The organism is Paenirhodobacter sp. CAU 1674 (genome assembly GCF_029222945.1).
Classification (GTDB): Bacteria; Pseudomonadota; Alphaproteobacteria; order Rhodobacterales; family Rhodobacteraceae; genus Rhodobacter.
The window spans coordinates 1-221517 of the sequence record NZ_JARHUH010000007.1 but is presented as its reverse complement, the minus strand read 5'-3'; the positions used below and the strand labels follow the sequence as shown (position 1 = coordinate 221517).

The 221517-nt window shown below is 65.2% G+C and carries 223 protein-coding genes, 4 tRNA genes, 1 other RNA gene, 8 pseudogenes, 1 riboswitch and 1 other annotated feature (1 of these 238 only partly in view); of the genes and pseudogenes, 104 read left to right on the top strand and 132 right to left on the bottom strand.

Annotation, left to right across the window (positions count from 1 at the left end):
• The 3 genes in view from P2G62_RS12120 to P2G62_RS12110 are tightly spaced (at most 15 nt apart) and all read left to right on the top strand, a layout consistent with a single transcriptional unit that may run on beyond the window.
• Positions 1-255, top strand: the 3' portion of a protein-coding gene (locus P2G62_RS12120; protein WP_275735162.1) for a 2-dehydro-3-deoxygalactonokinase. 501 nt of this gene lie to the left of the window's left edge; 255 of the gene's 756 nt are visible here — the last part of the coding sequence; its start codon lies off the left edge, out of view; it ends in the stop codon at positions 253-255.
• Positions 252-584, top strand: a complete 333-nt coding sequence (locus tag P2G62_RS12115; RefSeq protein ID WP_275735161.1) for a hypothetical protein — start codon at positions 252-254, stop codon at positions 582-584. The genes P2G62_RS12120 and P2G62_RS12115 overlap by 4 nt, the downstream gene beginning before the upstream one ends.
• Positions 585-599: 15 nt before the next feature.
• Positions 600-1109: a MarR family transcriptional regulator gene (locus P2G62_RS12110; RefSeq protein ID WP_275735160.1), complete on the top strand. Its 510-nt coding sequence runs from the start codon at positions 600-602 to the stop codon at positions 1107-1109.
• A gap of 11 nt (positions 1110-1120) precedes the next feature.
• On the opposite strand, the gene P2G62_RS12105 is transcribed toward P2G62_RS12110, so the two are convergent.
• The 23 genes from P2G62_RS12105 to P2G62_RS11995 form a co-directional block, all read right to left on the bottom strand.
• Positions 1121-1663, bottom strand: a complete 543-nt coding sequence (locus P2G62_RS12105; RefSeq protein ID WP_275735159.1) for a helix-turn-helix transcriptional regulator — start codon at positions 1661-1663, stop codon at positions 1121-1123.
• A 9-nt stretch (positions 1664-1672) separates the two neighbouring features.
• On the bottom strand, positions 1673-2089 hold the full coding sequence (locus tag P2G62_RS12100; protein WP_275735158.1) for a hypothetical protein: 417 nt from the start codon (positions 2087-2089) through the stop codon (positions 1673-1675).
• 108 nt (positions 2090-2197) lie between these two features.
• A complete protein-coding gene (locus tag P2G62_RS12095; protein ID WP_275735157.1) occupies positions 2198-2680 on the bottom strand; it encodes a PepSY domain-containing protein in 483 nt (160 codons plus the stop codon).
• A gap of 197 nt (positions 2681-2877) precedes the next feature.
• Positions 2878-4110, bottom strand: a complete 1233-nt coding sequence (gene trpB, locus P2G62_RS12090; RefSeq protein WP_275735156.1) for a tryptophan synthase subunit beta — start codon at positions 4108-4110, stop codon at positions 2878-2880.
• Between the two features lie 2 nt (positions 4111-4112).
• Positions 4113-4355, bottom strand: a complete 243-nt coding sequence (locus tag P2G62_RS12085) for a hypothetical protein (protein ID WP_275735155.1) — start codon at positions 4353-4355, stop codon at positions 4113-4115.
• Positions 4356-4476: 121 nt separating this feature from the next.
• On the bottom strand, positions 4477-5151 hold the full coding sequence (locus P2G62_RS12080) for a phosphoribosylanthranilate isomerase (protein WP_275735154.1): 675 nt from the start codon (positions 5149-5151) through the stop codon (positions 4477-4479).
• A 1-nt stretch (position 5152) separates the two neighbouring features.
• Complete coding sequence (locus P2G62_RS12075) at positions 5153-5509, bottom strand: LapA family protein (RefSeq protein WP_345799268.1); 357 nt, start codon at positions 5507-5509, stop codon at positions 5153-5155.
• 3 nt (positions 5510-5512) lie between these two features.
• Positions 5513-5800 (bottom strand): integration host factor subunit beta, encoded by a 288-nt coding sequence (gene ihfB / locus P2G62_RS12070; protein ID WP_275735153.1) that lies wholly within the window; start codon positions 5798-5800, stop codon positions 5513-5515.
• Positions 5801-6070: 270 nt separating this feature from the next.
• Entirely contained in the window at positions 6071-7750 is a 1680-nt protein-coding gene (gene rpsA / locus P2G62_RS12065; RefSeq protein ID WP_275735152.1) for a 30S ribosomal protein S1, read from the bottom strand.
• A gap of 156 nt (positions 7751-7906) precedes the next feature.
• Positions 7907-8389: a hypothetical protein gene (locus P2G62_RS12060; protein WP_275735151.1), complete on the bottom strand. Its 483-nt coding sequence runs from the start codon at positions 8387-8389 to the stop codon at positions 7907-7909.
• Positions 8390-8501: 112 nt separating this feature from the next.
• Positions 8502-9098, bottom strand: a complete 597-nt coding sequence (locus tag P2G62_RS12055; protein ID WP_275735150.1) for a d(CMP) kinase — start codon at positions 9096-9098, stop codon at positions 8502-8504.
• Between the two features lie 106 nt (positions 9099-9204).
• On the bottom strand, positions 9205-10551 hold the full coding sequence (gene aroA, locus P2G62_RS12050) for a 3-phosphoshikimate 1-carboxyvinyltransferase (protein ID WP_275735149.1): 1347 nt from the start codon (positions 10549-10551) through the stop codon (positions 9205-9207).
• A 102-nt stretch (positions 10552-10653) separates the two neighbouring features.
• Complete coding sequence (locus P2G62_RS12045) at positions 10654-11376, bottom strand: tRNA (guanine(46)-N(7))-methyltransferase TrmB (RefSeq protein WP_275735148.1); 723 nt, start codon at positions 11374-11376, stop codon at positions 10654-10656.
• A 51-nt stretch (positions 11377-11427) separates the two neighbouring features.
• Entirely contained in the window at positions 11428-11874 is a 447-nt protein-coding gene (locus P2G62_RS12040; RefSeq protein WP_275735147.1) for a DMT family transporter, read from the bottom strand.
• Positions 11875-12109: 235 nt separating this feature from the next.
• On the bottom strand, positions 12110-13276 hold the full coding sequence (gene metK, locus P2G62_RS12035) for a methionine adenosyltransferase (RefSeq protein ID WP_275735146.1): 1167 nt from the start codon (positions 13274-13276) through the stop codon (positions 12110-12112).
• Between the two features lie 7 nt (positions 13277-13283).
• Positions 13284-13331: riboswitch (SAM-SAH riboswitch) on the bottom strand.
• Positions 13332-13342: 11 nt separating this feature from the next.
• Positions 13343-14893 (bottom strand): apolipoprotein N-acyltransferase, encoded by a 1551-nt coding sequence (lnt, locus tag P2G62_RS12030; RefSeq protein WP_275735145.1) that lies wholly within the window; start codon positions 14891-14893, stop codon positions 13343-13345.
• Positions 14894-15790 carry a hemolysin family protein gene (locus P2G62_RS12025; protein WP_275735144.1) on the bottom strand — a complete coding sequence of 299 codons (897 nt, stop codon included), beginning with the start codon at positions 15788-15790 and terminating at the stop codon, positions 14894-14896.
• A gap of 36 nt (positions 15791-15826) precedes the next feature.
• Positions 15827-16330, bottom strand: coding sequence for an rRNA maturation RNase YbeY (ybeY, locus tag P2G62_RS12020; protein WP_275735143.1), 504 nt, complete (start codon positions 16328-16330; stop codon positions 15827-15829).
• Entirely contained in the window at positions 16320-17339 is a 1020-nt protein-coding gene (locus P2G62_RS12015) for a PhoH family protein (protein ID WP_275735142.1), read from the bottom strand. Before P2G62_RS12015 ends, ybeY begins: the two co-directional genes overlap by 11 nt.
• Positions 17340-17516: 177 nt before the next feature.
• A complete protein-coding gene (locus tag P2G62_RS12010) occupies positions 17517-17834 on the bottom strand; it encodes a hypothetical protein (RefSeq protein ID WP_275735141.1) in 318 nt (105 codons plus the stop codon).
• Positions 17835-17845: 11 nt separating this feature from the next.
• The gene (locus P2G62_RS12005; protein WP_275735140.1) at positions 17846-18502 is read right to left on the bottom strand and encodes an OmpA family protein; all 657 of its coding nucleotides are present in this window, start codon (positions 18500-18502) and stop codon (positions 17846-17848) included.
• A gap of 245 nt (positions 18503-18747) precedes the next feature.
• Positions 18748-20100 (bottom strand): tRNA (N6-isopentenyl adenosine(37)-C2)-methylthiotransferase MiaB, encoded by a 1353-nt coding sequence (gene miaB / locus P2G62_RS12000; protein ID WP_275735139.1) that lies wholly within the window; start codon positions 20098-20100, stop codon positions 18748-18750.
• A gap of 167 nt (positions 20101-20267) precedes the next feature.
• The gene (locus tag P2G62_RS11995; RefSeq protein WP_275735138.1) at positions 20268-20651 is read right to left on the bottom strand and encodes a hypothetical protein; all 384 of its coding nucleotides are present in this window, start codon (positions 20649-20651) and stop codon (positions 20268-20270) included.
• Positions 20652-20930: 279 nt separating this feature from the next.
• Between P2G62_RS11995 and P2G62_RS11990 the strand changes: the two genes are divergently transcribed.
• The 8 genes from P2G62_RS11990 to P2G62_RS11955 all read left to right on the top strand — a co-directional run bounded on the left by P2G62_RS11990 (position 20931) and on the right by P2G62_RS11955 (position 28979).
• A complete protein-coding gene (locus P2G62_RS11990; RefSeq protein ID WP_275735137.1) occupies positions 20931-21797 on the top strand; it encodes a hypothetical protein in 867 nt (288 codons plus the stop codon).
• A gap of 149 nt (positions 21798-21946) precedes the next feature.
• Positions 21947-23632, top strand: coding sequence for an ATP-binding cassette domain-containing protein (locus P2G62_RS11985; RefSeq protein ID WP_275735136.1), 1686 nt, complete (start codon positions 21947-21949; stop codon positions 23630-23632).
• Positions 23629-25296 carry an ATP-binding cassette domain-containing protein gene (locus tag P2G62_RS11980; protein ID WP_275735135.1) on the top strand — a complete coding sequence of 556 codons (1668 nt, stop codon included), beginning with the start codon at positions 23629-23631 and terminating at the stop codon, positions 25294-25296. The genes P2G62_RS11985 and P2G62_RS11980 overlap by 4 nt, the downstream gene beginning before the upstream one ends.
• Positions 25297-25474: 178 nt before the next feature.
• The gene (locus P2G62_RS11975; RefSeq protein WP_275735134.1) at positions 25475-27079 is read left to right on the top strand and encodes a cytochrome ubiquinol oxidase subunit I; all 1605 of its coding nucleotides are present in this window, start codon (positions 25475-25477) and stop codon (positions 27077-27079) included.
• 6 nt (positions 27080-27085) lie between these two features.
• Positions 27086-28249, top strand: coding sequence for a cytochrome d ubiquinol oxidase subunit II (gene cydB, locus P2G62_RS11970; protein WP_275735133.1), 1164 nt, complete (start codon positions 27086-27088; stop codon positions 28247-28249).
• Positions 28250-28263: 14 nt separating this feature from the next.
• Positions 28264-28386 carry a cytochrome bd-I oxidase subunit CydX gene (gene cydX, locus P2G62_RS11965; RefSeq protein ID WP_275735132.1) on the top strand — a complete coding sequence of 41 codons (123 nt, stop codon included), beginning with the start codon at positions 28264-28266 and terminating at the stop codon, positions 28384-28386.
• Between the two features lie 267 nt (positions 28387-28653).
• Positions 28654-28818 (top strand): hypothetical protein, encoded by a 165-nt coding sequence (locus P2G62_RS11960; RefSeq protein ID WP_275735131.1) that lies wholly within the window; start codon positions 28654-28656, stop codon positions 28816-28818.
• A complete protein-coding gene (locus P2G62_RS11955; protein WP_275735130.1) occupies positions 28815-28979 on the top strand; it encodes a hemin uptake protein HemP in 165 nt (54 codons plus the stop codon). The genes P2G62_RS11960 and P2G62_RS11955 overlap by 4 nt, the downstream gene beginning before the upstream one ends.
• 169 nt (positions 28980-29148) lie before the next feature.
• Here P2G62_RS11955 and P2G62_RS11950 read toward each other — a convergent pair.
• A tRNA-Gly gene (locus P2G62_RS11950) sits at positions 29149-29222 on the bottom strand.
• Positions 29223-29248: 26 nt separating this feature from the next.
• Positions 29249-29336: transfer RNA gene (locus P2G62_RS11945), tRNA-Ser, on the bottom strand.
• A gap of 343 nt (positions 29337-29679) precedes the next feature.
• On the opposite strand from P2G62_RS11945, the gene P2G62_RS11940 reads away from it, so the two are divergent.
• Positions 29680-30402 carry a Hint domain-containing protein gene (locus P2G62_RS11940; protein ID WP_275735129.1) on the top strand — a complete coding sequence of 241 codons (723 nt, stop codon included), beginning with the start codon at positions 29680-29682 and terminating at the stop codon, positions 30400-30402.
• A gap of 33 nt (positions 30403-30435) precedes the next feature.
• Here P2G62_RS11940 and ychF read toward each other — a convergent pair whose 3' ends face one another.
• On the bottom strand, positions 30436-31533 hold the full coding sequence (gene ychF / locus P2G62_RS11935) for a redox-regulated ATPase YchF (RefSeq protein WP_275735128.1): 1098 nt from the start codon (positions 31531-31533) through the stop codon (positions 30436-30438).
• Between the two features lie 157 nt (positions 31534-31690).
• Between ychF and trpA the strand changes: the two genes are divergently transcribed.
• The 6 genes from trpA (at position 31691) to P2G62_RS11905 (ending at position 37919) form a co-directional block, all read left to right on the top strand.
• Positions 31691-32482 carry a tryptophan synthase subunit alpha gene (gene trpA / locus P2G62_RS11930; RefSeq protein WP_275735126.1) on the top strand — a complete coding sequence of 264 codons (792 nt, stop codon included), beginning with the start codon at positions 31691-31693 and terminating at the stop codon, positions 32480-32482.
• A 149-nt stretch (positions 32483-32631) separates the two neighbouring features.
• A complete protein-coding gene (locus P2G62_RS11925) occupies positions 32632-33312 on the top strand; it encodes a type 1 glutamine amidotransferase (RefSeq protein WP_275735125.1) in 681 nt (226 codons plus the stop codon).
• Positions 33313-33314: 2 nt separating this feature from the next.
• Complete coding sequence (locus P2G62_RS11920) at positions 33315-33935, top strand: FMN-binding negative transcriptional regulator (RefSeq protein ID WP_275735124.1); 621 nt, start codon at positions 33315-33317, stop codon at positions 33933-33935.
• Positions 33936-33989: 54 nt separating this feature from the next.
• Positions 33990-35345, top strand: coding sequence for a glutamine synthetase family protein (locus P2G62_RS11915; RefSeq protein ID WP_275735123.1), 1356 nt, complete (start codon positions 33990-33992; stop codon positions 35343-35345).
• 5 nt (positions 35346-35350) lie between these two features.
• A complete protein-coding gene (locus tag P2G62_RS11910; protein WP_275735122.1) occupies positions 35351-36655 on the top strand; it encodes an FAD-binding oxidoreductase in 1305 nt (434 codons plus the stop codon).
• Between the two features lie 79 nt (positions 36656-36734).
• Positions 36735-37919 carry an aminotransferase class I/II-fold pyridoxal phosphate-dependent enzyme gene (locus P2G62_RS11905; RefSeq protein ID WP_275735121.1) on the top strand — a complete coding sequence of 395 codons (1185 nt, stop codon included), beginning with the start codon at positions 36735-36737 and terminating at the stop codon, positions 37917-37919.
• A 163-nt stretch (positions 37920-38082) separates the two neighbouring features.
• Here the strand turns inward: P2G62_RS11905 and P2G62_RS11900 are convergent, their stop codons facing one another.
• On the bottom strand, positions 38083-38499 hold the full coding sequence (locus P2G62_RS11900; protein ID WP_275735120.1) for a CoA-binding protein: 417 nt from the start codon (positions 38497-38499) through the stop codon (positions 38083-38085).
• A 197-nt stretch (positions 38500-38696) separates the two neighbouring features.
• Positions 38697-39479 carry a 23S rRNA (guanosine(2251)-2'-O)-methyltransferase RlmB gene (gene rlmB, locus P2G62_RS11895; protein WP_275735119.1) on the bottom strand — a complete coding sequence of 261 codons (783 nt, stop codon included), beginning with the start codon at positions 39477-39479 and terminating at the stop codon, positions 38697-38699.
• 123 nt (positions 39480-39602) lie between these two features.
• Here rlmB and P2G62_RS11890 point away from each other — a divergent pair.
• The 5 genes from P2G62_RS11890 to P2G62_RS11870 all read left to right on the top strand — a co-directional run bounded on the left by P2G62_RS11890 (position 39603) and on the right by P2G62_RS11870 (position 47811).
• Positions 39603-39686 (top strand) — tRNA-Tyr (locus P2G62_RS11890).
• A gap of 130 nt (positions 39687-39816) precedes the next feature.
• Positions 39817-40809, top strand: coding sequence for a hypothetical protein (locus P2G62_RS11885; protein ID WP_275735118.1), 993 nt, complete (start codon positions 39817-39819; stop codon positions 40807-40809).
• 156 nt (positions 40810-40965) lie between these two features.
• On the top strand, positions 40966-42249 hold the full coding sequence (locus P2G62_RS11880) for an O-acetylhomoserine aminocarboxypropyltransferase/cysteine synthase family protein (protein ID WP_275735117.1): 1284 nt from the start codon (positions 40966-40968) through the stop codon (positions 42247-42249).
• A 208-nt stretch (positions 42250-42457) separates the two neighbouring features.
• Positions 42458-45754, top strand: coding sequence for a hypothetical protein (locus P2G62_RS11875; protein ID WP_275735116.1), 3297 nt, complete (start codon positions 42458-42460; stop codon positions 45752-45754).
• Between the two features lie 164 nt (positions 45755-45918).
• Positions 45919-47811, top strand: a complete 1893-nt coding sequence (locus tag P2G62_RS11870; protein WP_275735115.1) for a monovalent cation:proton antiporter-2 (CPA2) family protein — start codon at positions 45919-45921, stop codon at positions 47809-47811.
• A 66-nt stretch (positions 47812-47877) separates the two neighbouring features.
• On the opposite strand, the gene P2G62_RS11865 is transcribed toward P2G62_RS11870, so the two are convergent.
• From P2G62_RS11865 to P2G62_RS11845, 5 genes are all read right to left on the bottom strand, one after another.
• Positions 47878-48387, bottom strand: a complete 510-nt coding sequence (locus P2G62_RS11865) for a CarD family transcriptional regulator (protein ID WP_275735114.1) — start codon at positions 48385-48387, stop codon at positions 47878-47880.
• Positions 48388-48726: 339 nt separating this feature from the next.
• The gene (fdxA, locus tag P2G62_RS11860) at positions 48727-49065 is read right to left on the bottom strand and encodes a ferredoxin FdxA (RefSeq protein ID WP_275735113.1); all 339 of its coding nucleotides are present in this window, start codon (positions 49063-49065) and stop codon (positions 48727-48729) included.
• Between the two features lie 109 nt (positions 49066-49174).
• Positions 49175-49483, bottom strand: coding sequence for an RNA-binding S4 domain-containing protein (locus P2G62_RS11855; protein ID WP_275735112.1), 309 nt, complete (start codon positions 49481-49483; stop codon positions 49175-49177).
• A gap of 1 nt (position 49484) precedes the next feature.
• Positions 49485-52283: a helicase-related protein gene (locus P2G62_RS11850; RefSeq protein ID WP_275735111.1), complete on the bottom strand. Its 2799-nt coding sequence runs from the start codon at positions 52281-52283 to the stop codon at positions 49485-49487.
• Positions 52284-52309: 26 nt separating this feature from the next.
• A complete protein-coding gene (locus tag P2G62_RS11845; protein ID WP_275735110.1) occupies positions 52310-52858 on the bottom strand; it encodes a tetratricopeptide repeat protein in 549 nt (182 codons plus the stop codon).
• Between the two features lie 76 nt (positions 52859-52934).
• On the opposite strand from P2G62_RS11845, the gene P2G62_RS11840 reads away from it, so the two are divergent.
• On the top strand, positions 52935-53222 hold the full coding sequence (locus P2G62_RS11840) for an SCP2 sterol-binding domain-containing protein (protein ID WP_275735109.1): 288 nt from the start codon (positions 52935-52937) through the stop codon (positions 53220-53222).
• Positions 53222-54163 (top strand): alpha/beta hydrolase, encoded by a 942-nt coding sequence (locus P2G62_RS11835; protein WP_275735108.1) that lies wholly within the window; start codon positions 53222-53224, stop codon positions 54161-54163. The genes P2G62_RS11840 and P2G62_RS11835 overlap by 1 nt, the downstream gene beginning before the upstream one ends.
• Positions 54164-54169: 6 nt before the next feature.
• On the opposite strand, the gene P2G62_RS11830 is transcribed toward P2G62_RS11835, so the two are convergent.
• The 4 genes from P2G62_RS11830 to P2G62_RS11815 are packed head-to-tail and all read right to left on the bottom strand — an operon-like array spanning position 54170 to position 58110.
• Entirely contained in the window at positions 54170-54895 is a 726-nt protein-coding gene (locus P2G62_RS11830; protein ID WP_275735107.1) for a proteasome-type protease, read from the bottom strand.
• 33 nt (positions 54896-54928) lie between these two features.
• Positions 54929-55741 (bottom strand): transglutaminase family protein, encoded by an 813-nt coding sequence (locus tag P2G62_RS11825; RefSeq protein ID WP_275735106.1) that lies wholly within the window; start codon positions 55739-55741, stop codon positions 54929-54931.
• Positions 55738-56691: an alpha-E domain-containing protein gene (locus P2G62_RS11820; protein WP_275735105.1), complete on the bottom strand. Its 954-nt coding sequence runs from the start codon at positions 56689-56691 to the stop codon at positions 55738-55740. Before P2G62_RS11820 ends, P2G62_RS11825 begins: the two co-directional genes overlap by 4 nt.
• A 6-nt stretch (positions 56692-56697) precedes the next feature.
• On the bottom strand, positions 56698-58110 hold the full coding sequence (locus tag P2G62_RS11815; protein ID WP_275735104.1) for a circularly permuted type 2 ATP-grasp protein: 1413 nt from the start codon (positions 58108-58110) through the stop codon (positions 56698-56700).
• Positions 58111-58362: 252 nt separating this feature from the next.
• Here P2G62_RS11815 and P2G62_RS11810 point away from each other — a divergent pair, with 252 nt between their 5' ends.
• The gene (locus P2G62_RS11810; protein ID WP_275735103.1) at positions 58363-60180 is read left to right on the top strand and encodes a M3 family oligoendopeptidase; all 1818 of its coding nucleotides are present in this window, start codon (positions 58363-58365) and stop codon (positions 60178-60180) included.
• 76 nt (positions 60181-60256) lie between these two features.
• Positions 60257-61426, top strand: coding sequence for a membrane dipeptidase (locus tag P2G62_RS11805; protein WP_275735102.1), 1170 nt, complete (start codon positions 60257-60259; stop codon positions 61424-61426).
• 35 nt (positions 61427-61461) lie between these two features.
• Here the strand turns inward: P2G62_RS11805 and P2G62_RS11800 are convergent, their stop codons facing one another.
• From P2G62_RS11800 to lgt, 5 genes are all read right to left on the bottom strand, one after another.
• Positions 61462-62274 carry a Hint domain-containing protein gene (locus P2G62_RS11800; RefSeq protein ID WP_275735101.1) on the bottom strand — a complete coding sequence of 271 codons (813 nt, stop codon included), beginning with the start codon at positions 62272-62274 and terminating at the stop codon, positions 61462-61464.
• Positions 62275-62603: 329 nt separating this feature from the next.
• Positions 62604-62777, bottom strand: coding sequence for a hypothetical protein (locus tag P2G62_RS11795; protein ID WP_275735100.1), 174 nt, complete (start codon positions 62775-62777; stop codon positions 62604-62606).
• Between the two features lie 240 nt (positions 62778-63017).
• The gene (gene pgeF / locus P2G62_RS11790; RefSeq protein WP_275735099.1) at positions 63018-63779 is read right to left on the bottom strand and encodes a peptidoglycan editing factor PgeF; all 762 of its coding nucleotides are present in this window, start codon (positions 63777-63779) and stop codon (positions 63018-63020) included.
• 3 nt (positions 63780-63782) lie between these two features.
• A complete protein-coding gene (locus tag P2G62_RS11785; RefSeq protein WP_275735098.1) occupies positions 63783-64865 on the bottom strand; it encodes an SAM-dependent methyltransferase in 1083 nt (360 codons plus the stop codon).
• Complete coding sequence (gene lgt / locus P2G62_RS11780; protein ID WP_275735097.1) at positions 64862-65746, bottom strand: prolipoprotein diacylglyceryl transferase; 885 nt, start codon at positions 65744-65746, stop codon at positions 64862-64864. Before lgt ends, P2G62_RS11785 begins: the two co-directional genes overlap by 4 nt.
• 114 nt (positions 65747-65860) lie before the next feature.
• Between lgt and P2G62_RS11775 the strand changes: the two genes are divergently transcribed.
• On the top strand, positions 65861-66109 hold the full coding sequence (locus tag P2G62_RS11775) for an accessory factor UbiK family protein (protein WP_275735096.1): 249 nt from the start codon (positions 65861-65863) through the stop codon (positions 66107-66109).
• A gap of 89 nt (positions 66110-66198) precedes the next feature.
• Here the strand turns inward: P2G62_RS11775 and P2G62_RS11770 are convergent, their stop codons facing one another.
• Both P2G62_RS11770 and P2G62_RS11765 read right to left on the bottom strand, forming a co-directional pair.
• Positions 66199-66624 (bottom strand): NUDIX hydrolase, encoded by a 426-nt coding sequence (locus P2G62_RS11770; protein ID WP_275735095.1) that lies wholly within the window; start codon positions 66622-66624, stop codon positions 66199-66201.
• Complete coding sequence (locus tag P2G62_RS11765) at positions 66621-66923, bottom strand: DUF6476 family protein (protein WP_275735094.1); 303 nt, start codon at positions 66921-66923, stop codon at positions 66621-66623. The genes P2G62_RS11770 and P2G62_RS11765 overlap by 4 nt, the downstream gene beginning before the upstream one ends.
• Here P2G62_RS11765 and P2G62_RS11760 point away from each other — a divergent pair.
• Together P2G62_RS11760 and rpoH are read left to right on the top strand one after the other, a co-directional pair.
• The gene (locus P2G62_RS11760) at positions 66913-67974 is read left to right on the top strand and encodes an RluA family pseudouridine synthase (RefSeq protein WP_275735093.1); all 1062 of its coding nucleotides are present in this window, start codon (positions 66913-66915) and stop codon (positions 67972-67974) included. The genes P2G62_RS11765 and P2G62_RS11760 overlap by 11 nt on opposite strands.
• 181 nt (positions 67975-68155) lie before the next feature.
• The gene (gene rpoH, locus P2G62_RS11755) at positions 68156-69064 is read left to right on the top strand and encodes an RNA polymerase sigma factor RpoH (RefSeq protein ID WP_275735092.1); all 909 of its coding nucleotides are present in this window, start codon (positions 68156-68158) and stop codon (positions 69062-69064) included.
• A gap of 110 nt (positions 69065-69174) precedes the next feature.
• Here the strand turns inward: rpoH and P2G62_RS11750 are convergent, their stop codons facing one another.
• Positions 69175-69675 (bottom strand): Lrp/AsnC family transcriptional regulator, encoded by a 501-nt coding sequence (locus P2G62_RS11750; RefSeq protein ID WP_275735091.1) that lies wholly within the window; start codon positions 69673-69675, stop codon positions 69175-69177.
• Positions 69676-69854: 179 nt separating this feature from the next.
• On the opposite strand from P2G62_RS11750, the gene trxB reads away from it, so the two are divergent.
• Together trxB and P2G62_RS11740 are read left to right on the top strand one after the other, a co-directional pair.
• On the top strand, positions 69855-70799 hold the full coding sequence (gene trxB, locus P2G62_RS11745; protein ID WP_275735090.1) for a thioredoxin-disulfide reductase: 945 nt from the start codon (positions 69855-69857) through the stop codon (positions 70797-70799).
• Between the two features lie 220 nt (positions 70800-71019).
• Positions 71020-72726, top strand: a complete 1707-nt coding sequence (locus P2G62_RS11740; protein ID WP_275735089.1) for a bifunctional sulfate adenylyltransferase/adenylylsulfate kinase — start codon at positions 71020-71022, stop codon at positions 72724-72726.
• A gap of 213 nt (positions 72727-72939) precedes the next feature.
• Here the strand turns inward: P2G62_RS11740 and P2G62_RS11735 are convergent, their stop codons facing one another.
• Both P2G62_RS11735 and P2G62_RS11730 read right to left on the bottom strand, forming a co-directional pair.
• Entirely contained in the window at positions 72940-73167 is a 228-nt protein-coding gene (locus P2G62_RS11735; protein ID WP_275735088.1) for a DUF1150 family protein, read from the bottom strand.
• Positions 73168-73177: 10 nt separating this feature from the next.
• Entirely contained in the window at positions 73178-73591 is a 414-nt protein-coding gene (locus P2G62_RS11730; protein WP_275735087.1) for an Hsp20 family protein, read from the bottom strand.
• Positions 73592-73815: 224 nt separating this feature from the next.
• Here P2G62_RS11730 and P2G62_RS11725 point away from each other — a divergent pair, with 224 nt between their 5' ends.
• From P2G62_RS11725 to P2G62_RS11715, 3 genes are read left to right on the top strand one after another with little or no spacing between them, the layout of a single operon-like run.
• Positions 73816-74034, top strand: a complete 219-nt coding sequence (locus tag P2G62_RS11725) for a DUF465 domain-containing protein (protein WP_275735086.1) — start codon at positions 73816-73818, stop codon at positions 74032-74034.
• A 56-nt stretch (positions 74035-74090) separates the two neighbouring features.
• The gene (purE, locus tag P2G62_RS11720) at positions 74091-74576 is read left to right on the top strand and encodes a 5-(carboxyamino)imidazole ribonucleotide mutase (RefSeq protein WP_275735085.1); all 486 of its coding nucleotides are present in this window, start codon (positions 74091-74093) and stop codon (positions 74574-74576) included.
• Positions 74569-75633: a 5-(carboxyamino)imidazole ribonucleotide synthase gene (locus P2G62_RS11715; protein WP_275735084.1), complete on the top strand. Its 1065-nt coding sequence runs from the start codon at positions 74569-74571 to the stop codon at positions 75631-75633. The genes purE and P2G62_RS11715 overlap by 8 nt, the downstream gene beginning before the upstream one ends.
• Positions 75634-75745: 112 nt before the next feature.
• Here P2G62_RS11715 and P2G62_RS17795 read toward each other — a convergent pair whose 3' ends face one another.
• The 3 genes and pseudogenes from P2G62_RS17795 to P2G62_RS11705 form a co-directional block, all read right to left on the bottom strand.
• On the bottom strand, positions 75746-76132 hold the full coding sequence (locus tag P2G62_RS17795; protein WP_345799267.1) for a DMT family transporter: 387 nt from the start codon (positions 76130-76132) through the stop codon (positions 75746-75748).
• A gap of 115 nt (positions 76133-76247) precedes the next feature.
• Positions 76248-76511, bottom strand: a pseudogene (locus P2G62_RS17790) (EamA family transporter); the annotation flags it as partial.
• 178 nt (positions 76512-76689) lie between these two features.
• Complete coding sequence (locus P2G62_RS11705) at positions 76690-77709, bottom strand: ribose-phosphate pyrophosphokinase (protein ID WP_275735083.1); 1020 nt, start codon at positions 77707-77709, stop codon at positions 76690-76692.
• A 117-nt stretch (positions 77710-77826) separates the two neighbouring features.
• On the opposite strand from P2G62_RS11705, the gene P2G62_RS11700 reads away from it, so the two are divergent.
• Both P2G62_RS11700 and P2G62_RS11695 read left to right on the top strand, forming a co-directional pair.
• Entirely contained in the window at positions 77827-78426 is a 600-nt protein-coding gene (locus tag P2G62_RS11700) for a 2-hydroxychromene-2-carboxylate isomerase (RefSeq protein ID WP_275735082.1), read from the top strand.
• Positions 78426-79238, top strand: a complete 813-nt coding sequence (locus P2G62_RS11695) for an alpha/beta hydrolase (protein WP_275735081.1) — start codon at positions 78426-78428, stop codon at positions 79236-79238. Before P2G62_RS11700 ends, P2G62_RS11695 begins: the two co-directional genes overlap by 1 nt.
• Positions 79239-79398: 160 nt before the next feature.
• Here the strand turns inward: P2G62_RS11695 and P2G62_RS11690 are convergent, their stop codons facing one another.
• The 7 genes from P2G62_RS11690 to P2G62_RS11660 all read right to left on the bottom strand — a co-directional run bounded on the left by P2G62_RS11690 (position 79399) and on the right by P2G62_RS11660 (position 85730).
• Positions 79399-80448 (bottom strand): low specificity L-threonine aldolase, encoded by a 1050-nt coding sequence (locus P2G62_RS11690; protein WP_275735080.1) that lies wholly within the window; start codon positions 80446-80448, stop codon positions 79399-79401.
• Positions 80445-80894 carry a YcgN family cysteine cluster protein gene (locus P2G62_RS11685; protein ID WP_275735079.1) on the bottom strand — a complete coding sequence of 150 codons (450 nt, stop codon included), beginning with the start codon at positions 80892-80894 and terminating at the stop codon, positions 80445-80447. The genes P2G62_RS11690 and P2G62_RS11685 overlap by 4 nt, the downstream gene beginning before the upstream one ends.
• A 40-nt stretch (positions 80895-80934) precedes the next feature.
• Positions 80935-81855: a bifunctional riboflavin kinase/FAD synthetase gene (locus P2G62_RS11680; protein ID WP_275735078.1), complete on the bottom strand. Its 921-nt coding sequence runs from the start codon at positions 81853-81855 to the stop codon at positions 80935-80937.
• 34 nt (positions 81856-81889) lie between these two features.
• Positions 81890-82333, bottom strand: a complete 444-nt coding sequence (locus P2G62_RS11675; RefSeq protein ID WP_275735077.1) for a MaoC family dehydratase — start codon at positions 82331-82333, stop codon at positions 81890-81892.
• A gap of 157 nt (positions 82334-82490) precedes the next feature.
• Positions 82491-83369 (bottom strand): TIGR01459 family HAD-type hydrolase, encoded by an 879-nt coding sequence (locus P2G62_RS11670; RefSeq protein ID WP_275735076.1) that lies wholly within the window; start codon positions 83367-83369, stop codon positions 82491-82493.
• A gap of 338 nt (positions 83370-83707) precedes the next feature.
• Positions 83708-84628: a manganese-dependent inorganic pyrophosphatase gene (locus P2G62_RS11665; protein WP_275735075.1), complete on the bottom strand. Its 921-nt coding sequence runs from the start codon at positions 84626-84628 to the stop codon at positions 83708-83710.
• Positions 84629-84746: 118 nt separating this feature from the next.
• Positions 84747-85730: a TraB/GumN family protein gene (locus tag P2G62_RS11660; protein WP_275735074.1), complete on the bottom strand. Its 984-nt coding sequence runs from the start codon at positions 85728-85730 to the stop codon at positions 84747-84749.
• A gap of 195 nt (positions 85731-85925) precedes the next feature.
• On the opposite strand from P2G62_RS11660, the gene groES reads away from it, so the two are divergent.
• The 3 genes from groES to P2G62_RS11645 all read left to right on the top strand — a co-directional run bounded on the left by groES (position 85926) and on the right by P2G62_RS11645 (position 88532).
• Positions 85926-86213 carry a co-chaperone GroES gene (gene groES, locus P2G62_RS11655; protein WP_275735073.1) on the top strand — a complete coding sequence of 96 codons (288 nt, stop codon included), beginning with the start codon at positions 85926-85928 and terminating at the stop codon, positions 86211-86213.
• Positions 86214-86269: 56 nt separating this feature from the next.
• Positions 86270-87907 carry a chaperonin GroEL gene (gene groL, locus P2G62_RS11650; protein WP_275735072.1) on the top strand — a complete coding sequence of 546 codons (1638 nt, stop codon included), beginning with the start codon at positions 86270-86272 and terminating at the stop codon, positions 87905-87907.
• A gap of 103 nt (positions 87908-88010) precedes the next feature.
• Positions 88011-88532: a hypothetical protein gene (locus P2G62_RS11645; protein ID WP_275735071.1), complete on the top strand. Its 522-nt coding sequence runs from the start codon at positions 88011-88013 to the stop codon at positions 88530-88532.
• 80 nt (positions 88533-88612) lie between these two features.
• On the opposite strand, the gene aroQ is transcribed toward P2G62_RS11645, so the two are convergent.
• From aroQ to P2G62_RS11605, 8 genes are all read right to left on the bottom strand, one after another.
• Complete coding sequence (gene aroQ / locus P2G62_RS11640) at positions 88613-89053, bottom strand: type II 3-dehydroquinate dehydratase (protein ID WP_275735070.1); 441 nt, start codon at positions 89051-89053, stop codon at positions 88613-88615.
• Between the two features lie 51 nt (positions 89054-89104).
• On the bottom strand, positions 89105-89455 hold the full coding sequence (locus P2G62_RS11635; RefSeq protein ID WP_275735069.1) for an H-type lectin domain-containing protein: 351 nt from the start codon (positions 89453-89455) through the stop codon (positions 89105-89107).
• Between the two features lie 105 nt (positions 89456-89560).
• Entirely contained in the window at positions 89561-89959 is a 399-nt protein-coding gene (locus tag P2G62_RS11630; protein ID WP_275735068.1) for a F0F1 ATP synthase subunit epsilon, read from the bottom strand.
• Between the two features lie 12 nt (positions 89960-89971).
• Entirely contained in the window at positions 89972-91390 is a 1419-nt protein-coding gene (gene atpD / locus P2G62_RS11625; RefSeq protein WP_275735067.1) for a F0F1 ATP synthase subunit beta, read from the bottom strand.
• A gap of 18 nt (positions 91391-91408) precedes the next feature.
• The gene (locus tag P2G62_RS11620; protein WP_275735066.1) at positions 91409-92284 is read right to left on the bottom strand and encodes a F0F1 ATP synthase subunit gamma; all 876 of its coding nucleotides are present in this window, start codon (positions 92282-92284) and stop codon (positions 91409-91411) included.
• Positions 92285-92304: 20 nt separating this feature from the next.
• A complete protein-coding gene (gene atpA, locus P2G62_RS11615; protein WP_275735065.1) occupies positions 92305-93834 on the bottom strand; it encodes a F0F1 ATP synthase subunit alpha in 1530 nt (509 codons plus the stop codon).
• Entirely contained in the window at positions 93834-94394 is a 561-nt protein-coding gene (locus tag P2G62_RS11610) for a F0F1 ATP synthase subunit delta (RefSeq protein ID WP_275735064.1), read from the bottom strand. The genes atpA and P2G62_RS11610 overlap by 1 nt, the downstream gene beginning before the upstream one ends.
• Positions 94395-94710: 316 nt before the next feature.
• Complete coding sequence (locus P2G62_RS11605; protein ID WP_275735063.1) at positions 94711-95484, bottom strand: methyltransferase domain-containing protein; 774 nt, start codon at positions 95482-95484, stop codon at positions 94711-94713.
• A gap of 61 nt (positions 95485-95545) precedes the next feature.
• On the opposite strand from P2G62_RS11605, the gene gloB reads away from it, so the two are divergent.
• Positions 95546-96316 (top strand): hydroxyacylglutathione hydrolase, encoded by a 771-nt coding sequence (gene gloB, locus P2G62_RS11600; protein ID WP_275735062.1) that lies wholly within the window; start codon positions 95546-95548, stop codon positions 96314-96316.
• 11 nt (positions 96317-96327) lie between these two features.
• On the opposite strand, the gene P2G62_RS11595 is transcribed toward gloB, so the two are convergent.
• On the bottom strand, positions 96328-97755 hold the full coding sequence (locus P2G62_RS11595) for a chloride channel protein (protein ID WP_275735061.1): 1428 nt from the start codon (positions 97753-97755) through the stop codon (positions 96328-96330).
• 381 nt (positions 97756-98136) lie between these two features.
• Here P2G62_RS11595 and clpA point away from each other — a divergent pair, with 381 nt between their 5' ends.
• Positions 98137-100461, top strand: a complete 2325-nt coding sequence (gene clpA, locus P2G62_RS11590) for an ATP-dependent Clp protease ATP-binding subunit ClpA (protein WP_275735060.1) — start codon at positions 98137-98139, stop codon at positions 100459-100461.
• Between the two features lie 59 nt (positions 100462-100520).
• Here clpA and P2G62_RS11585 read toward each other — a convergent pair whose 3' ends face one another.
• From P2G62_RS11585 to P2G62_RS11570, 4 genes are all read right to left on the bottom strand, one after another.
• A complete protein-coding gene (locus P2G62_RS11585; RefSeq protein ID WP_275735059.1) occupies positions 100521-100901 on the bottom strand; it encodes a nuclear transport factor 2 family protein in 381 nt (126 codons plus the stop codon).
• Positions 100898-102289, bottom strand: coding sequence for a peptidoglycan -binding protein (locus P2G62_RS11580; RefSeq protein ID WP_275735057.1), 1392 nt, complete (start codon positions 102287-102289; stop codon positions 100898-100900). Before P2G62_RS11580 ends, P2G62_RS11585 begins: the two co-directional genes overlap by 4 nt.
• A gap of 3 nt (positions 102290-102292) precedes the next feature.
• On the bottom strand, positions 102293-103474 hold the full coding sequence (locus P2G62_RS11575) for a biopolymer transporter ExbB (RefSeq protein ID WP_275735056.1): 1182 nt from the start codon (positions 103472-103474) through the stop codon (positions 102293-102295).
• A gap of 63 nt (positions 103475-103537) precedes the next feature.
• Complete coding sequence (locus tag P2G62_RS11570) at positions 103538-104074, bottom strand: gamma-glutamylcyclotransferase (protein ID WP_275735055.1); 537 nt, start codon at positions 104072-104074, stop codon at positions 103538-103540.
• A gap of 62 nt (positions 104075-104136) precedes the next feature.
• On the opposite strand from P2G62_RS11570, the gene P2G62_RS11565 reads away from it, so the two are divergent.
• Positions 104137-105135: a DUF2125 domain-containing protein gene (locus P2G62_RS11565; RefSeq protein WP_275735054.1), complete on the top strand. Its 999-nt coding sequence runs from the start codon at positions 104137-104139 to the stop codon at positions 105133-105135.
• Here the strand turns inward: P2G62_RS11565 and P2G62_RS11560 are convergent.
• From P2G62_RS11560 to hisC, 3 genes are read right to left on the bottom strand one after another with little or no spacing between them, the layout of a single operon-like run.
• Entirely contained in the window at positions 105123-105893 is a 771-nt protein-coding gene (locus P2G62_RS11560) for an extensin family protein (RefSeq protein ID WP_275735053.1), read from the bottom strand. The two genes, P2G62_RS11565 and P2G62_RS11560, sit on opposite strands and share 13 nt — an antisense overlap.
• Entirely contained in the window at positions 105893-106828 is a 936-nt protein-coding gene (locus P2G62_RS11555) for a prephenate/arogenate dehydrogenase family protein (RefSeq protein WP_275735052.1), read from the bottom strand. The genes P2G62_RS11560 and P2G62_RS11555 overlap by 1 nt, the downstream gene beginning before the upstream one ends.
• On the bottom strand, positions 106812-107915 hold the full coding sequence (gene hisC, locus P2G62_RS11550; RefSeq protein WP_275735051.1) for a histidinol-phosphate transaminase: 1104 nt from the start codon (positions 107913-107915) through the stop codon (positions 106812-106814). The genes P2G62_RS11555 and hisC overlap by 17 nt, the downstream gene beginning before the upstream one ends.
• Before the next feature lie 232 nt (positions 107916-108147).
• Here hisC and P2G62_RS11545 point away from each other — a divergent pair, with 232 nt between their 5' ends.
• Positions 108148-108531, top strand: a complete 384-nt coding sequence (locus P2G62_RS11545; RefSeq protein WP_275735050.1) for a hypothetical protein — start codon at positions 108148-108150, stop codon at positions 108529-108531.
• A gap of 74 nt (positions 108532-108605) precedes the next feature.
• On the opposite strand, the gene rpsD is transcribed toward P2G62_RS11545, so the two are convergent.
• The 4 genes from rpsD to efp form a co-directional block, all read right to left on the bottom strand.
• Complete coding sequence (rpsD, locus tag P2G62_RS11540) at positions 108606-109226, bottom strand: 30S ribosomal protein S4 (protein WP_275735049.1); 621 nt, start codon at positions 109224-109226, stop codon at positions 108606-108608.
• 215 nt (positions 109227-109441) lie between these two features.
• Positions 109442-110500 carry a Hint domain-containing protein gene (locus P2G62_RS11535; RefSeq protein WP_275735048.1) on the bottom strand — a complete coding sequence of 353 codons (1059 nt, stop codon included), beginning with the start codon at positions 110498-110500 and terminating at the stop codon, positions 109442-109444.
• Between the two features lie 134 nt (positions 110501-110634).
• Entirely contained in the window at positions 110635-111570 is a 936-nt protein-coding gene (locus P2G62_RS11530) for a lipid A-modifier LpxR family protein (protein ID WP_275735047.1), read from the bottom strand.
• A gap of 171 nt (positions 111571-111741) precedes the next feature.
• Entirely contained in the window at positions 111742-112311 is a 570-nt protein-coding gene (gene efp / locus P2G62_RS11525; RefSeq protein WP_275735046.1) for an elongation factor P, read from the bottom strand.
• 97 nt (positions 112312-112408) lie between these two features.
• On the opposite strand from efp, the gene epmA reads away from it, so the two are divergent.
• The gene (epmA, locus tag P2G62_RS11520; protein WP_275735045.1) at positions 112409-113446 is read left to right on the top strand and encodes an EF-P lysine aminoacylase EpmA; all 1038 of its coding nucleotides are present in this window, start codon (positions 112409-112411) and stop codon (positions 113444-113446) included.
• Here epmA and P2G62_RS11515 read toward each other — a convergent pair.
• The 5 genes from P2G62_RS11515 to P2G62_RS11495 all read right to left on the bottom strand — a co-directional run bounded on the left by P2G62_RS11515 (position 113443) and on the right by P2G62_RS11495 (position 116339).
• Entirely contained in the window at positions 113443-113811 is a 369-nt protein-coding gene (locus P2G62_RS11515; protein ID WP_275735044.1) for a DUF2237 domain-containing protein, read from the bottom strand. The two genes, epmA and P2G62_RS11515, sit on opposite strands and share 4 nt — an antisense overlap.
• Before the next feature lie 26 nt (positions 113812-113837).
• On the bottom strand, positions 113838-114893 hold the full coding sequence (locus P2G62_RS11510; protein WP_275735043.1) for a DUF2332 family protein: 1056 nt from the start codon (positions 114891-114893) through the stop codon (positions 113838-113840).
• A 152-nt stretch (positions 114894-115045) separates the two neighbouring features.
• Complete coding sequence (locus P2G62_RS11505; protein ID WP_275735206.1) at positions 115046-115498, bottom strand: winged helix DNA-binding protein; 453 nt, start codon at positions 115496-115498, stop codon at positions 115046-115048.
• Positions 115499-115689: 191 nt separating this feature from the next.
• Positions 115690-115962 (bottom strand): succinate dehydrogenase assembly factor 2, encoded by a 273-nt coding sequence (locus tag P2G62_RS11500; protein WP_275735042.1) that lies wholly within the window; start codon positions 115960-115962, stop codon positions 115690-115692.
• On the bottom strand, positions 115959-116339 hold the full coding sequence (locus P2G62_RS11495) for a helix-turn-helix domain-containing protein (RefSeq protein WP_275735041.1): 381 nt from the start codon (positions 116337-116339) through the stop codon (positions 115959-115961). Before P2G62_RS11495 ends, P2G62_RS11500 begins: the two co-directional genes overlap by 4 nt.
• Positions 116340-116417: 78 nt before the next feature.
• Here P2G62_RS11495 and P2G62_RS11490 point away from each other — a divergent pair, with 78 nt between their 5' ends.
• The 3 genes from P2G62_RS11490 to P2G62_RS11480 all read left to right on the top strand — a co-directional run bounded on the left by P2G62_RS11490 (position 116418) and on the right by P2G62_RS11480 (position 119276).
• Positions 116418-117620, top strand: coding sequence for a pyridoxal phosphate-dependent aminotransferase (locus P2G62_RS11490; protein WP_275735040.1), 1203 nt, complete (start codon positions 116418-116420; stop codon positions 117618-117620).
• Positions 117621-117634: 14 nt separating this feature from the next.
• The gene (locus P2G62_RS11485) at positions 117635-118054 is read left to right on the top strand and encodes a hypothetical protein (RefSeq protein WP_275735039.1); all 420 of its coding nucleotides are present in this window, start codon (positions 117635-117637) and stop codon (positions 118052-118054) included.
• A gap of 91 nt (positions 118055-118145) precedes the next feature.
• On the top strand, positions 118146-119276 hold the full coding sequence (locus P2G62_RS11480; RefSeq protein ID WP_275735038.1) for an FAD-dependent oxidoreductase: 1131 nt from the start codon (positions 118146-118148) through the stop codon (positions 119274-119276).
• Here the strand turns inward: P2G62_RS11480 and P2G62_RS11475 are convergent.
• The 4 genes from P2G62_RS11475 to ppk2 form a co-directional block, all read right to left on the bottom strand.
• Complete coding sequence (locus P2G62_RS11475) at positions 119273-120655, bottom strand: MATE family efflux transporter (RefSeq protein WP_275735037.1); 1383 nt, start codon at positions 120653-120655, stop codon at positions 119273-119275. The two genes, P2G62_RS11480 and P2G62_RS11475, sit on opposite strands and share 4 nt — an antisense overlap.
• A gap of 75 nt (positions 120656-120730) precedes the next feature.
• On the bottom strand, positions 120731-121318 hold the full coding sequence (locus P2G62_RS11470) for a cytochrome b/b6 domain-containing protein (protein ID WP_275735036.1): 588 nt from the start codon (positions 121316-121318) through the stop codon (positions 120731-120733).
• A gap of 66 nt (positions 121319-121384) precedes the next feature.
• Positions 121385-121831 carry a cytochrome c gene (locus tag P2G62_RS11465; protein ID WP_275735035.1) on the bottom strand — a complete coding sequence of 149 codons (447 nt, stop codon included), beginning with the start codon at positions 121829-121831 and terminating at the stop codon, positions 121385-121387.
• 209 nt (positions 121832-122040) lie between these two features.
• Positions 122041-123081, bottom strand: a complete 1041-nt coding sequence (ppk2, locus tag P2G62_RS11460; protein WP_275735034.1) for a polyphosphate kinase 2 — start codon at positions 123079-123081, stop codon at positions 122041-122043.
• 164 nt (positions 123082-123245) lie between these two features.
• On the opposite strand from ppk2, the gene P2G62_RS11455 reads away from it, so the two are divergent.
• Complete coding sequence (locus tag P2G62_RS11455) at positions 123246-123905, top strand: glutathione S-transferase family protein (protein WP_275735033.1); 660 nt, start codon at positions 123246-123248, stop codon at positions 123903-123905.
• 213 nt (positions 123906-124118) lie between these two features.
• Positions 124119-126074 carry a DNA topoisomerase IV subunit B gene (gene parE, locus P2G62_RS11450; protein WP_275735032.1) on the top strand — a complete coding sequence of 652 codons (1956 nt, stop codon included), beginning with the start codon at positions 124119-124121 and terminating at the stop codon, positions 126072-126074.
• 34 nt (positions 126075-126108) lie between these two features.
• Here parE and P2G62_RS11445 read toward each other — a convergent pair whose 3' ends face one another.
• The 8 genes from P2G62_RS11445 to P2G62_RS11410 form a co-directional block, all read right to left on the bottom strand.
• Positions 126109-126561 carry a low molecular weight phosphatase family protein gene (locus tag P2G62_RS11445; protein ID WP_275735031.1) on the bottom strand — a complete coding sequence of 151 codons (453 nt, stop codon included), beginning with the start codon at positions 126559-126561 and terminating at the stop codon, positions 126109-126111.
• The gene (locus P2G62_RS11440; RefSeq protein WP_275735030.1) at positions 126561-127040 is read right to left on the bottom strand and encodes a UPF0262 family protein; all 480 of its coding nucleotides are present in this window, start codon (positions 127038-127040) and stop codon (positions 126561-126563) included. The genes P2G62_RS11445 and P2G62_RS11440 overlap by 1 nt, the downstream gene beginning before the upstream one ends.
• The gene (gene hisD, locus P2G62_RS11435; protein ID WP_275735029.1) at positions 127040-128350 is read right to left on the bottom strand and encodes a histidinol dehydrogenase; all 1311 of its coding nucleotides are present in this window, start codon (positions 128348-128350) and stop codon (positions 127040-127042) included. Before hisD ends, P2G62_RS11440 begins: the two co-directional genes overlap by 1 nt.
• A 197-nt stretch (positions 128351-128547) precedes the next feature.
• Entirely contained in the window at positions 128548-129024 is a 477-nt protein-coding gene (locus P2G62_RS11430) for a GNAT family N-acetyltransferase (protein ID WP_275735028.1), read from the bottom strand.
• A gap of 15 nt (positions 129025-129039) precedes the next feature.
• The gene (locus P2G62_RS11425; protein WP_275735027.1) at positions 129040-129516 is read right to left on the bottom strand and encodes a DUF2948 family protein; all 477 of its coding nucleotides are present in this window, start codon (positions 129514-129516) and stop codon (positions 129040-129042) included.
• A complete protein-coding gene (locus P2G62_RS11420) occupies positions 129516-130424 on the bottom strand; it encodes a GIY-YIG nuclease family protein (RefSeq protein ID WP_275735026.1) in 909 nt (302 codons plus the stop codon). The genes P2G62_RS11425 and P2G62_RS11420 overlap by 1 nt, the downstream gene beginning before the upstream one ends.
• On the bottom strand, positions 130424-131692 hold the full coding sequence (gene murA, locus P2G62_RS11415; RefSeq protein WP_275735025.1) for a UDP-N-acetylglucosamine 1-carboxyvinyltransferase: 1269 nt from the start codon (positions 131690-131692) through the stop codon (positions 130424-130426). The genes P2G62_RS11420 and murA overlap by 1 nt, the downstream gene beginning before the upstream one ends.
• Position 131693: 1 nt before the next feature.
• Positions 131694-131855: a hypothetical protein gene (locus tag P2G62_RS11410; RefSeq protein ID WP_275735024.1), complete on the bottom strand. Its 162-nt coding sequence runs from the start codon at positions 131853-131855 to the stop codon at positions 131694-131696.
• 116 nt (positions 131856-131971) lie between these two features.
• Between P2G62_RS11410 and P2G62_RS11405 the strand changes: the two genes are divergently transcribed.
• A tRNA-Thr gene (locus P2G62_RS11405) sits at positions 131972-132046 on the top strand.
• A 211-nt stretch (positions 132047-132257) separates the two neighbouring features.
• On the opposite strand, the gene P2G62_RS11400 is transcribed toward P2G62_RS11405, so the two are convergent.
• The 11 genes from P2G62_RS11400 to gatC form a co-directional block, all read right to left on the bottom strand.
• On the bottom strand, positions 132258-133328 hold the full coding sequence (locus tag P2G62_RS11400; protein WP_275735023.1) for a DUF1513 domain-containing protein: 1071 nt from the start codon (positions 133326-133328) through the stop codon (positions 132258-132260).
• 23 nt (positions 133329-133351) lie between these two features.
• A complete protein-coding gene (locus tag P2G62_RS11395; RefSeq protein ID WP_275735022.1) occupies positions 133352-134353 on the bottom strand; it encodes an imelysin family protein in 1002 nt (333 codons plus the stop codon).
• Positions 134353-135759 carry a di-heme oxidoredictase family protein gene (locus P2G62_RS11390; RefSeq protein ID WP_275735021.1) on the bottom strand — a complete coding sequence of 469 codons (1407 nt, stop codon included), beginning with the start codon at positions 135757-135759 and terminating at the stop codon, positions 134353-134355. Before P2G62_RS11390 ends, P2G62_RS11395 begins: the two co-directional genes overlap by 1 nt.
• A gap of 41 nt (positions 135760-135800) precedes the next feature.
• On the bottom strand, positions 135801-137063 hold the full coding sequence (locus tag P2G62_RS11385) for an imelysin family protein (RefSeq protein WP_275735020.1): 1263 nt from the start codon (positions 137061-137063) through the stop codon (positions 135801-135803).
• Positions 137064-137250: 187 nt separating this feature from the next.
• Positions 137251-137418: a 50S ribosomal protein L33 gene (gene rpmG / locus P2G62_RS11380; RefSeq protein ID WP_011750518.1), complete on the bottom strand. Its 168-nt coding sequence runs from the start codon at positions 137416-137418 to the stop codon at positions 137251-137253.
• 168 nt (positions 137419-137586) lie between these two features.
• On the bottom strand, positions 137587-138297 hold the full coding sequence (locus P2G62_RS11375) for a tellurite resistance TerB family protein (protein ID WP_275735018.1): 711 nt from the start codon (positions 138295-138297) through the stop codon (positions 137587-137589).
• 131 nt (positions 138298-138428) lie between these two features.
• Positions 138429-138840, bottom strand: an RNA gene (rnpB, locus tag P2G62_RS11370) — RNase P RNA component class A.
• 50 nt (positions 138841-138890) lie between these two features.
• The gene (locus tag P2G62_RS11365) at positions 138891-139571 is read right to left on the bottom strand and encodes an N-acetylmuramoyl-L-alanine amidase (protein WP_275735017.1); all 681 of its coding nucleotides are present in this window, start codon (positions 139569-139571) and stop codon (positions 138891-138893) included.
• Positions 139568-140248 (bottom strand): hypothetical protein, encoded by a 681-nt coding sequence (locus P2G62_RS11360; RefSeq protein ID WP_275735016.1) that lies wholly within the window; start codon positions 140246-140248, stop codon positions 139568-139570. Before P2G62_RS11360 ends, P2G62_RS11365 begins: the two co-directional genes overlap by 4 nt.
• A 12-nt stretch (positions 140249-140260) precedes the next feature.
• Positions 140261-141739 carry an Asp-tRNA(Asn)/Glu-tRNA(Gln) amidotransferase subunit GatA gene (gene gatA / locus P2G62_RS11355; RefSeq protein WP_275735015.1) on the bottom strand — a complete coding sequence of 493 codons (1479 nt, stop codon included), beginning with the start codon at positions 141737-141739 and terminating at the stop codon, positions 140261-140263.
• Positions 141736-142023 (bottom strand): Asp-tRNA(Asn)/Glu-tRNA(Gln) amidotransferase subunit GatC, encoded by a 288-nt coding sequence (gatC, locus tag P2G62_RS11350; RefSeq protein WP_275735014.1) that lies wholly within the window; start codon positions 142021-142023, stop codon positions 141736-141738. Before gatC ends, gatA begins: the two co-directional genes overlap by 4 nt.
• A 112-nt stretch (positions 142024-142135) precedes the next feature.
• On the opposite strand from gatC, the gene P2G62_RS11345 reads away from it, so the two are divergent.
• Positions 142136-142828 (top strand): metal-dependent hydrolase, encoded by a 693-nt coding sequence (locus P2G62_RS11345; RefSeq protein ID WP_275735013.1) that lies wholly within the window; start codon positions 142136-142138, stop codon positions 142826-142828.
• A gap of 147 nt (positions 142829-142975) precedes the next feature.
• Here the strand turns inward: P2G62_RS11345 and P2G62_RS11340 are convergent, their stop codons facing one another.
• On the bottom strand, positions 142976-143413 hold the full coding sequence (locus P2G62_RS11340) for a DsrE family protein (protein WP_275735012.1): 438 nt from the start codon (positions 143411-143413) through the stop codon (positions 142976-142978).
• A gap of 84 nt (positions 143414-143497) precedes the next feature.
• Positions 143498-143947 carry a nucleoside deaminase gene (locus P2G62_RS11335; protein ID WP_275735011.1) on the bottom strand — a complete coding sequence of 150 codons (450 nt, stop codon included), beginning with the start codon at positions 143945-143947 and terminating at the stop codon, positions 143498-143500.
• A 121-nt stretch (positions 143948-144068) separates the two neighbouring features.
• Between P2G62_RS11335 and P2G62_RS11330 the strand changes: the two genes are divergently transcribed.
• The 12 genes from P2G62_RS11330 to P2G62_RS11275 all read left to right on the top strand — a co-directional run bounded on the left by P2G62_RS11330 (position 144069) and on the right by P2G62_RS11275 (position 155621).
• Entirely contained in the window at positions 144069-145643 is a 1575-nt protein-coding gene (locus P2G62_RS11330) for a pseudouridine synthase (protein WP_275735010.1), read from the top strand.
• Between the two features lie 79 nt (positions 145644-145722).
• Positions 145723-145869, top strand: a complete 147-nt coding sequence (locus P2G62_RS11325; RefSeq protein WP_275735009.1) for a hypothetical protein — start codon at positions 145723-145725, stop codon at positions 145867-145869.
• Between the two features lie 3 nt (positions 145870-145872).
• Positions 145873-146766 carry a 5-bromo-4-chloroindolyl phosphate hydrolysis family protein gene (locus P2G62_RS11320; RefSeq protein WP_275735008.1) on the top strand — a complete coding sequence of 298 codons (894 nt, stop codon included), beginning with the start codon at positions 145873-145875 and terminating at the stop codon, positions 146764-146766.
• A 205-nt stretch (positions 146767-146971) separates the two neighbouring features.
• Positions 146972-147217: a hypothetical protein gene (locus P2G62_RS11315; protein ID WP_275735007.1), complete on the top strand. Its 246-nt coding sequence runs from the start codon at positions 146972-146974 to the stop codon at positions 147215-147217.
• Entirely contained in the window at positions 147217-148128 is a 912-nt protein-coding gene (locus P2G62_RS11310; RefSeq protein WP_275735006.1) for a hypothetical protein, read from the top strand. The genes P2G62_RS11315 and P2G62_RS11310 overlap by 1 nt, the downstream gene beginning before the upstream one ends.
• A gap of 28 nt (positions 148129-148156) precedes the next feature.
• Positions 148157-149314 (top strand): toxic anion resistance protein, encoded by a 1158-nt coding sequence (locus P2G62_RS11305; protein ID WP_275735005.1) that lies wholly within the window; start codon positions 148157-148159, stop codon positions 149312-149314.
• Between the two features lie 2 nt (positions 149315-149316).
• Complete coding sequence (locus tag P2G62_RS11300) at positions 149317-150336, top strand: DUF2927 domain-containing protein (RefSeq protein WP_275735004.1); 1020 nt, start codon at positions 149317-149319, stop codon at positions 150334-150336.
• Positions 150337-150345: 9 nt separating this feature from the next.
• A complete protein-coding gene (locus tag P2G62_RS11295) occupies positions 150346-151476 on the top strand; it encodes an SPFH domain-containing protein (RefSeq protein ID WP_275735003.1) in 1131 nt (376 codons plus the stop codon).
• A gap of 6 nt (positions 151477-151482) precedes the next feature.
• Positions 151483-152607, top strand: coding sequence for a primosomal protein N' (replication factor Y) - superfamily II helicase (locus P2G62_RS11290; protein WP_275735002.1), 1125 nt, complete (start codon positions 151483-151485; stop codon positions 152605-152607).
• Between the two features lie 63 nt (positions 152608-152670).
• The gene (locus P2G62_RS11285; protein ID WP_275735001.1) at positions 152671-153594 is read left to right on the top strand and encodes a carbohydrate kinase; all 924 of its coding nucleotides are present in this window, start codon (positions 152671-152673) and stop codon (positions 153592-153594) included.
• Positions 153591-154040, top strand: a complete 450-nt coding sequence (dtd, locus tag P2G62_RS11280; RefSeq protein ID WP_275735000.1) for a D-aminoacyl-tRNA deacylase — start codon at positions 153591-153593, stop codon at positions 154038-154040. Before P2G62_RS11285 ends, dtd begins: the two co-directional genes overlap by 4 nt.
• A gap of 255 nt (positions 154041-154295) precedes the next feature.
• Positions 154296-155621 (top strand): DEAD/DEAH box helicase, encoded by a 1326-nt coding sequence (locus P2G62_RS11275; RefSeq protein ID WP_275734999.1) that lies wholly within the window; start codon positions 154296-154298, stop codon positions 155619-155621.
• On the opposite strand, the gene P2G62_RS11270 is transcribed toward P2G62_RS11275, so the two are convergent.
• The gene (locus P2G62_RS11270) at positions 155622-156083 is read right to left on the bottom strand and encodes a phage regulatory CII family protein (protein ID WP_275734998.1); all 462 of its coding nucleotides are present in this window, start codon (positions 156081-156083) and stop codon (positions 155622-155624) included. It lies immediately after the preceding gene.
• Positions 156084-156339: 256 nt separating this feature from the next.
• On the opposite strand from P2G62_RS11270, the gene P2G62_RS11265 reads away from it, so the two are divergent.
• The gene (locus tag P2G62_RS11265) at positions 156340-156939 is read left to right on the top strand and encodes a thymidine kinase (protein WP_275734997.1); all 600 of its coding nucleotides are present in this window, start codon (positions 156340-156342) and stop codon (positions 156937-156939) included.
• 76 nt (positions 156940-157015) lie between these two features.
• Here P2G62_RS11265 and P2G62_RS11260 read toward each other — a convergent pair whose 3' ends face one another.
• From P2G62_RS11260 to P2G62_RS11230, 7 genes are all read right to left on the bottom strand, one after another.
• Positions 157016-158134, bottom strand: coding sequence for a beta-ketoacyl-ACP synthase III (locus P2G62_RS11260; RefSeq protein ID WP_275734996.1), 1119 nt, complete (start codon positions 158132-158134; stop codon positions 157016-157018).
• Between the two features lie 56 nt (positions 158135-158190).
• The gene (locus tag P2G62_RS11255) at positions 158191-159129 is read right to left on the bottom strand and encodes a D-glycerate dehydrogenase (RefSeq protein WP_275734995.1); all 939 of its coding nucleotides are present in this window, start codon (positions 159127-159129) and stop codon (positions 158191-158193) included.
• Positions 159129-159464, bottom strand: a complete 336-nt coding sequence (locus P2G62_RS11250; protein WP_275734994.1) for a tRNA-binding protein — start codon at positions 159462-159464, stop codon at positions 159129-159131. Before P2G62_RS11250 ends, P2G62_RS11255 begins: the two co-directional genes overlap by 1 nt.
• Entirely contained in the window at positions 159461-160273 is an 813-nt protein-coding gene (gene proC, locus P2G62_RS11245) for a pyrroline-5-carboxylate reductase (RefSeq protein WP_275734993.1), read from the bottom strand. The genes P2G62_RS11250 and proC overlap by 4 nt, the downstream gene beginning before the upstream one ends.
• A gap of 28 nt (positions 160274-160301) precedes the next feature.
• The gene (locus P2G62_RS11240) at positions 160302-160805 is read right to left on the bottom strand and encodes a YbjN domain-containing protein (protein WP_275734992.1); all 504 of its coding nucleotides are present in this window, start codon (positions 160803-160805) and stop codon (positions 160302-160304) included.
• Positions 160806-161050: 245 nt separating this feature from the next.
• Positions 161051-161815, bottom strand: a complete 765-nt coding sequence (gene fabI / locus P2G62_RS11235) for an enoyl-ACP reductase FabI (RefSeq protein WP_275734991.1) — start codon at positions 161813-161815, stop codon at positions 161051-161053.
• Between the two features lie 272 nt (positions 161816-162087).
• On the bottom strand, positions 162088-163056 hold the full coding sequence (locus P2G62_RS11230; protein WP_275734990.1) for a helix-turn-helix domain-containing protein: 969 nt from the start codon (positions 163054-163056) through the stop codon (positions 162088-162090).
• Between the two features lie 220 nt (positions 163057-163276).
• Between P2G62_RS11230 and P2G62_RS11225 the strand changes: the two genes are divergently transcribed.
• Both P2G62_RS11225 and P2G62_RS11220 read left to right on the top strand, forming a co-directional pair.
• Positions 163277-165025 carry a hydantoinase B/oxoprolinase family protein gene (locus P2G62_RS11225; protein WP_275734989.1) on the top strand — a complete coding sequence of 583 codons (1749 nt, stop codon included), beginning with the start codon at positions 163277-163279 and terminating at the stop codon, positions 165023-165025.
• Positions 165026-165112: 87 nt separating this feature from the next.
• A complete protein-coding gene (locus tag P2G62_RS11220; protein WP_275734988.1) occupies positions 165113-167188 on the top strand; it encodes a hydantoinase/oxoprolinase family protein in 2076 nt (691 codons plus the stop codon).
• Positions 167189-167212: 24 nt separating this feature from the next.
• Here the strand turns inward: P2G62_RS11220 and P2G62_RS11215 are convergent, their stop codons facing one another.
• Positions 167213-167905, bottom strand: a complete 693-nt coding sequence (locus tag P2G62_RS11215) for a GntR family transcriptional regulator (RefSeq protein ID WP_275734987.1) — start codon at positions 167903-167905, stop codon at positions 167213-167215.
• A 111-nt stretch (positions 167906-168016) separates the two neighbouring features.
• Between P2G62_RS11215 and P2G62_RS11210 the strand changes: the two are divergent.
• Positions 168017-168310: pseudogene (locus P2G62_RS11210) on the top strand (aminotransferase class III-fold pyridoxal phosphate-dependent enzyme); the annotation flags it as partial.
• A gap of 195 nt (positions 168311-168505) precedes the next feature.
• Positions 168506-169174 carry a nuclear transport factor 2 family protein gene (locus P2G62_RS11205; protein WP_275734986.1) on the top strand — a complete coding sequence of 223 codons (669 nt, stop codon included), beginning with the start codon at positions 168506-168508 and terminating at the stop codon, positions 169172-169174.
• Between the two features lie 99 nt (positions 169175-169273).
• Here the strand turns inward: P2G62_RS11205 and P2G62_RS11200 are convergent, their stop codons facing one another.
• The 10 genes from P2G62_RS11200 to P2G62_RS11155 form a co-directional block, all read right to left on the bottom strand.
• The gene (locus tag P2G62_RS11200) at positions 169274-170473 is read right to left on the bottom strand and encodes an ABC transporter substrate-binding protein (RefSeq protein ID WP_275734985.1); all 1200 of its coding nucleotides are present in this window, start codon (positions 170471-170473) and stop codon (positions 169274-169276) included.
• Positions 170474-170509: 36 nt separating this feature from the next.
• Positions 170510-171601 (bottom strand): branched-chain amino acid ABC transporter permease, encoded by a 1092-nt coding sequence (locus tag P2G62_RS11195; protein ID WP_275734984.1) that lies wholly within the window; start codon positions 171599-171601, stop codon positions 170510-170512.
• Between the two features lie 3 nt (positions 171602-171604).
• Entirely contained in the window at positions 171605-172510 is a 906-nt protein-coding gene (locus P2G62_RS11190) for a branched-chain amino acid ABC transporter permease (protein WP_275734983.1), read from the bottom strand.
• Positions 172510-173250, bottom strand: a complete 741-nt coding sequence (locus tag P2G62_RS11185; protein WP_275734982.1) for an ABC transporter ATP-binding protein — start codon at positions 173248-173250, stop codon at positions 172510-172512. Before P2G62_RS11185 ends, P2G62_RS11190 begins: the two co-directional genes overlap by 1 nt.
• Positions 173247-173999, bottom strand: coding sequence for an ABC transporter ATP-binding protein (locus tag P2G62_RS11180; RefSeq protein ID WP_275734981.1), 753 nt, complete (start codon positions 173997-173999; stop codon positions 173247-173249). The genes P2G62_RS11185 and P2G62_RS11180 overlap by 4 nt, the downstream gene beginning before the upstream one ends.
• Before the next feature lie 203 nt (positions 174000-174202).
• Entirely contained in the window at positions 174203-175174 is a 972-nt protein-coding gene (locus P2G62_RS11175) for a biotin-dependent carboxyltransferase family protein (protein ID WP_275734980.1), read from the bottom strand.
• Complete coding sequence (locus P2G62_RS11170) at positions 175164-176039, bottom strand: carboxyltransferase domain-containing protein (protein ID WP_275734979.1); 876 nt, start codon at positions 176037-176039, stop codon at positions 175164-175166. The genes P2G62_RS11175 and P2G62_RS11170 overlap by 11 nt, the downstream gene beginning before the upstream one ends.
• A gap of 12 nt (positions 176040-176051) precedes the next feature.
• Complete coding sequence (locus P2G62_RS11165; protein WP_275735205.1) at positions 176052-177428, bottom strand: acetyl-CoA carboxylase biotin carboxylase subunit; 1377 nt, start codon at positions 177426-177428, stop codon at positions 176052-176054.
• Positions 177425-177658, bottom strand: a complete 234-nt coding sequence (locus P2G62_RS11160) for an acetyl-CoA carboxylase (protein WP_275734978.1) — start codon at positions 177656-177658, stop codon at positions 177425-177427. Before P2G62_RS11160 ends, P2G62_RS11165 begins: the two co-directional genes overlap by 4 nt.
• 36 nt (positions 177659-177694) lie before the next feature.
• Positions 177695-178411: a LamB/YcsF family protein gene (locus tag P2G62_RS11155; protein WP_275734977.1), complete on the bottom strand. Its 717-nt coding sequence runs from the start codon at positions 178409-178411 to the stop codon at positions 177695-177697.
• A gap of 114 nt (positions 178412-178525) precedes the next feature.
• On the opposite strand from P2G62_RS11155, the gene P2G62_RS11150 reads away from it, so the two are divergent.
• The 6 genes from P2G62_RS11150 to P2G62_RS11125 all read left to right on the top strand — a co-directional run bounded on the left by P2G62_RS11150 (position 178526) and on the right by P2G62_RS11125 (position 185660).
• Positions 178526-179434: a LysR family transcriptional regulator gene (locus tag P2G62_RS11150; protein ID WP_275734976.1), complete on the top strand. Its 909-nt coding sequence runs from the start codon at positions 178526-178528 to the stop codon at positions 179432-179434.
• A 373-nt stretch (positions 179435-179807) separates the two neighbouring features.
• Positions 179808-180053, top strand: a complete 246-nt coding sequence (locus P2G62_RS11145) for a hypothetical protein (protein ID WP_275734975.1) — start codon at positions 179808-179810, stop codon at positions 180051-180053.
• 101 nt (positions 180054-180154) lie between these two features.
• The gene (locus P2G62_RS11140; RefSeq protein ID WP_275734974.1) at positions 180155-182479 is read left to right on the top strand and encodes a phage/plasmid primase, P4 family; all 2325 of its coding nucleotides are present in this window, start codon (positions 180155-180157) and stop codon (positions 182477-182479) included.
• 324 nt (positions 182480-182803) lie between these two features.
• Positions 182804-183301 carry a DNA packaging protein gene (locus P2G62_RS11135; protein WP_275734973.1) on the top strand — a complete coding sequence of 166 codons (498 nt, stop codon included), beginning with the start codon at positions 182804-182806 and terminating at the stop codon, positions 183299-183301.
• Complete coding sequence (locus P2G62_RS11130; protein ID WP_275734972.1) at positions 183294-185066, top strand: phage terminase large subunit family protein; 1773 nt, start codon at positions 183294-183296, stop codon at positions 185064-185066. Before P2G62_RS11135 ends, P2G62_RS11130 begins: the two co-directional genes overlap by 8 nt.
• Positions 185067-185660, top strand: a complete 594-nt coding sequence (locus P2G62_RS11125) for a hypothetical protein (RefSeq protein ID WP_275734971.1) — start codon at positions 185067-185069, stop codon at positions 185658-185660. It begins immediately after the preceding gene.
• Between the two features lie 2 nt (positions 185661-185662).
• Here P2G62_RS11125 and P2G62_RS11120 read toward each other — a convergent pair whose 3' ends face one another.
• The gene (locus P2G62_RS11120) at positions 185663-185824 is read right to left on the bottom strand and encodes a hypothetical protein (RefSeq protein WP_172975007.1); all 162 of its coding nucleotides are present in this window, start codon (positions 185822-185824) and stop codon (positions 185663-185665) included.
• 272 nt (positions 185825-186096) lie between these two features.
• On the opposite strand from P2G62_RS11120, the gene P2G62_RS11115 reads away from it, so the two are divergent.
• The 11 genes and pseudogenes from P2G62_RS11115 to P2G62_RS11065 form a co-directional block, all read left to right on the top strand.
• A complete protein-coding gene (locus P2G62_RS11115; RefSeq protein ID WP_275734970.1) occupies positions 186097-186651 on the top strand; it encodes a hypothetical protein in 555 nt (184 codons plus the stop codon).
• A 3-nt stretch (positions 186652-186654) separates the two neighbouring features.
• Positions 186655-188037, top strand: coding sequence for a phage portal protein (locus P2G62_RS11110; protein ID WP_275734969.1), 1383 nt, complete (start codon positions 186655-186657; stop codon positions 188035-188037).
• Positions 188027-188212, top strand: a complete 186-nt coding sequence (locus tag P2G62_RS11105; RefSeq protein WP_275734968.1) for a hypothetical protein — start codon at positions 188027-188029, stop codon at positions 188210-188212. The genes P2G62_RS11110 and P2G62_RS11105 overlap by 11 nt, the downstream gene beginning before the upstream one ends.
• The gene (locus P2G62_RS11100; RefSeq protein WP_275734967.1) at positions 188199-189962 is read left to right on the top strand and encodes a prohead protease/major capsid protein fusion protein; all 1764 of its coding nucleotides are present in this window, start codon (positions 188199-188201) and stop codon (positions 189960-189962) included. Before P2G62_RS11105 ends, P2G62_RS11100 begins: the two co-directional genes overlap by 14 nt.
• On the top strand, positions 189962-190183 hold the full coding sequence (locus P2G62_RS11095; protein ID WP_005978338.1) for a hypothetical protein: 222 nt from the start codon (positions 189962-189964) through the stop codon (positions 190181-190183). Before P2G62_RS11100 ends, P2G62_RS11095 begins: the two co-directional genes overlap by 1 nt.
• A gap of 1 nt (position 190184) precedes the next feature.
• On the top strand, positions 190185-190514 hold the full coding sequence (locus tag P2G62_RS11090) for a DUF2190 family protein (RefSeq protein ID WP_275734966.1): 330 nt from the start codon (positions 190185-190187) through the stop codon (positions 190512-190514).
• Positions 190515-190768: 254 nt separating this feature from the next.
• Entirely contained in the window at positions 190769-191890 is a 1122-nt protein-coding gene (locus P2G62_RS11085) for a site-specific integrase (protein ID WP_275734965.1), read from the top strand.
• Between the two features lie 272 nt (positions 191891-192162).
• Positions 192163-193530 carry an integrase family protein gene (locus P2G62_RS11080; protein WP_275734964.1) on the top strand — a complete coding sequence of 456 codons (1368 nt, stop codon included), beginning with the start codon at positions 192163-192165 and terminating at the stop codon, positions 193528-193530.
• A gap of 533 nt (positions 193531-194063) precedes the next feature.
• Positions 194064-195467 (top strand): phosphomannomutase, encoded by a 1404-nt coding sequence (locus P2G62_RS11075; protein ID WP_275734963.1) that lies wholly within the window; start codon positions 194064-194066, stop codon positions 195465-195467.
• 69 nt (positions 195468-195536) lie between these two features.
• The gene (locus P2G62_RS11070; RefSeq protein ID WP_275734962.1) at positions 195537-196970 is read left to right on the top strand and encodes a mannose-1-phosphate guanylyltransferase/mannose-6-phosphate isomerase; all 1434 of its coding nucleotides are present in this window, start codon (positions 195537-195539) and stop codon (positions 196968-196970) included.
• A gap of 36 nt (positions 196971-197006) precedes the next feature.
• Positions 197007-197533, top strand: a pseudogene (locus P2G62_RS11065) (IS3 family transposase); the annotation flags it as partial.
• Positions 197534-197562: 29 nt separating this feature from the next.
• Here the strand turns inward: P2G62_RS11065 and P2G62_RS11060 are convergent.
• Together P2G62_RS11060 and P2G62_RS11055 are read right to left on the bottom strand one after the other, a co-directional pair.
• Positions 197563-197727 (bottom strand): annotated as a pseudogene (locus P2G62_RS11060) (transposase domain-containing protein); the annotation flags it as partial.
• A gap of 74 nt (positions 197728-197801) precedes the next feature.
• Positions 197802-198221 carry a transposase gene (locus tag P2G62_RS11055; RefSeq protein WP_275734961.1) on the bottom strand — a complete coding sequence of 140 codons (420 nt, stop codon included), beginning with the start codon at positions 198219-198221 and terminating at the stop codon, positions 197802-197804.
• A gap of 381 nt (positions 198222-198602) precedes the next feature.
• On the opposite strand from P2G62_RS11055, the pseudogene P2G62_RS11050 reads away from it, so the two are divergent.
• Positions 198603-198865, top strand: a pseudogene (locus tag P2G62_RS11050) (transposase); the annotation flags it as partial.
• A 150-nt stretch (positions 198866-199015) separates the two neighbouring features.
• Here P2G62_RS11050 and P2G62_RS11045 read toward each other — a convergent pair.
• On the bottom strand, positions 199016-201919 hold the full coding sequence (locus tag P2G62_RS11045; RefSeq protein ID WP_275734960.1) for a calcium-binding protein: 2904 nt from the start codon (positions 201917-201919) through the stop codon (positions 199016-199018).
• Between the two features lie 383 nt (positions 201920-202302).
• On the opposite strand from P2G62_RS11045, the pseudogene P2G62_RS11040 reads away from it, so the two are divergent.
• Positions 202303-202975 (top strand): annotated as a pseudogene (locus tag P2G62_RS11040) (IS3 family transposase); the annotation flags it as partial.
• A gap of 84 nt (positions 202976-203059) precedes the next feature.
• Positions 203060-204559, top strand: coding sequence for an IS66 family transposase (locus P2G62_RS11035; protein WP_275735204.1), 1500 nt, complete (start codon positions 203060-203062; stop codon positions 204557-204559).
• A 134-nt stretch (positions 204560-204693) separates the two neighbouring features.
• Here P2G62_RS11035 and P2G62_RS17785 read toward each other — a convergent pair.
• Positions 204694-205818 (bottom strand): annotated as a pseudogene (locus P2G62_RS17785) (DUF3644 domain-containing protein).
• A gap of 271 nt (positions 205819-206089) precedes the next feature.
• Between P2G62_RS17785 and P2G62_RS11020 the strand changes: the two are divergent.
• The 15 genes and pseudogenes from P2G62_RS11020 (at position 206090) to P2G62_RS10950 (ending at position 220696) form a co-directional block, all read left to right on the top strand.
• Positions 206090-206491, top strand: coding sequence for a hypothetical protein (locus tag P2G62_RS11020; RefSeq protein WP_275734957.1), 402 nt, complete (start codon positions 206090-206092; stop codon positions 206489-206491).
• 69 nt (positions 206492-206560) lie between these two features.
• Positions 206561-207301: a glycosyltransferase gene (locus P2G62_RS11015; protein ID WP_275734956.1), complete on the top strand. Its 741-nt coding sequence runs from the start codon at positions 206561-206563 to the stop codon at positions 207299-207301.
• A 22-nt stretch (positions 207302-207323) separates the two neighbouring features.
• The gene (locus tag P2G62_RS11010) at positions 207324-208385 is read left to right on the top strand and encodes a hypothetical protein (protein WP_275734955.1); all 1062 of its coding nucleotides are present in this window, start codon (positions 207324-207326) and stop codon (positions 208383-208385) included.
• The gene (locus tag P2G62_RS11005; RefSeq protein ID WP_275734954.1) at positions 208378-209679 is read left to right on the top strand and encodes an oligosaccharide flippase family protein; all 1302 of its coding nucleotides are present in this window, start codon (positions 208378-208380) and stop codon (positions 209677-209679) included. The genes P2G62_RS11010 and P2G62_RS11005 overlap by 8 nt, the downstream gene beginning before the upstream one ends.
• Positions 209676-210497: a hypothetical protein gene (locus P2G62_RS11000; protein ID WP_275734953.1), complete on the top strand. Its 822-nt coding sequence runs from the start codon at positions 209676-209678 to the stop codon at positions 210495-210497. Before P2G62_RS11005 ends, P2G62_RS11000 begins: the two co-directional genes overlap by 4 nt.
• A 278-nt stretch (positions 210498-210775) precedes the next feature.
• Positions 210776-210994: pseudogene (locus P2G62_RS10995) on the top strand (hypothetical protein); the annotation flags it as partial.
• Positions 210888-210994: a sequence feature (AL1L pseudoknot), on the top strand. (Overlaps the previous pseudogene by 107 nt.)
• A 374-nt stretch (positions 210995-211368) precedes the next feature.
• Positions 211369-211497, top strand: coding sequence for a sugar phosphate nucleotidyltransferase (locus P2G62_RS10990; RefSeq protein ID WP_275734952.1), 129 nt, complete (start codon positions 211369-211371; stop codon positions 211495-211497).
• Positions 211498-211631: 134 nt separating this feature from the next.
• Positions 211632-212885, top strand: coding sequence for a WcaI family glycosyltransferase (locus P2G62_RS10985; protein ID WP_275734951.1), 1254 nt, complete (start codon positions 211632-211634; stop codon positions 212883-212885).
• A complete protein-coding gene (gmd, locus tag P2G62_RS10980) occupies positions 212882-214000 on the top strand; it encodes a GDP-mannose 4,6-dehydratase (protein WP_275734950.1) in 1119 nt (372 codons plus the stop codon). The genes P2G62_RS10985 and gmd overlap by 4 nt, the downstream gene beginning before the upstream one ends.
• A gap of 2 nt (positions 214001-214002) precedes the next feature.
• Entirely contained in the window at positions 214003-214956 is a 954-nt protein-coding gene (locus P2G62_RS10975; protein ID WP_275734949.1) for a GDP-L-fucose synthase, read from the top strand.
• Positions 214940-216232, top strand: a complete 1293-nt coding sequence (locus P2G62_RS10970; RefSeq protein WP_275734948.1) for a hypothetical protein — start codon at positions 214940-214942, stop codon at positions 216230-216232. The genes P2G62_RS10975 and P2G62_RS10970 overlap by 17 nt, the downstream gene beginning before the upstream one ends.
• Complete coding sequence (locus P2G62_RS10965; protein ID WP_275734947.1) at positions 216229-217482, top strand: O-antigen ligase family protein; 1254 nt, start codon at positions 216229-216231, stop codon at positions 217480-217482. Before P2G62_RS10970 ends, P2G62_RS10965 begins: the two co-directional genes overlap by 4 nt.
• Positions 217479-218621 (top strand): glycosyltransferase, encoded by a 1143-nt coding sequence (locus P2G62_RS10960; protein WP_275734946.1) that lies wholly within the window; start codon positions 217479-217481, stop codon positions 218619-218621. Before P2G62_RS10965 ends, P2G62_RS10960 begins: the two co-directional genes overlap by 4 nt.
• Positions 218622-218624: 3 nt before the next feature.
• Positions 218625-219785: a glycosyltransferase gene (locus P2G62_RS10955; RefSeq protein WP_275734945.1), complete on the top strand. Its 1161-nt coding sequence runs from the start codon at positions 218625-218627 to the stop codon at positions 219783-219785.
• 5 nt (positions 219786-219790) lie between these two features.
• Complete coding sequence (locus P2G62_RS10950) at positions 219791-220696, top strand: glycosyltransferase family 2 protein (protein ID WP_275734944.1); 906 nt, start codon at positions 219791-219793, stop codon at positions 220694-220696.
• A gap of 7 nt (positions 220697-220703) precedes the next feature.
• On the opposite strand, the gene P2G62_RS10945 is transcribed toward P2G62_RS10950, so the two are convergent.
• Positions 220704-221042, bottom strand: coding sequence for a hypothetical protein (locus P2G62_RS10945; protein ID WP_275734943.1), 339 nt, complete (start codon positions 221040-221042; stop codon positions 220704-220706).
• Positions 221043-221517 lie beyond the last annotated feature (475 nt).

The window sequence follows — 221517 nt, the reverse complement described above, 5'->3', positions numbered from 1 at the left end:
GCGCCTGTGGCCGAAGACCGTGCCTTGCCCGAGGCCACGACAGGTGCCGCTGCGGGTGCGGTCCTGGGCGCCGATCTGGCCGCCGCCAAACCGTGGTGGCTGGGCCAGCAGGTGCTGGCGCTGGACTGTGCCACCGCGCCCGGCTGGGCAGCCCTCGGCGCACAGGCGCTGAGCGCGCAGGGGGTGCAGGTGACGCAGGGCGATGGCGAGGCGGCGCTGGTCGCAGGTCTTGCCGCCTTCGGGGGCCGGACATGACCGTGCGTCCTTTCGGAACGATGCCCGACGGGCGCATGGTGCAGGTGGCGACGCTGCGCGCAGGCGAATTGACCGCGCCGGTGCTGACCTTGGGCGCCACCTTACGGGATCTGCGGCTGGCGGGCACGCCCTATCCCGGGCTGATGGGTCAGCCCTACGGCCCCCATGCCGGGCTGGCGCGGGAACCGCAGTTCTGGCCCAATGCCCCGCACCACCCCGATTTCCCGCAGATCACCCTGACGCCCGGCATGCCCTGGCGCCAGACCACCCGCTATCACATTGCCCGGACCGAAGACCTTCCCGCCACGCCGCCGCGCCCGCCCAGCTAAGTCAGGAAACCGCCCATGACCCACGCCACACCTGCCCCCGACCTGCCTCAACTCTTTGCCGAAATCGCCCCGCGCTTCGGCATTTCGCGCCCCGCCGGGCAGTGTTTCGCGGCGATCTGGCGCGCCGCGCAGGCCCCCGCGGCCGAGGATTTGGTGCGGATACTGGGGATTTCCCGCTCCAATGTCTCGACGGCGCTGAAGGAATTGCGCGGCCTCGGACTGGTGCAGATTGCGCGCAGCCCCGGATCGCGGCGCGATTTCTATGTGGCCCCCGCCGACCCCTGGGCCCTGCTGCGCCAATTGCTGGCCGAACGTCAGCGCCGAGATCTGGCGCCGCTGGCCGCCCGGCTGCACGATTTGCAGGCCGCCAGTGGCGATGCCCGGCTGGCCGATCTGGCGCAAGTGCTTGATGCCACCTCGGGCTGGCTGGCACAGCTGGCGGCCCATAGCCCCGAAGAGCTGGCCGCCATGATGCACCCTGTCGAGCACGGCAAGAAAAAGAAGAAAAAGCGCGCCCGGGACTGACCCCGCGCCGCTCAGGCGGTGTCGGCCACCGGCTCGGGGGTGCCCGGCAGGCTGACCAATGGCCCGCTGTCCATCAGATCCTCGATGAACAGGCTCAGCAAGGGGCCGCGCCCGCTGACGCCCGCCTTTCGATAGATCGCGGCGGTCTGCGCCTTGACCGTGCCTTCAGAGGTCGAACGCAGCGCCGCGATTTCGGCGGTGCTGAGCCCCTTGATCGCAAACAGGGCCACATCCCGCTCGGCCGGGGTCAGGCCCCATTCGGTGAAGCGCGCTTCCAGCAGATCGCCAAAGGCGCTGGCGGCGCGGTGCAGACGTGCGCGCGTGCGCGCGGTTTCGCGCAACGCCCCGGCCAGTGCCGCAGCCCCCAGCCCCAGCCCCAGGATCAGCCCGAGCGCCGCGCCGATTTCCAGAATCTCGCGATTTTGCCAGCTGATCGGCGCCGCATAGAGCCCGAAGACCGACAACAGGATGTCGGACACGAAGAACAGCGCACAGACCGCCTGCAGCGTGAACAAGGCCACCAGCAGCAGGCCACGCCTCTTGCCCGACCTCACCGGATCGGCTCAATCATCGTCATTGCCGCCTTCGCCCCCTCCGCCGTCATCGCTGCCTCCGCCCTCATCATCATCGTCGTCATCGTCGTCATCGCTGTCATCATTCGCGGCCCCGGAACTGCCGCTGTCGCGCCTGTCGGCACCGCTGTCCGACGGACTGCGCAACAGCGTCGCCCCCGAGGTGCTCAGATCGCGCAGCAGTTCCCCGGTGCGTGGATCAAGCACGATTTCGCGCTGCACCTTGCCGCGCTGCGCCGTGATCCGCAGCCGCCCCAGCCAGGTGCGCTGAACCTGGATCTGGCTGTAGCCCTGCGCCTTGAGCTGGCGCATGACGCTGTCTTCGGCCCCGCCCGCAAAGGCCGGCGCCGCGCCCGCCCCGATCAGGGCCAGCATCGCCCCTGCGCACAGAAATCCGCGCCTGTCCATCATTCCCCTCCGGGCCCGCCAAGGGCCGCACTATGCCCGGCTTCCCCCCGAAGGCGCAAGCCGGGACGCGAAGACCGGGGGCAGATCGCCCCCGGCCGCAAGACGTGCTCAGTCGTCGTCGCCGTCATCGTCGCCGCTGTCGTTGTCGCCGCTGTCGTCGTCATTGTCGTCGCCGTCGTCATTGTCATCCGACTCGTGATCGTCGTCGTGACCGCCCATGCCGTGATCGTCATCCCCTTCGTCATCGGACATGTCGTCGTCGTTCACGTCGTCGTCCATATCGTCGTCGTCAAGGAAGTTTTCCGCACGGGTCCGCATGGCCACGCCCTGCGCCAGCACCTCGCCGGTCCGCACGCGCGCCCGGGTCTGTTCCTGCTTGAGGATCTCACCGGTTTCACGATCATAGACCACTTCGATCTTGGTGGTGCCATTGCGAGCTTCGACCTTGACCTGCGCGGGCGCGGTCTCGATTTCAATGGCCGAGAACCCCTGACCGCTCAGATCGTCGATGATCGACTGGGTCGAAACTTCGGCGAAAGCAGCCTGCCCCAGCGTCAGCGAAGCGGCGAAAATGGCAATGGTGGTTTTCATGTGTCTACTCCCAAACAGCAGCCGCACCATGCGGCGAACTGCGGCCAAACTGACGGGCCGCGACGGGTCCCGCTATTGGCCGCAGGGGGTAAATCGCGCCTCTACACCCTGCGACCCACGGGCATAAACCTGGGTTTAGGCAGCAAAAAGCCCCACCGGACACGCCGGCGGGGCCTGAAAACCTGGGCTCGGACCGATCAGACTGCCATCTTCACGCCCAGATGCTTGGCCACGGTGAAGATGTCCTTGTCGCCCCGCCCCGAAAGGTTGACCACCATGATATGATCTTTCGGCAGGGTCGGCGCCAGCTTGGTCACATGCGCCAGCGCGTGGCTCGGTTCCAGCGCGGGGATGATGCCTTCTAGCTTGCACAGCAACTGGAACGCCTCCAGCGCCTCGGTATCGGTGACCGAGACATATTCGGCGCGCCCGGTCTCGTGCAGCCAGGAATGTTCGGGGCCGATCCCCGGATAATCCAGACCCGCGGAAATCGAATGGCCTTCCAGGATCTGGCCATCTTCATCCTGCAACAGATAGGTGCGGTTACCATGCAGAACGCCCGGGCGCCCGCCCGTCAGGCTCGCGCAATGCTCCATCCGTTCGTCGACACCATGCCCGCCCGCTTCGACACCGATGATGCGCACCGACGGATCGTCGAGGAACGGATAGAACAGCCCCATCGCATTCGACCCGCCGCCGATCGCGGCGATCACCGAATCGGGCAGACGGCCCTCGCCCTCCTGCTCGGCCAGTTGCCAGCGGGTTTCCTTGCCGATGATCGCCTGGAAATCGCGCACCATCGCCGGATAGGGGTGCGGCCCCGCCACCGTGCCGATGCAATAGAAGGTGTCGCGCACATTGGTCACCCAGTCGCGCAGCGCATCGTTCATCGCATCCTTCAGCGTGCCGCGGCCGCTGGTCACCGGCACCACCTCGGCCCCCAGCAGACGCATGCGGAACACGTTCGGCGCCTGCCGTTCGACATCGGTCGCGCCCATGTAGACCACGCATTGCAGTCCGAACCGCGCGCAGACCGTCGCGGTCGCCACGCCATGCTGGCCCGCGCCGGTTTCCGCGATGATCCGCTTCTTGCCCATCCGGCGCGCCAGCAGAATCTGGCCCAGCACGTTGTTGATCTTGTGGCTGCCGGTGTGGTTCAGTTCTTCGCGCTTGAGATAGATCTTCGCCCCGCCCAGATGCTCGGTCAGGCGCGGCGCGAAATACAGCGGGCTCGGGCGGCCCACATAGTACTTCCACAGCTCCTCCATCTCGGCCCAGAAATTCGGGTCGGTCTTGGCGAATTCATACTGCGCCTCGAGTTCGAGGATCAGCGGCATCAGCGTTTCCGACACGAAACGGCCACCGAAAATCCCGAACCGCCCGTTTTCATCGGGCCCGGTCATATAGCTGTTGGGAAGGTCTTCGGGCATGATCATTCCTTAAAGCCAAATTCGGATTTGAGCATCCGAAAGAGTTGATGTGCTGCAGTTTCGTCGAACTGCAGTGTCTGGCTCAGCTTGTCCGGAATCTCACGGCCAGCTGAGCCATAGGTGTTCAACTGAAGCACTTTTTTCCCGTCGAACGAGCCCACCATGTATTTGCATGGAATGCGCGTGGGATGGGCAGAACGAATACTCCGTTGTTCTTCTTTTTCTAAAGAAACAATCAGGGCCATCGTCTCACCTCGCGCTGCCACCCTTCGGCACTTAGCGCGATTGGCCTTGCGGGTAAAGCACAAGGGCCCTTCTTCTTGTCTGAAATACTCCGGGGTCCGGGGCGCGCGGCGCCCCGGTCGCTCAGGCCCCTTGCGCGGCCCGAATGAACGCGCGGATCAGGCCTGCGTCTTTCACCCCCGGCGCGCTTTCCACGCCCGAGCTGACATCGACCTGCCGCGCGCCGGTCAGACGCACCGCCTCGGCCACGTTTTCGGGCGTCAGACCGCCCGCCAGCATCCAGGGTTTCTGCCACTCGCGCCCCGCGATCAGGCGCCAGTCAAAGGCCAGCCCGTTACCGCCGGGCAGCGCCGCGCCTTTCGGCGCCTTGGCGTCGATCAGGATCTGATCGGCCACCGCCTCATACGCTGCGATCGCCGCCAGATCGGCCGGTTCGGCCACGCCCACCGCCTTCATCACCGGCAGGCCGAAGCGCGCGCGGATCTCGGCCACGCGTTCGGGGGTTTCGCGGCCGTGCAGCTGCAACATGTCCAGCGGCACCTGCGCGCAGATCGCCTCCAGCTCGGCATCGCTGGCATTGACCACCAGCGCCACTTTCGCCACGCCCACCGGCACCTCGATCGCCAGATCGCGGCCCTGCACGATGCCGACGTTGCGCGGCGATTTCGGGAAAAACACGAAACCCAGATAGGCCGCGCCCGCCTCGCAGGCCGCAGCGACATGTTCCGCGGTGCTCAGCCCGCAGATCTTGACCCGCACCCCACCGGGGCGGCCACGGTTGACGGCAATTGTCACCATTTCAGCGCGACGGCGCCTCCAGCAGCGCCAGAACATCGTCTTTCGGCCCCTCGGCCTTGGTTTTCAGCCGGTCGACCTCGCGTTCCAGATGCGCGGCCTTGCGACTGACCTTGACCGCATGCGAACGGATCTTGTGTTCGCGCAGCCATTCCCAGACGAAGCCGATCAGCAGGCCCAGCAAGATCCCCGCAAAGATCACAAGAAACAGCGGCAGTTGCAGCGACCAGCTGAAGCCCAGGAACTCGCCGGCCTCGGGCGGCAGCGCGCGCAGCGTCACCAGATCACGGTTGGCCAGCGCCAAGGCAATCAGCACCAGCGCCAGAAGACCCAGGAACGCCAGCCGCAACAGCTTCATCATGGTTCAGTCCTCATCCCCGTTCAGCCGGTCGCGCAGCAGCTTGCCGGTCTTGAAGAAGGGCACATGTTTTTCGTCCACCTCGACGGCGGTGCCGGTGCGCGGATTGCGCCCGGTGCGCGCGTCGCGTTTCTTGACCGAAAACGCGCCGAAACCGCGCAACTCGACCCGATCGCCCCGCGCCATGGCCTCAATGATCTCTTCAAAGATCGTGTTCACGATCTTCTCGACATCGCGCTGGAACAGATGCGGATTTTCTTCGGAAATCTTGGCGATCAACTCAGACCGGATCATTTATAGTTCCCCCCAAGGGTTTCCGGGTGGCAGACCCGGACATTCTTTGTGTGCCCGACTATACGGATAAATTTTCGAGGCTCAAACAGCAAAGGCTTGGAAAGGCGGCCAATTTGGCGGCTCTGAGCACGCCGGAAGCACGCTTGCACGATGTGCATGCGCAGAAACATGCCAATGACGCCCCCGCGCGGGCCCAGAGTGCGAATCGCAGGCATGAAAACGGCCCCGCCCGGGTAGGGCGAGGCCGCAGATCCGGTCAGACCGGATGGATCAGTTGTTGCCCTTGAGCGCCGCGCCCAGGATGTCGCCCAGCGACGCACCCGAGTCCGACGAGCCGTACTGTTCCACGGCTTCTTTCTCTTCGGCGATCTCACGCGCCTTGATCGAGACGCCCAGACGGCGGGTCTTGCTGTCGACGTTGGTCACGCGCACATCGACGTGGTCACCGACCTGGAAGCGCTCGGGGCGCTGGTCGGCACGATCACGGGCCAGGTCCGAACGGCGGATGAAGGATTTCATACCGTTGTAATCCACCTCGATGCCGCCGTCTTCGATGGCGGTGACTTCGACGGTGATGACCGAACCGCGTTTCACGCCGTCAACCGCATCCGAGAAGGTGTCGGCGTCGAGCGCTTTGATCGAGAGCGAGATACGCTCTTTCTCCACGTCCACTTCGGTGACAGCGGCCTTGACCATGTCGCCTTTGCGGTAGTTCTGGATCGCGTCTTCGCCGCGCTGTTCCCACGACAGGTCCGACAGGTGAACCATGCCGTCGATGTCGTTGTCGAGGCCGATGAACAGACCGAATTCGGTGATGTTCTTGACTTCGCCTTCGATGACGGTGCCGACCGGGTGGGTTTCGGCGAACACTTCCCACGGGTTGCGCATGGTTTGTTTCAGGCCAAGCGACACGCGACGTTTCGCGGTGTCGATTTCCAGAACCATGACGTCAACCTCTTGCGAGGTCGAAACGATCTTGCCGGGGTGCACGTTCTTCTTGGTCCACGACATTTCCGAAACGTGAACCAGACCTTCGACACCGGCTTCCAGCTCCACGAAGGCGCCGTAATCGGTGATGTTGGTCACGCGGCCCTTGTGGACCGAACCCAGCGGGAATTTCTGTTCAACCGAATCCCACGGATCGTTCTGCAGCTGTTTCATGCCGAGCGAGATACGGTGGGTTTCCTTGTTGATCTTGACGACCTGAACCTTGACGGTTTCGCCGATCGACAGAATTTCCGACGGGTGGTTCACACGGCGCCAGGCCATGTCGGTGACGTGCAGCAGGCCGTCAACGCCGCCCAGATCAACGAACGCACCGTATTCGGTGATGTTCTTGACCACGCCGTCGACCACTTGACCTTCGGTCAGGTTGCCGATGACTTCGGCGCGCTGTTCGGCGCGGCTTTCTTCCAGAATGGCGCGACGCGACACAACGATGTTGCCACGACGACGGTCCATTTTCAGGATCTGGAACGGCTGCTTCAGACCCATCAGCGGGCCGGCGTCACGCACCGGGCGCACGTCGACTTGCGAACCGGGCAGGAACGCCACAGCGCCGCCCAGATCGACGGTGAAGCCGCCTTTGACACGGCCGAAGATGGCGCCATCGACGCGCTCTTCCTTGGCATAAGCCTGTTCCAGACGATCCCAGGCTTCTTCGCGACGCGCTTTCTCGCGCGAGATCGAAGCTTCGCCGCGGGCGTTTTCAACGCGGTCGAGATACACTTCCACTTCGTCGCCAACGGCGATCGAGGGGGCCTCGCCCGGGTTTGCGAATTCTTTCAGATCAACGCGGCCTTCCATCTTGTAGCCGACGTCGATGATGGCCTGGCCCGCCTCGATGGCGATGACCTTGCCTTTGACAACCGAACCTTCGTTCGGGGTGTCGATCTCGAGGCTCTCGTTCAAGAGGGCTTCGAATTCTTCCATGGTTGCTTTAGCGCACATGCGTCTGAGTTTCCTTTACATGGGTTTTCTGGCCATGCGGTTGGCTCCGCCGGTCTTTCGTTGGATATGCCCAAAGGGGGCAGACCTGTGCCTGCCCCCTGTCGACGGGGCTGCTATAAGCCCAAATCGCCTGTGGGGCAAGCCTTCTGTGGCGGCCTAGTCGCAGACCCGCGCCCGCAGCGTATAGCGCGGCACCGCGAAACGCTCGCGCTCGGGCGGGGGCAGCAGGTCGGTCGGATGCGCCCGCGCCAAAGACCCGGCCAGACTGTCGGGGTCGAGCACGAAGCGCTGGCACAGGCCGAAGCCGCGCACCGTCACCTGATCGCCGCGCAGATCCAGAAGTGCCCCGGATTTGCGCGCCACACCCTGCGCGCCGAAAATCAGCGGCGGTTCCAGCGTGACCTGCACGGTCTGCGGACCGAAAAGCGCATCCTCATCTTGCCAGTCCCGCCCCGAGGCGATTTCCAGAACGTAACGCCCCGGCGGCACCAGCACCCGGAAGATCTCGCCACCGCGCACATAGGCGGCCAGCACGGCCTGCCCCGCCGCCGGATCGACAAGACGCAGATAATGATCGGCCCCCGCATCGCTTTTGACCTGCAGGGGCAAGGTCAGCGGCAGGCCCGAACGGTTCCACATCAACCCTTCGGGCCGCGTCCCGGCGGCAACCGGAGCGGCAAGCATGACAAGCAGGAACAGAGCGGCGCGCAGCATCCTGTCGATATGGGCTTGCGGCCCCGCCCTGTCCAGATCAGCGCATCCGTTTCGCGATTTCGTCGCAGGCCGCAGCTACGGCCGCCTCGATGCTCATCGTCGAGGTGTCGATCACCACTGCGTCGGCCGCCGGCTTCAAAGGCGCTTCGGCGCGGTTCATGTCGCGCGCGTCGCGTGCGACCACCTCGGCCAGCACCGCCGCCGCGTCGCCGCCGACTTCCAGCCAGCGCCGGTGCGCGCGCACCTCGGCACTGGCGGTGACGAACAGCTTCACCTCGGCCTCGGGACAGATCACCGTGCCGATGTCGCGCCCGTCCAGCACCGCCCCCCCGTCACGCCGCGCAAACTCGCGCTGGAACTCCAGCAATGCCTGACGCACTTCCGGGATCACCGCCACCTTCGACGCCGCCTGCCCGGCCGCCAGCGTGCGCAAATCCTCGCGCGCCAGATCCGCAGGGGTCAACCCGCGCGCCGCCGCCACCGGATCGCCGCCCTCACCCCCGGCCTTGACGCCAACCGCCCGATACAGCGCGCCGGTGTCCAGATGCGCAAAGCCGAACCGCGCCGCCACCGCGCGCGAAATCGTGCCCTTGCCCGCCGCCGCAGGCCCGTCGATGGCGACCGTGAATTTCATGGCGTTTCTCCTGTTCTGACCCGGGACGCTCCGCGGGGGATATTTTTGCCAAGATGAAAGCCCCTTCACCTTGGCCCAAATATCCCCGCCGGAGGCAAGCCCTGCCTTATGCGCCGCGCGTGATCTGCGCACCCAGCCCTGCCATCAGCCCTTCGAAAGCCGGGAAGGAGGTGGCGATGGGCGAGCCGTCATCGACCGAGATCGGCTGTTGGCTGGCCAGCCCGAGCACAAGGAAGCTCATCGCGATGCGGTGGTCGATATGGGTGGCGCAGGTGGCGCCGCCGGGCACATTGCCCGCGCCCAGCCCGTGCACGATCAGCGTGTCTTCGTCTTCCTCGACGCGCACGCCGCAGGCCTCTAGCCCGCGCGCCATCGCGTCGATCCGGTCGCTTTCCTTGACCCGCAATTCCTTGACCCCGCGCATCACCGTGGTGCCGGTGGCGCAGGCCGCAACAACCGAAAGCACCGGGTATTCGTCGATCATCGAGGCCGCGCGTTCGGGCGGCACCGCGATACCGTGCAGCGCGCTGGAACGCACGCGCAGGTCGGCCACCGGCTCGCCGCCCTCTTCGCGCGGGTTTTCAAATGTGATGTCGGCGCCCATTTCGACCAGCGTGGTGAACAGCCCGTTGCGCGTCGGGTTCTGGCTGACCCCCGGCACCAGAATATCAGAGCCCGGCACGATCAGCGCGGCACAGACCGGAAACGCCGCCGAGGACGGGTCACGCGGCACGGCGACCTTCTGCCCGGTCAATTCGGGCTGACCCTGCAGTGTGATGACCCGGCCTTCGGCGGTCTCTTCAACACTGATTTCGGCGCCAAAGCCACGCAGCATGCGTTCGGTGTGATCGCGCGTCGCCTCGCGCTCGGTCACCACGGTCTGCCCGGGCGCGTTCAGCCCCGCCAGCAGCACCGCCGATTTCACCTGCGCCGAGGGCATCGGCGTGGTGTAGCTGACCGGCACCGGATCGGCAGCACCGACGATGGTCATCGGCAGACGGCCACCCGCGCGCCCCACCGCCCGCGCACCGAACAGCGCGATCGGGTCGGTCACCCGCCCCATCGGGCGCTTGCGCAGGCTCGCATCGCCGGTGAAGGTCGCGGTGATCGGGCTTGTCGCCATGCAGCCCATGATCAGCCGCACCCCGGTGCCCGAATTGCCGCAGTCGATCACATCCTCGGGCTCGGCGAAGCCGCCCACACCCACGCCCTCGACGGTCCAGTCGCCCGGGCCGTTGCGGGTGACGGTGGCGCCGAAGGCCCGCATCGCACGCGCGGTGTCCAGAACGTCCTGGCCTTCCAGCAGCCCGGTGATCTCGGTGCGACCGACCGACAGCGCGCCCAGGATCAGCGCGCGGTGGCTGATCGACTTGTCGCCCGGCACCTCGGCCACACCTTTCAGCGCAGCGCCCTTGCGGGCAGTCATCAAAATCGGATCGCCGTGGCCGGACATATGGAGCCTCCCTGAACAGTCGGACCCTGTTAGCCCAAGCCGGGGGCCTCGGGAAAGCCCCAGCCCCTCAAGAAAGCGAAAATATCCCCGCCAGAGGCGCGCTCAGATCTTGCGGAAGGTGGCGTAGTCGGGCACCCGGCCCTCGCGCAGCGCCTTTTGTTCATAGCGGGTCGAGATCCAGTCGTCCCACGGCGTGCCCGAATGCGCGACCAGTGCGAACCCCGCCTGCGGCACCTCTTCCAGCGTCTGGCGCATGTAATCGGGAATGTCGGTGGCCACGCGGAACTCGGCGCCCTTCTGCAGCACCCGCGCCAGCGGCACCAGATGCTCTTGCGTGACGAAGCGGCGGCGGTGGTGGCGGCGCTTCGGCCAGGGGTCGGGGTAGTTCAGGAAAGCCTTGGCGATGCAGCCCTCGGGCAGCACATCCATCAGATCGCGCGCGTCGCCGGGATGCACGGCCAGATTGGCAACCCCCGCGGCGCGGATTTTGCCCAGCAGCATGGCGACGCCATTGATATAGGGCTCGCAGCCGATGATGTTGATGCCCGGATAGGTCGCGGCCATATGCACCAGATGCTCGCCACCGCCGAAGCCGACCTCCAGCCACACGGGCGCGTCATTTCCAAAGATGCTGGCCGGATCGACCGTCTCGCGGCCCGGGTTTTCCTCGGGCGAGATGCCGCGCGGGCGCAGCGTGTCCAGATCCTCGGACAGATAGGTCTTCTGGCTCGACCGCATGGTCTTGCCGGCGCGGCGGCCATAGAAGTTGCGCCACTCGGGGCGCGCCTCGGCGCCCGTTTCTTCGGGATCAATGTCATCGCTCATGGCCGCGCCTCTAGCGCCCTGCGGCGGCGGGGGCAAGCCCCCGCTGCCCCATCAGCCGCGCTGGATCAGGAAAAGACCCAGCCCCATGAAGCCGATCCCCGCCCCGCGCAGCAGGGTGATCGGTCGGACCATCGCACCGAACAGACCGAACTGGTCGATCGCCGCGGCCGAGATCATCTGCCCCATCAACACGAAGAACACCGCATTGCCGACGCCGAATTTCGGCGCGACGAAGGTCACCGACAGCACATAGAAACACACCAGCAACCCGCCGATGAACAGATGCCGCGGCTGGGCGGGCACATGGGCCAGCGCACTCGGCCCATGGCTGAGCGCCATCACCAAGACCGCCCCGGACAGCGCCACGCAAAACAGCACCACCGCCGCCACAACGGGCGATCCGATCCGCGTGCCCAATTGCGCATTCAACGCGGCCAGAACCGGAATCCCGATCCCCGCCGCCAGCATCACCAGCGCATAGCGCAGCCCGTCGCCCATCGCATCCTCCCTCTCTCCCGCCGCGAGGGTGCAGGATCGCGACGGGGCCGACAAGCCCTTTCACCTTGGCGAAACTATCCCGGGGGGCCCGGAACGGGCGGGGGCAGCGCCCCCTCTTCGTCAACCCAAAAGAGATGCCTCATCAAAGGTTTGACCCGTCGGGCAAGGCATTTTCGCTTCGTTCAAACGAAAAAGGGGGGCCGAAGCCCCCCGATCCGTTGTTTCCCCGCCTGCCTCACAGCGCCTTTCTCAGCGCCTCGATCAGGTCGGTCTTTTCCCAGCTGAAGCCGCCGTCGGCCTCGGGCGGGCGGCCGAAATGGCCATAGGCGGCGGTGCGGGCATAGATCGGGCGGCACAGGTCCAGATGGGTGCGGATGCCTTTCGGCGTCAGATCCATGCATTGCGCCACGACGCGTTCGATTTCCGCATCGGGCACGGTGCCGGTGCCGAAGGTGTCAACATAGATCGACAGCGGTTTCGCCACACCGATCGCATAGCTGACCTGGATCACGCAGCGTTTCGCCAGACCGGCGGCCACCACGTTCTTGGCCAGATAGCGCGCGGCATAGGCGGCCGAGCGGTCGACCTTGGTCGGGTCCTTGCCCGAAAACGCGCCGCCGCCGTGCGGGGCCGCGCCGCCGTAGGTGTCGACGATGATCTTGCGCCCGGTCAGGCCCGCGTCGCCATCGGGGCCGCCGATGACGAAAGTGCCGGTCGGGTTGACCCACCATTCGGTTTCGGCGGTGATCCAGCCCTCGGGCAGAACCTCGCGGATATAGGGTTCGACAATGGCGCGGATATCGGCGCTGGTCTGTTTCTTGTGCGCATGCTGGGTCGAGAGCACGATCGAGCTGACCCCCACCGGCACCCCGTTTTCATAGCGCACCGACAGCTGCGATTTCGCGTCCGGGCGCAGCTCGGGCTCGACGCCGGATTTGCGCACCTCGGCCAGACGGCGCAGGATCGCATGGGCATACTGGATCGGCGCAGGCATCAGCGCCTCGGTTTCATCCGTGGCGTAGCCGAACATGATGCCCTGATCGCCCGCCCCGTCCTTGTCGACGCCCTGCGCGATATGCGCCGATTGCTTGTGCAGATAGTTGTGAACCTTGAGCGTTTCCCAATGGAATTTCTTCTGCTCGTAGCCGATGTCCTTCACGCAGTCGCGCACGATCCCGTCCACACGCTCCATGAAGAGGTCGAGCTTGTCGGGGTCGCTCAGCCCGACTTCGCCGCCAACCACGACGCGATTGGTGGTGGCGAAGGTTTCGCAGGCGACGCGGGCGTTCGGCTCCTCGGTCAGGAAGGCGTCGAGTATCGCATCGGAAATGCGGTCGCAGACCTTGTCGGGGTGCCCTTCCGAGACCGACTCGGAAGTGAAGATGAAATTCTGTCGTGCCATGGGGAAGTGCTCCATTCATAATCCCCGTCACGCCAGGAAGCCGTTGTGACGGTTCGATGCGCTTGCCTAGACCCGCCGTGCGCGGCGGTCAACGGCGATTCTGCCAAAGCCATAGAGGCAAAGGATTAATGCGACAATAATACCCAAGATCGGGGCATCGCCCCAGCGTGCATAGATCGTGGGGGGCAGCGCCGCGGGCAAATCCGTATCAAGCGCGCCCTGCACCCCGACCCCCAACGTCGCGGTCACTCGCCCCTTGGCATCGACCATGGCCGAAACCCCGGTATTGGCAGCCCGCGCCAGCGGCAGGCCTAGTTCGATCGCCCGCAGCCGGGCTTGGGCGAAATGCTGCCACGGCCCCGACAGCGTGCCGAACCAGGCATCGTTGGTGACCTGCATCAGCCAGTCGGGCCGCGCAGGCACCCGGCGCAGATCCTGCGGGAACACCGCCTCGTAACAGATCAAGGGCTGCGCATGGCCCAACGGCCCCAGATCGAGCACCGTTTCAGTATTGCCGGCGGAATAGCCATTGCCCGCCTGTGCCGCGAACGCCGCGATCCCGAAGCGCGCGGCCAGATCGCCCAGCGGGATATACTCGCCAAACGGCACCAGATGCACCTTGTCATAGACCGCCGAAATGCTGGCATCGGGCGCGATCACCGCAAGACTGTTGAAATAGCGCACGCCCTCCATCCGCTGGATACCCAGTGCGACGGGCACGCCGCCCGCCGCCTCGGCCACCATCCGCAAGCCATCTCCCGGACGATCGAGCAGGAAGGGCACGGCCGTTTCCGGCCAGATGATCAGATCGGGCCGGGGCTGGCCCGAGGCCGGGTCCTGCGCGGTCAGATCGAGGTGACGGAAGAAAAAATCCATCCGGTATTCGGGCAGCCATTTCAGCGCCTGCGGCGCGTTGGGCTGCACCAGACGCAGGTGAATGGGGCTGGCGCGCACCGGGTCCGGCGCATCAAGCCGCGCCTGCCCGGCCAGCCAGACCCCGGCCAGGGCGGCCATCGCAGCGCCGGTCAGGGCCACCCCGCGCAGGCCGCGCGCCGCGGCGGGCATCGCCGCAATCAACGCGGTCAGCAGGCTCAGCCCCAGCGGGCCGATCACCGCCGCCGCCTGCGCCACCGGCGTGCCGATCCAGACATGGCCCAGCAACACCCAGGGAAAGCCGGTCAGGACATAACTGCGCAGCGCATCCGAGACAACAAATCCCAGCGCCACACCCAGCGCGCGCGTGCCGGGCCCGCGCCCCAGCCGCGCGCCAATCCAGCCCGCCAGCGCCCAGAACACCCCCATCCCCGCCGCCATGAAGACCAGCGCGAAGGGGGCCATCCAGCCATACACCTCGGGTTCGACGAAGAACGGCTCGACGATCCAGAACATCGCCGCCAGCGCATAGCCAAAGCCCGCAGCAAAGGCGACCCAGCCTGCTTGCGCCGGCGTTTTACAATTGGCAATCAGATAGATAACCCCCGCCAAAGCCGGCAGGGCCACGAACCACCAGCCCAGCGGCGCCTGCCCTGCCGCGACGCCCGCACCCAGTCCCAGCGCTGCCAGAAGCAGCCGCCAGCCGGGGCGCCGGGGCGCGCGCAACAGAGAGGGGATACGCATCTATTCCGCCGGGGCCACGCCGGGCAGGCGCACCCGCAACCGCTTGATCCGGCGCGGGTCGGCATCGACGACCTCGTATTCGACGCCGTTTTCGGCCACGATCACCTCGCCACGCGCGGGCACGCGGCCGATCTGCATGAAGACAAGGCCGCCCATCGAGTCGATCTCGCCCTCTTCCTCGGCCTCGGCCAGACTCATGCCGATCTCGGCCTCGAACTCGCGCAGCGGCGCGCGGGCCTGCACCAGCCACTGACCGGGCTTTTCCTCTTTCCAGAACCCGTCCTCGGCCTCGTCATGTTCATCCTCGATCTCGCCGATGACCTGCTCGATCAGGTCTTCAAGCGTGACCAGACCGTCGACCCCGCCGTATTCGTCGATCACCAGCGCCATGTGGATGCGCTGCACCTGCATCTTTTGCAACAGCACACCGATCGGCATCGAGGGCGGCACATACAGCAACGGCCGCAGCATCTTGCGCAGCGAGAAGCGCCCCGGCGAGGCGCCAAAGCCATATTCCATCGCCAGATCCTTGAGGTGGATCAGCCCCAGCGGCGTATCGAGCGTGTCCTTGAACACCGGCAGGCGCGAATAGCCCTGTTCGCGAAACACCGTGACCAGTTCGTCGCGCGAGATGGTCACGGGCACAGCAACAATTTCAACCTTGGGAATCGCGATGTCGCCCACCCGGATACGCCGCAGATTGCCCATGCCTGGCAAGACGACGGGCACCGGCACGGCAGAGGCGGCAGGCGCCTCCGGCTCCGCCTCGGACCCGGTGAAAACTTCGAAGATGCGGCCCAGAAACCCGCGCGAAGCGGGCTCGGATATACTCTCGCCCGCGTCGGCGTCCGACGCCGGGGCAGAGACGGAGGAAGCTCCGTCAGCGACTTGTCCCATCGTTCCTTTCCAAATCACACAGGGCTACGGCCTGCATCATTCCTCATATGGGTTAAGAATCCCCATTCGTGCAAGAACACGCACCTCAATTTCTTCCATCAAAGCCGCATCGCCGTCGCGAATGTGATCGAAACCCAGCAGATGCAGCACCCCGTGCACCAGAAGATGCAGGCTGTGATCGCGCAGGCTCTTGCCTTGTTCGCCGGCCTCGCGCACGCAGGTCTCATAGGCGATGGCAATATCGCCCAGACCTTCGGGCATACCGGGGGCGAAGGGTTCGGGCGGATCGGGCAGACCGCCGTCTTCCTCGGCCGCACGCTCTTCGGAGGGCCAGCTGAGCACATTGGTCGGGCGCGGTTTGCCGCGGAAATCGGCATTCAGCTGCGCGATGCGGTCATCGTTGCAGCCCAGCAGGCTGATTTCGAAATCCGCAGGGTCGAGCCCCTGATCGGCCAGCACCGCCGCCGCGGCACGTTCGGCCAGCGCCGGAAGGTCGATTTCCTCCCAGCGCGGCTCTTCGATTACAAGATCAACCAGCATCCCCGACATCGGCGCGGTCATAAGCCTCGATGATGCGCGCCACAAGGGGGTGACGCACCACGTCGGCCGCGCTGAAGTAGTTGAATGCGACGCCGCGCACGCCGTCGAGCACCCGTTCGGCATCATGCAGACCCGAGGCGGTGCCGCGCGGCAGGTCGATCTGGCTGCGATCGCCGGTGATGACCATGCGCGAGCCCTGCCCCAGACGGGTCAGGAACATCTTCATCTGCATCGTCGTTGCGTTCTGCGCCTCGTCCAGCACCACGAAGGCATTGCTGAGCGTGCGGCCGCGCATGAAGGCCAGCGGCGCGATCTCGATGCGCTTTTCCTCCATCAGCTTTTGCATCTGCTTGGCCGGCAGGAAGTCGTTCAGCGCGTCGTAAAGCGGCTGCATATAGGGGTCGACCTTGTCCTTCATGTCGCCGGGCAGGAAGCCCAGACGTTCGCCCGCCTCGACGGCCGGGCGGCTGAGGATGATCTTGTCGACATGCCCGCCGATCAGCATGGTCACACCGACCGCCACGGCCAGATAGGTCTTGCCGGTGCCCGCAGGCCCGATGCCGAAGGCCAGCTCGTTTTCGAACAGCGCGCGCACATAGGCTTTCTGCGCCTCGGTCCGCGGCTCGACCTGTTTCTTGCGGGTGCGGATCTCGTATTTGCCGGCAGCGAACATTTCCAGCTGCTCGTCCACCGTCATGCCCGCATTGCCCAGATCCGCCATGCGGATGGCGGCATCGACTTCGCCCGCGTCGATCGGCTTGCCGGTTTCCAGACGCTGATAGAGGTGATGCAGAATGCCTGCGGCCTGCGCCTGGGTTTCGGGCGTTCCCAGCACGGCAAGCTGATTGCCGCGACGCAGGATATGCACCGAAAGCTTGTGCTCGATCTGGGCCAGATTGCGGTCAAATTCTCCGCAAAGGTCGATCAACAGCCGGTTGTCGGGGAACTCCAGAAGCGTTTCATGTGCATCCGGGGTGCGAGGCGGGGGGGTGATCGCGCTAAAGCCCAAAAACGTCTCCCTGGCTAAGGTTGATACAGATATGGTGGCGCGATCCCCGCTCACACGCAAGCATTGGTTTCACCTCGGCACGGTATGATTGAAAATTTCATAAAACGGCCATGAAACAGGCCGCGCGGGATGCCGCGCGGCCTGTTTGCACAATTTTTATGCAGTCACTGCCTGAAATCAGAGCGGGTCGGCGATCGGGGTGCCCTTTTTGAACGGGCCGACCGCCGTATTGGCCGGTCCCGCGCCCGAACAGATCGGCTTGCCGTAATCGTCCACGCGCGCCGACATGTAGCCTTCGACCCCGTCGTCGATGATCCAGTGGTCACAGCCCTCGGGGTCGATCCAGACGCCCGCTTTCAGCGTGCTCAGGTGGTGTGCGTTGATGCCACGGTCGAGCGTCTTGTCGGGGCCGATCTCGCCCACCCCTTCGCCGCCCTCGCAAGCGGCCAGCAGACCAGCCGCGGCGACCATCGCCAGAATATGTTTCACAGCCATCGCCCTACCCCTTATTTCACGCAAATGATTTCGACGCGGCGATTCTGCGCCATGCCGGCCGCGGTTGCATTGGTGGCGCGCGGCTGCCGTTCGCCATACCAGTTCACCGCCAGAACCGGCGCACCGACCGATTGCGCCACCTTGGCGACGGCGACCGCGCGGCGTTCGGACAGTTTCATGTTGTATTCATCCGAAGCGCGGCTGTCGGTGTGCCCGGTGATGATGAAGCTGCGCGCCTTGGCCGTGCGGAAGAAGTTTTCCAGATAAGCGCGCCCCGAGGTGCTGATCGCCGACTTGTCGGTGGCGAACAACTGGTCGGTCGGGATCACGCCACAGACATTGCGGTGGCAGACGGGGCGGCCATCGCGCGTCTTGCGGGCATCCATATAGCCCTCGGCACCGTCATCCATCACCCAATGTTCGCAGCCATCCGGGTCGATCCAGATCGTTGGCACATATTCTTCGGAATAGACCGTTCCGCCCGCCGCGATCGGCGCGGCGGACTTGCGGTTGATCGACTGTTGCACGCCGCTTTGCGCAATGACTGCGCCAAAGCCGACATTCGTTTCGGCACGCGCCGCGACCGGAGCCAGCATCGCCCCCGCAGCCAGCGCCGCAACCGCCAGCGCCCCGGCCATCGGTTTCAGAGCCTTGGAAAAACTGTTCATTGCCGCTTCCGCCTCCTGGTAACTTTGGCGCGCCCCCCGGTGCACCATCACATTAAATTCAATTCGCGCAACACTAGCAAAACTGAGCGGTATTGGAAGCGAATTAACCCATATATTGTGGCGCAAAAGGCGACAAACCGCACCACAAACGGGGTGCGGGCGCAATTGTGGAAACGATCATGGCCTCACCAAGTCCTCGCGGCTTGGCCCCCAGCAAGGCACCAAACGCCCCGCCGCGGCGGGGCTCAGGCGGAAATGCGCTCTCCTGCCAGCGAATTGGGGGCCGACGCCGTGATTCTGACCCGCGCCAGAACGCCCTGTCCCAAGCCTTCGCCGGTCGCATGCACGGCATGCAGATAGTCGGACTTGCCGACCCACTGCCCCGGCAGGCGGCCGGGTTTCTCGAACAGCACGCCGACCTCGCGACCGACCATGCCTTCCTGTGCCGCGCGTTGCTGACGGGTAATCAGCGCCTGCAACTCCTGCAACCGGGCATCGGCCACGGCGGCATCGACCGGGGCACGGTCGGCGGCGGGGGTGCCCGGGCGGGGCGAATATTTGAACGAATAGGCCATGCCATAGCCCACCGCCGCGATCAGATCGAGCGTGGCCTGATGGTCGGCATCGGTCTCGCCCGGGAAGCCCGCGATGAAATCGCCCGACAGCATCATGTCGGGGCGCGCGGCGCGGATGCGTTCGATCAGGCGCAGATAGTCCTCGGCGGTATGCTTGCGGTTCATCGCCTTCAGAATCCGGTCCGAGCCCGACTGCACCGGCAGATGCAGATAGGGCATCAGCTTGGCTTCTTCGCCATGCGCGGCGATCAACTTGTCGTCCATGTCATTGGGGTGGCTGGTGGTGTAGCGGATGCGCTCCAGCCCGTCGATCCGGGCCAAAGCCCGCACCAGTTGCGCCAGACCCCAGTCGCCGCCGCCCAGCGCATCAGGCCCCTGCCCGTGATAGCCGTTGACGTTCTGCCCCAGCAGGGTGATCTCGCGCACGCCCTTCTCGACCAGCTTGCGCGCCTCGGTCAGAATCCGCGCGGCGGGGCGGCTGACCTCGGCGCCGCGCGTATAGGGCACCACGCAGAAGGCGCAGAACTTGTCGCAGCCTTCCTGCACGGTCAGAAACGCGGTGGGGCGGCCGCTGGCGGGGCGTTCGGGCAGGTGTTCGAACTTGTCCTCGACCGGGAATTCGGTGTCGACCGGATGCGCACCGCTGGCCGTCGCGCGCACCATGTCGGGCAGACGGTGGTAGTTCTGACTGCCCACCACCAGATCGACCAGCGGCATCCGGCGCATGATCTCTTCGCCCTCGGCCTGCGCGACACAGCCCGCCACGCCGATCTTCAGATCGGGGTTCGCCTCTTTGAACGGACGCAGGCGGCCCAGATCGGAATAGACCTTCTCGGCGGCCTTCTCGCGGATGTGGCAGGTATTGAGCAGCACCATGTCGGCCTGCGCCGGATCGTCGGTCAGCTCATAGCCCCCAGTGCCCATGTTCGCCCGCGACAGCGCCTCGGCCATCCGCTCGCTGTCGTAGACGTTCATCTGACAGCCATAGGTCTTGATATGCAGCTTCTTCGGCGCGTCCGACATGGGGCCTCCGGGGGGATTGGGCGAGGGGCAGGATCAGATGCGCCTGATACGGGATTGCGCGCAGGGCTGCAAGTTTGGGCTGGACACCCCGAAAAACGAAAGGGGGCGCAGAACTGCGCCCCTCTTGCCACGTCCCCGGCGGGCCGCTGTGCGATTGCCCGGACGGATCAATTGAACTCCTGCGGCGGCGGCTCCACAATCGCCGGAGCAGCCGGGCTCTGGGTATCCACCCCGCCGACACCCACGCCGAAATCGACGCCGCCGCCGTTCATGTCAAACCCCATGTCGACGCCCAAATACGCGCCGTCACCCAAATAGGCCACACCGACGGTCGGGCGCAGACGGCGCTGCTGGAACATGTAGTCGACGCCAGCGCTCAGCGCACCCTTGTCTTCCTCATCATTGGAAAACACCCGCGCACCGATCCCGGCACCGCCGCCGAAGACGAACGTCAGCCCCACACCCACGGCAGCATCTGCGCTGGCGGGCGTCGCCAAACCGACCGCTGCAACAAAGGCCGCTGGAACGAACAGAAAGCGAGAGACAGTCATGGCATTACCCTCCTCACAAGCTTTAAATCCTGCTGCAATGCTCTGCCTCTTGCGCAGATGTGTCAACGATCTGAATCAAATACGCCCTGAATTTACAGTATTTCCACGGTATTTCCGGCGCGGCGCCAGCTGGCGGGAGTGCGAAACCGCGCGGCACCCCGACCACGCTCGCACCTGCCCCTTTCGGCCGCAGCTCTTGCATTCCAGCCCCCCATCACCGATCCTGCCGCCAAAGCAGAAAGTGCCCGGCACCCCGGGCCGGAACGCACGGAAACAGGCATGGATTACCCCTCGCTCGCGGCATTTCTGGAACAGGGCAAGGATGTGCTGGCCAAGGGGCCGGTGGCCTTGATCCTCGTCGAGGATCTGGTCGAAGTCGAAAGCACGATCCGCCATCACCTGAATGCGGGGTTCTGCGCCGTCGTGCTGTTTGCGCCGACCGCATTGCAGCTGCCCGCAGATCTGTCTGCGGCGGTGCATCGCATTCCCTACGCCATGCACGCCCCCGACGCGCTGATCAACGCCGTCAATCCGGTGATCGCCGCCTGCCCGCCCACCACCTGGCTTTATTACTGCTACAACGCCGAATACCTGTTCTTCCCCTTTTGCGAGACCCGCAGCGTGGGCGAGCTGCTGGCCTTCCACGCCGAGGAGCGGCGCAGCGCGATGCTGTGCTATGCGATCGACCTTTATGCCCCCGATCTGGGCCGCTGCCCCAATGCCGTCAGCCTGGACGAGGCAATGCTCGACCGTTCGGGCTATTACGCGCTGGTGCGCCCCGATGCCGAGGGCAAGCCGCGCGAGCGTCAGTATGATTTCTATGGCGGGCTGCGCTGGCGGTTCGAGGAACATGTGCAAACCAACCGCCGCAAGATCGACCGCATCGCGCTGTTCCGGCCGCAGCCCGGGTTGAAGCTGCAGGCCAACCACACGTTCAACATCGAGGAATACAATACCTTCGCCTGTCCGTGGCACCACAACCTGACGGCGGCGATCGTGTCGTTCCGGGTTGCCAAGGCGTTGAAATTCAATCCCGGCTCGACCTTCGACATCCATAATTTCCGCTGGCACAATTCGGTCCCCTTCGAATGGCACAGCCAACAGCTGATGGATCTGGGACTGATGGAACCCGGGCAATGGTTCTGAGGCGCGGCGCATGACAGCGGGCGCCTTCAGCCCGCGGTCGCGCCGCCCGCGCAGGGCGCCCGATTGCCGCAGGGGGGCGCTTTGCGCTTGCCTCCCGGGCCCGGTCGCTTACCTCGGGGCCAGATCCGAAGCCCGATGACCAGAGCCCGATGACCCGTCCCCGGACCGAAACCCCGACCGCCCGTCTGGCCCAACTGGCCGCGCCCGTGGCCCCCGCGCTGCGGCGCGCTTCGGCGCTGTCGGTGCTGGCCGCCTTGATCTGGCCGCTGCAGGCCGCGCTGGTGGCCGCGGCACTGGGCGGGCTGGTGGCTCCGACCGGGCTGTCACTGCCCCCGCTCTGGGCGGCGTTCGGGTTTCTGGCGCTGGCCGGCCTGCGCGCCGCACTCGACACCCTGGCGCAGGCGGCAGCACAGCGGGCGGCCCGCGATCTGGTCGCCCAGACCCGCGACCGGCTTCTGGCCGCGGCCTGCCTGCAACGCGCGGGCGGCGCGGCCCTTTCCCCGGCGGAGCTTGCCGCACTGGTCGCCGAGAAGGCCGCAACGCTGGGCCCCTGGGCCAGCCGCTATGCCCCCGCGATGGCGCGCACACGCTGGGTGCCGCTGGTCCTGCTGGCGCTGGCGGCCACGCAAAGCTGGGCGGCCGCGCTGATCCTGCTGATCGCCGGGCCGCTCATCCCTCTGTTCATGGCGCTGGTCGGCATGGCCGCCGAGGCCGCCTCGCGCGATCAGATGGCCGAGATCGGCGCGCTCAACCGGCTGGCGATCGACCGGATCGCCGCAATCACCGACCTGCGGCTGCTGGGCGCGGGCGCGCGGGCGCAGGACGATCTGGCGCGCGCCTCGGACGATCTGCGCAGTCGGACGATGGCGGTGCTGCGCATCGCGTTCCTGTCGTCGACGGTGCTTGAGCTGTTTTCGGCGCTTGGTGTCGCGCTGGTCGCGGTGTTCGTGGGGTTTTCGCTGCTGGGCGAAATCGGTTTCGGCACCTGGGGCGGGCAGATGACGCCGGTGCAGGGCGTATTCCTGCTGATGATCGCGCCCGAGTTCTTTCAGCCGCTGCGCGATCTGGCCGCAGCCTGGCATGACCGCGCGGCTGCGCTGGCCGTGGCCTCCGAACTGACCGGGGCCGAGGCCGCGATGGCCGAAGCCGGGCAGATTCTGGGTCATGGGGCGCCCGCCCGTCCGTTGCCCGCAGCACCGCTACACTGGCACGGCCTGCGTCTGAGCCCGGGGCCCGGTGCCCCCGCCCGCGCCTTTCCCGACGGCCACATAGCCCCCGGCGAGGCGGTGGCGCTGACCGGGCCCTCGGGCGTCGGCAAAACCACGCTGCTGACCGCGCTGGCCGGTCTGGCCCATCCCGTCGGAGGGCAGATCTGCTGGGGCGATACGGTGCTGGATGACAGCAGCGCCGAGGCGATCCGCGCAGGTCTGGCCTGGGTGCCGCAAAGCCCGCGCTTTCCCGACGCACCGCTGGCCGAGGCGATCGCCCTGGGCCGCCCGGGCGATCTGGGCGCGGCGCTGGCCGCAGCGCGGGCAGAGGGTGTTGTCGCGGCCCTGCCTGACGGGTTACAAACCCGGCTCGGCGATCTGGGCGGCGGGGTTTCGGGCGGCGAGGCGCGCAGGCTTGCCGTGGCGCGCGCCCATCTGCGGCACCCGCATCTGGTGCTGGCCGACGAACCCACCGCCGATCTGGATGCCGTGACCGCGCAGGCGGTGACCGAGGGCTTGCTGGCGCTGCGGGCGCAGGGCGCGGCGCTGCTGATCGCCACCCATGACCCGGCGCTGATCGCGGCGCTCGACCGCGAAATCGCCTTGCCTGCGGAGGTCGCACGATGAATCCGCTTTGGCGTCTTGCCCTGCGGCTGACCCGGGCCGAACCGCGTGCCTTCCGGCGCGGCCTTGCGCTGTCGGCACTGGTGCTGATGATGGGCACGGCACTTCTGGGCCTGTCGGGCTGGTTCGTCACGGCCGCCGCCGCCGCGGGGGTGGCGGGTATCGGCGTGGGGTTCGATTTCTTCCGCCCTTCAGCCGGGGTGCGGTTTCTGGCATTGGGCCGCTCGGCCGCGCGCTATGGCGAACGGCTTCTGACTCATGACGCGACACTGCGCGCGCTTGCAAGTCTGCGCACCGCCCTGCTGGGCGGCATCGCACGCCTGCCAAATGAGGCGCAGGCCCGGCTGCGGGGCGCGCGCGCGCTGAACCGGCTGACGTCGGATGTCGATGCGCTGGACGGCCTGATGCTGCGGCTGGTGCTGCCCGCGCTGGCGGCACTGGCCACGCATCTTGCGGCCTTCATCGCCCTGTGGTGGCTGGTCGCGCCAGGCGTCGCAGGGGCGGTTCTGGCGATCTATGCCCTGGGCGGGGGCGCGGTGCTGCTGGTCACGGCGCGGGTGGCCCATGCTCCCGCCGAGGCGGCCGAAACCGCGCTGCAGACATTGCGCGCGCAAAGTCTGGACATGCTGCACACGCGCGCCGATCTGACGCTGGCCGGCGCACTGCAGGCCGAGCGCGCCAGAACCATGGATCAGGCCGAGGCAGACCGCACCTCTCGCGTCACCCTCGACCGGATCGAGCGCGCCGGCGCGAGTGCCAGCGCCCTGACCACCAGCCTTGCGGCCGCGGCAGCTCTGGGCCTTGGCGGGCAGCTGGCGGCGGCGGGCACGATCACCCCGGCGCAGGCCGCAATCGGCTTTTTCACCGCCCTGGCCCTGGGCGAGACACTGGGCCTGCTGCGCCGCGGGCTGGGCGAATTGGGCCGGATGCAGGCCGCCAGTGCGCGCGTGCTGGCACTGGCCGACACCCCCGCACCGGCCGCCCCGGCCGCCGCGCCCCTGCCCCGGCCCGGTGCGCTGCTGCAGGTGACCGGGCTGCGCTTCCGTCGCCCGGGTGCGGCACGCGCGGTCTTCGGGCCGCTTGATCTGGAGTTGAACCCGGGCGAGACCGTGTTGCTGTCGGGGCCGTCCGGCGCGGGGAAATCCACCGCACTGGCCTGCATCGCCGGTCTTTTGCCGCCGAGCGCCGGGCAGATCCTTCTGCGCGGCCAGCCCCTGACCGACTGGCCCGAGACCGATCTGCGCGCGGCGTTGACGCTGGTGCCGCAGCGCCCTGCCCTGATCGGCGGCACGGTCGCGCAGAACCTGGCACTGGCACTTCCCGAGGACGTGGCACTGGACGAGGCGGCGGCCTGGAGCGCGCTGCGCGCCGTCGATCTGGAACCGACGATCCGCGCCCGTGGCGGCCTGACAATGGCCCTGGGCGAAGGCGGCAGCGGGTTGTCGGGCGGCCAATCCAAACGGCTTGCTCTGGCGCGCGCGGTGCTGCGCCACCCCGCGGTGCTGATCCTGGACGAACCGACCGAGGGGCTGGACCCTGCCACTGCGGCCAGCACGCTGGCCGGAATTCGGGCCGCCTTGCCCGACTCGGGATTGCTGATCGTATCGCACCGCGCCGCAGATCTGCCCTTTGCACATCGCCATCTGACGCTGCAAACTGAGACATAGTGTCCCGATTCCCGGCCAAAGCCGCCCCAAATCCGGGCTGCGACCAAGTGCCTCTTTGATCTGAATCAGGGAAGGCGGGAAGCAACGGGCTAAGATGCATCCGCGTGAAATATTTTACCTGAATGCACCTTTTGCGCGGACCTCCCCTCCGCATTCGATCAAGGAAAGGAAGAGACGGATGGAGCTTGATATCGTCGAGCTGTCGCGGCTGCAGTTCGCCATGACAGCGATGTATCATTTCCTCTTCGTGCCGCTGACGCTGGGTTTGTCGATCCTCGTGGCGATCATGGAGACGGTCTATGTGATGACCGGGCGGCCGATCTGGCGGCAGATGACTAAATTCTGGGGCACGCTGTTCGGCATCAACTTCGTGCTGGGCGTGGCCACCGGCATCACGATGGAATTCCAGTTCGGCATGAACTGGAGCTACTACAGCCATTACGTCGGCGACATCTTCGGTGCGCCGCTGGCAATCGAAGGGTTGATGGCCTTCTTCATGGAGGCGACCTTCGTCGGCCTGTTCTTCTTCGGCTGGGAAAAACTCAGCCGCACGGCGCACTTGGTCGTGACCTGGCTGGTCGCGATCGGCTCGAACTTCTCGGCGCTGTGGATCCTGATCGCCAACGGCTGGATGCAAAACCCGGTGGGGGCTGAATTCAACCCGCTGTCGATGCGCATGGAAATGACCAGCTTCTTCGAGGTGATGTTCAACGAGGTGGCACAGGCGAAATTCGTGCATACCGTCTCGGCGGGCTATGTCACGGCGTCGGTCTTCGTGCTGGGCGTTTCGGCGTGGTACATGCTGCGCGGTCAGCATTTCGAGCTGGCCCGTCGTTCGATCGCGGTTGCGGCGGCTTTCGGTCTGGCCTCGGCCTTTTCGGTCGTCATTCTGGGCGACGAGTCGGGCTATAACGCGACGCACAGCCAGAAGATGAAACTCGCCGCGATCGAGGGCATGTGGGAAACGCAACCCGCCCCGGCCGAGTTCACCCTGCTGGGCCTGCCCGATCAGGAAGCCCGCGAAACCAAATATGCGGTGCATGTGCCCTATGTGATGGGTCTGATCGGCACCCGTTCGCTGACCACCGAAATTCCGGGGATCGACGATCTGGTGGCGCAAGCGGAAACCCGGGTGCGTTCGGGCATCGTTGCCTATGACGCGCTGATGCAGATCCGCGAAGCCAAGGGCAACGTCTCGGACGAGGTCAAGGCGACCTTCGAGGATCACTCCAAGGATCTGGGCTTTGCCTTCCTGCTCAAACGCTATGTCGACGATCCGCGGCTGGCGACCGAAGAGCAGATCGTCAAGGCGTCGAACGATACCGTGCCGACGGTCTGGCCGCTGTTCTGGTCGTTCCGTCTGATGGTGGCCCTGGGCTTCAGCTTCATCGTGGTGTTGGGTTATTTCTTCGTCGTCGCGAACTGGAAGGGCATGCAATTCCCCCGCTGGGCGCTGCGTCTGGGCGTGGCGATCATCCCCGCGCCGTGGATTGCCGCCGAGCTGGGCTGGTTCACCGCCGAATTCGGGCGTCAGCCCTGGACGGTGGATGGTGTCCTGCCGACCGCGATGTCGGTCAGTCATCTGTCGGTGGCCGATCTGGCGATTACGCTGGCGGGCTTCGTGGCCTTCTACACGGTGCTCTTCATCATCGAGATGGGCCTGATGATCAAATACATCAAAAAAGGCCCCTATATGGACGTGACGGAATCCCAGGAATGGCAGCGCAAGCACGAATTGCGGCTGCAATCCTCGGGCGACACGGCCCCCATTCCGGCGGAGTAACGCACCATGATCCTGCATGAATTTTTGAGCTTCGAACTCCTGCGCGTCATCTGGTGGCTGCTGCTGGGGGTCCTGTTGATCGGCTTTGCGCTGACTGACGGGTTCGATCTGGGCGTGGGGGCGCTTTTGCCCTTCGTCGGCAAGACCGACGCCGAACGGCGCGTGGCGATCAACACCGTGGGCCCGGTCTGGGAAGGTAACCAGGTCTGGTTCATTCTGGGCGGCGGTGCGATCTTTGCCGCCTGGCCGCCGCTTTATGCGGTCAGCTTCTCGGGGTTCTACCTCGCGATGTTCGCGGTTCTGGCCGCGCTGATCCTGCGGCCGGTGGGCTTCAAATACCGCTCCAAACGCGACAGCGCCGCCTGGCGCAATGGCTGGGACTGGGCGCTGTTCGTGGGCGGCGCCGTGCCTGCGCTGATCTTCGGCGTGGCGGTGGGTAATGTGCTGCAAGGTGTGCCCTTCCACCTGACCGACGACCTGATGCCGATGTATGACGGGGCGTTCTGGTGGAAATTCATCACGCTTCTGAACCCCTTCGCACTGCTGGCCGGGGTGGTGTCGCTGGCGATGCTGGTGATGCATGGCGCGGCCTGGCTGACGCTGAAGACCGAAGGCCCGGTGCAGATGCGCGCACGGCGCTATGGCTCCGTCGCGGGCGTGGTGGCGCTGGTGACCTATGCGCTGGCCGGGGTCTGGCTGGCCGTGGGCATCCCGGGCTATGCGATCGTGGGCACGGCGGTGACCGACGGCCCGTCCAACCCGCTGATGTCCGAGGTGGTGCGCACCGGATCGTGGATGTCGGCCTATGCCGCGCGTCCCTGGATCGTCGTGGCGCCGGTGCTGGGCTTTGCGGGCATCGCCCTGGCCACGCTGGGGCTGCGCGCGGGGCGTGAAGTCTCGACGCTGCTCTACTCCAAGCTCGGGATCTTCGGTGTGATCTCTTCGGTCGGGTTGACGATGTTCCCGTTCATCCTGCCCTCCTCGAAGATGCCCGACGCCTCGCTGACGGTCTGGGACAGCTCGTCGTCGCATCTGACGCTGTTCGTGATGCTGATCTGCGCGCTGATCTTCGTGCCGATGATTCTGGCCTACACGGCATGGGTCTACAAAGTGCTGTGGGGCAAGGTCACCGAGGCCGATGTCACCGAAAACTCCGACAGCGTTTACTGAGAAAGGACGACACGATGTGGTATTTCGCCTGGATTCTCGGCCTGCCCCTGGCGGCGCTGATCGCGGTGGTCAATGCGATGTGGCTCGAGATGCAGAACGACCGGCGCATCGCCGGCGATCACGACCCCGAGCCGTAAGCAACACGCCATAGCAGGGGCGACAATCGCCCCTGCCCCGCAATCCCGGACCGCCCTGAGTCCGGGGTGCAGGGGCCGTCCCTTTGGTTTCCAGCCGCCGGGGGCGGCCCCGTCTTTTTTCCGCACCTTGGTTTTCCGGCCGCGCCATCGCTCCGGCCGACAATAATAACCAAGTAAAAGAATCAGTATTTACAAACCTGATTTTTTCACTCAAGTTAAGCGCATCGCCAGTCACACCGACAAGCTCTGGATGAAAGGAGACCGGATATGCCGCCCGTCCACACCACCGGCCCCACGCCCCGGGCCGCCCGCCACCATCGTGCCGAGCCGCCGATTTCGCTGCGCGAAATCGTTGCCGCCCTGTGCAGCGCCCTGCCTCCCTCGGCCGAAGGGCTGGAACTGATTCTGGATCGGATCGAGAAAACGACATGAGCATCACGCAAAACTTTGACGCGCAGACGCTGGCCACGGCCCTGCCGGCGCACCATGCCGAAGCCCTGACCCGTGGCGGAAATCAGGCGCAGATCCTGCTCAACGGGCAGGTCTACACCCTGCGTATCACCCGTGCAGGCAAACTGATCTTGACCAAATAATCCCTCGGGATCGCGCCTTGGCGCGCCCCCTTCGTCGGACTGGGGCCGGGCAACCGGCCCCATTTTTTCATGCCCGACGCACCCCGCACGAAGCAGCCGCGATCAGGCCATCGAAACGGCCCAAACCGCGCGACAGGATCGCGGGGAGGTGGTTTTTCATGCGGATTTCTGGAGCGGGCGGCGGGAATCGAACCCGCGTCATTAGCTTGGAAGGCTAAGGTCTTACCATTACACAACGCCCGCGAACCGGCCCCTGACGGGCCGAAAAGTGGCGGAGTGGAAGGGATTCGAACCCTCGAGACGTTGCCGTCTGCACCCTTAGCAGGGGTGTGCCTTCGACCACTCGGCCACCACTCCGCTGAGCGGTATATTCGGCAAGGTATCGGAAAACAAGCGCTTTTCTGGGAAAGATCGAAGCCACTGGAAAACGGCAGTTTTCGCGCGATGTTGCGGAACTTATCGCGAACTGGACATGATTCGCGCGCGATGCGGCGCCGGGACGCCCCCGAACCAAACTCGGCAATCACAGACGTGACCCGCCTGCCGACTTGTGTGCAACCATCCCCATGACCGACCAAGACCGGCACTATTTCCCTACAAGTGGAAAACCTCTCCTGCGCCGCCCGGCCGGTAACCCGCTGTTAACAGATCGACGCCTAAAATTTTAGGCGTTGGAGAAAAACGTGAAGGGGTGGTTTCCATGTCGGTGTTATCGGATGCGTTCGCACAGCTGCTCGATCTGGATGCGCACCCGGCGCTTGCCCGGCATGCCCTGCGCCGCACGGACGATTTTCTGAACCTCGCGCAGGGGATCTACAGCGAAACGCTGCTTCTGACCGCCGAGGGGCCGCGTCCGGTCGGGCGCGTGGCCGAGGGCGATCTGGTGATGACCTTCGATCATGGCCTGCGCCCTGTGCGCTGGGTCGAACGGTTCGACTTCACCCGGCTGAGCGGCGATCTGCCCGAGGCGATCTGGCCCCTGCGGGTGCCCGCCGGGCTGTTTGGCAATGCCCAGGAACGGTTTCTGGCCCCCGAACAATGTCTGCTGCTGGAAAGCGACTTTGCCGAGGTCGAACTGGGCGATCCCTTCATTCTGGTGCCCGCCCGGGTGCTGGGCCTGCTGCCGCAGGTCGAGCGGGTCGCGCCAGCGTCCGCCCGCACGATCCACCGGCTGCGTTTCGCGCAGCCCGAACTGGTGATGGCCGCCAATGGCGCCGTGCTGCTGTGCGAGACCGGCTCGATCTTCGATCACTGGCAAGGCTTCGCAGAAGAGGACCACGGGCCGCTTCTGTCCTATACCAGCCTGCCGTTCGATATGGCGCGCGACCTGCTGAGCCGTGAAATCCAGCACGACGGCGGCATTGCCGCGCATCTGGAAAAGCACCTCATGCGGATGAACCAGCACCTGCGCGTGGCAGGGTAAGGCCCCACCACAACGCGTGATCCGGCCTGGCGCTTACGCGTTGAACAGGAAGTGCAGGACATCGCCGTCCTTGACCTCGTAGGTCTTGCCTTCGACGCGGAACTTGCCCGCCTCTTTTGCGCCTGCCTCGCCCTTGTAGGCGACGTAATCGTCATAGGCGATGGTTTCGGCGCGGATGAAACCGCGCTCGAAATCGCCGTGGATGACGCCTGCGGCGGCCGGCGCCAGCGTGCCCTTGCGGATCGTCCAGGCGCGGGCTTCTTTCGGGCCGACGGTGAAATAGGTCTGCAGACCCAGCAGGGTGTGACCGGCGCGGATCAGACGGTCCAGACCCGCCTCTTCCAGCCCCATCTCGCCCAGGAACATCTCGGCCTCTTCGTCGTCAAGCTGGCTGATCTCTTCCTCGATCTTGGCCGAAATCACCACCGAGGCCGCGCCCTGCGCCGCGGCCATTTCGGCCACACGCGCCGACTGGCTGTTGCCGGTGGCCGCGCTTTCCTCTTCGACGTTGCACACGAACAGCACGGGTTTCGCGGTCAGCAGCTGCAGCATGTTCCACTGCTTGCGTTCGTCCTCGGCCACCTGAACGGTGCGCGCGGGCTTGCCAGATTCCAGCGCGGCCAGCGCCGCTTTCAGCAGTTTTTCCTGCTCGGCCGCTTCCTTGTCGCCGCCCTTGAGCTTGCGCGCCAGGTTCGCCAGACGTTTCTCGATGCTTTCCATGTCGGCGATCATCAGCTCGGTCTCGATGGTTTCGGCATCGGCGACCGGATCGACGCGGCCCTCGACATGGGTCACATCGCCGTCCTCAAAGCAGCGCAGCACATGGGCGATCGCGTCCACCTCGCGGATATTGGCCAGGAACTGGTTGCCCAGCCCTTCGCCCTTCGAGGCGCCTTTCACCAGACCGGCGATGTCGACAAAGGTCATCCGCGTCGGGATGATCTGCTTGGAGCCGGCAATCTCGGCCAGCTTGTCCAGACGCGGATCGGGCACCGCGACCTCACCCACGTTGGGTTCGATCGTGCAGAAGGGGAAGTTGGCGGCCTGCGCGGCGGCGGTCTTGGTCAGCGCGTTGAACAGCGTGGACTTGCCCACGTTCGGCAGCCCCACAATCCCCATCTTGAAACCCATGATCTTCCCCTTTGCATCCCGAACGCGGCGCTTTGGCCGCCTCTTACGCGTGCAGGCGCCACATGGCAAGGCAAGCGCCCGGTCCGCCCCCCTTTGCGCCTTGATTTTCCGGCGCCCATACCGCAAACCGCTGGGGATATTTCCGAAGGAACGCCCCATGACCCGCATCGACGCCAAATTCGCCGCGCTGACCGCCCAAGGCCGCAAGGCCTTCGTCGCCTATATCATGGCGGGCGACCCGGATCTGGAAACCTCGGCCGCAGTGATGCAGGGCCTGCCGGGTGCGGGCGTCGACATCATCGAACTGGGCATGCCCTTCACCGACCCGATGGCCGATGGCCCGACGATCCAGCTGGCCGGCCAACGCGCGCTCGATGGCGGGCAGACGCTGGAAAAGACGCTGCAGATGGTGCGCGATTTCCGCAAGACCGACGACACCACGCCGATCGTGATGATGGGCTATTACAACCCGATCTATAACCGCGGCGTCGACCGGTTTCTGGCGGATGCAAGCGCGGCGGGCATCGACGGGTTGATCGTCGTCGATCTGCCCCCCGAAGAAGACGCCGAGCTGTGCATCCCCGCGCAGGCCGCCGGGATCAATTTCATCCGTCTGGCAACGCCCACCACCGATGACAAGCGCCTGCCGAAGGTGCTGCAGAACACCTCGGGCTTTGTCTATTATGTCTCGGTCACCGGGATCACGGGGGCTGCGGCCGCACAGGCGACCGAAGTCGGCCCCGAGGTCGCGCGGATCAAGGCGCAAACCGACCTGCCGGTGATCGTGGGCTTCGGCATCACCACGCCCGAGGCGGCACGCACCATCGCGGGCGTGGCCGATGGCTGTGTCGTCGGCTCGGCCATCGTCAAGCTGATCGGCGAGGGCAAGCCCGTGCCCGAGGTGCTGGAGCATGTCGCGGCGCTGGCCGCCGGTGCGCATTCGGCCTGAACGCCACAGCACCGCAACTCCGCGCACAGGCCCGCCGGAAACGCGGGCCTTTTGCATATCCCCCGTGACAGCGCCGCCGCGTGCCCGTCCCCCCTTGCCGCCCCGGGCATCGCCCGCTAGGCTTCCCCTATCCAAGCAAAGAGACGAAAATGCTGATCGGCATCCTGCAAACCGGCCAATCCCCCGACATTCTTCGGGCGGAGGCGGGCGACTACCCCGACATGTTCGAAACCCTTCTGGCCGGGCGCGGCCTGACCTTCCGGCGCTACCACGTCGAAGAGATGGAGTTTCCCGAAGACGTGCATGAGTGCGAGGGCTGGCTGATTACCGGCTCGCGTCACGGCGCCTACGAGGACCACGCGTTCATCCCGCGGCTCGAGGCGTTCATCCGCACCGCGATGGCCGAGAAGGTGCCGCTGGTCGGCATTTGTTTCGGTCACCAGATCATCGCGCAGGCGATGGGCGGCAAGGTCGAGAAATTCCCCGGCGGCTGGGCCGTCGGCGCACAGGATTACGATTTCGGCGGCGAGAAGATCACCCTGAACGCCTGGCATCAGGATCAGGTGGTCACCCGCCCCGAGGGCGCCGATGTCGCCGCCTGCAACGAGTTTTGCGAGAATGCGGCGCTGGTCTATGGCGACCGTGCCTTCACCGTGCAGGCCCACCCCGAATTCCGCGATGCCTTCGTCGAGGGGCTGATGGATACGCGCGGCAAGGGCGTCGTGCCTGACCCGCTGATGCAGGCCGCCCGCGCGCGTCTGGGTCAGCCCAACCAGTCGCAGGCTATCGCCGACCGGATCGCGGCCTTCTTCCTGCAGCCCAGGGGCTGAGCATGTATGTCCCGCCCGCCTTTGCCGAACAGGACCGTGCCCGGCTGCAAGACCTGATCGCGGCATTCCCGCTGGGTCTTCTGATTACCGCCGGGCCGGGCGGGATCATGGCCAATGCGCTGCCGTTCCTGCTGGTGCAGGACGGCGACCAGGCCCTGCTGCGGGCCCATCTGGCGCGGGCCAATCCGCAGCTGGCCGAACTGGGCGCGGCGCCGCAGGTGCTGGTGGTGTTCCAGCCGGGTGATGCCTATGTCAGCCCGGATCTCTATCCCAGCAAGGCCGAACATGGCCGCGTCGTGCCGACCTGGAACTATGCGATGGTGCAGGTGCGCGGCCCCGCGCGGCTGGATGACAGCCTCGACTTCCTGCGCCCGCAGATCGAGGCGCTGACGACCCAGCAAGAAGCCGCGCGCGACCGCCCCTGGGCGGTATCCGACGCGCCCGACCGCTTCATCGCGGCCCAGATGCGCGGCATCGTCGGCCTTGAGATCGAGGTGCAGCAGATCGAAGGCAAACTGAAGCTTTCGCAAAACCGCAACGAGACCGACCGCGCCGGGGTGCGCAACGGCATGATCGCCGAAGGGGAGCCGCTGGCCCGGCTGATGCCTGATCCACAGGCCTGACATTTTCACCTGCCCAACACAACACTTTGGAAAGTTTGAACAATGTCTTCGCAAATGACCAACTGGACCAGCAAGATCCCGCAAGCCGCGCAAAACTATATCGAGGGCCGCCGCCTGGACGAGGTGGAATGCATCGTGGCCGATATCGCGGGCGTCGCCCGTGGCAAGGCGATGCCCGCCTCGAAGTTCCAGTTCCAGGACCGCTTCTTCCTGCCGAACTCGATCTTCCTTCAGACCATCACCGGCGAATGGACCGACAACCCGATGGGCGCCTTCACCGAGCCCGACATGATCCTGACACCCGATTTCAGCACCGCCACCGCCGCGCCCTGGACCGCCGACATCACGCTTCAGGTGATCCATGACGTGAACGACCAGCAGGGCAATCCGGTGCCGACCGCGCCGCGCAACGTGCTCAAACGGATCATGAGCCTGTATGAGGCCGAAGGCTGGCAGCCGATCGTCGCGCCCGAGATGGAATTCTTCCTCGTCGCCCGCAACCTCGACCCGAACCAGCCGATCATCCCGCCGATGGGCCGTTCGGGGCGGCGCGCGGCGGGCAAGCAGGCCTATTCGATGTCGGCGGTCGATGAATACGGCAAGGTGATCGACGACATCTATGACTTCGCCGAGGCGCAGGGGCTGGAAATCGACGGCATTCTGCAGGAAGGCGGCGCCGGTCAGGTCGAAATCAACCTCGCTCATGGCGACCCGGTCGATCTGGCCGATCAGATCTTCTACTTCAAGCGGCTGATCCGCGAGGCCGCGCTGCGTCACGACTGCTTTGCCACCTTCATGGCCAAACCGATCGAGGGCGAGCCGGGCTCGGCCATGCATATCCACCAGTCGGTGGTCGACATGAAGACCGGCCAGAACATCTTCTCGGACCCGGACGGCGGCGAGAGCGAGGCCTTCCTGCATTTCACCGCCGGGATGCAGAACTATCTGCCCGCGGTGATCGCGCTGCTGGCGCCCTATGTGAACAGCTATCGCCGCTATGTCCCGGATTTCGCGGCACCGATCAACCTGGAATGGGGCCGCGACAACCGCACCACCGGGCTGCGCGTGCCGATCTCGGGGCCTGCGGCGCGGCGGCTGGAAAACCGTCTGGCGGGGATGGACTGCAACCCCTATCTGGGGCTCGCCGCTTCGATGGCCTGCGGCTATCTGGGGCTGAAGGAAAAGCGGATGCCGCGCCCCGAATGCATCGGCGACGCCTATATGAGCGACACGGACCTACCCTATAACCTGGGCGACGCGCTGGATCTGTTTGCCGAATGCGCCCCCGTGCGCGACGTGCTGGGCCCCGAGTTCTGCACCGTCTACGAGGCCGTGAAGCGCAACGAATACAAGGAATTCCTGCAGGTCATCAGCCCGTGGGAGCGTGAACATCTGCTGCTGAACGTGTGACGGCCATGAACCTTCTGTTTGCCAATGACCGGTTGGGGGAATACCCCGCCAGCCTGTATGTCGACACCAGCGACCCGGCCCCCGACCGCCCTGCCCTGCGCGGGGCGGATCAGGCCGATGTCTGCATCATCGGCGCGGGGTATACCGGGCTGTCGGCGGCGCTGCATCTGGCACAGGCCGGGCGGCGGGTGATCGTGCTGGAAGCGCATCGCGCGGGCTTCGGCGCCTCGGGGCGCAATGGCGGGCAGATCGGTTCGGGTCAGCGGCTCGAGGTGACCGATCTGGAACAGATGGCGGGCAAGCCCGCCGCCCGCCGCCTGTGGGACATGGCCGAAGAGGCCAAGGCCCTGACCTACGATCTGGCGGCGCAGGCGGGCGTGCCCACCTTTCGCGGCATCGCACATGCCGCACGCAAACCCGCCGAGGTCGCCCATGCGCACCAGATGGCCGAACATCTAGCGCAGCACTATGGCTACGATCAGATCGAGCCGCTGGATGCGGCGGGGTTGCGCGCGCTGATCCCCTCGGACGCCTATATCGGTGGCGATATCGACCACGGCGCCGGTCACGTCCACCCGCTCAATCTGGCGTTGGGAATCGCGCGTCTGGCCGAGGCCGCAGGCGCGGTGATTTTCGAACGCAGCCCGGTCACCCGGATCGTGCATGGCACCACCGGGACGAAAAGCCGCATCGAGACCGCCGAGGGCCATATCATGGCCGATCACGTCATCCTGGCGGCCAACGGCTATCTGGACCGGCTGGAGCCGAAGATCGCCGCGCGGGTGATGCCGATCAACAATTACATCGTCGCAACCGAACCATTGGGCGCCCGCGCCGCCGAGGTTCTGACCCGCAACATCGCCGCGCACGATACCAAGTTCGTCGTCAACTACTGGCGCCTGCACGAAGACCGTCTGGTCTTTGGCGGCGGCGAAACCGTCACCTACCGCTTTCCGCGCGACATCGCGGCCAAGGTGCGCAAACCGATGCTCGCGGTCTATCCCGCGCTGAAGGATGTGAAAATCACCCACGCCTGGGGTGGCACGCTGGCGATCACGCTCAACCGGATGCCCTGCTTCGCGCGCCCGGCCCCCAATTGCCTGTCGGCCAGCGGGTTTTCGGGCCATGGCGTGGCGCTGGCCTGCCTTGCGGGCAAGTTGATGGCGCAGGCGGTTACCGCCACCGGCGACGGGTTCGACGCGATGGCCGCGCTGCCGATGCCCGCATTCCCGGGTGGCGGGCTGTTGCGCTGGCCGATGCTGGTGGCCGGAATGTCGTGGTTTTCCCTGCGCGACCGCATCGGCATCTGAACGCCGATACAAAACTTTCATTTGGCCTTTACAGCCGAAAAGACGTAGAGCTTGCGCGATGACAAAGCAGGATCGCCCCATGCCCCGTGATGGCCAGACCGCCCCGAATTGCTACGACGCCGAACCGATCCCCGAGGCGGCCCGCGCAGAAATCGACCGTCTGCTAAGCTCGGGGGATCTGTTCCGCTACACTTCGGAAAACGCGCCGGTCTCGCAGCTGGAAGCGGAATTCGCCGACTTCATCGGGGCGCGTTATGCGGTGGCGGTGGCGTCCTGTTCGGCGGCGCTGTTTTTGTCGCTCAAGGCGCTGGATCTGCCGCGCGGCGCGCGCGTACTGGTGCCCGCCTTCACCTTCGCCGCCGTGCCCTCGGCAATCGTGCATGCCGATTGCGAGCCGGTTCTGGTCGAGGTGGCCGATAACTTCCGCATCGACATGACCGATTTCGAAGCGAAATTCGATGACACCATCGCCGCGGTGATGATCAGCCACATGCGCGGTCACACCTCGGACATGGATGCGATCATGGCGCTGGCCGATGCGCGCGGCGTGTCGGTGATCGAGGATGCGGCCCATAGCCTGGGCACGCTATGGAACGGCCGCCAGATCGGCACGATCGGCAAGATCGGCTGCTTCAGCTTCCAAAGCTACAAGCTGATCAACGCGGGCGAGGGCGGCATCCTGATCACCGACGACCCGGAACTGGCGGCGCGCGCGGTGATCATGTCGGGTGCTTATGAACACAACTGGAAAAAGCACCCCGGCCTGCAGAACAGCTTCCATCACTGGCAAAACAAGCTGCCGCTCTACAACACCCGGATGCAGAACCTGTCGGCCGCCGTGATCCGCCCGCAGATCGCCGAGGTGCCGCGCCGGGTGGCCGACGGCCGCGCGAACCACGACTATGTGGCCGAAATCCTCAATACCTCGCCCTGGCTCGACGTGCCGCCGCCGCTTGCGCCCGAAACCCGGGCCCCCGACAGCCTGCAGTTCAATCTGGTGGGCGAATGGAGCGACGCAGAAGCGCTGCGCCTGCAGGACGAAGCCAAGGCCCGCGGCGTCGGCGTGCAGGTCTTTGGCCTGTCGAAAGACAATGCACGCGCCTATTGGAACTGGCAGTTCCTCGGCGATATCCCGGAATTGCCGAAGACCCGCGCGATGCTGATGCGCGCCTGCGACACCCGCCTGCCCGCCCGGCTGAAGAAACCCGATCTGGATTTCATCGCCCACGCGATCGTCGAGGCGGCAACGGCGGTCAAAGGCTGACACCGCGCGCGGGCTGCTGGGCCCGGGGCCTCCGGCGGGGATATTTGAACCAGAAAGAAAGCAGCAGCGGCTTACCTTCTTTCTGGCCGGAAATATCCCGGGGTGAATGCGGCGCAGCCGCAGAGGGGGCGGCCCCCCTGCCCGGTCCCACGCCGCGCGCGCCTTACATGACTCGGGGGTAGTCGATTTTCGGGCAGCGGTTCATCACCACGCGCACCCCTTGCGCCCGGGCCTTCGCCGCGGCGCCCTCGTGCATCACGCCCAGTTGCATCCAGACCGTGCGCAGCGCGGGCAGATGCGCCAGCGCCCGTTCGACGATTTCCGGCACCGCCTCGGAGCGGCGAAAGATGTCGACCATATCGACCTTCAGATCGGCGGGAATCGCCGCCAGATCGGGATAGACCGTCTCGCCCAGCAGGCTCTGCCCCGCCAGCCCCGGGTTGACCGGAATGATGCGATAGCCCTTGGCCTGCATGTATTCGGCCACATGATAGGACGGGCGGTCGTGATTGGCGGAAATGCCCACGACGGCAATCACCTTGGTATCGCTGAGAATTTCACGGATTTCGGGATCAGTCATCATCGCCTCCTGTTTCGCGCCAGCTTGCAGAAAAATGCGCCCGAGCCAAGAGGCCGGGCGCACAGTGGCGGAACGAGGGACAGTGAACTGAAGCGCGGCGGTTCCAGAGCCGTGCTTCCTGAGTCAGACATAGGAACGTAAAAGCCCGGTTAAAGGGGGCCGGTTCGAAATCCACAGCCTCTCGCGCGTTTGTGACCTCAGCGATTTGTGGCCGCGTACAGGGCCACCGCCGCCGCGTTCGAAACGTTGAGCGAGCCGAACGCCCCACCGAAGGGAATTTTCACCAGCGCGTCGCAGGTCTCGCGCGTCTTTTCGCGCAGGCCCGGGCCCTCGGCCCCCAGCACCAGCCCGACAGGCCGCGTGCCCGCCTGCGCCAGACCTTCGGCCAGGGTCATCTCGGCCTCGCCCGCCAGACCCAGCAGGACATAGCCCATATCGCGCAGCTTCTGCATCGCATCGGCCAGGTTGACCACCCGAAGATAGGGTTGACGTTCCAGCGCACCGCTGGCGGTTTTCGCCAATGCGCCGGTCTCGGGTGCGGAATGGCGCGCGGGCGCCACGACGGCACGCGCGCCGAACACCTCGGCCGAGCGCAGGATCGCGCCGACGTTATGCGGATCCGTCACCCGGTCGAGCAGCACCACCAGCGGCGCGCCTGCGCCGCTCAGGCACACCTCGTCCAGCGTGCCCCAGTGCAGCGGCTTGACCTCCAGCGCGGCGCCCTGATGGACCGAATCCGGGGCCAGCGTGACATGGGCGTCGAATTTGCGCGGATCGACGATCTCGGGGGACAGACCGCCTGCGGCAATCGCCTCGGCCAGCTTGTCGGCCGCGTTTTTCGTCAGCACCAGTCGCAGTTTTTCGCGCGCCGGGTTCATCAGCGCGTCGCGCACCGCATGCAGCCCGAACAGCCACACGGTTTCCGCCGCCGCCGCGCGGCGCGCGCGTTCCTTGTCAATCACCCAGGTCGGTTTCTTCATCGCAGATCCCCTCGCTTGCCCCCCTTCCTGCGCTGCCCGGGCCCGTTTGGCAAGAGCGGCGCAAAAACCGGATTTTTCCGGCTTGACGCCCCCCGCCCCCTTCGGTATCTCCCCCGCAGCGTCGGGTGACGTGCTGCAAGGTGCGGCAGCGGACTGTAACTCCGCCGGGGCGACCCACGCCTGGTTCGATTCCAGGGTCACCCACCATTCCCCTCTCAGGATTGGTGTTTTCTGCAAGCCGCAAGGCTTGCACCGTTGCGTTGCAACGCAGCAAAGCCGCCCTTTTGCCTGCCGGATTAGCCGCTATACTGGCGCCAAATCGGAAGGGCGTGTGCGTATGGCGGGCAAGAAGAAGCAACAGGTGTTCAATGTCTTCTGCGTCGCCCAGAGCGGACGGCTGGAATACGAGGCCATCCTGTTTACCCGCTCGTTTCGCGCGATGAATCCCGAATTCAAGGGCCGCCTGATTGTGGCCGAACCCAGCGGCGCCCGCTGGACCGCGCCGACCCGGATTTCCGACCCGGTGCGTGCCCTGCTGGAAGATGCCGGCGCCGAAATCGTGCCCTTCGAGAACAGGCACTTCGGCCAGTCCTACCCCTACGGCAACAAGATCGAGGCGATGACCGCCCTGCCCGCCGAGCCCTTCGTGTTTTTCGACACGGACACGGTGTTCACCGGGCCGCTGTCGGATGTGAAATTCGATTTCAAACGGCCTTCGGCTTCGATGCGGCGCGAGGGCACCTGGCCGGAGCCGCCGCTTTATGGGCCGGGTTACACGGCGATCTGGAAGTCGCTTTACGATCGGTTCGGGCTCGATTTCGACAGCTCGCTCGATAAATCGCAGTTCGACGAATACTGGCAGCGCTATCTGTATTTCAATGCAGGCTGGTTTTACGGCGCCGATGCGCAGGCCTTCGGCAAGCGGTTCATGCATTACGCCCATTCGATCCGCTGGGACACGCCCGATGAACTGGCCAGCCAGTCGCTTGATCCCTGGCTCGATCAGGTGGCGCTGCCGCTGGTCATCCACAGCTTCGGCGGCGGTCGTCCGGGGCCCGGGCTGGATGGGCTCGATGGGGCGGTCAGTTGCCATTACCGCGCGCTGCCGCTGCTGTATGCGCGCGAATCGGATGCCGCAGTGGCGATGGTCGAACAGGTCGCCGCCCCCAATGTGGTGAAGAAGGTGCTGAAGGGATACGATCCCGCCAAGCGGCTGATCTATCAGGGCAAGGGTGCGAAGCTGCGCGCGATGTTCGATCGCAACGACCTGCCCAAACGTGAACATGTGCTGCGCAACGCGATCAAGCGCGCGGGGCTGTGGCTGCGCTGAACATGCGGCCGGCGCGCCCGTGGTTGCCGGCGGGGCCTGAGTATTTTTTCCAAGAAGAAGCCGAAAGCCCGGTTTGCATATTAGCGAAGGCGAATGTGTTTGAAGGGCGCCGGGGCGGCAGATAGGGTGCGCGCGATTGCTTTGCGGGAGATGCACATGTCCGACTATTCCTTTGAAACGCTGCAAATTCACGCGGGCGCCGAGCCCGATCCCGCGACCGGCGCGCGGCAGGTGCCGATCTATCAGACGACGGCCTATGTCTTCAAAGACGCCGATCACGCAGCGCGGCTGTTCAACCTGCAAGAGGTCGGCTACATCTATTCACGCCTGACCAACCCGACGGTGGCGGCGCTGGCCAACCGGGTCGCGGCGCTGGAAGGTGGCGCGGGGGCGGTGTGCTGCTCGTCCGGCCATGCGGCGCAGATCATGGCGCTGTTCCCGCTGATGGGGCCGGGGCTGAACATCGTCGCCTCGACCCGGCTTTACGGTGGCACGATCACGCAATTCGGTCAGACCATCAAACGCTTTGGCTGGGGCTGCACTTTCGTCGATTTCGACGATCTGGCGGCGGTCGAAGCGGCGATCGACGGCAACACCCGCGCGATCTTCTGCGAGTCGATCTCGAACCCGGGCGGCTATGTCACCGATCTGGACGCGATTGCGAAAGTCGCCGACAAGGCGGGCGTGCCGCTGATCGTCGACAACACGCTGGCCTCGCCCTATCTGTGCCGCCCGATCGAACATGGCGCGACGCTGGTGGTGCATTCGGCAACGAAATACCTGACCGGCAACGGCACCGTCACCGGCGGCGTGGTGGTGGACAGCGGCAAGTTCGACTGGTCGGCCAGCGACAAGTTCCCGAGCCTGAGCGCCCCGGAACCCGCCTATCACGGGCTGAAATTCCACGAAGCCCTGGGCCCGATGGCCTTCACCTTCCATTCGATCGCCGTGGGGCTGCGCGATCTGGGCATGACGATGAACCCGCAGGGCGCGCATTACACGCTGATGGGGATCGAGACGCTGAGCCTGCGGATGGACAAGCATGTCGCCAATGCCAAGGCGGTGGCACAATGGCTGGAGGCCGATCCGCGGATCGAATTCGTGACCTATGCCGGGCTGGAAAGCTCGCCCTGGCACGACCGCGCAGCCAAGATCTGCCCGAAGGGCGCGGGCGCGCTGTTCACCGTGGCCGTGAAGGGCGGCTATGAGGCCTGCGTGAAGCTGGTGAACAACCTGAAACTGTTCAGCCATGTCGCGAACCTTGGCGATGCGCGCTCGCTCATCATCCATTCGGCCTCGACCACGCACCGCCAGCTGACCGAAGCGCAGCAGATCGCCGCAGGCGCCGCGCCCAATGTGGTGCGCCTGTCGATCGGGATCGAGGATGCCGCCGACCTGATCGCGGATCTGGACCAGGCGCTGCGTGCCGCCACGGCCTGAGCCGGACACACCGCCCTGACAACCGCTGCACAAGGGGCCTTCGGGCCCCTTTCTGCACGGCGATGCCAGCCAGGCCTTGCGAAAACCTGCCGCTGCGGCCAACACATTCCGGTGGGCGCCTTTTCATGCGCGGAAATCTGCTTTACCAAGGTTGACGATCAGACGCGCCGGTTTGCGGCAGGCCGCGCCCCAATCCTAGAGCCCCGGAATGAAACCAAGCTTCGCCCTCAATCTTTCGCATGACGGCATCGGTTTGTTGCACCGCGCGGGCAACACCTGGTTCGAGCTTGGTTCCGTCGCGCTGGACGCCCCCGATCTGACCGAGGCGCTGGCCGCGCTGCACCGCACGGCGCAGGATCTGGCGCCACAGGGGGTCAGCAGCAAGCTGATCATCCCGGCCTCGCAGATCCTTTATACCGAGATCACCGCCCCCGGGCCGCGCGCCGCGCAACGACGGCGCCAGATCACCGCCGCGCTGGAGGGGATGACGCCCTATAGTGTGGCCGATCTGGTATTTGACTGGTCCGGCCATGGCGAGGTGGTGCACGTCGCCGTGGTCGCGCGCGAGACGCTGGCCGAGGCAGAGGCTTTTGCCGAGACCCACGGCTTCGGCCCGGTCTCTTTCGTGGCGATGCCCGCCCCCGGGCAATTCGCAGGCGAGCCCTATTTCGGCATGACCAGCGTGGCGAGCGCGCATCTGCCCGAAGGCGCGCGGCTCGATCGCGATCAGGACCCGGTGCGGATATCTTCTGCGGCGATGCCCCTGGCAGCCGCGGCCCCCGATCTGCCCCCCGCACCGCCCACCGAGACCCCTGTTCCCGCCCCCGTGGAACTGCCCCCTGAGGCCCCCGGCGAGGCGCCCCCCGAGCAGCCCGAACCGGCCCCCGAACCCGCACCGCAAGAAGTTCCGCCCGCAGAGCCGGAACCGGCCGAACCCGATCTGCCGGAGCCCGGGCCCGACCTGCCCGAGCCGGACCTGCCCGCACCCGGGCAGCCGGAGCGACCGCACGACTTGCCCGAACCCGAAGCCCCCGATGAACTGCCGCCCGCCGACGCGCCCGTGGAGTTGCCCGATGAGGCGCCCTTCGAGGAGCAGCCCTTCGACGACAGCCCCGCGGATCTGCCACCGCCGGAGGCGCCTTTCACGCCGATCCCCGAAGCGGGAGACGCGTTTGCAGCGGCGGCACCCGCGACACAGGGCGACGGGATCGCCCTTGAAACGCTTGGCGGCGAGTTGAGCGACCCCGAGGCGCTACTGGATCTGGATCTGGCGCTGAACGCGCCTCTGGACCCCGCTTTCGATGCCGCCCCGGTGCAGGATGTTCCGCCCCAGGAGGCGGAAGCCCCCGACGCCGAGGCCACCGCAAAGGAAGAAAACGACTGGGCCTGGCTTGAGCCCGCGGCACAGACGCCCGCGACCAACGCCGATGCGGATGCAGGCCAGCCGGCTTCGCCATCGCCAGACCCGGTGACCCCGGACACCGGGATCGCCGCCTTCCAGTCGCGGCGCAATCGCGACTTGCTGGCCGTGCCCGATACCACGGAAACTCCGGCAACGGCCCCGCGGCTGGGCGGCGTTGGCCGCATCACACCTGTTGCCGCGCCCGAGCGGAAATCTCGCCTTGCGGCGTCCGGGGCGACAGGGATCACCGCGCCGGGTCTGGCGCTGCCCGACCCGCCCCCCGAGGCCGGGATCGAACAGAAAGCCAGGAAAATCGGCCGTGCAGCGCGGGCAGGTCTGGACCGCGCGGCCCGTGGCACGGCAGCGCTGAGCGGCAGTGCCAGCAAGGCGCTTGCGCGGGGGCTGGCGGCGCGCAAGACACGCGCAAACGCGCCGAAAGATCCCGCACACAAAAGTTTGGGCGCGCGTCTCGGGCTGGGCGCCGATAGTGCAGCGACCGGCACGCCGCAAGCAACTGTGCCCGCCAGTGCGATGGACACCGACAAGACAGTGTTCGGCGCGCGGCGCATGCCGAAAGTCGGGGGCAAGCCGCGCTATCTGGGCGCCAAGCTGACGGGCGGTCTGGTGCTGTTCATCGTGATCGTGGCGCTGTGGTCGAGCTTCCTTGGCGATCAGAATACAGCGGAAAACGATGTGCAGAGCGCTGGCCTGACCGGCACGGCCGATCCGCAGCAGGTGGCCACGCCGCCGGAAAGCGTTGATCTGGCCGAGACCGCGCCCGAAGCGACGGCGGAACCGGCGCCAGCCCTTGTGGCAACCGCGGCCAATGAACCGGCGACGGAAACCGCCCTGCCGGCTGTCGATTCGACGCTGGCCGCAGCCTCTGCCGCCAATGCACCGCAGACGACCGACACCACGCAACCGGCCACCGAAGACGCCGCGCCGCAGGCAACCGACAGTGCGGCCGAGACGGCAATGGCACTGGCCGCGCTGTCGAGCGCCGATCCGCAGCTGTCCGCAACAGCCCAGACCGGCCTGCCGCCCGCCGAAAGCCTGACCGACACGCAGCCCACCGCCCCCAGTGCACCGCCGCCGTTCGATCAACTGGCGCGGATCAGCCCCGAGGGCGAGATCCAGCCGACGCCGCAGGGCGTGCTGATGCCCGGCGATTTCATGCTGTTCGCAGGGCGCCCCGAACGGGTGCCCGCCGCGCGCCCTGAAGGTGTGATTGCAGCGGCGGCCGCGGCCGCTCCGGCCAGCTCGCCAGCCCCTGCAAGTGCCCCTGCCACCGGAGCGGAGCCAGCGGCGGAGCCTGCGCCCTATGCCGACCCGGCGTTGAAGGGGTTTAAACCCAAGACCCGCCCGGCCGCCATCGCCGCAGCCGCAGCCGCAGCCGCTGCCCTGGAAAACCAGCCAGCGCCAGCCATCGAAGATGCCACCACACCTGCGGCAATTGATGACGGCGCCGCCCTGGCGCCCCAGTTGAGCCCGGCCGAACTGGCCCGGCTGGCCGCGAAGAAACCGCGCACCCGCCCCGAGGCGATCATTCGCGCCGCCGCCGCGCGGGCCGAGGCAGACAGCGCTGCGGCAGCCGCAGCGCAGGCCGCAGCCGCCGATCCGTTTGCGGGGGCCACGGCCGCCGCCGTGGCGGTCTCGCGCCGGCCGTCCAGCAAACCCAGCAGCTTCAAGGCCTCGGTCGAGCGTGCCCTGGCCGCCGCCATCGCGGCAGAGCCGGTGCCAACCCCGGTGGCCGCCGCCGCCGCGCCAGTGCCCAAAGCCGCCGCCAAGGCCCCCGCTGCCGCCCCGGAAGAAATCGACGAACCCGAGCCCACCCATGCCGCACCGAAACTGCCGACATCGGCCTCGGTCGCCAAACAGGCCACGCAGAAGAATGTCATTCAGTTGGGCGAGATGAACCTGATCGGGCTTTATGGCGCCTCGAAAAGCCGCCGCGCCCTGATCCGCATGCCGAATGGCAAATTCATCAAGGTCTCGGTCGGGGACCGTCTGGATGGCGGCAAGGTCACAGCGATCGGCGAAAGCCAGCTGACCTATCAGAAAGGCTCTCGCAGCTATACGCTCAAGCTGCTGAAAGGCAGCTGAGCCACGCCCCCGACCGCCCCGATCAACAAAGGTAACATCGCTGCAACGTTGGGTTTTTTGCCTTGCGTGCGGGGGCTCATGCTCTAGGCTGGAGCCGATCATCCCTTTCCCCTCGCCCACGGTCGCGCCCCTCCCCGGGACGACCGAACCGGAGTCCGCCGCCGATGGAAGGCTTTTTGCTGCAAGCCACACTGTATCTGATCGCCATGGTCATGGCCGTTCCGCTGGCAACGCGCGCGGGGTTGGGTTCGGTTCTGGGCTATCTGATCGCGGGCATCCTGATCGGGCCGGTGACCGGGCTGTCGGGCGCGGAAATGACCGACCTGCAGCATTTCGCGGAATTCGGCGTGGTGATGATGCTGTTCCTGATCGGGCTGGAGCTGGAGCCGCGCGCGCTCTGGGCGATGCGCGACAAGCTGATCGGGCTGGGCGGGTTGCAGGTGGTGCTGACGATGGCGGCGGTGACGCTGGTATCCCTGTCGCTGAAGATGAACTTGCAGACCGCGCTTGCACTCGGGATGGTGTTTTCGCTGTCCTCGACCGCGATCGTGCTGCAGACGCTGAACGAGAAACGGCTGATGCAGACGGCAGGCGGGCGTTCGGCGTTTTCGGTGCTGCTGACGCAGGATATCGCGGTGATCCCGATGCTCGCGCTGATGCCGCTTCTGGCGCTGCCGGGCGCACGGGCGCTGGCCAAGGCCGAAACGACGCCCGATCATGCGGTGGCGCATTTCATCAACACCCTGCCGGGCTGGGGGGTTACGCTGCTGACGCTTGCGGCCGTGGCCTTCACCGTGATTGCCGGTCACTATCTGGTGCGCCCGCTGTTCCGCTTCGTCCACGCCGCGCGGCTGCGCGAGATCAACACCGCGATGGCGCTGATGATCGTGGTGGGGATCGCCTCGCTGATGAACCTGGTGGGGCTGTCGCCCGCGCTTGGCACCTTCCTTGCGGGCGTCGTTCTGGCCGACAGCGAATTCAAGCACGAGCTGGAAAGCGATATCGAGCCCTTCAAGGGCCTGCTGATGGGGTTGTTCTTCATCACCGTGGGCATTGGCATCAACTTCGCGGTGTTCTTCGAAGCGCCGTTTCAGGTGATGGGTCTGGTCCTGCTGCTGGTCGGGTTGAAGGCGGGCATCCTGTTCGGACTGGCCCGGCTGTTCCGCATTCGCGGCAAGGATCGCTGGCTGTTCACACTGGGCCTGGCGCAGGCTGGCGAATTCGGCTTCGTGCTGGTGTCCTTCGCGGTCAGCCAGCGGATTTTCCCCGCCGCCCTGGCCGAAAAGGTGCTGCTGGTCATCGCGCTGTCGATGCTGATTACGCCGCTGATGTTCATTCTGCAGGATCTGCTGGCGAAACTGGCGCGCGGCGACGAGGACGCCCCCGATGCCGACGCGATTGAGGAACAGGAACCGATCATCATCGCCGGCGTGGGCCGTTTCGGACAGGTGGTGAACCGGCTGGTCACGATGTCAGGGTTCAAGACCACGGTTCTGGATGCCGACCTCAAGACGATCCAGCTGATGCGCACCTTCGGTTTCAAGGGCTATTTCGGGGACCCGACGCGCCCCGACCTGCTGGCCGCGGCCGGGATTGCCAAGGCGCAGGTTCTGGTGGTCTGTCTGGACGACAAGGCCTCGATCACGCGACTGGTGGCCTATGCGCGCCGGCTGCGCCCCGATCTGCACATCATCGCCCGCGCCCGCGACCGGATTCATGTGTTTGAACTGTATCGCGCGGGCGCCGATGACATCGTGCGCGAGATGTTCGATTCCTCGCTGCGGGCGGGGCGCTATGTGCTGGAAAACGTGGGGCTGAACGAATTCGAGGCGGCCGAACTGGAAAAGCTGTTCTTCAAACTCGACCGCGCTGCGGTACGCGATCTGGCACGGGTCTGGAAACCGGGTGTGCCGGTCGAACAGAACCCCGAATATATCGAGCGCATCCGCAACCTGAACGCCGAACTGGAAACCGCGATGATGGCACGGTTCGCCGCGCGCGCCGAGAAGCCGGAAAAACCCTCGGGCAAAGAGAGCGCGCCGATCGCGGACAGCTGACCCCCGGGACAAATGCAAAACGCGGACCCGAAGGCCCGCGTTTCGGCAAACTGTTCTGCGTGCCTGTCAGGCCGCGCGGCCGACCAGAACGTCGTCAACGCGCTTGGCCGCCCCGGCCTCGTCGGTGCCCGACACGGCGGCGACTTCGCGGGTCAGACGCTCCAGCGCCGCTTCGTAAAGCTGACGCTCGGAATAGGACTGCTCGCGCTGATCGTCGCTGCGGTGCAGGTCGCGCACCACCTCGGCAATCGACAGCAGGTCGCCCGAATTGATCTTCTGTTCGTATTCCTGGGCCCGGCGCGACCACATCGCGCGCTTGACCTTGGCCTTGCCGCGCAGCGTATCGAGCGCCTTGCTGACGATATCGGGCGAGCTGAGCCCGCGCATGCCGAAATCGGTGGCCTTGTTGGTGGGCACACGCAGGGTCATCTTGTCCTTTTCGAACGAGATCACGAACAGTTCCAGCCGCAGCCCGGCGATTTCCTGTTCTTCGATCGAGATGATCTTGCCGACGCCATGAGCGGGATACACAACGAAATCATCCGGGCGAAACTCGGTCTTTTTGGTCTTGGTCATTCAGTTGCTTCCTTGCAGCCGCACTTGCTTGCCCATAGTTCAGAGAGCATAAAACACCCCCGGCCGCCTTCGCGCCGTTAAGGTGTTGACGATCACTGAAGCGCCCTCCGCAACCGAGCAGTGCTGCGCGAGGTTTAGGGTCGAGATCCTTTGTCACAGGAATGTAGCATAAAATCCGGGCATTTTAAAGCGCGACGCACTGCCACAAGCCCGTGAACGCGGGAAAACAAGGCCTTACGTCAAAATCGGGGGGCTGCGAGAGCAGGTTTTACCACCGCCCGAAACGACAAATCGCCCGAAGCCGGGCGATTCGCGCAAAATCATGTGGCAGTTTGAGAATCAGTCGCCCGTGCCGGGATTTGGGCTGAAGTATTTCTCGAGCTTGCCGGTCTCGCCGTCGTATTTCTCGTGGTCGGGCAGCGGGTCTTTCTTCTGCGTGATAACCGGCCAGATCTCGGCATATTTGCGGTTCATCTCGACCCAGGATTCCATGCCCGGTTCGGTATCGGGGCGGATCGCATCGGCGGGGCATTCGGGTTCGCACACGCCGCAGTCGATGCATTCGTCGGGGTGGATCACCAGCGTATTCTCGCCCTCGTAGAAACAGTCGACCGGGCAGACTTCGACGCAGTCGGTGTATTTGCAGGCGATGCAGTTATCGGTGACGACATAGGTCATGGACGAACCCCGGACGTTTGGATTTTCGCGATACCTAGCGGGCGGCGGCCCATCAATCAAGAGAAGAGCGTGCACAAAGGCCCGACTGCGGCGATCTGGCCTGCCCGCGTTACGGCTGTTCTGCCGCAGCGCCGGTTGCGCGAACGCCTGTTTCTTCCAGCAGGTGATACAGCAACGCGGCTTCGACCGCCGGACCGCGGCGCGTGCCGCAGGCCAGCACCCGCAGCACCCGGACCTGGCCACCGAAGGCCAGCGTCAGCACATCCCCCGGGCCCACCGCGCGCCCGGGTTTGAGCACCTTCTGCCCGTTCACCCGCAGCTTGCCGCCCTGCACCAGATCGACCGCCAGCCCGCGCGTCTTGCAAAAGCGCGCGTGCCAGAGCCATTTGTCGATGCGGAGCCGCTCCGCCTCGGTCACATCAGGACTTGCTCTTGAAGCCCATCAGCGCCGCGGCGAAGGGGTTGTCCGGGTCGATCGGCTTGTCCTTCTTGGGCGGGCGGGCCTCGAACTGGCGCTGGCCATCGGGTTTGCCGCCCGGCTTGCCGCCCTTGCCCTTCGGCTTGCCGCCGAACTTGGTGTCCTTGCGGTCGCCACGCGGCTTGCCTTCACCGCCCTCGCGACGCTTGCCGCCTTCGGCACCGTCACGACGCGGGCCACGTTCGGCACGCTCTGCGCCACGATCCCCGCGCGGCGCGCGCGGACGCGGCGCCCAGGTGAAGGTGTAGAACACTTCCATCTCGGGGGCGGCCGCCTCAGCCTCGGCTTCGGCCGCCGCAATCGGCGAGGCCTCTTCCGGGATCGGGTTCTCGGCGCCCTCGACCGGGGCTTGCGGCACCGGCGCCACGCGGGCTTTCTCGCGCTCGCCCTTCTCGGCCTTGTAGCCCAGACCTTCCATCAGATCGGCGAATTGCTCCAGCGTCATGCCGGTGATCGACAGCATGTCGGGGTTCGCCTCGAACCCGCCGCGGCTGTCCTGACCGCGCAGGATGTCGGCCAGACGTTCCAGCATGTCGATGCGAATCGCACGCGCGCCCGCCTGACGATAGCCCGAGCGGGTATAGGCCGAAGCCTCGATCTCGGCCACGTTCGGGATCGTCACCAGGCCGGGCGGCGGGCTTTCGGGGAACTCCTGCAACCCGTCCCACAGCGAGGCCAGCACCAGCCGCAGCCGGGTCGGCGCGGGCTTCAGCAGCGCCTGCTGGAAGATCGTGTATTGACCGAAGCGCACGCCATGCTTGCGCAGCGCGCCGCGGGCCTCCTGATCCAGTTCCTTGACCTCGGCGGCCACGCCTTCGCGCGGAACGATGCCCATCGCCTCGACCAGACGGAAGGCAAAGCCGCGCGCCAGCCCGGTCAGCGCCTCGTCCCGGCTCATCGCCAGAAGCGGTTCGAACAGGGTCGCGATCTTGCGGTCGATGAAATGCTGCAGGCGGCGCTTGACCTTCTCGGCCACGTCAGCGCCCGCCTCTTCGTCGACAAATGCCTCGACCGTCGGGCGCAGCGCCTCGGGGCCCTTGACCAGCTTGCCGACGGCCACCGTGCCCCACATCAGACCGCCCTGCTCGGTGAAGTCCATCTCGGTATCGGGCGCGTTATAGAACCGGTCCGCCCGCAGGCTGAACTCGGGGCGCAGCGCCTCGTAGGCGGCGCGTGCCAGCATCTTCGCCTCATCGGGCGAGCTGGTCGCATCCTGCTTGAAACGGAACCCGTCCAGACGGCCGGCGAATTCGCCTTCGACCATCACTTCGCCCTTGTCGTTCACCTCGGCCACGAGGGTCTCCTTCTGCTTGAGCCGCCGCAGCAGAACACTGGTGCGCCGGTCCACAAATCGTTGGGTCAGCGCGCCATGCAACGCATCTGACAGGCGGTCTTCTACAGCGCGCGTCTCGGCACGCCAATGACTTTCGTCGTCAACCCAGCCTTTGCGTTGGGCAACATAGGTCCATGTGCGGATAAACGCCAATCGCTTGGACAGCGCGTCGATATCGCCCTGCACCTTGTCGATGCGCGCGATCTGCCCCGCCAGCCAGTCCGACGGCACCCCCTTGCCCGATTGCAGAAAGCCGAAAATCCGCGCCAGCAGGGTCGCATGTTCGGTCTGCGAAATCGAGCGGAAATCGGGAATCCGGCAGACATCCCACAACAGCCGTACGTCCGAGGGGTGCGTGACACGGTCGGTCACCTCGGGGAATTCCGACAGGGTTTTCAGCGCGATCAGGTCGTCCGCATCGCGCCCGCGGGTCAGCCATTCGTCGCGCGGGCTTTCTTCCAGGCTTTGGATCAGCCGCGCCGTGGTGCCGAATTCCAGACGCGGATTGCGCCATTGCAGCCGCTGGATCGGCGCGAAGCGGTGGTTTTCCACCGCGTCGATCACCTCGGGCGGCAGCGGGCTGGCCTCGCCGGTCACGCCGAAGGTGCCGTCCATCGTATGCCGCCCCGCCCGCCCGGCGATCTGGCCCAGCTCGTGCGGGAACAGCGGCCGCATCCGGCGCCCGTCGAATTTGGAGGTCGCGGAAAACGCGACATGCTCGATATCGAGGTTCAGCCCCATGCCGATCGCATCGGTGGCGACCAGATAATCGACATCGCCATTTTGATACATCTCGACCTGCGCATTGCGCGTGCGCGGGCTCAGCGCGCCCATCACGACCGCCGATCCGCCCTTCTGACGGCGCAGCAGTTCAGCAATGGCATAGACATTATCAACCGAAAACCCGACGATTGCGCTGCGTGCGGGCATCCGGCTTGTCTTTTTCGAACCTGCCCACTTCAATTCCGAAAACCGCTCGCGCCGGGTGAACTGCACCTTCGGCACCAGCGCCGCAATCGCGCCCTTCATCGTTTCCGATCCCAGGAACAGCGTCTCGTGCAGGCCGCGCGCATGCAGCAGCCGGTCGGTGAAGACATGGCCGCGCTCGGGGTCGGCACATAGCTGGATTTCATCGAGCGCCACGAAATCGGCGCCGATTCCCTCGGGCATCGCCTCGGTCGTGCAGACCCAGTATTGCGTCCGTTCCGGGACAATGCGTTCCTCGCCCGTCACCAGCGCCACGCAGGACGGGCCGCGCGCCCGCACGATCCGGTCATAGACCTCGCGCGCCAGCAGACGCAGCGGCAGGCCGATCACCCCGGTGCGATGCGCCAGCATCCGCTCGATCGCGTAATGGGTCTTGCCGGTATTGGTCGGCCCCAGCATGGCCGTGATCTGCCCTGACATCATCCTACCCGCTTACCGCGCCGCCGTTACAGGGCCACGCCCGCAAGCGCCTTTTCCAGCCTGCCGATCGCGTCTTTCACATCCTGCTGATGCGGGTTCAAGGCGAAAGAGGCACGAAAGGCCGCCAAGGCCTTTTCCTCCTGGCCCATTTCCTCCAGAATCATCCCCAGACCCGCCAACGCGCCCCAGTGCCGCGGCTCCAGCGCCAGCGTATGCGCAATGTCATCAAGCGCAGGCCCGAAGGCGCCCGCCATGAACCAGGCACTGGCGCGCGCGTTCCAGCCTTCGGGAAAATCGGGGGCGTGATCGGTCAGCGCGGTCAGATGTTCGATCGCGGCGTCTGTATCGCCCTCATCCAGCGCCGTCTCGCCCCGCTGCAACAGCAGATCCATCGCCGCCGAGCCCGAGCGCGACCACGCGCGCTCGATATCCGCCTGCGCGCGCTCCCATCCGGCATAATCGGGATCGGCGAGTTCGTCGAAATACCGCTCCAGCCCCGCGGTTTCCGCATGCACCGACGAAACGCCCAAAATCAGGGCGGAAAGTGCCGCTACGATATATTTGTTTATGGTCATGGCCCCGCGCATAACTAAACTGTAACCAAAGTGCCGGAGAAAGCGAGAGCCCCGGCCATCACAATCGGAGGAATTCATGAGCGACATCATCGAGGCGGCCGTGGCCGCGCTTGCGGCCAAACTGCCCGACGGGTTTTCGTCGACCGCAAAATTCGTCATCAAGGACGAAGGCGCCATCGTGATCGACGCCGACGGCGTGCGCGCGGGCGATGACGAGGCCGACGTGACGCTGATCGCCGATGTCGACACGTTCAAGGGCATCCTGTCGGGCGATGTGAACCCGACCATGGCCTTCATGACCGGCAAGCTGAAGATCGACGGCTCGATGGGGCTGGCGATGCAACTGGGTTCGGCACTGTCGTGATGCAACCTGCGCCGCTGCATGCCGACATCGCGCGCGGCCCCGAAGGGGGGCGCGCGTTCTGGCTGACGGCGGCGGATGGTGTGCGGCTCCGGCTGGGCGTCTGGCCGGGCCCGGCGGGCGCGAAAGGCACGGTCTTTCTGCTGCCCGGGCGCACCGAATATATTGAAAAATACGGCCCCGCCGCCGCCGATCTGGCGCAGCGGGGCTATGCCATGCTGGCGGCGGACTGGCGCGGGCAAGGGCTGGCCGACCGCCTGCTGGACGATCCCGTCAAGGGGCATGTTGTCAACTTCACCGACTATCAGCTTGATATGGCTGCTGTTTGTCAGGCGGCAGAGGCGCTGGAGCTGCCCCGCCCATGGTTCATCCTGGGCCATTCGATGGGCGGCGCCATCGGCCTGCGGGCGCTGATGGGCGCACACCCGTTCGCGGCCTGCGCCTTTTCTGCACCGATGTGGGGCATCGGCCTGCCCGCCCTTGTGCATCCCTTCGGCGCGCATATCGCCCGCGCGTTGAACAACACCGCCTTCGCCCTGCGCTATGCCCCCGGCACCGGCCCGCAGACCTATGTGTTCCGCGATCCGTTTTTGGACAACAAGCTGACCACGGATCCCGGCATGTGGGCCTTCATGGTCGATCAACTGGCACAGGCCCCCGCGCTGATGCTGTCGGGCCCCTCGCTGCGTTGGGTGACCGAAGGCATTCTGGAATGCGCGGCGCTGGCCGCCCTGCCGGCCCCCGATCTGCCCTGCTATACCGCGCTCGGCGGGTTGGAGCGGATCGTCGACATCCCCGCGGTGGAGCGTCAGATCGCACGCTGGCCCAAGGCCCGGCTCGACCGGATCGCGAGCGCCCAACACGAGGTGATGATGGAAACCGCGGCCACCCGCGCGCATTTCTACGACGCCTGCGCGGCCCTGTTCGACGCCAACCTCGGCTAAACGCGCTTACAGTGCGATCCTGGTGAACCCGTCGCGCAAGGCTTCGGACCAGGCGTGCGACATGCGCGCAAACTGCGCGTCTTCCTTCTCGATCCGGCGCCGCATCGTCACCTTGCAGTCGTCCTTCTCGATCACGGCCAGATCCAGCGGCATCCCCACCGACAGGTTCGAACGCAGGGTCGAATCCATCGACAGCAGCACCGCCTTTTGCGCGTCTTCCAGCGAAGTATCCGGCCGGACCACCCGGTCCAGGATCGGCTTGCCGTATTTATGCTCGCCGATCTGCAGGAAAGGCGTGTCCTCGGTCGCCTCGATGAAATTGCCTTCGGGATAGATCAGGAACATCCGCATCGCGCCGCCCTTGCGCTGCCCCGCAACGATCATCGAGGCCGAGGTCGAGACCTTCGATGCCTCCATCCGCGCGTCGATGTCCTGCCGCACCGAAGCCAGCGTGTCACCGACGATTTCCGCCACCTTCAACATCGTCGGCGCCAGCATGATCGAATCCGACGGCGTGGCGTCGGGGTCGTCCACCGCCTCGCGCAGGCGTGCCATGGTGGTTTGAGTCACCGAAAGCGACCCGGCGGTCAGAATTGTCACCACCCGTTCGCCCGGTTCTTCGAAAACGAACATCTTGCGATAGATCGCAATATTGTCGACCCCGGCGTTGGTGCGGGTATCGCTCAACAAAACCATGCCTGCATCCAGCAGCAGGCCCACACAATAGGTCATCCGATCCCCCGGGATTCGCGCGTTACGGCGAGATTATTGCTGCACCGACTCGAGGGCAACTGTGACATCGAGGCTCTCTTCGCCCGTGCCAAGCGCGATGCCCTTGATCGGCGCCGCGTCGCGGGCATCGAAGCCCGATCCCAGCCGGATATAGCGCCCGTCCGGGCAGCACTGATTGGCCGCGTCAAACCCGATCCAGCCGATCCCCTGCACCCAGATTTCGGCCCAGGCATGGGCGGCCTCGTGCGGCTCGCCATCATCGCGCGCGAACAGATAGCCCGAAACATAGCGCGCCGGCAGTTCCACCGCGCGGGCGCAGGCGATCAGCGCATGGGCATGATCCTGGCAGACCCCTTCGCCCAGGGCCAGCGCCTCGGCGGCGGTGGTATGGGCATGGGTCACGCCTGGCTTGTAGGCGATCGCCTCGGCCACGGCGCGGGACAAGCGATGCGCGCGGTCCAACCCGTCTTCGGCCCCCGAAACCGCCTCTTGCGCCAGCGTCTCCAGGCCATCGTCGATCCAGGTTGCGGTGGTTTCGCGCAGATAGGCGAAGGGCGAGACGGTTTCGCGATGCCCACGCAGGACACCCGCCATATCAGTGGTTTCGACCTGCCCGGTCACGACGACCGTCACCTCGGACACCGGACCGCGCAGCGACCAGCCTTCGACACGGTCTCCGGCACCGTCCCGAAAACTGCCGCCTTTGACGCCGCCGTCGACCGCGACATCCCAGTTGATGATGCGCTGCCCGTCGAACCGCGAGGGGAACAGCCGCAGCGACTGCACCGCGGACCGCATCGGCGCGTCATATTGGTAGGTGGTGACGTGATTGACCGTCAGGATCATCGCGCTTCTCCGCTCAGATAGGCGTGCTGCACCATTTCGGTCAATTCGCTGATCTCGCGGATGAACCGGGTCAGGAATTCATGCAGCCCCTCTTCGAAAATGTCCTCGATCCGGGTTTCAGACAACTCGCCCAGCACCGCGCGCGCCCGCATCTGCGCCGGACCCGATTTGTGGTAATCGCGCGCCAGCTGGTCCAGATGTTCCATAGCGGTTTCCGTGGCGGTGATCAGCGACCGCGGACTTTGCCGGTTCAGGATCAGGAAATGTGCGATTTTTGCAGCCGTGATTTCGCCGCCATAGGCCCAATGGAAGGCGCGATGCGCCGAAAGCGCGCGCAGCAGCGTCTGCCACTGGTAGTTATCAAGCCCGGAACCCACAAAATCCAGCCGCGGCAGCAGGACATAATATTTCACATCCATCAGCCGCGCGGTGTTGTCCGCCCGCTCCAAGGCGAAGCCAAGGTTGAGGAAGTGATAGCCGTCGTTGCGCAGAAGCGTCGCATCCATTGCCCCGCGCACCATCGCCGCCTGCCGGTTAACCCATTCGGTCAGCTCGGTCAGCTCCAGTTCTGACCGCGCCTGCCGTTCCAGCTGACGCATTTCCTGAAACGCCATGTTCAGCGCGTCCCAGACCTGGCTGGTCATTGCCGTGCGCACGATGCGCGCGTTTTCGCGGGCCCGCTCGATGCAGCTGACAACCGAACTGGGGTTGTCACGGTCAAAGAACAGATAGCTTTCGATGTTGCGCTGCACCGGGTCGCCGTATTTCGCCGCAAACCCCTCGGCCGTGCCCGAGGCCTGCAGCAGGCTTTCCCATTCGCTGCGATATCCGTGCCCGGCCGAGGGCATCAACGCGATCCGCGCGCCCACCTCCAGCAGCCGCGCCATGGTTTCCGCACGCTCGATGTAACGTGCAATCCAGAAAAGGTTTTCCGCCGTCCGGCTCAGCATGTCAGTTCACTCCGCCAGAACCCAGGTATCCTTGACCCCGCCGCCCTGCGACGAGTTCACCACAAGCGAGCCTTCGGTCAGCGCCACGCGGGTCAGACCGCCCGGCACCAGCTCGATCTTTTCGCCAACCAGACAATAGGGCCGCAGATCGACGTGACGCGGCGCGATGCCTTCCTCGACGAAGGTCGGCGTGGTCGACAGCGCCAGCGTCGGCTGGGCGATGTAATTGCCGGGGTCTTCCTCGATCTTCAGACGGAAATGCTCGATCTGGTCCTTGCTCGCCTTCGGCCCCACCAGCATGCCATAGCCGCCCGATCCGTGGACCTCTTTCACCACCAGTTCGGGCAGATGCGAGAGAACATATTTCTTGTCCTCTTCCTTGCCGCATTGCCAGGTCGGCACGTTCTGCAAAAGCGGCTCTTCGCCCAGATAGAAGCGGATCATGTCGGGCACGAAGGTATAGATCGCCTTGTCATCGGCCACGCCCGCGCCCGGCGCCGAGGTGATCGTGACCCCGCCAGAGCGGTAGACATCCATCAGACCCGGCACCCCCAGCATCGAGTCGGGGCGGAAGCACAGCGGGTCGAGGAAACTGTCGTCGATCCGCCGATAGATCACGTCGAGCTTCTTGGGCCCTTCGGTCGTACGCATCCAGACGAATCCGCCCTCGACGAACAGATCCGCGCCCTCGACCAGTTCGACCCCCATCAGATCGGCCAGGAAGCTGTGTTCGTAATAGGCCGAGTTGAAATGCCCCGGCGTCAGAATCGCGATCGTCGGGTCGCGGTCGCATTTCGCGGGCGCGACCGAGGCCAGCGTGCGGCGCAGCGCATCAGCATAGCCATCGACCGGCTCGATCCGGTTTTCGCGGAACAGCGCGGGGAACATCCGCATCATGATCTCGCGGTTTTCCAGCATGTAGCTGACGCCCGAGGGCGTGCGGCAGTTGTCTTCCAGAACGAAAAATTCGTCCGGTCCGGTGCGCACCAGGTCAATGCCGACGATATGGCTATAGATCCCGCGCGGCGGGGTGAAGCCGGTCACCGCGCGTTCAAAGGCCTCGTTCTGATAGACCAGACGTGCCGGGATCTTGCCCGCGCGCACGATCTCGCCGCGGCCATAGACATCCAGCAGAAAGGCATTCAGGGCACGGGCGCGTTGCTTGATGCCACGCTCCAGCTTGCGCCATTCGAACTGGGTGAATACGCGCGGGAACATGTCGAACGGGATCAGGCGATCCGGGTCGCCCCCTTCGCCGTAGACCGCGAAGGTGATCCCGATGCGGCGGAACAACGCCTCGGCCTCGGCCTGTTTCATTTGCCGCAATTCGGCGGGCATTGCGCGGGTCCAGTTCTCGAGCCGGGCATAGGGCTCGCGAACTTTGCCGCCATCATACATTTCATTGAAGAAGTTGGTCATTCGCCTTGATTCCTCCGGCCTTGGGTCAAGCTTAGGCAGCGCCCCGAGAGAGGAAAAGTGGCGCCGAAGTGTTAACGCCGTTCAGCCGCAAGAAATTGCCCTGAAAATAGAACAATGCATATATTTTAATCACCCAGCGTCCGTTCTGGTGTGTGGACGCCCCGGTTCCCCGGTGCCCGATGGGGGTGCCGGGCCTTGCACCGCCCCCCTGCCACCCCCTATCTGTTGGGCAACACGCAACACGAGGACGCCATGACCCTGACCCTGCCGACACCCGTTTTTGATGCCAATGCCAGCGCGGGGGCCTTCGGCGATCTGCCCGACTGGGATCTGAGCGATCTGTACACCGCACCCGATGCCCCCGAATTTGCCCGTGATATGGACTGGCTCGAACGCGCCTGTGCGGAGTTTGCGGCCGATTACGAAGGCAAGCTGGCCGGGCTCGACGCGGCGGCCATGGCCGAATGCATCCAGCGCTACGAGGCGATCGAAACCACCGCCGGGCGGATCATGTCCTATGCGGGCCTGCGCTATTACCAGAACACCACCGATGCCGGCTGTGCCAAATTCCTGGCCGACGCGCAGGACAAGATCACCAACTTCACCACGCCGCTGGTGTTCTTCAGCCTGGAATTCAACCGCATCGAGGACGCCACCTATGCGACCGTCTTCGCCGATCCGGCCGTGGCGCGCTACAAGCCCGTCTTCGACCGGATGCGCGCGATGAAACCGCATCAGCTGTCGGATGAGATGGAAAAATTCCTGCACGACCAGTCGGTTGTCGGCGCCGCCGCGTGGAACCGGCTGTTTGATGAAACCACCGCCGGGCTGGAATTCACCGTGCAGGGCGAGGTGCTGAGCCTGGAAGCGACCACCACACTCTTGTCGGATCACGACCGCGCCAAGCGCGAGGCGGCAGCGCGCGAGCTGGCGCGGGTCTTCGGGGAAAACATTAAGCTGTTCGCCCGGGTCCACAACACGCTGGCCAAGGAAAAGGAAATCGAGGACCGCTGGCGCAAGATGCCCACGCCGCAATACGGCCGCCATCTGGCCAACGATGTCGAACCCGAGGTGGTCGAGGCACTGCGCAATGCGGTGGTAGCTGCCTACCCGCGGCTTTCGCACCGTTATTATGCGCTCAAGGCGCGCTGGCTGGGACTGGACAAGCTGCAGGTGTGGGACCGCAACGCCCCCCTGCCCGCCGAATCCCCACGTCCGATCCAATGGGACGAGGCCCGCGAAACGGTGATGTCGGCCTATGCCGCCTTCGCGCCGGAAATGGCCGAGATCGCCGCGCCCTTCTTTGACAAGGGCTGGATCGACGCGGGCGTGAAGCCGGGCAAGGCCCCGGGGGCCTTTGCCCATCCGACCGTGACCACGGTGCATCCCTATATCTTGCTGAACTATCTGGGCAAGCCGCGCGACGTGATGACCCTTGCGCATGAACTGGGCCATGGCGTGCATCAGGTGCTGGCGGCGGATCAGGGCGAGCTGCTGGCGTCAACGCCGCTGACGCTGGCCGAAACCGCCTCGGTCTTTGGCGAGATGCTGACCTTCCGCAAGCTGCTGGAGGGCGCCAAGACCCCGGCCGAGCGCAAGACCCTGCTGGCGGGCAAGGTCGAGGACATGATCAACACGGTCGTGCGCCAGATCGCGTTCTACGATTTCGAATGCAAGCTGCACGCCGCCCGCGCCCAGGGCGAGCTGACGCCGGACGACATCAACGCGCTGTGGATGTCGGTGCAGGCCGAAAGCCTGGGGCCGGTGTTCGAGTTCATGCCGGGATACGAAACCTTCTGGTCCTACATCCCGCATTTCGTGCACTCGCCCTTCTACGTCTATGCCTATGCCTTCGGCGACGGTCTGGTGAACGCGCTTTATGCCGCCTATGCCGACGGCCTGCCCGGGTTCGAAGAGAAGTATTTCGCGATGCTCCGTGCCGGCGGCTCGATGCATCACAAGGATCTGCTGGCGCCCTTCGGGCTGGATGCCACCGACCCCGCGTTCTGGGACAAGGGGCTGAGCATGATCGCCGGGCTGATTGACGAGCTGGAGGCGCTGGAAGACTAACGCCACGGCAGCGCGCAGCCCGGTTTGCGGGCGGCCAAACCCCTGATAGCCTCCCCTCAAACGGGGAGGTTTTTTCATGGCATATGGTTGGCTGAAGGGCATTGCGGGGGTGGCCGCTTTGGGGGCTGTGGGGTTTTTCACCTTCGCCCCCGGCGTGGTCGAGAACGGGCAGAACAGTGTGATGGCGCATGACCCCTGGCCGGTTTCGGCCGAGGCGGCGGCGCTGCATGCGGGGCTGGTGGTTGGCGACTGGCATTCCGACGCGCTGCTGTGGGACCGCGACCTGACCGAACGCAGCCCGCGCGGCCATGTCGACCTGCCGCGCCTGCGGGCGGGCAATGTGGCCGTGCAGGTCTTCACCACCGTCACCAAAAGCCCCAAGGGCCAGAATTACGACCACAACTCCGCCGATGCCGCCGACAATATCACGCCCCTGGTGATCGCCGAACTGCGCCCGCCGAAGACATGGTTCAACCTGACCGAACGCGCGCTGGATCAGGCCGCACGACTGAACGCCATCGCCGCGCGCGCGCCCGATCAGTTGCGGGTGATCCGCAGCAAATCCGATCTGGCCGATCTGCTGGCCGCGCGCGCGGCGGGGGCACAAACGGTGGGCGGCATTCTGGGGGCCGAGGGCGCGCATGCGCTATCGGGCGAGATCGCCAATCTCGGGCGGCTTTACGATGCCGGGTTCCGGCTCGTCGGATTGACGCATTTCTTCGACAACGAACTGGGTGGCAGCCTGCATGGCGCCGAGGACCGGGGGCTGACCGATTTCGGGCGTCAGGTGGTGGCCGAACTGGTCGCGCGCGACATGGTGATCGACCTTGCCCATGCGTCCGAGCAAATGGCGCGGGATGTGCTGGCAATCCCGGGCACCCGGCCGATCGTGTCGCATACCGGCATTCACGGGGTCTGCCCGGTCAAGCGCAACTACCCCGACGATCTGATGCAGGCGATTGTTGCGAAAGGCGGGGTGGTCGGCATCGGCTACTGGGCCGATGTGACCTGCGATGCGACCCCTGCGGGCGTCGCCGCCAGCATCAAGGCCGCCGTCGCCTTGCTGGGCGAAGATCACGTCTCGCTCGGCTCGGATTTCGACGGCGCGGTGGAAACCGGGTTCGACAGTTCGGAACTGGCCGCACTGACACAGGCGCTGATGGATGCGGGCTTGCCTGCGCCGGTGATCGCCAAGGTGATGGGCGGCAACATGATGCGCTATCTGGCCGAAACCCTGCCTGACTGAGCCGCCTGCGCCCCCGGCCGCAAACCGGGGGCAGCTCAGCCCAGAACGCCCTCAACCTCGAACCGCGTCAGGCGGGGGTGGGCCAGCGGCCCGAATCCGGCCAGCGTCGGCATCTGCGGAAACAGCGCCGCGAACAGCGATAACATGCGCGGGGCAATCATCTCGGCGATCCCCTCGCCGGGGTGATAGCTCTCGATCTCCAGCCCCGCGACGCGCAGCGACCCATGACGGGCCAGCACCACATGGAACATCGGCACCGGGGCAACAGGGGTCAGCTCGATCACGCCAACCCCGTCGACGAAGGCCCGCGCGGGCACATAGGCCGCCTCCAGGCCCAACTGCGCGCGCAGCCGCGTGTCACGCAGGCAGATCCGCGCGCGCGGCCCCAGCATCAGATCGGGCATCGGACGGCCCAGCCCCAGGGACTCGGCGGTGATCCGCGTCAGGGTCACCTGGTCATCGGGGTGCGGGGTCGTCGCGCGCGGATAGGCCATCATCGAACCAACCCAGGTCACGGTCTCGCTGCGCCCTTCGGCAGTCAGCACCCGCGTGCCGGGCTGCAGGTCTTCGACCGCGACGGGGCCGAACTCGGTCTGAATCAGCGATCCACGCGCCAGGGCGGAGAATGCCTCTTCGAACAGCGGCGTTGCCGGGGCCAGCCGGGTCGAAGTTTCGATATCCCCCTGCGGGGTGAGCCAGGCGGCCTCGTAGCGACGCGTCAGAGGCATGGCGCGCAGAGGCCGCCCGTCAACAGGAACCGTGGCACGCCCAAGGCGCGCCGCAACATTTACTGCCGGGTCCACGTCGGACGGGATGCGCCCGACCGTGGAACGGTGAGGATACGACATGCGATCAGCCTTTCGGTCTGGTCACATCTGCCACGGCCCCCACCGGGTGCAGAGAGACAAGCCCAAGATGGCGTCTTTGCGCGGTTCCGTCAAACTTTTCAAAAGATTGGCCCCGGGGGGCGCGTCAATCTGCGGGCCGACCGGGCGACTGTTTCGGCGGCAAAGCGCGGTGCCACACAGCCGCCGCATTTGCCAAAATCCTGCCATGGTCTGACACGAATCATCGTGCTCTGCGGCCCTGTGCAACGCGCAGGATGGCACCCGCGTACAAGCCAACCGGCCGGGAGTGGCAGCCCCCGGCCGGTGTGTCATCGTCTAGGGGGAAAGTCTCAGGACGCGCGCACGGCGCGGGCGGCCAGCGCACGCGGGATCATCCGCTCTTCCCGGCGCGCAATCGTTTCGGCACGACGCGCCCCCCGGGCCCAGGGCATCCGGGTCTCGCATTTGGCAGCCTCGGTCAGAGCCGATTTCATCCAGCGGGCGGTGGTGTTGGTCGCGGTCATGGTCTGCTCCTGCTCTGCGGCTGTTAAGATCGGGTCTTGCGCCCGGATGAGGCAGGTATGACGGCCCATTGCGGCAAGGATTTGGCAGGAACGGAAAAATCTTGTGCACAAACCGCCCAGAATTATGGCGCAGGGATTGTTTCAAATTACGCACAAATCAACGGAATATCGCGGATTGACCGCATGGCCTGCCCTGATCGTGGCACAAACAAGGCAGAGCGCCTCTTGATCGCGCCACAATCAGAGCCGGATCGCCGAAATCAGCCGCCCGTAATCGGCTTCACCCAGATGAGTCGTGCGGCGATAGGAATAGAACCGCTCGGGATCGGAATAGGTGCAGTGCCGCGTCCATTCCGCCACGCCGACCCCGGCTTCACGCAGCCGGTGCACACCGAACCCCGGCAGGTCGAACATCGGCTTGCCCTGCGGCCCACCGGAAAAGAACCGGCCATAGTCCGGGTCTTCGGTCAGGAAGGTTTCCATGAAATCGTGACCGACCTCATAGGCACGCTGCGAAATGCACGGCCCGACCACGGCGACAATATCGCCGCGCGTGGCGCCCAGGGATTCCATGGCCTCGATCGTGGCCTCCAGCACGCCCTCCAGCGCGCCGCGCCAGCCCGCATGCGCCGCGCCTACCACGCCCGCGCGCCGGTCAGCCAGCAGCACCGGCTGGCAATCGGCGGTCAGCACGCTCAACACCAGCCCGGGCGTCGCGGTGACGAGCGCATCGGCCTGCACCGGCGCATAGCTTGGCCCCGAAATAACGGCGACATCGGCGGAATGCACCTGATGCACACCGATCAGCGCGGCGGGCGCCACCCCCATCGCCCCGGCAACCCGGTCACGATTGATGTTGACCGCCTGCGTCTGGTCGCTGGAACCGTGACCGCAGTTCAGACCGGCAAACACCCCCGATGAGGCACCGCCCTTGCGGGTGAAAAACCCGTGGGAAACGCCGTCGAGTGCAGGCGAGGTCAGGATTTCAAGCTGTGCAGACATTCATCACGCGCGGACCGCATCGAAACCCGGCGGCAGCGGGGCAAGAGGGGGATAGACAGCGAGGCTCTGGAACAGGTGACCCATTTCCTCGGGGTGGGTCAAGCGCCGATGCGCCGCGATATGCGCCTCAAGCGCGGAACCGGCAAGGTTTCGCGCCAGCGCCTGCGCCCGTCCGGTGATGCCCAGCCGTTCCAGCAGCACGCCCTGCGGGGTCATCGCGCTGCACGCCGCACCCGCGGCCTGCGCGGCCTGGGCCAGCGGTTCGAACGCGACATGGGCAGTCAGATCGGCCTCGCCCGGGCTGGCAAAGGGGCTTTCGGGCCGATGTACGCGCAGGGCCTGAAACGTGTCGCCCAGACTGCGCCAGTGGCCATAGTCGATGAAAATCGCAACCCCGCCGCGCGCAGCGATCCGCGCGGCCACCTGACCGACGAAGGCCGGCGCACCGGGGCAGATCTCGACAATATCGCCATCGCGCGTATCGCCCAGCCGATGCGCCAGCGCAGCCAGGGGCACGGGCGGCGCCAGCCCCGGCACCAGCGCGCCCTGCGCATCAAGGCCCACCTGCCGCTCGGCCCAGGCGTCACCGCGCCGCTCGAACTGCCGGATCGGCAGCGCATCCAGAAATTCATTGGCCAGCAGGAACACCGGCCCCTCGGGCAGCGTTTCCAGACTGTCGTGCCACTGCACCCGATGCCCCGCCAGCCGCGCGCGCTGAACCTCGCGCAGCGTGGGCGAGGCCTCGATCAGATGCACCTGTGCCGCCTCGGCCATGCCCGGCACCGCACGGATCGCGCGCAGAACATCGGCCATCAGCGTGCCGCGCCCCGGCCCCGGCTCGACCAGCAGAAACGGCGCGGGGCGCCCCTGATCGAGCCAGACCTGCGCCAGCTCCAGCCCCAGCATCTCGCCGAACATCTGGCTGATTTCCGGGGCGGTGATGAAATCGCCCTCCTGCCCGAACGGATCGCGGGTGGCATAATAACCGTGATCGGGATGCAGCAGGCATTCGGCCATGTAATGATCAAGCCGCAACGGACCTTCGGCCGCGATCCGGCGTTCCAGAATCCGGGCCAGCGCCGTCATGCATTGCCCCGCCGCATCGCCCGCGCGATGAACCACACCCCCAGCGCGATCATCGGCAGCGACAGGATCTGCCCCATGGTCAGCCCGCCCTGCCCGATCTGAAGTGCATAGCCCAGCGGGTTGGTATCGCTGGCGAATTGCGCATCCGGCTGGCGCACCAGTTCAACCAGCGAGCGCGCCAGACCATAGCCCGTCAGGAACACCCCAAGCAGCAGACCGGGCCGCCGCAACGCCCCGGCCGCGGTCAGCCCCCAGAGGATCGCGCCCAGCAGCAGACCTTCAAGCCCGGCCTCGTAAAGCTGCGAGGGGTGACGCGCGCAAAACCCGTCGACCTGCCCGGCGATGCCGTTGCAAACCTGCGCCTGGGGCAGCGGAAAGATCACGCCCCAGGGCAGATCGGTCGGACGCCCCCACAGCTCTGGCTTGATGAAATTCGCCACCCGCCCCAGCAACAACCCGATCGGCGCGACAAGTGCGAAGGCATCCGCGATGCGCAATGCAGGCAATTGATGGCGGCGGCAGAACCACAGCCCCGCAACCACCACGCCCACGAAGCCGCCGTGAAAGGCCATGCCGCCTTCCCAGACCTTCAGGATCTCCAGCGGATGCGCCAGATACCAGCCCGGCTGATAAAACAGCACAAAGCCGAGGCGCCCACCCAGCACGACCCCCAGAATCACCGCCGTCAGCAGTTCTTCGACCAGATCCGGCGGCATCGGGGCCACACCACCCCACAGCGCCGGGCGCTTCATCAGCGTCACCATGATCCGCCAGCCCGCCAGCAGACCGCCGATATAGGCCAGCGCATACCAGCGGATCGGCAGGTCCACGCCGGGAATGACAATGGCGTTCGGGTCGATCTCGGGGAAGGGAATGGCCATGACGCTCCTCGTTTGGCGCGCAACACACCCCGGGGCCGCGATGAAGTCAACCTTGAGTCTTGCGCCCCGCGCCCTCATATAAGGCAAAACCCCGTGACCAGACCGGAGCCCCCGATGCAAGCGCCCAACAAACTGTTCGACGAAATGTCCAAGCTGATGACCAATGCCATGGGCGTGGCCCAGGGCGCCAAGACCGAGGCCGAGACCGCGATGAAATCCTGGATGGACCGCTGGCTGGCCGATCGCGATTTCGTCACCCGCGAGGAATTCGATGCCGTGCGCGCGATGGCCCAGAAGGCCCGCGAAGAGAACGAGGCCCTGAAGGCGCGTCTCGATGCGCTGGAAGGCAAGAAAGACGCCTGATTTCACGTCGGTGAACGATCCCCGCCGAAGGCTGCCGACCATCAGGCCGGAGCCTCCGGCGGGGATATTTTTGCCAGGGTGAAAGCCGCTCAGCGCTGCGCTGCAAGGGCGCGGGCCAGAACCTCGGCCACCCGCGCGCTGAGCGGCAGGGCCTCCGACAGGATATCGTCCTGCGCCACCCAGGCCGCCTCCAGCGCATCATCGCCCGCCTGCGGCGCGCCCGCCTGCCAGTGGCAGGCCACCGCGACCAGATGATAGTGGAAGGCAATCGCCCCGGTTTCATCCCGGCTGATCGCATCGGTGCAGGCCAGAACCGGGCCTGCGGTGGCGGTGATGCCGGTTTCCTCGGCCAGTTCGCGCAGCGCTGCCGCCTCGACCGGCTCGCCCCAGTCGACCTTGCCGCCGGGAAACCCCCAGAGCCCCGCGTCGGGCGGATTGGCCCGGCGCACCAGCAGCGCCTGATCGCCGCGCACCACCACGGCCAGCACGGCAAGGCGCGGGACCGGCAGGCTCATTGCAGCGCCACCGTCCGAGCCAGCGTGCCATCGGGGCGATAGAGCAGCACCTCGCCGCCCTCGGTGACCACGACAGTATAATCGCGCGCGAAGGTAATCGCCTGCACCCGTGCGCCTGCGGGCAGGGTGATCGCGGCGGGCAGATCGGGCAGCGCGGCCTTGCCCGGCAAGCGGATGACAAGCAGCGCAATGATCGCTACAAGGCCCGCAATCATCGTGGCCGTCAGCGCCGTGACCAGAATTTTCAAAAACCGGATCTCGGGCAACGGGGTCGGATCGGAAGGCATCATGTCGGACATGGAAGAACGCATCCTGCGGCTGGTGATCGAGGCCGGCGAAGACGGGCAGCCCCCCTTTGACCGCCTTGATAAGGCCTTGGCCGCGATTGTGCCAGAGCAGGCGGCGCTGTCACGCTCGCGGCTGGCCCGGCTGATCGCCGAGGGGGCCGTGACGCGCGATGGCGTTGCGGTCACCGATCAGAAGGCGAAGGTCGCGGCGGGTGAGACGTATCAGATCACGCTGGAACCGCCGCGCACGGTGGAAACCCTGCCGCAGGACATTCCGCTGAGCGTGCTGTGGGAAGACGACGATCTGATCGTGATCGACAAGCCTGCGGGTCTGGTGGTGCATCCCGCCCCCGGGTCCGAGGATGGCACGCTGGTCAATGCGCTGCTGCACCACTTCGGCGGCAAGCTGTCGGGGGTGGGCGGCGAAGCGCGCCCCGGCATCGTTCACCGGATCGACAAGGACACGTCGGGCCTGCTTGTGGTGGCGAAATCCGATCGTGCGCATCACGGGCTGGCGCATCAGTTCGAAAAGCACACGGTCCACCGGCACTATCTGGCGGTGGTGCATGGCGTCCCCGATGCCGCCGACCCGCGGCTGCGCGGCACCAAGGGCGTCAGCTTCGAGGCCGGCAATATCCTGAAGATCACCTCGCAGCTTGCGCGGCACAAGACCGACCGGCAGCGGCAGGCCGTGCTGTTCCACGGCGGGCGCCATGCCGTCACCCGTGCCCGCGTGGTCGAGGACTTCGCGGGCGTCGCAGCCCTGGTCGATTGCTGGCTGGAAACCGGACGCACGCATCAGATCCGTGTGCATATGGCGCATGCCGGCCATGGGCTGATCGGCGATCAGACCTATGGCGGGCGACGCAAACTGCCCGCCAAGCTGATCGGCACGGCGGCGCAGGAGGCGGCACAGAATTTCCCGCGGCAGGCGCTGCACGCGGCGACGCTGGGCTTCACCCATCCCGTGACCGGCGAAGAGCTGTCCTTCACCTCGCCCCTGCCCGCCGATATCGAGGCGCTGCTGGCGACGCTGCGCGCGGGGGCTGGCGGCGGCAACTGAACATATCGGTTCAATTTTGCGTCATCTTCGCTTGCCCCCGAACGGGAACCGCTTCATGCTTCGTTGAGTTCCTTGTGATATCCGGCCGCCGCTTCGGGTATCAATTGGTCAACGCCCGGGCTTGAACCCGACGGGGGGCATCCCCATGTGTCGGGGTCTCGATCAGGGAGAAAGGTCGTAGATGACGAGTTATGCCAACCTGCCCGCCCCCAGCCCCGAACAGGGGCTGAACCGCTATCTGCAGGAAATCCGCAAATTCCCTCTGCTGGAACCCGAAGAAGAATACATGCTGGCCAAGGCATGGGTCGAAAACCAGGATGCGAACGCCGCGCATCGCATGGTCACCTCGCACCTGCGTCTGGCCGCGAAGATCGCCATGGGCTATCGCGGCTATGGTTTGCCGCAAGCCGAGGTGATTTCAGAGGCGAACGTGGGCCTGATGCAGGCGGTCAAACGCTTCGACCCGGAAAAGGGCTTCCGCTTGGCCACCTATGCGATGTGGTGGATCCGCGCCGCGATCCAGGAATATATCCTGCGGTCGTGGTCGCTGGTGAAACTGGGCACGACCTCGGCGCAGAAGAAGCTGTTCTTCAACCTGCGCAAGGCGAAATCCAAGATCGGCGCCTATGAGGACGGCGATCTGCGCCCCGAACATGTGGCGAAGATCGCGCAGGATCTGAACGTGACCGAGGACGAGGTGATCTCGATGAACCGGCGGCTGTCGGGCTCGGACGCGTCGCTCAATGCGCAGGTCGGCGCCGCCGAGGGCGATGGCACGACGCAATGGCAGGACTGGCTGGAAGACGAAGACGCCGATCAGGCCGAAGCCTATGCCGAGGCCGACGAGCTGGAGGCGCGCCGCGCGATGCTGGTCGCCGCAATGGATGTGCTGAACGAACGCGAGAAGGACATCCTGATGCAACGCCGCCTGCGCGACGAGCCCGTCACGCTGGAGGAGCTGAGCGCGCAATACGACGTGTCGCGCGAACGCATCCGCCAGATCGAGGTGCGCGCGTTCGAGAAATTGCAGGGTCGGATGCGCATGCTGGCCCGTGACAAGGGCATGGTCGTGCCCTCCGCCGAGACCTGAACCTCTGCCCCGGGGGCGCCGCCCCCGGCCCCCCGAGGCATTTCGGGCAGGATGAAAGAAGAACCCCGGCCCCTCGCCTTGGGGGGAATGGGCGTCCGCCTCTGTGCGGATCAGGCGAGTTTCGCCAGCCGGTCTTCGAGCACGTCGAAGGGCACGCCCGGCTCGTCCTTGGCACAGCGGATCACCAGGCTGGTCTTGACCGAGGCAACATTTTCGGCGGCGGTCAATTGACCGGTCAGGAAGCTCTGGAAGGTGCTGAGGTCAGGCGCCGCGCACTTCAGCACGAAGTCGATCTCGCCGTTGAGCATGTGGCACTCGCGCACCAGCGGCCAGGCGCGGCAGCGATTCTCGAACGCCGACAGGTCCGACTCGGCTTGGCTGTGCAGCCGCACCATGGCGAAAACCTGCACTTCGAAGCCCAGTTCGCGCGGGTTCACATCGGCATGATAGCCCCGGATGAAGCCCGCTTCTTCCAATGTGCGCACGCGGCGCAGGCAGGGCGGCGCCGAGATCCCGACCCGCTTGGCCAGTTCGACGTTGGTCATCCGACCGTCAGCCTGCAGTTCGGCCAGAATTTTCCGGTCGATCTCGTCAAGCTTTGTCGTGGCCATGATACCCTCCGCAATTGCCGCGAAACTTACCCGTCCGGGCGGAAATGCGCAATAATATTTCGCGCAAGGTCATGCAAGGGCAATCGGTCGCATCCCGGGGCTTTCGCCGCATGCAGCGGGGGTTTTCGCCGCTCGGTGCCGGGACTATATCGGAACGCAAGGAACATGAGGAGGCCAGGATGGGCGAGACGAAAAAGACCAAGGTGCTGATCATCGGCTCGGGGCCTGCGGGCTATACGGCGGCGGTTTATGCCGCGCGCGCGATGCTGGAACCTGTTCTGGTTCAGGGCATGCAGCCGGGCGGACAGCTGACCATCACCACCGAGGTCGAGAACTGGCCGGGCCGCACCGAGGTGCAGGGCCCCGATCTGATGGTGCAGATGGAAGAGCATGCCCGCGCGATGGGCACCGAGATCATCGGCGACATCATCCTGGGTCTGGATCTGTCCAAACGCCCCTTCGTCGCCCGCGGCGATTCGGGCACGACCTACGAGGCCGACGCGATCATTCTGGCCACCGGCGCCCAGGCGCGCTGGCTGGGGCTTCCCTCGGAAGAGAAGTTCAAGGGCTTCGGCGTCTCGGCCTGCGCCACCTGTGACGGGTTCTTCTATCGCGGCAAGCAGGTCGTGGTGATCGGCGGCGGCAATACCGCGGTCGAAGAGGCGCTGTTCCTGACCAATTTCGCCGCGAAGGTAACGCTGATCCACCGCCGCGACAGTTTCCGCGCCGAGAAGATCATGCAGGACCGGCTGTTCAAGAACCCCAAGATCGAGGTGATGTGGAACCACACCGTCGAGGAAATCCTGGGCACCGAGGCGCCGCTGGGGGTGACCGGCGTGCGTGCGAAGGACGTGAATACGGGCGCCGAGACGGTCGTGCCCTGCGACGGGTTCTTCGTGGCGATCGGCCATGCGCCCGCGTCGGATCTGGTGAAGGATCACCTGAAACTCCATTCGGGCGGCTATGTCTGGGTCGAGCCGGGGTCGACCCGCACCTCGGTCCCGGGCGTCTTTGCGGCGGGTGATCTGACCGATCACACCTATCGGCAGGCGGTCACCTCGGCCGGGATGGGCTGCATGGCGGCGCTGGATGCCGAACGCTGGCTTGCCGGCGAAGAGGCCTGAGACCAGCCAGAGCCACGATCATGGAAACTCCGCCCGGGAATTCCCTCCGGGCGGAAATTTTGGACCAAGCCGGGCCAAACTGATGGCAAATCCCCCTTATTTCGCTCAATAGTCCCTGATCCGCTTGAATTTTGCCCCAATCAGGGCCTAATCCACCCCGCGTGCAGCGGGTCTTTTGACCCGGCGGCGTTTTACTCATATCCCAAAGTCAGGTTCCAAGATGTCCCTTCCCAACCTCGCCCCGATCCCGGAACTTTACGTTTCCCACGAGTCCGCGCTCAAGCTGAAGGCGGAGGCGGGCAACCTGCCCAGCTGGGATCTGACCGCGCGCCAGATCTGCGACCTGGAACTGCTGATGAACGGCGGCTTCTACCCCCTGAAGGGCTTTCTGACCGAGGCCGATTATGATGGCGTGGTCGAGAACATGCGCCTGGCCGACGGCAGCCTCTGGCCGATGCCGATCACCCTGGACGTGACCGAGAAATTCGCAGAAGGCATCGAACCCGGCCAGGATATCGCGCTGCGCGATCAGGAAGGCGTCATTCTGGCGATCCTGTCGGTCACCGACAAATGGGAACCGAACAAATCGCGCGAGGCCGAGAAGGTGTTCGGTGCCGACGATCTGGCGCATCCGGCGGTGAACTACCTGCACCACACCGCGGGCAAGATCTATCTGGGCGGGCCGATCACCGGCATCCAGCAGCCCGTGCATTACGATTTCAAGGCGCGCCGCGACACGCCCAACGAATTGCGCGCCTATTTCCGCAAGCTCGGCTGGCGCAAGATCGTCGCCTTCCAGACCCGCAACCCGCTGCACCGCGCGCATCAGGAACTGACCTTCCGCGCCGCGCGCGAGGCGCAGGCCAACCTGATGATCCACCCGGTCGTGGGCATGACCAAACCGGGCGATGTCGATCACTTCACCCGCGTGCGCTGCTACGAGGCGGTGCTGGACAAATACCCGCAATCGACCACCACGATGAGCCTGCTGAACCTGGCGATGCGTATGGCCGGCCCGCGCGAGGCGGTCTGGCACGGGCTGATCCGCCGCAACCACGGCTGCACCCATTTCATCGTCGGGCGCGACCATGCGGGCCCGGGCAAGAACTCGGCCGGCCAGGATTTCTATGGCCCCTATGACGCGCAGGACCTCTTCAAGGCGCATGAAGAAGAGATCGGCGTAACCATGGTCGACTTCAAGCACATGGTCTATGTGCAGGAAAAAGCGCAATATTATCCCGCGAACGAGGTCCCCGAGGGCTGCACCGTGCTGGATATCTCGGGCACCGAACTGCGCCGCCGCCTGCGCGAGGGGCTGGAAATCCCGGAATGGTTCAGCTTCCCCGAGGTGGTGACCGAACTGCGCCGCACCTCGCCGCCGCGCGCCCAGCAGGGCTTCACCGTGTTCTTCACGGGCCTGTCGGGGTCGGGTAAGTCGACCATCGCCAACGCGCTGATGGTCAAACTGATGGAGATGGGCGGGCGCCCGGTGACGCTCTTGGATGGCGATGTGGTGCGCAAGCATCTGTCGTCGGAACTCGGGTTCTCGAAAGAGCACCGCGACATCAACATCAAGCGCATCGGCTATGTGGCCTCGGAAATCACCAAGAACGGCGGCATTGCGATCTGTGCCCCGATCGCGCCCTACACCGCCACGCGCCGCGCCGTGCGCGAGATGATCGAGGCCTATGGCGCCTTCGTCGAGGTGCATGTGGCCACCGCGCTGGAGGAATGCGAGGCGCGCGACCGCAAGGGCCTGTATAAACTGGCACGCGAAGGCAAGATCAAGGAATTCACCGGGATTTCCGACCCCTACGAAGCGCCGACCGCGGCCGAGCTGGTGGTGGACACCAAGGATGTGGATGTCGACCACTGCGCCCATCAGGTGATCTTGAAGCTGGAGTCGCTGGGCCTGATCCGCGCCTGATCGCCGTCGACGGAAAAGCGAACGCCCCGGTCCCTGTGCGACCGGGGCGTTTTCATATCTGCGGCGGCGATCGTTCGGGCGCCGAGGGGGCCCTGCCCCCGCGGCTGCGCCGCCCCCCGGGATATTGGGGCCAGAAAGAAAGCCCCGCCCTCAGCACAGAAAAAAGGGGGGCATATGCCCCCCTTTCTGACGGTTCACGGCAAATCGCGCGGATCAGTGCACGCTGAACGCCGTCGCATCATGTTCGCGCGCCAAGGCAAAGGCCATCCAGCGATCCTTGACCAGCGCCAGACGTTCGCCGTTGGCATCGTGCAGCGCGTAAAGCTGCGTCAGACCTGCGGCCTGCGCCTGCACATCTGCGGGCAAGTCGGCGACCGCGACCGGGCGGACATAGACGATACGCTCGCCCACCGGCTCGTCGAAGTTGTATTTCACATCCATGTCAGCCCCCTTATTTGCGTTGGATTGGAATGCTCTGCACCTCCGGGTCGGGCAGCGCGCGGTTCAGATCGACATGCAAAAGCCCGTTTTCAAGGCTCGCCCCGGCGACCTCGACCCCGTCGGCCAGCACGAAGCTGCGCTGGAAGGCGCGCGCGGCAATTCCCCGGTGCAGGAAGATCCGCTCTGCGGCATCGTCGGCCTGACGACCGCGGATCACCAGCGCGCGATCCTCCATGGTGATCGCCAGATCGCCCTCGGCAAAGCCTGCGACGGCCAGCGTAATGCGAAACGCGTCCGGGCCGCATTGTTCGATATTGTAAGGCGGGTAGGCATCGCCCCCCGTCTTTGTGGTCCGCTCGACCAGCCGTTCCAGCTGATCGAAGCCCAGCAGATAGGGATGCGCACCAAAGCTCAGTTTCGTCATCAGGCAAGCCCTTCATCAAGCGACGTTGCAATGCCGGACCCCGCGATGCGGCTGCCCGTCTGGCTCAATATGGGCAGCCAGCGGCGCCCCTGCAAGGGGCGGCCGCGCAGGCGGGGTTGTGGAATTTCCCCCACAAGGGCGCGAAATTGTTATATTAAACCTGACGCCTTCCCGACTCAGCGCGTGGCGCATCGGGGGCCTGACCCAGTGATCGGATGCCGGATATGAACGCACATATCGAGATGAACCCCGAAGAGGTGCTCCGCGTGAAGCTTGGGGTGCTGCGCCGCGAGCACCGCGATCTGGACGAGGCGATCCACGCCCTGGCCGAACGCGGCATGTCCGACCAGCTGCGGCTGGTGCGGTTGAAAAAGCAGAAACTGGCGCTGAAAGACCAGATCGCGCGGATCGAAGACCAGCTGACCCCCGATATCATCGCCTGAACTCTTGCCGTTGGCAGCCCGCTGCCTATAGTGCGCGCTCCAACGGAGGGACGATCATGGGCGTCAAAGTCGGAATCATCATGGGCAGCCAGTCGGACTGGCCCACCCTGCGCGAAGCCGCCAGCATTCTGGACGAGCTGGGCGTGGCTTACGAAACCAAGATCGTCTCGGCGCATCGCACGCCTGACCGGCTTTGGGCCTATGGCAAGGCCGCGGTCGAGCGCGGGCTGCAGGTGATTATCGCGGGTGCCGGGGGTGCGGCGCATCTGCCGGGCATGATGGCGTCGAAGACCCGCGTGCCGGTGGTCGGCGTGCCGGTGCAGACCCGCGCCCTGTCGGGCGTCGACAGCCTGTATTCCATCGTGCAGATGCCCAAGGGCTACCCCGTCGCGACCATGGCGATTGGCGCTGCGGGCGCGGCCAATGCCGGGCTGATGGCGGCGGGCATCCTGGCGCTGAACGATCCGGCCCTTGCCGCGCGGCTTGATGCCTGGCGCGAGGCGCTTTCTGCCTCTATCCCCGATGAGCCCAGCGATGACTAAGATGCTGACCCCGGGCGCGACCATCGGCATTCTGGGCGGCGGGCAACTGGGGCGGATGCTCTCGGTCGCGGCCAGCCGTCTGGGCTTCACCACCCATATCTTCGAACCCGGCGCCAACCCGCCTGCGGGCCATGTCGCGCATCGGGTGACCACCGCGGGCTATGACGATGCCGTGGCCCTGGCGGAATTTGCAGCCTCCGTCGATGTGGTCACCTATGAATTCGAGAACATCCCGACAGAGGCGCTTGATCTGATCGAGGCGACGCGGGTGATCCGCCCGGGCCGCCGGGTGCTGGCGATCAGTCAGGACCGGATCATCGAGAAAACCTTCCTGAACGATCTGGGTCTGGCGACGGCGCCCTGGGCCGAGGTGACCGATGCCGCCAGTCTGGACGCTGCGATTGCCAGGATCGGCACGCCCGCGATCCTCAAGACCACACGGCTGGGCTATGACGGCAAGGGACAGGCACGCATCATGGCGCCCGCCGATGCCCCCGCAGCCCTGGCCGCGATGGAGGGGGCACCCGCCGTTCTGGAAGGCTTCGTGACCTTCAGCGCCGAGATTTCTGTGATCGCCGCGCGTGGGGCCGACGGTGCGGTGTCGTGCTTCGATCCCGGGGAAAACGTGCATAAATCGGGCATTCTGCACACGACCACCGTTCCTGCGCGCATCAGTGAAGGCCTGCGCACCGATGCGGTGCTGATCGCGGCGCGAATCCTCAATGCGCTCGATTATGTCGGCGTGATGGGGGTGGAGCTGTTCGTGACGCCGCAGGGCCTGCTGGTCAACGAAATCGCGCCCCGGGTGCATAATTCCGGGCATTGGACGCAGGCGGGCTGCGCGGTGGATCAGTTCGAACAGCACATCCGCGCCGTGGCAGGCTGGCCGCTGGGCGATGGCGCACGCTATGCCGATGTCGAGATGCTGAACCTGATCGGTGACGATGTGGCGCGCGTGCCCGAGTTCGCCCGCCAGCCGCGCACCCAGATCCATCTGTATGGCAAGGCCGAGGCCAAACCCGGCCGCAAGATGGGCCACATCAACCGCGTGCTCTGACCGCCGGGGCCCTGCCCCGGACCCCGCGGTATTTCAGGCAAGATGAAGGGGCTTTCATCTTGCTCCAAATACCGCGGGGGGAATGGGCCGCAGGTCCAGAGGGGCAGCGACCCTAGCCCTTGCGCAGGGACACCGCGATACCGCCCAGCACCATGATGGCCGCAGCCCAGAATCGCAGCCCGGGCACTTCGGCCAGCAGGGCAGCGCCGCCAAGCGCCGCCAGCAGCGGCACCGACAGCTGCGAGACCGCGGCCAGGCTGGCGGGCAGTTGCGGCACCACCCGATACCACAGCGCATAGCCCAGACCCGAGGTCACCGCCCCCGAAGCGAGCGCGGGCCAGATCCCCCAGTTCGGCGCAATGCTATCCCCCGACAGCAGCAGCCAGCCTCCGGCCAGTGGGGTTGCCAGTGCGAAGTTCAGCGCCGTTGCGGCCAGCGGGTCGCCCGCGCGCCGCCCGTTGAGCGAATAAAGCCCCCAGCCGACCCCACCCAGGGCCATCAGCGCGACCCCGGCCGGATCGACCCGCGCCCCGCCCCCCGGCGCCATCAGCACCACCAGCCCCGCAAAGGCCAGCCCCGATCCAGCGCCAGCGCGTCACCCGCTCGCGCGCGATCAGGGCACCGGTGAACATGGTGATCTGCACCGCGCCGAACAGCACCAGCGCGCCAATGCCCGCATCGACCAGCCCCGAGGCGATTGAAAACCCGAAGACATACAGAAACAGCGTCGCCATGCCGACGCCCGCCACCCGCAGATTGGCCCGCAGCGCCGCCGTGCCGCGCAGGCCCAGCACCAGCCCCAGCAACACCATGGCCCCCGATCCCAACCGCAGCACCGCCACGAAGGCCGGGTCCAGCCCCGCCACGCCCACCGCCATCCGGTTCAGCACCGAATTCGAGGCAAAGGCCAACATCACCAGACAGGTCAGCAGGAACAGGCGCATGGCCGCCACCCTGCCTCGGCGCGCCGCGCGCGGCAATGTTCCTTCGGCAGCAGGCATGAAAAAGGCCCGGGCGATGATGCACCCGGGCCCGATGTTGTCGCGGCAACGGCACTCAGCTGGCCGAATACATGCCCTCGTAGATCGGCACCAGCGTGTCGGTCTCGAACAGCGAACTGACCGAGGTGCCCGACCAGGTGTTCAGGATCGCCTGCGCGAACATCGGCGCGGTCGGCACGATGCGGATATTTTCGCAGTTCTTCACCGCATCGGTCGGTTCGATCGAATCGGTGATGACCAGCGACTTCATCACCGATTTCGACACCCGCTCGACCGCCGGGCCGGACAGAACGCCGTGGGTGATATAGGCGTGCACTTCGGTCGCGCCATTCTCGACCAGCACTTCGGCCGCCTTGCACAGCGTGCCCGCAGTGTCGCAGATGTCATCCACGATGATGCATTTCTTGCCCGAGACATCGCCGATCACGGTCATGCCGGCAACTTCGCCCGCCTTCTCGCGGCGCTTGTCCACGATCGACAGCGGCGCGCCGATGCGCTTGGCCAGTTCGCGCGCACGCGCCACGCCGCCCACGTCGGGCGAGATCACCATCACGTCGTTCAGCTGGCCCTTGAAGTGGTGCAGGATGTCCAGCGCGAAGACCGGGCTGGCATAGAGGTTGTCCACCGGAATATCGAAGAAGCCCTGGATCTGCGCGGCATGCAGATCGAGCGTCAGGATGCGGTCGACACCCGCTTCGGTCAGCAGGTTCGCCACCAGCTTGGCCGAGATCGGCGTGCGGGCCTTGGCGCGGCGGTCCTGGCGGGCATAGCCGAAATAGGGGATGACGGCGGTGATGCGATCGGCCGAACTGCGCTTGAGCGCATCGGTCATGATCAGCAGTTCCATCAGGTTGTCATTGGCCGGGTTCGAGGTCGACTGGATGATATACATGTCCTCGCCGCGGACATTTTCATAGACCTCGACGAAGATTTCCTGATCGTTGAACCGTTCGACCCGGGCATCCACCAGATTGACCGACATGCCGCGGTGCATCGACATGCGCCGCGCAATGGCATTCGCCAAGGGTTTGTTGGCATTGCCGGAAATCAGTTTGGGTTCGGTCATGGCGGGCATCGGAGGGGCACCTTTGAGCTACGGCCGGGGCAGATCCGGCGGATTCGCGAAGATTGCGCCTGCCTTAACACCCGGCTAGCTTGCCCGCAAACATGACGCGCGTGTGAAAGGTGCCCGATGGCCCAGATTGACTATTTTTTCTCTATCTTCAGCCCCTGGACCTATCTTGCAGGCACCCGGCTTGAAGAAATTGCCGCAAAACATGGCGCTGCGGTGACCTACAAGCCGCTGGATCTGCTGGCGCTGTTCGACCGCACCGGCGGCACCCGCCCGGCCGCCCGCCATCCCAGCCGCATGGCCTATCGCATGCAAGAGCTGCAACGCTGGTCCGCCAAACTGGGCAAGCCTATGAATTTCACCCCCGCAGGCTATCCGCCGAACCCGGCGCCGGCCTCTTATGCCGTGATCGCCGCGCAAAAGGCGGGCGGCGGCGATCTGGGCGGGCTGGTGCAGGCGCTGGCCCGTGCGGTCTGGGCCGAGGACCGGAACATTGCCGAGGACGATGTGATCCGCGCCGCGCTCGTCGCCAACGGGTTTGACGGGGATCTGGTCACCACCGGGCTGTTTGCCGGCGCGATGGCCTATGAGAAGAACCTCGAAGAGGCGGTCGAGCGGGGTGTCTTCGGCTCGCCCTTCTATATCGTGGCCGAGACCGACCAGCGATTCTGGGGCCAGGACCGGCTCGATTTCCTCGACGCTCATCTGGCGGGGCTGTAATGCACACGGACATCCGCCAAGGCCACGAGATCTTCTGGCAAACTATCGGCACGGGCCCGCGCCCGGCCCTGGCCGTACACTGCACGCTGGGCGCAAGCCAGCTTTGGGGGCCGGTGCTGGCACCGCTGGGCGAACAGATCAGCGCCATCGCCTTCGATCAGCCGAACCACGGCCAATCCGCCCCCTGGGACGCCAGCGGCGCGGCCCCCGGCGCCTTCCAGACGCTGGTGACGCAGATCGCGGCGGGCTTCATCGACCGCCCCGTCGATCTGATCGGCCACAGCTTCGGCGCCTCGGTCGCGCTGCGCATCGCGGTGGCCGCCCCCGAGGCGGTCCGCTCGCTCACGCTGATCGAGCCAGTGCTGTTTGCCGCCGTCGAAGGCAGCGCGAAATGGCGCGAGCTGCGCGCCCATCAGGACCATTTCGAAGCCGAGATCGCCGCAGGCAACCTGGAGGCCGCCGCGCGCGGCTTCATGGGCGCCTGGGGCGCGGGCGTGCCCTGGGAGGCCCTGCCCGAGCATCAGCGCGCGCGGTTCATCACGCAGATGCCGATGGTCGGCAATATCAGCGCGGCCAATTTCGAAGACCCGGGCCGGATCTGCCGCCCCGACGGGATCGAAGCCATCGACGCACCGGTGATGCTGATTCATGGCGATAAAAGCCCGGCCATCGTGCCCGAAGTCTGCGAGGCCATCGCCGCGCGCCTGTCCGATGTCGGCACCGCCTGCATCCCGGGCGGCGGACACATGCTGCCCGTGACCCACGCCCGGCAGGTCACCGACCTGATCGGCCTTAATCTGGAGCGCAGCTAGGACATACCCGGAGCAAGGGGGCGCTGCCCCCTCGGGCATGCGCCCTCACCCCCGGGATATTTGCGCCAAGGTGAAAGACCACAGGGGAAACAGGCGAAGGTCCTCTTGGTCAGATGCCACGAAGTGCTGGCACGAGCCGGGGGCAGCGCCCCCTGCTGCGTTACCCCAGAAGCGCGAGGAACGCGTCGATCTCGGCCTCGGTCGTGGCCCAGCTGGTGACCATCCGGGCGGCGAGCGGTTCGGCCATGTCGCCTTCGAGCGACTGATCGAAGGGCCAGAGGTAATAGGCCGCCCCCGCCCCTTGAGCCCGGCGATGGGCGGCACGCGGGAAGGCCGCGAAGACCTCGTTGGCATGGGTCGGATGGACCAGCCGCGCCCCGGGCAGCGCCGCGATCCGGGCCGACAGCAGTGCCGCCATCGCATTGGCATGCCGCGCCAGATCCAGCCACAGATCGCCTTCCAGATAGGCCTGCATCTGGGCGGCCAGGAAGCGGTGTTTCGAGAACAGATGCCCCGCCCGCTTGCGGCGCAATTCGAATTCCCAGGCGCGTTTCGGATCGAAGATCACCACCGCCTCGACGCCCATGCAGCCGTTCTTGGTGCCGCCGAAGGACAGCACGTCGACACCCGCGCGCCAGGTCATCTCGGCCGGAGTGCAGCCCGCCGCGACCAGCGCATTGGCGAAACGCGCGCCATCCATATGCACCGGCAGGCCGAAGTCGCGCGCGACCTGTGTCAGGGCCGCCACTTCGGCGGCGGAATAGACCGTGCCCGCCTCGGTCGCGTTGGTGATCGAGACCATGCCACGCTGCACATTATGCACGCCGCCGCGCCCGGTATGGGCGATGGTATGACGCAGCGCCTCGGGCGTCATCCGGGCATGCGCCCCGTCGACCAGCACCAGCTTGGAGCCGCCGGTGAAAAATTCCGGCGCGCCGCATTCATCCTCTTCGATATGGGCGTTGCGATGGCAGAAGATCGCGCCCCAGGGATCGGTTAGCACCGCACAGGACAGCGCATTCGCCGCCGTGCCGGTCGCCACCAGATAGACCGCGGCCTCGGGCGCCTCGAAGATCTCGCGGATCTGCGCCGTCACCGCCGCGTTGAGCGGGTCGGCCCCATAGGACGGCACATGGCCCGCATTTGCCGCGGCCAGCGCCGCCATGATCTGCGGCGCGACGCCCGCGGTATTGTCCGATGCGAAATTCACGACAGATCCTCGATGATGTAATTGTCCCAGTCTTCCTCGGGCACCTCGAACTCGGGCACCGTCCAGCCGCGCACCGAATTGCCGCTGCTGTGCACCGTTTCCCGGTCGCCCGAGATCAGGTAGTGCCACGGCTCCAGCGGCTGGCCATCGAAGCGCAACCGATAGGCGCAGGTCGCCGGCATCCAATAGGCGATGTCTGCGATGTTCTTGGGTGTCAGCCGCACGCATTCGGGCACGAACTGGTGCCGGATCTCGTATTGTGCGCAGCGGCAGGTCTCGCCATCCAGCAGGCGGCAGGCGACACGGGTGAATTCGACCTCGCCGGTGTCTTCATATTCCAGCTTGTTCAGGCAGCATTTGCCGCAGCCGTCGCACAGCGCCTCCCATTCGGCGGGCGTCAGGCTGGTCAGCGGCAGGGTCCAGAACTGGGGGCGGAGTTTGCTCATCGGGGAACCCTGACGCAAAGCGGAAGAAAGGAAAAGGGGCTCAGGCGGTCAAGATTTCGCGCGCCTTGGCGCAATCCGCAGCCATCTGATCCATCAGCGCGGGCAGACCGTCGAATTTGATCTCGGGGCGCAGATAGTCGACGAAGGCCACCGACAGGTGCTGGCCGTAAAGATCCCCGGCGAAATCGAAGATATAGGTTTCGAGGTTCGGGGTATTTTCACCAAACATCGGACGCACACCAAGGCTCGCCGCCCCGATGTAGTTGCCCGCCTGCGGCCCGGTCAGCACATCGACCTTGACGGCATAGACCCCGAGCCGGGGCAGATGCAGCCCGGCCACGCCCATATTCGCCGTGGGATAGCCCAGTTCGCGGCCGCGCTTTTCGCCATGCACCACCTCGCCCTCGATCCGGTGCAGGTGGCCCAGCATCGCCGCCGCATCGCCCGGGCGGCCTTCGGCCAGCGCCGTGCGGATCGCGGTCGAGGAGACCTCGAGCCCGTCGACGTGCAGCAAGGGCGCAATGGTCACATCGAACCCGTAGCGCTGGCCGAAGCCGATCAATTCGGCAACGCCTGCGGTGCGCCCCTTGCCGAACCGGAAATCCCCGCCCACCGCGACATGGGTCACGCCCAGCCCTTCGGCCAGCACGTCACGGGCGAAGGCGTCTGCCTCCATCCCCGCCAGTTCGGCGCCGAACGGCAATTCGTAAAGGTGGGAAACGCCCAGCTTTTGCAGGCGATGCGCCCGGGCCTCGGCATTCATCAGACGAAACGGCGGGGCCTTGGGCGCGAAATATTCGCGCGGGTGCGGCTCGAAGGTGATGATCCCCAGCGGACCGCGACCGCGCGCCAGATCAATCACCGACTGGTGGCCCAGATGCACGCCATCGAAATTGCCCATCGCAACCGATGCGCCGCGCGCCGTATCGGGCAAGCCCTTCCAGTCGGTGAATTTCTGCATCGTCCCCGCCTTGCCGACGAGGCCGCCGGTCAGTTCAGTTTTTCGACGGCGCGAGAACCAGTGCCTCGCCCTTGATCACCACCGTATCGCCCACCATGCAGGTGGTTTCAAGGGTGACACGGCGGCGGGCGTGGTCGATCGCGGTGACCTTGACCTCGGCCTTGACGGTTTCACCCGGGCGCACGGGGGCCAGGAATTTCAGCGACTGGCCCAGATAGATCGTGCCGTGCCCCGGCAGTTGCTCGCCGATCACCGCCGAAATCAGGCCCGCCGACAGCATGCCATGGGCGATCCGGCCCTTAAACATCGTCGCCTTTGCGTAATCGTCGTTCAGATGCACCGGGTTGTGATCGGTCGAGACTTCGGCGAACATCTCGATATCGCGGTCGGTGATTTCCTTGCTCAGCGAGCGCGTCATGCCGATTTCCAGATCTTCGAGGAAAATCGTCTTGGTGGCAGTGGTTTCGGGCGTCGTCATGATCCGGACCTCAGAGTTATGTTGCACTGCGGCATAACAGGCCGGAGGCGCCAAGGCAAGGGTGCGCGCAACTTATTTGCATATTGCCGTAAAAATAAGCAACAATATTGCGACACACCTCCACCCATCTGGGAAGTTGCCTTGGGATCAGGCAGGCTCAGCGCAGCGTGCCGATGGTGAACAGCGGGTCGCGCTGACGCGCGGCAAGCCAGGCCGCCAGCAGTTCGGGGTCGGGGTTCTCGACATCCGGGCCGAACTGATCCGCCGCCAACCCGCCCGAGACGAACAGCACGTCGATCCCCTCGCCCGCCGCGCCCGACACATCGGTATTGATCCCGTCGCCGATCGCCAGAATCCGGCTGTCATCCACACCGCCGATCGCGCTGAGCTTGCGCCGCGCCAGATCGTAGATCGGCGGATGCGGCTTGCCGAAATACATCGCCGTGCCGCCCATTTCCTCGTAAAGCGCCGCCAGCGCACCGGCGCAGTAGATCCGCGTTTCACCCATGTCGACGACAATATCGGGATTGGCGCAGAGCATCGGCAGGCCACGGGTCTTGGCCAGCAAGAACCGCGCGCGGTAATCTTCGGGCACCTCGGTCATCTCGTCGAAGGGGCCGGTGCAGACGATGCCCTCGGCCTCGTCGAAAGGCACCCGTTCGACATCGGCCTGGCCCTGCCATTCCGGCGGAATTTCGGTGAAGAACCCGTCGTCCTTGGCGGGGCCCAGATGCCAGACCTTGCGCCCCACCGCGCCTGCAAGCATCGCATCCTGTGCCGCGTCACCCGAACTCACCACCAAATCCCAGGCATCGCGCGGCACGCCCAGACGGTCCAGCGTGGCAATCACGAACCGGGCCGGGCGCGGCGCATTGGTCAGCAGCACCACCTTGCCACCGCGCGCCCGGAACCCCTGCAAGGCCGCCACGGCTGCCGGAAACGGCGTGACGCCATTGTGCAGGCAGCCCCACAGATCGCAGAACAACGCATCATAGGGGGCCGAAATCTCGGCGAGCGAGGGGAGAATCTGGGTCATCTGGGGCCTTTCCAGGGCAATTGCGGCGGGATGCACAGGGCCTGCCCCGCGCAGTCTTGCCGGGGTATATGGCATGTGCGTAACGCTTTGGCAAAGGTCGCAGTTCCAGATCGGCGGCACGGCGTGACCTTGCAACAGATGGGGGCCCTGCCCCCCTCTTGGCTGCGCCAATTCACCCCCGGGATATTTTTGCCAAGATGAAAGCACTCTTTCACTTTGGCTCAAATATCCCGGGGGTGAGGCCGCAGGCCGAGGGGGCAGCGCCCCCTTTCGCGCAGCAAGGCACAAAAAAGGGCGGGGGTTACCCCCCCGCCCCTGATCCGCAAGGTCGCGAAGGATCAGACCTTCAGCGCTGGGATGATCTGTTTTTTCCGGCTCATGATGCCCGGCAGAACGACGGTGTCGCCGGTGACGGTGCAACCGAACGAGGCTTCGGCGATCTTCTTGACCAGATCGTTCGGGACCAGCAGCGTGGCCTCTTCGTTCAGGATGTCGATGATGAACAGCAGCACCTGATCGGCGCCGTCTTCCTTGGCCACGCCCGGCATCGATCCCATCAGGCTGTCCTTGCGGTCCAGCAGCAGCTTGGGCGCGGTGGTTTCCAGAACCGAAACGCGCAGCTCGGCGCCGTCGACGGTGTATTCCTTGGAATCCATCCGCAGCAATTCGGCATCCGAGAAGGACGAGACATCGGATTTTGCCTCGAACATCGCGGTGGCCAGCTCGGTCATGTTCACGCCCAGATCGGCGGCCAGCGCCTCGCAGACGGCGCGGTCATGCGCGGTCGTGGTGGGCGAGCGGAATTCCAGCGTGTCGGACAGGATGCACGAGAGCATCGCGCCCTTGATCCCGCGCGGCGCGGTCTTGGCGGCATCGCCCATCAGGTCATACATGATGGTCGCGGTGCAGGCCAGCGGGCGCACGGTAATGTCGATCGGGCCCTTGGTTTCCAGCCCGCCGACCAGCTTGTGGTGGTCGATGATCGCGGTGATGTCGGCCTTGGCGATGCCCGCGGGCAGCTCGGCCGGGTTGTTGGTGTCGACGATGACGACTTTCTCGCCCTCGGCCACATCCGCGATGATCTCGGGCTTGGGCAGATCCCAGTGCTTCAGAACGAAGGCCGCTTCGGTGTTGGGGTCGCCCAGCAGCACCGGCACGGCGGGCGTGCCCAGAACTTCGGTCATGTACCAGGCCCAGACGATGGGCGAGCCGGTCGAGTCGGTATCGGGGGCCTTGTGGCCGAAAACCTTGGTGGTCATGGGATTCCTCGCGTGGTCGGTTTCGCGCGGGTTATACGGTGCGCGCCGGGGCTTGTCATCCCGCGCGATGCCGGGGAACCGCGTTTTCGCGGGAAAAATGCCGCACTGCAGCGGTGCGTCAGCGCGGCAGCGGGGTGATGGTGAACCCCCTGGCCTCGAGCAGCGCCAGAAGACCGGTCTCGCCGGACAGATGCAAGGCCCCCGCCGCCAGGACCACGGGTCCCTCCGCCAGCGCATCCTCGATCACCGGCAACCAGGCACGGTTGCGCGCGGTCATCAGAATCTCTTCGGACAGGGCCATCTGTGTCTCGACCTCGGCTGCGCTCATGCCACCCTCAAGCGCCTGTTCCCGGCTGAATTCCCAGATCAGCCGGGGCTCGCCGCGAAAATACAGATCCGCCATCGTCACCGCCATATCCTCGGCATCGCGCGCACCGATCACCGCCGCGCGCAGCATGTCCGGGATCGCCTCGGGCGGGATCTGTTCGAACAGACGAAACACGGTGTCATAGGGTTCCAGCGCGCGGATCGGCACCCCGGCGGCGTGGGCCTCGGCCATCACCTGCTTATCAAGCCCACCGCGCCCCTGCGCCACGTCCTGCATCGCGCAGGGCGGCATCGCCAGCGTCACCGCGACAAAGGCGGGCTGCATCTTGGCCACCAGAAACCCCGGCATGCCACGCGCCGTGGCAGCCGCCATCAGATCCTGCCAGTCCTGTTCAGGCAGGATTTCCGGCAGCGTCGGGCCGGTGGAAAACATCAAGGTCGGATCGGATTTCATGGCGACCTGAAGCGCCGCCTCTTCATCGGGGCCGGCCTCGACCAGCAGGGTCCGGGCAGCCAGAAGATCGGGCCGGATCGCCTCCAGCGTCGCGTCATGGCGCGGATCAGGCAGATGATAGGTGCCGACCAGGGTCAGATGCTGATCGCCGCGATCAGCCGCGAACAGAAGGCCGCGCGCATGCGGCGCCCTGTCGGCCGCGACAGTCAGCGCATCCTGACGGGCCTGCGGCAACGCGTCGAAAAGGTTGTGCCCGCTGCAACCCGCCTGCGCGGCGAAGGGGAGCGTAAATGCGATCAGGGCGGCAAAAATCAGCTTCATAAAAGGCTCCGGTCTGCTGGTGCCAGCTTGCCACGCGCGGACGGGAGGGCCAAGCCGATGCGGCGCCGGTGTAGAAAAATTTCACGACTGCGGGTGTTGACAGCCGGGGGGGCGCGTGACTAACTCCGGCATCGTTAGCACTCAGCCGATGCGAGTGCTAAGACCCATAACCTGGAACCTTAGGGAGTGACCCAGATGGCATTCAAACCGCTTCATGACCGCGTGCTGGTCAAGCGCGTGCAAAGCGAAGAAAAAACCAAGGGCGGCCTGATCATCCCCGACAGCGCCAAGGAAAAACCCGCGGAAGGCGAAGTGATCGCCGTGGGCGAAGGCGCGCGCAAGGATTCGGGCGAGCTGATCGCACCCTCGGTCAAGGTCGGCGACCGCATCCTGTTCGGCAAATGGTCGGGCACCGAAGTGACGCTCGACGGCGAAGAACTGCTGATCATGAAAGAGGGCGACATCATGGGGATCATCGGCTGATCTGCCGATAACCCCTTCGCCTTAAATTCCGAAATTCCAGTCAAGGAGCCAACGACATGGCAGCCAAAGACGTTAAATTCTCGACCGACGCCCGCGACCGCATGCTGAAGGGCGTGAACATCCTCGCCGATGCGGTGAAGGTGACGCTGGGCCCGAAAGGCCGCAACGTGGTCATCGAAAAATCCTTCGGCGCGCCGCGCATCACCAAGGACGGTGTGTCGGTTGCCAAGGAAATCGAACTGTCGGACAAGTTCGAGAACATGGGCGCGCAGATGGTGAAAGAAGTCGCCTCGCGCACCAATGACGAGGCCGGCGACGGTACCACCACCGCGACCGTTCTGGCGCAAGCCATCATCAAGGAAGGCCTGAAGGCCGTTGCTGCCGGCATGAACCCGATGGACCTGAAGCGCGGCGTCGATCTGGCCACGCAGAAGGTTGTCGAGGCGATCAAGGCCGCGGCCCGTCCGGTGAAAGACAGCGACGAAGTGGCCCAAGTCGGCACCATCTCGGCCAACGGCGAAGCCGTGATCGGCCGCTTCATCGCTGACGCGATGCAGAAGGTCGGCAACGAGGGTGTCATCACCGTCGAAGAAAACAAGGGCATGGAAACCGAAGTCGAAGTCGTCGAAGGCATGCAGTTCGACCGCGGCTACCTGTCGCCCTACTTCGTGACCAACCCCGACAAGATGATCGCGGATCTGGAAGACTGCCTCATCCTGCTGCACGAGAAAAAACTCAGCTCGCTGCAGCCGATGGTCCCGCTGCTGGAGCAAGTGATCCAGTCGCAAAAACCGCTGCTGATCATCGCCGAGGACGTGGAAGGCGAAGCGCTGGCGACCCTGGTCGTCAACAAGCTGCGCGGCGGCCTGAAAATCGCGGCCGTCAAGGCTCCGGGCTTCGGCGATCGCCGCAAGGCCATGCTGCAGGACATCGCGATCCTGACTGGCGGCCAGGTGATCTCGGAAGATCTGGGCATGAAGCTCGAAAACGTCGGCATGGACATGCTGGGTAACGCCAAGAAGGTGACGATCTCGAAAGAGAACACCACCATCGTTGACGGCGCTGGCGACAAGGCCGAGATTGAGGCCCGCGTGGCGCAGATCCGCACCCAGATCGAGGAAACCACCTCGGACTACGACAAAGAGAAACTGCAAGAGCGCGTGGCCAAACTGGCAGGCGGCGTTGCGGTGATCCGCGTCGGCGGCATGACCGAAGTCGAAGTGAAAGAGCGCAAGGACCGTGTCGATGACGCCCTGAACGCGACCCGTGCGGCCGTGCAGGAAGGCATCGTCGTCGGCGGCGGCGTGGCGCTGGTTCAGGCCGGCAAGGTTCTGGCATCGCTGAAAGGCGAAAACGGCGATCAGGAAGCCGGTATCGCGATCGTCAAGCGCGCGCTCGAAGCGCCGATGCGTCAGATCGCCGAAAACGCCGGTGTTGACGGGGCTGTCGTCGCGGGCAAGGTCCGTGAATCGACCGACCTGGCCTTCGGCTTCAACGCGCAGACCGAAGAATATGGCGACATGTTCAAGTTCGGCGTCATCGACCCGGCGAAAGTCACCCGCACCGCGCTGGAAGATGCAGCCTCGGTCGCAGGCCTGCTGATCACCACCGAGTGCATGATCGCCGAGAAACCCGAGCCGAAACCGGCTGCGGGCGGCATGCCCGACATGGGCGGCATGGGCGGCATGATGTAATCATCCGCTCCCGTCAGGGACAGGAAAGGGCGCCGCTTGCGGCGCCCTTTTTCTTTGCCGCGAGATCAGGCAGGCTGGGGGCATTGAGCGGCGAGGGTGCGGAATGCGGTTGCAGGCTGAAGGCGCGGCAGGCGAATTGATCTTCACCGACGGGCCCGCCCGCGCGCTCGGGCGGGCGCTGTGGATCGGGCCCGGGGTGGTGGTGCTCATCGGGGCATCCGGCGGCGCGATCTGGCTGGCGCAGCATCTGCCCGAACCGCTCTGGGCGACGCTTTTCGGGGTCGTCTGGCTGATCCTGGCCGGTATCGTCGGGATCGGGCTCATCGCCAAGGGGCGGCAGCCGTTCAAACGGCTGAGCCTTGCGCCGGCGCACGGCATGGCCGAGTTGCTGACCCGGCCGATGGGCCGAGGCGCCACGCGGTGCCGCTGCCCGCTTGCCGATCTGCCGCCACCGCGGGTCTATCTGTTGCCCTCGGCGCCAGACACGTCCGAAACGGCGGTCCTCGAGATCAGCCTCGGGGCGGGGGAGTATATCGCGATCGCGGATTTCGGGGATGAGGCGGCCGCGCAGGCGATGGCTGCCCGAGTGCGGGCGATGATTACCGCAGCGCGACAGGCGGGCTGAGCGCGAGTGTCGCGAAAGGTCAATTCAGCACCGAAACGCCGCCCCTGAGGGCGGCGCGATTGTTGCAGAAGGAAAAGCGATCAGGCGCCCACCAGAGTCAGCACACGCCGCGTCGCGGCTTCGTAGCCTTCGATCCCCAGACCGGCGATCACGCCCTCGGCGCGGGCCGAGACATAGCTGTGATGGCGAAACGCCTCGCGCTTGTGCACGTTCGAGATATGCACCTCGATCACCGGCCCTTCGAAGGCGTTGAGCGCATCGAGGATCGCGACCGAGGTATGGGTGAAGGCCGCGGGGTTGATGACGATGCCGCAGGCGGCGTGGCGCGCCTCATGGATCCAGTCGATCAACTGGCCTTCGTGGTTACTTTGCAGCAGCCGGATCTGCACGCCACGCGGCCCCGCGATGGCCGCACAGCGCAATTCGACATCGGTCAGGGTTTCATGCCCGTAGATCTCGGGTTCGCGCTGCCCCAGCAGGTTCAGGTTCGGCCCATTGAGAATATAGATCTGTCGGTTCATCGCCCTGCCCTTCCGTAGCTTGTCTTTCGTGGCCGTCCGCGCCAAGCGGCGTCAGACAATTTCCCAGTCGTCTTCATGCGCCAGTGCGCCGATCGCCAGCCAGTCGGCGCGCACCCGTGCCACGCGGGTATCGCCCCAGGTGCGGAACACGATCACGAAGCCCTCTTCGGTAATCATGTCCGCCGAAATATCCATCCGCCCGTTATGCTTCTGGTCGATGTCCCACATCGACAGGCTGACCTGCACCACCGGCGGCAGTTTGAACGGCTCTTCGAACTCCACGATCTTGCGCAATTCGCGCGGTCCCTCGCCGGTCCACATCACGCCCCCGTCCTGATAGTCGGAAAACAGGATCAAAGAGCCCTGCGTGATCCCGAGCGAGTGGCTGTTCATCCGCAGCATCGTTCCCCCACCCACGGCCTTAGTTTTTCAAGGTTTACGCCCGACCGGAGAAATAAAAAAGCCCCGGGATGACCCGGGGCTTTCTTTGCGATGTTTTTGGTGCGCTTACAGCGACATATGGGTGCCCAGGGCTTCCATGTCGGCCAGCATCTTGGTGGCCGCGTCGACCACCGAAGGATGGGCCGCCTCGACGACGGACCGGGCTTCGGCCATCATCTCGGCATGGATCGCCGCGGTCAGCTCGGCTTTCGGCAAGCCGCGCTCGGCGAGCACGGTCACGCCCTCGGGCGAGATTTCCGCGAACCCGCCGGTCACCGCATAGTCAGCCGTGCCCTCGGGCCCGACGACCGTCAGGATCCCCGGACGCAGCGTGGTGATCAGGGCCGCGTGCCCCGGCATCGCGGTCAGGTCGCCATCGGCGCCCGGAATGCGAACCTCGCGCGCCGTCACGGAAGCAAGCTTCCGTTCGGGCGAGACGAGGTCGAATTGCATCGTATCGGCCATGGATCAGCCTCCTTACGCAGCGGCGGCGAGTTTCGCAGCCTTCGCGATGACTTCGTCGATGCCGCCGACCATGTAGAAGGCCGCTTCCGGCAGGTGATCGTATTCGCCGGCCACAACCGCCTTGAACGAGCGGATGGTGTCTTCCAGCGGCACCTGAACGCCGTCCGAACCGGTGAACACTTTCGCCACGTCGAAGGGCTGCGACAGGAAACGCTGGATCTTCCGGGCGCGGGCCACGGTCAGCTTGTCCTCTTCCGACAGCTCGTCCATGCCGAGGATGGCGATGATGTCCTGCAGCGATTTGTAGCGCTGAAGGATACCCTGCACATCACGGGCAACGGCGTAGTGTTCGTCACCGATCACGGCCGGATCGAGCAGACGCGAGGTCGAGTCGAGCGGGTCCACGGCCGGGTAGATGCCGAGTTCCGAAATCGCACGCGACAGAACGGTCGTGGCGTCGAGGTGGGCGAACGAGGTTGCCGGCGCCGGGTCGGTAAGGTCGTCGGCCGGAACGTAGATGGCCTGCACCGAGGTGATCGAGCCCGCGTTGGTCGAGGTGATGCGTTCCTGCAGCGCGCCCATGTCGGTGGCCAGCGTCGGCTGATAGCCCACGGCCGAAGGAATACGGCCCAGCAGTGCCGACACTTCCGAACCCGCCTGGGTGAAGCGGAAGATGTTGTCGACGAAGAACAGAACGTCCGTGCCCGACTGGTCGCGGAACTGTTCAGCCAGGGTCAGACCCGACAGAGCGACGCGCATACGCGCCCCCGGCGGTTCGTTCATCTGACCGTAGACCAGCGCCACTTTCGATTTCTCCAGATCGTCCGGGACGATAACGCCCGATTCGATCATCTCGTGGTACAGGTCGTTACCTTCACGGGTCCGTTCGCCAACGCCCGCGAACACCGAGAAGCCCGAGTGCACTTTGGCGATGTTGTTGATCAGTTCCATGATCAAAACGGTCTTGCCCACGCCGGCGCCGCCGAACAGGCCGATCTTGCCGCCCTTCGAGTAGGGCGCCAGCAGGTCGATGACCTTGATGCCGGTGACCAGGATTTCCGACGCGGTCGACTGCGCGGCGAAATCCGGGGCGGGCTGGTGGATGGCGCGGTGTTCCGACGCGGTGACCGGACCTTTTTCGTCAACGGGCTCGCCGATGACGTTCAGGATGCGGCCCAGCGTCGCGTTGCCGACCGGCACCGAGATCGGCGCGCCGGTGTCGGTGACGGGGGCGCCACGAACCAGACCTTCGGTCGCGTCCATAGCGATGGCGCGCACGGTGTTTTCGCCAAGGTGCTGGGCCACTTCGAGGACCAGTTTCTTGCCGTTGTTTTCAGTGTTCAGCGCGTTAAGGATCGCCGGCAGGCCGTCTTCGAACTGAACGTCCACGACGGCGCCGATCACCTGCGTGACTTTGCCTTTAGATGCCATAGTGTTTCTCCGGTTCCGTCAGAGCGCCTCGGCGCCCGAAATGATTTCGATAAGCTCGTTGGTGATCACGGCCTGACGCGAGCGGTTGAACTCGATCGTCAGCTTGTCGATCATCTCACCCGCGTTGCGCGTGGCGTTATCCATGGCCGACATCTGGGCGCCGTTGAAGGACGCGTTGTTTTCCAGAAGGGCCGCGAAGATCGCCGTTGCAACACCGCGCGGCAGAAGGTCTGCCAAAATCGCTTCCTCGCTGGGTTCGTAGTCGTAAACCGCCGACGTGCCGGTGGTTTCCGCCGCTTCGAACTGCGCGGGGATGATTTGTTTCGCGGTCGGGACCTGCGAGATCACGCTTTCGAAGCGGGCGAAGAAGATCGTCGCCACGTCGAATTCGCCGGCTTCGAAACGGTTCAGAAGATCGCGGGCGATATCCTGAGCGTTCGCATAGCCGATGCGCTTGATCTCGGAGAGATCGACATGCGCCACGAAATACTGGCCAAAGTCGCGACGCATGGCGTCGCGGCCTTTCTTGCCGACGGTCAGGATCTTGACCGTCTTGCCTTGGGCCAGCAGCTCGGTGGCACGCTGCTTGGCGAGCTTGGCGATGTTGGCGTTGAAGCCACCGCAAAGCCCGCGTTCGCCGGTCATCACCACCAGCAGGTGGGTCTGATCCGAACCCGTCCCGGCCAGAAGCCGGGGCGCGCTGTCGGAGCCGCCCACCGAGGCTGCAAGCCCCGACATGACGGCGGTCATGCGATCGGCGAAGGGCCGAGCGCTTTCGGCGGCTTCCTGGGCGCGGCGCAATTTTGCGGCCGCGACCATCTGCATCGCCTTCGTGATCTTCCGCGTGTTCTTGACGCTTTGGATCCGGTTTTTGAGGTCCTTAAGGCTGGGCATTTCCCTGTCCTTTCAGGCGCTTACGCGAAGGTCTTGGCGAATTCTTCGATCGCAGCTTTCAGCTTGTCCGCATCCGCACCCTTGATTTTCGGGTCGTCGCTGGTCAGCCAGTCGAGGATGTCTTTGCGGGCGCCACGCAGGTGGGCCAGCAGGCCTTTTTCGAAGCGCGCCACGTCCTTGACCGGGATCGCATCCAGGAAGCCCTGGGTGCCCGCGAAGATGACGGCCACGATTTCCGCGTTGGTCAGCGGCGAATACTGCGGCTGTTTCATCAGCTCGGTCAGACGCGCGCCACGGTTCAGCAGCTTCTGGGTCGCCGCATCAAGATCCGAACCGAACTGCGCGAAGGCAGCCATTTCGCGATACTGAGCGAGTTCCAGTTTCACCGGACCGGCAACGGTCTTCATCGAGTTGGTCTGAGCCGACGAACCCACGCGCGACACCGACAGACCGGTGTTCACGGCCGGGCGGATGCCCTGGTAGAACAGTTCGGTTTCCAGGAAGATCTGGCCGTCGGTGATCGAGATCACGTTGGTCGGAATGAACGCCGACACGTCGCCGCCCTGGGTTTCGATGATCGGCAGAGCGGTCAGCGAACCGGCGCCGAAGTCTTCGTTCAGCTTCGCCGAACGCTCCAGCAGACGCGAGTGCAGGTAGAACACGTCGCCCGGATAGGCTTCACGCCCCGGGGGACGACGCAGCAGCAGCGACATCTGACGATAGGACACGGCCTGTTTCGACAGGTCATCGTAGATGATCAGGGCGTGACGGCCCGAGTCGCGGAAGTATTCTGCCATCGCGGTCGCCGAATAGGGCGCCAGGAACTGCATCGGCGCCGGGTCCGAGGCGGTCGCGGCGATCACGGTCGTGTATTCGATCGCGCCGGTTTCCTCGAGCTTTTTAACCAGCTGGGCAACGGTCGAACGCTTCTGGCCGATAGCGACATAGAAGCAGTGCAGTTTGTTGGCCGGGTTGGCGTCGTTATACGACTTCTGGTTCAGAATGGTGTCGAGCGCGATCGCGGTCTTGCCGGTCTGACGGTCGCCGATGATCAGCTCGCGCTGGCCACGGCCGACGGGGATCATTGCGTCGACCGATTTCAGGCCGGTCGCCATCGGTTCGTGCACCGATTTCCGCGGAATGATGCCCGGCGCCTTGACGTCGGCAACCATGCGCTTGGCGGCTTCGATCGGGCCCTTGCCGTCGATCGGGTTGCCAAGGCCGTCCACGACGCGGCCCAGCAGGGCCTCGCCCACCGGAACGTCCACGATGGCGTTGGTGCGCTTCACCGTGTCGCCTTCTTTGATGTCACGGTCCGAACCGAAGATAACGACACCGACGTTGTCGACTTCGAGGTTCAGCGCCATGCCGCGGATGCCGCCGGGGAACTCGACCATTTCGCCCGCCTGGACGTTGTCGAGCCCGTGCACACGGGCGATCCCGTCACCGACCGAGAGCACACGGCCCACTTCGGCAACTTGGGCGTCTTGCCCGAAATTCTTGATCTGCTCCTTGAGGATAGCAGAGATCTCAGCTGCTTGGATGCCCATTATCCGACCTCTTTCATGGTGTTCTGGAGGGAAGCGAGTTTCGACTTGACCGAGGTGTCGATCATGCGCGAGCCCAGCTTGACGATCATGCCGCCGATGAGGCTTTCATCCACGGCAATGTTGAGTTTGACGGTCTTGCCCGTCTGTTGGTTCAGCGTTGCGGCCAGTTTCTCGGCCTGCGCGTCGGACAGCGCGGCGGCCGAAACCACCTCTGCGGTCACTTCGCCTTTCTCGGTGGCGATGGCTTCGGCCAGCGCTTTGAGAAGCTGCGGCAGCGCAAACAGGCGCCGCTTTTGCGCCATCAGCGCAAGGCCATTGGCCAGTGCGGCCGACAGCCCCATTTTCTGGGCCAGGGTGGCAATCGCCGCACCCTGCTCTTCGCGCGAATAGACCGGCGAGGAGATCAGCTCGCGCAGATCGGCGGAATCCGCCAGCGCGGCGCTGAGCGCACCCACGTCCGATTCAAGGGCGCCAAGGCCCCCGGCATCGCGTGCAAGTTCGAAAATAGCCGTGGCATAACGCCCGGCGATGGCTGCGGAAATCGAAGCTGGTTCGGACACGTCCACCCTTCCGATGCTCTTGCCGTCGCATCCAGAGCCTGACGGCCCGGACCGAAGGCCCCCCTTGGCGTATGGGGTCGCCCATACGTCGCATATCGGCCCCGCGTGTAGCAGAGCAATCCCCCCCTCGCAACCATCTTGCACAACAGAATGTGAATGCCAGAGGTGCTATTTGCACCTGCGGCACAACTGTTAGCGCAAAGCCCCGGAAAGTTCGGGCGCTAACGGAAAAATCGGGGGAAGTGACGCAAAGGTTATGGCAACAAGACTGCCTAATTTCGTGGCAAGTGATTCACCCGCCCCGCATCCGGCCCATTCAGCCCGGGCTGCGCAGCCGTGCCGGGTCGGCTGCGGGTTTGACCGCGCCTTCCAGGATGGACAGCGGCTTGCGCACCGCCGCCCCCAGCCCCGGACGGCGCGGCGCATGCACCTGTTTGGACACTTCGAGCATCACCACACCGGCCGCAAGCAACCCCGAGACGCGCGCGCCCATGCGTTCCCACATCGGCGCCGAACGCAGCCAGAACCGGCGATGCGAGGGCGGGATATAAAGGGCCGCGCCGTGACGCTCGGGCACGAACCGCGCCCGGCGGGCCTGCGCATCCAGCTGGCCGAGCGAATAGGGCCTGCCAAAGCCGAAGGGCGTGGTTTCGCGCGGCGCCCAAAGCCCCGCGCGGTTCGGCACGATCAACAACGCCCGCCCCCCGGGCCCCAGCACCCGCCAGCATTCCTCCAGCAGCGCATCGGGATGGTCCGAGGCTTCGAGCCCATGCATCACCACCAGCCGGTCGACCATGCCGGTTTCCAGCGGCCAGCGGGTTTCGTCGCACAGCACCGAGACATTGGGCATCCCCGCAGGCCAGGGCATCACGCCTTGCTGCGCCGGCATCAGCCCGATCACCCGGCGCGCGCAGTCCAGATAGGGCCGCAACAGCGGCACCGCAAAGCCAAAGCCCGCCACCGTCAGCCCGGTCATTTCCGGCCCCGCGGGCCACAGCGACAAGACACGGTCGCGCACGGCCTTCTGCGCCGCACGCCCCAACTGGGTGCGATAGTAAAAGTTCCGCAGATCGAGCACATCAAGATGCATTGCGCAGCGGGCCTCCTTGGGCGAAGCTGGGGCAAGAATAACGAAAGCGACGCGAAACGCCATGCCTCTCGAACTGCTGATCCTGCCCTGCCTTGCGGACAATTACGCCTATATCGTCCATGAGGCCGCCACTGACACGACCTCGGTGATCGACGTCCCCGAGGCCGCGCCCGTGCTGCAGGTGTTGACCCAGAAAGGCTGGAAACTCAACCACATCCTGATTACCCATCACCACGGCGATCACATCGACGGGGTCGAGGCGCTGGCCGAGGCAACGGGCGCGCGGGTGATCGGCGCTGCGGCCGATGCACACCGCCTGCCGCCGCTGTCGGATGCCGTGCGCCCCGGGCAAAGCCTGCCGATCGGGGTCGAGATGGTCGAGGTGCTGGACGCGCCGGGCCACACCATCGGCCATGTCGCCTATTACTTCCCGCAGGCGGGCCTGCTGTTTTCGGGCGACAGCCTGATGAGCTGGGGCTGCGGGCGGCTGTTCGAAGGCAGCCCCGGCCAGATGTTCGCAACCCTTGGCCGGATGGCCGCGCTGCCCGGCGACACACTGGTCTGTTCGGGCCATGAATATACCGAGGCCAACGGCCGCTTCACGCTGAGCCTGCAGCCCGATCACCCGGCCCTTCTGGCGCGGATGGCCGAGGTGCGGGAAAAACGCGCGGCCGGGCAGCCCACGCTGCCGGTGCCGCTGTCGTTGGAGCGCGCGACCAACCCCTTCCTGCGCAGCGACGACCCGGCCCTGCGCGCGGCGCTTGGCCTGCCCCCCACGGCCAGCGCGCTGGAAACCTTCGCCGCCGCCCGCGCCCGCAAGGACAGTTTCTGACGCCCGGTTGCTCAGCCCCGCGCCGGAGGCTGCGGTGCGCCGGGCTCCGGCGCGGCTGAGGTCGTTTCCATCGCGGCCTCGGCGGCCTTCTCGGCGGCGCGCAGGGCCGCCTCGCGCGCACGCACCTGGCGCAGCGCATCGGCGATGAAGGGCCGCGACAGCGCGGCATAGAGCGGCTCGGGCGTGATGACCCGCGCAGTGCCATAACCCAGCATCGCCGCCGCCATCACCGGCACGATGATGTCATGGCCGCCGGTCATCTCGATGATGATGACGATCGCGGTCATCGGCGCCTGCGTCACCCCGGCGAAATAGGCCGCCATTCCCAGGATCGCGGCCAGCCCGATATCCGAGCCAAGCGCCAGCGCCACGGAAGACCCCAACCCCGCCCCCACCGACAGCGACGGCGCGAACAGACCGCCCGGAATACCCGACACCGTGGCGACCAGCGTCGAGATCAGTTTGAACAGGAAGAAGCTGGCCGGTGGGGCCTCGCCCTCGATCGCGCTGCGCGCCTGTTCGTAGCCGGTGCCCCAGGTTTCCCCGCCCGAGCCGACGCCCACGATTGCGGTGATGATCCCCGCCACCAGCGCCAGCAACAGCATCTTGCTGCGCGGCGATGCCCCGCGCCAGCGCCGCATCCTGCGGCTGACCGACAGCACCCCGCGGCTGAAGATCGCGCCCATCACGCCCCCGGCCAGCCCGCAGCTGAGCACCAGAACCCAGTCGCGCGCCTGATCCAGAACGACATGCGATTTGCCGAAATAGGTGTAGTTCCCCAGAATGGCGAGCGAGGCGACCCCCGCGATGATGACGGTGGACAGCACCATGCCATTGGTGCGCGCCTTGTAGGACCGGCTCATTTCCTCGATCGCAAAGACGATCCCGGCCAGCGGCGTGTTGAAGGCCGCGGCAATCCCCGCCGCCGACCCCGCCAGGATCAGACCGCGCCCCTCGGCAATGCCGCCGAAACGCCCCGACAGCATCATAATCGACGCCCCGACCTGCACCGTCGGCCCCTCGCGCCCGATCGAGGCGCCGCAGAACATCCCCGCAACGGTCAGAAACACCTTGCCCACCGCGATCCGCAGCGACAACATACCCCCTCGGTCAGGCACATCGCGCAAATGGCGCGCCGCAATCGCCTGCGGAATGCCCGACCCCTGCGTGCCCGGAAAATACCGCCACGCCAGCCAGGCACACAGCACGAACCCCAGCGGGGTAATCAGCAGCGGCGCATAGTGGAATTCTTCGGTTCCGGCGAAAGTGGCAAAGGTCCGTTGCGCGAAATCGGCCGCCTTGGCAAAGCCCACGCTGATCGCTCCGATCGCCAGCGCCCCCGTCCAGAACACCAGCCGCGACTTCCACAACCGCGTTGACGAAACCATCGCGCGCGACCGGCGCAACATCGCAACACGCGAAAACCTGAAGGCGGTCATCTTCCCCACTTTCGTTTGGAACCCCGCGCATGAACCTTTTGCGCCCGTTTTTCAACCCGCAACTGGCCGTGCCCCCCTCTTGAACACCCCGGCGCACGCCATATATGCACAAAAATCAGGCAACCGCCCCCGGGCGCCCAAGCGCATTCACGAAAAGCATTTTCTGCCGCCTGCGAACGGGCGGATGCCTCTGCACGCTGCAGGAAACGATACGGCGCGGGCGTGCCGGGGCAAGTGAATGTTCACTTTTACAGCAAACTCTGAATTGCAGTGCGAATTTCCGTGAAAAGCCCTTGAAGCCGGACGCATTCCACCGAACTTTAACCATATGAGGCCAGGATCAGAGGGAGCCCGACGATCCGCAGAAAAAAGGAGCACCATATGCCTTCGTTCTCGACCACGCTCGAACAAGCCATCCATGGTGCGCTGGCGCTGGCCAACGCGCGGCGCCACGAGCTTGCCACGCTGGAGCATCTGCTGCTGGCCCTGATCGACGAACCCGACGCGAATCGTGTGATGCGCGCCTGTTCGGTCGATCTGGACGAGCTGCGCCAGACCCTGACCGAATTCATCGACGATGACCTGTCGACCCTGATCACCGAGGTCGAGGGCTCGGAGGCCGTGCCGACCGCCGCTTTCCAGCGCGTGATCCAGCGCGCGGCGATCCATGTGCAAAGCTCGGGGCGGACCGAGGTGACGGGGGCCAATGTGCTCGTCGCGATCTTTGCGGAACGCGAAAGCAATGCCGCCTTCTTCCTGCAGGAACAGGACATGACCCGTTATGACGCGGTGAATTTCATCGCGCATGGCGTCGCCAAGGACCCCGAATTCGGCGAACCCCGCCCGATCCTGGGGGCCGAGGACGAGGCCAAGACCGAAGGCGGCGCGCAGGGCGGCGGCGAGGCCAAGGAATCCGCGCTGGCGAAATATTGCGTCGATCTGAACGCGAAATCCGCCAAGGGCGATATCGACCCGCTGATCGGCCGCGAGGAAGAGGTCGAGCGCTGCATCCAGGTGCTGTGCCGGCGGCGCAAGAATAACCCGCTGCTGGTGGGCGACCCCGGCGTCGGCAAGACCGCCATCGCCGAGGGGCTGGCGCTCAAGATCACCCGTGGCGAAACCCCGGAAATCCTGTCGAAATCGACGATCTTCAGCCTCGATATGGGGGCGCTGCTGGCCGGCACCCGCTATCGCGGCGATTTCGAGGAACGGCTGAAAGCCGTCGTCAAGGAGCTGGAGGAACACCCCGACGCGATCCTGTTCATCGACGAGATCCACACCGTGATCGGCGCGGGCGCGACCTCGGGCGGGGCGATGGATGCCTCGAACCTGCTCAAACCCGCGCTGGCCGGCGGCAAGCTGCGCTGCATGGGCTCGACCACCTACAAGGAATTCCGCCAGCATTTCGAAAAGGACCGCGCGCTGAGCCGCCGGTTCCAGAAGATCGACGTGAATGAACCCTCGGTCGCGGATTCGGTGAAGATCCTGATGGGCCTGAAACCCTATTTCGAACAGCACCACGACATCCGCTACACCAATGACGCGATCAAGGCGGCGGTGGAACTGTCGGCGCGCTACATCCATGACCGCAAGCTGCCCGACAAGGCGATCGACGTGATCGACGAGGCGGGCGCGGCGCAGCACCTGCTGCCCGACTCGCGTCGGCGCAAGACGCTGGGCGCCAAGGAGATCGAGGCCGTGGTGGCCAAGATCGCCCGCATCCCGCCGAAAAACGTCTCGAAAGACGACGCCGAAGTGCTGCGCGATCTGGAAAAGACGCTCAAGCGCGTGGTTTTCGGCCAGGACAAGGCGATCGAGACGCTGTCCTCCGCGATCAAACTGGCCCGCGCGGGCCTGCGCGAACCCGAAAAGCCGATTGGCAACTACCTGTTCGCCGGCCCGACCGGCGTCGGCAAGACCGAGGTTGCCAAGCAATTGGCCGATACGCTGGGCGTGGAACTGCTGCGCTTCGACATGTCGGAATATATGGAGAAACACGCGGTCAGCCGTCTGATCGGCGCGCCTCCGGGCTATGTCGGCTTCGATCAGGGGGGCATGCTGACCGACGGGGTCGATCAGCACCCGCATTGTGTGCTGCTGCTGGACGAGATCGAAAAGGCCCACCCCGATGTGTTCAACATCCTGCTGCAGGTGATGGACCACGGCAAGCTGACCGACCATAACGGCCGGGCGGTGGATTTCCGCAACGTGATCCTGATCATGACCTCGAACGCGGGGGCCGCCGACATGCAGAAGGCCGCCATCGGCTTTGGCCGCGACAAGCGCGAGGGCGAGGATACGGCCGCAATCGAACGCACCTTCACGCCGGAATTCCGCAACCGTCTGGATGCGGTGGTCAGCTTCGCGCCGCTCTCGCGCGAGGTCATCATTCAGGTCGTGGACAAGTTCGTTCTGCAACTCGAGGCCCAGCTGATCGACCGCAACGTTCATATCGAGCTGAGCCCCGAAGCCGCCAACTGGCTGGCCGAAAAGGGCTATGACGACCGGATGGGCGCCCGCCCGCTTGGCCGCGTCATTCAGGAGCATATCAAGAAGCCCCTCGCCGAAGAACTGTTGTTCGGGCGTCTGACCAAGGGCGGTGTCGTGAAGGTCGGCGTGAAGGATGACGCCATCGTCCTGAACATCGAGGAACTGGGCAAGCCGCGGATCGCGGGCTCCAAGCCGCGGCTTCTGCCCGCGGACTAAGGCCCCGCCCGCTCAACCCGAACGGCGCCCGAAAAGGGCGCCGTTTTCCATGGCCGGCTTCAGGGCAGCGCAACTCCTATGGCGGGGGTGTCCTGACTGAAGATATTAATCCAACCGCCCGCGTCCCGCCGCCACAGCGACGCGACATACATCTCTTCGGGCGCATCTTGCCCGGGCCGCAGGTAGCGCGCGCGATAAGCCAACAGCGCATGGCCTGCCCCCGCAGGCACCACGCGCGGGTCGGCGATGTCATACCAGGCCACACTCGGGCCCGCGGCCAACTGGGCACCATGATCTGCGCGCCCGGCAAACCCGTCGGGGTAGACGCCCAGAAAATCATCCGACAACAGGGCCATGTCGGCCTGCGCATCCCCCGCCACCAGCGCCGCCCAGACGCGGTGCTCCTGCGCCAGCACCTCAGCCAAAAGCCTGTCGCTCATCGTTCGGTCAGCTTCAGCTCGATCCGCCGGTTCGCCGCGCGCGCCGCTTCGGAATTGCCCAGGGCAACGGGCCGGAATTCGGCAAAGCCGGTCGCGGCCAGACGGCTGGGCGGGAAGCCCAGATCGTTGATCATATATCGCACGACCGACAGCGCCCGGGCCTGGCTCAATTCCCAGTTATCCCGAAACTCGCCCTGCCCCGACAGCGGCACATTGTCGGTGTGGCCATCAACGCGCAATATCCAGTCGATTTCGGGCGGAATCTGTGTCGACAGCTCGCGGAAGGTTTCGGCGACCCGGGCAATCTGCGCGCGGCCTTCGGGGGCCAGATCGGCCGCACCCGGTTCGAACAACACCTCGGAAGAAAACACGAAGCGGTCGCCCACCACCCGCACGCCTTCGCGCCCGGCCAGCAGTTCCGACATCCGGCCAAAGAACTCCGACCGATAACGCGCCAGATCCTTGGCCTCGGCCTCGGCCCGCTTGCGGGCCTCTTCCTCCAGCGCGGCACGGCGCTTCTGTTCGGCCGCGACCTGCGCCAGCGCGGCGTTCAACTCCGATCCGAGCGTTTCGACCTGCACCTGCGCGGCCGCGTCCTTGGCCTGTGCGGCATCCAGAATGCCCTGCAATTCGGCCAATTGCCCGCGCAGGGCCGCGATCTGTTCGTTCAGAAGCGTGATCTTTTCGGCCCGCCGGTCCAGCATCTGGGCCTGATTGGCCAGCGCCTTTTCGGCGGTCGCACGCAGGGCCGCATCCTTTTGCGCGGCGCTCAACTGCACGTCGAACTTCTTTTGCAGATCGGCCTTGGCGGCCTCGGCCGCGGCCAGCAGGGTCAGCGTTTCCTCGGCCCGCGCGCGCGCAACCTCAAGCGACAGGGTCATCGCCGCCAGCTCGTCGCCCGAGCTTTTCAGCTTGGCCCGCAACTCCTCAATCGTCGCACGGTCCAGACGCAGATCAGCGGCGCGCGCGGCCGCCTCGTCGCGCGCCGCGTCGCGCTCCGACAGCAGCGTGGCCACCTGCGCCTCGAAGGCGGTGATCTTCTGTCCGGCCGCATCCAGTTCGGCCTTGCGGGCATCCAGCTGCCCGCTGAGTGTCGCGATCAGCGTGGCCTGCGCGGTGGCCCGCTCCTGCGCCTGCCCGAGCGCCCCCTGCAGATCGGCGCTGCGCGCCTCTTCCAGCGCCAGCGCGCGGGCCAGTCCCGCAACCTGATCGGACAGGCTCGACAGCTCGTGTTCCTGGGTGCTCACCGTCTCGCGCAGCACCGATTGCACCACCATGAAGATCGTCAGCACGAACATCAGCACCAGCAAAAGCGCGGTCATCGCATCGACGAAACCCGGCCAGATCGTGGCCGAAAACCTTTGACCATTGCGGCGGGCAAGCGCCATCGCTCAGCTCTCCTTGCCGCGCAGCAAGGCGCGGGTCAGGGCGGCGAAATCGTTGCGCAGTTCGGCCATGCTCTCTTGCCGCCCCGCCGAAACCTCTTCCAGCAGCCGCAGCAACTGCACGTCGATCGAGCGCAGCCGCATCCGGGATTCGGCGTCGACCTCGCTATCTTGTGCCGCCGCCGCCCGCTCGGCCAGACCGTCCAGCGCGGTGATCAGCCGCTCTTGCCCCGCGGCCATGGCCGCCAGCGCCTGCACCTGCCCGGCCCGCGCCTCGGCCTCGGCATTCAGCCGCGCGGCCAGCGCCTCGACCGCCTGCGCCAGTTGCGCAAGCCGCGCATCGGCCTGCGCGCGCGCCGCGTCGGATTGCGCAAACAGCGTCTGCAAGCTGTCAATCTGCTCGGCCATGTGGTCCAGAACCTCGGCGGCGATGGCGGTTTCGCCCTCGCCTTCGTTGCCGGCAAAAGACAACCGCGTGATCGAGGAAATCCACTCTTCCAGTTCGCGATAAAACCGGTTCTGGCCATGGGTGACGAACAGTTCCAGCAGGCCCACGACCAGCGACCCGGCCAGCCCCAGCAGCGACGACGAAAACGCCGTGCCCATGCCACCCAGCTGCGCCTCCAGCCCGGTCATCAGCTTGTCGAAAACCGACATCGCGCTTTCGCCCTCTTGCGGGGCCAGCGCGCGGATGGTTTCGACCACCGCCGGAACGGTCGTGGCAAGGCCATAGAACGTGCCCAGAAGACCAAGGAAAATCAACAGGCTGGCCAGATAGCGGGTGATGTCGCGGGCCTCGTCGATCCGGGTTGCCACCGATTCCAGGATCGAGCGCGACGCCGAGGTCGCGATGCGCCGCGAAGCACCGCGCGCGCCCAGCAGCGAGGCAAGCGGCGCCAGCATCTGCGGCGCCTTGTAGGCCGGGCGTCCGGGGCGGTCGGCGGCGAAACTCTCGATCCAGCTGACCGCGTTGATCAGTTGCACCACCTGCCAGAAACACGCCAGCACGCCCGCGACGAAGACAGCCGCGATCAGCCCGTTCAACCAGGGGTTGGCAATGAAGATCGGGAAGATCCGCGCATAGGCGAGCCAGCCGCCTGCACCGACCAGGCCCAGCACCATCAGCATCAGGGTAACCTGCCGCACGGGCTGCGAAAATTGCGTATCGAGCCGGATCGGCGCGCGCATGGACTGCCTCATATGCTGCTCTGTCGGCGCGAGGATAGGCGGGCCTGCGCCCGGTGCCAAGCCTTATCCGACCAGTGCACGCACCCGTGCGGCAAGCCAGTCCAGATCGGCATCGGCAATGCCCAGATCGTGCAGGTGCTGCGCCGTGGACCACAGGTAATCGCGGTTCGGCCCACGTCCGCCATGGGCGCGCGCAATGATCTGCGCCTGTTCCTCGGGGGCGAGGCCGCCGCAATACTGGTCATGCACCGGGTCGATGACATAGGTCACCGCCGACACCTGCCGCCCGTCGGCCAGATCGACCGGCAGCGTCACCTCCAGATAGGCGGCCGACACCAGTTCACGCGCGCGCAATTCTTCCATCACGGCCGCTTCGGCCTCGGGCGGGACGGCGAAGGCCAGCCCTGCGCAACTGGCCTGCGGTGCGGCGTCCAGCGCCAGCACCAGACCGGGGGCATCGACCGTGCCGCGATGATGGATCGAGCGCATGCAGAACGACCGATGCCAACCCTGCGCGCGGGCCAGGACCGTTTCGGCCGGGGTGAACCCGGGGTTCCAGATCAGCGATCCGTAGCCAAAGATCCATAACGTTTCGGTCATCGCGCTGGCCCTCCTGCCGGGGCCGGGATACATAACAGGGGAAAAAATGGGAAGGGGCGGCGATGCGGCGCTTGATCGGCTTGGTGGTGGTTCTGGCCCTGCTTTATGGCGGCTATTGGGCGGTGGGCGCGCAGGCCGTGCGGCGCGGGGCGGCCGCGGCGCTGGAACAGGCGCGAGCCGAAGGCTGGGGCAGCGCCGAGGCCGTCACACTGGCCGGCTTCCCCTCGCGTTTCGATCTGACGCTGCACGCGCCCGAAGTGCGCGACCCGCAGGGCAGTCTGGCCTGGCGTGCCGATCTGGCGCAGGTCTTCGCGCTGAGCTACCGCCCGCAAGAGCTGATCGTGTTCACCCCCACCACCCAGCAGCTGCGGCTGGGCGGGCAGTGGTTCGATCTGACCAACAGCGATCTGCGCGCCTCGGCGGCGGTCGGGCTGGCCGCCAGCCTGCCGCTGAGCCGCGGGACGCTGGTCGGCAAGGATCTGGCGCTGGCTCATGGGACGACACCCGTGCTGGCCGCCTCGGAACTGCGGGCCGCAATCCGTCAGGCGCAGACCGATCCCACGCCCAATGCCTATGATCTGGGGCTTGACCTGCAGCAGCTGGATCTGCCCCGGCACTGGCTGGCCCGGATCGCCCCCCAAACCGATCTGCCGGCGCGGATCGAACGGTTGCACGTGGATGCGACCGCTACGCTCAGCGCGCCGCTCGATCGCACCGCCCCCGCCGCCCCGCCGCAGATCGAGGCGCTGAGCCTGCATGCGGCGGAACTCGACTGGGGCGGGCGCCAGTTGCGCGCCGATGGCACGCTCAGCATTGGCCCGGCGGGCCAGCCCGAAGGCACGATCACCTTTCGCAGCAAGGATTGGCAAAGCTGGCTGGCGCTGGCCGAAGACCTGGGCCTGATCGCCGCGAAGCAGATGCCGATGCTGACGGGCCTTGGCACCTATATGGCGCAGGCGCAGGGGGGGGAACTTGCGGTGCCGCTGGCCTTCCAGAATGGCCGGATGAGCCTGGGCCCGGTGCCGCTTGGCCCCGCGCCGGTGCTGGGTCAGCGGCAGTAAGACCCGCTGCGATAGCGCGCGGTATCGACGTGGATGTGATCCTGATGGAAGCGGTCCGATTTCGGGCCCAGAACCGTTCCGAACGTGCCGCAAGCGGATTTATGCACCGCCTTCATCAGCCTGGGTTCTGACTTCCAGCCCTTGAGCACCGAAATCACCTCGCCATTCGCCAACCGCACCCCGGCCAGATCCAGCGCCCGGCCGCGCCCGTGTTCCGAGATCTTCGCGCCCTTCTGGTTGTTGCGCGGACGACAGGTGTACGAGGCCGCGATCTCCAGCCGGGCCAACCCGCCGCCCTTGCGCCCGACCGCGGGGACGATGCCCTCGTCGACCCAGGTCTTCAGCGCGCGGGCGGTCGCGCAGTCGATCATCGCGGGCGTGGACAGCGGAATCCCCGACACCGCAGTAACCTTGACGCCGTTCTCCAGACCGCAGCCCTTGGCCTTGGCCGGGATCGGCGGGATCGTGACGCCGGTAATCCCCGCCATGCCACAGACCGCCCCGCGCGCACCGGGCTTGCCGGTTTTCACAGGCACGCTGGCGCCCGACATCGCCACCAGCCTGGTCAGATTGGGCTTGGCCAGCGGGCGCAGGCGCGACAGATCCGCGGCCTGCGGCACCTGCACCGTAACCGGCGCCACCGCGGGCGCCGCAACACTGCGGGGATTGGGCAAGGGGCGCCACGAACTCAGCGGAGCCTCGGCCAGTGCAGCCCCGGCCAGCAGGCTCAGCACCAGTGCGGCAAGCCCCGCCCGCATCAGCCGCGCTCGTCCTTGGGGGGCGGCGCACCGCGGCCGAAATCGGGGGCGTCGGTATCCTGCCCCGCCTCGATGATCGAACGGCGGATCGCGCGGGTCCGGGAGAAATAGTCAAACAGCATGTCGCCATCGCCCATGCGGATGGCGCGTTGCAGCATGAACAGTTCCTCGGTGAAACGGCCCAGAATATCGAGCGTCGCATCGCGGTTGGTCAGGAACACATCGCGCCACATCGTCGGGTCAGAGGCCGCGATCCGGGTGAAATCGCGAAAGCCCGAAGCGGAATATTTGATGACTTCGTCCTGAGTCACGCGGCGCAGGTGATCGGCCACGCCGACCATCGTGTAGGCAATCAGGTGCGGTGTATGCGACACCACGGCCAGCACCAGATCGTGGCGGCCAACCTCCATCTCGTCGACATTGGCGCCCATGCCCTGCAAGAAGCCGCGCAGCCGGGCGGTTGCGGCAGCATCGCCCCCTTCCAGCGGCGTCAACAACCACCAGCGGTTGACGAACAGCGTGGCAAAGCCCGCCCGGGGGCCGGAATGCTCGGTCCCGGCTAGCGGGTGACCCGGAATGAAATGCACACCTTCGGGGATATGCGGGCCCACGGCCTCGACCACGGCCTGCTTGACCGAGCCGACATCGGTAACCGTCGCCCCGGGCGCCAGATGCGGGGCGATTTCGGCGGCGATCGCCCCCATCGCGCCCACCGGCACGCACAGCACCACCAGATCGGCGCCCGCGACGGCCTCGGCCGCCGTGTCGAACACCCGGTCCACCAATCCGATTTGCAGCGCGGTCGCCCGGCTTTCGGGCGACTTGGCATGACCTACGACCTCGCCCGCCAGACCTTTCCAGCGGATCGCATGCGCCATCGACGAGGCGATCAGCCCCAGCCCGATCAGCGCGACGCGGTCATAGACCTTGCTCATTTCCCGCCCCCGCCTTGAACAGCCCGATCATATGCGCGACACGGCGGCACGACGGTTCGTCCCCCACCGTGATGCGCAGGCAGTTGGGCAGGTTATACCCGCCCACCCGGCGCACGATCAGCCCCTCGCGTTTCAGGAATTCGTCACAGGCCGTCGCCTCCTCTTCCGAACCGAACCGCGCCAGAATGAAATTCGCGGTCGAGGTATCGGAGGGCACGCCCTTTTCGGCCAGCGCCTCGGCCAGCCAGGCGCGCAGACGGGCGTTGTCGTCGCGGCAACGGTTCACCCAGTCCTGATCGCGCACGGCCGCCTCGGCGGTATCCATCTGCGCGGTGGACAGGTTGAACGGGCCGCGAATGCGGTTCAGAACGTCGATGATCGCGCGCGGGCCATAGCCCCAGCCGATCCGCAGCCCGCCCAGACCATAGATCTTGGAGAACGTCCGGGTCATGAACACGTTGCTCAGCCGCGTGGCCAGCTCGGCGCCGCCGTCATAGCCTTCGACATATTCCGCATAGGCGCTGTCGATCACCAGCAGCGTCTGCTTGGGCAGACCCGCCGCCAGCCGCTCCAGCTCGGCCAGGCCGATCATCGTGCCGGTCGGGTTGTTCGGGTTGGCCAGGAAGACCAGCTTGGTCTTCTTGTTGCAGGCCTTCAGGATCGCATCCAAATCGGTGGTGCGCTCGCGCTCGGGCACGCAAACCGGGGTTGCCCCCGCCGCCATCGTGTAGATCCGATACATCAGGAAGCCGTGTTCGGTGAAGACCACCTCATCCTTGGGTCCGGCATAGGCCTGACACAGGAAGTTGATGATCTCGTCCGAACCGACGCCACAAATGATCCGCGCAGGGTCCAGCCCGTGCACATCGCCGATCGCCTGCCGCAGGCTGGCGTGATCGGTATTGGGATAGCGGTGCAGCTTGTGGACCGCGCGCGAAAACGCTTCGCGCGCCTTGTCCGAGGCGCCGAACGGGTTTTCGTTCGAGCTGAGCTTGATCGCATCGGAGACCCCGGCCACATGCGCGGCCCCACCCTCATACAGGGCGATATCCATAATGCCGGGCTGCGGGCGGATCTGGTCGTTCATGATAATATCCTCAGCTTTGCGCGCTTCTTAGCGGGCGGCGATGCGCATTGCCAGCGCAACTTGCACCCCGTGCGGCAACGCCCGCGGCCCCGTGTCCCTGGCGCCAGCCCCGCACGGCGCGTCGATAGGTAAAACTTGACTCATTCGCACAGCTTCCGCCCCGGCCCCCGCCCGGATTGCGCCACAATTCTCTATGATTTCCTAATGAGATGCATCTGATTTGAGGCCCCTCATGCCCCTGCGCCCCCTCTGCCCCTTGCTCATTGCCGCGCTTCTGGCCGGTTCCCCGGTCGTGGCAGAGCCCGGCTCGACGCTGGAGCGCCTCTATCGCACCCTGCCCGAATCCGCGCGGCTCCGGGCACAGAACGAGCTGGCACGCGCAGATCTGTTCCTGGGCGAGGTGGACGGTGGCTGGAGCCGCAGCCTAGAGCGCGCCCTCAAACGCGGGGCGGAAACCGTGGCGATGCGTTCAGATTCGCATCGCATCCCGAAGTTCAATGACCCCGACGAAACCCGGGCCTATCTGGACGCGCTCAGCTCGGGCAGCCTGTCGGGCCTGCTTTACCGCAATACCTCGTTCTGGGGCTGGCTCACGAGCCCGCCTTTCGAAAGCTGACCGCGCGCCCAATGAAGAAAAAGCCGCCCCAAGGGGCGGCTTTTCGAATTTTGGGGTCGGCGAAGACTGAACGATCAGTTCTTCGCGTAGAATTCGACGACCAGGTTCGGTTCCATCTGCACCGGATAGGGCACGTCGCCCAGAGCCGGGGTGCGCACGAAGGTCGCGGTCATTTTCGAGTGGTCGACTTCCAGATAGTCCGGCACGTCGCGCTCGGCCGACTGGGTGGCTTCCAGCACCACGGCCAGTTGTTTCGAGCGGTCGCGAACGGCGATCACGTCGCCTTCCTTGACGCGGTAGGACGCGATGTTCACGCGCTGGCCGTTCACGGTCACATGGCCGTGGTTCACGAACTGGCGGGCGGCGAAGACGGTCGGCACGAATTTGGCGCGGTAGACGATCGCGTCCAGACGGCGCTCCAGCAGACCGATCAGGTTCTCGCCGGTGTCACCTTTCACACGCTCGGCTTCGGCATAGATGCGACGGAACTGTTTTTCCGTCAGGTCGCCGTAGTAGCCTTTGAGTTTCTGCTTGGCGCGCAGCTGGGTCCCGAAGTCCGACAGCTTGTTCTTGCGGCGCTGGCCGTGCTGGCCCGGGCCGTATTCGCGCTTGTTGACCGGCGACTTGGCGCGGCCCCAGATGTTTTCGCCCATGCGGCGGTCGATTTTGTACTTGGCAGACGTGCGTTTGGTCACGGCTGATCTCCTTCTTTGCGTTTCGAAGGGCGTTGTCCTTTCCCGCCGGCCTTTGGGCAAATGCCCCCGCAAGACCCTTGGGCGACAGGCTTCCCCTTGCGGGGTCCACCAACACCAATGAATAAACCGGCGGCAGGGCGCCACCGGGATGGCGGGCTTATACAGCCGCGCGCGCCGGTGTCAACGCCCTTCGCCGGTTTTCGCCGCGCCCCGCCTCAGGCGGCCAGATCGTGACGCAGGATCGCCGCCTCGGAGGCACGCAGGGCGCGGCGCGCATAAGCGCCATAGCTTTGCGGATCGTCGGCCAGCCGCGGCAACAGCGCCAGCAGATCGCGGCGCTGGTCCTCGGCGATCATCTCCAGCGCGGTCGAGGCCGGATGGAAGCTTTCGGTCTCCATCCCGTTGGCCCACAGCACCTGGTGACGCTCCAGCAGCAGATGGATATAGCGCAGATCGCGCAGCCCCTGTTCGACGCGCACCGCGCCGCCATTGACCAGATCGCAGGCCCGCACCAGAACCTCGGCCTCGTTGAACAGGGCCTGCGCGGCGGGCCCCTTCACCAGCATCCGATGCTGCGGCGAGACCAGCAGATCGCCCGTCGGGCGCCCGATCCCGAAGGCCCCCGCCCGAATCCGCACCGGCCGCAGATGCGGCATCGCATAAAGCCGCGCGCCGCTCATCCGGCGCGACCCGATCCAGCGGATATCCTGCGCGCCATCGTCGCGCGTCATCACCTGATCGCCCGGGCGCAGATCTTCGACGGCGACCGCGCCGCGCGGGGTCTCGATCCGGGTGCCTGGCGTGAAACAGATCACCCCCGGCGCATCGGCCCCGCCCGCCGGCGCGCGCGGATCAAGCGCACAATCGACCACCCACAATTCGCATTCCGTGGGCGGAACCCGCCCCGAAAACAGCAACAGGCGCCCGCGGCCATCAGCCAGCGCAACCAAGGTCACGACATAGGTCTGCAACCCGTCGGTGACGGTAAAGCTTTGATCGGGCGTGGTTTCTTCGGGAGCATCGGCAAGATCGGCACCGCCAAGCGCGGCGCCCATCAGGCGGCGGACCATCCGCGCGGCCCGCACACGGGTTTCCGCCTCGCCCTCAGCCCCGGTCAGGACCAGCAGGTCGCCGGGCCCGTCGACCCGCACCGCCTCACCCCACCATTGCCAACACGCACCCACCATCAACGCGTCAAGAGGCGGCGCCACAACGCCGTCCACCTCTGTTTGTGCCCATGAGATGACAAACGCGCCCTGATAGCCCGTTTTCATTGCCTGTATGTCCTGCCGCCACGTTTTTATGGACCTTCTGGTCCTTGATTACGTCGACGGTAACATGTGCGAATCGGCTTGTGAATCCCTTAAATCCACCCGGGCCGCATTCGGCGGCCCGGCGGGCACCCCGATCAGAAGTTCACCCGCGCGCGCAACCCGCCCAGGATTTGCCCCTCGGGCTGGCCGACATATTCCTCGGACAACCAGGTCAGACCGTAGAACACACCGACGAAGCCGATCCGGGTCGAGACACCCGCCCGCAACCGGCTGCGGGTCTTTTCAGGCTCGACACCGTCGGCCGCGGGGAAATAGACGCTGTCGAAGACCCGCGCGATATCACCGCCCAGCACGAAAGACGTGTTGCCACCACCTTCGCCAGAAACCCCGACATAGCGATGCCCGGTCACGTCGTCGCGCAGCCACAGCGCGCCCGTTTCACGCGCCCCGAAGCTGAAATCGGCGCCCGCGCGCAGATAGGTCTCATCACCCGCCCGCGCCTCGGCGAAGGGGCGCAGCTCGCCCCCGGCCAGATCGAACCCGCGCCCGATCTCGGCGCTGAGCGTGGGATACAGATGGTTCGGCAGCTGATCCTCGGCCACCACCACGCGCGGCGCGCTGAACAGATCGTGCAGATCCTTGTGCAGCGTGGCAATGCCGGTCGCAGGGCCCACGGCGGTCACGCCAAAGCCCAGACGGGTCTCGACCCCGCGCACGTCAAAATAGGTGTTGGCCGCCACATTCAGCCGACCGACATAGCGGCGATCGCCCGCAGGCGGGTTGCGCAGCCGCGACGGCGCGATGATCGACCCACCGAAACGGTATTCCATGATGTCGAAGGGCCGCGTCGGCAAGGCCCCGTCCCAGCCCGTGCCCCGCACGAAGCTGAGCGAATAGCCCCCGGTCTGCCAGCGGTCGTCACCATCACCGAAATAGTCGTTGTAGAAGAACCGGCCCACGCCCAGCAACTGACGCTCGCCTTCGGCCTGCGCCGGATGCGCCAAGGCGGCCAGACCAGCCAAAAAGAGCGGAACAAGGGCCCGAAGGCCCGAAAAAGAAGGGGTGCGCATCTGTCATCCTGCCCGGTGTTATTGTCGCTCCCGCAGCGCGGGTTACCGTTCGTTTACCACCCTATTCCGCGCAAATCAGGCGAAAATACGACCGGGTCTGCAAATTCCGTCCCGGAAAAACAAAAGGCACCCCACAGGGTGCCTTTGCCTGATGCGCAAGCGCGGTGCGGCTCAGTCCTTCGCGCGCTCGACATAAGAGTTGTCGGCGGTGTTGATGACGATGCGGGTGCCCGCACCGATATGCGGCGGCACCATCACGCGGATGCCCCCGGTGCAGGTTGCGGGCTTGTAAGAGGACGAGGCGGTCTGCCCCTTCACGACCGGCTCGGTTTCCTCGACCTCGACGGTGACTTTCTGCGGCAGTTCCATCGACAGCGCCACGCCCTGGTGCATCAGCAGCCAGACGCGAATCCCGTCGCGCAGGTGAACCTTGGCATCGCCCACCACGTCTTCGCTGACGGTGATCTGCTCGTAGCTTTGCGGGTTCATGAAGTGGAAGCCTTCGCCGTCTTCATAGAGGAAATCGAATTCCTCTTCGTCAACATGCGCCTTTTCCACGCTGTCGACGGTCCGCCAGCGTTCGTTCACCTTCACACCGTCGGAAATGCGGCGCATCTCGACCTGGGTGACCGAGTTCCCCTTGCCGGGGTGGATGTTTTCGGCGGTCAGCACGACATGCAGCACGCCGTTCAGGTCGATGACATTGCCCTTGCGGATCGAAGAGGCGATCACTTTAGCCATAATGACGGTCCTTGATTGTTCCTGAGACAGGCTCTGGCGCCCGGATGGCGAAGCGCCTAAACCATCCGCGACGCAATTTCCAGAGAAAAGCCCACGCATGACCCAGACCCCCTGGTGGCACCCCGACCGTCACACCGACCGCCGCCCCGCCCTGCTGGCACGCAACCGGATTCAGGGCGCGCTGCGCGGCTGGCTGGCCGACGAAGGGTTTCTGGAGGTCGACCCCTGCGCGCTGCAGATCAGCCCGGGCAACGAGGCGCATCTGCACGCCTTCCAGACCCAGGCGATCGGCAACGACGGGCTGGCGCATCCGATGTATCTGCACACCAGCCCCGAATTCGCGATGAAGAAGCTGCTGGCGGCGGGCGAAACCCGGATCGCGGCCTTCGCCCATGTCTGGCGCAACCGCGAGCGGGGCGCGCTGCACAGCCCGGAATTCACCATGCTGGAATGGTATCGCGTGGGCCAGGACTATACCGTGCTGATGGACGACTGCGCGGCGATGCTGCGGCTTGCCGCCCGGGCGGCGGGGGTCGAGGTGCTGCGCTATCGTGACCAGACCTGCGACCCTTTCGCCCCGCCCGAGCGGCTGTCGGTGGCCGAGGCCTTCACGCGCCATGCGGGCATAGACCTGCTGGCAACCTGCGATGGCGCTGAAACCGACGCCGATGCCCTGCGTGCTCAGTGCCGCGCGGCAGGGATCTCGATGCGCGACGATGACACCTGGTCGCTGATGCTGTCCAAGGTGCTGGTCGAGAAGGTCGAACCGCATCTGGGCCATGGCCGCGCAACCGTGCTGGACCGCTACCCCGCCGCCGAGGCGGCACTCGCCCGCCCCGCCCCCGATGACGCCCGGGTGGCAGAGCGGTTCGAACTTTACGCCTGCGGGGTGGAACTGGCCAATGGCTTTGGCGAGCTGACCAATGCCGCCGAACAGCGCCGCCGCTTCATGCTGGAAATGGAGGAAAAACATCGGATCTATGGCGAGAGCTACCCGCTGGACGAAGATTTCCTTGCCGCGCTTGATCTGATGCCTGCGGCCAGCGGCATCGCGCTCGGCTTCGACCGGCTTGTGATGCTGGCCACCGCGGCGCCGCGGATCGACGATGTGATCTGGGCGCCGGTCGCCGGTTAAGCGGCGTGATCGCGCAGGGTTTCCAGCGCGATCACCTGCAAGGCCCGCCGATGCGTAGCCGCCAGAACCACACGCGGCGCGCAGCCTTCGTCCTGTGCTTCGAGCCAGCGCGCGGCACACAGGCACCACCGATCGCCGGGGACCAGACCCGGGAAATCGAATTCCGGGCGCGGGGTGCTCAGGTCATTGCCGATATAGGCCGACCAGACCAGGAATTCGGCCGTCACGATCACGCAGACGGTGTGGCTGCCCGCGTCCTCCCAACAGGTGTTGCAATGCCCGTCACGGAAAAACCCGGTGCGCGGGGTCATGGAACAAGGCTGCAACACCCCGCCCAAGACATTGACTGCCGGTTCCATTTCCATGCGTGCCTCCGCCCGTTGCAGCGCCCTCAGGGGGCAGGCGCGCGCCAGTCGACCCAGCGGCCGTGGAAATCCGCGCGCCCGAAGTCCAGCGTTTCACCCCCGGGCCACAGCGTCAAGCGCAGTGCCGCCCCGGGCGCGGCGCCGTCTGCCTCCATCCCGAAATGCGCCAGCGGGGCCGTGGCACTGGCCGCAGCCCCCGCCCGGTCCAGCGCGGCCGCGCAGCGCGCCTGCACCGCAGGCGGGAAATATTGCCAGGCGACGGTGTGGCAGACCAGATGCAGCGCGCCAGGGTGCGGCACGGCCAGCCGCGCCTCCAGCCAGTCGGCGGCATCGGCGCGGGCGACCGGCGCGGGATCGGCGGCCAAGGCATCCAGCCCGGCGCGGGTGCGCGCCAGCCGGTCGGCCTGATCGGCCCAGATGTAGGACAACAGCCGCAGCCGATCCGCAACCGGGTCGAGCGGGTTCAAATCTGCCCCCGCCCGCGCCACGACCCGGGGCTGCGCGACCGGCGGCAACGCGCCCTGCCAATCGGGGGCAAGGCGCGCGACCGGGTCGGCCGCACCGAAGCTTTCCCCCCGCAGATCAAGCGCATAGCGATCCCAGATCAGATTGAGCCCGGCGCTCGCCCCCAGTTCGGACAGAACCAGCGGCAGGCCAAACCGCGCGGTCAGCCACTGGCCCAGTGCGATCAGCGGGCCCGAGCGGCGCATCTCGTTCGTTTGCGGCGGGCTGTCGAGGTAGTGATCGACAAACGCGGCCTCGGTCTGCAGCACTGCGGCCATCGGCGCGATCAGATCGGCAGCGGCCCGGCCCTGCGGCGCATTGTAGGCAGGTGTCAGCGGCCCGGCACGCCCGCGCAGATGCAACGCATGCAGTGCCCCCGCTAGCCGCAGCGGCAGTGAATGCCCCGAGGGGCCGATGTCGCCGCTGAAGGCCTGCAGCCGCGCGGCCAGCGCGGGCGGCACCTGCCCCGCTTGCCACAGATGGGCAAAGGCCCGCAGCACCGCGGCCGTGAAGGGCGATCCCAGATCGGTGCAGGCCAGTGCCTGACGCTCCAACGCTTCGGGCAGGGTCTGAACCATTGTCACCTCTTCGCTTGTCTGGGCGGCCCAGCCCGCCACCTGAACGCTAAGCGCGGGTGCAGGTGGCCGCCGCACAGGCCGCAGCATGCCCGTCCTCCGCGCCCCGATCAAGTCGGGCGCAGCGATCCGCAGGGACGCCGAGACAGAGCGCGTCAGTAGATATAGCGGATCTGATCGGTCCAGTAGCGTTCCATCCGGCGCAGGGTGCGGTTCATGTCGTCCATCGCGTCGAACCCGATCACACCGCGCTGTTCCATGCCCTGAGCGTGCCGTTCGAACAGGTCGGCCACCGCATCGCGCAAGCTGCGCCCCTTGGCCGTCAGCCGCACCCGGACCGACCGGCGGTCGATTTCGCAGCGCTGGTGATGCATATAGCCGCAATCCACCAGCTTTTTCAGGTTATAGGACACGTTCGAACCCTGATAATAGCCGCGCGTCTTCAACTCGCCCGCGGTCACCTCATGCTCGCCAACGTTGAACAACAGCAGCGCCTGCACCGGGTTGATTTCCAAAATCCCCAGTCGTTCGAATTCGTCCTTGATCACGTCCAGAAGCAGCCGATGCAGCCGTTCTACCAAGGACAGGCTATCAAGATAGCCTGCCATGAGACCGGGCTGCGCGGCGTCTTTCACCGCCTCCGGCCCGGGCACCTTCACTGGGGTCTGAAAAGTCATTCATTTCTCCGCCGATCTCGCTACCCAAGGCGAAAATGGCGGAAAAACACCAACGTTCGGTTAAGCGCCGAAAATTTCCTGTGAATCTGTCACAAATCCCCGGCACCCATGCCGTGCCGGGCTCAGCCGCGGGCGTGGCGTGCCTTGGCGAAGGCGGAAATTTCGCTCAGCAGATCAAGGTATTGCGCCGGGCAAGGCTGCGCGCCCGAAACCCAGGGATACAGATCCTGATCGTTTTCTTCGAGCAGCAGATCATACAGGTCCAGCGCCGCCGCATCCATCCCGGCCAGCCGTTCATCCGCCCAGGGGCCCAGGATCAGGTCCATTTCCTTGGTGCCGCGCCGCCAGCTGCGCATCCGCATCCGCTTCAGCCGTGCGTCCATCGTCTCGGTCATTCCAGCCCCTCCGCCATCAGCTTGCGCTCCAACCGGCCCAGCCGCGCATCCAGTTCCTCGACGACCGAGCGGATGGCACGGATTTCGCGCACCGTCTCGCGCACCGTTTCCGCCTCTTCCCGCGCCTCGGGCGGCGCGTCAAGCCCTTCGCCCTGCCCCGTCAGCAGCCACATCAGCGACACACTGAGCATCCCCGCCAGCATCTGCAGCCGATTGGCGCGCGGGTCGGCCGCGTCGTCTTCCCAGCTTTGCAGGGTTTCCAGACGAACGCCCAGCCGCTCGGCCAGTTCGGGTTGGCTCAGCCCTGCGGCCTCGCGCGCCCCTGCCAGCCGGTCCCCGAAGGTCGCCTGTTCGGCGCCATACCAATCTTCGCCCATCTCCGCCCCTCTTTCACTTGAATTCCACGGACCGCAGCGTAAGACATGCATCCGGCAGATACAAACCGGAGCTTCCCCATGGCCTTCCTTTCCGACACCCTCGCCCGCGTGAAACCCTCGCCCACCATCGCGGTGACCAACAAGGCGCGCGAGCTGAAGGAGGCCGGGCGCGACGTGATCGGCCTGGGCGCGGGCGAACCCGATTTCGATACGCCCGAGAACATCAAGGCCGCGGCGATTGCGGCGATCGAGGCGGGCAAGACGAAATACACCGCCGTCGACGGCATCCCGGAGCTGAAGAAAGCGATCTGCGAGAAATTCGCGCGCGAAAACGGGCTGAGCTACAAGCCTTCGCAGATCACCGTGGGGTCGGGCGGCAAGCAGGTGCTCTATAATGCGCTGGTGGCCACGCTGAACCCGGGCGATGAGGTGATTATCCCCGCGCCCTATTGGGTCAGCTATCCCGATATGGTGCTGCTGGCCGGCGGCACGCCGGTCTTCGTGACCGGCCCGATGGAGACCGGCTACAAGATCACCGCCGAACAGCTGGAAGCGGCGATCACGCCGAACACCAAGTGGTTCATCTTCAACTCGCCCTCGAACCCCTCGGGCGCGGGCTACAGCCATGACGAGCTGAAGGCGCTGACCGATGTGCTGATGCGTCACCCGCAGGTCTGGGTGATGTCCGATGACATGTATGAACATCTGGTTTTCGGCGATTTCAAATTCGTGACCCCTGCGCAGGTGGAACCGGGCCTCTATGACCGCACGCTGACCTGCAACGGCGTGTCCAAGGCCTATGCGATGACCGGCTGGCGCATCGGCTATGCCGGCGGGCCCGAGGCGCTGATCAAGGCGATCGGCAAGGTGCAGTCGCAATCCACCTCGAACCCCTGTTCGATTTCGCAATTTGCCGCGGTCGAAGCGCTGAACGGCCCGCAGGACTACATCGCCGAAAGCCGCGTGGCGTTCGAACGCCGCCGCGATCTGGTGGTGGCCGCGCTCAACACCTGCCCGGGGATCAGCTGCCCCACCCCCGAAGGCGCGTTTTACGTCTACCCTTCGATTGCGGGCTGCATCGGCAAGACCTCGGCCGCGGGCACGCAGATCACCGATGACGAGGCTTTCGCCAGCGCGCTGCTGGAAGAAACCGGCGTGGCGGTGGTGTTCGGCGCGGCCTTCGGCCTTTCGCCCAACTTCCGCATCAGCTACGCTACCTCGGACGCGGCCCTGACCGAGGCCTGCGCACGGATCAAGACCTTCTGCGAAGGCTTGAAATAAGGGGCGAGGGCCAGATGGCGGGCGATCTGCCGGAGTATTATTTCCGCATCCGCGAGAATGGCGCGGCGGTGTTTCGGGTCGATACCGAAAACCGCCAGCGCCGGATCGAGATGGATCAGATCGCCGTCGTCAACATCCGCAATGGCGAGATCAAAGCGCAGGGCGACCGGGTGCTGAGCCCGGCCGATCTGGCCGAGATCGAGGGCTGGATGGCGCGGCGCGTGGCGCTGCTGGCGCAGCGCGATATCGACGACATTCACCGCGCGGTCGATTATCTGAACCTGACGACGCATTGGGTGCAATCGAAGGCCAGCGATGCGCAGCTGGACGATGTGACCGACGCGCTGCTGCTGGCGATGCACGATCTGCGCACGGTTCTGGTGCGCAAGAAGGCCGAACGGCTGATGAAGGCCCAGCCCGAGGACGAAGCCTGACCCCCGACCTGTGCGCAGCTGTCGCACCGATCACGCTGGACGCTCTGCAGGGGCGGGACTACTGCGAAGACATCAACGGCAGGAGGCACTGATGCCGCATATCGCGATTCTCGGCTCTGGCTTTGCGGCCCTCACAACGGTGCGCGCCTTGCGCCGCCGCGGCGTCGACGCAGAGATCACCGTCATCTCGCCGCGCGACGCGCTGCACTACCTGCCCTCGACGATCTGGATTCCCGCCGGGCTACGCAAGGCGGACGCACTGCGCCTGCCGCTGGTCCGGTTCTTTGCCCGCCACAAGGTGCGGTTCATTCAGGCCTCGGTCACCGGGCTGCGCGCCGCCACGCGCGAAATCGACACCGACGCGGGCGAGACGATCCGCGCCGATCATATCGTGATCGCGGCGGGCGGGCGGTTCCTGCGCAAGCTGCCCGGCATCGAGAACGCAATCATCCCCTGCGAAGGCATTGCCGCCGCCGAGGCGATGACCGAGCGGCTGGGTGCGCTGGAAGGCGGCACCATCGCCATCGGCATGGCGACCAACCCCGCCGAGCCGGGCGCGATGCGCGGCGGGCCGATGTTCGAATATCTGTTCATCCTGGATACGCTGCTGCGCCGTCAGGGCCGGCGCGATCGGTTCCGGCTGGTGTTCTTCTCGCCCGCGCCCCGGCCCGGCAACCGGCTGGGCGAAAAGGCGGTCGACGGGCTATTGAAGGAAATGGCGAAACGCGGGATCGACACCCATCTGGGCCACAAGATGGTGCGGATCGACCCCGACCGCGTGGTGACCGAGGGCGGCGAAATTCCCGCCGATCTGATCCTGTTCCAGCCCGGCATGACCGGCCCCGTCTGGTTCGAGAATACCGACCTGCCGATGAGCCCGGGCAAGATGGTGCAGGCCGATGCGCTGTGCCGTGTGGCGGGGTTCGAAGGTGTCTGGGTTGCGGGCGACAGCGGCAGCTATCCGGGGCCGGAATGGCTACCGAAACAGGCGCATCAGGCCGATCTGCAGGCGCAGGCCGTGGCCGCCAATATCGCCGCGATGCTGAAGGGCGATCTGCCGCGCACCGAATTCCGGGCCGAGCTTATCTGCATCATGGACAGTCTGGACAAGGGAATGCTGGTGTTCCGGCGCGGCAATCTGAACATCGTCCTGCCTGCGCTGAAACCGCTGCACTGGCTGAAACGGATGTTCGAAAACCACTACCTGCGCGTCTACCGCTAGCTCAGGCGCAACCAGGGCCCGCGCCAGAAGCGCACGATCAGCGTCAGCCCGACGCAGGCCAGCCCGATCACCAGGCCCAGCCACAGCCCGACCCCGCCGTAACCGAACTGGAACGCCAGCAGATAGCTAGACGGCATGCCGATCAGCCAATAGCCCGATCCGGCAACCCACATCGGCACCCGCGTGTCATGCACCCCGCGCAGCAGCCCCAGTGCCATGACCTGCGTTGCATCGAACAACTGAAACAGCGCCGCAACCGCCAGCAACCGCGTGCCGAAGGCCAGGATCTCGGCACTGTCGGGATTGTCCAGATCCAGAAACGCCCCGATCAGCAGCTGCGGCAGCCCCAGAAACAGCCCGATCGTCGCCACCCCGAACAGCGCCGACATCGCCAGCGCCACCACCGCCCCGTCGCGCAGCCGCACCGCATCGCGCGCGCCAAAGGCCCGCCCGGTGCGCACCGTTGCGGCATTGGACAGGCCCATATGCACCATGAACGTCAGCGAGGCGAGTTCCAACGCGATGCCATGCGCGGCCAGTTGCACCGTGCCGATCCAGCCCATCATCAGCGCCGAGGCCTGAAACAGCCCCGCCTCGAACAGCGAGGTCAGCCCGATCGGCAGGCCCAGCCGGGCCACCGCGAAGAAGGCTTCCCAATCGGGTTTCCAGAACCGCTGCAACAGATTGAAGCGTTGCAGCGCGGGCACCCGCACCGCATAGATCATCAGCAAGGAAGCCGTGGAGATCTGCACCAGAACCGAGGCCAGCGCCGCACCGCGCACGCCCATTTCCGGCGCGCCCAGATTGCCGAAGATCAGCACCCAGTTCAGCGCGACGTTCAACGCCAACCCCCAGAGCGTGACCCACATCACCACCTGCGTGCGCTCCAGCGCGCTCAGATAGGCCTTGAGCACCGCGATCACCAGCGCGGGCACCATGCCCCACATCGCCACGCGCAGATAATCCTGCGCCAGATCGGCCAGCGCCGGGTCTTGGCCAAGCGCGCGCAGCACCGGGCCCGAAACCGCCATCACCGGGATCACCGCGCAGGCAAAGATCAGCGACAGCCACAATCCCATGCGCGCATCGCGCCGCACCTGCACCTCGTCGCCCGCGCCCATGGCCGCGGAAATCCGCCCCATCAGCGCATAGGAAAACCCGGAGCCCAGGATGAACAGAAAGAAGAAATAGCTCGACCCCAGCACGACCGAGGCCAGTTCCGGCACGCCATACCAGCCCAGCATGATCGTATCGGTCACATGCAGCGACATCTGCGCAAGGTTCGAACCGATCAGCGGCAGCCCCAGCGCCAGAAGCGTGCGGGCATGGGCGGCATAGCTGAGCCGCGCGGGCGCAAGAGAGGTGTGCAGGGAGGTCATGACCGGACGCTAGCGCCGCCCCGCGCCAAGGTCCAGTGCCCGCGCGCCCCTGCCGTCAGATGACGGGCGGGCGCCTCAGCGCCGCTTGCGGCCGGTAATCATCGGGGTGACCAGATCTTCGCGCTTCCAGAAGCGGTAAAAGAAGATCGCGCCCACATGCAGCACCACCAGCGCCAGCAACACGACGCCCAGCTTGTGGTGCATGCCCAACGCCCAGCGGTTCCACGCGGTCGAGACCTGTTCGGCCAGCGGCCCGGTGTTGATGTAATCCTCGGGGTCGACGATCAGCCCGGTCGCGACCTGTGCAGCCAGCACCGACAGCAGCGCCACCACCGACCAGCCGCCCAGCGGGTTGTGCCCCGCCGCACCCGACGCCTTGCGCGCGCCCAGCGTCCGGGCATAGGCGATCACCGCGCCGGGCCCCTTGATGAAGGTGACAAATCGCGCATTGCGCGGCCCGATCAGCCCCCAGATCAGCCGGAACACCAGCAGCGCCGCCACCGTGTAGCCCGCCCAGAAATGCAGCGTCATCTTCAGCGGCCCGAAATGGCCCAGCAGCCAGCCCCCCGTCACCGCCAGCACCAGCAGCCAGTGAAAGGCCCGCAGCGCCGGGTCCCAGATTTGCGGATTGTCGTCAGCGGGGCGGGGCGGGGTATCGGTCATGGCAAAATCCGTCGAGACAAAGGCCCGGGCCGCGACGGCCCGGGCAAGAGGTGTGAAGCGGCAGGATTATTCCGGCACGCGATAGTCGTCGTGGCAGGCCTTGCAGGTGCCGCCGAACTTGCCGAAGGCAGCACCAAAGGCAGCGGCATCGCCCGTGGCCGATGCGGCGATCAACTCGGCCCCGGCCTCGTGCATGGCTTTGCCCTTGGCGCCGAAATCTTCCATGTTCGTCCAGATCTTGGCCATCGCGCGGGTCTTGCCCGGGAATTCGGCATCAGACGTGCCTTCGGCGAAAAGCGGGGCGGTGTCGGTCGCCAGAATCGCCTCGAGCTTCGCGGTTTCGGCCTTGGCGGCCTCGGCGTCGAAGGATTTCGCGATCCCGCCCATCGCCTTGGTCACGCCGCCAAGCGACTTGAAATAGGCCTGGCGGGCTTCGATCGTGGCCATCGGATCGGCGAAGGCAGCCCCTGCGATCAGGGCGGCGGGAAGGGCGGCAAGAAGAACTTTGCGCATAGGTGTCTCCGTCAAATGGAACAGGTTATCCGGCCCGGCCGTCAAACGACCGCCCCGGTTGGCACCAGTATGACAGCGCAAGCCACGTCAGGAATGTGACTTGCGCACACAACGGCATAAAAAGCCCGTGAGCGGCGCGCCCTGCCCCGGTTTTACGCACTTCCGGGCGCGGCAAACCCGCCGCACCCGGTTTGGCCCGATCACGCCGGTCAGACGGGTTTCGGGGCTGCGCGCCGCTGCTCGGGATGCAGCGAGGCGCCCAGGATATGATCGGCCTGATGGATCACATGGCTGGCATGCCCCACGATCAGCGGATCGGGCGGGGTCGCGATGGAATAATCCTTGTCCGGATAGTCCAGCGTCGAGAGGAAATGCTTCATGCAGTTCAGCCGCGCGCGTTTCTTGTCGTTCGACTTGACGATGGTCCAGGGCGCATCGGCGGTATCGGTGTAGAAGAACATCGCCTCTTTCGCCTCGGTGTAATCGTCCCATTTGTCCAAAGACGCCAGGTCGATAGGCGAAAGTTTCCAGCGTTTGAGCGGGTCGGTCTCGCGCGACTTGAAACGCGCGCGCTGCTCGGGGCGCGTGACCGAGAACCAGTATTTGTAAAGCCGTATCCCCGACCGTACCAGCATGCGCTCCAACTCGGGGGTCTGGCGCATGAATTCAAGGTATTCGGTGGGCGTGCAGAACCCCATCACCCGTTCGACCCCCGCGCGGTTATACCAGCTGCGGTCGTAGAACACCATCTCGCCCTTGGTCGGCATGTGGTTGATATAGCGCTGGAAATACCATTGGCCGCGCTCTTCGTCGGTGGGTTTGTTCAGCGCCACCACACGCGCGAAACGGGGGTTCAGGTGCTCGTTGAAGCGCTTGATCGTGCCGCCCTTGCCTGCCGCATCGCGGCCCTCGAACAGAATTACGAATTTCTGTCCGGTCTCTTGCGCCCAGAGCTGGACCTTCAGCAATTCGGCCTGCAACTGCGCCTTTTCCGCCTCATAGGCGGGGCGGCCCATCTTGCGCGGATAGGGGTATTTCCCGGTCTCGAAGGCCAGACGCACGGCATTGGGATCGACACGCGGAAAGCTGCGCGGCCCCTGCGCCTCGGTATCGCCCGGCACCACGGCGGGATGTGCCTCGGCGGGGTCGGCGGGCTTGCGCAAAGTGGTGGCAGTATCAACTGCGCTGACCTCTCCCTGCGGCGCCCCAAGCTCAGCCTGCACCGCATCCTTCGCGATTTGTTCGTTCATGCACATCCCTCCGTTTCTAAATTTAAAATCACTCTAAAGCATCGGTCAAAATTTACCTTGATACGTGTCAAAAAACTGTCACCAAACCCGCTACCGGGACCAAAAACGCCTCTTTTCTTTCGGGGCGGTGCGCGGCAGGCTGAAGGCCCGCAACAGGAGACATCATGGTCACGCTTTACGGAATGTATCGGTCGCGCGCGACGCGCAATCTGTGGCTGCTCGACGAGCTGGCCCTGCCCTACACGCTCAAGCCGGTGGTGCAGGCCTATCGCCTGGTGGCACAGGGCCTCGACCCGCAGGCCCCGGACGCGCCGCTGAACACCCAATCTTCGGAATTCCTGCGCCTGTCGCCCGCAGGCGCGATCCCGGTGCTGGAAGATGCAGGGCTGATCCTGTCCGAATCGCTGGCGATCAACCTGTATCTGGCGCGCAAGGCCGGCGGCCCGCTGGCACCGCAGGATCTGCGCGAAGAGGCGCAGATGACGCAATGGGCGCTCTATGGGGCCACCGCGATTGAAAGCCCCGCGCTCGAAATCGCCTTTGCCAGCCAGCGCGGCGGCGAGGCGCAGGCGGTGATCGAGGCCGCCTGCGACAAGCTGATGCGCCCGCTGGCCGCGCTGGAGGCCCATCTGGAAACCCACAGCCACATGGTCGGCGGACGGTTCACCGTTGCCGATATCAACATGGCGGAAATGGTGCGCTATGCGCAGCCGCACGCCCCGCTGATGGCGCGCTTCCCGCGGATCAAGAGCTGGCTGGACCTGTGCCAGTCACGCCCCGCCTTCAAGAAGATGTGGGCCACGCGCGAAGCCGAACCGGCGTGATCCTGTGGGGCGGCGTGGCTGGGGGCGCTGCCCCCGGCTTCGCCTCCCCCGGAGTATTTTCACCAAGAAGAAGAGCACATTTCTTCTTGGCAAAAATACTCAATTCCCCGGCCTGCCACCGGGCCCGCGGCGCAAACAGGGGCGGCGCGCTTGCCCCCTGCCCCCAAGCTGCGCTATCCCTTGGCGCCAAGAACCACCAAGAAAGCGAGCAGCATGGCCGACGATCTTCTGTCTTCCCAGCCCGAGACCTACGACGCCTCGTCCATCGAGGTTCTGGAGGGTCTGGAGCCGGTGCGGAAGCGCCCGGGCATGTATATCGGCGGCACCGATGAACGCGCGCTGCATCACATGGTGGCGGAAATCCTCGACAACTCGATGGACGAGGCGGTGGCGGGGCATGCAAACCGCATCGAGGTCGAGTTGCTGGAAGATTATTCGCTGGTCGTGCGCGACAACGGCCGCGGCATCCCGATCGACCCGCACCCGAAGTTCCCGGGCAAATCCGCGCTCGAGGTGATCTTGTGCACGCTGCATGCGGGCGGCAAGTTTTCCGGCGACGCCTATCAGACTTCGGGCGGGTTGCACGGGGTTGGCGCCTCGGTCGTGAACGCGCTGTCGGATCTGATGGTGGTGCAGGTCGCGCGCAACAAAGAGTTGTATGAACAGCGGTTTTCGCGCGGCATCCCGCAAGGCCCGGTGCAGAAGATCGGCGCAGCGCCCAACCGGCGCGGCACCACCGTGACCTTCCACGCCGACGAGCAGATCTTTGGCCATCACCGTTTCAAGCCCGCGCGGCTGCTGAAGATGGTGCGGTCCAAGGCCTATCTGTTTTCGGGGGTCGAGATCCGCTGGAAATCGGCGATCGACGATGGCGAGACGCCCACCGAGGCCACTTTTCACTTCCCCGGCGGTCTGGCCGATTACCTGACCGAGAGCTTGGGCAAGTCGATGACCTATGCCGACCGGCCCTTTGCCGGGAAGGTGCAATTTCAGGAAAAATTCGGCGTGCCGGGCAGCGTGGAATGGGCGATCAACTGGACGCCCTCGCGCGATGGGTTCATCCAGAGCTATTGTAACACCGTGCCCACGCCCGAGGGCGGCACGCATGAGGCGGGCTTCTGGTATGCGATCCTGAAAGGCATCCGCGCCTATGGCGAGCTGGTCAAGAACAAGAAGGCCGAACAGATCACCCGCGACGATCTGCTGACGGGGGGCTGTGCGCTGGTCAGCTGTTTCATCCGCGAGCCGGAGTTCGTGGGCCAGACCAAGGACCGGCTGGCCACGGTCGAGGCCCAGCGGCTGGTCGAGGGCGCGGTGCGCGACCATTTCGACAACTGGCTGGCGTCGGATACGAAATCGGCGGGCGCGATCCTCGATTTTCTGGTGCTGCGGTCGGAAGAACGGCTGCGGCGCCGGCAGGAAAAGGAAACCGCGCGCAAATCGGCCACCAAGAAGCTGCGTCTGCCCGGCAAGCTGACCGATTGCACCGCCAAGAACCGCGCGGGAACCGAGCTGTTCATCGTCGAGGGTGACTCGGCGGGGGGCTCGGCCAAGGGTGCACGCTCGCGCGAGACGCAGGCGCTGTTGCCGCTGAAGGGCAAGATCCTGAACGTGCTGGGCGCGGCCTCGAACAAGCTGGGCGACAATGCCGAGATCCGCGATATTTGCGAGGCCCTGGGCGTGGGGCTGGGAACCAAGTTCAACGTTGAAGATCTGCGCTATGACAAGATCATCATCATGACTGACGCCGATGTCGACGGCGCGCATATCGCATCGCTGCTGATGACCTTCTTCTTCACCCAGATGCGCCCGCTGATCGACAAGGGGCATCTGTATCTGGCCTGTCCGCCGCTGTACCGGCTGACGCAGGGGGCGAAACGGCTTTATGTCTCTGACGATGCCGAGAAGGAAAAATGGCTGGCCAAGGGCCTGGGCGGCAAGGGCAAGATCGACGTGCAGCGCTTCAAGGGGCTTGGCGAGATGGACGCCAAGGACCTGAAGGAAACCACGATGAACCCGGAAACGCGCAAGCTGATCCGGGTCACGATCCATGACGACACGCCGGGCGAGACCTCGGATCTGGTCGAACGGCTGATGGGCAAGAAGCCCGAGCTGCGGTTCCAGTATATTCAGGAAAACGCGCAGTTCGTCGAAGAACTGGACGTGTAAACATACGCAGGCGCGGCCGGTTCGCGGGCCCGCCTCATTCCGTGGGCGGGCCGAAACGTTCCAGAATATGCGCGCGGATCTGGTCGCGGGTCTGACGATAGGCGGCCAGCCGCGCCTCGCGCCCCTCGCCTGTGCCGGTCGGGTCCATGATCGGCCAGTATTCCACATCCAGATGGTAATAGCGCGTCAGGTCCAGCGCCTGCGCCTGCGAGGCAGGGGTCAGCGCCACCACCAGATCGAAGGCCGACAGGTCATCGCCCCATTCCTGCAATTCGGTGAACGACCGCGCGCGATGGCGGTGCAGATCGACTCCGATCTCTTCGCACACGGCGATGGTGAAGCCGTCAATCTCCAGATCGGCCATCACGCCCACGGACTGGACATAGACATTGCGGCCATAGAATTTCTTCATCATCCCCTCGGCCATCGGCGAGCGCGTGGCGTTGTGATCGCAGCAGAACAGCACCGAATGGGGAAGATTGGACATCACTTCACCGGGGACAGGACACAGACCAGCGTGAACAGGCGCCGCGCGGTGTCGATATCCAGCTCGGCCTTGCCCTCAAGGCGTTCTTGCAGGATGCGCGCGCCCTCGTTGTGAATGCCGCGCCGGGCCATGTCGATTGCCTCGATCTGGCTGGGCGGCAGGCGTTTGACCGCCTCGAAATAGCTTTCGCAGATCTGGAAGTAATCCTTCACCACCTGCCGGAACGGGCCGAAGGACAGGTGGAACTCGGCCACCTTGTCTCCGGCTTCGGTCGCGGTGTCGAACACCAGCCGCCCGTCGCGCACCGCCAGCGTCAGCGCGAAGGGCCCCTCGGGCGCGGGCATGCCCTCGCGTCCGGGAATTGCAAAGCTGTTGTCTTCCAGAATGTCATAGACGGCAACGCGGCGTTCCTGCTCGATCTGCGGCGTGGGCGCGGACAAGCCGCTGTCGTCGATTTCCAGACGTGTGATGCGGGACATTACGCCTCTCCCTCGTTCAGGGCTGCCAGACGCGCGGTGACCGACAGGCCATGCGCCTGCAGGCTTTCGGATTGCGCCAGACGTTCGGCCGCAGGACCGATCGCCTTCAGCGCGGCAGGGGTCATCCGGGCCAGCGTCGTGCGCTTGAGGAAATCCAGAACCGACAGCCCGCTGGAAAACCGCGCCGAGCGCGCCGTGGGCAGAACATGGTTCGGGCCGCCGACATAATCGCCGATCGCCTCGGGCGTATAGGCGCCCAGGAAAATCGCCCCCGCATGGTGGATCTGCGCGCTCAGCCCCTCGGGGTCGGCCACGCACAGTTCCAGATGTTCGGGCGCGAAGCGGTCGGACAGGGCGGCCGCTTCGGTCAGATCGCGGGTCACGATGACCACGCCATTCTCGCGCCAGCTTTCGCCCGCAATCGCCCGCCGCTCCAGCGTTTCCAGCCGTTTGTCCACCGCCGCCACCACCGCATCGGCAAACCCGGCATCCGGCGTGATCAGGATCGACTGCGCGCTCTGGTCATGTTCGGCCTGACTCAGCAGATCCAGCGCGATCCAGTCCGGGTTATTGTCGCCATCCGCGATCACCAGAATTTCGGACGGACCCGCGATCATGTCGATGCCGACCTTGCCAAAGACCCGCCGTTTCGCCGCGGCCACGAAGGCATTGCCCGGCCCGGTGATCTTGTCGACCGGGGCGATCGTGTCGGTTCCATAGGCCAACGCCGCCACCGCCTGCGCGCCGCCGATCCGATAGACCGCATCGACCCCGGCGATCTGCGCCGCCAGCAGCACCAGCGGGTTGACCACACCATCGGGCGTCGGACACACGACGACCAGCCGTTCCACCCCGGCCACCTTGGCGGGGATCGCATTCATCAGAACCGAGGACGGATAGCTTGCCAGCCCGCCGGGCACATAAAGCCCCGCCGCCGAGACCGGCGTGAACCGCCAGCCAAGGCTTGCGCCGCTCTCTTCGGTCCAGAGCGCATCTTCGGGCATCTGGCGGGCGTGATAGGTGCGGATACGGTCTGCCGCCAGTTCCAGCGCGGCGCGGTCTTCGGCGCTGACCTTGGCGATTTCCGCCGCGATCTCGGCCTCGGAGAAGGCCAGCGTTTCCGGCGTCAGCTCCAGCCGGTCGAATTTCGCGGTCAGCTCGATCACCGCCGCATCGCCGCGTGCCCGCACATCGGCGATGATGCCTGCCACGATCGCATCGACATCGGGGCTGTCCTCGCGCTTCATGCCCAGCAGGGCGGTGAAACGGGCCTCGAAATCGGCGTCGAGCGTCTTGAGAAAATGCGGCATGACGGTCTCCTTGATCCCTCAACGGGATAAAGGCTTGCCCGCCCCACGGCAAGCGCCGAACCGTCGCGGCGCTTTCATCTTGCCGCAAATACCTTGCGGGGGGCCGGGGGCAAAACCCCGGCGGCGGCCCCGGGGCGCCGGGGGTTTTGAGTATTTATGCCAAGAAGAAGCCCAAAGGCCCCGGGGGGTGGGCGATCTCAGCCCAGATCCTTGCGCATCGGATGCCCGAGGATCCAACGCCCCTCGCGCGGCGGCCCATCGGGGTGCCAGCCGTGATGGCGATAGAACGCCCGGGCGGTGGCCGTTGCGGTCAGTAGCCCGCGCACGCGCCCCTGCCCCGCCAGTTCGGCCTCCATCGCCGTCAGGAGCGCGGCGGAATAGCCCTGACCGCGCGCCTCGGGGTGAACGTAAAGCAGGGTGATCTTGCCGGCGTCGGGCGCCTGACCGGCCCATTCGATGGCCCCCACCGCCTCGATCTGCGCATGACCGGCGACATAGACGCGCCCGCCCGGGTCCGCGATCAGCGCGGCAATTGCCTGCGGGGTCTTGTTGGCCAGCCAGTTCGCGATGCGCGCCGGATCGTCGTGATGATCGGCCCCGCAAAGCGCTGTGATCGAAGCCACCAGCACCTCGGAGATACGTTCGGCATCCTCGGGACGGGCAGGACGGATCATCGGACAGCCCCCCGCTCAGTCCGGGTGATGCGGCACGCGCCCCGAGACCGCCCGGTAAGGCCGCGTCACATCGCGCAGATCGACCGACAGGCATTCGACACTGGCCGCAATCGCGCCATCGCCCGCCAGGGTGACGATCAGCCGCCCGGCCCCATCGGCCCCCGGCTCCCAGCTCAGATCGAGGATCGAAAGCACCGTGTCGCGATCGCGCCGGTCGATGCCGGTCGAGGCGATGCCGGTCACGTCCGAAACCACCAGAAGCGACTGCACCCGCTCGAACGGCCGCCCCTCGGCCTCGGCCTGCGCCAGATCTTCCCAACGGCACCGGTTGACCAGAAGGGCCAGACGGCGCGCCTTCGCCTCCCACGAGATTTCGCTCATCGGCAGCACGGCGTCCTGCACCAGCGCCGCGATCACCGCCAGATCCTCGGGCGTCTCGGCGCGCAGGGCCAGCGGGCCCTCGGCAGCATCGGAAAAACGGGCGTCGGTCATCACTCCTCCTGTGGAAGCGCAGCCAGCATCGTCGCTTCCCATTCCTTGTAGGTTTTGCCTTCGGGGGTTTTCCATTTCGTGGCGCCGTTCGAGGCCCGCCCCAAGATCACCGAGGCCGCTGCAGAAGGGCTGGCGAACGCATAACGTTCCGCAAAACGGCATCCCTCACCATCAGAGACCAGAACCCCGGTTGAACGCAATTCATCATAAAGCGGACGATAGGTTGCGTAGTCGACTCCGGCCCACGCGCCCCTGGCACGCGCTCCTGCTTCAACAACGAAATCGCCGTCAACAAGGGTTGCGACGGCTTCGATACCCACGCGCGGTGCAGAGAGGTGGAACTCTGCGCCTTTTTCCGAAGGAGTGGAATCAACAACCTGCCGCAGGGCATCCATCACCACAGGCCGCGCCCGCTCCTCAAACATGTCGATCCGCAGCGCGGGCAACACGATGAACAGGGTTTCCAGAAACTCTTCCATATTCGCCCGCGCGGCTTCGGACAAGCCGGGGCGCGCAGGGGTATTGGCATTGTCCAGCGGCATCCGTCCAATCCGGCGGGCATCCTCGATCAGCCGCGATTCGAGATATTTCACATGCGCCTTGTGCAGGTTGTTGGCCTGCGTGGTAATCAGCGCTGCATGGGTCCAGAAATCCTTGGCCACGTCATGGCTTCGGATGCGTGCGGCGATATCCTCGCCCTCGCCAACATAGGCGCGTGGCCCGGCCTCATCGGCGCCCAACAACACATAGACGCCAGTATGACGCGCCGCCGGGCGCGCCAGCGCCTGCACGATCTGGGTGCGCGGGAAATAGAGCACATGGCCGGTCCAGTTGAACACTTCGGCGGTCTGCATCCCCGACGGGTTGCCATCGACGAAGAACAGTTCCAGCGACCGGCCCTGTGCCATCACTCGCCCTTCACGCGTTCGATATGGGCGCCCACCGCGCTCAGCTTTTCTTCCACCCGCTCGTAGCCGCGGTCGAGGTGGTAGACACGGCTGACCACGGTTTCACCCTCGGCCGCCAACCCGGCCAGAATCAGCGACACCGAGGCGCGCAGATCGGTTGCCATCACCCGCGCGCCGCGCAGTTTTTCGACGCCGTGCACGGTGGCATGGCCGCCGTGAACCTCGATCTTGGCGCCCATCCGCATCAGTTCGGGCGCATGCATGAAGCGATTCTCGAAGATCTTCTCTTCCAGAACGCTGGTGCCCTCGGCGGTGCACAAAAGCGCCATCATCTGCGCCTGCAGATCGGTCGGGAAGCCCGGGAAGGGTTCGGTGACCACATCGACCGCGCGCACGCGACCGTTCTTGCGCTTGACCTTCAGCCCGGCGGCGGTTTCCTCGACCGAGATCCCGGCGGCATCGAGTTTTTCGCAGAAGCTCTCGACCAGTTCGATCCGGCCGCCCAGGCATTCCACCTCGCCGCCGCAGATCGCGGGGGCCAGCATGTAGGTGCCCAGCTCGATCCGGTCGGTCACCACCGGGTGCGTCGCACCATGCAGCCGGTCCACGCCCTGAATTTCGATAGTCGAGGTGCCCTCGCCCTCGATCTGCGCGCCCATCGCCCGCAGGCAGCGCGCCAGATCGACGATTTCCGGCTCGCGTGCGGCGTTTTTCAGAACCGACGTGCCCTTGGCCAGCGTCGCGGCCATCAGGAAGTTCTCGGTCGCGCCGACCGAGGCAAAGCGCATCTCGTGCACCGCGCCTTTCAGCCCGCCCTGAGTTTTCGCGTGCAGATAGCCCTCGCGCAGTTCGATCTGCGCGCCCAGGGCCTCGAGCGCGTCGATGTGAATATCCATTGGCCGTGCGCCGATCGCACAACCGCCGGGCAGCGACACGACCGCATGGCCCAGCCGCGCCAGCAGCGGCCCCAGCACCAGGTTAGAGGCCCGCATCTTGCGCACGATGTCGTAATCGGCGACCGGGTTGATCTCGCCGTGGCTCGAACTGGCCAGAACCTTGCCGTCCTGAAGCGCGGCCACCTCGGCGCCCAGACTGGCCAGCAGCTCGGTCATCGTGCGAATATCGCTCAGCCGCGGCGCGTTGGTCAGGGTCAGCGGCTCTTCGCTCAGCAGCGTCGCGGGCATCAGCGCCAGACAGGCGTTCTTGGCCCCGGCAATCGGGATCTGCCCGTTGAGCGGCCCGTTGCCGCGCACGATGATCGAATCCATTCTACTCGTCCTTTGCCTTTTCCGACCCGGCCTCATCCGCGCGCGCCCGCGCCTGCGCCTTGCGCCGCTGCAGATTGGCGCGCAACGCCGCCCGCAACCGCGCTTCGCGGCTGTCCTCGGGGCGCGGCTTGCCGCTGCCGGTATCGGTTTTTTTATGTGTCATCGGCCTCTCTCTACCCCGCCCGGAAAAATGTGTCGAGAGAGGGTGCAAATTTGTCCTTGCACAGCCCGGCGAATGCATCTAAATCCCCGCCCACGGTCGAAGTTGACCGGAAGGATGCTGTGGTAGCTCAGTGGTAGAGCACTCCCTTGGTAAGGGAGAGGTCGAGAGTTCAATCCTCTCTCACAGCACCATCTTTCCCACATAAGACATTCGGAAAGCGCTGGAAACCACGGGATTCCCGTGTGTTATGCGTTCGGCTGGTTCTGCGCATCCCGCAGGTGAAGCGGGCCGAGCGGGCGGCTTTGCTGCGTCTTCTGCAACGCGCGAATTCCACGGCCTTGAATTTAGCAAGGCTGGGAGGGACGGGTCACCGCGCCCCTTGCCCGATTGAACCGTCGCGCCTCAGCCCAACGCAACCAGGTGGTTGTCCCAGGACAGATTGGCGGTCGACAGCGGCTCGAACCGGCCTGCGGCCACCCGCGCCACAGCGCCCTGGCCGTCGGTCGCGACGAATCCCCCCGCCGTGCAGGGGCCAAGCCCGCAGACATCGGCCCGCGGCACCGACCAGAGCGGCGCGCCCTCGGCGGAAAACGCCTGCACCCGCCCGCCCCTGGGCGAGGTGATCGCCACCTCGGCGCCATCCGGGCTGAAGGCAATCGACCCGGCATAGCCCTGCATCGCAAACATCTCGGCGTCTTTCGGCTCGGCCAGAATCACTTCTGTACCGCGCCGGTGCAGACCCAACAGCGGCACCGGCTCTGCCAGATCGCCCTGCCATTGCATCGCGAACGCCACCAGCCCGTCGGGCCCCAGCGCCAGATGCCGGATCGAGTTCTGCCACATATCGGGCAGTTCGACCTGATCGAGCACCGCGCCATCCGCGCTAAGGTAGCTCAGGTTCGGGCGCATCCGGTCGAGGTTCAGCGGCGTGCGGTCGCTCGGGTCGGTCTGGATGCCACCATTGGCCACCACCAGCACCTCGCTGCCCGGCAGGCGCCGGATTTCATGCGGCCCGATCCCGTTCGAGGCGAATTCCCCGATCCGGCGATACCCCTGCGCCGCATCCCAGATGCCGATGCGCCCCTCGGACCCCTCGGCCACCACCTCCGAGGTGAATAGCACCGTGCCATCCTCGGAATAGACGCCATGGCCGTTGAACTGGCGCCCCTCGGGCGGGGTCAGCCGGGCGGTCAGGGCGCCGCTGGCGCAGTCGATCACCAGCGCGAAGGTGCCCGGCCGGCGGGCGAAGGCCACCGCCTCGGGACGGATCGGATGGGCGGTGGCGGCATGGCCCCGACCCGGCAGCGATTGCGAAAACAACCGCTCGCCCGTTTCCGATAGCCCCCAGAGCGCGTAACCGCCCGCCGGATCTTTCGCCGCAGCCAGATAGGCCGGGTTGCCCGCATCGGCCCAGCTCGCACGCGGAATCGCGGCGGCAGCAACAAGAGAGGCAAGGAAAGCGCGGCGTTTCATGGTCAGGTCCTTTTCGTGTCGTTTCAGTCGCCATCGGCCGAGTTGAAGCCCGCATCGACCCCCAGAAGCGCGCCGATCTCGCTCAGCGCGGCATCGTGCGCCGCGCGCACGGATTGCTGCAGAATCTCGACCTTCAGGCGAGTGCCCGGCTCTGCCACCCCGGCAAAGACCGGATCGTCCAGCTTCGCGGCCACGTCATGCGCGCGCGCGAAGGCCGCTTCGGTCAGCGGAATCTCCCCCAGCCCCTGCGCCAGCGCGTGGGCGAATCCTTCGAGCGCCTTCAACGACAGCGCCACGTCGCGCAACGAGCGGCCAGAGGCCAGCGCTTCGGCCCGTTCCGGGCGCGGCTTGTCGAAGCTGCCCAGCGGGCGGCCCAGCCGCTGATCGGCGTTGAATTCGAGGCCGGAAATCAACTGCGTGAACAGGGCCTGCCGCGCCTCGGCGCTGGTCAGGAACCGGGTGTTGCCCTCGACCCCCGCAGTCAGCAGCAGATCGGCATAACCGCCCCGCCACTCGGCCTCTGTCTCTTGCGCCATCCGGGCGAGATCGGCGGCCAGCGCGCGGCGCAGATCGCAGGCATAGGCGCCCGTATCCGTGGCCTCGGCGCCATAAAGCAACCGCTCCAGCCCGAACAGCCCGCGCGCCGCGACCGACACCTGCGCCATGCCGTCGGCCGTGACCAGCGCGGGATCGGCGGCTTTCAGCATCGACTCGGTCTGGCGCGCGCCGATGGCCTTGGGATCGGGCCAGAAGGCGATCGCCAGCGCACGGCCCTTGTCCTCGATCGGGCCCAGCCGCAGATGGGCCACCCCCAGCCAAGCATCGAACGTGGCGTTCCACGGCGCCTGCAACGCCGCCGGGCTGCAATCGGCCTGCGCCGCGTCGCTCAGCGCCTGCGCCGCAGCGGAGAACCCCGCATAGCCGGGCAGGATTTCCTTGCTGATCGCCTCGGGCACATCCGCCTGTGCGGGCGCCAGCACGGATTGGGCGGCAAGGAACAGGGCAGCAAGGGGCAACAGGCGCATCAGAGGCTCTCCAGATAGGCGATCAGGGCGGCGCGCGTCTCGGGCGCCATCTGCGCGACCCTATCACGGGCCGGCGCCGCTTCGCCACCATGCCACAGGATTGCCTCGAGTAACGATCGCGCGCGCCCGTCATGCAGATAGGTCGCGGGGTGGCCGGTGGCCGCCTCGGTCAGACCGATGCCCCACAGCGGCGCCGTGCGCCATTCGCGGCCCGAGGCCAGACCTTCGGCGCGGTCATCGGCCAGACCGGGGCCCATGTCATGCAACAGCAGATCGCTGTAGGGCCAGATCAGCTGAAAGCTGCGCGCGGGGTCATCGGGATTGCGCGGCGTGACGAATTTCGGACGATGGCAGGCCGGGCAGCCGGCGGCATAGAACGCCTCCTTGCCCGCCAGAACCTGCGGGTCCGCCACCTTGCGCCGCGCCGGAACGCCCAGGTTTTCAACATAGAACGCCACCAGATCCAACGTATCGCCCGAAACCTCGCGGCCATCGCGCAGCCCGGCATCCTCGCCCGTGGGGGCCGCGCGGCAGGCGGTCTGCGCCGCGGTGCAATCGCCCGCCGGATCGGGGAAAAGCGGTGTCGACAGGCCCATATCCGTGGAAAACGCCGCCGCCGCCATGTCGCGCAGGCTGGCCGCGCCCGCCTTGTGGCCGAATCGCCCAAGCGTGACAACCCCGGCAGCCGGGCTCCAGACGCGCGCGGCGCGGCCCGAAATCCCGTCGCCATCGGCATCGTCCGGGTCGGCCTGCGCCAGGATGTCGGCCTCTGCCACCGCTTCCAGCAGACCGAGCCCGATCAGCTGCGGCGCGACGCGCAGGCTGGTCTGCGTGCCTGGCGTCAGTTCGGGCGTCACGCGCGCCAGGGGGCGGCGCAGATGCACCACCTCGCCGCCGGCCAGTTCGACCGTGTCCTCTTCCCACGCCAGCGTCAGCGCGCCTTCCGCGGGCACGCCGGGCACGGCGCGATCCTGCAGCTGGCTGCCATGCACAGGGTGCGGCGCGCCGTCGGCTCCCGAGAGTTTCAGCACCATCCCGGAGATTTCCGCCGCGCTCTGCGGCGGGCGGCCGCGTCCGTCACCCGGATGGCAGCCCGCGCAAGAACGGGCGTTGAACAACGGCCCCAGCCCGTCAGAGGCGCGCGTGGCCGTGGGCGCCGCAACCCAAAGCTTTTCAAACAGCGCCTCGCCCAGCGTGAAATCCATGCGGCGTGTCAGCGGCAGGTTCGCCGCAGGCTCGGCGAACTGCGCCACGGTGGCGGCCCCGGCCGGGCGCGCCTCGAATGGCTCCGGCGCGGTGAAATCCGCGGCCCAGGCGGTCACGGCGGCAACCCGCGCGGCGTCATCGGCCAGCGCGGGTCCAACCAGCGCCAACAGCGCCACACAGGATTTCAGCAAGGTCGTCATCGAAAAACGCCCGCGGCAGTCGCCCGCCGCGGGCCCATATCTTATTGGAAGACCGCGTTCGGGTTATCGAGGCTGTCCGAGCCTTCGACCTCGATCTCGCCGCCCAAGGCCGCCACCGCACGCTCGATCGAGCGGGTCTGGGTGACCAGCGCATCAACCGCCTTGGTGATGATCGCAGCACCCTCTTCATTGCCCATCGCCAGCATCTGATCGAAGGCCATGCCACCTTCGGCCGCCGCTTTCATTTCCCCCAGGGCACCCACCGAAGCGTCGAGTTCGCTGCGCAACTGCGCATCGACGGCCGGATCGGCGGCCTTGACCAGATCGCTGATCGAGGGCCCCGAAACCACCGTGCCATCCACCCGGGTATAGCTGCCGGTATAGACGTTGCGGATGCCGACGCCGTCGTAATAGTGGCTCAGATGGGTCATGTCCGAGAAGCAGTCATGCTCTTCTTCCGGGTCGTGCAGCATCAGGCCAAGCTTGATCCGCTCGCCCGCCAGCTCGCCATAGGACAGCGACCCCATCCCGGTCGGGATCGCCGAGATACCGGCCTTCGGATCGGCCTCGATCGCGGCGCGTGCGGCGCCGCCCTCGGCCCAGTTCGCCACCATTTCCTGCAGATCGGTGACCAGCAGGTCGGTCGCGGCCTGCAGATAGGCCGCCCGGCGGTCGCAGTTGTCATGGGTGCAGCCCTCGCCCTGCACGAAATCGGTGTAGGGCCGCGCGCCCGCCCCCGCATCCGTGCCGTTCAGATCCTGCCCCCAAAGCAGAAATTCGATGGCGTGATAGCCGGTGGCCACGTTCGCCTCGATCCCCTCGGCCTCGTGCAGCGTTTCGCCCAGCAGCGCGGGGGTGATCTCGGTCGCGTCGACCTCGGTGCCGCCGATGGTGACCTTGGGGTTGGCGACGATGTTCAGCAGCGCCAGTTCGTTTTCCTCGTTCACTGCGGCCGAGTCCATGTCGACATAGTCGATCAGCCCCTCGTCCAGCGGCCAGGCGTTCACCTTGCCTTCCCAATCGTCCACGATCGGGTTGCCGAAGCGGAAAGCCTCGGTCTGCTGGTAGGGCACGCGCGCCGCAACCCAGGCCGCCTTGGCCGCCGACAGCGTCTCTTCGGACGGCGCGGCAATCAGCGCCGCCACTGCGGCCTGCAGGCCCTCGGCCGTGCTGAGCGCATCGCCATAGCCCGCCTCGGCCAGATCCGCATAGGTATCCAGAACTGCCCCGGTCGCGGGGGCATCGGCAAAGGCCGGGGTGATCAGAGCGGTGGTGGCGGCCAGCGCCATCAGGGGTTTCATCATCGCACGTTTCCTCAGTCAGTGTCCCGCCCCGTCCGGGGCCTGCCGGGAAACTGACTGAAATGCTCGGATATGTAAACCCGATTTTTTCAGTAAACTTTATCCGCCAATACAAGACAGGCGCCGATCCCGAAAATGCAAAAGGCCGCGCCTTGCGGCACGGCCTTTGAACCAGAGGTTCGGCGCGATCTTACTTGATCTTGCCTTCCTTGTATTCGACATGCTTGCGCACGACCGGATCGTATTTGTTCACGGTCATTTTTTCCGTCATGGTGCGGGCATTCTTCTTGGTCACATAGAAGTGCCCGGTGCCCGCCGTCGAGTTCAGACGGATCTTGATCGTCGTCGGCTTCGCCATTTTCAGTCTCCTAGAGTCGGGCACCCGTGCGCCCGCGAATTCCTTGAAGCCCGCCTTTTAGCGAGGCCGCGCCCGGAGTCAACCGCCAAACCGAACCTGTCGCGCAAAATTCTGCATCCCGGGCGCGGAACGCCGAACCGGCCCGGGCAGGCAGACCTGCCGTTCTGCTCAGACCAGGGGCTTGCCCATGGCGCGATGGATTTCCAGCACCTTCGCCGCCTCCAGCCCCAGGGCTGCGGCCAGATTGGCAAGATATTGCTTTTCGGCCTCGGTATCGACGCTGATCGCCATCAGGGCCGCGGAATAGACCTGCGCCTTGGTGCTTTCGGTTGCCGCCGCCGCCAGTGCCGCAACATCGACAGGCGCATCCAGCGCGGCCTCGACGAAGGCGATCTCTTCTTCCGAGGCATCGCCCAGATGATCCATGATCTTGGCCCGTTCTTCCGCGTCGATCTCGCCATCGGCCTTGGCGGCCTGAACCATCGCGCGGATCATCAGCTTGGCCTGCTCTTCCAGAATCGTATTGGCCGGCATGTTCGCGGTGACGGCACCGATCATATCGCCCAAGCCCTTGGCCCCCGTCGCCGCAGCGCCGGTCATCGCGTTCATCAGACTGCCCAAACCGGCCTCGGTCGCCTCGGTCGCGGCAGCGGCCTGGTTGCCGAATTTGGTGACCATCTCGCGCACCGCATCCTTGCCGCCGGGAACACCGAACTTCTCGGCCATATCGCCCATCTGATCGGCCATGCCACCGGGCTCGCCCGCGCCGCGCAGCGCGTCTTTCATGCCCTCGACACCGCCAATCTTGCGAAACTTGTCGACACCGCGTGCTGCGGCAAATCCCACGGCCAGCGTGGCCAGCGTTTTGACGAAACTCATGTTCCCCCCCATTGGTTTGGACACACAGAATACTGCGCCCAACGTAAGAACACGCCAACGGTTTTTCAGGGGGAAGTGCCGAAATAATCCCGCAAAACCCGATATGCGGGCGAGGAATCGGAAGGCCGAAAATGCGCGGATGGCCTGTAAGCCGGATTTTGTCCGGGGGCATGCGCCCCCTGGATGACCATTCCTCTAGCCCTGCAGTTGCCTGCAGGATCAAGCCGCCAACCCGGACCGCTCGGGGCGAAGCTCCCCTGCGGTGGCGTTGCCGCCCCGCGCGCGATCCCTATTCGGCGTTGCTCCCGGTGGGGCTTGCCGTGCCGGTCCTGTTGCCAGTCCCGCGGTGGGCTCTTACCCCACCGTTTCACCCTTACCCGCGCCCGAAGGCGGGGCGGTCTCGTTCTCTGTGGCGCTTTCCCTAGGGTTGCCCCCGCCGGGCGTTACCCGGCACCGTTGCTTCATGGAGTCCGGACTTTCCTCGGACCCCCAGCTATCCGCGGCAGCGGAGCTATGGGCGCCCGCGGTCATCCGGCCATCCGCGCACGCCTGCCTTACGCCGCAACCGGGGGCGCGGTCAATGGGGCGCCCCGTCAGCAGGCCCGCCACTGATCGCCATCATCGCCAAAGCGCGCCGCCAGATCGGCGATCTGCGCCATGTCGATGGCATCAAGCGGCCCGCTTGCACGGGGGCGGAACCGCGACCGGAAGGCCGCCAGCAGCGCATCGAAGGGCGCATCAGGGTAACCCACCGCAGCCGCCAGCGCGGCAAAGGCCGCGGGATCGGGCGCGATGCGCGGCCCCTGCCCCGGCCAGACCGCCAGCCCCTGCCGCGCCAGACGCCGCCAGTCGAAACGTGGGCCCGGGTCAATCTTGCGTTCAGGCGCCATGTCGGAATGACCGATGACCCCCTCGGGCGGGATGCCCCAACGCGCCATGATCGCGCCCAGCAGGGCCTCCAGTGCCGCCATCTGCGGTTCCGGGAAGGGTTGATCGCCCGGGTTGGCCAGTTCGATCCCGATCGAGCGCGAGTTCACATCGCCCTGCCCGCGCCACGCTCCGGCCCCGGCGTGCCAGGCGCGCGCGGCCTCGTCCACCAGTTGTTCGGTCCCGCCATCCTCGGCCACCAGCCAATGCGCCGAAACCTCGGCCTGCGGATCGCACAGCCGGTCCCGGGCGCAGACCGCATCGGCCATGGCGGTATAGTGAATCACGATCAGCTCGGGGCGCGCACCGCCTCGCCGCTCTCCGAAATTCGGAGAGGGCAGGCTCATTGCCGCGCGGTCTGGAACGGGCGCGGGTCCCAGCCACAGGCAAAGCCGTCGCCGTCGGGGTCCAGATTGCCCGGGTCTTTCTGCGGCCCACCGTTTTCCAAAAACGCCATCTGCGCCAGATCGGGCGAGACATATTTCGCGCAGGCCTTGTCTGAACTGACCATATGCAGCCCGCTGCGGCCATAGACCGACTGGCCCGGCGCATTGGTCGCGGCAAGCGCATAGGCGGCAAGGTTCGGCCCCGCCGCCCCCTGCACCGGCGCGATCACGGGCGCCACGGCCGGCGCCGGCGTCACCACAGGCGCCGGTTCGGTCGCCGGGGCGCCATCGGGGGCGGTCGCCGCCAGCGCAGCCAGCGCCTGCGCACCAAGCGCCCCCTCGCCCTCGCCCCCGGCCACCGGAGCGACATTTGCCATCGCCGCCGGGTCCATCGCATTCATCGGCGCCCCCACGGCAGCGGTGCCTGCGCCCGGGTCCTGCACCGGGACCGGGCTTTGCGGCGTGCTGGCGATTTTCGGCTGAACCTGCAACCTCGGGCTTTGCCCGGACAGTTCAGCCTCGCGCTGCGCCAGATAGGTCTGATAATCGCCAAACCCCACCCCCGCGCCGGACTCCGGCACGGTCGGTTCGCAGGCGGCCAGCGCCAGAACGGGGAGGGCGAAGATCAGACTGCGCATCGGCTTACTCCGTTACCACCATTTCGCGGGCTTGGCGCTGAAGCCTGCGGCTTTCTCCAGCACATAGGCATGGTTCAGCAGATCGCCCTCGGCCCAGGGCCGACCGATCAGCTGCAGCCCCAGCGGCAGGCCCTTGCTATCCAGCCCGACCGGCACCGAAATCCCCGGCAGACCCGCCAGGTTCACGGTCACGGTGAACACGTCATTCAGATACATCGCGACCGGATCGGCATCCTGCATCTCGCCCAGACCAAAGGCCGAAGACGGCGTGGCCGGCGTCAGGATCGCGTCGATCCCGTCCGCGAAGGCCAGATCGAAATCGCGCTTGATCAGCGCGCGCACGCGCCGCGCGCGGTTGTAATAGGCGTCATAGAAGCCCGCCGACAGCACATAGGTGCCGATCATGATGCGGCGCTGCACCTCGGGGCCGAAGCCCTCGGCGCGGGTCTTTTCATACATCTCGGTGATGCCGTCGCCCGCGCCCAGTTTCGCGCGGTGGCCATAGCGCACCCCGTCATAACGCGCGAGGTTCGAAGAGGCCTCGGCCGGCGCGATCACATAATAGGCTGGCAGCGCGTATTTCGTGTGCGGCAGGCTGATATCGACGATCTCGGCCCCCGCATCGCGCAGCATCGCGATCCCGTCATCCCACAGCTTCTCGATCTCGGCGGGCATACCGTCCAGACGGTATTCGCGCGGAATGCCGATCTTCTTGCCGCGAATATCGCCGGTCAGCGCCGCTTCGAAATCGGGCACCGGAATGTCGGCGCTGGTCGAATCCTTCGGATCGACCGAGGCCATCGCACCCAGCATGATCGCCGCGTCACGGACCGATTTCGTCATCGGCCCGGCCTGATCGAGGCTGGAGGCGAAGGCCACCACACCCCAGCGGCTGACGCGGCCATAGGTCGGCTTGATGCCCACGATGCCGGTAAACGCCGCAGGCTGGCGGATCGAGCCGCCGGTGTCGGTGCCGGTCGCCGCCAGACACAGATCGGCCGCCACCGCAGCGGCCGACCCGCCCGAGCTGCCGCCCGGCGTCAGCTTGCGATCGTCGATCTTCCAGGGGTTGACGACATCGCCGTAACAGGCGGTCTCGTTGCTCGACCCCATCGCGAATTCGTCCATGCTGAGCTTACCCAGCATCACCGCGCCCGCATCCCACAGGTTCTGCGTGACGGTGGATTCGTATTCCGGCCTGAACCCTTTCAGGATGTTCGAGGCGGCCTGCGTGGCCACACCCTTGGTGCAGAACAGATCCTTGATCCCCAGCGGAATCCCGCACATCGCGGGCGCATCGCCCGCCTTGATCCGGGCATCGGCCGCCGCGGCCTGCGTCAGCGCGATCTCGGGCGTCTTGGCGCAGAAGGCATTGAGCGCATCGGCGCCGTCGATCGCGGCCAGACAGGCCTCGGTCAGCGCGACCGAGGTGGTTTCGCCCTTGCGCAGCGCATCGCGCGCATCGGCAATCGTCAGTTGGTTCAGGCTCATTCGACCACCTTCGGAACGGCAAAGAAACCCTCGCGGGCATCGGGGGCGTTTTTCAGGATCTTGTCCTGATAGCCGCCGTCGGTCACCACATCCTCGCGCCGCTTCAGGCGCATCGGCGTGACCGAGGTCATCGGCTCGACGCCCTCCACATCCACTTCGTTGAGCTGCTCCATGAAGGTCAGGATGCCGGACAATTGCCCGGCCAGCTTGGGCAGGTCGTCTTCAGCCACGGCAATGCGCGCCAGATGCGCCACCTTGCGGGCGGTGTCGATGTCAATGGACATAGGGGTCTCCGCTAATCTGGGCACGGGTTTAGCGCCCATGGCCCCGGCTTTCAAGGCGCTTGCCCGGGCCGCACGCTGCGCTAGGTTCAGCACAAAGATGATGGAGGATGCGATGAACCTGACCTGGCTTGGCCATTCCGGCTTTCGGCTCGAAATCGCCGACGCGGTGATCCTGATCGACCCCTGGCTAACGGGCAATCCGATGTTCCCGGCAGCCCGGCGCGCCGAGGCGCTGGCAGGCGCGACCCATGTGCTGCTGACCCACGGCCACGGCGATCACACGGGCGACACGCTGGCAATCGCGAAACAGCTGAAAATCCCGGTCGTCGGGATCTACGATCTGATCAGCTACTGGCAAGAGGCCGAGGGGATCGATGGCATCGGCTTCAACAAGGGCGGCACGGTGGATCTGGCCGGCGCCCGCGTCACGATGGTGCCCGCAAGCCATTCCTCCTCGCTGGGCGGCCCGAACGGTCCGGTCTATGCCGGGACCGAGGCAGGCTACATGATCGCGGGCGAAGGCCACACGATCTATGTGACGGGCGACACCACGATCATGGCCGACATGGGCTGGATGGGCGAATACCACCGCCCCGACATCGGCATCCTGTGCGCGGGCGGGCATTTCACGATGGATATGAAAGCCGCCGCCTGGGCCGCGAAGAAATACTTCGATTTCAAGACCGTGATCCCCTGCCACTACCGCACCTTCCCGCTGCTGGAACAGTCGGCCGCGACACTGAAGGCGGATCTGCCCGGGGTGCAGGTGATCGAACCGCAGGTGATGCAGCCGATCACGCTGTGACCTCCGGCGCAGGGGGCGCTGCCCCCTCTTGGCTGCGCCAATTCACCCCCGGGATATTTCGACCAGAAAGAAAGCGCTCTTTCACTTTGGCTTAAATATCCCGGGGGAGTCCGGCACGGACGGGGGCAGCGCCCCCTGCCCCGCGCATCAGGGACGCAGGTAGGCGTAGCCTTCGCTCTGCAGTTCCATCAGCCGCACCGCCCCCGAGGGCACGACGCTGGCCTCTTCCAGCAGCGGCACGTCCTTTTGCGTTTTCTGCTTCATCGCCTCGACGGTATTCAGACATGCCGAGAAGGTCAGGTTGTCATACATCAGCGCCATTTCCGCGATCCGGTCCTTCACCGGCGAGGTATCGGCGCGCAGCATGTGCAGGCCGGGGCCATAGGTGACGATCTCGATCGCGACCTCTTCGCCCTTGTCGGCATAGTATTTCTCGATATTGGCCGCGTTGTTCAGCGCCATGTTCATCGTCGAGACGTTTTCCTCGTCGACATGGATCGCCACCTTTGCCGGATCGGCCCAGACCGGGGCAGATGTCAGCACAATGGCCAGCGCGCAGGCGGCCAATCCTCCCTGAAGTGCCATGTGAACCTCCCTTTTCACATCAGAGGGAAAGCGTCGGGTGGATCGGCGCGGAAATCAAGAGATTTGAATATATGATTTCACCGCTCAGCGGCGGGCGGCAAAAAAGTCCTTCAGCAGCCGTTCGGCCTCGGTGGCGGCGATGCCGTCATAGACCTCGGGGACGTGGTGGCACTGCGGGTGGGCGAAAATCCGCGGGCCTTGCGCGACGCCGCCCGATTTCGGGTCCGCCGCACCGTAATAAAGCCGCGCGATGCGCGCATTGGACAGGGCGGCCGCGCACATCGGGCAGGGTTCCAGCGTGACGTAAAGATCATGGCCGGGCAACCGCTCGGACCCGGCAGCGGCGCAGGCCGCGCGCAGGGCCAGCACCTCGGCATGGGCTGTGGGGTCGTTCAACTCGCGGGTGCGGTTGCCCGCCCGCGCCACCACCTGCCCGCCCGGTGCCACGATCACCGCGCCCACCGGCACCTCGCCGCGCAGGCCCGCCGCGCGCGCCTCGGCCAGCGCCAGATCCATGAAAGAGGTAAAATCCATGCTCTTTCATCGCCTGCAATCCCGCCCCGTTCAAGCGGCTTTGCAAGCGGGCGGGAAAGGTGTATTGGGGCGGCTTGCGCCCGAGTGATCCGGCGCCCCCTCCCTTTGAAGGACGACAGCGATGACTGACACGCCCGCCACTCCGGCGCCCGCTTCCGCACCCCAATCCAATGACCGTATCGCCAAGGTGATTGCCCGCTCCGGCGTGGCCTCGCGCCGCGACGCCGAGAAGATGATCCTGGCAGGCCGCGTGGCGGTGAACGGCAAGACCATCGCCAGCCCCGCGCTGGATGTAGCGCCCAGCGACCGCGTGACGATCGACGGCAAGCCGATCGACGCGCCGCAGGAAACCCGGGTCTGGCTGTATTACAAGCCGCTCGGGCTGGTGACGACCGAGAAGGACGAACAGGGCCGCCGCACGATCTTTGACGAGATGCCCGAAGGCATGCCGCGGGTTCTGAACGTCGGGCGGCTCGATTTGAATTCCGAAGGTCTGCTGCTGCTGACCAACGATGGCGGGCTGAAGCGGCGGCTGGAGCTGCCCGAAACCGGCTGGCTGCGCAAATACCGCGTGCGCGTCAACGGGCGCCCCGACAATGCCACCTTCGACCCGCTGCGCCGCGGGATCACGATTGACGGCGAGGATTTCCAGCCGATGGAGATCGAGCTGGACCGCCAGCAGGGCGCCAATGCCTGGCTGACCGTCGGCATCCGTGAAGGCAAGAACCGCGAGATCCGCCGGGCGATGGCCGAGATCGGGCTGCAGGTGAACCGGCTGATCCGCATCAGCTATGGCCCGTTCCGGCTGAACGACATGAACCCCGGCGATGTCCTCGAGGTCAAGCGCAAGGTGCTGCGCGACCAGATGGGCGACCGGCTGTTGCTGGGCGTGGCCGAGGGCCGCCAGTCGCGCGAAGAACGCGCAGAAGCGGGCCAGCGCGCCCGCGAGGCCCGCTTTGCCGGGCGCGGCGAGGGCGGCGGGGAGCGCAACACAGATCGCGGCCCGCGCAAGCCTTTTGGCGAGAAGAAATCCTTCGGCGACAAGAAACCCTTTGCCCGCGACGGCGAAGCGCGCGGCGAGCGCAAGGGCTTCGGCGGCCCGCGCCCCGAAGGCGACCGCAAACCGCGCGAGTGGAAACCCCGCGAAGACAGTGATCGCAAGCCCCGCGGCGAGTGGACCCCGCGCCCCGAAGGGGATCGCAAACCCCGCGGTGAGTGGAAACCCCGCGAGGAGGGCGACCGCAAGCCGCGTGAGGACGGCGAGCGCCGCCCGCGCTGGAGCAAGGATGGCGCCAAGCCGCGCGCGGCGGGTTTCAAATCGCACGGCGAACGCGACGGCGATACCCCGCGCGGCGAGCGCAAGGCCTATGGCGACAAGAAACCCTATGGCGACAAGAAATTCGGTGATCGCGCGCCGCGCGGTGAAGGCTTTGCCCCCCGCGACGGCGGCCGGGATGGCAAGCCGGGGGGCTTCAAATCCAGTGGCTTCAAATCGGCGGGCGGCAAACCGGGCGGCTATGCGCCGCGTGACGGCGGCCCGCGCGATGGGGGCGGCAAGCCGGGTGGTTTCAAATCGCACGGCGCCAAAAGCCACGGCGGCGCGGGCAAACCGCGCGCGGCGGGCTTCAAATCGCATGGCGACCGCCCGGCGGGCGGGTCGCGCGGCCCGCGTCCTTCGGGCCCGAAACGCGGCTGAGCATCGGTATTGATGGGGGAAACCCCGCGCGCTTTTCTCGCAGACTTGCCCCGCTTGCCTCTGGCAGGCGGGGTTTTGCATGCCTATTGTTGAGACGACCGCCAGGGCCGCCCTGCCCTCGCGCCGCGAAGGAGCCTGTCTGATGTCACGCACCGCCGTGCAACGCATTGCGTTTTTTCTGATCCTCGCGCTGACGCTGCGCGTCGCGCTGACCGGCGGGGTGTGAGCGATGGCCCAGCGGTTTGGCGGTAAATACAGCCCGGATACGCCCCCGCAGTCCAGCGGCACGATCCCGCCGGAGCGTCGGCCACGGATCGAGCATCGCCAGGAAGGCTGGCCGTTCTGGATCGTGGCCGCCGCGCTGCCGTTCCTGCCGATGGCGTTTGGCGACGGGCCCGTGGCGCTGGCCCGGGGGCTGGCGGCCTTTGCGCTGATCGCGACCAGTGCCTGGATGACGCGCGAAGGGTTGCGCGCCGAAGCCGCGTTCGAGGCCCGCAAGGTCGCGCGCCGGCCGGCCCTGCCGCGCAAATTGCTGGGGGCGGTGCTGCTGGGGCTGGGGCTGGCCTGCGGCGCGCAATCGCCCGAAATGGGGCTGGCAGGCGCTGCGGTGATCGGGCTGATCGGGCTTGGGCTCGGGGTCGTGGCCTTCGGCTTTGATCCCGCGCACGACAAGGGGATGGAAGGCATCGACACCTTCCAGCAGGATCGCGTGGCCCGCGTCGTCGAGGAGGGCGAGAAATACCTGGCCGCGATGCAGGGCGCGATCGCCCGCGCGGGCGACCGGCAGCTGGAGGCCCGGGTGGCCCAATTCGCAACCACGGCGCAGGCGCTGTTTCGTGCGGTCGAGGAAGACCCCGGCGATCTGAGCGCGGCGCGGCGCTACATGGGTGTCTATCTGGAGGGCGCGCGCGATGCGACGGTGAAATTCGCCGATCTGTGGTCGCAGACCCGCGATGCGCAGGCGCGTGCCGATTACGCCGCGCTGCTGGACGATCTGGAAAGCAATTTCACTGCCCGCACCCGCAGCCTGATCGAAAACGGCCGCGAAGGGCTGGAGATCGAGATCGACGTGCTGCGCGACCGGCTGGCGCGCGAAGGGGTGCGTCCGCCCGGAAGGGGCTGAGCCGCGCAATACTGCCGGGGATTGGTCAAAGTTTCGCCCAGTTGTCGGCGCAAGGTGACGAAACCGTTTTCTAGAGCCGGGCAGTTTGACCATGAAAAGCTTTACCCTTTGCCTTGCGGCCCTGTGCGCCGCCCCTGCCGCAATGGCCGCCGCGGGCCAGACAAGCCCGGTCATGGCCCCGGAGCCGGCGGACTCGGCAACGTTCATGCAAACTACCTTGCTGCTGTCCATGGCGTTTGTGGCGATCAATGTGCTGGGGGGGAGGGTGCTGTTGGGCGTGCTGCTGCGCCCGCTGGTTCGCCGGGTGCTGCGGCCCGCATATGACCGCGCGGCAACCGTCATCATCCGTTCGATCGAGCGCGGCCCGATCAGCGGCGGGCTGCTTCCCGATCTGGCCTTCGCCGGCGTCACCGTGCTGGCGTTGCAGGCGTTCTGGGGGGCGGGTTGGTAATGCGCTCCCTGTCCCTCGCCCCGCCAAACTGGCTGCTGCGCAAATTGCGCAAACTGGAGGCGCTGGCGCCCGACGCGCTGCGCTATCGTCCCGGCGCCTTGCTGCCCAGCGGTGCCGTCGCGACCCCGCAAGACACCCCCGCGCTGCGCAAACTGATGCTACTGTATGCTGTGCCGCTGGCGGCCCTGCCGGGCCTGCTGTTCGGGGTGCGGCACACGGGGCTGCCGCTGCTGGGCGTGGTGCTGCTGTGGTGGGTGGCGATCTGGATTCTGGCGCAGGGACTGCGGACCGAACGGGAATGGCGCACCCATGCCGATGCCCGCCGCCCTGCGCTGCCGCGCAAGCGCATCGGCGTGCTGGTAGCAATGCTGGCGCTGTTCGGCGCGGGCTGCATCGGCACCGATCCCGGCACTGCTCTGTTGCTGGCCGCGTGCTGCGGGGCGCTGTTGTTCATGGCGTTCGGGCGCGACCCGGCACGCGACCGCGAAGGCGCCGAGCGCCACATCGACCACCGCGACGAGGTCGCCCGGATCACCGAACGCGCCAAGGCCCGCAGCGCCCGAATCCACGATCAGCTGCGCCGCATCGCGCCCGATCTGCTGGTCGAATTCGCCTATTACGAGGCCACGCTGAACCGGCTGTGCGGCGCGCTGCTGGCCCAGCCCGAACAGCTTTTGCAGGCGCGCGCGCATCTGGGGCCGGAACTTGACGCCCTGATGCAGGCGACCGATAAACTTTCGGTTGTCCTTGCCGCCGCGCCGGAGGATGATGTGTGCGGCAGCTATCGCGTGGCGCTGGAGCAGATGACCCGGGCGGCGCGGCACTGCCTGACCGGGCTCCAGGTCACGAGCAGCCGCTCGTTGGAGCTTGAACTGGGCATGTTGGGTGACGTTCTGGCGCGGAAGGTCTGAAATCGTCGCCCACGAATTGGGGATGATTATGACAGACACCACCCGCGAGAAAGCCGCCCAAGAGCTGGCCGAGATCGAAAGCGCGGCTGCGATCGTGCTGCCGGAACCGGGCGCCGAAATCGTCGCACTGGCCGAAGCCCCGGCCCCGCTGGCCGAGGAAATCCGCAGCCGGATGGCCGAAATCGACATGACCGACACCGGGTCCATCGTGCAATTCGGCAGCCGTGCCCAAGGCGAATTGCAGACCATCAGCCAGTCGATGCTGGCCGATGTGAAGAACAAGGACGTCGGCCCCGCAGGCGACAGCCTGAGCCAGATCGTCACCACGATCCGCGGCTTTTCGGTGTCCGAACTCGATGTCCGGCGCGAGCGCAAATGGTGGGAGAAGCTGCTGGGTCGCGCGGCCCCCTTCGCCAATTTCCTGGCCCGATTCGAGGCGGTGCAAAGCCAGATCGACAAGGTCACCGACGATCTGCTGAGCCACGAGCACAAGCTGATGAAGGACATCAAGTCGCTTGATCTGCTTTATACCAAGACCCTGAATTTCTATGACGAACTGGCGCTGTATATCGCGGCGGGCGAGGAAAAGCTGCGCGAGGTCGACGCCAATGACATCCCCGCCAAAGAGGCCGAGATCGCGGCTGCCGATGAAAATTCCAAGGTGCTGCGCGCGCAGGAATTGCGCGATCTGCGCGGCGCGCGCGACGATCTGGAACGCCGCGTGCATGACCTGAAACTGACGCGTCAGGTGACGATGCAAAGCCTGCCCTCGATCCGGCTTGTTCAGGAAAACGACAAGTCGCTGGTGACCAAGATCAACTCGACGCTGGTCAACACCGTGCCGCTTTGGGAGACCCAGCTGGCGCAGGCGGTGACGATCCAGCGCTCGGCCGAGGCCGCCAAATCGGTGCGCGCGGCCAATGACCTGACCAACGATCTGCTGACCGCCAACGCAAAGAACCTGCGCGAGGCGAATGCGATCGTGCGCACGGAAATGGAACGCGGCGTGTTCGACATCAACGCGGTCAAGACCGCGAATGCCGAGCTGATCGCAACCATCGAGGACAGCCTGCGGATCGCCGACGAGGGCAAACGCGCCCGCGCCGCTGCCGAGGCCGAACTGGTCGAAATGGAAAGCAAGCTGCGCGACACGCTCGCCGCGGCCTCGGCCCGGAGTGCCGGCTGATCATGCCCCATGCCGCCTGCATTGCCCCGGCCATGCGCCGGGGCGGTATTGCCCTCGGCCGTCTGACCGGGGCTTTTGCGCTTTGCGCCGCTTTGGCGGGCTGCCTTGCAGGGCCTTTCGCACTGGGGCCGAACGGGTCTGCCGCGCCTGCGGCCACACCCCGCCCAACCCCTGCGCCCGGCGATCTGGGCGAAAACGGGCTGGTGATGCCGCCATCGCCCGAAAGCCAGGCGGTGCGCGCCTATTACACCCAGGTTGCGCAGACGCTGGAAGGCCAGGGTCTGCTGCGGCAGGACGTGGCGCCGCGCGATGCCCCCTTCGGCACGCGCCAGCTGGTGGATAATTTCATTCACGTCGCGCTTTATGACGAATATTCGAACCGTGGCGGCACCTTCGTTGCCGCCCAGACCGCAAGCCGGCTGCGCCGCTGGGAAGTGCCGGTGCGGATGAGCGTGGAATTCGGGCCCTCGGTGCCTATGGCGCAGCGTCGCGCCGACCGGGCCGCGATTTCGGCCTATGCGGGCAAGCTTGCCCGGGCGTCGCGCCATCCGGTGCAGGTCACCCCCACGGGCGGCAATTTCAACATTCTGGTGCTGAACGAAGACGAACGCCGCGCCGCAGGCCCCCGCCTGCAACAGCTGGTGCCGGGGATCGACCGTGCCTCGCTGCAGGCGATCACCGATCTGGCGCCGACAACGTTTTGCGTGGTCTTCGCCTTCTCGGAGGGCGCGGCGCCGAATTACAGCCGCGCGGTCGCGGTGATCCGGGGCGAACACCCCGACCCGCTGCGCCTGTCGTGCATTCACGAGGAACTGGCGCAGGGCATGGGCCTGGCCAACGACTACCCGCGCGCGCGCCCCTCGATCTTCAACGATGACGAGGAGTTCGCGCTGCTGACGCGCCATGACGAACTGCTGTTGCAGATCCTTTACGACCCGCGCCTGCGCCCCGGCATGACCGAGGCCGAGGCGCGCCCGATTGTCGAACAGATTGCGGCCGAACTGATGGGCGCGGATAGCTAGGAGGACCAGATGGGCATTCTCGATTTTCTTACCGGCGAATTTATCGACGTCATCCACTGGACCGATGACACCCGCGACACGATGGTGTGGCGGTTCGAACGCGAAGGCCACGCCATCAAATACGGCGCCAAGCTGACCGTGCGCGAAGGTCAGGCGGCGGTCTTTGTGCATGAAGGGCAGATCGCGGATGTCTTCGGGCCAGGGCTTTACATGTTGGAAACCAACAACATGCCGATCCTGACCACGCTGCAACACTGGGATCACGGCTTCCGCAGCCCGTTCAAATCGGAAATCTATTTCGTCAACACGACACGCTTCAACGATCAGAAATGGGGCACGAAAAACCCGGTGATTGCCCGCGACCCCGAATTCGGGGCGGTGCGGCTGCGCGCCTATGGCACCTATGCGATGCGGGTCAGCGATCCGGCGAAGTTCATGGCCGAAATCGTCGGCACCGATGGCGAATTCACCGCCGACGAGATCAGTTTTCAGATCCGCAACGTGATGGTGCAGGAATTTTCGCGCGTCATCGCCAGCTCGGGGATTCCGGTGCTGGACATGGCGGCGAACACCGCCGATCTGGGCAAGATGATCGCCAAGGCGGTCGATCCGGTGGTCGCGGGTTATGGCCTGTCGATCCCGGAATTCTATATCGAAAACATCAGCCTGCCCGAGGCGGTCGAGGCGGTGCTGGACAAGCGCACCTCGATGGGGATTGTGGGCGATCTGAACCGCTACATGCAGTTCAACGCAGCCGAGGCGCTGGCCCAGCCGGGTGGCGCGATGGGCGCGACCGTCGGCGCGGGCCTGGGGGCCGGAATGGGCATGGCGATGGGGAACCAGATGGGCTGGGCCGGGCCCTGGGGCGCCGCCCCTGCCCCGCAGGCATCCGCCGCTGCGGCGCCCCCGGTCGCCCCGCCCCCGCCGCCGGTCGAAAAGGTCTGGCATGTGGCGGTGAACGGGCAGGCCACGGGCCCCTATGGCCGGGGCCACCTGGGCCGGATGGTCACCGACGGCAGTTTCACCCGCGACACGCTGGTCTGGTCGCCCGGGCAGGACGGCTGGAAACCCGCCGACGAGATCGCCGAACTGGCGCAGCTGTTCACCATCGCCCCGCCGCCCCCGCCGCCGGTGGGGTAAAGGGCGATGGCCGCGATTCAGGCCACACGGCCGGTTACCGAACACCATTACCCCTGCGAATCCTGCGGGGCGGATCTGCGCTTCGCCCCGGGCCAGGAACGGATGGTTTGCGACCACTGCGGCCATGTGCAGGACATCCCGCGCGCCACCGGGCGGGGCACGGCCAGCTTGCGGGAACTGCCGCTCGACGCCGTGCTGGGCGCCCGCCTGCCGGATCTGGAGATGGAAGAGCACCGCACCCTTTCATGTCCGAATTGTGGGGCTTCGATCGAGTTCACCGGCGCGGATCACGCCGCGGAATGTCCGTTTTGTGCAACTCCGGTGGTGGTCGATACCGGCACCCGGCGGTTGATCAAACCGCAGGGCGTGCTGCCGTTCGTGCTGACCGAAGCACAGGCACGCGCGGCGCTTGGCGCCTGGCTCGGGCGGTTGTGGTTTGCCCCTTCGGGGCTGGCACAATATGCCCGCCGGGGCCGCAAGATGACCGGCGTCTATGCGCCGTTCTGGACCTTCGATGCCCAAAGCCGCACCGAATATGCCGGTCAGCGCGGCGATTATTACTATGAAACCCGGCAGGTGCGGGTCGAGGTCAACGGCCGGATGGAAACCCGCCAGCAGCAGGTGCGCCATGTCCGCTGGCGCGCCGTGCGCGGGCGTGTGGCACGCGCCTTCGACGACGTGCTGGTCTATGCCGCGCGGTCCCTGCCGCCAGCCTATACCGACGCGCTGCGGCCTTGGGATCTGTCCGCACTGGCCGATTACCGGCCCGATTATCTGGCCGGGTTCTCCGCCGAGGGCTATACGGTCGAGCTGCACGAAGGCCACCATCTGGCCCGTGCCGAGATGATGCATGTGATCCAGTCCGACGTGCGCCGCGACATCGGCGGCGACGAGCAGCGGATCGACCATCTGGACCCCGAATTCAGCGCCGAGACCTTCAAGCATATTCTGCTGCCGGTCTGGACCGCCGCCTACAAGTTCCGCGGTCAGAGCTATCGTTTCGTGGTCAATGCCCAGACCGGCAAGGTGCGCGGGGATCGGCCCTGGTCGGCCTGGAAGATCGCTTTCGCGGTGCTTCTGGCTGCGGTGGTGATCGGGATTGCGGTTTACCTCAACCAGATGCAGCGCTAGGTCCGGGATCGGCGCCCCCCGGGTATCTGGTCCGGGGGGACGCAGGCCGAAAAAGGAAATCTCATGATTTTGTGCTGCGGAGAGGCGCTGATCGACATGCTCCCGTGCGAGGCAGACACGGGCGACGCGGGCTTCGTTCCCTGCCCGGGTGGCGCGGTGTTCAACACGGCGGTCGCACTGGGGCGGCTGGGAACGAGCGTGGGCCTGCTTACCGGGATTTCAAGCGATCTGTTCGGAGGGCAATTGCTGCAGGCGCTGGCGGGCTCGGGGGTAGAGACGGACCTTGCGATCCGCAGCGATCGCCCCACCACGCTGGCCTTCCTGCGCGTGCAGGACGGTCAGGCGACCTATACTTTCCACGATGAGAACAGCGCCGGGCGGATGGTGCAGCCCGACGACATTCCGCCCGTGCCTGCCTCGGCCAAGGCCCTGTTTTTCGGTGGGATTTCCCTGGCAACCGAACCCTGCGGCACGGCCTACGAGGCGCTGATGCTGCGTGAGGCCCCGGCGCGTGTGACGATGCTCGACCCCAATATCCGGCCTGATTTCATCCGGGATGAGGCGGCCTATCGCGCACGGCTGGACCGGATGATCGCCGCCGCCGACATCGTCAAACTCTCGGACGAGGATCTGAACTGGCTCGACGGGCCGGGCGAGATTGCGTCTTTGGCCGCCGGGGTTCTGGCGCGCGGCCCGAAGCTGGTGTTCATCACCCAAGGTTCCGCAGGGGCGCAGGGGTTTTCCGCCTCTGCGGTCGAATCTGTGCCCGCCTGTGCCGTAACTGTGGTGGACACCGTCGGTGCGGGCGACACCTTCAACGCCGGGGTTCTGGTGGCCTTGACCCGGGCAGGCGCATTGCACAAGGATGCCATCGCCGAAGCGGGCGCCGGGCTGATCCATGCTTGCCTGACCCTCGGCGGGGCTGCCGCCGCCGTCACCGTATCGCGCGCCGGGGCCAACCCGCCTTGGGCCAAGGAGTTGTTATGAGAGCACTAATTCAACGCGTCACCGCCGCTTCCGTGACGGTTTCCGCGCAGAAGATTGCAGAAATCGAACATGGGCTGCTGATCCTCGTCTGTGCCATGGCAGGCGACACCGAAACCGAGGCCGAAAAGCTGGCGCTGCGGATTTCCAAGCTGCGGATCTTCAAGGACGAGGCTGGCAAGATGAACCGCGCCGTGGGCGACATCGGCGGCGCCTGTCTGGTGGTCAGCCAGTTCACATTGGCCGCCGATACCTCGCGCGGGAACCGGCCGGGGTTTTCCAGTGCCGCACCGCCCGAAACCGGCAATCACCTGTATCAGCATTTCGCCGGCGCGCTGCGCGCACTGGGGCTGCCGGTGCAGACCGGCGAATTCGGCGCCGACATGGCGGTCGACCTGCGCAATGACGGGCCGGTCACGATCTGGATGGATACCGCCGACCGCGCCTGAGCGGCATTCAGGGCGGTTTCCCTTGACTTTTGCCCGCCCCTGCCCCATCTGCCAGTGACCCGATGTCCGCTGCCGCGTGAGCAGCCGCGCCTCTGAGTGCCCGAAACGGCACATGACGCAGGCGCCAGACCGGGGAAACGGTCCCACATTCACGCGGGGGGCCAGCCGGCGCAAGCCGCGCACCCGCCCGCCTCTGCGCCCCGTTCCCGGGGCTGCATCCGATTTCGCGCATCCGCGCATCAGAAAGACAAGACTTTGGAAAACTTCGACAATCTCGGCCTCGCGCCGATCCTGCTGCAAAACCTTGCGGGCCTGGGCCTGCACAAGCCCACGCCGATTCAGGCGCAGGGCATCCCGCATATCATCAAGGGGCGCGACCTGCTGGGCCTGGCGCAGACCGGCACCGGCAAGACCGCCGCCTTCGGCCTGCCGATGCTGACCCGGATCATCGCCTATGGCAAACGCCCGGCACCCAAAACCGTGCGCGCGCTGATCCTGGCGCCGACGCGCGAGCTGGCAACGCAGATCCATGACAACCTGTCGGCCTTTGCCGCGGGCGCCCCGGTGCGCATTCAGCGCGTCGTCGGCGGTGCCTCGATCAATGTGCAATCCGAAAAGCTGTCGAAAGGCGTGGATGTGCTGATCGCCACGCCCGGTCGCCTGCTGGACCTGCTGGACCGGCGCGCGCTGGTGCTGTCGGAAACCAAATATCTGGTGCTGGACGAGGCCGACCAGATGCTCGACATCGGCTTCATCCATGCGCTGCGCAAGATCGCCAAGCTGATCCCCGACGAACGCCAGACGCTGCTGTTCTCGGCCACCATGCCCAAGCTGATGGAAGAGCTGGCCGACAGCTACCTGACCGACCCGGTGCGGGTGCAGGTCAACACGCCGGGCAAGGCCGCCGAAAAGATCGAACAGGGCGTGCATTTCACCACCCAGGGCGAGAAGGCGACGCTGCTGGCCGAATATATCGCCAAGCACCCGAAAGAGCTGGCCGTGGTGTTCAACCGCACCAAGCACGGCTCGGACAAACTGGCGAAACTTCTGGATAAATGGGGCTTCTCGGTCGCCGCGATCCACGGCAACAAATCGCAGGGCCAGCGCGAACGCGCCCTGGCCGCGTTCCGTGCGGGCGAGGTCGAGGTGCTGGTCGCGACCGATGTCGCGGCCCGTGGCCTTGATATTCCGCAGGTCGCGCATGTCTATAACTACGACCTGCCGAATGTGCCGGAAAACTACGTCCACCGGATCGGCCGCACCGCACGCGCCGGGCGCGACGGGCGTGCCGTGGCGTTCTGTGCGCCGCTGGAAATGGGTGATCTGCGCGCCATCGAAAAGGCGATGAAAGCCGAAATTCCGGTGATCGGCGGCATGGCACATGAAGAGCCTGCCGGCCTGAAACCCGGCGCGCGGCAGCGTCAGGGCCAGGGCGGGCGTCCGGGCGGCAATGGCGGCCCGCGTCAGGGCGGCAAGCCGCAACAGCGCGCGCCCAAGCCCAAGGCTGTGATCGGCGAAGGCGGCAATCAGCGCCCCGCGCGGCGCCCCTCGCGCCGCCCGAAAAGCGCGCATAACATCTGATCAGCGAACGGTTTCTTCCTCGAGATGCAGCTTTATCTCGAGGAGAATCCGCTGCAGTGCCTGCGTTTCCGTCAGCAGACGCTTGGCCTCGTTCATGGTGATCTTGCCGTCTTCGATCGACTGGTGATACTCGGCCATCAGCATCGCGAAGCGCTGGCTCAGGGCGACCACATCGGAATTGATCCCGCCGCGGCTCGCATTGCGGCGTTCCTCGTCCAGCGACACGGTCAGCCCGCCCAGTTCGGCCAGGGCATGGGTCACATGCGGGAAGCGAGCCACCGCCTCCAGCCGCGCCACCACGTCGATCGGCATGAACCGATCGGCATGGTCGGGGTCGGCGGAATAATAGCGCCCGAGCGTCGCCTTGGACTTGCCGCAGGCCTCGGCCGAGGCTTCGATGCCGACATCCTTGACCAGCGCCTCGCTGTGCTTCTTGAGGTAGCTGCCGATTGTGTCTGTCATCGCTGTCGTTCCCGCTCAAGTCTTTGCAGTTCTGAGAAAAGCTGCATGTCTTTCCCCCTTAACCCCAACGCTGGAAATTGTCACTTTCAAAGCGTCCGGCGAGGCCGGGCACAGGTGAGTGACCGGCGCCCCAACGCCGGTTCGAGTGGGGCCCCGCATGCTTGTCGGTGGGACGACAAGGCCGGAGATCCGGCAGCATGTGCGGGGACCTTCGTTCCCCCTTGCCTGAGCGCCCGCCCCCGCGCTATCCCCGGGCATGGCCAAGCTTTATTTCCACTACTCGACAATGAACGCGGGCAAGAGCACGCTGCTGCTGGCGGCCTCGCACAATTACATCGAACGCGGGATGCAGACCTATCTGGTCACCGCGCGTCTGGATACCCGCGCGGGAGAAGGCCGGATCGCCAGCCGCATCGGCATCGGCTGTGCCGCCGACATGTTCGAGGCCGACACCGATATGTTCGAAATGGTCAAGAATCGCCTGTCCAGGGGCGACTGCGCCTGCATTTTCATTGATGAAGCGCAATTCCTGACCAAGGATCAAGTCTGGCAACTGGCCCGTGCGGTCGATGATCTGGGCGTGCCGGTGATGTGCTATGGGCTGCGCGTGGACTTCCGCGGCGAGCTGTTTCCGGGATCGGCCGCCTTGCTCGCACTCGCCGACGAGATGCGCGAGGTGCGCACGATCTGCCATTGCGGCAAGAAGGCGACGATGGTTGTGCGCAAGGATGCCACGGGCCACGCGGCGCGCGACGGGGCGCAGGTGCAGATCGGCGGCAACGAAACCTATGTCGCGCTCTGCCGCAAGCACTGGCGCGAGGCGGTGGGCGACGGCCCGGACCCGGCGGGGGAATGAGTATTTCTGCCAAGAAGAAGCACGCCTCTTCTTCTTGGTCCAAATACTCCCGCCGGAGGCAGGAACGGGTGAAGGGTCAGAACTTCTCGACCACGACCGAGCCCACGGAATAGCCCGCGCCAAACGAACAGATCAGCCCCAGATCGCCGGGCGCCAGATCGTCGGAATAGGCATCGAAGGCGATGATCGAGCCCGCCGAAGAGGTATTGGCGTAGTCCTGCAGGATATTGGGCTGTTCACCCGGTTCCGGGTCGCGGCCAAGCACCTTGCGTCCGATGAAATCATTCATCGTCTTGTTGGCCTGATGCAGCCACAGCCGCCGCAGGCTTTGCGGATCGACGCCGGTCTCGTCCAGATGGGCGTGGATATGCGCGGCCACCATCGGCAGCACTTCCTTGAAGACCTTGCGGCCTTCCTGCATGAACTGCATGTCGCGCCGGTCGGCCATCCCGTCGGGGCGGGTGCGGCGCAGAAAGCCGTTGTTGTTGCGGATGTTGTTGGAAAATTCTGTGGCGCAGCGGGTCGAGCGGATCTCGAACCCATGGGCGGCATCCTCGCGACGTTCGATCAAGGTCGCGGTGGCGACATCGCCGAAGATGAAATGGCAGTCGCGGTCGCGCCATTCCAGATGCCCCGAGGTGATTTCAGGGTTCACCACCAGCGCCCGGCGCACCGATCCCGCGCGGATCATGTCGGCGGCCGCCTGAATCCCGAAGGTGGCCGAGGAGCAGGCGACGTTCATGTCGAAGGCAAACCCGCCTGCCCCCAGAAGTTTTTGAATTTCAATGGCAATCGCCGGATAGGCGCGCTCCATGTTCGAGGCCGCGCAGATCACCAGATCGACCTCGTCGCCGCGCCGTCCGGCCTGGGCCAAGGCCTTGCGGCAGGCGTCCAGCGCCATTTCGGCCATGATCCCCGGCTCGTCATCACTGCGCTGCGCCAGGCGCGGATACATCCGCATGGGGTCAAGAACGCCCGCCTTGTCCACCACATGGCGCTGCTCGATCCCCGACGCCTTCAGGATGAATTCGCTCGAGGAATGGTCCAGAGCCGTGACCTCGCCCGCCGCGATCTGCGCCGCGTGTTCGGCATTGAACAGGTCGACATAGGCGTTGAAGCTGGCGACCAGCTCGTCATTGGTGATGACTTCGGCGGGGGTGAACACCCCGGTGCCGGTGATGGCTGGCGTAAACATGCGGTCCTCCCACTGATCCGTGCAAACTCTGCCGAAGTTTCAGGCAGGTCAAGATTTCAAACCGCGTTCGGAGGCAGTTTGCCGTCACGGAAAGCCCGCAGGTTTTCAACCGCCATCAAGCCCATCGCATCGCGGACCTCTTCGGTTGCGGTGCCCAGATGCGGCAGCAGTGTGACATTGGCCAGATCGCGCAGCGCCTGCGGCACCGCCGGTTCGAATTCATAGACATCAAGCCCCGCGCCCGCGATGGCGCCCGCCTGCAACGCGGCGATCAGCGCCGCCTCGTCCACGATATCGCCGCGCGCGATATTGATCAGATGTGCATGCCGCGTCATCTGCGCCAGTTCTGCCACGCCGATCAGATGGCGCGTTTCGGGGGTCGAGGGCACGGCAAGCACGACGAAATCCGCCGCCAGCGCCTGCGCCAGCGGCACCTGCGTTGCAGGCAGCCCCGGATCGACGGGGGAGCGGTTGAAAAACACCACCTCCATGCCGAACCCGTAATGAGCCCGCCGGGCAATCGCCCGCCCGATCCGCCCCATGCCGATCACGCCCAACCGCTTGCCAGTCACATGCTGGCCCAGCATCTGCGTCGGTTGCCAGCCGGTCCAGCCGCCGGTGCGCACCAGCCGCTCGCCCTCGGCGGCGCGGCGCGCACTCATCAGAATCAGCGTCAGGGCGATGTCGGCGGTGGCATCCGTCACCGCGCCGGGCGTGTTGGTGACGGTGATCCCCACCTCCCGCGCCCGCGCCACGTCGATATGGTTATAGCCCACACCGAAGTTGGCCAGAATGCGCGCCCGGATCGGGCCGTCGAAGCTGCGCGGCCCGAAATCATCGCCCAACGTCGGCAGGATCGCGTCAAACTCGGCCAGGGCCCGCACGGCCTCGGCCCGGGTCAGCGGCGCGTCGTCGGGGCGAAACTCTGCATCGAATTCGGCGCGCAGCGTGGCTTCGACACGCGGCGTCAGCGCGCGGGTGACCAGCAGGCGCATCAGAACATCTGCCCGCCCAGCGGCACATCCTGCCCCGGGGCGATCAACACGACCTCGCCGTTTTCATCCGGCACGCCCAGCGTCAGCACCTCGGAGCGGACGGGCCCGATCTGGCGCGGCGGGAAGTTCACCACCGCCAGCACCTGCCGCCCGACAAGCTCTTCGATCGTATAGTGTTTCGTGATCTGGGCCGAGGATTTCTTCTCGCCGATCTCGGGGCCGAAGTCGATCCACAGCTTATAGGCGGGCTTGCGCGCCTCGGGGAAGGGTTCGGCCCGGGTGATCCGGCCAACGCGGATGTCGACCTTGGCGAAATCGTCGTAGGTTATGGTCATTTGCCCAACTCCTTGCCGCGGTCGGCGGCGGCTTGCGTGGCCCGGCGCATGAGGCCGGGAAAGCCGGTTTCGGGGTCCATCAGAACGGCCAGCGCGGCGGCGGTGGTGCCGCCCGGGCTGGTGACATTGACGCGCAGCTGCGCAGGATCTTCGGCGGCATCCTCGGCCAGCTGGCCTGCGCCGCCCACCGTGGCCTTGGCCAGCGTCATCGACAGATCGGCAGGCAGGCCCAATGCCACGCCCGCATCGGCCAGCGCCTCGATCAGGTGAAACACATAGGCCGGGCCCGAGCCGGAAATCGCGGTGACCGCATCCATTTGATGCTCGCCCTCCAGCCGAACGACCTGCCCCACCGCCGACAGCAACCCCTCGGCCACATCCAGATCGGCAGCACTGGCCGCGCCATTACCGCAGATCGCAGTAATCCCGCGCCCGATCGCGGCGGGGGTGTTGGGCATCGCGCGCACCAGGGGGGTGGCGGCGCCCAGAATCGCCTCGTAGGTGGCAATCGTGGTGCCCGCGGCCACCGTGACGAACAGCGTCCGCCCACCGCCCATCGCCTGCAACTGCGGCAGCGCGGCGGCCATCATCTGCGGCTTGACCGCGATCAGCACCACGGCGGGTGCGGCAGGCAGCGGGCCGTTCACCGCCACCCCGGTACCCATCAGCCAGTCCGACGGATGCGGGTCGATCACATGCACCGATTGCGGCGCGAGCCCGCCCCGGAGCCAGCCCGCCAGCATCGCAGAGCCCATCTTGCCGCAGCCCAGAAGCACCAGACCGCGCGCGGAAATGTTCGAAAAGTCCATTTTGCCCCCTTTAGCAGCGGGGCGCAGGTTAGGCCCGCCCGTAGGCCTCTGCAATGGCAACCTTCATCGCGGTTTCGGGCGCCTCGTCGCCCCAGCAGGTCAGCTGCATCGCCGGATAGAACCGCTCTGCCGCGACCACGGCCGCGCCGATCAGCCGGTCGATCTGTTCCGGGCTGGCGATCTGCCCGCCCGCCAGCACCAGACCATAGCGCCAGACCATCAGTTTCTGTTCGGGCCAGAGCGTGAAAGCCCCGGTCCAGACCTGATCGTTGACGCGGTTGAGCAGGTCGTAAAGCGCGGCCTCGCGGCCCTGCGGCGGGTCCATCTCGAAGGTCGAGATCAGCCGCAGCGTTTCATCCTGCGCCGACCAAGCCAGGGTGATCGAATAGGTCCGCCACTGGCCTTCGACCACCATCGCGATCTGGTCGTCGGTCACGCGGTCGAAATCCCAGTCATGGGCCTGGGCCAGCGTCTCGACCACGTCGATCGGATGAAGGTCTTCAGCGTAGAGGTAGTCTTCGCTCAGTGCCATGCCCGTATCCCCCTGCCTGTCATACGCCCCGGGGTGCAGCTCCCCTAGGGTTTGGTGTTCCCACAAGAAACGGCGCAAATGTCGCGGCTTCCTACCATATATCGTGCGGGCAAGGGCCCGCCCTGTAAAGCCATTTGTGGTGGATAAGTCGGGTTTTGCCGCAATATCTGGGGAAAACCCCGACAGCCAGGCAAAAGGGGCGGCCAACAGGCCGCCCCTTGACTGATCGGGTCTGCGCGCCTGCATCAGGCCGTGATCGAATAACCGCCGTCGATGTCGTGCACGCCGCCGGTCAGGTTGCGCGCCTCGGGCGATGCCAGGAAGGCCGCCATTGCGCCGACATCGGCGATCGTGGTCAGCTGATGCGTTGGCGCCCGCTGCGCCGCGACACTCAGCAGCTCGTCGAAATGCGAAATGCCCGATGCCGCGCGGGTCGCCAGCGGCCCGGGCGACAGCGCATGCACGCGAATCCCCTTTTCGCCCAGTTCAGCGGCGGCATAGCGCACCGAGCTTTCCAGCGCGGCTTTCACCGGCCCCATCATGTTGTAGTGATGCACCACGCGCGAGGCGCCGAAGAACGACACCGACAGGCAGGTGCCACCGTGCGGCATCAGCGGCTCTGCCAGCTTGATCATGCGCAGGAAGGAATGCACCGAAATATCCATCGCCTGCGCGAAACCGGCCGCCGAGCAATCAATCACCCGCCCGTGCAGATCGTCACGCGGGGCAAAGGCGATCGAATGCAGCAGCGTATCAAGCCGCCCCCAACGTGCGCCGATCTCATCAAAGACCGCGCCCAGCTGATCGGGGTCGCTGACGTCGAGCGGCATCATGATCTCGGCACCCAAGGCTTCGGCCAACGGGCGGACATAGGGTTCGGCCTTGGCGTTGAGCCAGGTGACCGCCAGATCGGCCCCCTGCGCGCGCAACGCCTGCGCACACCCATAAGCAATGGAGTTCTCGTTCGCGATTCCGACGATGAGCGCCTTTTGGCCCTGCAGTGAAAACATGGTAGCCTCCGATAAATGCCCTGTGAAATAGGCATAACAAGGTGAACAGTTGGTGACGGTTTTTCTGCGACGCAGCAAGAGCCAAGACATTTGTCGCACCAATTTGAGGCAATTTGGGCACGTTCCCGCGCGGCACGGCCATTTCCGCGGCAGTTTGGCAATGCCCGGGCCCCCGAAACGCCCCGAGACCCTGCGCGATTTCTGCACCTGCAAAGCATGGAAAAACGTTACCGGACGCCCCCCCCCCCCAAGTGGGGAAGGGCGCCGCGGGGTCAGGCCTTGCGGGTGTCCGCGCGCGCGGGCACGCGGTCAGCCCGGACCGCCGAGGGAGTGCGCCCGAAGGCCGCCTTGAACTGGCGCGAGAACTGCGCCTGATCGGAAAAGCAGAAGCGATAGGCGATTTCCGCCAGCGTCAGATCGCCGGACAACGCAACCAGGTCGCGCGCCGCGCGCAGGCGCTGATCGCGGATCGCCCGTGCCACGCTGCGCCCGTCTTCGGAAAACAACTCGTGCAGGTAGCGTTTCGAAATCCCGCAGGCACGCGCCAGCATCTCGGGGCCCAGCGCCGGATTGCGCAATTCGCGCCGGATCACCTCGTCGGCGCGGCGCAGATGGGCCGCGCGCACCGCGCTCAGACCCTCTGTCTCGGCACGTTCGGACAGTGACAGCGCCAGCAGATCGACCAGCTGGCGCCCCACCATCTCGGTGGCCGGGGCGGGCATGTCTTCGTCCAGCGCCGTGCGCGCCATTGCCGCGAACAGCGCGCCCACTCCGCGCGCGGCGTCGAACTGCTGCGCGCAGAACCTGTCGGGCTGACGAAGCCGCTCGGCCAGCAGCGCGCGAGAGACTTTCAGAACGCCCAGACTGTTCGCCTTGGTGTAGGAAAAGCGGTAGGGCTCGTTTCCGCGTTCGACCAGAAAGGCGCCGGGCGCACAGCTGACATCGCGCCCCAGCTGGCTGAACTCGACCGGCGCCAGACGGGGAATGGTAATCAGAAAATCCTCTTCGCCCTGACGGCCGATCTGACCGGGGCCGCGTTCGAAGCTCAGCGCATCGGTGGACAGCCGCGACAGCGACACCGGCCCGACCCTGCGCATGCTCAGCCGCCCGCGGAACGCATCGGCATCGCGAAACGTCAGGCGCAGCGGGAAATAGGCCTCGGCAATGACCCCGTCCCAATAGACCGCGCGCTCGCCTGCGGGCAGGTGGTCGGTCGAATGGCTGACAAGTGTCGCGGACATGTCGCGGGCCTTCTGCGGAGTGGAAAGACAACGCTAGGCGAGGAAAGCCGCGCAACGCAAGACCCAGTTGACCGCCCCTGCCCCCGCACCCGCTGGCGCCGCAGCCAGCGACAAAAACTTGTGCACCCTGCTGCAAGACGCAGGCGGCGCTGAAACGCACGCTGAACCATCAAATCCAAGAAGCGGCCCACAAGGGCTGCCATAACACAGGGAGACTGCAATGGCCGGTCGCAATGTCGATCCGATCACCCTTTCCGTGGTGCGCGGGGTTCTGGAAACCACGCAGCGCGAAATGACGCTGACGCTGGAACAGACCGCGCGCTCTTCGGTGTTCAACCTGGCGCATGACTATTCGACGGCGCTGTTTAACCACACGCCCGAGATGATCCTTCAGGGCCAGGACATTCCGATCCACCTTGGCTCGCTGATCCCGGCGATGAAATCGGTGGCGAAGTTCTTCGAGGGCGACATCCACGAAGGCGATATCATCCTGCACAACGATCCGGCCTATGGCGGATCGCATATCATCGACACCTGCATGTATTACCCGGTGTTCCACGAGGGCGAACTGATGTTCTGGACGGTCTGCAAGGGCCATCTGACCGACATCGGCGGCCCGGTGCCCGCGGGCTACAACCCGAATGCGACCGAGATCTTCGCCGAAGGGCTGCGCATCCCGCCGGTCAAGCTGTGGGACCGGGGCGTGCCGCGCCAGGACGTGATCAACCTGCTGCTGACCAACATGCGCGCGCGCCGCGATCAGGAAGGCGATTTCAACGCGCTGATCGGCGCCTGTCAGGTGGGCGCGCGCGCTCTCAAGGGTCTGGTCGACAAATACGGCAAGCAGGTGGTCAAGGACTGCATCGCCGAGTTGCTGGACATGGCCGAGGCGCATATGCGCCATCTGATCGCCGCCGTGCCCGACGGCACCTATAGCGGCACCGCCATTCTGGAAGACGCCGGCCACGGCTTTGGCGATTTCGAGATCACCGCGACCGTCACCATCGAAGGCGACGGCTGCCATATCGCGATCCAGTCGCCGCCGCAGGTGCCCTATTTCATCAACAGTTACGAAGGCAACAGCCACTCGGGCGTGTATCTGGGGCTGATGATGTTCGCGCAACTGCCGCCCCCCTATAACGAGGGGCTCTATCGCTGTGTCAGCACCGACATGGGGCCGAAGGGCACGCTGTGCAACGCGCAAAGCCCCGCGCCGCACATGAACTGCACCACCACGCCGATGGAGACGCTGACCGACGCCGTGCGACTGGCCTTCGAGCAGGCCGCCCCCGACAAGGTTTCGGCCAGCTGGGGCCATGCCAACGGCTGCAATATCGCAGGCTGGGACAAGCGCCATGACGAGGAATATGTGACGATGGTTCTGGCCTCGATCATCTCGGGCGCGGGGGCCACGGCCAGTCAGGACGGCTGGCACGCGGTCGGCCCCGAATGCTGCTTCGGCGCGCTGACCTCGGGCGATATCGAGATGCTGGAACACAGCTATCCGATCATCATTCACCGCTATTCGCTGATGGAAGACAGCGGCGGCGCGGGGCGCAACCGCGGCGGGTCAGGCACCTGCTGGGAGGTCGAACCGCTCGATACCCCGATGACGCTGATCACCTTCGGCGAAGGGCGGCGGATCCCGGCGATGGGGGCGGCGGGCGCCGCATCCGACATGGTGGCGAAAAAGGTCGGCCGGCTGGAAATCACCCGTGGCGGCAAGACCGAGGTCATCACCGACAACGTGATCGAAACCATTCAGCCCGGCGAACGCGCGGCCAATTTCAACCCCGGCGGCGGCGGCTTCGGCCCGGCCTTCGAGCGCCCGGTCGAACGGGTGGTGGAGGATGTGAAAAACGGCCTCGTCAGTCTGGAAGGGGCGCGCCGCGACTATGGCGTGGTGATCACCGATCCGGTCACGCTCTGCGTCGATCAGGACGCGACCGCACAACTCCGCTCCGCCTGATCCCTTTCTCCTGGTTCAAATACTCCCGGGGGTTCGGGGGGCAGGCAGCCCCCCGTCCGGCCCCCGCCATCCGCAAGGACATATGACATGCAGACCCAATATCGCCTTGGCATCGACGCCGGGGGCACCTTCACCGATTTCATTCTGGCCGACCGCGAGGGCCGCGTGCGCATCGTCAAGGCGCTGTCGACGCCGCAGGACCCGACCCTGGCCATCCGCAACGGGCTGGCGCTGATCGAAGAGGAAACCGGGATCTCCCCGACCGAGATCGTCTCGAATGCCGATCTGTGCATCAATGGCACCACCGTCGGGCTGAACGCGCTGATCACCCATCGCGGCGCCAAGACCGGGCTGATCGCCACGGCCGGCCACGAAGACAGCATCGAGATCCGGCTGGGCCACAAGGAAGACGGCTATCGCTACGACCCGGAATATCCGCCCGCCACGATGCTGGTGCCGCGCTATCTGCGCCATGGCGTGCGCGAGCGCGTGCTCTCGACCGGCGCCGTGCACACCCCCCTGAACGAAGACGACGTGCGCGCCGCCTGCCGTCATTTCCTGGCCGAAGGCGTGCAATCGGTCGCGATCTCTTTCGTGTGGTCGGTGCTGCACCCCGATCACGAACGCCGCGCGGCCGAAATCGTGCGCGAGATGATGCCCGATGTGATGCTGACCGTGGGCAGCACGCTGTATCCGCAGGTGCGCGAATACACCCGCACCTCGACCGCCATCGTGAATGCCTATCTGGGGCCGATCCTGGCGCAATATGTCGAAGCGGTGGATCGCCAGTTCCGCGCGATGGGCGCGAAGAACCCGGTGCGCTATTTCCAATCGAACGGCGGTCTGGCCACCGGCGATCTGGTCGCGCATCAGGCGGTCTATGCGATCAACTCGGGCCCGGCCTCGGCCCCGCAGGCGGCGCTTTATCTGGGGCAACCCTATGGCGAGGAGAACGTAATCACCGTCGATATGGGCGGCACCTCGTTCGACATCACGCTGACCTGGCAGGGCCGCGCCAACGTGTCCAAGAACATCGACTTCCTGCGCTACCGGATCGGGATTCCGATGATCCAGGTCGAGACGCTGGGCGCGGGCGGCGGCTCGATCGGCTGGATCGACCCGATGGGCCTGTTGCAGATGGGGCCGCAATCGGCGGGGTCTGAACCCGGGCCTGCCTGCTATGGCCGCGGCGGCACGCAGCCCACCACGACCGACGCCAATCTGGTGCTGGGCTATCTGAGCCCCGGCGGGCTGGTCGGCGGACGCCTGCCGCTTGATGTGGAGAAGGCGCGCGAGGCGATCCGCACCCACCTGGCCGAACCGCTGGGCCTGTCGGTCGAACGCGCGGCCTATGGCATGTTCACCATCGTCAACACCAACATGGTCAACGGCATCCGCCGCGTGTCGGTCGAGCGCGGCTATGACCCGCGCGACTTCGTGCTGAACTGCGCGGGCGGCGCCACGGGGTCGCATATCACGGCACTGGCGCGCGAAATCGGCATCCGCAAGGTGATGATCTCGAAACTCGCCTCGGGGCTGTGCGCCTACGGCCAGATCCTGTCGGATGTGAAGTATAACTACATGGCCCCCGCCCCGATCCGCCTGGAAGGTGCCGCGGCGGCCAGCCAGCTGGACGCCTTGTTCACCGGGCTGGAGGTCAAGGGCCGGGCGGATCTGACGCAGGACGGTTTTGCCGAGGAACGCATCGCGATCCGCCGCAGTCTGGACATGCGCTATGTCGGGCAGGTCCACGAATGCACCGTCTCGGTCGATCCGTTCGAGATTACCGAAGCCAGTCTGGACCGCCTGAAGGCGGCTTTCCACGCGCGCCACGAAGAACTGTACACCTATTCCGAGCCGAACAGCGCGGTCGAGGTGGTCAATGTCGAAAGCGCCATCGCGGGCAAGGTCGACCGGCCCAACCGGATGCGTCTGGCGCCCGGCAAGGGCGCGGACAGCGCGGTCAAGGGTCTGCGCCCGATGATCTTTGCCGCCGACGGCGTGTCGCAGGAAACCCCGGTCTTCGACGGCGCGGCCCTGGGCGCGGGCGACACCGTGCGCGGCCCCGCGGTGATCGAAGAGGTCACGACGACGCTGGTGATCGAACCCGGCTGGACCGCCGTTCTGGACGAGCACGGCACCTATGTCGTCACCGCCGACTGATCGGCCTTTGCCTTCTGCCCGGGGTCAGGCCCCGGGCACTGCGTCCGCCGCAACCCCGGCGGGCGCTTCATCCAGAATATCGCGCCGCATCGCCGCCGCGGCCGCCGCCCCGTCGCGGCGCAGCAGCGCCAGCAGAATATCATCATGGTAGACCGCCGAGCGCAGCATGTTCGCCTGATCGGGGGTCTGCACCCGGACGATCGGCCCCAGCCGCATCCACAACGGGTCCAACACTTCGGCCAGAAACCGGTTGTGGGCCGCCGCCGCGATTGCGCCATGAAACCGCAGGTTGGCGGCCAGGAACGCGGGCGTATCCCCCGCCGCGGCCGCCCGCCGCATCACCGCGCATTCGCCACCCAACGCGGCCAGCTCGACCTCGGTGCGGCGCAGGGCCGCCACCGCCGCCGTCTCGGTTTCCAATACCAGCCGCAGGCGCACCAGATCGGCACGCTCGGCCGGGCTCAATTCGGGCACGATCATCGTGCGCCCCGGGGTCAGGCGCAGCACGCCCAGGCTTTCCAGCCGCTGCACCGCATCGCGCACCGGCATCAGGCTGGTCCCCATCTGCTGCGCCAGCGCCCGCAGGGGCAACTTTTGCCCGGGCGCAAAGCGCCCCGCCATCAGATCGGCCCGCAACCGACGAAACACCTGCTCGTGCAACGGCCCCGCGGCATCCAGCGCGGGTCCCTCAGCTTCGGGATGTATCGGACCTGTCATCGACGCTCACCGCCAAAATTTGTTATAACAACCATCGACGACTCGTTGCATGAATACCGATCTGATGGGAGTATTCGCCAATTCGTCATAACACCAGCCTGCAGGACTCCCATGCCAACCCGTTCCAATTCACTGGCCAGTGCCGACGTCGCAACCACGCTGCATCCTTACACCAACGCGCGCAAGCACGAACAGACCGGCCCGCTGATCATCGAACGCGGCGATGGCATCCGGGTCTGGGACAGCGCCGGAAAGGACTATATCGAGGGGCTGGCGGGGCTGTGGTCCGTTGCGGTGGGCTTTTCCGAAAAGCGCCTCGCCGAGGCCGCCTATCAGCAGATGCTCAAGCTGCCCTATTACCACACGTTCGCCTCGAAAGCGCACGAGCCCTCGATCCGGCTGGCCGGGTCGGCGCCATCGCCGCCGAGGAAGGCCATACCGCCGGGCTGATCTTCCGCGCGATCGGCGATCAGCTGGCGCTGTGCCCGCCGCTGATCGTGACCGAAGCCGATATCGCCGAGATTTTTGAGCGTCTGGCGCTTGCGCTGGACCGCACCCAGGCGCGGCTTGCCGCGGAAACCGCAAACTGAGGGCCCGCCAATGACCAGCACGCTTCCCGCCACCCCGGTCACGCATATCTCCGACGACCGCTTCGTCGTCACCGAATGGCAATTCCCGCCGGGTGCCGAAACCGGCTGGCATGTGCATGGCCATGATTACGTTGTGGTGCCGCTGACCGGCGGCGCGCTTGGGCTGACCCATCCCGACGGCAGCTATACCGAGGCGCCGCTGACCGCGGGCGTTCCCTATTCGCGGCGCTGCGGGGTGGCGCATAACGTCTGCAACCCGGGCGCCGAGTATCTGGCGTTTCTGGAAATCGAGGTGCTGCAAGACCCGCTTGCGGCAGAGCGCAAGGCGGTGGTGGCGCGGTTTGCCGACGCCTGGAACGCGCGAGATCTGGACACGCTGATGGACTGTATGGCCGCGGATTGCGCCTTTCACGCGGCGGCGGGTCCGCTGGCCGAAGGGACGCGCCATCAGGGCCGCGATGCGGTGCGCGCCGCCTATGCCGCGATTTTTGCCACCTTCCCGCAGGCACATTGGGACCCGCAGCAGACACTGATCGCGGGGGATCAGGCCCTGACCAGCTGGCGCTTCACCGGCACCGATACCGCAGGCCGGACAATCACGGTCGACGGCTGCGATATCCTGCACTTCGATGGCGCCCGGATCGCGCTGAAAGACAGCTATCGCAAGGCGGGGGCCTGAGCGGCCCCTCTCCGCCATCTGCCAATGCGAAACGCCCGGGCCACGGCCCGGGCGTTCGTTCTTGTCGACGGGGGCGACAGGGCCGCCCCCCGCCCGCGATCACTTCATCAGCGCGTCCATCGGCACCGGCTCCGAAATCGTCCATTCGTCGATCACACCCGGCTTGCCCGCGGTGGTTTCCACGATCAGATAACGCGCCTTGTTCTGATGGTGCAGTTCCGAGGTGAAGGTGCGCGGCCCGAACAGGGTGGGTTCGTTGTCCATCTTCTCCAGCTCGGCCACCACGGCATCGGCGTCGATAGTGCCCGCACGCTCCACCGCCTTGGCCCAGACGTCGATCATCGAATAGCCGGGATAGGTGTATTGCGTCGCCGGGTCAGCCCCGGTCTTTTCCTTGTAAAGCGCGTTGAAGGCGTTCACATCCGGGTTCGGATCGTCACCATAGACAGACCCCTGCACCGGCACATAGAAATTCGACAGATCGGGCACCGCCGACAGCCAGTAGCTGCCATCCACGGCCGATCCGTTCAGGATCATCGAATTGATCCCCGCCGCGCGGATCTGCTTGATCGCCGACACCGCGCCCGGCATCATCGTGCACAGCATGATCGCGTCGGGTTCCTTCGGCAGCGCCTTGATCCGGCTGATCTGCGAGGCGATCGAGGCGTCGTCGTTCTTGAACACATCCTCGCCCGCCAGCGTGGCATCCGCCAGCTTGGGCAGCATCCAGTCGAAGCCGTCGCAGATGCCCTTGTTATAGACATAGCTGGTGTCCAGAAGGCGATAGAAGTCGCGCGCCTCTTTCTTGGCATAGGCCCATTCGGCCATCGTCGCACCCTGCACCGCCGCCAGAACCGAGGCCGAGAAGCTGTGCGGGCCGACGCCCTGAATGCCCGCCTTGATCGATTCCGCGCACAGGAAGAACGAAATCTTGCCCGAGGATTCCGCGGTCAGCGCGGCGGGCGCACCGAAGTCGTAATCGCAGGACACGACGACCATGTCGGCGCCCGCGTCCAGCACGCTCAGCCCCGCCTTGGCGCCTTCGGCCCGGTCGGTCTTGGTGTCGGCATTCACCACCTTGATCTGCTTGCCCAGCAGACCACCCGCGGCGTTGATCTCGTCAATGCGGATCATCGCGGCGTCTTGCGCGGGTTTGTCATAGGCCTGCATGAAGCCGGTTTCGGCGGTGGCAAAGCCCACCACGATATTGCCGTCGGCATCCTCGGCCAGCGCGCCGGTGGCGGGCGCGAGGCTCAGCGCCAGAACGCTCAGGCTCGTCATCAGTTGCGTGCGAAACATGGGAACTCTCCTTGTTGGTGTCGGTTTGCGACGTGGTTATGCGTCCCCTTCGGGAACGGTTTGCGGTGCGGCAAGGGCAGGCCCCCGCCGGTCGCGGGCCCCGAAGGGCCACACGAATTCCTTGGAAAACAGCCCGTTCGGGCGCCGCGCGAGAATGGCGATCATCACCACGCCAAGCAGGATTTCCTGCAACCCGCCGGGCAGCGCGAAGGTCGTGTTACCCACTGGCACCCCGCGTTCCAGCCAGCGCAGGCCCTGGATCAGCAAGGACAGGATCACCACCCCGGACACCGCGCCCGACAGTGTGCTCATCCCGCCCACGACCAGCATTGAAAGGGTGATGAAGGTCAGACCCAGATAGAAGGTGTCGGGCGTCACAACGCCAATCGAATGCGCCATCAGCGCGCCGCCCAGCCCCATCACAACGCCCGACAGGCCAAAGGCCACCAGCCGCACGCGGGGAATGTCGATCCCCGAGGCCAGCGCCGCGGTGGGTTCATCGCGCGCTGCCCGCAGCGCCAGCCCGAAGCGCGACACCGCATGCAACCAGGCCACGAAGATCGCCACGATCGCGCCAATCATATAGGGCCAGATCGTGCGCACGATCGGGATGCCGACGACCGAATTCGTCGCCGCCGTCACGCTTTCCCAATTGGCATAGATCGTGTTAATCATCGCCAGCATCGCGAAGGTGGCAATCGAGGCGGCGATCCCCGACAGCCGCATCAGCACCCGCCCGAACAGCAGGGCAAACACCCCCGCGAACAGCGCCGCCAGCACCGCCCCTGGCCCGTAGGGCAGCTGCACCGCCTTGAGCCAGTCGGGCAGGCCGGGGAAGGACAGCTCCTTCATCATCGGCGGCATCGTCAGCCAGGCGGCGGCGTAGGCGCCCAAACAGGTGAAGCCGATATGACCGAAGCTCAGCACGCCGGAATTGCCGACGAAGATGTAAAGCCCCACGACCAGAATGACGCGCACGAAGATGTCGATCATCGTCTGGTTGAAGGGCCGCGAGCCGACCGCCAGTGTCAGCAGCGCCAGCGCCACCATCATCGCGGTCAGGATCAGCGGCGTGGCGATGGTGCGCAGCAGCACGGATTTCTGCGGTTTCTGGGCATCTTGCGCCATGGCTCAGACCCTTTCCTTGGTGCCGCGCGCGGCAATCAGCCCCTGCGGGCGGAACAAAAGCACGAGGATCACCGCCCCGTAGACGAAGGCATCGCGGAAGGGGCGCGCCTCGGGGGGCAGCACGGTCTGCATCACGACCGAGGCCGCCCCGATCAGGAACCCCGCCAGAACCGCGCCTTCCAGACTGCCAAGCCCGCCGATCACCGTGGCGATGAAGGCCATCAGCATCACCGCACCGCCCATCTGGATGTCGACGGTGCCGGTCTGGCTGCCCAGGATGATGGCGATGGCGCCCGCCAGCGCCCCCGACAGCGCGAAGGCGCCCATGATGACGCGGTTCGCCCGCACCCCCAGCATCCGCGCCATGGTGAAATTCTCGGCCGCGGCGCGCATCTCCAGCCCGAAGCGGGTGCGGCGCACAAAGACCGACAGGCCCGTCAGCATCACCAGCGTCGCGACGATGGTAATCAGCTGCAGCAGCGGCATCCGCGCGCCCAGCACCTCGACCGGTTGGCTGAGCGCGGGCAAGAGCGAGATCGACTTCGGCCGGCTGGAAAACAGCATCAGCAGGAAATAGCGGATCACGAAGCCAAGCGCGAAAGAGGCGATCATCATCGTCGCGGGGCTGGCGTGGCGGAAGCGGCGGAACACCACCACCTCGGACAGCACCGACAGCCCCGCCCCCACCGCCAGAATGAACGGGATCAGCAGGAACCACGGCATCTTGCCCGCAAACACGATGGCCACCGCATCGACCGAAGGCCACAACAGCGCAAAGACCGCAAAGGCGATCACATCGCCATGCGCGAAGTTGACCAGCCGCATCACCCCGAAGATCAGCGCGATCCCCAAGGCGCCAAGCGCATAAAGCGAACCGAGGCTGAGCGCATCGAACAAAACCTGCAACATCAGTGCTCTCCTTCCGCATATCCGAAATAGGCCGCCTGCAGGGCCTCGCTCTGGCCCATCGCCTGCGCGTCGCCATCCAGCAGGATCTGCCCGCCGCGCATCAGGATCATCCGCCCGCCGACCATCATCGCCCGGGTCGAGCTTTGCTCGACGATCAGCAGGGTCAGCTTGCGATGCCGGCGCAGGCCGATCAGCCGTTCGTAGACCTGATCGGTGATATTGGGCGCGAGCCCCAGCGAGGGCTCGTCAATCGCGATCAGCCGCGGGTTGGTCATCAGCGCGCGCCCGATCACCAGCATCTGCTGCTGCCCGCCCGACAACAGCCCCGCCTGAGAATGGCGGCGCTCTTTCAGGATCGGGAAGGTGTCATACACCTCTTCCAGTACGCTGGCCGCCCGCGCGCGCCAGCCGCGTTCACGCGTATGCATGCCGGTGCCGACGATCAGGTTTTCCTCGATGCTGAGCGATCCGAACACATCGCGGCCCTCGGGGACCATCGACAGGCCCATGCGGGCGATGTCTTCGGGCGCGCGGCCGGTGATCTCGGCGCCGCCGAAGTCGATGCGCCCACCGGCGGGTGGCGTCACCCCGGCGATCGCCCGCATCAAGGACGATTTGCCCGCGCCGTTCGGCCCGGTGATGAACAGGATCTCGCCCTCGGCCAGGGTGAAGGCGACCTCGCGCACGGCGGTCAGGCGGCCATAGCGGATGGTGACATCGGAAACCGCAAGCAGGCTCATTCCATCACCTCCAGCACCGGCAGCGCACTGTCGGCGGCGGTGCCCATATAGGCGTGGCGCACGGTTTCCGAGGCGCGGATCTGGGCGGGCGGTCCATCCTCGATCACCGCGCCGGAATCCAGCACGACGATATGATCGCAGGTTTCCAGCACCAGCCCGACGTTATGTTCGATCAGCAGCACGCCGCAGTTCAGATCGCGCGCGATGCGGCGGATCAGGGCGGCCAGTTCGGCGGCCTCGGGGGCGCTCATGCCCGCGGCGGGTTCGTCCAGCAGAATGTAGCCGGGCCGCCCCATCAGCGCCCGCCCGATCGCCACGCGGCGTTCGTCGGTATAGGGCAGCGTGCCCGCGATCTGATCGGCCAGGGGCGCAATGCCCATCCAGTCCAGCATCGCCTGCGCCTCGGCGATTGCGGCGCGGCGCGACTGGCCAAGCCCGACGCCCGTCACCTCCAGATTGTCGATCACCGGCAGATCGCGAAACAGCCGCCCGCCCTGAAAGGTGCGCGCGATGCCGCGGCGGCGGACCTGATGCGGCTGCAACCCGGCCAGGCTGTGCCCGTCCAGCCGGACCGCCCCTGCGGTCGGCGCCTGAAACCCGGTCAGCACATTGACCAGCGTCGTCTTGCCCGCGCCGTTCGGGCCGATCAGCCCGGTAATATGGCCCGGCGTCACACTCAGGCGCACGTCCGACAGCGCCTTCAGCCCCGCGAAGGCCACCGATATGTTGTCAGCTTCGAGTTGGCCCATGCCGCCTCTCCCATCCGTCTCAAGTCATAGGACAAAGGGGCGCCCGGTCCCGAAAGCGGTGCTTTCGGGCTATGGCCGTCCCTCCCTGTGTGCGGCGACCTCTTTTCGGGCCGTCCGATCGTCAGAGCCTCGCGCGGGCAGCGGGGCCTGTCTTGTCTGAGGGCGCGCAGCAGTTTGACCCTGTGCGCACCCCCGCCTGCCCCCTAGCCCGCCAGATGCGCGCGCGCCCGGTCGAACAGCGCGCGGTTGTCGGCCCGCGCGGCCAGCGCCTGATCCATCGTCACCGGGACAAACTGCGCGGGCGTGTGCGGCTGCAGCTGCGCGATCCGGTCCATATCGGCCGAAATCACCACGCCCAGCATCATGTAGCCGCCGCCCGAGACCGCATCGCGATGCAGCACGATCGGTTCGGTCCCTGAAGGCACCTGGATCGAGCCATAGGGATAGCAGGCATCGACGATGTTCGACGGGTCCGACCCCGCACCGAAGGGTTGCTCGCGCGCCACGAATTCCAGCGGATGCCCCCCGCGGAAGCGATAGCCGATGCGGTCCGCCTCGGGGGCGACCTTCCAGGTGTCTTCGAAGAAGCGCTTGCCCGCGGCCTCGGTGATGCGGTGCCAGTAAAGCCCCGGCAGCATCCGCAGCTCGATCGCCGCGGGCTGCACGCGGCGCAGGTCTGCCGGCAGCGACCGGCCCGCCACGCCCGCGCCCTGCCCGACCGGCAATGCGTCCCCCGCCTTCAGCACCCGACCCTGATACCCGCCAAGCGCGCCCAGCACATAGGTCGAGCGCGAGCCCAGAACGACCGGCACGTCGATCCCGCCCGAGACCGCGATATAGGCCCGCGCGCCGCCCTTGAGAAAACCGAAGCTCAGTCGGTCGCCCGCCTTCACCGCAAAGCTTTCCCAGGTCGGTTGCTCGACCCCGTTGACCTTGGGCGGCAGATCGCCGCCGGTGACGGCGACCACGGCATCCTGGGTAAATTCCAGTTCCGGCCCCATGAATGTCGCTTCCAGCACCGCCGCGCCCTCGTGGTTGCCCACCAGCAGGTTGGCGACCATCGTCGCGAAGCGGTCCATGCCGCCGCCTTCGGGAATGCCGAGGTGGTAATAGCCCGGACGGCCCAGATCCTGAACAGAGGTCGAAAGCCCCGGCGAGATGACCTTAATTGCCATTGAGAGCCTCCATCAGGCGGGCATTGGTGCCGGCCATGTCGCGGTTGAAGTCGGTCAGGCTGAAGTCACAGGCGCGGATCGTCGGCTCCCAGGCGTTCGCGGCGATCTGTTCCAGCGTGGCGTCGTATTCGTCGCGGGTCTGGGGCCGGTATTTGACGATGTCGCCGGGCTTGAACAGGCACATCTCCTCGCTCAGATAGCGCACCTGCCGGGTCGGGTCGTAGATCGGGGCGGGCGTCACGCCATACATCTGATAACCGCCCGCACCGCGCACCGAATAGATCGCCGAGAAACAGCCGCCATGGCCCACCGTCAGCTTGGGCGTATCGGTCCGCGGGCGCAGGTATTTCGGCGCCTGGATCTGTTTTTTCTGCTCGACCAGCTGATACAGGAACGGCAGGCCCGCCACGAAGCCCACCATCGACACGAACCACGGCTGCCCGGCATAGGCGGCCACGAATTCCTCGATCGTGGCATAGCCGTTGATCCGCGCGGAATATTCCAGATCGGTGGCGTTCGGGTCCTGATGCCGCTCGCGGAAGCGCATCTCGACCTCGTGGGTCCAGGGGTCCTGGAAATAGACCGGCAGTTCGATGATCCGCGTGGCCAGCGTCTGGTCGGATTTCGCGGCCTCCACCTCAAAGCTTTTCAGCTCGGCCAGCAGATCGGCGGGGCTGATGCGGTCGGGATCGAACTTGACCTGAAAGCTGGCATTCGCGGGGCAGGTCTCGATCACGCCCGGGATCTGCGCCGCGCGCACCGCGTTGATCATCGACAGGCCGGTGAAGAACGAGGCCAGCGACATCGCTTCGGAAACCTCTCCGAAGATATGCTCGTCGCCGCCGTAACTGAAACGTATCGACATCCCTGTTTCCTTTCAGCTTTCCGCCGCGCCAAGGCGGCTTGCGTTTTCGGTCAGCCAGCCTTCCAGCCAGCGGGTGTGAACGGCGCCCGCCTGCACGGCCGGATCGGAGGCCAGCGCCTGAAACAGCGGTTTGGTGGTTTTCATGCCCTCGATGCGCAGCTCCGACAGCGCGCGCTGCAACCGGGTGATCGCCGCTTCGCGGGTTTCGGCATGCACGATCAGCTTGGCCAGCAGCGAGTCATAGAAGGGCGGCACCTGATAGCCGGGATAGAGCATGGAATCGAACCGCACCCCCGGCCCGCTCGGCACCCGCAGCGCGCCCACCACCCCCGGGAAGGGCGCGAAATCGCGCGCGGGGTCTTCGGCATTGATCCGCACCTCGATCGCGTGGCCGCGCGCGGTGATGTCGCGCTGCGTCAGGCGCAGGGCCTCGCCGCCCGCGATGCGCAGCCCCTCGGCCACCAGATCGACGCCGGTGATCATCTCGGTCACCGGATGTTCCACCTGAATGCGGGTGTTCATCTCGATGAAATAGAACTGATCGGCCGCATCGTCATACAGGTATTCAACCGTGCCCGCGCCGGAATAGCCCACCGCCCGCGCCAGCGCGACCGCCGAGGCGCACAGCTGATCGCGCAGCTTGTCCGACAGCGCAGCCGAGGGCGCCTCTTCCCAGACCTTCTGGCGGCGGCGCTGCAGCGAACATTCGCGCTCGCACAGATGGATCGCATCGCTGCCATCGCCCAGGATCTGCACCTCGATATGGCGCGCCTGGCCGATCACCCGCTCCATATACAGACCGCCATCGCCAAAGGCAGCCAGCGCCTCGGCCTCGGCCTGCGGGAAGGCGGCTTCGAATTCGGACAGGTTCTGCGCGATGCGGATGCCGCGCCCGCCACCGCCCGCCGCCGCCTTGATCATCACCGGAAATCCTGCGTCGATCAGCACATGGCGCGCCGCCTCGATCCCGGCCACGCGCCCGGTCGAGCCCGGCACCACCGGAACCCCCGCCGCATGCGCGGCCGAGCGCGCGGAAACCTTGTCGCCCATCAGCCGGATCGCATCGCCCGACGGCCCGACGAACACCAGCCCCGCCGCCGCCACCGCATCGGCGAAGTCCGCATTCTCGGCCAGAAAGCCATAGCCCGGGTGGATACTGTCGCAGCCGGTATCGGCCGCGGCCTGCAGGATCGCCTGCATGTTGAGATAGGATTTCTTCGCCGCCGGCGGCCCGATGTTCACCGCCTCATCGGCCAGTTGCACATGCAGCGCCTCGGCATCGGCGGCGGAATGGACCGCCACCGTCGCAATCCCCAGATCGCGGGCCGCGCGGATGATCCGCACGGCAATCTCGCCCCGGTTCGCGATCAGAAGTTTCTTCAGCATCAGTCGAGATCCGCCAAGGGTGCGCCCGCCATCACGGGTTCCTCGTTCTCGACCGCGAAGCGGATGTTGCTGCCCGCCACTTCGGAGGTGACCTCGTGGAAGGATTTCATCACCTCGATCAGCCCGATCACATCGCCCACGGCCACCGCATCGCCATCGGCCTTGTAGGGCGGTTGGTCGGGCGAGGCCGCGCGATAGAAGGTTCCGGGCAGGGGGGACAGGATCTGGGGCATTGCAGCTCTCCGTTCGCTGGGGTCAGGTCAGACGGTTTATTCGGCCACCACCGCACGCACGGCGCGGGCGATGTCGACGGCATTGGGCGTGTCGGAATGCACGCAGATGGTTTCGCAGCGGGTCGGGAAGGTCGACCCGTCGGTCGCCGTGCCCAGATTTTCACGGATCGCCCGCACACAGCGCGCGGCCATTTCGGCGGGGTCCTTGGCCTCGTGCTCGCGCGTCACGATGAGCGAGCCATCGGGCCGGTAATCCAGATCGCAATAAAATTCCGGGATGAAACTGTGCCCGCGCAGGGCATAGATTTCTTCATGCAGCGTGCCGGTCATGCCAAACAGCGGCACCCGGAAGACATCGGCGGCATCGCAGACCGCATGGGCGATCGCCTCTTGCCGGGCGGCCATGCCATACAGGCTGCCATGCGGCTTGATATGATGCAGTTCCATCCCCTCGGCGCGCAGAAACCCCTGCAGGGCGCCGATCTGATAGATGATGCAATTGGCCATTTCCTCGCGGCCCATCTTCATCTCGCGCCGCCCGAAGCCCTGCAGATCGGGCAGCGAGGGATGCGCGCCCACCTTCACCCCATGCTGTTTCGCCAGCTTGACGGTGGCGCGCATATGGTCGGGATCAGAGCCGTGAAACCCGCAGGCGACATTGGCCACGTCGATCAGCGGCATCATGCCGTGATCGTCCCCCATCCGGTAAAGGCCGAAGCTTTCGCCCATGTCGCAGTTGAGTGTCACGCGCATCTGTCTACTCCAAAATTCCCTGCGCCCGAGGGTGGAGCGAAAGGTGAAGCGTTGTGAAATACTAAATTTTACATAAAAATATCGAAAAAACAGATATTGCGAAGAAAGCCCCCTATGTCCTTGACATTCAAGCAAATCCGCTATTTCGTGGCCGCGGCCGAAACCGGGCAGGTGAGCCAGGCTGCTATGGAAATGAACATTTCCCAGTCCGCAGTGACATCCGCTGTGCAATCTTTGGAAACGCAATTGAACGTGCGGCTGTTCGAACGCGGCCATGGCGGCGTCACGCTGACGATCGAGGGGGCGCGATTCCTGAACCATGCGCGCGGGATTCTGGCCGCGGTCGAGGACGCCGTGCGCAGCCCGCTGGGCACCGAGCGCAAGGAAAGCGGCCATCTGCGGCTGGCCACGACCTATACCGTCGCGGGCTATTTCATGCCGCGCTATCTGGCCCGGTTTCGCCGGGCCTATCCGCGCATCACGCTTGATCTGCACGAAGTCCCGCGCGCCGCGGTCGAAGCCGGGGTGATCGGCGGCGAGTTCGATCTGGCCGTGATGCTGGTGTCCAACATCGGCAATCACACCGATCTGGCGCATGAGGTTCTGGTGCGTTCGCAGCGGCGGTTGTGGATGCCAACCGATCACCCGTTCTGCGCCGCCGAACATGTCAGCCTGCGCGACATCGCGCGCGAACCCTATGTCATGCTGACCGTGGACGAGGCCAGCCGCACCGCAGGGCGTTACTGGGAACGGGTGGGGGTGCAGCCCAATGTGATCTTCTCGACCAGCTCGGTCGAGGCCGTCCGCTCGATGGTTGCGGGGGGCATGGGAATCACGATCCTGTCCGACATGGTCTATCGGCCCTGGTCGCTGGAAGGGCAGCGGCTCGAGGCGCGCCGGGTGGCCGATGACGTGCCCAGCATGGATGTGGGGCTGGCCTGGCTGCGCGCTGAACCGCTTAAACCCGCCGCCGAGATTTTCCGGCGCTTCATGTCGGTCACCCTTGGCGGCGGCGGCGACTGATCGCCCGGGGCCATCCGGCACGGCCCGTTACCAGTTTTCCGCGCCGCCCCGGCCCGCCGCGCGTGACTGATCCCCGCCAGCCGATCGCGCAAGACTGCCCCGGCCCTGAGTTGCTGCGTTCAACGTGCCTCAAAGCAAGTCCCATATGTGCTCAAACGTGCACCGGGAAGGAACACATGCCACGGGATTGATTGAATTACTTGCAACTTATGGTGAGTAAGTGGTGCCCAGAGCCGGAGTGCAGAAAATACCCTGAATCAATGACTTATGTGAAAGTGGGACACTAAATCTTCCCATAATTTCATTAGGTTTTTCAGGATTTTTGTCCCACCAATTTCGGCCCGTCCTTTCGGAATCTCGAAAGGAAAAACCCATGAGTGTTTTCGTAAAAGGCGACAAGAGCGCGCCCTATGACGGCTATGAAGCCCGCTTCTGCATCCTCTGCGGAAAGAACATCTGCCAAGGTCAAACGATATGGCTCTGGGCATCTGCGAAAGGGGACCGAGGCGAAGCCCGCACGGAACCTTTCCTGAACCCGACGGCGCACGCGAGCTGCGTGGCGAAGAACGCCCGGGGGCTTCTCACCGACATCGCCGCGTGTATGCGCGTCACCCCCTGAAATGAGTAACCCGCCCCCTCTGCTACGGGGACGGGCTACCTGAAATTTGGCGTGCAGGGTCTGCGAACCCCCGCGCCGTGGCATCTAAGAAAGGCTGAACGATGCAGACCAAATATAACCCGAAATCCGTTGAAGACCAAGGCCCCCTTGACCGGCCCATGACGTTCACCAACTTCCCGAACCAGTGGGCCTTCGAGAAGAAAGAGGTGCGCGGTTCGCTCCGCAAGCTGGCCGCCCAAATTGAGGCCAAGACCGCCAAGAGCAAAGACAAGCTGCCGTGGATCAAGGCGGCGACCTTTGGGGACGCCAAGAGCGCGAAGGGCTGCTACCGGACGAACGACAACGTGAAGCACGTGAACGGCGTGGAGGGCGACCACGACGCCGGAACAATGCAGCCTGAAGAGGCGCGCGACCTTCTGGAAGCGGCCCGGCTTGCGGCGCTGATCTACACCACGCCGTCGCACACGCCCCAGAAGCCCCGCTGGCGCGTCATCTGCCCCTTCAGCAAATCCATGCCGCCCAAAGACCGCTATCGCCTTCTGGCGCGCGTCAACGGCGTCCTGAAGGGGGCTCTGGCAGGCGAGTCCTTCGTGCTGTCTCAATCCTACTATGCGGGCGGGGTGGAAGGCAGGCCGCCGGTCCAGACCTTCCTTGCCGATGGCCGCTATCTTGACGAAGCCGACGATCTGGACGCCGGAGCGATGGGCAAGCCCGGGACTATCGGCGGGACCGGCGGGACGGGCGAGCGTCTGGACGAAGCCGCCGCGCTTGAAGCGATCCGAACCGCTGAGAACTTCCACGTTTCGGCCATTCGGCTGGCGGGGCATTGGGCCGCTCAAGGCGAGCCGTTGCTGCGTGTTGGCGAGAAGCTGCGCGCCGCTTTCAATGAGGTGCCCGAGGCCGAGCGGGACTCGCGATGGTATGAGCGTGTGCGGGAAATCCCGGAAGTTCTTACGCATGTCTATGGGCGCGAAGTGTCCAAGGCCGCGCACGTGGTGGACGACGACCTGATGGCCGACTTCGATGAAATCTGGATTGACCAACACCCCGACGGCCAAGAGCCCGAATTTGTGGATGAGCTGGCGGGCTTCGATCTTGACCAAGATGGAGTCATCCGCGCCTTCACCGATAGGCACGTTGGGGAATTGCTCTTCGATCACAACGCCGGGCGGTGGTTCCGTTTCATGGGGCACCGCTGGCAACGCGAGGAAACCCAGCTCGCCAAACACTACGCCCGCGCCGTCTCCACCGATCTGGCGGCCCGCGATCCGAAGGCCAAGGCGCTGAAGAACGTGAACGTCTGGGAAGCCATTGAACGCGGCGCGCGCACCGTGCGCGAGTTCGCTTTCTCGGCTTCGGGCTGGGACAGTGACGCCATGTTGCTCGGCACTCCGGGCGGCGTGGTGGACCTGCGGACGGGGCAGCTTCGCCCGGGGCGGCCTGAAGACTACGTGTCGAAGGCGGCGGCAATCACGCCCGTTCCGCTCGATTCTTTCGATCCCGAACGCGACTGCCCGCGTTGGCTGGCGTTTCTTGACCAAGCCCTTGGCGGCGACGCGGCGGCGATCCGTTTCTTCCAGCAATGGGCCGGATACAACCTCACGGGCGAGACCCGCGAACAAGTGCTGCTTTTCATCTACGGGCCGGGCGGCTCTGGGAAGACCACGGCGGTTTCGGTGCTGTATGATCTGATGGCCGAGTATGCCGCCAACGTCGCAACGTCCACTCTCACGGCGCAACGGCATGAGGCGCACCCGGAAGAACTGGCGCGTCTCCACGGGCCGCGCATGGCGGTTGCCAGTGAAACGGAAGCGGGCTCGAAATGGGCTGAGAACCGTATCAAGGCGCTGACGGGTGGCGACCCGATCACGGCGCGCTTCATGCGTCAGGATAGCTTCGAGTTCCGCCCCGCGTTCAAGCTGACCATTGTGGGCAACAACGCCCCCGGTCTGAGCGACGTGGACTCCGCGATCCGCCGCCGCTTCATGATCCTGCCTTTCGATCACCCGCCCGCCGCGAAGGACGAACACCTGCCCGAGAAGCTGAAAGCCGAGTGGCCGGGGATTCTGTCGTGGGCGATCCGGGGTGCGCTGGACTGGCAGGAAAACGGGCTGGTGCGTCCGGCTGTCGTGGAAGCCGCAACGCGGGATTACTTCGCTCGGGAAGATACGTTTGCCTGCTGGCTGGAAGACGACTGCGAACTGGTGCCGGGCAAGGCGACCCTCACGACGGACCTCTTCGACTCGTGGCGCGACTACGCTTACCGCAACCGGGAAGACCCGGGTTCGGTGCAGCGGACTTTCCCCGAGAAGCTCAAGAAGGCTGGATTTGAGGCCGTCAAAAATCGGGGCGGGATTCGTGGACGCGGATACATGGGGCTGAAACTGCGCGAGCAAGTGAGAGGCGAGTTTGATGCGCTTGTGTAAGTCATTGAAATCACTCGATTGGGACAAGTGGGACAAGTCTTCCGGTTTATCGCCTACGCGCGGGCGCGCACACACGCATAGAGGGGAACCGGCAAACATGTCCCACTTGTCCCAACTATGCGGACACCAGCCCGTAACGGCAGGCGGTAAAGCGGCGCGTTCCCGAGCTTCCCGCCGTTCCCACGGTTCCCCCCTGAGCTATGGCAATCGCGGGTGGCGCGGAGCCCCGATGCTTCCCGCTTCAGAAAAAATTTCAAATGGGAAACCCGATTTTCCCGAATTTACCGGCGTTCCCGCCGTTCCCAACTTTCCCGAGAGGCCCGCATGATCCCCAAGACTGAAATGGCAGAAATCGACGCGCTGGTGGGTGGCCCGGAACCCGAGGGCGTGACCGCTGGCGAGTTGGCGGAATGGCTCGGCCTTACCGCCAACCGCGTCTCGGCCCTCGCCCGGGAAGGCGTAATCCCCCGGAACGCCGACAAGCGGTTTCCGCTTCGTGCCGCCGTCAAAGCCTATTGCGACCACGCCCGCGCCGGAGCTACTGGCCGCCGGGCCGACGCCGAGCTGGCCGCCGAAAAGCTCCGGCTGGCAAAAGAGAACGCGGACAAGCTCGCCTTTCAGAACGCCCGAGCCCGTGGCGAGCTGATCGCCGCCGCCGAGGTGGAACGCGAATGGGCTGGCGTCCTGCGGGACGTGCGCGCCGCCTTCCTCGCCCTGCCGAGCCGGGCCGCTGGCAAGCTCGGCCACCTGACCCCGCATGACCTTGCCGCGCTGGACGCCGAAGTCCGCGACGTGCTGATGGAGCTGGCCGAACATGAGTGACACCCTGACCCGAACCCGCCGCAACGCTATGGCCGCTCTGAAGCCGCCGCCGCGCCTGAGCCTGCCCGATTGGATCGAAGGCACCATGCGGCTGCCTGAAGGCGTCTCGGCCACTCCGGGGCGCGTCACGCTCTGGCCGTATCAACGGGGCATCGCTGAAGCCATTTCTGACCCGCTGATTGAGCGCGTGACCGTGGTGAAGCCGGTGCGCGTCGGGCTGACCACGCTGCTTTCGGGCACCGTGGCCGCCTACATCGCCAATGAGCCCGCGCCGATCATGGTCTTGCAGCCGACCGAGGCGGACGCCCGCGACTACGTGGTGAGCGATCTGGAACCCATCTTCTCGGCCACGCCGGAACTGAAGGGGCTCATGTCTGCCGAGACCGACGAAGCCGGGCGCAACACGCTGCTGTCCCGCCGCTTCCCCGGTGGCAGCCTCAAGGTGGTGGCCGCCAAGAGCCCCCGCAACCTGCGCCGCCACAACGTCCGCGTCCTGCTGATCGACGAAGCCGACGCGATGGAGCCGGGGGCCGAGGGCTCGCCCCTCACGCTGGCCGAGCGCCGCACCTTGAGCTTCCCCAACCGCAAGATCGTGCTGGGCAGCACCCCGACGCTTGAGGCCACGTCCAACGTGCTGCGGAGCTACGCCAACAGCGACTCCCGTGTGTATGAGTGCCCGTGCCCGCACTGTGGCGACTTCCACGAAATCACGTGGGCAGACATACAATGGCCCGAGGGCGAGCCCCTGAAGGCCGCCTATGTCTGCCCGAGCTGCGGGGCCGTGACCGAAGAGCGGCACAAGCCTGCGATGGTGGCCGCCGGGCGCTGGCGCATCACGCGGCCCGAGGTGGAGGGCCACGCCGGTTTCCGGCTCAACGCGCTGGTGTCCACGCTGGCGAACGCCTCTTGGGGCAAGATCGCTCAAGAGTTCCTTGAATCGAAGGCGCACCCGGACAAGCTGCAAGTCTGGACCAACACCCTCATGGGCCAAGGCTGGCGTGAGGCTGCCGAAGAGATCGACGACGCGGCACTGGCCGCCCGGGCCGAGCCTTTCGGGCTGCCCGATGCGATCCCGGGGGACGTGCTCTTTGTCACCTGTGGCGTGGACGTGCAGCGCGACCGGCTGGAAATGGTCTTCGTGGGCTGGGGCCGGGATGAAGTCTTCATCTTGGCTCAAGACGTCATCTGGGGCGACCCGATGGCGGACGACGTGTGGGCCGAGCTGGACGACGCCCTACGCACCGTCTGGAAGCACCCCAAGGGCGGCTTCCTGCGGGTGGACGCCACGGGCATCGACGCGGGCGACGGCGTGACGATGGACCGCGTGCTTGGCTTCTGCCGCCCGCGCATGGGCCGCCGCATCTATGCCGTGAAGGGTGCATCGGGCGACCGGCAGGCGATCAAGGCCAGCGACACCCGGGGCGCGCGGCTCTTCATTGTGGGCGTGGACGGGCTCAAGGGGCAGCTTATCAACCGGCTGACCCGTGGCCGCTCTGTCCGCTTCTCTGACACGCTGGAAGGGCGCTTCTATGAAGAGTTGGCGTCCGAACGGCTGGTGGTCCACTACCGCAAGGGCGCGCCGATCCGGCAATGGGAACGCACCCCGGGCCGCCGGGCGGAGTCCCTCGATTGCGTGATCTACGCAATGGCCGTGCGCAATCTGGTCAACGCCAACGTGGACCGTCGCGCCGAAGAGGTTCAGGCGGTGACAATGCCCAAGCGCCGCGCTACCGTGGCGAAAAGTAAATGGCTTGAGGGGCAGTAAATGTTTCGGAACTTTGCGTTAATCACCTCTGTCGCGGGGTTCCTGTTGCATCCAGCGCCGACGGTGGCAGGGACAAAAGACCTCGAAAGCGCGATCTATCAAATTATTCCATTCGGGGGTGAACCCTACGTTTCTATCGAAACGCGGAAGGAATATGTCGCGGCCCTAAAGAGCTATTGGCAGAACTTCGATAGCCGTGTCCCGCGCCTGTCGCCGTCTGAGACGCAGTGGATCACTGAGGAAATGGGGGCGCAAGGTGAACGCCTGACGCGAGCCCTAAACTCCAAGGAATATGCGCTTTTTTCGTTGAACCGAGATATTGGGGGCTGCCTGAAGGCCTTGGGCCGTCTGGAAGCGGCCTATGCCGAGCCAAGCCAAGGCCAAACGGAAATGTTTCACTGGTTGGGCGTCGTCCAGTGCTACAGCGATCTGGATGGTATGATGGAATACCTTCGGCAAGCTGGCCTATCTAATGGGAGGTTTGACGGGCCGTTCTATGCCGTGGGCGCGTCCCTAATTATGGACGCCATGTTGGACAAAGTAATTCCGTCTGCAATGGCCGATACTATGGGCTGGACGATAAGCGCCGACTGACTTCAATCGAAGCGATTCCGCTTCCACTCCACCTGCTGCATGAGCGACTTGCGGGCGGCTTCGGGCAATTCCTCGATTGTCTCCACCCGCCAGCCGCGAAGGACAAGCCGAATGAAACGCTGGGCGTTCCGTTCGGCTTTCTCTTTTTGGCGCTTTGTGGGCATTGGCAGCTCTTGGGAAAGTGGGGGGCGCTTGACTAGCATGGGACTACCGCGCCCCCCGTATCTGCCCGGAGACGGCTAACCGGGCAAATTCTGTGTGGCCGAACGGGGGAGGACAACCCCGCCCGGCCACTGGCACTCGTCGATCAACCAAACCGACGACTCATCTGTAGCAAGTCATTTCTGATTCCACAACATCCGATTCCATAAAAACCGAATCCTTGACTTCCGACCGAGTCGGCAGCATGGTCACGGGGCAACCTATGGAGGTTTCCGTGACCCAGACCTTTACCGCCGCCCAGCTCGGGCAACTCATCGCAAGCGAAGCCCTGTCCCCTGACTCTGCTCGCCTGCGCATCAAGAATTTCGTCGCCAAGGGCTACATCGTCACCCGCCAACGCTCCGATAGCGATGGCCGGGGCACGCTGCTTTTCTCGACTGGCGACGCTGTGACCGCCGCTGTCCTGTCCCGTATGGTGGACCTTGGCGGGCTGTCCAAAGAGGCCATGCAGGCCGCCGCGACCCGCCTTCAGACGTGGCGTCCGGGCGAGGGCGAGAACCCGCCGGAGAGCCCCGCCGAATGGATGTGGAGCGAATACGCCACGGCCCCCCAGACACCGCCCGGCTTCACCTTGCACGTGGCTTGGCAACAGAAGCCTTCCGGCACCGTCAATTGCCGCGCCGCTCTTTCGCATGGCGACCACGGCGAGCTTGGCGAGGGCCTGACCCTTGCCGCCGATGCTGTCCCGCTGGCGAGTCTTCTGGTGGCCGTCGATCCGCTCTTCCCGGAGCTGGCGGCGCGTATCGACCGCATGGGGAAGGCGCACTAAGCCATGTCCCTGCTGTCCCGCCTCAATCCCTTCAAGCGCGACGCGGCCCCGGTGGCCGTCCGATCCTTTGACGCGGCTGCCGGTGGCCGTCGCGGCGCGGGCTTCGGGCGGCACTTCGGCTCGCATGGCACCGAAACGCTGGCCGCCGCCATTCCGGTGCGCGCCCGGGCTCGGCACGCCTATGCCAACAACGGCTATATCCGCAACGCCGTGGACGCGATTGTGGCCGAGGCAGTGGGGGCGGGTATCGAAGCCAATTCGGCCTATCCCGACAAGGATATGGCCGCGCTGATCGACAAGGCGTTTTCCAACGCCGATCTGGACGCCGAAGGGCGCACCGACTTCCGGGGCATGACCGCCGCCGCCGTGCTGGCCGAGATCGTGGACGGGGAAGCTCTCTTCGTGGCCGAGAACCGCAACGGGCGCACCGTCTGGCGGCAATACCCTGCCGAGGCGCTGGACGAGTCCGACACCCGCGACTTGGGCGACGGCGGCTATGTGGTGGCGGGCGTGGAGTTTGCCGCCAATGGCACGCGCCGCGCCTATCACTTCCGCCCGCAACGCCCGACCGATCTTTTCCCGACCGCGCAAGAGTCCATCCGCGTTCCGGCTGAAGACGTGATCCACATTTTCCGCCAGCTCGGCCCGGGCCAAGTGCGCGGCATTTCCCAGCTCGCCCCCGTCCTACTGACCGTGAGTGAGCTGGACCAAGCCCTTGATGCCATGCTTGTCGGGCTCAAAATCTCTTCCATGTTCGCGGGCTTCGTCACCGACACCACGAACATGGGCGGGGCTGGTGAAGCCTTCCCCGAAGCCGATGGCGGGGACATTTCCCTTGAACCCGGCGTGGTGCGCGTCCTTCCGGGCGGCACTGACATCAAGTTCGCCGCGCCCGAGCAAGCCAAGGAGTCCATCGCCTTCGCAAAGCTGACGCTCGGCCAGATTGCCGCCGGGCTTGGCGTGCCCCAGCACCTTGTTGACGGCGATCTGAGCCAAGCGAACTATTCCAGCCTGCGGGCCGGGCTTCTGCCGTTCCGGGCCAAGGTGGAGCAATACGTCTATCACACGCTTGTTCCGCAATTCCTGAATCCGATCTTTCGACGCTTCGTCACCGACGAATACGTGGCCGGGCATCTGGACGTGGCCGACCTTGCCGCCGCGCGCAAAGCTGAATGGTTGCCGCCGCGCCCGATGCAGGTGGACCCGCAAAAGGACATGGAGGCGGCCCGCGCTGCCCTCGAAATGGGCCTGACCAGCCGCCGCCAAGCCGTCGCACAACTCGGCTGGAACGTGGCCGAGCTGGACCGCGAAATTGCCGACGACCGCGCCCGGGAAGCCGAGCTTGGTTTGACCTTCAGCGCGAAGGGGGCGGCCAATGACCAATGAAATCACGTGGCGAAAGCTGGTAACTGAGACCGGCGCGCGCACTGACCGCTACGGCCCCAAGCTGACCATGAATATCGCCCGCGCCAGCGCCGTGCGCTGCCCCCGCTCGGGCAAGCTCATGACCCGCGACACCGACACCTTCAAACGCATGGAGGCCCGCCTTGCCCCTCGATAACGCCCTGACGCGGGCCGCCCAGACCCGCCCCAACAGCTATGACCCGGAGACGCGCACCGTGTCCGCCGTGATCGCCACGCCGTCGCCCGTAACCCGGCGCGACGCCCGGGGGCCGTTTCTGGAAGTGCTGACCGCTGACACGCTGGACCTGTCGGGCGCTGACGGGCTGCCCGTCCTGGACTCGCACCGAACCGCCTCTGTCCGCGACCAGCTTGGCCGCGTCCGGTCCGTCGCCGTGGAAGGCGACGCCGTGGTGGCCGTGCTCGAAATCACCAGCGCCGAAGACGCGGCCCCCGTGGTCCAGCGGATCGCGGACGGCACCGTGAGCGGAGTCAGTATCGGCTACCGCGTCTCGGGCTGGACCGAACGGAATACGCCGCAAGGCCGGGTGAAGAGCCCGACCGGGTGGCGTCTCACCGAGGTCACGTTGACCTCCAACCCGGCGGACCCGTCCGCCCGTCTACGGCAGAAAGAGGAACCCATGCCCGAGACTATCGAAACCCTTTCGCCGCAAGAGGCGGAAGCGCAACGCCGGAGCGACATCCGGGGGCTTGTCCGCGCTGCCGGGCTTGGCCCGGAGCTGGCCGACCAGCTCATTGACGACGAAGCCGACATGACCGCCGCCAAGGCTGCTGTCTTCGACGCCCAACAAACCCGCCGCTCGGCCCCCGTCGTCCGCGTGCATGGCTCGAACGAAGACCCGGCCACCATCCGCACCCGGCAAGCGGAGGCGCTGGCCTATCGCATGGGCGGGCTGGAAGAGCTGCCCGAGGCGTCGCGCACCTATGCCGACGTGAGCCTGATGGACATGGCCCGCGAAGCCGTGGAGCGCATGGGCACCAGCACGCGCGGCATGAGCCGGGACGAAGTGCTGCACCGGGCCGCCGCGCACGGCACCAGCGACTTCGCCCTGACCGTCATGGACGCAACCGGCAAGACCGCGATGGCGTCCTATCGGGCAGCCGAAAGCCCCCTGAAGGCGCTTTGCCGCAAGCAGACGCTCCGGGACTTCAAGACCAGCACGGCAATCCGTCTTGGCGAAATGGGCGAGCTGGAAGAGATGGCCGAGAATGGCGAGTTCACCGCCACCAGCCGGGCCGAAGAGGGCGAGTCCATCAACCTCAAGACCTTTGGCCGCCGGATCGACCTGACCCGCAACCTCATCATCAATGATGACCTGAATCTTCTGTCTGACACCGTGCGCGCCTTTGGCGAAGCGGCTGCCCAGACGGAAGCGGCGATCATGGTGGCGATGCTGACCGGCAACCCGGAGATGCGCGACGGCACCCCCGTCTTCGACGCCAGCCGAGGCAACATCGGGGACACCGCCGGGCTGCCGTCCAAAGCGACCTTGGCCGAGAACCGCGAAGCCATGCGCCTGCGCACCGGCACCGATGGCAAGACCATCATCGACGCGCCGCCGCGCTACCTGCTGGTGCCCGCCGATCTGGAAACCGAGGCCGAGGAAATCCTTGCCGCGATCCAGCCCGGCACCACGGCAGACGTGAACCCCTTCGCGGGCAAGCTGAAGCTGCTGGTGGAACCGCGCCTGCCGTCGGGCACGTGGTATCTCTTCGCTGACCCGGCCCGGCTGGCCTGCCTGCGCTACGCCTACCTGAGCGGGGCCGAGGGCGTCCAAGTCCAGCGCCGCGAAAGCTGGGACACGCTGGGGCTGTCCTTCCGGGGCTTCCTCGACTTCGGCGCGGGCTGGCTCGACTGGCGCGGCGCGCAACGCGTGGCGACTTCGTAATGGCCCTGACGCTCGACCAACTCACGCAAGCCCGTGACGCGCTTCTGACGGCGCGTGCGGGCGGCGTGCGGCGCTTCCGCGACCAGAACGGCGAGGAAGTCGAATACAAGTCCGACGCCCAGATGGCCGCCGCTCTGGCGTCGCTGGACCGGCAAATTGCCGAGCTGGCCGGGCGTCGGACGCCGACCACCCTTCATTTCCGAACCTCGAAAGGAACCTGAAATGCGCAACTTCGTGCAACCCGGTGAAAACCTCACCGTGACCGCCGTGGCCGCCGCCAGCTCTGGCGATGGCGTCAAGCTCGGCAATATCTTCGGCATTGCATCGGGGGACGCCGCCATTGGCGATCCGCTGGTATTGGTGACGGAAGGCGTCTTCGAGATGCCCAAAGTCTCCACCGACGAACTGGCCGTGGGCGATGCGGTCTATTTCCGCACGTCCGACGGGGCAGTGACCAGCACCGCCAGCGGCAACACCAAGATCGGCGTGGCCGTCTCGGCAGCGGGCAACCCGTCCGCGTCCGTCCGCGTCCGCCTCAACGGCACGTTCTGAAGCCAATGCCCGCCGTCTCCGAACATACGCGCACCGCTCTTCCGCCGCCCACGCGGCGGGGGCTGTCGCGCGTGGAGGCGGCGGAATACATCGGCGTGAGCGCGTCGAAATTCGACTCGATGGTAGGCGACGGACGGATGCCCAAAGCCAAGAGAATCGACGGGCGGCGGGTCTGGGACGTGCGCGCTTTGGACCGATTTTTTGACGCCTTGCCCGGCGGAGACGAGTCCGACCACAATGCTTGGGACGAATAGATGCCCGAGGATTCGATGAAATTCAGATTGAAATACGTGGTGGAGGACGTGGACCGGCACGGCAACGTCCGCCTCTACTACCGCCGCAACGGGCGGAAGGTTCGCCTACGCGGCCCCGCCGGTTCGCCTGAGTTCTTGGCCGACTACCGCGTCGCCGCCGCTGGCCCGAAGGAGGCCAAGACCGACAAGACCGGGCGCGTCGTGCCGAAGAGTTTCAGGTGGCTTTGCGTCCAATACTTCAAGAGCGCCATGTTTCAAGAGCTGGACCCCCGGACTCAGAAGGTCCGCCGGTCCATCCTCGAACGCTTCTGCGAGCACAAGGGCGACGGAGACAAGCCCTTCGCTCAATTGCTGCCCCGCCATATCCGCGTCCGCCGTGATGAGATGGCCGACCGGCCCGAGGCCGCCAACGGCATGGTGAAGGCCGTGCGCCAGCTCTACCGCTACGCGCTTCGCTATGACCACCACGACGACAACCCGGCGGAGAAGGTCGAATACCTGAAGGGCAACCCCGACGGCTTCCATTCGTGGACGCTAGCCGAGATTGAGAAATACGAAGAGGCGCACCCGATTGGCACGCCCGCGCGTCTCGCCTTGGCGCTTGCCCTCTACACCGGCCAGCGCCGCGCCGATCTTGTGGTGCTGGGCAAGCAACACGTCCGCGACGGATGGCTGATCTTCACCCAGCACAAGGGCAGGAACCGGAAGCCGGTGCGGATGGAAATCCCCGTTATCCCAGAGCTGCAACAGATTATCGACGCCACGCCCACGGGCGATCTGACCTTCCTTGTTACCGCGTTCAATCGGCCCTTTACGTCCAACGGATTCGGCAATCGCTTCCGCAAGTGGTGCGACGATGCCGGGCTTCCGCAGTGCTCCGTCCACGGGCTTCGCAAGGCCGCCGCCGCGCGACTGGCCGAGCTGGGATGCACGGAACAGGAAATCATGTCCATCACCGGGCACCGGACCAGCAAGGAAGTCACCCGCTACACCCGCGCGGCCAGTCAGAAGACCCGTGCGGAAAGCGCCCTTCGCCGTCTTTCCCGAGAACAAACCCCGGACGAAAGTGTCCCACTTTTGGCGACGGTTGTTCCCGGTGGGACAAAATCGCAACCTAAGTAGCTGATAAGTAACGATAAAAAAGAAGGATGGTGCCCAGAGCCGGAATCGAACCAGCGACACGCGGATTTTCAATCCCATTTATGCCCTTCCCGAGACTTGACAAGCCGAGTCACGAAACACCACATTGATTCAGGAATTCATAAATTATTTCCAATACTTAACTTAATAATAGATATCCACAAAAATCCTCTCTTGGCTCAGCGTCGCGCATTGAAAATTGCCCTAGATCGGTCATTCTGTAACCCCGGTGTAACCCCGAAAGTTCCTATCGAATGCCTAAACCAGCCCGAGCCGTCCCGCTAACCGACAAGTTCATCGCAAGCATCACCTCAGAGCAGCGCGTTGAATATAGCGACACGCGTCAGGTTGGTCTTCGCGTGCGCTTTGGAGCGACTGGGCGCGTCACCTTTGCCTTTCGTGGCCGCCACGCAGGCGGGACGATCAAAACCATTTCGATCGGCACATATCCCGAAACATCGTTGAAATCGGCACGCGAAGAAGCATCAAAGATCCGCGCCGCCTTCCAGCGTGGCGAGCCGCCGGAGCTGGTGACGAATGCCCTGCGCGCAAAGCATCGGCGCAAGGACATCACGCTTGACGAGGTCGTCGAGGAATACGCCGCGCGCACTGCGCCCCTGCGCAAAATTTGGCAGCCGTCGCCGAAGGGTCGCAGCGATGCCCGTCGCCGGATCGACAATGTCTTTGGCAAGCTGCTTTGCAAGCCGGTAACCGAGTTGCGGCTCGAGGACTATGTGGAAGCGATGCGCACCCACGTGCCGCGCCAGTCGCACACCAAAGACAAGGCCAGCGGTCAGGTCTCGCGGGCTCGAGCCTATCTGTCGCCGGTGCTGGACTGGGCCTCGGGGCGCAAGCCGTTCCACAAGATCGGCGCGGGTCGAACAGAGCGGCTCGACCTGCCGGATCTGCAGGACACCCATGACCCGGCAGCGGAGGATCCGACAATCACCAAGGTCAGAACCGTTCTGCTAGACGAGCGGGAGCTGAGCGCCGTTCTGCCCCTCCTCGTCTTTCCTGCGCCCGACTGCCTGCGAATGAGCACGCCTCTGGACCAGGATTTACGTCCGATCGCCATGCGCTTTCTTCTGCTGACCGCAGCGCGGTTGGACGAGATGGTGCAGATGCGCTGGCGCGATGTCTCCTTCGTCTCCGACATTTGGCACAAGCCGCAGATCAAGACGACGCGCGGGGCTGCACGCGGGCAATCCCTGCCGCTCTCGCGGGCCGCAATCGAGTTGCTGAAAAGCCTGCCCGGATACGGGCGTGCGGCGCCAGACGATCTGGTTTTTCCGAATTCGCGTGGGGGAACCCTGGGAAACTGGCAGCGCATCAATGCCGCGATCGCTCGTGAAAGCGGAACTTCAGGCTGGCACCGGCACGACCTGCGCCGTTCCGCAGCCACGCTGATGGAAGTGCTGGAGGTGGCCCCTTCGACGATCGAGGCCATTCTAGGCCATCGGCGGCCAGAAATGTCCGAGAACGTTTCCGCCAGCTATCGCCATTATGCTCAGGCCGGCGCCCGGATCCTGAAAAACAGGCCGAATGTGCAGAAGGTTGCGCTTGATACTCTGGCCGATGAGCTTGCCAGGCTGGAAGCGATGACGCCCCAAGACTTCGAATGACCCGCCTGCTGGACAAGAAACGAAAAGGTTGACGGTTTGGGAGCGGCCGCAAAATGGACCCTGCCCGCACAAGCTTGCTTGCAGCGGGGATGGCCGCCGCACATTTCCATCCCAAACGCCAAGCCCAAAGTGGCAGTTTTTTGCGCCGCCGTTGACATGCTGCTCATCATGGCCTCCTTGCCTCAGAATTAGCGAAGAAGGCGTCCACATTATGCGGGGGTATTCACGTAAAGGTGGGATAGGCCGCTCCATGCCAATGATCGCAATAGAAGGCGCGAGACACGTCAATGGTGAGCGCTGCGCAACAATCGGCCAGCTGCAGGTGCGCAAAAAGAAAACGACCCATCCATCGAAGGCGAGCCCGATGGTCTTGCTTGTTTGAAGCCATTGGCGCTAAGTTGGGGCAAGGAGTGGCGTCACCTAAACACATGTCCGCCTACACGCGCTCGCGAAGAACTGAATCGATGTTTCTATATTGATCTGCACTTCGGGTCCTTCCCATTGTTCCAACAATAGACTTACCGGCAGGTATCATGGCACCCAAATTTGGCACTTCCGGACTGAGGGGGCTCGTCAGTGAGCTCGAGCCAGACCTAATTTCACAATACATTCAGGCATTTGTTTTGGCTTGTCCGATCGGAACGGCAATCTTCGTCGGGCGCGACCTTCGCCCCTCGTCGCCACGTATCGCCGCCAATGTGATAGCCGCCGCACGTGCAATGGGCTGTGATGTCGTTGATTGCGGCGCTCTACCAACGCCCGCGCTCGCCAGGGTCGCCATGGCGGATGGCGCTGCTGCGGTCATGGTGACGGGCAGCCATATTCCAGCCGATCGCAACGGGCTAAAATTCTACCTTCCAACTGGAGAAATTACCAAGGCGGATGAGACGACAATTCTGCACAAGCTTGGCGCCTCGGCGCCGCCCGCACCACATCCGGGAACAGTCACAAAGAACTTGTCAGCCGAGGCGGAATACACTGCGCGGTATTTGCATGCATTTGGCGCCGGAGCGCTTTCGGGCCTGCGGCTTGGTGTGTATCAGCACTCCTCCGTCGGGCGCGACCTTTTGAGCCAGACGCTGGAAGCCCTTGGCGCGACAACGGTTGCACTTGCTCGCTCCGAGGGCTTTGTGCCCGTTGATACTGAAGCGGTGCCGGCGGAGACTCGCACCGACCTGACGGCCTGGGCCAAAGCCCACAACCTCGATGCAGTCCTGTCGACAGATGGTGATGCTGATCGCCCGCTCATGACCGATGGCTCGGGCAAAGTCATTGCGGGTGATGTGCTTGGCGTTCTGACAGCGCAGGCTCTCGGTGCAGAAGTCGTCTGCACGCCAGTCTCAAGCAACTCGATGGTGCAACAACTTTTCAGCCCGCGCGCGGTGCATCTAACCCGCGTCGGTTCGCCCTATGTCATTGCCGCGATGGAAAGGGTCTTGGCAGAAGACCCACACGCACGTGTGGTGGGGTTTGAAGCGAACGGGGGCTTTCTGCTTGGCTTCCAAGCCGATGCCGCCAGCGGACCGCTTGACGCCCTGATGACCCGCGATGCCTTTTTGCCGCTGCTTGCCCCCCTCGTTGCCGCGCGCAAGCAACAGCGCACTCTCGCGCAGATATGCGAGGCCCTGCCGCAACGCGTCACCGCCACGGACCGGCTGGAGAACATGCCTAGCGAGGCTGGCCTCGCGTTCCTCTCGCACCTCACACAAAACGCGAAGGCGCGTGAGCACTTTTTGTCACCGCTGGGCGCCGAGGTCGCAGTCGACCTCACAGACGGCCTGCGCATTTCGCTTGAGATGAACCGAATCGTGCATCTGCGGCCGTCGGGAAACGCGCCGGAGTTTCGTGTCTACGTTGAAGCCACGAGCGAGACAGAGGTGCGAAATTTGCTCGATCGCACGCTAAGAATGGTGAAAATTGGTTTAGCCAACAACTAAGGATTGCGGCAGCGCAGCATGTATGATCTCAAATATTAGAATTTCGTTAGAATTTCTTGGGCGGCTTCGATGATTTACCCGACTATCCTTTGTGGCGGCTCCGGCACACGATTGTGGCCGCTCTCACGGAAGAGTTATCCCAAGCAGTTCGTTCCGCTGCTGGGCGATGAAACGCTGTTTCAGGCTTCTGCAATACGGCTTAGCGCCGAAGGTTTCGCCGCGCCCGTGGTCCTGACGAACTCGGACTTCCGTTTTATCGTTACAGAACAACTATCTGCTGCCGGAATCGACCCCGGGGCGGTGATCATCGAACCCGAGGGGCGCAATACTGCTCCCGCGGTTCTTGCGGCTGCACTTTATGTTCAGCGTGTCGACCCCACTGGCATCCTGCTCGTTGCACCCTCCGATCACTCGATCCCGGATGCCGCAGACTTTCGGGCAACGGTTTTGCGCGGCCTCCCGGCGGTGGAACAGGGCAGGATCGTTACATTCGGCATCAAACCGACACGTGCCGAGACCGGCTATGGCTACCTGGAACTCTCTGCTCCGCCAGATGCAAGCGGCGCGCCTGTCGCGCTGACCCGCTTTGTCGAAAAGCCCGACAGATCTCGCGCCGAAGAGATGCTTGCTGCGGGCAATTATGCTTGGAATGCCGGGATCTTCTTGTTCAAAGCCACAGATATGGTGGCAGCTTTCGAGGCTCATGCGCCCCAGCTGCTTGGCCCTGTGCGCGCGGCATTGGAGGAGGCAAAACCAGATCTTGGGTTCCTGCGTCTCGCTCCAGACCCTTGGGCCGAGGCCCCTGATATTTCGCTCGACTATGCGGTGATGGAACACGCAACCAATCTTTCCGCAGTTTCCTACGACGGAGAGTGGTCAGACCTTGGCGGATGGGATGCGGTCTGGGCCGAGAGCAAGCGCGATACTGCAGATGTAAGCCTGTCAGGCACAGCAACCGCAATCGACTGCGCCAACAGTCTGCTCCGCTCAGACAGTGAAGGCGTTGAACTCGTCGGCATCGGGTTGCGCAATGTAATCGCGGTCGCCATGAACGACGCCGTTCTTGTGGCAGATATGTCGCGGGGGCAGGACGTGAAGAAGGCCGTCGATGCGCTCAAGGCTCGAAAGGCCCCACAAGCTGTGCAGTTCCCGAAAGACCATCGCCCTTGGGGATGGTTCGAAACCCTTGCCCTTGGAGACCGCTTTCAGGTCAAGCGCATTGTCGTGCATCCGGGCGCGAGCCTGAGCCTGCAAAGCCACCACCACCGTTCGGAGCACTGGATCGTGGTGCAGGGCACCGCCGAGGTGACGATTGACGACAAGGCCCAGCTCGTGACCGAAAATCAGTCAGTCTATATCCCGCTCGGCGCAGTGCATCGGATGAAGAACCCGGGCAAGCTGCCGATGGTGCTGATCGAGGTGCAGACCGGCGCTTACCTCGGCGAGGACGACATCATCCGCTACGACGATGTCTATTCGCGCGGGCAAGGGGCGAAGGGATGAGGGGAGCCGAGTGAGGCGCCGGTCGATCTGCATGCCGAGCTGAAGCGGCTTCGGCGAGAGAATGCAGTGCTGAAGCAGGAGCGCGACATCCTAAAAAAAGTCGCGGCCTTCTTCGCGAGGGAGGGAAATCGGTGAAGTTCGCCTTCGTCGAAGCGGAGAAGGCCAACTTCCCTATCAGCCTGATGTGCCGTGTTCTGGGCGTCAGCCAGAGCGGCTTCTTCGCCTGGCAGGAACGGCCTGCCTGTCGCCGCCAGCAGCAGGACATGGTTTATCTGGAGCATATCCGGACGGCTTTCGCGCTGTCGAACGGGACCTACGGCAGCCCCCGCATGCACCGAGATCTCGTCGATGAGGGCCATGATATCGGGCGGCATCGCACGGCGCGGCTGATGCGACAGAACCAGTTGATCGCGCGGCAGAAGCGGCGGTTCAAGCGCACGACGGACAGCGAACATGCCTGGCCCGTCGCGCCGAACCTCATAGCACAGGACTTCACGGCAGACGGCCCGGACAGGAAGTGGGGCGCAGACATCTCCTACATCTGGACAGCGGAGGGCTGGCTTTGCCGTAACCGCCCGATTGTCACCGCAGCTCAGCTTGGCTGCGCCCAGTTCCATGGAAGCAGCTCGTCAAGCCGGTTGATCTTGTGATCATGGATGCGGTCGAGGACGTTGGCGAGCCAGGCTTGTGGATCGATGCCGTTCATCTTGGCGGTTTCGATGAGCGTCATGGCCCGGGCCAGCGTTTCACCACCGCTGAACTGGATAGCTGCACCTTGCCTGGCTTCACCAACGTCGATGATCCCGCGTGGCTCGTTCTTCACCATCACCGCTAGCCTGTCATGGTCCTTGCGGAGCGAGCCATGGGCGCCATTGGTTCAAGCCCAATGGCGAGCGATGGGCTTCGTGGCCACCATGATTCACACCCGGATCGACGGGAAGAACACGGGCGGGCCTGCAAGACCATGGCCAGTTCCACGACCCGTGCCGCAGGCGTGGCAGCATCCAGACGCACCGTCACAGGCCCGACAATCAGATCAATCGACGCCGTCGCGATCGGAGCCGAGGCCGACCGAGGCGAAGCCATGGGTGCTGCAAACTCTGCCCCCGCATCCTCGGGCACAACCAGCTTGCCCTGCCGCGCAAGCATCCGCCAAAACGACAGGTGGTTGGCCTTCAATCCATGCCGAGGCGCCACCTCGTTCACCGTGGCGTCGGGCACCAGCGTCTCCGCCACGATCCGACCCTTCACCTCGTCATATTACCGCCGCTTACCCGCAGGAGCCGCCAGAAACTCCACAAACCCAACGGCCTCCATGCTGCGCTCCCGATGTCCCCGACTGACATCTCCCGTGTAAATCTCCGCACAGGGGCGCGTCGCAGCTTACGGATTCAACAGGAAGGTGGGGGCGAGACAGCGCTTACTCTTCTCGAATGTGCCCAAACTCAGCACTTCATCGTGGCGATCACCAACGCAAGCTTGTCCTTGGTCACGTCAATTCCGACGTGGATCGTTCCGTGGGCTTTCCGCATGTCTTCCTCCATCGCCAAAGGGCAGCACCCGCCGCCCAACGGTCAGGATACAGACGGATCCGCCATGGGTCGGTCGGTGAAAAAGACATGCGGTCTTACTGATTTCTGGGCCTATGCGAACGAGGTTGCACTCGACCTCTCACGGCCCGGAAAACCCACGGACAACGGGTTCATCGAAGCCTTCAACAGCAAGCTTCGGACCAAATGTCTGAACGCCCACTGCTTCATGAACCTTGCCGACGCCCGCGAAAAGCTGGCGGCTTGTCGTAGAGCTACAGCGGGGTGCGGCCCCGCAGCGTGATCGGTTGCAGCGTCCCGATCGACAAGCATTATCCCGATGGCGCCACCGGTCCGTCGTCGTGATCCGAGCCGGGGAAGTTCAGATAACGGCGGTCAAAAAATGGGGTGCAACGCAACGTTTGCTGCACCAAAATCTCTGGAACAGCAAAAATCAGACCCTGAAACAGACAGCGGTAAAATTGCTCCGCCCGAAACAAATATCTCACGGGCGTATCAGACCACAAGGTCCTCTTCTTCCTCTCTGTCAACGTCTTCGGCCACTTCCACCGTCGGGATCTCGGTTCCATCGTCAAGGATCAGGATGTCGGATTTCGACACGCCGACAAGGGTAACGCTATCCCTGTCATTCAACCCGATTACTGCGTTTCCATCATCATCCTCGCCAATGTCCCAACCGGCATCGACGAAATTGGCCAGATCTTGACCGTTGATAGAAAGACTGTCTTCGCCCAGGGTGAAATCGTTCAGCCTTACGCTGGCCGTTCCCTTATTGGCAGCGCCCGCCAGATCGTAACTATCTGCGCCTTCGCCACCCGTCACTTCGTAATTTGCGTTGCGCCCCAGATCGAGATGGATCGTGTCATCGCCATCGCCTCCGTCGATTTCCATGCTATGGCGCGCATAGATTTCGTCATCACCCGCACCCAGCCGCACCTCATGCGAACCCTTGAAGGCATAAACGGTGTCATCACCGTCTTTCATGTCGATGATCTCATGCTGGTCGGATGTGCGCAACGTATCGCCGCCGTCCGTTCCGACCAGCGTCGGATAATCGGCCAATCCTTCGAGCACGATAGTGTCGGTGCCATCATCACCCGCATAGCTCAGCACAAGATTGCCATCCTCGTCCGGCGCGGTCGAGAAGCCCTCGGGCAGATCGGTCAGGTCAATCGCCACCACCTCGCCATTAACCACAACTTCGAGTTGGTCATGAGCCGGGTCGAAATCGGTGATCCGCAATTGTGACCCGTCGGTGCCCGTTCCGAAATCAGTGGCGGTAAAGCGGTCGTCGCCATCGCCCCCTGTCATCGTATAACTGCCGGTCCCGGCCATTGCGGCGTTGAAAATGTCATCGCCGTCGCCACCATCGGCGATGCCCCCCCAAAGGCCCAGGTGCAATTCGTCATCACCCGTGCCACCTTCGAGCGTGTCATCTGCACCAAGGCCGATAAGCGTATCGTTGCCGCCCAAACCCTCAAGAAGCACGGCGTCATCTTCCGTGCTCAGCAGATCGTCCCCCTCGGTGCCAGTCAAAAGAGGATCGACCGGGTCCGGCTCAACTTCCTCACCGCTGAGCGCGGCGAACAGATCATCGCGGCTCACGCCGTCGAACTGCACGGTGATCTGATTGCCCCCCTCGGTATAGGTCAGCAGCGCGCCCCCATCGACCTCAGTCACGGCATCGGGGTTTTCCGCAATCCAGGCCATCGTTTCCGCCTGGTAATCCGCAATCGCCGCAGCCAGCGCTGCCGGCGTATCGAAATAACCGTCGAGCCAGCTGTCCGAGATAATCAGACTATCCTCGGTCACGTCAAAATCGCTGACATGGGTCGTGCCGCTTTCCCCTGCAAGGAGCGCGATCGTGTCCGCCCCGTCACCAAGGCTAAGCGTCAGCTCATTGCCGCCCACAGGACCGTTTGTTGCGATCAAATCATCCCCGTCCCCCAGCGCGATCGCGGCCTGCACCGCGCTCGATTGGAAGGCGAACGAGACAGTGTCATTGCCAACGCCCATATCGACATCGAATTCAATATTGTCGAGATAGGAATGCAGATCGGCGAAATCGTTTCCGTCGCCGCCCTCGATCGTGGTGTCGCCATAACGCGCATCAAAGCTGTCATCGCCCTCGCCGCCATAGGCGGCTACAGAATCCCCGGTAAGGACGATCGCGTCATTCCCCGCACCACCATCGACCCGCACACCGTCGCCGAAACTGTTGATGATGTCATCGCCTGCGCCAAGGTCAACCTCGTTCCCGTCGCCTGTAAGGGTCAGCGTGTCATTGCCCTCGCCGCCGTCGATCAGCATCCCATCGCCATAGGTGGAGATGACATCGTCGCCCGCGCCGCCCAGAACACTGGCGCCATCGCCACCGCCATAAAGCGTATCCGCGCCGTCGCCGCCATCCAGCAGCGCGCCGTAACTCTCGACATAGTCATCCCCGGCGCCCGCCGTGACACTGTTGTCCGAACCCGAGGACCCGTAGACGGAATCATTCCCCGCGCCCAGGATGACCTCGTTGTAAGCGCCCGAAAGGGTCAACGCGTTGTTGCCCTCGCCGCCGTCGATCAGGTTGCCGTAGCCATAAACCGTCAGCGAGTCATTGCCATCACCGCTGGTGATCAGGTTGTCGCTGCCATCGACCTGCAGCGTGTCATTGCCAGCACCGCTGGTGATCGTGCTTTGCCCACCGTCGTGGTCTATCCAGTTATCGCCCTCGCCGCCGTCGATCAGCATCCCATCGCCATAGGTGGAGATGACATCGTCGCCCGCGCCGCCCAGAACACTGGCGCCATCGCCACCGCCATAAAGCGTATCCGCGCCGTCGCCGCCATCCAGCAGCGCGCCGTAACTCTCGACATAGTCATCCCCGGCGCCCGCCGTGACACTGTTGTCCGAACCCGAGGACCCGTAGACGGAATCATTCCCCGCGCCCAGGGTGACCTCGTTGTAAGCGCCCGAAAGGGTCAACGCGTTGTTGCCCTCGCCGCCGTCGATCAGGTTGCCGTAGCCATAAACCGTCAGCGAGTCATTGCCATCACCGCTGGTGATCAGGTTGTCGCTGCCATCGACCTGCAGCGTGTCATTGCCATCACCGCTGGTGATCGTGCTTTGCCCACCGTCGTGGTCTATCCAGTTATCGCCCTCGCCGCCGTCGATCAGCGCCCCATCGCCATAGGTGGAGATGACATCGTCGCCCGCGCCGCCCAGAACACTGGCGCCATCGCCACCGCCATAAAGCGTATCCGCGCCGTCGCCGCCATCCAGGCTGGCCCCCCAGATGCTTTCCAAAATATCATCCCCGCCCAATCCTTGAATCAGCAGGTCATCCACATTGCCGACCAGCGTGTCGCTGCCTTGGGTGCCAACCAAAGTATCGCTCAATATCACGGCCATCACGCGTTCCCCTAATGATGACTAAAATTCACATGAAACCTGGCGAAAGATATTTTTTGAGTAAAGTGTCCCGCAAATATTGACCTAGCGTCATCCTCTGTATTTTAGCGACTGTGCGGAAATTTTTGACTCTGCTGTCCCTGGCCTGGAAACAACGTCTCGTGTTTGTTTTTCATGTGGCATTTGGTGCCTTGGATGCAGGCGAAGGTTGGTATTCGGCATGCCTTCACGGTCTTGACAGAAACGCCCGCAGAATCACCCCACAGCGAAGGGACGAGAAAACCGCGCCACTGGGCCAAGAGATGGCTGCGGAAATTTGAACAGCCGGGATAAGTGGATTTTCCGCGCAAGGGCGGCATGAGGCTGCGAGCGAGGAGAGGACCATGGCAAAACGACCGTGCTGGAACCACAACCCGGCGTTCAAGGCGAAAGTGGCGGTGGCTGCGATCAAGGGCGAGAAAACGCTGGTCGCGTTGGCGCAGGATTTCGACGTCCACCCGACCCAGATCAAGCGGTGGAGCGATCAATTCCTTGAGGGCGCGACCGGGGTGTTTGGACAAGCCCCGAAGGCCAAACCGGAACCGACCATCGATGTAAAAACACTGCATGCGAAGATCGGAGTGTTGACGCCAGGGAATGATTTTTCGTCCGGCGCGCGACGCACTGCGCGGTGAGCGCCATCGGTCGAGCGAGCCGCCCAAGGGTCTGTTGCCGAACGCAAAAAGATGATCAATCCCGCAGCGAAGCTGAGCGTCGGCCGTCAAACCATCATGCTGGGGATCAGCCGGGGCAGCGTCTATTACAAGCCACGCCCGGTATCGGATGCTGATCTGAAGCTGAGACACCGGACCGACAAGCTGCACATGGACTTCCCGTTCGCGGGCACCCGGATGTTGCAGGGGTTGCCGGTCGAGGGCGACTTAAAGGTCTGGCGGCTGCACGTTGCCACGCTTATGAAGCGCGTGGGCATCGAGGCTGCTCTATCGCAAGCTTAACACCTCGAAACCGGCGCTTGGGCACAAAATCTACCCCTATCTGCTGAGAAAGCTGCCCATCATCCTGTCCGTCATCAATGCCACGTCCAGTATTCCGGAAAGTGCGCGGGCGACCGTCGGCGCACAGGTCTGCGGCATCCTCGAAATGTTCAGGGAACATGAGGAGCGCGAGCGTTTCGCCAAGCGCAAAATCTCAGCCTTGAACAGTGAGCGGCAGCGGTTGAAAGAACAACTCGCCGTGCTGCGCCAGGAGCATTTCGACAAAAGCTCCGAAAAGGGCATCGCTGGGGAGGAAGAGGACCTCGACGTCTCGCTTGCCGATGACGAGGAAGACGATGAACTCTGCGAGAAGCCCACGGGCAAGCGCCCCCGGAAGATCCCCAAGGGTATCGAGCCGGTGGTGGTCCATCACTACCCCGAAAACCGCAACTGCAGCTGCTGCGGGCGCGAAATGCCCTCGATCAGTTCCTGGAGCAGCCTGCGGATGGTGACGGTCCCCGAGCATGTTGAGTTCATCCAGCACGTCCATCACACCTGCGCCTGCAACCACAACGAGCACTGCAAGGACAACAAGCCCGTGTCCGACAAATCCGACAACCACATCATGAAAGGACGCGGCATCGACCCGACCTTCGCCGCTGAAGCAGCCGTCCAGAAATTCTTCGAGCATATCCCGACGTTCCGGATGGAGCGACGGCTGCGGAATGCCAACGTGAACTTGAGCCGACAGGCCATCGGCAGCGGCATCGCACATCTGGCGAGCCATCTGGAGCCGGTGCGGCAGGCCCTGCTCGATCATGTCAAAGCCGGTCACGCCGCACATGCCGACGAGACCCCGGTGCGCGTGCAGGCGCCGGGGAAGGGCAAATGCGACCAAGGTTATTTCTGGGCGATCTGCCGCGATGAGCGGGGCTGGAACCCGAAGGCCGAGCCGGCTGTGGTCTATTTCTACGCACCGTCCCGGGCCGGCTCCGTGATCGAGGAACTGCTGAGCGGTGCTTCGTTCCGATACCTGATCTCCGACGGATATGCTGGCTACAATCGGCTGTTTCAAAACGACGACCTCAATGACAGGCTGGTCTCGGCCCGCTGCTGGGCACACGCTCGCCGGAATTTCCATGAGGCTTTCCTCGCCACGAAGAGCCCGCTGGCCAAAAGGATCGTCCAGATGATCCGTAAAATGTATGCTGTGGAAAAGGCGGCGCGAGGTCTTCCGCCCGAGGCGCGCACTGCGATGCGGCAGGAGCGGACCCTGCCGGTCCTGGCTGAGATCCGGGCGGAACTGCTCAAGGCAGAATCCGGCGCGCAGGGGACCCTGAAGAAGGCGGTCAACTACACTCTGAAGGCTTTCGATGCGTTGCAGCGCTTCGCTTTCGATGGCCGCCTCGAAATCGACAACAACCCGATTGAACGCTGCATCCGCGGAATCGCACTGACGAAGAAAAACTCGCTCTTCGCCGGGAGCCATGACGCTGCGCAGGTCTGGGCCGTCTACTACAGCCTCATCGAGAGCGCACGGCTGAACCGGATCAACCCGCGCAGCTATCTGAACTGGGTTGTGGGTGAGATCGAGCGCAATCAGGGCGATGTCGATCTCTCGACGCTGATGCCCTGGAATTGCCCGGTCGGCCAGATCGAGGACTGAGCGCCGCCTGTCCCGGCCTCAAAAGGCCGGGGTTACCCCGCGGGAAATGCCTGCAGCCGGAACCCTGTAAGGGTTCCGGCCCGAAGGCGCTGGAACCAGTGCAGGTATCGCGGACTGAAATGAGTGTCGGGCGATCAACGGAACTTCTCACCTTCAGCTTCGCAGTGCTGGAGCACCTGATCGATCCAACGATCGAACCAGACCCAATTTCCGTAGTCGCCGACGCACCCGAAGCCCTTGCCGGGGGTCTTCGCGCCGAGTTGCCTACATAGCTGCGTATGGTCATGCAGGCGGAATTTCGGGAAACCTGCCGCCTGCATCTTCTTCACCACTCTGTTGGGTGGATACCGATCCTTGTTCACCTCCTTGAGGATGATCTTGCTGATCTCTCCGGCTTCATCGCTGCCACTGGCAACGATATGAACCGCGGTGTCGGCCGCACCGGGCTTCTTCGCCACCATCGGCACGAAGCCGTAGGAGATGCGATAGGCCGGGTCCTTCATCTCCTCCTCGGTCAGACCATGCTCGAACGCATCGATCGCCGCCTCTATATGCTTCGGCAGGCCGGATGTTTTCTTCAGTGCAGCCCTCTGTTCCGTGCCGAAGGAAACGAACTGCAATGCAAGTGGCAGGCGCTTCTCCAGCCCATACTGCGCCCCGAATTCCGCCTTCAGCAGATCGTTGAAATTCAGCGCGCAGGACTGCAGCTTCGCGCCGAGCGCATCGTCAATCCGGTTGGTCGAGCGGTGTTCGATCTCATGGCGGATCTTAATCAGAAACTCGAGGTTCCTGGCCGCCCCGCCCTTCACCGGGCATCTCGGCTGCTTGAGGCAGTGCCCAAGCTCCCAGAATTATTCGGCACCCTCCTTGGTGGTTTGCCCTCGATAGCGGTAGTCGATCCCCTCCCGCCGGAACCAGGCGTGGAGCAGATATGTCCAGGCGATGATCGCCGTAACGATGAACAATTCGGCTCGGAAGGTCAGCCCGGCGGAGTTGAAGGTCTGGACTCCCGCGATCATCGCCTCCCGGGCCTTGATAAGCAGCTCATCTCCGCGAATGCTCAGGCCGGTCGCGTGGTCGATGTCCGGCCATGTCGACACAAAGGCGTCCAGATCCTCGTCGGTCGCGGGTTTTGTTGCTTTGTGCTTTGCCCCGGTTCGGATTTCACCGATCAGCCGATGGTTTACCGTCCGGGTTGGTCGGGTGAAATACGCCAGGATATCCTGATCATTCGTGCGAGCCACGCCCCGGGCGATCATCGCCTTGACAAGCGCGACCTCCCAATTTTCCAGGGTGTTTCCCCGGCGCCGCTTGATCTTCTTGGGGCCATTTTCGCGGTCAGACATCCTGAACCTCCCTGAGCATGCACGCCAACCAACCTGCCCAACACTATTTCGAGGGACGGTTTCACCGGCAAGCCCGGGCGCGTTTTCGCGAACATCACAGGGAGAGATCGGAAATCATGGCTGTTGCTTCCGTTGGGGAGCATCTCGACGATCATGGTGATCCGCGCCACCTTGGGGCTGCAGGATGGGCGTGGTCGGCACTGTCGAATCAGGGCCGAGTTCGAGTTCCGTTGACGCAATCTCGGCTAGCGCGTCCCGAAATCAACTCGAACATCAGGGCGTTTCGGGGGCCTTTGCACCGCTTACGGAGAACATGCCTAGCGAGGCTGGCCTCGCTTTCCTCTCGCGCCTCACACAAAACGCCAAGGCGCGTGAGCACTTTTTGTCGCCGCTGGGCGCCGAGGTCGCAGTCGACCTCACAGACGGCCTACGCATTTCGCTTGAGATGGGCCGAACCTTACATCTGCGGCCCTCGGGAAACGCCCCGGAGTTTCGTGTCTACGTTGAAGCCACGAACGAGGCAGAGGCGCAAAACTTGCTCAATCGCGCGCTAAAAATGGTGAAAATTGGTTTAGCCAACAACTAAGGATTGCGGCAGCGCAGCATGTATGATCTCAAATATTAGAATTTCGTTAGAATTTCTTGGGCGGCTTCGATGATTTACCCGACTATCCTTTGTGGCGGCTCCGGCACACGATTGTGGTCGCTTTCACGCAAGAGCTATCCCAAGCAGTTCGTTCCACTGCTGGGCCATAAAACGCTGTTTCAAGGGGCGAACCTGCGCGAACTTCCCACCGCGGAAGCCGTCGAGGCGATAATTGCGGCGCGACGCCTCGATGGGCCCATCCGGCTCATCATGGTCGGCGGCGATTGGGTGCGAAAAGGCGGACCACAAGCAGTTGCGGTTGCGCACACCTTGCAAGACCGGGGTATTCCCGTCGAGTTGCACGTGGTTGGCGCAAAGCTGCCCGAGGGGCTTCCGGATTATGTGATCGGCCACGGCTACGTGCGCAAAGACGACCCCAAGAGTTGGGCGCGCTTCCGCGCGCTCATGGAACAGGCGCATTTCAGCATTCTGCCGACGCGTGCCGACTGCTGTGCCGTTGTGCTCGCCGAGGCTGCGGCCTTTGCCGTTCCCGCACTGGCAACGCGGGTCGGCGGCGATGAAGCCGCCGTGCTCGAAGGGGAAACGGGTTACCTGTTCGCGCTAGATGCCGATCCCGGCGACTATTGCGACAAGATCGAAGCGCTGATCACCGCGCCCGAAGCTTATGCCGCCTTGTGCCACTCGGCGTATCGTGCTTTTCACGCCGAACTCATCTGGGCCAAAGCAGGCGAACAATCGGCCCAGCCTATTCGCGGCCTGAGCACACCGCAAAACCTAGCCCGGCCGTAACGATCTTTCGATGGAGCAAATGATGCAACGGCCTGAAAATGGTCTGATCCTCTTCAGTGGTTCCCGTGGAGGCCATCGCGGCTCTTTCGAGGATTTCGTGCAAAGGCTGTGGGGCGGCACTGTGAAGCGTGCGGGACTGCAGGTGAACCACCGCGAACCCGCGCTCTTTCTGATGATAGAAGACAGTAGTCTGGGCTATGTTGCCTCTGCGGTGCTCCGGCAGCTTCTGGGACGGCGCACGGTGGGACTGCTGTTTCGCCCAGGTCCCGCGCTGGATGGAAGCAGCCCCCGGTTGAGACTTAAGCGTAACCTGCTGAAACTGCTTAAGAAGATGCCCCGGGTCACTACCCTCAGCATCATCCCCTTTTCCATGCGGCCCGATTTCGCCGCGGTTGCAGATGGTTGGATCCATGATTTGCAGCTTTGGGATATGGAGGACACGGATTTCAAGGTGATTGATGCCTTGCGAAGCGACCAAGGCTGTTCTGATGCCGACGCAGCTGCGTTCTATGGCACGATCCTTGAGGCGGCAGCAGGGAGACCGGTGCTGGTCGCCTTGGGGCTTCAATCCCGCGACAAGGGGTTCGTGCGCCTGGCCGCGGCCGCCCGTGACCTGACGGCCCAAGGCTGGCAGATCGTGGTCGCGGGCAGGATCGACCCGACGCTTGCGGCGCAAAAGGCCGAGCTTGAAAAGCTTGGGGCCCTGGTCGTCGATCGTTTTGTGAGCGATGGCGAGATATTGGGGGCCTATGCCGCAGCCAGTGCTGTCTGGTGCTGCTACGATCCCGCATATGATCAGGCCTCGGGCATTCTGGGGCGCGCCGTCCAGTTAGGTTGCCCGGTCGTGGTGCGCGCAGGATCGCTGAGCGAAGCCCTGTGTCAGCAGGAAGCGCGGCCTTTTCTGGCCGTTGATGGCGCGGTCGATGCCCCCCTGACCCTGAGCGCCCTGCCTGCAGGCGATGCCGAGGGCGGACGACGCGCGGCGAAACGGTTCCGCGAACGCAGCCTTGCGGTGTTGAGCGACGCCCTGCAGCTGGCTGTGCGCCGCGATGCGACGACCAGGATCGACGCACAAGATGGCTGATCCGTTCCACCTTCGGCGCAACGTCGTCACATCGGTGATCGCCTTTGCCGCGACCATCGCGGTGACCTTCATCAGCTATCGACTGGTGGTGCTGCATGGCGGGCTGGGGGCGGTGGGGCTATGGTCCAACCTCATGGCCTGGATCTTCATCATCCGGCTTGGGGATGTGGGGATGGCAAACGCCGCGGTGCGCTTTGCGGCAGCCCTGGACCCGGCCCAGGAACCCGAGCAGGTGCGCCGCCATATCGACACGGCTTTTATCATGAATGCGGCCTTGTTCCTGCTGCTGACGGGGGCGGGCTGGGCGCTTTATGCGGCGAACCTTCGCCATATCGTCCCGGGAAGCGACGCCGAAGTGGAGATCGCGCGTGCGATCTTGCCGCTGCTGTTCGCGGGATTCCTGCTGCAAAACCTCTCCGGTCTGGCGCTTGGCGCGCTCAGGGCGATCCACCGCGGCTATGTAGCGGCCTGGCTGAGCGTCGCGGGAACGGTTTTGCAACTTGTCGTGGTGGTGCCCCTAGTCGGCAAGATCGGCCTTGCGGCGCTGGCCTGGGGGCAGATCGCGCAATTCGGCCTGATGCTGCTGGGCGGCTGGGGCGGCTTTCTTTGGGGCATGCACCAGATCACCGGGCGGACCGGCCCGCTGCTGCCCGTTCAGGCCTCGCTTTCGGTGCTGCGCGAGATGCTGGGTTTCAGCGTCAAAGCCCAGGTCGCAAACCTGTTGAACGGATTTTTCGAACCTGTTGCCAAGATCCTGCTGGGCCGCTTTGGCGGGCTTGATCTGCTTGGGCTGTTCGAACTGGCCTACAAGCTGATCGCCCTGCCGCGCAATGCGGTGGTGTCCGGGGTGCAGGCCTCGGTGCCGGCGCTGACACGGCTGATGGCCTCCGACCTCGACGCAGCGCGCCATCTCTATCAGCGCATGTTGCGGCGCAGCTTGGCCCTGACGACGCTTGTGCTTGGGACGGTGGTTCTGGCCTCGCCGCTGGTATCCTGGCTCTGGCTGGGCCATCTGGAGCCGAAGCTCAGCCTGTTTGCCGCGCTTTTGGCGGTGGGTTTCCTGCTCAACGGGCTGGGCGCCCCGGCCTTTGTTCTGGGCATGGCCTCGGGCCGGATGCGCGGCAATATCCAAAGCGCGGCCCTTGCCTTGGGCGTGATGACGCTTTGCCTTGGTGCCGCGGGCATAGCAGGGCTGGACTGGAGCATGGTGGCGGGCGTCGCAGTGGGACTTGGCGCGGCAGGGCTTTACATCAAGCGCGTCAACGAGAAGCTTTTGTCCGAGAGGTCCAAGTGAACCCGACCCATTTCCTGAGCTATGCGGATACGCGCTTTACTCCAACCGCACAGGCACTTTGCGCCTCGGCGCTGTCGGTGGGGTTCGTCAGAGCTGCGTTCCGTGGCCCCGATGACCTTGCCCCCAACTTTCGTGAAGCGAATGCCAACATCCTGTCGCAGCCGCGGGGGGCAGGCTATTGGCTCTGGAAGCCGCAGATCATTTTGCAGGAACTCGATAGCATCGGCCCGGGAGAGGTGCTGTGCTATTGCGATGCGGGGCGTAGCGCCTATTACCGCTTCACCCGCCTGCCTGAACGGCTGATCGCCAAGGCGGCGCAGCACGGCTTTTTGCTTGGCCCCTGTATCGCGCAGCACGGACCGATGAGCCGTTGGACAAAGCGGGACGCTTTCATTCTGACGGGCATGGACCGCCCCGAGATCGCGTCACGCGCGCCGATTCAGGCGACATGGAGCTTTTGGACAAACTGCCCCCCTGCACGCGCCTTCTTGAAGCTTTGGCTGGAGGCCTGCCAGGATCCGCGCATCCTGACCGATCAACCCAGCGAACTGGGGCCGAATTATCCGGATTTCATGGACCATCGCCACGATCAGGCCGCCTTGAGCCTGATCGCCTATCGCGAAGGCGCCCCCTTTCTGGACTATTCCGTGCGCGGTCTGTTCCGGATTTTGCGGTTGCGCCCGCAATCCGCCCTGGCGCATCATTTTATGAAACGGATCGACGATGCCGAGGCGATGGAGCGCGGCGAGATGATACGCGGGCTTGTGCGGTCATTCCGGACGCTGCGCGCGGCACGTGGGGAGGCAAGGCATGGCTGACCTGTCTGTCGGTGCGCGACGCGGAGCACTGCGTTTGCCGCTGAATGTGCTCAGGGAACAAGGCTTTAGGCTCAGGCCTTAGGCAACGGGGTCGTCCCTGTCAAGCGGTTTTGCGCATGCGGAAAGTGCCGCCTGTCTGCGGCCTTGTCCTTTGAACAATTGATCCGCTCTCCTGATCGGTAGCCTTCTCCTGAGATCACCCCGGGTGCATGCTTCGGTCCGTGGTCGGCGCGATGGCCGCCAACATGATGCTGGTTCAATGCAATTCCGATGTGCCCATCAAGGAACTGGAACGCCAGGTCCGTGAACTGCGGCAAGCGAACGAGATACGAAAGAAGGCGTCAGCGTATTTTGCCCCCCCCCCGCGCATGCAAACATGCGTTGCCGGGCAGCGGGACGGAGCTCGACTGCCCGTTTCGCAAGTGACTGGCTTCATTGATGAACACCGTGGAACATTTGGGGTCGAGCCGATGTGTAAGATTTTGCAGATCGCCCCGTCGATTCGCGTTGGCTCGCCCTATTTCATTGCCGCGATGGAAAAGGTCTTGGCCGAAGACCCACACGCACGTGTGGTGGGGTTTGAAGCGAACGGGGGGCTTGCTGTTTGGCTTGCCACCGAGTGACTGAGGTCCTACAACAACGAGCGCCCAACATGGGCCGCGGCGGGATGCCCCCCGCCCAGAAACTGAAGATGGCCGCGTAAATTCTACGACGAAGACCCCGCAAAAACGGGGGGATTACCGCACGAAACTTGCTCAATCGCGCGCTAAGAATGGTGAAAATTGGTTTAGCCAACAACTAAGGATTGCGGCAGCGCAGCATGTATGATCTCAAATATTAGAATTTCGTTAGAATTTCTTGGGCGGCTTCGATGATTTACCCAACTATCCTTTGTGGCGGCTCCGGCACGCGATTGTGGCCGCTTTCACGCAAGGGCTATCCCAAGCAGTTCGTTCCACTGCTGGGCCATAAAACGCTGTTTCAAGGGGCGAAGGGGTAAGACATGAAGATCGCAGTTTTCGGACTCGTCCATGTCGGCTACTGCTCGTCTCGATTTTCCGCGACGATGATCGAGACTAACGGAAAGGATCCGCGACATCTTACTCGCGCGATCTGTTCGGAGCGGATTGATCGATGAAAATCCTGACATTGGGGATCAATTACGCGCCCGAGATCATTTCGACCGCGGTCTATACGACGGGCCTTGCCGAACAACTTACGGCTGCGGGGGATGAGGTGATTGTGGTCACCGCCCTGCCCTATTACCCGGCATGGCGGGTGTTCGAAGACTGGCGCGGCCTGCGCTATCGCAGCGAGACCCCGCGCGCGGGTTTGCGGGTCACGCATTGTCCGCTTTATGTGCCAAGCACCCCCACAGGCGCGAAACGCTTGCTGCACCACGCTAGTTTTGCACTGACAGCCACGCCTGTGGCGCTTTGGAAGGCGGTGACGCAAAAGCCCGATCTGGTCTTTGTCGTCGCACCCTCGATGGTCTCTGCGCCTTTGGGCTGGCTGGCGGCGAAGCTGGCGGGCGCGAAAAGCTGGCTGCATATTCAGGATTATGAGGTCGAGGCCGCCTTCGCGACCGGTCTTCTTCGTGAGGACAGCCGCATCGGCCGCCTTGCCAAGGCCTTCGAGGCATGGGTGCTGCGCCGGTTCGACCGGCTCAGTTCGATCTCGCGACCGATGGTGGCGAAACTGGTCGCCAAGGGCGTCCCCGCACAAAAATGCTATGAGCTGCGCAACTGGGCCGATCTGAGCCGCGTTTCGGTGCTGACAGACCCCTCGCCGATGCGCGACGAACTGGCCATAACTACTCCTTATGTGGCGCTTTATTCGGGCAACCTCGCCAATAAGCAGGGGCTCGAGATTCTGCCGGAACTGGCACGCAAACTGGCCCATCGCACCGATCTGACGTTCGCGATCTGCGGCGATGGCCCGATGCGCGCCAAATTGATCGAGGCCGCGCAGGGCCTGCCCAATATTCGTTTTTTTCCGTTACAGCCTGTCGAGAAATTGAGCGATCTGGTGGGCATGGCCGATATTCATCTTCTGCCGCAAATCAAAGACGCGGCGGATCTGGTTTTGCCGTCCAAGCTGACGAATATGCTGGCCTCCGGGCGTCCGGTCGTGGCTACCGCCGATCCAGGCACCGCATTGGCAGCAGAAGTCGAGAGCGCGGGGCTGGTGGTGGCACCGGGCGATGCAGATGCGGCCAGCGCGGCAATCGAGCGGCTACTGATCGATTCCGACCTGCGCGCGCAGCTTGGAGCCGAAGCTCGGCGTCGCGCGGAAGAGCGTTGGGATATGAGCGCGATCTTGGCCCGGTTACAATACGAGTTTAGTTTGGTAACCCACAGCGAATTGAACACGACGAGAAAAACATGAAACGTGCATTGATTACCGGCATCACTGGGCAAGACGGCTCTTATCTTGCGGAATTTCTGCTATCGAAGGGCTATGAAGTGCATGGCATCAAGCGCCGCGCATCGCTGTTCAATACGGCCCGGGTGGACCACATCTATGAAGACCCGCATGTCGATAACGCGCGCTTCAAGCTGCATTACGGCGACTTGACCGACACCTCGAACCTGACCCGGATCCTGCGCGAGGTGGAGCCCGACGAGGTCTATAACCTCGGCGCGCAAAGCCATGTCGCGGTGAGCTTCGAGGCTCCCGAGTATACCGCCGATGTCGATGGCATCGGCACGCTGCGGCTTCTGGAGGCAATCCGGTTCCTGGGCCTCGAGAAGAAGACGCGGTTCTATCAGGCCTCGACCTCGGAGCTTTACGGCCTCGTGCAGGAGATCCCGCAGCGCGAGACCACCCCCTTCTACCCGCGCTCTCCCTATGCGGTGGCGAAGATGTATGCCTACTGGATCACGGTGAATTACCGCGAAAGCTATGGCATTTATGCCTGCAACGGTATTCTCTTCAACCATGAGAGTCCGCGCCGCGGCGAGACTTTTGTTACCCGCAAGATCACGCGGGGGCTGAGCAATATCGCGATGGGGCTGGAGCCCTGCCTTTACATGGGCAACATCGACTCCTTGCGCGACTGGGGCCATGCCAAGGACTATGTGCGGATGCAGTGGATGATGCTGCAGCAAGACGCGCCCGAGGATTTTGTGATCGCGACCGGCAAGCAATACGAGGTGCGCGAATTCATCCGCTGGACCGCCGCTGAACTGGGCCTGACACTGGAATTCACCGGCATCGGCGTCGACGAGATCGCCACCGTGACCGCAATCGAGGGCGACAAGGCCCCTGCCCTGAAGGTGGGCGACGTGGTGATGCGCATCGACCCGCGCTACTTCCGCCCCGCCGAGGTGGAAACGCTTTTGGGCGATCCGGCGAAGGCGAAGGCGAAACTGGGCTGGGTGCCCGAGATCACCGCGCAGGAAATGTGCGCCGAGATGGTGGCCGAGGATCTGAAGGCGGCGAAGCGACTCAAACTGCTGAAAGAACACGGGTTGGACTTGCCGGTCAGCGTGGAGGGGTGAGGATGGCTTACGATCTGACTGGAAACCGGGTATGGGTGGCCGGCCATCGCGGCATGGTGGGGGGCGCGGTGGCGCGCCGTCTGGCCGCCGAGGGCGCTCAGGTGATCGAGGCCGGGCGCGAGGTCGTCGATCTCGTCGATCAGGCGCAGGTGAAGGCTTGGATGGCCGCCACCCGCCCCGATGCCATCGTGCTGGCCGCAGCCAAGGTGGGGGGCATCAAGGCCAACAGCGAGTTTCCGGTCGATTTCCTCTATCAGAATCTGATGATCGAGGCGAATATCTTGCAAGCCGCGCATGAGGCCGATGTCGAGCGGGTGCTGTTTCTGGGCTCGTCGTGCATTTACCCAAAGCTCGCAACGCAGCCGATCCCCGAGGACGCGCTGCTGACCGGTCCGCTCGAGCCCACCAACGAATGGTATGCCATCGCCAAGATCGCCGGGATCAAGCTGACGCAGGCCTATCGCACGCAATACGGGCGCGACTGGATCTCGGCGATGCCGACCAATCTTTACGGGCCGGGCGATAATTACGACCTGAATTCGAGCCACGTCCTGCCCGCGCTTTTGCGCAAGTTCCACGAGGCGAAGGTTTCGGGCGCGGGTGAGGTGGTGGTCTGGGGTTCGGGCACCCCTCTGCGCGAGTTCCTGCATTGCGACGATCTGGCCGATGCGCTGGTGTTCCTGCTGAAAGAGTATTCGGGCTATGACCACATCAACGTCGGCTCCGGCGTCGAGGTGACAATCCGCGAACTGGCCGAGATCATCGCCGAGGTGGTGGGCTACGAAGCAACGCTCACCTTCGACGCCACCAAACCCGACGGCACACCGCGCAAGCTGATGGATTCGGGGCGGCTCCATGCGATGGGCTGGAACCGCGCGCGCCCTCTCAGAGACGGGATCGTGGATACCTATGCCGACTTCCTCGCGCACGAGAGGCGACATGGTACCGATGACTGATCTGCTGGCCTCCCCGGTCGCGCGCCGCCTGCTCGGCGGGTTCGGCGCAAACCTGCTCGGCAAGGTTTGGGCGATGGCGATCCAGTTGATCTCTGTTCCGGTGCTGACCAAGGCCTGGGGTCTTGACGGGTTCGGGATATGGCGGATGATCTCGACGATCCCCGCCTATCTTGCGCTGTCCGATTTCGGCCTTGGCACCGCGGCGGGGATCGACATCACCCGCTCGGTCGCACGGGAGGACCGCCCCGAGGCGCTGCGCGCCTTTCAAACCGTCTGGCTGTTTCTGACGGCGGTCACCTGTGGCGTCGCGATCCTCGTGGGGCTTGGACTGGCGATCTGGCTGGAGCTGGCGGGCGCTTCGGCGGCGGCGGGCCCCTCGCGGGGTGACATCGCGATCACGGCGATCTTCGTGACGCTTGGCGCGCTGTTCGGCGCGCAGATGAGCATCCGCAAGGTGGTCTATCAGGCCACGCACAAATACGCATTGGGCACGGCGCTGAACGATCTGGGCTTTCTGGCGCAGGGGATCGTGGTGATCGCCGTTGCGCTAAGCGGCGGCGGGATCGTGGCGGCGGCGGTGGCGGGCGCCGTGGCGACGGGGGCGATGCTGGTGATCTACGCGCGCGTTCTGGCCCGGCTGGAGCCGTGGTGCCGGATCGGCTTTGCGGCCTCTGACCGAGCAACGCTGCGCCGCCTTTTGCACCCCTCGCTGGCCGCTTTCGCGCTGACGGCGGCGAATTCCTTCGGGCTGCAGGGGGTGGTGCTGACGATCGGCTGGACGATGGGTCCGGCGGTGGCGGCGGTCTTTGCGACCGCGCGGTTGATGAGCCGTATCCCGCTGCAATTCTCGAGCCTTCTGACACGGGCGAGCCTGCCCGAACTGACGCGGGCGCTGGTGGCGGGCAACGCGCAGCTGGTGGCGCGGCTGATGCGGCTCAACCTTGCGCTGACGGCGGCGGTGATGGTGCCGGCGGCGGCGGCACTGGCGCTGTGGGGGCCGCAGCTTCTGGCGCGCCTGTCGGGCGGCGAGATGCAGGCGGGGTGGCTGGTGCTGGCGCTCCTGGGGCTTGCGGCGCTGGCCAATGGCGTGTGGACGACGCTCGGCACGCGGCTTCTGGCCATGAACCGGCAGAGCGACTATGCGTGGCTGGTGCTCGGCCTTTACGCGCTGGTGGCGCTGTCGCCTTTCGTGGCGGGGGGGAGGCTGGAGTTCGTGGCGTTTGTCGCTGCGGTGGTTGAAGTGGTGGTGGCTGCGCAGATCTGGATCAAACAATGAGGACAAGCCCGACCCGGTTTTCGCTGACCATCCGGCCGGCGATCTTCGACACCGCTCTCTTGTTGCCGATCCTGTTTATCGCCGTGACCTTGCCCCAGCTCGCGTTGCGACGCAACGTGACCGGCGATATCGCGGGGGAAGTGTCGTTCGTTTATGCGGCGTCAGTCTATGTTCTGATGGCTGCAACGGGACTTTTTTTCTTTAGGTTTCGCGCCGCTGCGAGGCAGTTTCTATCTGCCAAGGACCTGCCGCTCGCATTGTTCATGTTCCACATCCTTTTGCAGTCTCTGGTCTTGCAATCAACCTTCGTCATGTTGCAGGCGGGTATTTTCATTTGCGCTGTTTTCGTAATACGCTCGGCTTGCATATCCTCACGCTTCAGAAGAGGTTTGGCCTATTCGAGCTATGCTCTGGTAGCGTTCATCCTTCTTGCCTACCTCTTGCTAGGCCCCCCCGAACACCGCTGGCTTGGCGGGATTCATCCGAATGTCTTCGGCGCCTCTTGCGTTGCGGCATTTGCCCTGTCACTTTTCGGGCCTCGCTGGTGGCGTGACTTTGTCCTTGTTGTGGTCTTGGCCCTCGCCCTCGCCATCAGCAGCCGCTACACGATGGTAACTTGCGTCCTGATCTACCTGTCGTATTCGGCGATGAACTGGCGTGCGATCGGGCGACTTCGGCTGACGGTCATCGCGGCGCTGGCGCTCCTCGCCGCTTTCAGTCTCGCTATCGACCCGGAAAACTCGCCAATCGGGCTCGCGCTGAAATTAGGTGACAGCTCACGGGGATTAGGGAGCGGTGCTTCGGGGCGCGACCAACAATGGGTTCTGTTCCTTCCCCAGCTTTTCGAAAGCCCGTTCTTTGGCTACGGGTTTCGGAACAGGGGAACCTATTTCGGCGCGCACAACGGATTTCTCGACGTTTTCCTTCAAACGGGGCTTATCGGGGGAGCTCTGTTCTTCACTTACTATTTCCTCCGGCTCGGCACACTCTTTCAGGAAGCTCTGGCTCTGCCGCCGGGTGTCGAGCGCGGCAAACTATTTTCGATCCTGCTGGGCATCTCTGTCGGCGCGCAATTGCAACCTCAATTGTTCAGTTTCGGTGACCCGTTCGGGATAACCGCGATGATCTGTCTGTTCTCGATCGTGCCGCTGGAAAGAACCGGAGAATTGATCCATGTATCTCGATATCGAGGCCAAATTGGTCCGCAACGTCGGCTCACGGGGTCACGACATGCGAAGGCGGCGGAATGACCCCTCTATACCTCCTCTGGGATAACTTCGGCCCGCTGCATCTCGACCGGCTCGAGGCCTGCGCGCGGCACTTTGCCGGGACGCGCCGGGTGATCGGGCTCGAGCTGTGCGGGCATAGCGACACCTATGGCTGGGAGACCGGCGGGACCGCGGCGGGGTTCGAGTGGATCACCGCCTATCCCGGGACGCGGCTCGACGCGCTCTCTGCGCGGCAGATCTTCGCGGCGATCCGGCAGGGCCTAGGCAGGCACGGGCGCGGCGATGTGTTCCTGTGCCACAACAATGAGCCGGGCGTGCTGATGGGGGCACTCTGGGCGCGGGCACGGGGGCACCGGGTGTTTGCCATGGGGTGTTCGAAATTCGACGACAAGCCGCGGCGGGCGCGCGCTGAAGCCCTCAAGAGCGCGTTTTTTCTGCCCTATCACGGCGCGCTCGGCTCTGGGGTGCGGGGGAGGGATTACTACCGCTTCCTCGGTCTTTCGGCGGCGCGGATCACCGGGGAATACAACACGGTTTCGCTCGACCGGATCCGGGCGCAGGCGGGCTATGGCCCATTCGAGGCGGCGCGGATCGACGAGGGGCCGAGGTTTGCCGAGCGCGATTTCCTGTGCGTGGCGCGGCTGGTGCCCAAGAAGAATCTCGACATGTTGCTGCGGGCCTTTGCGCTCTATCGGGTGGCCGACCCAGCGCCGCGGCGGCTGCATCTGCTCGGCGACGGCCCCGAGGAGGCGCGTCTGCGGGCGCTGGCGGCCGAGCTTGGGCTGGGCGATGCGGTGTGCTTCCACGGCTTTGTGCAAAGCGCTCAGGTCTCGGCGCAGTTGGCACGCGGGTTGGCCTTGTTGTTGCCGAGCCTGGAGGATCAGTTTGGCAATGTGGTGCCCGAAGCGTTGGCGCTCGGTCTGCCCCTGATCTTGTCCGATAATCCGGGCGCGCGCGACCGGCTGCTGCGCAGCGGGCGGAATGGTTTTCTGGTGGAACCCGACAATCCCGAAGGCATGGCATGGTTCCTGCAACGGCTGGGAACCGACGCAGCCTTGTGGCGCGAGATGCGGTCATGCGCTTTCGAGTTGGCACCGCAGGCGGACACCGCACGTTTTGCCGAGGGCATCGCTCGGCTCATCAACATGGCAGGGAGATAGTATTTGCGTATCCTGCATCTGATCGCCTCAGTCGATCCCGCCGGAGGCGGGCCGCTTGAATATGCGCAGGTCGTCGCGGCCGAACATGCCCGCGCGGGACATGAGAGCGTGTTCGTCACGCTGGATGCGGCAGGCGCGCCTTGGGCGCAGGATTTCCCCTTCGAGCTGCATGCCACGGGGCCGGTGTGGGGGCTCTTGAAGTCCACGCCGCGTTTTGCTCTCGCCGTGGCGCAACAGGCCCGGGGTTGCGATTGCGCCGTCGTGCATGGGCTGTGGAACTACGCCTCGATCGGGGGCTATGCTGCGCTGAGCAAGGCCGGTCTGCCTTGGGTGATCTTTCCGCATGGCATGCTTGACCCCTATTTCCGCAAAACAAAGCCGCTAAAGCATTGGGTCAAGACACTTTACTGGATTTTGTGGCAGGGTCGGATGCTCAGCGAGGCGAAAGCTGTTCTGTTCACCTGCGAAGAAGAGCGACGCCTCGCGCGGGGGGCCTTCCCCGGCCATCGCCGCTATGATGAGCGCGTCGTGGCCTTCTGTGCGGCCGATCAAAGCCTGGACACCGAGTCGCTAGAGGCCGGGCGCGCCAAGCTGCCCAACGCTTGGTCCGCGCGCCCCTATTGGCTTTTCCTCAGCCGTATCCATCCGAAAAAGGCGGTCGATACCCTGATTGCGGCCTATGCCCGCCTTGCCCAACGCCCCGACTGCCCCGATCTGGTCATTGCGGGGCCCGATGCCACCGGCTGGCAGACCGAGTTGCAACAGCTTGCCAAAACCGAAGGCGTGGCCGCGCGGGTGCATTTCCCCGGCATGTTGCGCGGCGCGGCCAAATCGGCGGCCTTCAGCGATGCCGCAGCCTTCGTGCTGCCCTCGCACCAAGAGAATTTCGGGTTGGTCGTCGCCGAGGCACTCTCGGTCGGCACGCCGGTTCTGATCTCGGACAAGGTCAATATCTGGCGCGAGGTGACAGCGGCGGGCGCGGGGCTGGCCGAACCCGATACGCTGGAGGGCACCACGACGCTTCTGCGCCGCTTCCTTGATCTGACCGAGGAACGGCGCGCAACTCTGAAGTCTGCCGCAAGACCTTGTTTTAAAGTGCATTTCTCGCCCATAGCCGCGGCCGCCGACCTGCTGTCGGTGCTGGAAAAGGCACAACAGAAATGACAGAAATGACTGCCCCCGTCACCGCCCTTATCCTGACCTTCAACGAGGAGATGCACATCGAACGCTGCATCCGCTCGCTCGAGGGCGTGGCCGAACGGATCTGCATCGTCGACAGTTTCTCGACCGATCGCACAGTCGAGATCGCCCGCGATCTGGGGGCCGAGGTGGTGCAGAACCCTTGGCCCGGCCATGCGGCGCAGTTCCAATGGGGGCTCGATCATCTCGACATCCGCACCGGCTGGACGCTGCGCATCGACGCCGACGAATATCTCGACGAAGGTCTGCGGGGGGCGATTCAGCGCTGGCTTGCGGCCCCCGAACCGGGGGTGAACGGGCTCCATCTACGCCGCCAGATCATGTTTCTAGGCCGCCCGATCCGGCACGGCTTCTTTTACCCGCTCCATATCTTGCGGCTGTGGCGCAGTGGCGAGGGGCGGATGGAACAGCGCCGGATGGACGAACACATCGTGCTGCGTGATCCCTGCACCAAGGTGCTCGAAGGCGGCGATCTGGTCGATGACAACCGCAACGATCTGAGCTGGTGGACCGCCAAGCACAACGGATATGCCACTCTCGAGGTGATCGCCCGCATCGAGGCCGCAGCGGGGCACAAAGCCGCGCCGGAAAAGCTCTCGGGCGCCGCCGCGCGCAAACGCTGGCTAAAGGAGCAGGTCTACACCCGCCTGCCCGCCACCCTGCGCGCGAGCCTCTATTTCTTCTATCGTTACGTGCTTGGCCGCGGCTTTCTGGATGGCAAGGAGGGGTTCTTCTTTCACTTCCTGCAAGCGTTCTGGTATCGCACCCTCGTCGAGGCCAAACTCTACGAACTGGAACTGCGCGCCGAGGCGGCCGATCTCAGCCCCTATGAGCTGCTCGCCCGCGAAGGGGTTTTCGAACCGCGAGAAGACTGAGCGCGGCTTAGCTTTCGGGGTCGAAATCGCGCCTCCGCAACGCCACCGCCGGGTTGCCCGCGTAAACCGTCCAAGGCTCGAGACGGTTTGATGTCACCACCGCCCGCGCCCCGATCACGCAGCCCTCGGGCACCCGCACGCCGGGCCCGACAAAGGCCTCGGAGGCGATCCAGACATTGGCACCGATCTCGATCGGCCGGGTGATGAGCGGATTGGTGGCGCGGGTAAAATCATGGGTGCCCCCGCAGAGCACCGCGCGCTGCGAGACGATGCTTTTCTCACCAAGGTTGATCGGAGCCATGTTGTAGCAGATCACCCCGTCGGCCAAAACCGAATGTTCCGCCATCGTCAGGTTTGCAGGATACCAGATTTTCGCGCCGCCCCGCACCGACGCCGTCGCCGCAATCTTTGCCCCGAAGAACCGTAATAAAGCGCGCCGCCACGCCCCCATCTGCGGCGGCGTCCAAGCCGCGAGAACCGCCCAGCAAAGCTGCCACAAAACGCGGGTCAGCTTGTGACCGAGAGAAAAGTTTGCGCCCGCGCGCCTTGCCATCAGGTCTTTGTTCGTGTCCACGTCCAGCCTCACCAATCGCCCGTCCGCACTCTACAGGCGGGCGGGCGGCGAAGGCCAGAGCAAGTGCGGAAAAACGCTTAGTCCAGATGCTTCGTAGCGCTCTCCAGTTCCACGCGCACAAGCCCTGACCTGCCACGGGTCTTTCATCCAGCCGTGACCGGAGCCCGGTTGGTGTTTACGCCGATCGGCGCAGGTTGAGCAATCGCCCGACGCGCGGAGCTATCATCTCGCGCAGCGGGGCGGGCGA

What these genes read in the sequence shown, in the direction of transcription:
- P2G62_RS12115 (WP_275735161.1), top strand. Translation starts at nt 252, where the DNA reads ATGACCGTGCGTCCTTTCGGAACGATGCCCGACGGGCGCATGGTGCAG.
- P2G62_RS12110 (WP_275735160.1), top strand. Translation starts at nt 600, where the DNA reads ATGACCCACGCCACACCTGCCCCCGACCTGCCTCAACTCTTTGCCGAA.
- P2G62_RS12100 (WP_275735158.1), bottom strand. Translation starts at nt 2,089, where the DNA reads ATGGACAGGCGCGGATTTCTGTGCGCAGGGGCGATGCTGGCCCTGATC.
- P2G62_RS12095 (WP_275735157.1), bottom strand. Translation starts at nt 2,680, where the DNA reads ATGAAAACCACCATTGCCATTTTCGCCGCTTCGCTGACGCTGGGGCAG.
- trpB (WP_275735156.1), bottom strand. Translation starts at nt 4,110, where the DNA reads ATGCCCGAAGACCTTCCCAACAGCTATATGACCGGGCCCGATGAAAAC.
- P2G62_RS12085 (WP_275735155.1), bottom strand. Translation starts at nt 4,355, where the DNA reads ATGGCCCTGATTGTTTCTTTAGAAAAAGAAGAACAACGGAGTATTCGT.
- P2G62_RS12080 (WP_275735154.1), bottom strand. Translation starts at nt 5,151, where the DNA reads ATGGTGACAATTGCCGTCAACCGTGGCCGCCCCGGTGGGGTGCGGGTC.
- P2G62_RS12075 (WP_345799268.1), bottom strand. Translation starts at nt 5,509, where the DNA reads ATGATGAAGCTGTTGCGGCTGGCGTTCCTGGGTCTTCTGGCGCTGGTG.
- ihfB (WP_275735153.1), bottom strand. Translation starts at nt 5,800, where the DNA reads ATGATCCGGTCTGAGTTGATCGCCAAGATTTCCGAAGAAAATCCGCAT.
- rpsA (WP_275735152.1), bottom strand. Translation starts at nt 7,750, where the DNA reads ATGTGCGCTAAAGCAACCATGGAAGAATTCGAAGCCCTCTTGAACGAG.
- P2G62_RS12060 (WP_275735151.1), bottom strand. Translation starts at nt 8,389, where the DNA reads ATGTGGAACCGTTCGGGCCTGCCGCTGACCTTGCCCCTGCAGGTCAAA.
- P2G62_RS12055 (WP_275735150.1), bottom strand. Translation starts at nt 9,098, where the DNA reads ATGAAATTCACGGTCGCCATCGACGGGCCTGCGGCGGCGGGCAAGGGC.
- aroA (WP_275735149.1), bottom strand. Translation starts at nt 10,551, where the DNA reads ATGTCCGGCCACGGCGATCCGATTTTGATGACTGCCCGCAAGGGCGCT.
- P2G62_RS12045 (WP_275735148.1), bottom strand. Translation starts at nt 11,376, where the DNA reads ATGAGCGATGACATTGATCCCGAAGAAACGGGCGCCGAGGCGCGCCCC.
- P2G62_RS12040 (WP_275735147.1), bottom strand. Translation starts at nt 11,874, where the DNA reads ATGGGCGACGGGCTGCGCTATGCGCTGGTGATGCTGGCGGCGGGGATC.
- metK (WP_275735146.1), bottom strand. Translation starts at nt 13,276, where the DNA reads ATGGCACGACAGAATTTCATCTTCACTTCCGAGTCGGTCTCGGAAGGG.
- lnt (WP_275735145.1), bottom strand. Translation starts at nt 14,893, where the DNA reads ATGCGTATCCCCTCTCTGTTGCGCGCGCCCCGGCGCCCCGGCTGGCGG.
- P2G62_RS12025 (WP_275735144.1), bottom strand. Translation starts at nt 15,790, where the DNA reads ATGGGACAAGTCGCTGACGGAGCTTCCTCCGTCTCTGCCCCGGCGTCG.
- ybeY (WP_275735143.1), bottom strand. Translation starts at nt 16,330, where the DNA reads ATGCTGGTTGATCTTGTAATCGAAGAGCCGCGCTGGGAGGAAATCGAC.
- P2G62_RS12010 (WP_275735141.1), bottom strand. Translation starts at nt 17,834, where the DNA reads ATGGCTGTGAAACATATTCTGGCGATGGTCGCCGCGGCTGGTCTGCTG.
- P2G62_RS12005 (WP_275735140.1), bottom strand. Translation starts at nt 18,502, where the DNA reads ATGAACAGTTTTTCCAAGGCTCTGAAACCGATGGCCGGGGCGCTGGCG.
- miaB (WP_275735139.1), bottom strand. Translation starts at nt 20,100, where the DNA reads ATGTCGGACGCGCCGAAGAAGCTGCATATCAAGACCTATGGCTGTCAG.
- P2G62_RS11995 (WP_275735138.1), bottom strand. Translation starts at nt 20,651, where the DNA reads ATGACTGTCTCTCGCTTTCTGTTCGTTCCAGCGGCCTTTGTTGCAGCG.
- P2G62_RS11990 (WP_275735137.1), top strand. Translation starts at nt 20,931, where the DNA reads ATGGATTACCCCTCGCTCGCGGCATTTCTGGAACAGGGCAAGGATGTG.
- P2G62_RS11985 (WP_275735136.1), top strand. Translation starts at nt 21,947, where the DNA reads ATGACCCGTCCCCGGACCGAAACCCCGACCGCCCGTCTGGCCCAACTG.
- P2G62_RS11980 (WP_275735135.1), top strand. Translation starts at nt 23,629, where the DNA reads ATGAATCCGCTTTGGCGTCTTGCCCTGCGGCTGACCCGGGCCGAACCG.
- P2G62_RS11975 (WP_275735134.1), top strand. Translation starts at nt 25,475, where the DNA reads ATGGAGCTTGATATCGTCGAGCTGTCGCGGCTGCAGTTCGCCATGACA.
- cydB (WP_275735133.1), top strand. Translation starts at nt 27,086, where the DNA reads ATGATCCTGCATGAATTTTTGAGCTTCGAACTCCTGCGCGTCATCTGG.
- cydX (WP_275735132.1), top strand. Translation starts at nt 28,264, where the DNA reads ATGTGGTATTTCGCCTGGATTCTCGGCCTGCCCCTGGCGGCGCTGATC.
- P2G62_RS11960 (WP_275735131.1), top strand. Translation starts at nt 28,654, where the DNA reads ATGCCGCCCGTCCACACCACCGGCCCCACGCCCCGGGCCGCCCGCCAC.
- P2G62_RS11955 (WP_275735130.1), top strand. Translation starts at nt 28,815, where the DNA reads ATGAGCATCACGCAAAACTTTGACGCGCAGACGCTGGCCACGGCCCTG.
- P2G62_RS11940 (WP_275735129.1), top strand. Translation starts at nt 29,680, where the DNA reads ATGTCGGTGTTATCGGATGCGTTCGCACAGCTGCTCGATCTGGATGCG.
- ychF (WP_275735128.1), bottom strand. Translation starts at nt 31,533, where the DNA reads ATGGGTTTCAAGATGGGGATTGTGGGGCTGCCGAACGTGGGCAAGTCC.
- trpA (WP_275735126.1), top strand. Translation starts at nt 31,691, where the DNA reads ATGACCCGCATCGACGCCAAATTCGCCGCGCTGACCGCCCAAGGCCGC.
- P2G62_RS11925 (WP_275735125.1), top strand. Translation starts at nt 32,632, where the DNA reads ATGCTGATCGGCATCCTGCAAACCGGCCAATCCCCCGACATTCTTCGG.
- P2G62_RS11920 (WP_275735124.1), top strand. Translation starts at nt 33,315, where the DNA reads ATGTATGTCCCGCCCGCCTTTGCCGAACAGGACCGTGCCCGGCTGCAA.
- P2G62_RS11915 (WP_275735123.1), top strand. Translation starts at nt 33,990, where the DNA reads ATGACCAACTGGACCAGCAAGATCCCGCAAGCCGCGCAAAACTATATC.
- P2G62_RS11910 (WP_275735122.1), top strand. Translation starts at nt 35,351, where the DNA reads ATGAACCTTCTGTTTGCCAATGACCGGTTGGGGGAATACCCCGCCAGC.
- P2G62_RS11905 (WP_275735121.1), top strand. Translation starts at nt 36,735, where the DNA reads ATGCCCCGTGATGGCCAGACCGCCCCGAATTGCTACGACGCCGAACCG.
- P2G62_RS11900 (WP_275735120.1), bottom strand. Translation starts at nt 38,499, where the DNA reads ATGACTGATCCCGAAATCCGTGAAATTCTCAGCGATACCAAGGTGATT.
- rlmB (WP_275735119.1), bottom strand. Translation starts at nt 39,479, where the DNA reads ATGAAGAAACCGACCTGGGTGATTGACAAGGAACGCGCGCGCCGCGCG.
- P2G62_RS11885 (WP_275735118.1), top strand. Translation starts at nt 39,817, where the DNA reads ATGGCGGGCAAGAAGAAGCAACAGGTGTTCAATGTCTTCTGCGTCGCC.
- P2G62_RS11880 (WP_275735117.1), top strand. Translation starts at nt 40,966, where the DNA reads ATGTCCGACTATTCCTTTGAAACGCTGCAAATTCACGCGGGCGCCGAG.
- P2G62_RS11875 (WP_275735116.1), top strand. Translation starts at nt 42,458, where the DNA reads ATGAAACCAAGCTTCGCCCTCAATCTTTCGCATGACGGCATCGGTTTG.
- P2G62_RS11870 (WP_275735115.1), top strand. Translation starts at nt 45,919, where the DNA reads ATGGAAGGCTTTTTGCTGCAAGCCACACTGTATCTGATCGCCATGGTC.
- P2G62_RS11865 (WP_275735114.1), bottom strand. Translation starts at nt 48,387, where the DNA reads ATGACCAAGACCAAAAAGACCGAGTTTCGCCCGGATGATTTCGTTGTG.
- fdxA (WP_275735113.1), bottom strand. Translation starts at nt 49,065, where the DNA reads ATGACCTATGTCGTCACCGATAACTGCATCGCCTGCAAATACACCGAC.
- P2G62_RS11850 (WP_275735111.1), bottom strand. Translation starts at nt 52,283, where the DNA reads ATGTCAGGGCAGATCACGGCCATGCTGGGGCCGACCAATACCGGCAAG.
- P2G62_RS11845 (WP_275735110.1), bottom strand. Translation starts at nt 52,858, where the DNA reads ATGACCATAAACAAATATATCGTAGCGGCACTTTCCGCCCTGATTTTG.
- P2G62_RS11840 (WP_275735109.1), top strand. Translation starts at nt 52,935, where the DNA reads ATGAGCGACATCATCGAGGCGGCCGTGGCCGCGCTTGCGGCCAAACTG.
- P2G62_RS11835 (WP_275735108.1), top strand. Translation starts at nt 53,222, where the DNA reads ATGCAACCTGCGCCGCTGCATGCCGACATCGCGCGCGGCCCCGAAGGG.
- P2G62_RS11830 (WP_275735107.1), bottom strand. Translation starts at nt 54,895, where the DNA reads ATGACCTATTGTGTGGGCCTGCTGCTGGATGCAGGCATGGTTTTGTTG.
- P2G62_RS11825 (WP_275735106.1), bottom strand. Translation starts at nt 55,741, where the DNA reads ATGATCCTGACGGTCAATCACGTCACCACCTACCAATATGACGCGCCG.
- P2G62_RS11820 (WP_275735105.1), bottom strand. Translation starts at nt 56,691, where the DNA reads ATGCTGAGCCGGACGGCGGAAAACCTTTTCTGGATTGCACGTTACATC.
- P2G62_RS11815 (WP_275735104.1), bottom strand. Translation starts at nt 58,110, where the DNA reads ATGACCAACTTCTTCAATGAAATGTATGATGGCGGCAAAGTTCGCGAG.
- P2G62_RS11810 (WP_275735103.1), top strand. Translation starts at nt 58,363, where the DNA reads ATGACCCTGACCCTGCCGACACCCGTTTTTGATGCCAATGCCAGCGCG.
- P2G62_RS11805 (WP_275735102.1), top strand. Translation starts at nt 60,257, where the DNA reads ATGGCATATGGTTGGCTGAAGGGCATTGCGGGGGTGGCCGCTTTGGGG.
- P2G62_RS11800 (WP_275735101.1), bottom strand. Translation starts at nt 62,274, where the DNA reads ATGTCGTATCCTCACCGTTCCACGGTCGGGCGCATCCCGTCCGACGTG.
- P2G62_RS11795 (WP_275735100.1), bottom strand. Translation starts at nt 62,777, where the DNA reads ATGACCGCGACCAACACCACCGCCCGCTGGATGAAATCGGCTCTGACC.
- pgeF (WP_275735099.1), bottom strand. Translation starts at nt 63,779, where the DNA reads ATGTCTGCACAGCTTGAAATCCTGACCTCGCCTGCACTCGACGGCGTT.
- P2G62_RS11785 (WP_275735098.1), bottom strand. Translation starts at nt 64,865, where the DNA reads ATGACGGCGCTGGCCCGGATTCTGGAACGCCGGATCGCGGCCGAAGGT.
- lgt (WP_275735097.1), bottom strand. Translation starts at nt 65,746, where the DNA reads ATGGCCATTCCCTTCCCCGAGATCGACCCGAACGCCATTGTCATTCCC.
- P2G62_RS11775 (WP_275735096.1), top strand. Translation starts at nt 65,861, where the DNA reads ATGCAAGCGCCCAACAAACTGTTCGACGAAATGTCCAAGCTGATGACC.
- P2G62_RS11770 (WP_275735095.1), bottom strand. Translation starts at nt 66,624, where the DNA reads ATGAGCCTGCCGGTCCCGCGCCTTGCCGTGCTGGCCGTGGTGGTGCGC.
- P2G62_RS11760 (WP_275735093.1), top strand. Translation starts at nt 66,913, where the DNA reads ATGTCGGACATGGAAGAACGCATCCTGCGGCTGGTGATCGAGGCCGGC.
- P2G62_RS11765 (WP_275735094.1), bottom strand. Translation starts at nt 66,923, where the DNA reads ATGTCCGACATGATGCCTTCCGATCCGACCCCGTTGCCCGAGATCCGG.
- rpoH (WP_275735092.1), top strand. Translation starts at nt 68,156, where the DNA reads ATGACGAGTTATGCCAACCTGCCCGCCCCCAGCCCCGAACAGGGGCTG.
- P2G62_RS11750 (WP_275735091.1), bottom strand. Translation starts at nt 69,675, where the DNA reads ATGGCCACGACAAAGCTTGACGAGATCGACCGGAAAATTCTGGCCGAA.
- trxB (WP_275735090.1), top strand. Translation starts at nt 69,855, where the DNA reads ATGGGCGAGACGAAAAAGACCAAGGTGCTGATCATCGGCTCGGGGCCT.
- P2G62_RS11740 (WP_275735089.1), top strand. Translation starts at nt 71,020, where the DNA reads ATGTCCCTTCCCAACCTCGCCCCGATCCCGGAACTTTACGTTTCCCAC.
- P2G62_RS11735 (WP_275735088.1), bottom strand. Translation starts at nt 73,167, where the DNA reads ATGGATGTGAAATACAACTTCGACGAGCCGGTGGGCGAGCGTATCGTC.
- P2G62_RS11730 (WP_275735087.1), bottom strand. Translation starts at nt 73,591, where the DNA reads ATGACGAAACTGAGCTTTGGTGCGCATCCCTATCTGCTGGGCTTCGAT.
- P2G62_RS11725 (WP_275735086.1), top strand. Translation starts at nt 73,816, where the DNA reads ATGAACGCACATATCGAGATGAACCCCGAAGAGGTGCTCCGCGTGAAG.
- purE (WP_275735085.1), top strand. Translation starts at nt 74,091, where the DNA reads ATGGGCGTCAAAGTCGGAATCATCATGGGCAGCCAGTCGGACTGGCCC.
- P2G62_RS11715 (WP_275735084.1), top strand. Translation starts at nt 74,569, where the DNA reads ATGACTAAGATGCTGACCCCGGGCGCGACCATCGGCATTCTGGGCGGC.
- P2G62_RS17795 (WP_345799267.1), bottom strand. Translation starts at nt 76,132, where the DNA reads ATGGCCCTGGGTGGGGTCGGCTGGGGGCTTTATTCGCTCAACGGGCGG.
- P2G62_RS11705 (WP_275735083.1), bottom strand. Translation starts at nt 77,709, where the DNA reads ATGCCCGCCATGACCGAACCCAAACTGATTTCCGGCAATGCCAACAAA.
- P2G62_RS11700 (WP_275735082.1), top strand. Translation starts at nt 77,827, where the DNA reads ATGGCCCAGATTGACTATTTTTTCTCTATCTTCAGCCCCTGGACCTAT.
- P2G62_RS11695 (WP_275735081.1), top strand. Translation starts at nt 78,426, where the DNA reads ATGCACACGGACATCCGCCAAGGCCACGAGATCTTCTGGCAAACTATC.
- P2G62_RS11685 (WP_275735079.1), bottom strand. Translation starts at nt 80,894, where the DNA reads ATGAGCAAACTCCGCCCCCAGTTCTGGACCCTGCCGCTGACCAGCCTG.
- P2G62_RS11680 (WP_275735078.1), bottom strand. Translation starts at nt 81,855, where the DNA reads ATGCAGAAATTCACCGACTGGAAGGGCTTGCCCGATACGGCGCGCGGC.
- P2G62_RS11675 (WP_275735077.1), bottom strand. Translation starts at nt 82,333, where the DNA reads ATGACGACGCCCGAAACCACTGCCACCAAGACGATTTTCCTCGAAGAT.
- P2G62_RS11670 (WP_275735076.1), bottom strand. Translation starts at nt 83,369, where the DNA reads ATGACCCAGATTCTCCCCTCGCTCGCCGAGATTTCGGCCCCCTATGAT.
- P2G62_RS11665 (WP_275735075.1), bottom strand. Translation starts at nt 84,628, where the DNA reads ATGACCACCAAGGTTTTCGGCCACAAGGCCCCCGATACCGACTCGACC.
- P2G62_RS11660 (WP_275735074.1), bottom strand. Translation starts at nt 85,730, where the DNA reads ATGAAGCTGATTTTTGCCGCCCTGATCGCATTTACGCTCCCCTTCGCC.
- groES (WP_275735073.1), top strand. Translation starts at nt 85,926, where the DNA reads ATGGCATTCAAACCGCTTCATGACCGCGTGCTGGTCAAGCGCGTGCAA.
- groL (WP_275735072.1), top strand. Translation starts at nt 86,270, where the DNA reads ATGGCAGCCAAAGACGTTAAATTCTCGACCGACGCCCGCGACCGCATG.
- P2G62_RS11645 (WP_275735071.1), top strand. Translation starts at nt 88,011, where the DNA reads ATGCGGTTGCAGGCTGAAGGCGCGGCAGGCGAATTGATCTTCACCGAC.
- aroQ (WP_275735070.1), bottom strand. Translation starts at nt 89,053, where the DNA reads ATGAACCGACAGATCTATATTCTCAATGGGCCGAACCTGAACCTGCTG.
- P2G62_RS11635 (WP_275735069.1), bottom strand. Translation starts at nt 89,455, where the DNA reads ATGCTGCGGATGAACAGCCACTCGCTCGGGATCACGCAGGGCTCTTTG.
- P2G62_RS11630 (WP_275735068.1), bottom strand. Translation starts at nt 89,959, where the DNA reads ATGGCCGATACGATGCAATTCGACCTCGTCTCGCCCGAACGGAAGCTT.
- atpD (WP_275735067.1), bottom strand. Translation starts at nt 91,390, where the DNA reads ATGGCATCTAAAGGCAAAGTCACGCAGGTGATCGGCGCCGTCGTGGAC.
- P2G62_RS11620 (WP_275735066.1), bottom strand. Translation starts at nt 92,284, where the DNA reads ATGCCCAGCCTTAAGGACCTCAAAAACCGGATCCAAAGCGTCAAGAAC.
- atpA (WP_275735065.1), bottom strand. Translation starts at nt 93,834, where the DNA reads ATGGGCATCCAAGCAGCTGAGATCTCTGCTATCCTCAAGGAGCAGATC.
- P2G62_RS11605 (WP_275735063.1), bottom strand. Translation starts at nt 95,484, where the DNA reads ATGCATCTTGATGTGCTCGATCTGCGGAACTTTTACTATCGCACCCAG.
- gloB (WP_275735062.1), top strand. Translation starts at nt 95,546, where the DNA reads ATGCCTCTCGAACTGCTGATCCTGCCCTGCCTTGCGGACAATTACGCC.
- P2G62_RS11595 (WP_275735061.1), bottom strand. Translation starts at nt 97,755, where the DNA reads ATGACCGCCTTCAGGTTTTCGCGTGTTGCGATGTTGCGCCGGTCGCGC.
- clpA (WP_275735060.1), top strand. Translation starts at nt 98,137, where the DNA reads ATGCCTTCGTTCTCGACCACGCTCGAACAAGCCATCCATGGTGCGCTG.
- P2G62_RS11585 (WP_275735059.1), bottom strand. Translation starts at nt 100,901, where the DNA reads ATGAGCGACAGGCTTTTGGCTGAGGTGCTGGCGCAGGAGCACCGCGTC.
- P2G62_RS11580 (WP_275735057.1), bottom strand. Translation starts at nt 102,289, where the DNA reads ATGGCGCTTGCCCGCCGCAATGGTCAAAGGTTTTCGGCCACGATCTGG.
- P2G62_RS11575 (WP_275735056.1), bottom strand. Translation starts at nt 103,474, where the DNA reads ATGCGCGCGCCGATCCGGCTCGATACGCAATTTTCGCAGCCCGTGCGG.
- P2G62_RS11570 (WP_275735055.1), bottom strand. Translation starts at nt 104,074, where the DNA reads ATGACCGAAACGTTATGGATCTTTGGCTACGGATCGCTGATCTGGAAC.
- P2G62_RS11565 (WP_275735054.1), top strand. Translation starts at nt 104,137, where the DNA reads ATGCGGCGCTTGATCGGCTTGGTGGTGGTTCTGGCCCTGCTTTATGGC.
- P2G62_RS11560 (WP_275735053.1), bottom strand. Translation starts at nt 105,893, where the DNA reads ATGCGGGCGGGGCTTGCCGCACTGGTGCTGAGCCTGCTGGCCGGGGCT.
- P2G62_RS11555 (WP_275735052.1), bottom strand. Translation starts at nt 106,828, where the DNA reads ATGAGCAAGGTCTATGACCGCGTCGCGCTGATCGGGCTGGGGCTGATC.
- hisC (WP_275735051.1), bottom strand. Translation starts at nt 107,915, where the DNA reads ATGAACGACCAGATCCGCCCGCAGCCCGGCATTATGGATATCGCCCTG.
- P2G62_RS11545 (WP_275735050.1), top strand. Translation starts at nt 108,148, where the DNA reads ATGCCCCTGCGCCCCCTCTGCCCCTTGCTCATTGCCGCGCTTCTGGCC.
- P2G62_RS11535 (WP_275735048.1), bottom strand. Translation starts at nt 110,500, where the DNA reads ATGAAAACGGGCTATCAGGGCGCGTTTGTCATCTCATGGGCACAAACA.
- P2G62_RS11530 (WP_275735047.1), bottom strand. Translation starts at nt 111,570, where the DNA reads ATGCGCACCCCTTCTTTTTCGGGCCTTCGGGCCCTTGTTCCGCTCTTT.
- efp (WP_275735046.1), bottom strand. Translation starts at nt 112,311, where the DNA reads ATGGCTAAAGTGATCGCCTCTTCGATCCGCAAGGGCAATGTCATCGAC.
- epmA (WP_275735045.1), top strand. Translation starts at nt 112,409, where the DNA reads ATGACCCAGACCCCCTGGTGGCACCCCGACCGTCACACCGACCGCCGC.
- P2G62_RS11515 (WP_275735044.1), bottom strand. Translation starts at nt 113,811, where the DNA reads ATGGAAATGGAACCGGCAGTCAATGTCTTGGGCGGGGTGTTGCAGCCT.
- P2G62_RS11510 (WP_275735043.1), bottom strand. Translation starts at nt 114,893, where the DNA reads ATGGTTCAGACCCTGCCCGAAGCGTTGGAGCGTCAGGCACTGGCCTGC.
- P2G62_RS11505 (WP_275735206.1), bottom strand. Translation starts at nt 115,498, where the DNA reads ATGGCAGGCTATCTTGATAGCCTGTCCTTGGTAGAACGGCTGCATCGG.
- P2G62_RS11500 (WP_275735042.1), bottom strand. Translation starts at nt 115,962, where the DNA reads ATGACCGAGACGATGGACGCACGGCTGAAGCGGATGCGGATGCGCAGC.
- P2G62_RS11495 (WP_275735041.1), bottom strand. Translation starts at nt 116,339, where the DNA reads ATGGGCGAAGATTGGTATGGCGCCGAACAGGCGACCTTCGGGGACCGG.
- P2G62_RS11490 (WP_275735040.1), top strand. Translation starts at nt 116,418, where the DNA reads ATGGCCTTCCTTTCCGACACCCTCGCCCGCGTGAAACCCTCGCCCACC.
- P2G62_RS11485 (WP_275735039.1), top strand. Translation starts at nt 117,635, where the DNA reads ATGGCGGGCGATCTGCCGGAGTATTATTTCCGCATCCGCGAGAATGGC.
- P2G62_RS11480 (WP_275735038.1), top strand. Translation starts at nt 118,146, where the DNA reads ATGCCGCATATCGCGATTCTCGGCTCTGGCTTTGCGGCCCTCACAACG.
- P2G62_RS11475 (WP_275735037.1), bottom strand. Translation starts at nt 120,655, where the DNA reads ATGACCTCCCTGCACACCTCTCTTGCGCCCGCGCGGCTCAGCTATGCC.
- P2G62_RS11470 (WP_275735036.1), bottom strand. Translation starts at nt 121,318, where the DNA reads ATGACCGATACCCCGCCCCGCCCCGCTGACGACAATCCGCAAATCTGG.
- P2G62_RS11465 (WP_275735035.1), bottom strand. Translation starts at nt 121,831, where the DNA reads ATGCGCAAAGTTCTTCTTGCCGCCCTTCCCGCCGCCCTGATCGCAGGG.
- ppk2 (WP_275735034.1), bottom strand. Translation starts at nt 123,081, where the DNA reads ATGAACGAACAAATCGCGAAGGATGCGGTGCAGGCTGAGCTTGGGGCG.
- P2G62_RS11455 (WP_275735033.1), top strand. Translation starts at nt 123,246, where the DNA reads ATGGTCACGCTTTACGGAATGTATCGGTCGCGCGCGACGCGCAATCTG.
- parE (WP_275735032.1), top strand. Translation starts at nt 124,119, where the DNA reads ATGGCCGACGATCTTCTGTCTTCCCAGCCCGAGACCTACGACGCCTCG.
- P2G62_RS11445 (WP_275735031.1), bottom strand. Translation starts at nt 126,561, where the DNA reads ATGTCCAATCTTCCCCATTCGGTGCTGTTCTGCTGCGATCACAACGCC.
- P2G62_RS11440 (WP_275735030.1), bottom strand. Translation starts at nt 127,040, where the DNA reads ATGTCCCGCATCACACGTCTGGAAATCGACGACAGCGGCTTGTCCGCG.
- hisD (WP_275735029.1), bottom strand. Translation starts at nt 128,350, where the DNA reads ATGCCGCATTTTCTCAAGACGCTCGACGCCGATTTCGAGGCCCGTTTC.
- P2G62_RS11430 (WP_275735028.1), bottom strand. Translation starts at nt 129,024, where the DNA reads ATGATCCGTCCTGCCCGTCCCGAGGATGCCGAACGTATCTCCGAGGTG.
- P2G62_RS11425 (WP_275735027.1), bottom strand. Translation starts at nt 129,516, where the DNA reads ATGACCGACGCCCGTTTTTCCGATGCTGCCGAGGGCCCGCTGGCCCTG.
- P2G62_RS11420 (WP_275735026.1), bottom strand. Translation starts at nt 130,424, where the DNA reads ATGGCACAGGGCCGGTCGCTGGAACTGTTCTTCGTCGATGGCAACCCG.
- murA (WP_275735025.1), bottom strand. Translation starts at nt 131,692, where the DNA reads ATGGATTCGATCATCGTGCGCGGCAACGGGCCGCTCAACGGGCAGATC.
- P2G62_RS11410 (WP_275735024.1), bottom strand. Translation starts at nt 131,855, where the DNA reads ATGACACATAAAAAAACCGATACCGGCAGCGGCAAGCCGCGCCCCGAG.
- P2G62_RS11400 (WP_275735023.1), bottom strand. Translation starts at nt 133,328, where the DNA reads ATGAAACGCCGCGCTTTCCTTGCCTCTCTTGTTGCTGCCGCCGCGATT.
- P2G62_RS11395 (WP_275735022.1), bottom strand. Translation starts at nt 134,353, where the DNA reads ATGCGCCTGTTGCCCCTTGCTGCCCTGTTCCTTGCCGCCCAATCCGTG.
- P2G62_RS11390 (WP_275735021.1), bottom strand. Translation starts at nt 135,759, where the DNA reads ATGACGACCTTGCTGAAATCCTGTGTGGCGCTGTTGGCGCTGGTTGGA.
- P2G62_RS11385 (WP_275735020.1), bottom strand. Translation starts at nt 137,063, where the DNA reads ATGATGAAACCCCTGATGGCGCTGGCCGCCACCACCGCTCTGATCACC.
- rpmG (WP_011750518.1), bottom strand. Translation starts at nt 137,418, where the DNA reads ATGGCGAAGCCGACGACGATCAAGATCCGTCTGAACTCGACGGCGGGC.
- P2G62_RS11375 (WP_275735018.1), bottom strand. Translation starts at nt 138,297, where the DNA reads ATGAGTTTCGTCAAAACGCTGGCCACGCTGGCCGTGGGATTTGCCGCA.
- P2G62_RS11365 (WP_275735017.1), bottom strand. Translation starts at nt 139,571, where the DNA reads ATGAGCCTGCCCTCTCCGAATTTCGGAGAGCGGCGAGGCGGTGCGCGC.
- P2G62_RS11360 (WP_275735016.1), bottom strand. Translation starts at nt 140,248, where the DNA reads ATGCGCAGTCTGATCTTCGCCCTCCCCGTTCTGGCGCTGGCCGCCTGC.
- gatA (WP_275735015.1), bottom strand. Translation starts at nt 141,739, where the DNA reads ATGAGCCTGAACCAACTGACGATTGCCGATGCGCGCGATGCGCTGCGC.
- gatC (WP_275735014.1), bottom strand. Translation starts at nt 142,023, where the DNA reads ATGTCCATTGACATCGACACCGCCCGCAAGGTGGCGCATCTGGCGCGC.
- P2G62_RS11345 (WP_275735013.1), top strand. Translation starts at nt 142,136, where the DNA reads ATGAACCTGACCTGGCTTGGCCATTCCGGCTTTCGGCTCGAAATCGCC.
- P2G62_RS11340 (WP_275735012.1), bottom strand. Translation starts at nt 143,413, where the DNA reads ATGGCACTTCAGGGAGGATTGGCCGCCTGCGCGCTGGCCATTGTGCTG.
- P2G62_RS11335 (WP_275735011.1), bottom strand. Translation starts at nt 143,947, where the DNA reads ATGGATTTTACCTCTTTCATGGATCTGGCGCTGGCCGAGGCGCGCGCG.
- P2G62_RS11330 (WP_275735010.1), top strand. Translation starts at nt 144,069, where the DNA reads ATGACTGACACGCCCGCCACTCCGGCGCCCGCTTCCGCACCCCAATCC.
- P2G62_RS11325 (WP_275735009.1), top strand. Translation starts at nt 145,723, where the DNA reads ATGCCTATTGTTGAGACGACCGCCAGGGCCGCCCTGCCCTCGCGCCGC.
- P2G62_RS11320 (WP_275735008.1), top strand. Translation starts at nt 145,873, where the DNA reads ATGGCCCAGCGGTTTGGCGGTAAATACAGCCCGGATACGCCCCCGCAG.
- P2G62_RS11315 (WP_275735007.1), top strand. Translation starts at nt 146,972, where the DNA reads ATGCAAACTACCTTGCTGCTGTCCATGGCGTTTGTGGCGATCAATGTG.
- P2G62_RS11310 (WP_275735006.1), top strand. Translation starts at nt 147,217, where the DNA reads ATGCGCTCCCTGTCCCTCGCCCCGCCAAACTGGCTGCTGCGCAAATTG.
- P2G62_RS11305 (WP_275735005.1), top strand. Translation starts at nt 148,157, where the DNA reads ATGACAGACACCACCCGCGAGAAAGCCGCCCAAGAGCTGGCCGAGATC.
- P2G62_RS11300 (WP_275735004.1), top strand. Translation starts at nt 149,317, where the DNA reads ATGCCCCATGCCGCCTGCATTGCCCCGGCCATGCGCCGGGGCGGTATT.
- P2G62_RS11295 (WP_275735003.1), top strand. Translation starts at nt 150,346, where the DNA reads ATGGGCATTCTCGATTTTCTTACCGGCGAATTTATCGACGTCATCCAC.
- P2G62_RS11290 (WP_275735002.1), top strand. Translation starts at nt 151,483, where the DNA reads ATGGCCGCGATTCAGGCCACACGGCCGGTTACCGAACACCATTACCCC.
- P2G62_RS11285 (WP_275735001.1), top strand. Translation starts at nt 152,671, where the DNA reads ATGATTTTGTGCTGCGGAGAGGCGCTGATCGACATGCTCCCGTGCGAG.
- dtd (WP_275735000.1), top strand. Translation starts at nt 153,591, where the DNA reads ATGAGAGCACTAATTCAACGCGTCACCGCCGCTTCCGTGACGGTTTCC.
- P2G62_RS11270 (WP_275734998.1), bottom strand. Translation starts at nt 156,083, where the DNA reads ATGACAGACACAATCGGCAGCTACCTCAAGAAGCACAGCGAGGCGCTG.
- P2G62_RS11265 (WP_275734997.1), top strand. Translation starts at nt 156,340, where the DNA reads ATGGCCAAGCTTTATTTCCACTACTCGACAATGAACGCGGGCAAGAGC.
- P2G62_RS11260 (WP_275734996.1), bottom strand. Translation starts at nt 158,134, where the DNA reads ATGTTTACGCCAGCCATCACCGGCACCGGGGTGTTCACCCCCGCCGAA.
- P2G62_RS11255 (WP_275734995.1), bottom strand. Translation starts at nt 159,129, where the DNA reads ATGCGCCTGCTGGTCACCCGCGCGCTGACGCCGCGTGTCGAAGCCACG.
- P2G62_RS11250 (WP_275734994.1), bottom strand. Translation starts at nt 159,464, where the DNA reads ATGACCATAACCTACGACGATTTCGCCAAGGTCGACATCCGCGTTGGC.
- proC (WP_275734993.1), bottom strand. Translation starts at nt 160,273, where the DNA reads ATGGACTTTTCGAACATTTCCGCGCGCGGTCTGGTGCTTCTGGGCTGC.
- P2G62_RS11240 (WP_275734992.1), bottom strand. Translation starts at nt 160,805, where the DNA reads ATGGCACTGAGCGAAGACTACCTCTACGCTGAAGACCTTCATCCGATC.
- fabI (WP_275734991.1), bottom strand. Translation starts at nt 161,815, where the DNA reads ATGTTTTCACTGCAGGGCCAAAAGGCGCTCATCGTCGGAATCGCGAAC.
- P2G62_RS11230 (WP_275734990.1), bottom strand. Translation starts at nt 163,056, where the DNA reads ATGTCCGCGACACTTGTCAGCCATTCGACCGACCACCTGCCCGCAGGC.
- P2G62_RS11225 (WP_275734989.1), top strand. Translation starts at nt 163,277, where the DNA reads ATGGCCGGTCGCAATGTCGATCCGATCACCCTTTCCGTGGTGCGCGGG.
- P2G62_RS11220 (WP_275734988.1), top strand. Translation starts at nt 165,113, where the DNA reads ATGCAGACCCAATATCGCCTTGGCATCGACGCCGGGGGCACCTTCACC.
- P2G62_RS11215 (WP_275734987.1), bottom strand. Translation starts at nt 167,905, where the DNA reads ATGACAGGTCCGATACATCCCGAAGCTGAGGGACCCGCGCTGGATGCC.
- P2G62_RS11205 (WP_275734986.1), top strand. Translation starts at nt 168,506, where the DNA reads ATGACCAGCACGCTTCCCGCCACCCCGGTCACGCATATCTCCGACGAC.
- P2G62_RS11200 (WP_275734985.1), bottom strand. Translation starts at nt 170,473, where the DNA reads ATGTTTCGCACGCAACTGATGACGAGCCTGAGCGTTCTGGCGCTGAGC.
- P2G62_RS11195 (WP_275734984.1), bottom strand. Translation starts at nt 171,601, where the DNA reads ATGGCGCAAGATGCCCAGAAACCGCAGAAATCCGTGCTGCTGCGCACC.
- P2G62_RS11190 (WP_275734983.1), bottom strand. Translation starts at nt 172,510, where the DNA reads ATGTTGCAGGTTTTGTTCGATGCGCTCAGCCTCGGTTCGCTTTATGCG.
- P2G62_RS11185 (WP_275734982.1), bottom strand. Translation starts at nt 173,250, where the DNA reads ATGAGCCTGCTTGCGGTTTCCGATGTCACCATCCGCTATGGCCGCCTG.
- P2G62_RS11180 (WP_275734981.1), bottom strand. Translation starts at nt 173,999, where the DNA reads ATGGGCCAACTCGAAGCTGACAACATATCGGTGGCCTTCGCGGGGCTG.
- P2G62_RS11175 (WP_275734980.1), bottom strand. Translation starts at nt 175,174, where the DNA reads ATGGCAATTAAGGTCATCTCGCCGGGGCTTTCGACCTCTGTTCAGGAT.
- P2G62_RS11170 (WP_275734979.1), bottom strand. Translation starts at nt 176,039, where the DNA reads ATGTCGATACGTTTCAGTTACGGCGGCGACGAGCATATCTTCGGAGAG.
- P2G62_RS11160 (WP_275734978.1), bottom strand. Translation starts at nt 177,658, where the DNA reads ATGCCCCAGATCCTGTCCCCCCTGCCCGGAACCTTCTATCGCGCGGCC.
- P2G62_RS11155 (WP_275734977.1), bottom strand. Translation starts at nt 178,411, where the DNA reads ATGCGCGTGACACTCAACTGCGACATGGGCGAAAGCTTCGGCCTTTAC.
- P2G62_RS11150 (WP_275734976.1), top strand. Translation starts at nt 178,526, where the DNA reads ATGTCCTTGACATTCAAGCAAATCCGCTATTTCGTGGCCGCGGCCGAA.
- P2G62_RS11145 (WP_275734975.1), top strand. Translation starts at nt 179,808, where the DNA reads ATGAGTGTTTTCGTAAAAGGCGACAAGAGCGCGCCCTATGACGGCTAT.
- P2G62_RS11140 (WP_275734974.1), top strand. Translation starts at nt 180,155, where the DNA reads ATGCAGACCAAATATAACCCGAAATCCGTTGAAGACCAAGGCCCCCTT.
- P2G62_RS11135 (WP_275734973.1), top strand. Translation starts at nt 182,804, where the DNA reads ATGATCCCCAAGACTGAAATGGCAGAAATCGACGCGCTGGTGGGTGGC.
- P2G62_RS11130 (WP_275734972.1), top strand. Translation starts at nt 183,294, where the DNA reads ATGAGTGACACCCTGACCCGAACCCGCCGCAACGCTATGGCCGCTCTG.
- P2G62_RS11125 (WP_275734971.1), top strand. Translation starts at nt 185,067, where the DNA reads ATGTTTCGGAACTTTGCGTTAATCACCTCTGTCGCGGGGTTCCTGTTG.
- P2G62_RS11120 (WP_172975007.1), bottom strand. Translation starts at nt 185,824, where the DNA reads ATGCCCACAAAGCGCCAAAAAGAGAAAGCCGAACGGAACGCCCAGCGT.
- P2G62_RS11110 (WP_275734969.1), top strand. Translation starts at nt 186,655, where the DNA reads ATGTCCCTGCTGTCCCGCCTCAATCCCTTCAAGCGCGACGCGGCCCCG.
- P2G62_RS11105 (WP_275734968.1), top strand. Translation starts at nt 188,027, where the DNA reads ATGACCAATGAAATCACGTGGCGAAAGCTGGTAACTGAGACCGGCGCG.
- P2G62_RS11095 (WP_005978338.1), top strand. Translation starts at nt 189,962, where the DNA reads ATGGCCCTGACGCTCGACCAACTCACGCAAGCCCGTGACGCGCTTCTG.
- P2G62_RS11090 (WP_275734966.1), top strand. Translation starts at nt 190,185, where the DNA reads ATGCGCAACTTCGTGCAACCCGGTGAAAACCTCACCGTGACCGCCGTG.
- P2G62_RS11085 (WP_275734965.1), top strand. Translation starts at nt 190,769, where the DNA reads ATGCCCGAGGATTCGATGAAATTCAGATTGAAATACGTGGTGGAGGAC.
- P2G62_RS11080 (WP_275734964.1), top strand. Translation starts at nt 192,163, where the DNA reads ATGCCTAAACCAGCCCGAGCCGTCCCGCTAACCGACAAGTTCATCGCA.
- P2G62_RS11075 (WP_275734963.1), top strand. Translation starts at nt 194,064, where the DNA reads ATGGCACCCAAATTTGGCACTTCCGGACTGAGGGGGCTCGTCAGTGAG.
- P2G62_RS11070 (WP_275734962.1), top strand. Translation starts at nt 195,537, where the DNA reads ATGATTTACCCGACTATCCTTTGTGGCGGCTCCGGCACACGATTGTGG.
- P2G62_RS11045 (WP_275734960.1), bottom strand. Translation starts at nt 201,919, where the DNA reads ATGGCCGTGATATTGAGCGATACTTTGGTTGGCACCCAAGGCAGCGAC.
- P2G62_RS11035 (WP_275735204.1), top strand. Translation starts at nt 203,060, where the DNA reads ATGTTCAGGGAACATGAGGAGCGCGAGCGTTTCGCCAAGCGCAAAATC.
- P2G62_RS11020 (WP_275734957.1), top strand. Translation starts at nt 206,090, where the DNA reads ATGGGCGTGGTCGGCACTGTCGAATCAGGGCCGAGTTCGAGTTCCGTT.
- P2G62_RS11015 (WP_275734956.1), top strand. Translation starts at nt 206,561, where the DNA reads ATGATTTACCCGACTATCCTTTGTGGCGGCTCCGGCACACGATTGTGG.
- P2G62_RS11010 (WP_275734955.1), top strand. Translation starts at nt 207,324, where the DNA reads ATGCAACGGCCTGAAAATGGTCTGATCCTCTTCAGTGGTTCCCGTGGA.
- P2G62_RS11005 (WP_275734954.1), top strand. Translation starts at nt 208,378, where the DNA reads ATGGCTGATCCGTTCCACCTTCGGCGCAACGTCGTCACATCGGTGATC.
- P2G62_RS10990 (WP_275734952.1), top strand. Translation starts at nt 211,369, where the DNA reads ATGATTTACCCAACTATCCTTTGTGGCGGCTCCGGCACGCGATTGTGG.
- P2G62_RS10985 (WP_275734951.1), top strand. Translation starts at nt 211,632, where the DNA reads ATGAAAATCCTGACATTGGGGATCAATTACGCGCCCGAGATCATTTCG.
- gmd (WP_275734950.1), top strand. Translation starts at nt 212,882, where the DNA reads ATGAAACGTGCATTGATTACCGGCATCACTGGGCAAGACGGCTCTTAT.
- P2G62_RS10975 (WP_275734949.1), top strand. Translation starts at nt 214,003, where the DNA reads ATGGCTTACGATCTGACTGGAAACCGGGTATGGGTGGCCGGCCATCGC.
- P2G62_RS10970 (WP_275734948.1), top strand. Translation starts at nt 214,940, where the DNA reads ATGGTACCGATGACTGATCTGCTGGCCTCCCCGGTCGCGCGCCGCCTG.
- P2G62_RS10965 (WP_275734947.1), top strand. Translation starts at nt 216,229, where the DNA reads ATGAGGACAAGCCCGACCCGGTTTTCGCTGACCATCCGGCCGGCGATC.
- P2G62_RS10960 (WP_275734946.1), top strand. Translation starts at nt 217,479, where the DNA reads ATGACCCCTCTATACCTCCTCTGGGATAACTTCGGCCCGCTGCATCTC.
- P2G62_RS10950 (WP_275734944.1), top strand. Translation starts at nt 219,791, where the DNA reads ATGACTGCCCCCGTCACCGCCCTTATCCTGACCTTCAACGAGGAGATG.
- P2G62_RS10945 (WP_275734943.1), bottom strand. Translation starts at nt 221,042, where the DNA reads ATGGCGGAACATTCGGTTTTGGCCGACGGGGTGATCTGCTACAACATG.